The 163925-nt window shown below is 62.8% G+C and carries 153 protein-coding genes, 2 tRNA genes and 2 riboswitches (1 of these 157 cut by a window edge); of the genes, 80 read left to right on the top strand and 75 right to left on the bottom strand.

The features are described 5' to 3' along the window. The 6 genes from IB277_RS25800 to IB277_RS25825 all read left to right on the top strand — a co-directional run. On the top strand, positions 1-108 hold the end of the coding sequence (locus IB277_RS25800) for an ABC transporter ATP-binding protein (RefSeq protein WP_034803014.1). Its footprint begins 1008 nt before the window's first position; the window shows 108 of its 1116 coding nt (coding positions 1009-1116); the start codon falls outside the window, past its left edge; it ends in the stop codon at positions 106-108. Positions 109-114: 6 nt separating this feature from the next. Beyond that, complete coding sequence (locus tag IB277_RS25805) at positions 115-1614, top strand: FAD-dependent oxidoreductase (protein ID WP_090295204.1); 1500 nt, start codon at positions 115-117, stop codon at positions 1612-1614. After that, positions 1611-2390 carry a 3-ketoacyl-ACP reductase gene (locus tag IB277_RS25810; protein WP_034803008.1) on the top strand — a complete coding sequence of 260 codons (780 nt, stop codon included), beginning with the start codon at positions 1611-1613 and terminating at the stop codon, positions 2388-2390. Before IB277_RS25805 ends, IB277_RS25810 begins: the two co-directional genes overlap by 4 nt. A 104-nt stretch (positions 2391-2494) precedes the next feature. After that, positions 2495-4150 carry a GMC family oxidoreductase gene (locus tag IB277_RS25815; protein ID WP_034803005.1) on the top strand — a complete coding sequence of 552 codons (1656 nt, stop codon included), beginning with the start codon at positions 2495-2497 and terminating at the stop codon, positions 4148-4150. Between the two features lie 7 nt (positions 4151-4157). Beyond that, on the top strand, positions 4158-4475 hold the full coding sequence (locus IB277_RS25820) for a Dabb family protein (protein ID WP_090295206.1): 318 nt from the start codon (positions 4158-4160) through the stop codon (positions 4473-4475). A 9-nt stretch (positions 4476-4484) separates the two neighbouring features. Continuing rightward, positions 4485-5750 (top strand): glycerate kinase, encoded by a 1266-nt coding sequence (locus tag IB277_RS25825; protein WP_090295442.1) that lies wholly within the window; start codon positions 4485-4487, stop codon positions 5748-5750. 111 nt (positions 5751-5861) lie between these two features. Here the strand turns inward: IB277_RS25825 and IB277_RS25830 are convergent, their stop codons facing one another. Further along, a complete protein-coding gene (locus IB277_RS25830; protein ID WP_090295207.1) occupies positions 5862-7199 on the bottom strand; it encodes an aspartate aminotransferase family protein in 1338 nt (445 codons plus the stop codon). A 149-nt stretch (positions 7200-7348) separates the two neighbouring features. Here IB277_RS25830 and IB277_RS25835 point away from each other — a divergent pair, with 149 nt between their 5' ends. Then, positions 7349-7897, top strand: a complete 549-nt coding sequence (locus IB277_RS25835) for a cupin domain-containing protein (protein ID WP_034802993.1) — start codon at positions 7349-7351, stop codon at positions 7895-7897. Positions 7898-7931: 34 nt separating this feature from the next. Here the strand turns inward: IB277_RS25835 and IB277_RS25840 are convergent, their stop codons facing one another. The 4 genes from IB277_RS25840 to IB277_RS25855 form a co-directional block, all read right to left on the bottom strand. Beyond that, positions 7932-9164, bottom strand: a complete 1233-nt coding sequence (locus IB277_RS25840; protein ID WP_034802990.1) for a pyridoxal phosphate-dependent aminotransferase — start codon at positions 9162-9164, stop codon at positions 7932-7934. 26 nt (positions 9165-9190) lie between these two features. Then, the gene (locus tag IB277_RS25845; RefSeq protein WP_090295209.1) at positions 9191-10723 is read right to left on the bottom strand and encodes an aldehyde dehydrogenase family protein; all 1533 of its coding nucleotides are present in this window, start codon (positions 10721-10723) and stop codon (positions 9191-9193) included. 89 nt (positions 10724-10812) lie between these two features. After that, entirely contained in the window at positions 10813-12234 is a 1422-nt protein-coding gene (locus IB277_RS25850) for an FAD-binding oxidoreductase (protein ID WP_110818889.1), read from the bottom strand. Positions 12235-12244: 10 nt separating this feature from the next. Beyond that, positions 12245-13645, bottom strand: a complete 1401-nt coding sequence (locus IB277_RS25855; RefSeq protein ID WP_034802982.1) for a VOC family protein — start codon at positions 13643-13645, stop codon at positions 12245-12247. Positions 13646-13758: 113 nt separating this feature from the next. On the opposite strand from IB277_RS25855, the gene IB277_RS25860 reads away from it, so the two are divergent. The 3 genes from IB277_RS25860 to IB277_RS25870 all read left to right on the top strand — a co-directional run bounded on the left by IB277_RS25860 (position 13759) and on the right by IB277_RS25870 (position 25115). Then, a complete protein-coding gene (locus IB277_RS25860; protein ID WP_034802979.1) occupies positions 13759-14652 on the top strand; it encodes a LysR family transcriptional regulator in 894 nt (297 codons plus the stop codon). A 361-nt stretch (positions 14653-15013) separates the two neighbouring features. After that, on the top strand, positions 15014-23641 hold the full coding sequence (gene ndvB, locus IB277_RS25865; protein ID WP_110818890.1) for a cyclic beta-(1,2)-glucan synthase: 8628 nt from the start codon (positions 15014-15016) through the stop codon (positions 23639-23641). Positions 23642-23960: 319 nt separating this feature from the next. Then, positions 23961-25115 carry an OpgC family protein gene (locus IB277_RS25870; protein WP_060521488.1) on the top strand — a complete coding sequence of 385 codons (1155 nt, stop codon included), beginning with the start codon at positions 23961-23963 and terminating at the stop codon, positions 25113-25115. Between the two features lie 29 nt (positions 25116-25144). Here IB277_RS25870 and IB277_RS25875 read toward each other — a convergent pair whose 3' ends face one another. Next, entirely contained in the window at positions 25145-25777 is a 633-nt protein-coding gene (locus tag IB277_RS25875; protein WP_110818891.1) for a LysE family translocator, read from the bottom strand. 154 nt (positions 25778-25931) lie between these two features. After that, entirely contained in the window at positions 25932-27689 is a 1758-nt protein-coding gene (locus tag IB277_RS25880; protein WP_034802972.1) for a glucan ABC transporter ATP-binding protein/ permease, read from the bottom strand. A 388-nt stretch (positions 27690-28077) separates the two neighbouring features. On the opposite strand from IB277_RS25880, the gene IB277_RS25885 reads away from it, so the two are divergent. Together IB277_RS25885 and pyc are read left to right on the top strand one after the other, a co-directional pair. Continuing rightward, complete coding sequence (locus IB277_RS25885; protein WP_034802969.1) at positions 28078-28818, top strand: autoinducer binding domain-containing protein; 741 nt, start codon at positions 28078-28080, stop codon at positions 28816-28818. A gap of 119 nt (positions 28819-28937) precedes the next feature. Further along, positions 28938-32396, top strand: a complete 3459-nt coding sequence (pyc, locus tag IB277_RS25890) for a pyruvate carboxylase (protein WP_060586575.1) — start codon at positions 28938-28940, stop codon at positions 32394-32396. A 121-nt stretch (positions 32397-32517) separates the two neighbouring features. Here pyc and IB277_RS25895 read toward each other — a convergent pair whose 3' ends face one another. The 3 genes from IB277_RS25895 to IB277_RS25905 all read right to left on the bottom strand — a co-directional run bounded on the left by IB277_RS25895 (position 32518) and on the right by IB277_RS25905 (position 34836). Next, positions 32518-33279, bottom strand: a complete 762-nt coding sequence (locus IB277_RS25895) for an amino acid ABC transporter ATP-binding protein (RefSeq protein ID WP_060586573.1) — start codon at positions 33277-33279, stop codon at positions 32518-32520. Continuing rightward, the gene (locus IB277_RS25900) at positions 33276-33956 is read right to left on the bottom strand and encodes an amino acid ABC transporter permease (RefSeq protein ID WP_089044284.1); all 681 of its coding nucleotides are present in this window, start codon (positions 33954-33956) and stop codon (positions 33276-33278) included. The genes IB277_RS25895 and IB277_RS25900 overlap by 4 nt, the downstream gene beginning before the upstream one ends. 106 nt (positions 33957-34062) lie before the next feature. Further along, a complete protein-coding gene (locus IB277_RS25905) occupies positions 34063-34836 on the bottom strand; it encodes an amino acid ABC transporter substrate-binding protein (RefSeq protein WP_090295217.1) in 774 nt (257 codons plus the stop codon). Between the two features lie 273 nt (positions 34837-35109). Here IB277_RS25905 and IB277_RS25910 point away from each other — a divergent pair, with 273 nt between their 5' ends. The 4 genes from IB277_RS25910 (at position 35110) to ispG (ending at position 38906) form a co-directional block, all read left to right on the top strand. Beyond that, positions 35110-35892 (top strand): DeoR/GlpR family DNA-binding transcription regulator, encoded by a 783-nt coding sequence (locus IB277_RS25910; RefSeq protein ID WP_090295219.1) that lies wholly within the window; start codon positions 35110-35112, stop codon positions 35890-35892. Next, positions 35889-36275: a VOC family protein gene (locus tag IB277_RS25915; RefSeq protein ID WP_090295220.1), complete on the top strand. Its 387-nt coding sequence runs from the start codon at positions 35889-35891 to the stop codon at positions 36273-36275. Before IB277_RS25910 ends, IB277_RS25915 begins: the two co-directional genes overlap by 4 nt. A 29-nt stretch (positions 36276-36304) precedes the next feature. Continuing rightward, positions 36305-37489: an MFS transporter gene (locus IB277_RS25920; protein WP_034802948.1), complete on the top strand. Its 1185-nt coding sequence runs from the start codon at positions 36305-36307 to the stop codon at positions 37487-37489. 163 nt (positions 37490-37652) lie between these two features. Next, on the top strand, positions 37653-38906 hold the full coding sequence (gene ispG, locus IB277_RS25925) for a flavodoxin-dependent (E)-4-hydroxy-3-methylbut-2-enyl-diphosphate synthase (protein ID WP_034803175.1): 1254 nt from the start codon (positions 37653-37655) through the stop codon (positions 38904-38906). Between the two features lie 31 nt (positions 38907-38937). Here ispG and IB277_RS25930 read toward each other — a convergent pair whose 3' ends face one another. The 3 genes from IB277_RS25930 to IB277_RS25940 form a co-directional block, all read right to left on the bottom strand. Continuing rightward, a complete protein-coding gene (locus IB277_RS25930; protein WP_090295222.1) occupies positions 38938-39579 on the bottom strand; it encodes a LysE family translocator in 642 nt (213 codons plus the stop codon). 81 nt (positions 39580-39660) lie between these two features. Beyond that, entirely contained in the window at positions 39661-40716 is a 1056-nt protein-coding gene (hisC, locus tag IB277_RS25935) for a histidinol-phosphate transaminase (protein ID WP_090295223.1), read from the bottom strand. A gap of 4 nt (positions 40717-40720) precedes the next feature. Next, positions 40721-41635 (bottom strand): polyprenyl synthetase family protein, encoded by a 915-nt coding sequence (locus tag IB277_RS25940; protein WP_090295225.1) that lies wholly within the window; start codon positions 41633-41635, stop codon positions 40721-40723. A gap of 145 nt (positions 41636-41780) precedes the next feature. Between IB277_RS25940 and mtgA the strand changes: the two genes are divergently transcribed. The 5 genes from mtgA (at position 41781) to IB277_RS25965 (ending at position 44925) form a co-directional block, all read left to right on the top strand. Next, positions 41781-42554, top strand: coding sequence for a monofunctional biosynthetic peptidoglycan transglycosylase (gene mtgA / locus IB277_RS25945; RefSeq protein ID WP_060529995.1), 774 nt, complete (start codon positions 41781-41783; stop codon positions 42552-42554). Positions 42555-42656: 102 nt separating this feature from the next. Beyond that, positions 42657-43391 (top strand): DUF1868 domain-containing protein, encoded by a 735-nt coding sequence (locus IB277_RS25950; RefSeq protein ID WP_110818892.1) that lies wholly within the window; start codon positions 42657-42659, stop codon positions 43389-43391. Continuing rightward, positions 43388-44035 carry a glutathione S-transferase family protein gene (locus tag IB277_RS25955; protein ID WP_034802931.1) on the top strand — a complete coding sequence of 216 codons (648 nt, stop codon included), beginning with the start codon at positions 43388-43390 and terminating at the stop codon, positions 44033-44035. The genes IB277_RS25950 and IB277_RS25955 overlap by 4 nt, the downstream gene beginning before the upstream one ends. A gap of 145 nt (positions 44036-44180) precedes the next feature. Next, positions 44181-44366, top strand: a complete 186-nt coding sequence (gene rpmF, locus IB277_RS25960; protein WP_034802928.1) for a 50S ribosomal protein L32 — start codon at positions 44181-44183, stop codon at positions 44364-44366. 157 nt (positions 44367-44523) lie between these two features. Continuing rightward, positions 44524-44925 carry a membrane protein gene (locus IB277_RS25965; RefSeq protein WP_034802925.1) on the top strand — a complete coding sequence of 134 codons (402 nt, stop codon included), beginning with the start codon at positions 44524-44526 and terminating at the stop codon, positions 44923-44925. 94 nt (positions 44926-45019) lie between these two features. Here the strand turns inward: IB277_RS25965 and phaR are convergent, their stop codons facing one another. Continuing rightward, positions 45020-45598, bottom strand: coding sequence for a polyhydroxyalkanoate synthesis repressor PhaR (gene phaR, locus IB277_RS25970; protein ID WP_034802922.1), 579 nt, complete (start codon positions 45596-45598; stop codon positions 45020-45022). 223 nt (positions 45599-45821) lie between these two features. Between phaR and IB277_RS25975 the strand changes: the two genes are divergently transcribed. From IB277_RS25975 to IB277_RS26010, 8 genes are all read left to right on the top strand, one after another. Then, a complete protein-coding gene (locus tag IB277_RS25975) occupies positions 45822-47003 on the top strand; it encodes an acetyl-CoA C-acetyltransferase (protein ID WP_034802919.1) in 1182 nt (393 codons plus the stop codon). 13 nt (positions 47004-47016) lie between these two features. After that, on the top strand, positions 47017-47376 hold the full coding sequence (locus tag IB277_RS25980) for a hypothetical protein (RefSeq protein ID WP_090295227.1): 360 nt from the start codon (positions 47017-47019) through the stop codon (positions 47374-47376). 17 nt (positions 47377-47393) lie between these two features. After that, on the top strand, positions 47394-48119 hold the full coding sequence (locus IB277_RS25985) for a beta-ketoacyl-ACP reductase (protein WP_034802902.1): 726 nt from the start codon (positions 47394-47396) through the stop codon (positions 48117-48119). Between the two features lie 653 nt (positions 48120-48772). Then, complete coding sequence (locus IB277_RS25990; protein ID WP_034803172.1) at positions 48773-51838, top strand: helicase-related protein; 3066 nt, start codon at positions 48773-48775, stop codon at positions 51836-51838. Positions 51839-51846: 8 nt separating this feature from the next. After that, entirely contained in the window at positions 51847-52260 is a 414-nt protein-coding gene (locus IB277_RS25995; protein WP_060521474.1) for an RNA-binding S4 domain-containing protein, read from the top strand. Between the two features lie 270 nt (positions 52261-52530). Next, positions 52531-52869, top strand: coding sequence for a ferredoxin FdxA (gene fdxA / locus IB277_RS26000; RefSeq protein WP_060521473.1), 339 nt, complete (start codon positions 52531-52533; stop codon positions 52867-52869). 411 nt (positions 52870-53280) lie between these two features. Then, positions 53281-53850 (top strand): CarD family transcriptional regulator, encoded by a 570-nt coding sequence (locus IB277_RS26005; protein ID WP_034802893.1) that lies wholly within the window; start codon positions 53281-53283, stop codon positions 53848-53850. 310 nt (positions 53851-54160) lie between these two features. After that, positions 54161-55027, top strand: a complete 867-nt coding sequence (locus IB277_RS26010; protein ID WP_034802890.1) for an RNA polymerase factor sigma-32 — start codon at positions 54161-54163, stop codon at positions 55025-55027. A gap of 218 nt (positions 55028-55245) precedes the next feature. Here IB277_RS26010 and IB277_RS26015 read toward each other — a convergent pair whose 3' ends face one another. The 4 genes from IB277_RS26015 to thiB form a co-directional block, all read right to left on the bottom strand. Continuing rightward, positions 55246-56757, bottom strand: coding sequence for a M48 family metalloprotease (locus tag IB277_RS26015; protein ID WP_034802887.1), 1512 nt, complete (start codon positions 56755-56757; stop codon positions 55246-55248). Positions 56758-57058: 301 nt separating this feature from the next. Further along, on the bottom strand, positions 57059-57778 hold the full coding sequence (thiQ, locus tag IB277_RS26020; RefSeq protein ID WP_060586556.1) for a thiamine ABC transporter ATP-binding protein: 720 nt from the start codon (positions 57776-57778) through the stop codon (positions 57059-57061). Next, entirely contained in the window at positions 57775-59400 is a 1626-nt protein-coding gene (gene thiP / locus IB277_RS26025; RefSeq protein WP_255380607.1) for a thiamine/thiamine pyrophosphate ABC transporter permease ThiP, read from the bottom strand. The genes thiQ and thiP overlap by 4 nt, the downstream gene beginning before the upstream one ends. 7 nt (positions 59401-59407) lie before the next feature. Beyond that, a complete protein-coding gene (gene thiB, locus IB277_RS26030) occupies positions 59408-60436 on the bottom strand; it encodes a thiamine ABC transporter substrate binding subunit (RefSeq protein WP_090295233.1) in 1029 nt (342 codons plus the stop codon). A 51-nt stretch (positions 60437-60487) separates the two neighbouring features. After that, a riboswitch (TPP riboswitch) is annotated at positions 60488-60606 on the bottom strand. Between the two features lie 135 nt (positions 60607-60741). On the opposite strand from thiB, the gene IB277_RS26035 reads away from it, so the two are divergent. The 5 genes from IB277_RS26035 to IB277_RS26055 all read left to right on the top strand — a co-directional run bounded on the left by IB277_RS26035 (position 60742) and on the right by IB277_RS26055 (position 65684). Continuing rightward, positions 60742-61227, top strand: coding sequence for a GNAT family N-acetyltransferase (locus IB277_RS26035; protein WP_060586552.1), 486 nt, complete (start codon positions 60742-60744; stop codon positions 61225-61227). An 84-nt stretch (positions 61228-61311) separates the two neighbouring features. Then, complete coding sequence (locus IB277_RS26040; RefSeq protein WP_060586625.1) at positions 61312-61962, top strand: thiamine diphosphokinase; 651 nt, start codon at positions 61312-61314, stop codon at positions 61960-61962. A gap of 3 nt (positions 61963-61965) precedes the next feature. Beyond that, complete coding sequence (locus IB277_RS26045; protein WP_090295234.1) at positions 61966-63792, top strand: ABC-F family ATP-binding cassette domain-containing protein; 1827 nt, start codon at positions 61966-61968, stop codon at positions 63790-63792. Between the two features lie 159 nt (positions 63793-63951). After that, positions 63952-64455 (top strand): MarR family winged helix-turn-helix transcriptional regulator, encoded by a 504-nt coding sequence (locus tag IB277_RS26050; RefSeq protein WP_034803154.1) that lies wholly within the window; start codon positions 63952-63954, stop codon positions 64453-64455. Continuing rightward, positions 64452-65684 (top strand): multidrug effflux MFS transporter, encoded by a 1233-nt coding sequence (locus IB277_RS26055; RefSeq protein ID WP_060521468.1) that lies wholly within the window; start codon positions 64452-64454, stop codon positions 65682-65684. The genes IB277_RS26050 and IB277_RS26055 overlap by 4 nt, the downstream gene beginning before the upstream one ends. Before the next feature lie 99 nt (positions 65685-65783). On the opposite strand, the gene IB277_RS26060 is transcribed toward IB277_RS26055, so the two are convergent. After that, positions 65784-67001, bottom strand: a complete 1218-nt coding sequence (locus IB277_RS26060) for an argininosuccinate synthase (RefSeq protein WP_034802869.1) — start codon at positions 66999-67001, stop codon at positions 65784-65786. Positions 67002-67172: 171 nt separating this feature from the next. Here IB277_RS26060 and IB277_RS26065 point away from each other — a divergent pair, with 171 nt between their 5' ends. Next, on the top strand, positions 67173-67814 hold the full coding sequence (locus tag IB277_RS26065; RefSeq protein ID WP_090295236.1) for a LysE family translocator: 642 nt from the start codon (positions 67173-67175) through the stop codon (positions 67812-67814). Positions 67815-67877: 63 nt separating this feature from the next. Here the strand turns inward: IB277_RS26065 and IB277_RS26070 are convergent, their stop codons facing one another. The 7 genes from IB277_RS26070 to IB277_RS26100 form a co-directional block, all read right to left on the bottom strand. Further along, positions 67878-68672, bottom strand: a complete 795-nt coding sequence (locus IB277_RS26070) for an ABC transporter ATP-binding protein (RefSeq protein ID WP_034802864.1) — start codon at positions 68670-68672, stop codon at positions 67878-67880. Next, positions 68669-69547: an ABC transporter permease gene (locus IB277_RS26075; protein WP_090295237.1), complete on the bottom strand. Its 879-nt coding sequence runs from the start codon at positions 69545-69547 to the stop codon at positions 68669-68671. Before IB277_RS26075 ends, IB277_RS26070 begins: the two co-directional genes overlap by 4 nt. 209 nt (positions 69548-69756) lie before the next feature. Further along, entirely contained in the window at positions 69757-70710 is a 954-nt protein-coding gene (locus IB277_RS26080) for an ABC transporter substrate-binding protein (RefSeq protein WP_090295239.1), read from the bottom strand. 139 nt (positions 70711-70849) lie between these two features. Next, positions 70850-72085 (bottom strand): 23S rRNA (adenine(2503)-C(2))-methyltransferase RlmN, encoded by a 1236-nt coding sequence (gene rlmN, locus IB277_RS26085; protein ID WP_034803143.1) that lies wholly within the window; start codon positions 72083-72085, stop codon positions 70850-70852. A 232-nt stretch (positions 72086-72317) separates the two neighbouring features. Then, entirely contained in the window at positions 72318-72821 is a 504-nt protein-coding gene (locus IB277_RS26090) for an invasion associated locus B family protein (RefSeq protein ID WP_034803141.1), read from the bottom strand. A gap of 397 nt (positions 72822-73218) precedes the next feature. Further along, a complete protein-coding gene (locus tag IB277_RS26095; RefSeq protein WP_034802857.1) occupies positions 73219-73596 on the bottom strand; it encodes a YkvA family protein in 378 nt (125 codons plus the stop codon). Between the two features lie 86 nt (positions 73597-73682). Beyond that, positions 73683-74000, bottom strand: coding sequence for a 4a-hydroxytetrahydrobiopterin dehydratase (locus IB277_RS26100; protein WP_060611238.1), 318 nt, complete (start codon positions 73998-74000; stop codon positions 73683-73685). Between the two features lie 85 nt (positions 74001-74085). Here IB277_RS26100 and IB277_RS26105 point away from each other — a divergent pair, with 85 nt between their 5' ends. Continuing rightward, positions 74086-74562, top strand: coding sequence for a low molecular weight protein-tyrosine-phosphatase (locus tag IB277_RS26105; protein ID WP_090295240.1), 477 nt, complete (start codon positions 74086-74088; stop codon positions 74560-74562). Here IB277_RS26105 and thpR read toward each other — a convergent pair. Continuing rightward, the gene (gene thpR, locus IB277_RS26110) at positions 74499-75089 is read right to left on the bottom strand and encodes an RNA 2',3'-cyclic phosphodiesterase (RefSeq protein ID WP_090295243.1); all 591 of its coding nucleotides are present in this window, start codon (positions 75087-75089) and stop codon (positions 74499-74501) included. The two genes, IB277_RS26105 and thpR, sit on opposite strands and share 64 nt — an antisense overlap. 114 nt (positions 75090-75203) lie before the next feature. Continuing rightward, positions 75204-75845, bottom strand: a complete 642-nt coding sequence (locus IB277_RS26115; protein WP_090295245.1) for an arylesterase — start codon at positions 75843-75845, stop codon at positions 75204-75206. Between the two features lie 66 nt (positions 75846-75911). Between IB277_RS26115 and IB277_RS26120 the strand changes: the two genes are divergently transcribed. The 4 genes from IB277_RS26120 (at position 75912) to IB277_RS26135 (ending at position 80832) form a co-directional block, all read left to right on the top strand. Further along, the gene (locus IB277_RS26120) at positions 75912-76637 is read left to right on the top strand and encodes an ABC transporter ATP-binding protein (RefSeq protein WP_090295445.1); all 726 of its coding nucleotides are present in this window, start codon (positions 75912-75914) and stop codon (positions 76635-76637) included. Beyond that, entirely contained in the window at positions 76634-79186 is a 2553-nt protein-coding gene (locus IB277_RS26125) for an ABC transporter permease (protein ID WP_110818895.1), read from the top strand. The genes IB277_RS26120 and IB277_RS26125 overlap by 4 nt, the downstream gene beginning before the upstream one ends. A 221-nt stretch (positions 79187-79407) precedes the next feature. Next, complete coding sequence (locus tag IB277_RS26130; protein WP_090295248.1) at positions 79408-80154, top strand: Bax inhibitor-1/YccA family protein; 747 nt, start codon at positions 79408-79410, stop codon at positions 80152-80154. Positions 80155-80277: 123 nt separating this feature from the next. Continuing rightward, the gene (locus IB277_RS26135) at positions 80278-80832 is read left to right on the top strand and encodes a GNAT family N-acetyltransferase (RefSeq protein WP_034802847.1); all 555 of its coding nucleotides are present in this window, start codon (positions 80278-80280) and stop codon (positions 80830-80832) included. A gap of 118 nt (positions 80833-80950) precedes the next feature. Here IB277_RS26135 and IB277_RS26140 read toward each other — a convergent pair whose 3' ends face one another. The 3 genes from IB277_RS26140 to acnA form a co-directional block, all read right to left on the bottom strand. Beyond that, positions 80951-81355, bottom strand: a complete 405-nt coding sequence (locus tag IB277_RS26140; RefSeq protein WP_176960281.1) for a DUF2794 domain-containing protein — start codon at positions 81353-81355, stop codon at positions 80951-80953. 314 nt (positions 81356-81669) lie between these two features. Next, positions 81670-82443: a thioredoxin family protein gene (locus tag IB277_RS26145; protein WP_090295252.1), complete on the bottom strand. Its 774-nt coding sequence runs from the start codon at positions 82441-82443 to the stop codon at positions 81670-81672. 205 nt (positions 82444-82648) lie between these two features. Then, positions 82649-85339, bottom strand: a complete 2691-nt coding sequence (acnA, locus tag IB277_RS26150; RefSeq protein WP_034802837.1) for an aconitate hydratase AcnA — start codon at positions 85337-85339, stop codon at positions 82649-82651. Positions 85340-85610: 271 nt separating this feature from the next. On the opposite strand from acnA, the gene ccmA reads away from it, so the two are divergent. The 5 genes from ccmA to IB277_RS26175 all read left to right on the top strand — a co-directional run bounded on the left by ccmA (position 85611) and on the right by IB277_RS26175 (position 88697). Then, positions 85611-86261 (top strand): heme ABC exporter ATP-binding protein CcmA, encoded by a 651-nt coding sequence (ccmA, locus tag IB277_RS26155; RefSeq protein WP_090295254.1) that lies wholly within the window; start codon positions 85611-85613, stop codon positions 86259-86261. A 63-nt stretch (positions 86262-86324) separates the two neighbouring features. Continuing rightward, entirely contained in the window at positions 86325-86984 is a 660-nt protein-coding gene (ccmB, locus tag IB277_RS26160) for a heme exporter protein CcmB (protein WP_034802831.1), read from the top strand. A 164-nt stretch (positions 86985-87148) separates the two neighbouring features. After that, positions 87149-87919, top strand: a complete 771-nt coding sequence (locus IB277_RS26165) for a heme ABC transporter permease (protein ID WP_060611226.1) — start codon at positions 87149-87151, stop codon at positions 87917-87919. Then, on the top strand, positions 87916-88092 hold the full coding sequence (gene ccmD, locus IB277_RS26170; RefSeq protein WP_090295256.1) for a heme exporter protein CcmD: 177 nt from the start codon (positions 87916-87918) through the stop codon (positions 88090-88092). Before IB277_RS26165 ends, ccmD begins: the two co-directional genes overlap by 4 nt. Further along, positions 88089-88697, top strand: a complete 609-nt coding sequence (locus IB277_RS26175; protein WP_060521458.1) for a DsbE family thiol:disulfide interchange protein — start codon at positions 88089-88091, stop codon at positions 88695-88697. Before ccmD ends, IB277_RS26175 begins: the two co-directional genes overlap by 4 nt. A gap of 259 nt (positions 88698-88956) precedes the next feature. Here IB277_RS26175 and IB277_RS26180 read toward each other — a convergent pair whose 3' ends face one another. The 6 genes from IB277_RS26180 to IB277_RS26205 form a co-directional block, all read right to left on the bottom strand. Then, complete coding sequence (locus IB277_RS26180) at positions 88957-89541, bottom strand: DUF2585 domain-containing protein (protein WP_060611309.1); 585 nt, start codon at positions 89539-89541, stop codon at positions 88957-88959. Positions 89542-89546: 5 nt separating this feature from the next. Continuing rightward, entirely contained in the window at positions 89547-90179 is a 633-nt protein-coding gene (locus IB277_RS26185) for a septation protein A (RefSeq protein ID WP_090295448.1), read from the bottom strand. Positions 90180-90287: 108 nt separating this feature from the next. Then, a complete protein-coding gene (gene ftsY / locus IB277_RS26190) occupies positions 90288-92102 on the bottom strand; it encodes a signal recognition particle-docking protein FtsY (protein ID WP_090295258.1) in 1815 nt (604 codons plus the stop codon). An 18-nt stretch (positions 92103-92120) separates the two neighbouring features. Continuing rightward, positions 92121-93395 carry a tRNA (N(6)-L-threonylcarbamoyladenosine(37)-C(2))-methylthiotransferase MtaB gene (mtaB, locus tag IB277_RS26195; protein ID WP_090295259.1) on the bottom strand — a complete coding sequence of 425 codons (1275 nt, stop codon included), beginning with the start codon at positions 93393-93395 and terminating at the stop codon, positions 92121-92123. Then, entirely contained in the window at positions 93392-94303 is a 912-nt protein-coding gene (gene dapF, locus IB277_RS26200) for a diaminopimelate epimerase (protein WP_110818917.1), read from the bottom strand. The genes mtaB and dapF overlap by 4 nt, the downstream gene beginning before the upstream one ends. A 92-nt stretch (positions 94304-94395) precedes the next feature. Then, positions 94396-95409: an MBL fold metallo-hydrolase gene (locus tag IB277_RS26205; RefSeq protein ID WP_034802812.1), complete on the bottom strand. Its 1014-nt coding sequence runs from the start codon at positions 95407-95409 to the stop codon at positions 94396-94398. Positions 95410-95487: 78 nt separating this feature from the next. Here IB277_RS26205 and IB277_RS26210 point away from each other — a divergent pair, with 78 nt between their 5' ends. From IB277_RS26210 to trmD, 6 genes are all read left to right on the top strand, one after another. Continuing rightward, positions 95488-95970 carry a MarR family winged helix-turn-helix transcriptional regulator gene (locus IB277_RS26210; protein WP_090295261.1) on the top strand — a complete coding sequence of 161 codons (483 nt, stop codon included), beginning with the start codon at positions 95488-95490 and terminating at the stop codon, positions 95968-95970. Between the two features lie 255 nt (positions 95971-96225). After that, the gene (gene ffh, locus IB277_RS26215) at positions 96226-97791 is read left to right on the top strand and encodes a signal recognition particle protein (protein ID WP_090295262.1); all 1566 of its coding nucleotides are present in this window, start codon (positions 96226-96228) and stop codon (positions 97789-97791) included. 14 nt (positions 97792-97805) lie between these two features. Beyond that, a complete protein-coding gene (locus IB277_RS26220) occupies positions 97806-98141 on the top strand; it encodes a chorismate mutase (RefSeq protein ID WP_034802805.1) in 336 nt (111 codons plus the stop codon). 37 nt (positions 98142-98178) lie between these two features. Further along, on the top strand, positions 98179-98541 hold the full coding sequence (gene rpsP, locus IB277_RS26225; RefSeq protein WP_060521452.1) for a 30S ribosomal protein S16: 363 nt from the start codon (positions 98179-98181) through the stop codon (positions 98539-98541). Positions 98542-98686: 145 nt separating this feature from the next. Continuing rightward, a complete protein-coding gene (rimM, locus tag IB277_RS26230) occupies positions 98687-99250 on the top strand; it encodes a ribosome maturation factor RimM (protein WP_034803120.1) in 564 nt (187 codons plus the stop codon). An 11-nt stretch (positions 99251-99261) separates the two neighbouring features. Next, positions 99262-99954 carry a tRNA (guanosine(37)-N1)-methyltransferase TrmD gene (gene trmD / locus IB277_RS26235; protein WP_060521572.1) on the top strand — a complete coding sequence of 231 codons (693 nt, stop codon included), beginning with the start codon at positions 99262-99264 and terminating at the stop codon, positions 99952-99954. Here trmD and IB277_RS26240 read toward each other — a convergent pair. Beyond that, positions 99936-100682 carry a sulfite exporter TauE/SafE family protein gene (locus tag IB277_RS26240; RefSeq protein WP_060521571.1) on the bottom strand — a complete coding sequence of 249 codons (747 nt, stop codon included), beginning with the start codon at positions 100680-100682 and terminating at the stop codon, positions 99936-99938. The two genes, trmD and IB277_RS26240, sit on opposite strands and share 19 nt — an antisense overlap. 327 nt (positions 100683-101009) lie before the next feature. On the opposite strand from IB277_RS26240, the gene rplS reads away from it, so the two are divergent. The 5 genes from rplS to IB277_RS26265 all read left to right on the top strand — a co-directional run bounded on the left by rplS (position 101010) and on the right by IB277_RS26265 (position 105616). Further along, positions 101010-101528: a 50S ribosomal protein L19 gene (gene rplS, locus IB277_RS26245; RefSeq protein ID WP_043625625.1), complete on the top strand. Its 519-nt coding sequence runs from the start codon at positions 101010-101012 to the stop codon at positions 101526-101528. A 126-nt stretch (positions 101529-101654) separates the two neighbouring features. After that, positions 101655-102464 (top strand): transporter substrate-binding domain-containing protein, encoded by an 810-nt coding sequence (locus IB277_RS26250; RefSeq protein ID WP_034802798.1) that lies wholly within the window; start codon positions 101655-101657, stop codon positions 102462-102464. 9 nt (positions 102465-102473) lie between these two features. Further along, positions 102474-103295, top strand: a complete 822-nt coding sequence (locus tag IB277_RS26255; protein WP_060521450.1) for an amino acid ABC transporter permease — start codon at positions 102474-102476, stop codon at positions 103293-103295. Positions 103296-103538: 243 nt separating this feature from the next. After that, positions 103539-104948, top strand: a complete 1410-nt coding sequence (gene leuC, locus IB277_RS26260) for a 3-isopropylmalate dehydratase large subunit (protein ID WP_060521449.1) — start codon at positions 103539-103541, stop codon at positions 104946-104948. A 131-nt stretch (positions 104949-105079) separates the two neighbouring features. Then, positions 105080-105616 (top strand): histidine phosphatase family protein, encoded by a 537-nt coding sequence (locus tag IB277_RS26265; protein WP_034802788.1) that lies wholly within the window; start codon positions 105080-105082, stop codon positions 105614-105616. Between the two features lie 18 nt (positions 105617-105634). Here the strand turns inward: IB277_RS26265 and IB277_RS26270 are convergent, their stop codons facing one another. Beyond that, positions 105635-106183 (bottom strand): L,D-transpeptidase, encoded by a 549-nt coding sequence (locus IB277_RS26270; RefSeq protein ID WP_090295264.1) that lies wholly within the window; start codon positions 106181-106183, stop codon positions 105635-105637. A 143-nt stretch (positions 106184-106326) separates the two neighbouring features. Between IB277_RS26270 and IB277_RS26275 the strand changes: the two genes are divergently transcribed. Together IB277_RS26275 and IB277_RS26280 are read left to right on the top strand one after the other, a co-directional pair. Further along, the gene (locus IB277_RS26275) at positions 106327-107010 is read left to right on the top strand and encodes a response regulator transcription factor (RefSeq protein ID WP_034802783.1); all 684 of its coding nucleotides are present in this window, start codon (positions 106327-106329) and stop codon (positions 107008-107010) included. A 123-nt stretch (positions 107011-107133) separates the two neighbouring features. Further along, the gene (locus tag IB277_RS26280; RefSeq protein ID WP_034802780.1) at positions 107134-107589 is read left to right on the top strand and encodes a cyclic nucleotide-binding domain-containing protein; all 456 of its coding nucleotides are present in this window, start codon (positions 107134-107136) and stop codon (positions 107587-107589) included. A gap of 19 nt (positions 107590-107608) precedes the next feature. Here IB277_RS26280 and IB277_RS26285 read toward each other — a convergent pair whose 3' ends face one another. The 7 genes from IB277_RS26285 to tesB all read right to left on the bottom strand — a co-directional run bounded on the left by IB277_RS26285 (position 107609) and on the right by tesB (position 117624). Next, positions 107609-109792 carry a TonB-dependent siderophore receptor gene (locus IB277_RS26285; RefSeq protein ID WP_090295265.1) on the bottom strand — a complete coding sequence of 728 codons (2184 nt, stop codon included), beginning with the start codon at positions 109790-109792 and terminating at the stop codon, positions 107609-107611. Positions 109793-110026: 234 nt separating this feature from the next. Then, on the bottom strand, positions 110027-110833 hold the full coding sequence (locus tag IB277_RS26290; RefSeq protein WP_060611217.1) for an exodeoxyribonuclease III: 807 nt from the start codon (positions 110831-110833) through the stop codon (positions 110027-110029). A gap of 180 nt (positions 110834-111013) precedes the next feature. Next, positions 111014-111676 carry an outer membrane lipoprotein carrier protein LolA gene (locus tag IB277_RS26295; protein ID WP_034803111.1) on the bottom strand — a complete coding sequence of 221 codons (663 nt, stop codon included), beginning with the start codon at positions 111674-111676 and terminating at the stop codon, positions 111014-111016. Positions 111677-111882: 206 nt separating this feature from the next. Then, entirely contained in the window at positions 111883-114540 is a 2658-nt protein-coding gene (locus tag IB277_RS26300; RefSeq protein ID WP_110818896.1) for a DNA translocase FtsK, read from the bottom strand. Between the two features lie 236 nt (positions 114541-114776). Further along, positions 114777-116138: an ammonium transporter gene (locus tag IB277_RS26305; RefSeq protein ID WP_060611213.1), complete on the bottom strand. Its 1362-nt coding sequence runs from the start codon at positions 116136-116138 to the stop codon at positions 114777-114779. Positions 116139-116166: 28 nt separating this feature from the next. After that, positions 116167-116505: a P-II family nitrogen regulator gene (locus tag IB277_RS26310; RefSeq protein ID WP_034802765.1), complete on the bottom strand. Its 339-nt coding sequence runs from the start codon at positions 116503-116505 to the stop codon at positions 116167-116169. A gap of 234 nt (positions 116506-116739) precedes the next feature. Next, the gene (gene tesB, locus IB277_RS26315) at positions 116740-117624 is read right to left on the bottom strand and encodes an acyl-CoA thioesterase II (RefSeq protein ID WP_060521446.1); all 885 of its coding nucleotides are present in this window, start codon (positions 117622-117624) and stop codon (positions 116740-116742) included. Between the two features lie 84 nt (positions 117625-117708). Here tesB and IB277_RS26320 point away from each other — a divergent pair, with 84 nt between their 5' ends. Further along, entirely contained in the window at positions 117709-118923 is a 1215-nt protein-coding gene (locus tag IB277_RS26320) for a ubiquinone biosynthesis hydroxylase (RefSeq protein WP_034802758.1), read from the top strand. A gap of 166 nt (positions 118924-119089) precedes the next feature. On the opposite strand, the gene IB277_RS26325 is transcribed toward IB277_RS26320, so the two are convergent. The 4 genes from IB277_RS26325 to IB277_RS26340 form a co-directional block, all read right to left on the bottom strand. Further along, positions 119090-119278: a Trm112 family protein gene (locus IB277_RS26325; protein ID WP_034802755.1), complete on the bottom strand. Its 189-nt coding sequence runs from the start codon at positions 119276-119278 to the stop codon at positions 119090-119092. A gap of 11 nt (positions 119279-119289) precedes the next feature. Then, complete coding sequence (locus IB277_RS26330) at positions 119290-119970, bottom strand: LON peptidase substrate-binding domain-containing protein (RefSeq protein ID WP_034802753.1); 681 nt, start codon at positions 119968-119970, stop codon at positions 119290-119292. A gap of 192 nt (positions 119971-120162) precedes the next feature. Continuing rightward, the gene (gene trxA / locus IB277_RS26335) at positions 120163-121137 is read right to left on the bottom strand and encodes a thioredoxin (RefSeq protein ID WP_034802750.1); all 975 of its coding nucleotides are present in this window, start codon (positions 121135-121137) and stop codon (positions 120163-120165) included. 58 nt (positions 121138-121195) lie between these two features. Next, positions 121196-121705 carry a prolyl-tRNA synthetase associated domain-containing protein gene (locus IB277_RS26340; RefSeq protein ID WP_082572987.1) on the bottom strand — a complete coding sequence of 170 codons (510 nt, stop codon included), beginning with the start codon at positions 121703-121705 and terminating at the stop codon, positions 121196-121198. 251 nt (positions 121706-121956) lie between these two features. Here IB277_RS26340 and IB277_RS26345 point away from each other — a divergent pair. Further along, positions 121957-122031: transfer RNA gene (locus IB277_RS26345), tRNA-Gly, on the top strand. Between the two features lie 166 nt (positions 122032-122197). Here IB277_RS26345 and IB277_RS26350 read toward each other — a convergent pair. The 9 genes from IB277_RS26350 to IB277_RS26390 form a co-directional block, all read right to left on the bottom strand. After that, a complete protein-coding gene (locus IB277_RS26350; protein ID WP_034802744.1) occupies positions 122198-123214 on the bottom strand; it encodes an aldose epimerase family protein in 1017 nt (338 codons plus the stop codon). Between the two features lie 263 nt (positions 123215-123477). Continuing rightward, entirely contained in the window at positions 123478-124662 is a 1185-nt protein-coding gene (locus IB277_RS26355; RefSeq protein WP_090295270.1) for a VWA domain-containing protein, read from the bottom strand. Between the two features lie 6 nt (positions 124663-124668). Further along, positions 124669-125595 (bottom strand): homoserine O-succinyltransferase, encoded by a 927-nt coding sequence (metA, locus tag IB277_RS26360; RefSeq protein ID WP_034802737.1) that lies wholly within the window; start codon positions 125593-125595, stop codon positions 124669-124671. Between the two features lie 61 nt (positions 125596-125656). Next, a riboswitch (SAM riboswitch) is annotated at positions 125657-125734 on the bottom strand. A gap of 242 nt (positions 125735-125976) precedes the next feature. Next, positions 125977-126420, bottom strand: coding sequence for an NUDIX domain-containing protein (locus tag IB277_RS26365; protein WP_090295271.1), 444 nt, complete (start codon positions 126418-126420; stop codon positions 125977-125979). After that, positions 126417-127256 carry a MoxR family ATPase gene (locus IB277_RS26370; protein ID WP_034802731.1) on the bottom strand — a complete coding sequence of 280 codons (840 nt, stop codon included), beginning with the start codon at positions 127254-127256 and terminating at the stop codon, positions 126417-126419. The genes IB277_RS26365 and IB277_RS26370 overlap by 4 nt, the downstream gene beginning before the upstream one ends. 104 nt (positions 127257-127360) lie before the next feature. After that, positions 127361-127741, bottom strand: coding sequence for a RidA family protein (locus tag IB277_RS26375; protein WP_034802728.1), 381 nt, complete (start codon positions 127739-127741; stop codon positions 127361-127363). Between the two features lie 9 nt (positions 127742-127750). Then, positions 127751-128356: a 3-isopropylmalate dehydratase small subunit gene (gene leuD / locus IB277_RS26380; protein WP_034802725.1), complete on the bottom strand. Its 606-nt coding sequence runs from the start codon at positions 128354-128356 to the stop codon at positions 127751-127753. A gap of 155 nt (positions 128357-128511) precedes the next feature. Beyond that, on the bottom strand, positions 128512-128928 hold the full coding sequence (locus IB277_RS26385; protein ID WP_034802718.1) for a glyoxalase/bleomycin resistance/extradiol dioxygenase family protein: 417 nt from the start codon (positions 128926-128928) through the stop codon (positions 128512-128514). 217 nt (positions 128929-129145) lie between these two features. After that, positions 129146-129400 carry a hypothetical protein gene (locus IB277_RS26390; protein WP_060521435.1) on the bottom strand — a complete coding sequence of 85 codons (255 nt, stop codon included), beginning with the start codon at positions 129398-129400 and terminating at the stop codon, positions 129146-129148. A gap of 125 nt (positions 129401-129525) precedes the next feature. Here IB277_RS26390 and IB277_RS26395 point away from each other — a divergent pair, with 125 nt between their 5' ends. After that, complete coding sequence (locus IB277_RS26395) at positions 129526-130431, top strand: CoA ester lyase (RefSeq protein ID WP_090295273.1); 906 nt, start codon at positions 129526-129528, stop codon at positions 130429-130431. Then, positions 130428-130634 carry a DUF1737 domain-containing protein gene (locus IB277_RS26400; RefSeq protein ID WP_034802710.1) on the top strand — a complete coding sequence of 69 codons (207 nt, stop codon included), beginning with the start codon at positions 130428-130430 and terminating at the stop codon, positions 130632-130634. The genes IB277_RS26395 and IB277_RS26400 overlap by 4 nt, the downstream gene beginning before the upstream one ends. 275 nt (positions 130635-130909) lie before the next feature. Here IB277_RS26400 and IB277_RS26405 read toward each other — a convergent pair whose 3' ends face one another. Then, positions 130910-131344 carry a metallopeptidase family protein gene (locus tag IB277_RS26405; protein WP_034802708.1) on the bottom strand — a complete coding sequence of 145 codons (435 nt, stop codon included), beginning with the start codon at positions 131342-131344 and terminating at the stop codon, positions 130910-130912. 169 nt (positions 131345-131513) lie between these two features. Here IB277_RS26405 and IB277_RS26410 point away from each other — a divergent pair, with 169 nt between their 5' ends. The 5 genes from IB277_RS26410 to bfr all read left to right on the top strand — a co-directional run bounded on the left by IB277_RS26410 (position 131514) and on the right by bfr (position 138429). Continuing rightward, the gene (locus tag IB277_RS26410) at positions 131514-132467 is read left to right on the top strand and encodes an ImuA family protein (RefSeq protein ID WP_090295274.1); all 954 of its coding nucleotides are present in this window, start codon (positions 131514-131516) and stop codon (positions 132465-132467) included. Then, entirely contained in the window at positions 132382-133935 is a 1554-nt protein-coding gene (locus tag IB277_RS26415) for a DNA polymerase Y family protein (RefSeq protein ID WP_244546733.1), read from the top strand. The genes IB277_RS26410 and IB277_RS26415 overlap by 86 nt, the downstream gene beginning before the upstream one ends. Continuing rightward, on the top strand, positions 133932-137300 hold the full coding sequence (locus IB277_RS26420; RefSeq protein WP_192372018.1) for an error-prone DNA polymerase: 3369 nt from the start codon (positions 133932-133934) through the stop codon (positions 137298-137300). The genes IB277_RS26415 and IB277_RS26420 overlap by 4 nt, the downstream gene beginning before the upstream one ends. 360 nt (positions 137301-137660) lie before the next feature. Then, positions 137661-137972 (top strand): (2Fe-2S)-binding protein, encoded by a 312-nt coding sequence (locus tag IB277_RS26425; protein ID WP_034803108.1) that lies wholly within the window; start codon positions 137661-137663, stop codon positions 137970-137972. Next, the gene (gene bfr / locus IB277_RS26430) at positions 137938-138429 is read left to right on the top strand and encodes a bacterioferritin (protein WP_034802698.1); all 492 of its coding nucleotides are present in this window, start codon (positions 137938-137940) and stop codon (positions 138427-138429) included. Before IB277_RS26425 ends, bfr begins: the two co-directional genes overlap by 35 nt. A 76-nt stretch (positions 138430-138505) precedes the next feature. Here bfr and IB277_RS26435 read toward each other — a convergent pair whose 3' ends face one another. From IB277_RS26435 to obgE, 10 genes are all read right to left on the bottom strand, one after another. After that, positions 138506-139027: an RNA pyrophosphohydrolase gene (locus tag IB277_RS26435; RefSeq protein WP_090295277.1), complete on the bottom strand. Its 522-nt coding sequence runs from the start codon at positions 139025-139027 to the stop codon at positions 138506-138508. Positions 139028-139079: 52 nt separating this feature from the next. Beyond that, positions 139080-140294 (bottom strand): divergent polysaccharide deacetylase family protein, encoded by a 1215-nt coding sequence (locus tag IB277_RS26440; RefSeq protein WP_034802692.1) that lies wholly within the window; start codon positions 140292-140294, stop codon positions 139080-139082. Positions 140295-140538: 244 nt separating this feature from the next. After that, the gene (locus tag IB277_RS26445; RefSeq protein WP_034802677.1) at positions 140539-141861 is read right to left on the bottom strand and encodes a S41 family peptidase; all 1323 of its coding nucleotides are present in this window, start codon (positions 141859-141861) and stop codon (positions 140539-140541) included. Then, positions 141851-143245 (bottom strand): murein hydrolase activator EnvC, encoded by a 1395-nt coding sequence (locus IB277_RS26450; RefSeq protein WP_090295278.1) that lies wholly within the window; start codon positions 143243-143245, stop codon positions 141851-141853. The genes IB277_RS26445 and IB277_RS26450 overlap by 11 nt, the downstream gene beginning before the upstream one ends. Positions 143246-143404: 159 nt before the next feature. After that, positions 143405-143887, bottom strand: a complete 483-nt coding sequence (gene rlmH / locus IB277_RS26455) for a 23S rRNA (pseudouridine(1915)-N(3))-methyltransferase RlmH (RefSeq protein WP_060521428.1) — start codon at positions 143885-143887, stop codon at positions 143405-143407. A gap of 263 nt (positions 143888-144150) precedes the next feature. Continuing rightward, complete coding sequence (gene rsfS / locus IB277_RS26460; RefSeq protein ID WP_034802667.1) at positions 144151-144582, bottom strand: ribosome silencing factor; 432 nt, start codon at positions 144580-144582, stop codon at positions 144151-144153. 102 nt (positions 144583-144684) lie between these two features. Beyond that, on the bottom strand, positions 144685-145293 hold the full coding sequence (locus IB277_RS26465; RefSeq protein ID WP_089044395.1) for a nicotinate-nucleotide adenylyltransferase: 609 nt from the start codon (positions 145291-145293) through the stop codon (positions 144685-144687). A 16-nt stretch (positions 145294-145309) separates the two neighbouring features. Further along, a complete protein-coding gene (locus IB277_RS26470; RefSeq protein WP_090295457.1) occupies positions 145310-146593 on the bottom strand; it encodes a glutamate-5-semialdehyde dehydrogenase in 1284 nt (427 codons plus the stop codon). Next, positions 146586-147755, bottom strand: coding sequence for a glutamate 5-kinase (proB, locus tag IB277_RS26475; RefSeq protein ID WP_060521426.1), 1170 nt, complete (start codon positions 147753-147755; stop codon positions 146586-146588). Before proB ends, IB277_RS26470 begins: the two co-directional genes overlap by 8 nt. 1 nt (position 147756) lies before the next feature. After that, entirely contained in the window at positions 147757-148779 is a 1023-nt protein-coding gene (gene obgE, locus IB277_RS26480; RefSeq protein ID WP_090295280.1) for a GTPase ObgE, read from the bottom strand. Positions 148780-148914: 135 nt separating this feature from the next. Here obgE and IB277_RS26485 point away from each other — a divergent pair, with 135 nt between their 5' ends. After that, positions 148915-149775: an endonuclease/exonuclease/phosphatase family protein gene (locus tag IB277_RS26485; RefSeq protein WP_110818901.1), complete on the top strand. Its 861-nt coding sequence runs from the start codon at positions 148915-148917 to the stop codon at positions 149773-149775. 42 nt (positions 149776-149817) lie between these two features. On the opposite strand, the gene IB277_RS26490 is transcribed toward IB277_RS26485, so the two are convergent. From IB277_RS26490 to rplU, 4 genes are all read right to left on the bottom strand, one after another. Continuing rightward, positions 149818-150402, bottom strand: a complete 585-nt coding sequence (locus IB277_RS26490) for a GNAT family N-acetyltransferase (protein ID WP_060586506.1) — start codon at positions 150400-150402, stop codon at positions 149818-149820. Then, a complete protein-coding gene (locus IB277_RS26495) occupies positions 150399-151031 on the bottom strand; it encodes a GNAT family N-acetyltransferase (protein WP_034802649.1) in 633 nt (210 codons plus the stop codon). The genes IB277_RS26490 and IB277_RS26495 overlap by 4 nt, the downstream gene beginning before the upstream one ends. Positions 151032-151157: 126 nt before the next feature. Next, a complete protein-coding gene (gene rpmA, locus IB277_RS26500; RefSeq protein WP_034802646.1) occupies positions 151158-151427 on the bottom strand; it encodes a 50S ribosomal protein L27 in 270 nt (89 codons plus the stop codon). Positions 151428-151460: 33 nt separating this feature from the next. Continuing rightward, the gene (rplU, locus tag IB277_RS26505) at positions 151461-151835 is read right to left on the bottom strand and encodes a 50S ribosomal protein L21 (protein ID WP_034802644.1); all 375 of its coding nucleotides are present in this window, start codon (positions 151833-151835) and stop codon (positions 151461-151463) included. Positions 151836-152130: 295 nt separating this feature from the next. Here rplU and IB277_RS26510 point away from each other — a divergent pair. From IB277_RS26510 to IB277_RS26520, 3 genes are all read left to right on the top strand, one after another. Continuing rightward, positions 152131-152220, top strand: a tRNA-Ser gene (locus IB277_RS26510). An 86-nt stretch (positions 152221-152306) separates the two neighbouring features. Next, positions 152307-153887, top strand: a complete 1581-nt coding sequence (locus tag IB277_RS26515) for a DUF6538 domain-containing protein (RefSeq protein WP_192372019.1) — start codon at positions 152307-152309, stop codon at positions 153885-153887. A 526-nt stretch (positions 153888-154413) separates the two neighbouring features. Then, positions 154414-155922, top strand: a complete 1509-nt coding sequence (locus IB277_RS26520; protein ID WP_210339668.1) for a hypothetical protein — start codon at positions 154414-154416, stop codon at positions 155920-155922. 69 nt (positions 155923-155991) lie between these two features. Here the strand turns inward: IB277_RS26520 and IB277_RS26525 are convergent, their stop codons facing one another. Continuing rightward, complete coding sequence (locus tag IB277_RS26525; protein WP_192372021.1) at positions 155992-156303, bottom strand: hypothetical protein; 312 nt, start codon at positions 156301-156303, stop codon at positions 155992-155994. Positions 156304-156383: 80 nt separating this feature from the next. Here IB277_RS26525 and IB277_RS26530 point away from each other — a divergent pair, with 80 nt between their 5' ends. The 9 genes from IB277_RS26530 to IB277_RS26570 all read left to right on the top strand — a co-directional run bounded on the left by IB277_RS26530 (position 156384) and on the right by IB277_RS26570 (position 163879). Further along, on the top strand, positions 156384-157064 hold the full coding sequence (locus IB277_RS26530) for a hypothetical protein (protein ID WP_192372022.1): 681 nt from the start codon (positions 156384-156386) through the stop codon (positions 157062-157064). A gap of 109 nt (positions 157065-157173) precedes the next feature. Further along, a complete protein-coding gene (gene dcm, locus IB277_RS26535; protein ID WP_192372023.1) occupies positions 157174-158412 on the top strand; it encodes a DNA (cytosine-5-)-methyltransferase in 1239 nt (412 codons plus the stop codon). Further along, the gene (locus IB277_RS26540; protein ID WP_192372024.1) at positions 158412-158879 is read left to right on the top strand and encodes a very short patch repair endonuclease; all 468 of its coding nucleotides are present in this window, start codon (positions 158412-158414) and stop codon (positions 158877-158879) included. The genes dcm and IB277_RS26540 overlap by 1 nt, the downstream gene beginning before the upstream one ends. Next, positions 158866-160095: a type II restriction endonuclease gene (locus IB277_RS26545; RefSeq protein ID WP_192372025.1), complete on the top strand. Its 1230-nt coding sequence runs from the start codon at positions 158866-158868 to the stop codon at positions 160093-160095. Before IB277_RS26540 ends, IB277_RS26545 begins: the two co-directional genes overlap by 14 nt. A gap of 121 nt (positions 160096-160216) precedes the next feature. Further along, complete coding sequence (locus IB277_RS26550) at positions 160217-161425, top strand: GGDEF domain-containing protein (protein ID WP_192372026.1); 1209 nt, start codon at positions 160217-160219, stop codon at positions 161423-161425. A gap of 311 nt (positions 161426-161736) precedes the next feature. Next, positions 161737-161940, top strand: a complete 204-nt coding sequence (locus IB277_RS26555) for a hypothetical protein (protein WP_192372027.1) — start codon at positions 161737-161739, stop codon at positions 161938-161940. A 270-nt stretch (positions 161941-162210) separates the two neighbouring features. Continuing rightward, on the top strand, positions 162211-163122 hold the full coding sequence (locus tag IB277_RS37880; protein WP_210339669.1) for a hypothetical protein: 912 nt from the start codon (positions 162211-162213) through the stop codon (positions 163120-163122). A 104-nt stretch (positions 163123-163226) separates the two neighbouring features. Beyond that, positions 163227-163496, top strand: coding sequence for a hypothetical protein (locus tag IB277_RS26565; RefSeq protein WP_192372028.1), 270 nt, complete (start codon positions 163227-163229; stop codon positions 163494-163496). A 29-nt stretch (positions 163497-163525) separates the two neighbouring features. Further along, positions 163526-163879, top strand: coding sequence for a hypothetical protein (locus IB277_RS26570; RefSeq protein ID WP_210339670.1), 354 nt, complete (start codon positions 163526-163528; stop codon positions 163877-163879). Positions 163880-163925: the final 46 nt, after the last annotated feature.

Below are 163925 nucleotides of genomic sequence, written 5' to 3' on the forward strand. Positions count from 1 at the left end.
CGGCTGAGAGCCGATGCCCGCATCGCGCCCGGGCAGACCTCGCGCCTTGCCTTCAATCTCGACAAGGCGGTGTTCTTCGATCCGCAGAGCCAGCAGCGGATCGCGTAACCAACGATGCAGCAGCAGCCGGAGATCGTCATTATCGGGTCGGGGATCGGCGGCTCCACGCTTGCGGCGGGGCTTGCCGGCTCCGGCGCCCGCATCGCCATCCTCGAGCGTGGCGACCGCCTGCCCGATACGCCGGAGGCGCGCAGCTACAGCTCGATCTTCGTCAAGGGCCACTTCCGCCCGAGGGAGATGTGGCGCGAACCCGACGGCACCGAGTTCAACCCCGGAAACTTCTACTTCGTCGGCGGCAATTCCAAGCTCTTCGGTGCGGTGCTCCTGCGCTACCGGGCCGAAGATTTCACCGAGATGCAGCATCTCGGCGGCGTTTCGCCGGCGTGGCCTTTCCCTTACGAGGAGCTGGAGCCCTGGTACGGCAAGGCCGAGCAGCTGTTTGAGGTGCGCGGCGAATTGGGCGACGACCCGACGGAGCCGTTCCACAGCTCGCCTTACACTTTCGGCCCGGTGCCGGACGAGCCGGCGATTGCGCGGGCCCGTGCAGAGCTGAAGGCGCAGGGGCTCAATCCGGCAACGCTGCCGCTCGGCGTCGACATCGACGCCTGGCTTGCCGGCGGGCGCACGCCCTGGGACGGGTTTCCGAACACCGGCAACGGCAAGATGGACGCTGAAACCGCATCGCTCGCTTCCGCACTGAAGGATCCCAATATCGAGCTGATCACCTCGGCGCATGTCGACACGCTGGAGGCGGGACCCGGCGGCCGGATCGAGGCGATCCACTACACCCACAGGGGCGAGAAGAAGAAGCTGTCGCCGAAGCTGGTGATCCTGTCGGCGGGCGCGATCAATTCGGCCGCCATCCTCTTGCGCTCCGGCGACGGCAAGGGGCTCGCCAACGCCTCCGACCAGGTCGGCCGCAACTTCATGAACCACAATTGCAGCGCCATGCTGGCAATCAACCCGTTCAAGCGCAACGACAGCATCTACCAGAAGACGCTGATGCTGAACGACTATTACCTCACCGGCGGCAGGGATGGCCTGCCGCTCGGCAACGTCCAGCTGCTCGGCAAGATCAACGGCGACATCCTCAAGGCCAATGCGCCCCTCTGGGCACCGCGGTTTGCCTTCGATTTCATGGCCGGCCATGCGGTCGACTGGTACATGATGACGGAGGACCTGCCGAACCCGGAAAGCCGCATCATGGTCGACGGCAACGGCATCATCATGCAGTGGCGACGCTCGAACATGGAGGCGCTGTCCGGGCTCGAAGCGAAGATGCGCGCGCATTTCAAGGCAGCCGGTTATCCGATCGTGCTGTCCCAGGCTTTCGACAAACGCACGCCGTCACACCAGTGCGGCACGGTGCGGATGGGCAAAGACCCGAAGCATGCGCCGCTCGACACCTACTGTCGCGCCTACGACCACCCGAACCTCTTCGTCGTCGACGCGAGCTTCCTGCCGACATCGGCTGCCGTCAATCCGGCGCTGACCGTTGCCGCTCAGGCGCTCAGGGTCGCCGACCATATCGCCACTAGGGAGTTTCGATCATGACGTCATCGACGCGCCCCGTCGCCATCGTCACCGGCGGCCGCCGCGGCATCGGTCTCGGCGTCGCCCGTGCGCTCGCCCGCGAGGGCTTCGATATTGCGCTCACCGGCCTCGGTGCGGCGGACGCGACGACCGCCCAGACGCTGTCGGAACTTTCCGGCGACCACGGCCGGGCGATCTACATCGAAGCGAACCTTGCCGATATCAGCGGCCATGCGGCGACTGTCGAGCGTGTTCGCGCCGAGCTCGGTCCGATCCGCTGCCTCGTCAACAATGCCGGCATCGCCTCGGTGATGCGGGGTGATTTCCTCGATCTGCTGCCGGAAAATTTCGACACGATCGTCGCCACCAACCTGCGGGGAACGGTGTTCTTCACCCAGGCCGTGCTCGTCTCGATGCTGACGGATCCGGCTGATGTAGCACCGCGGTCGATCATCAACATCACCTCGGTTTCGGCAACGATGACGTCGCCCGAGCGGCTCGACTATTGCATGACCAAGGCCGGCCTTGCCGCCTTCAGCCAGGGGCTGGCGCTCAGGCTTGCCAATACCGGCATCTCGGTTTTCGAGATCCGGCCGGGTATCATCCGCTCCGACATGACCGCCGGCGTCTCGGCGAAATACGATGGCTTGATTGACGGCGGGTTGGTGCCGATGCGGCGCTGGGGCGAGCCCGATGACATCGGCAATATCGCGGCCGGGCTTGCCGGCGGCAAATTCGCCTTTGCCACCGGCTCGGTCATCCAGGCGGATGGCGGGCTTTCGATCGGCCGTCTCTAGGAAACGCGCAGGATTTTTGAGGCTCGCAAGCGGGCAGGGTTTGAATTGAACACGTCGAAAATTTGGAACGTTCCAAATTGGTGACGGCGGAGGGAAGACAGGGAATGAGCTACGACTACATCATCACCGGCGCCGGCCCGGCCGGCTGCGTACTCGCCAATCGCCTCTCCGAGGATCCATCGGTCCGTGTCCTTTTGCTGGAGGCCGGTGGCGGCGACTGGAATCCGCTGTTTCATATGCCGGCCGGTTTTGCCAAGATGACCAAGGGCGTTGCCAGCTGGGGCTGGGAGACCGTGCCGCAGAAGCACATGAAGGGCAGGGTGCTACGCTATACCCAGGCCAAGGTCATCGGTGGTGGCTCGTCGATCAATGCCCAGCTCTATACCCGCGGCAACGCCGCCGACTACGACCTCTGGGCGTCCGAAGACGGCTGCACCGGCTGGGACTATCGCAGCGTGCTTCCCTATTTCAAGCGCTCAGAAGACAACCAGCGCTTTGCCGACGACTATCACGCCTATGGCGGCCCGCTCGGTGTCTCGATGCCTACGGCGGCGCTGCCGATCTGCGACGCCTATATCCGCGCCGGTCAGGAGCTCGGCATTCCCTACAATCATGATTTCAACGGTCGCCAGCAGGCGGGCGTCGGCTTCTATCAACTCACCCAGCGCAATCGCCGCCGCTCGAGCGCATCGCTTGCCTATCTTTCGCCGATTAAGGATCGCCGCAATCTGACGGTTCGCACCGGCGCGCGCGTGGCGCGGATCGTGCTTGAGGGTACACGTGCCGTCGGCGTCGAAGTCGTCACCGGCAAGGGCAGCGAGATCATCCGGGCGGAGCGTGAGGTGCTGGTAACTTCCGGCGCCATCGGTTCGCCCAAGCTCTTGTTGCAGTCCGGCATTGGGCCTGCCGATCACCTGAAATCGGTGGGTGTCGCGGTAAAACATGACCTACCGGGTGTCGGCGGCAACCTGCAGGATCACCTCGATCTCTTTGTCATTTCCGAATGCACCGGCGACCACACCTATGACGGCGTCGCAAAACTCCATCGTACGCTATGGGCCGGCCTGCAATATGTACTCTTCCGCTCGGGCCCGGTGGCGTCGTCGCTGTTTGAGACCGGTGGCTTCTGGTATGCCGATCCGAACGCCCGCTCGCCCGATATCCAGTTCCATCTCGGTCTCGGCTCGGGCATCGAGGCGGGCGTCGAAAAGCTGAAGAATGCCGGCGTGACGCTGAACTCCGCCTATCTGCATCCGCGCTCGCGCGGAACGGTGCGGCTTTCCTCCTCCGATCCGGCGGCAGCGCCGCTGATCGATCCCAACTACTGGGAGGATCCGCATGATCGCAGGATGTCCATCGAAGGCCTGAAGATCGCCCGCGAGATCATGCAGCAGGCGGCGCTCAAGCCCTTCGTGCTGGCGGAGCGCCTGCCGGGCAATTCGGTCGTCAGCGATGAGCAGTTCTTCGACTACGGCTGCGCCAACGCCAAGACCGACCATCACCCCGTCGGCACCTGCAAGATGGGCACGGACGCGATGGCGGTGGTCGGGCTCGATCTCAAGGTGCGTGGCCTTGAAGGCCTGCGCGTCTGCGACAGCTCGGTGATGCCGCGCGTTCCCTCTTGCAACACCAACGGGCCGACGATCATGATGGGGGAGAAGGGCGCCGACATCATCCGCGAGCGCCAGCCCCTGCCGCCGGCGATCTTCGCCCACGAACGCAACGACAGCCGCCCGCGCGCCCGCGCCGATATCCGTTGAGGTCCCCATGATCCGCCATTGTGTCTTCATTCGCTTCCGCCCCGAAATCTCCAGCGAGGAGAAGGCGGTGATCTTCGGGGAGATTGCCGCGCTGAAGGCCCGGCTACAGGGATTCCTTGCCGCCCATATCGGCGCCAATGTCAGCCCGGAAGTGGGCATGGACAAGGGCTTTGCCGAAGGCTTCATCGTCGACTTCACTGACGCGGCGGCGCGCGATGCCTATCTGGAAGACGAGGAGCACCGCAAGACCGGCGCCAAGATCGTTGCTGCGGCCGAGGGCGGTATTGCTGGCATCCTCGTCTACGATCTCGAAATCGCCGGCTGAGTGGCAGCGATGATCGCAGCGCGCCCCTTCCTGACAGAGCTCTTCGAGGCGGCCGTTCGAGCCGCCGATCCCTATGAGGCGATCAAGGCGCATCTGCCCGCCCCGCCGAAAGGGCGGACGGTGGTCGTCGGCGCGGGAAAGGCGGCAAGCCAGATGGCCGCCGCCTTCGAGAAGCTCTGGAAGCATCCCTTCTCCGGAACGGTCGTCGCCCGTCATGGACCGATCGAACAGTGTGAGACGATCACTGTGCTGCAGTCGGCTCATCCGGTGCCGGATGAGGCGGGGCTTGCTGCCTCGGATGCCTTGCTGAAGGCCGTGGCCGGTTTGACGGCGGACGATCTGGTCATCGCGCTGATTTCCGGTGGCGGCTCGGCCCTGCTCCCGGCGCCGCCTGAGGGTTTGACGCTCGCCGACGAGATCGCCGTCAACAAGGCGCTGCTTGCCTCCGGCGCGCCGATCTCGGCTATGAACGTCGTTCGCAAGCACGTGTCGCGGATAAAGGGCGGGCGGCTCGCTGCAGCCGCCTTTCCGGCGCGTGTCGTTAGTCTGGTCGTTTCGGACGTACCCGGCGACAACCCGGCCTTCGTCGCTTCGGGGCCGACCGTTCCGGATCGCAGCATGGCGGCCGAGGCGCTGGAGATCGTTGCCCGCTATCGCATGGAACTTCCCGACCAAGTGGTGACGCATCTGCGCTCGGAGGCCGCTGCAGCGCCCGATCCGGACAATCCGCGGTTTGCCGCGCATGAGTGTCACGTCGTTGCTTCGGCAAGCGTTTCGCTCGAAGCGGCGGCGGCCAAGGCGCGCGAACTCGGCATCGAGGCGCATATACTCTCGGACGCGATCGAGGGTGAAGCGCGCGATATCGGTCGCATGCATGCAGCGCTTGCCCGCGAAGTGGCGCTGAGAGACCGGCCGTTCGGCAAGCCGGTCGTACTGCTTTCCGGTGGTGAGACGACGGTGACGATTTCGGGCAAGGACCACGGCAAGGGCGGGCGCAACAGCGAGTTCCTGTTGTCGCTGGCGCTCGATATCGACGGCGTGTCGGGGATCGATGCGCTTGCCGCCGATACGGACGGCATCGACGGCTCCGAAGACAATGCCGGTGCCTTTGCAAATGGGCAGAGCATTGCCCGCATGCGGGCGGCTGGCATCGATCCACGTCTACATCTTACCCGGCACGACGCCTGGTCGGCCTTTGACGTGAGCGGCGATCTCTTCGTGCCCGGACCGACCGGAACCAACGTCAACGATTTCCGGGCGCTGTTGATTCGTTAGGACGCGCCTCGCGCGTAGAGACGTTAGCCGGATTCAGGTGTGCAATCGAAATGCAGACGCCGCCGCCGAGATCTTCGGCGGCGGCGTTGCCTTGTCGTGCGTCGCTTGGGCTTACTTGGCGCGCTTCAGCGCATCGCCGAGGATCGAGACGATCTCGCCAAAATGTTTCTCTTCGGCGATCAGCGGCGGCGAGAAGGCTATGATGTCGCCGGTGACGCGGATCAGCAGGCCCTTCTCGAAGCAATCGACGAAGACGTCGTAGGCGCGGGCGCCGATTGCGCCGTCGCGCGACTGCAACTCGATGCCGGCGATCAGGCCGATCGTGCGGATGTCGATGACATAAGGCAGGCCCTTCAGCGAGTGCATGGCGTCGTGCCAGGCGTCCTGCAGCTCGACGGCGCGGGTCATGAGGCCCTCGTCGCGGTAGATGTCGAGCGTGGCGATACCGGCAGCGCAGGCGGCCGGATGGCCGGAATAGGTGTAGCCGTGGAAGAGCTCGATCGCGTTTTCGGGCCCATGCATCAGCGCGTCATGCACCTTGCGGCTGGCAAAGACCGCGCCCATCGGGATCGCACCGTTGGTGAGACCCTTGGCCGCCGTCACCATATCCGGGGTTACACCGAAGAAGTCGGTGGCAAAGGCGGCGCCGAGGCGGCCGAAGCCGGTGATGACTTCGTCGAAGATCAACAGGATGCCGTGCTTGTCGCAGATGGCGCGCAGACGCTCAAGATATCCCTTCGGCGGGATCAGCACGCCGGTTGAGCCGGCGACCGGCTCGACGATGCAGGCGGCGATGGTTTCGGCGCCATGCAGCGCCACCAGCCGCTCGAGATCGTCGGCAAGCTCGGCGCCGTGTTCCGGCTGGCCCTTGACGAAGGCGTTCTTCGCGGGGTCATGCGTGTGGCGCAGGTGGTCGGAGCCAGGAAGCTGCGGGAAGACGCGGCGGTTGTTGAGGATGCCACCGACCGAAATGCCGCCGAAGCCGACACCGTGATAGCCGCGTTCTCGGCCGATCAGGCGCGTGCGGGTGCCCTGGCCGATCGCGCGCTGATAGGCGATCGCCATCTTCAGGGCCGTGTCGACCGATTCAGAACCCGAACCGGTGAAGAAGACGCGGTCGAGCTTCTGGCCTTCCGGACCCGGCGCGATTTCGGCGAGGCGCTCGGCAAAATCGAAGGCAATCGGATGGCCCATCTGGAACGACGGGGCGAAATCCATGGTCGACAGCTGGCGCTCGACGGCCGAGGCGATCTGACGGCGGCCATGGCCGGCGTTCACACACCAGAGTCCGGCGGTACCGTCGAGGATCGTGCGGCCATCGGCGCTGGTGTAGTGCATCCCTTCGGCGGACGCGAGCAGGCGGGGAGCCTGCTTGAACTGCCGGTTGGCGGTAAACGGCATCCAATAGCTGTCGAGAACGGGGGCGTTGGGTTTGGTGTGCTGGTTCATGGCATCCTCCTGAGTTCGGCGATTGACGCCATGATTTGATTTGCCAAACAAGTCCTTTTCTGCTGTCAGTTAAGTCATTGAAATTTATTGTACCGTTGTAGTATGTTTGCGCTATTTCGAACAACCTGAACACCAAGGGCTCGGATCATATGACCGTCGATATCGGAAGCCGGCTTCGTCATCTCCGCCTGATGCATAATCTGTCGCAGCGCGAACTGGCCAAGCGCGCCGGCGTCACCAATTCGACGATCTCGCTGATCGAGTCGAACGCCTCCAATCCTTCCGTCGGTGCGCTGAAGCGTATTCTCGACGGCATTCCAATCGGGCTTGCGGAATTCTTCTCCTTCGAGCCGGAACGACCGCGCAAGGCGTTCTATGCGGCGGAGGAACTGGTCGAGATCGGCAAGGGGCCGATTTCCTATCGCCAGATCGGCGAAAACCTCTTCGGCCGCAGCCTGCAGATCCTGAAAGAGGTCTATCAGCCGGGCGCCGATACCGGGAAAGTGCCGCTGGTGCATGACGGCGAGGAAGGGGGCATCGTATTGTCGGGCCGCATCGAGGTCACCGTCGACGATGAGCGGCGGATCCTGGGACCGGGGGATGCCTATTATTTTGAAAGCCGGCGGCCGCATCGTTTCCGCTGCGTCGGGCCGGTGCCTTGCGAAGTGATCAGCGCCTGTACGCCGCCGACGTTCTAGGAGCGGACGGCGCCGAGGCGCCGTCCGGAGTTCGTCAAGAAAGCCGAGCGCAGGCGTCGGCGATGCGTTTGAGCGCTTCCTTCAGTTCCGCTTCCGAGGTCGCATAGGAAATGCGGAAGAACGGCGAGAGACCGAAGGCCGAGCCCGGAACAACGGCGACGTGGGCGTCGTCGAGGAGGTAGGCGCAGAAGTCCGTATCCGTTGCGATTGCCTTGCCCGAGGGCGTGACCTTGCCGAGCATGCCGGCGCAGCCGGAGAAGGTGTAGAAGGCACCTTCCGGGACGCGGCAATCGAGGCCGTCGATGGCATTGAGGCCGGTAACGACGAGATCGCGGCGGCGCTGGAAGCTGGCGGTCCGTTCCTTCAGGAACTCCTGCGGACCAGTCAGCGCGGCAACCGAAGCGGCCTGGCTGACGGAGGAGGGGCAGGAGGTCGCCTGGCTCTGGACAACAGCCATCGCCTTGATCAGGTCGCGCGGACCGCCGGCATAGCCGATGCGCCAGCCGGTCATGGCATAGGCCTTGGAAACGCCGTTGACCGTGAGCGTGCGGTCCTTGAGGCGGGGCTCGAGCTGGGCCGGGGTGACGAAGCGGAAGCCGTCATAGACGATGTGCTCGTACATGTCGTCGACCAGCAGCCACACATGCGGATGCTTGAGGAGCACGTCGAGCAGCGGCCGGTAGTCGCTCGCGCTGTAGGCGGCACCCGACGGGTTCGAAGGCGAGTTCAAAAGCACCCAGCGCGTCTTCGGCGTGATTGCGGCCTCGAGCTTGTCGGCGGTCAGCCGGAAGCCGGAGGAGGCGTCGCAGGGGATCAGAACCGGCTTGCCTTCGCAGATCTGGACGATATCCGAATAGGAGGTCCAGTAGGGCGTCGGGATGACAACCTCGTCGCCCGGATTGATCGACGCCATCATGGCGTTGAACAGGATCTGCTTGGCGCCGGTCGAAACCGTGATCTCGTCCTGCTCGTAGGCAAGGCCGTTTTCACGCTGGAACTTTTCGCGGATCGCCTTCTTCAGTTCCGGCGTGCCGTCGAGGGCGGTGTACTTGGTGTCTCCGCGCTTGATCGCCTCGCAGGCGGCGTCCTTGACGAAGTCGGGTGTGTCGAAATCCGGCTCGCCCGCACCGAGGATGATGACCGGCTTGCCTTCGCGCTTCATGGCCTGCGCGCGGGCGCCGATCTTGAGGATTTCGGACACTCCGATCGAGGAGATCCGCGAGGCGGGCTCAAAGCCCGCCTCCTTGACCGTTGCGTTGATGGTCATGGTCTCTACCTACCTGGGTGCGCCGATTATTCGATGTCGAACGACACGCCCTGCGCCAGCGGCAGAGCCTTCGAATAGTTCACCGTGTTCGTGGCGCGACGCATGTAGGCCTTCCACGAGTCCGAACCGGATTCGCGGCCGCCGCCGGTTTCCTTCTCACCGCCGAAGGCGCCACCGATTTCGGCGCCCGAGGTGCCGATGTTGACGTTGGCGATACCGCAATCCGAGCCATCGACGGCGAGGAAGCGCTCGGATTCCTGCATGTCGCGGGTGAAGATCGAGGACGACAGGCCGGCTGCGACTGCATTGTGATCGGCAACGACGGCGTCGAAGTCGCTGTACTTCATGACGTAGAGGATCGGCGCGAAGGTTTCTTCGAGAACCGGTCCGGCCTGCTTGGGCATTTCGACGAGAGCGGGCTTGGCGTAGTAGCCGTTGTCATAACCGAGCTCGACGCGCTCGCCGCCAGTGACGGTGCCGCCATGCGACTTGGCTTCGGCGATTGCCTTCTGCATGCCGTCGAAGGCAGCCTTGTCGACGAGCGGGCCGACGAGGGCGGTGGTTTCGAGCGGGTTACCGACAGAGACCGAACCGTAGGCCTTCTTCAGGCGCGGAACGAGCTGGTCGTAGACGCTTTCATGCACGAACAGGCGGCGCATGGTGGTGCAACGCTGGCCGGCGGTGCCCATGGCGCCGAAGGCGATGGCGCGCAGCGCCATGTCGAGATCGGCCGACGGGCAGACGATGCCGGCATTGTTGCCGCCGAGCTCGAGGATGGCGCGGGCGAAGCGCTTGGCGAGGCGCGGACCGACGTCGCGGCCCATGCGCGTCGAGCCGGTGGCCGATACGAGCGGAACCTTGGGGTTGTCGACGAGAACTTCACCGACGGTGCGGTCACCGATCAGGACCTGCGACAGGCCTGCCGGCGCATCGCCAAAGCGGGCGAGCGCGCGCTCGAAGATCGCCTGCGAGGCAAGCGCCGTGAGCGGGGTCTTTTCAGACGGCTTCCAGACGACGGAGTTGCCGCAGACGAGCGCCAGTGCGGTGTTCCACGACCAGACGGCGACCGGGAAGTTGAAGGCGGAAATGACGCCGACGACGCCGAGCGGGTGCCAGGTTTCCATCATGCGGTGGCCGGGACGCTCGGTGGCGATCGTCAGACCGTAGAGCTGGCGGGAAAGGCCGACTGCGAAATCGCAGATGTCGATCATTTCCTGGACTTCGCCGAGGCCTTCGGAGGTGATCTTGCCGGCTTCGATCGAAACCAGGCGGCCGAGGTCGGCCTTGAAGGCGCGCAGTTCTTCGCCGAGCAGGCGGATCAGTTCGCCGCGCTTCGGGGCGGGAACCAGGCGCCAGGCCTTGAAGGCTTCATGCGCCTGGTCGATCTTGGCGGCGGCTTCAGCGGCCGAAACCGTCTTGAGGGCCGCGATCTTCTCGCCGGTGACCGGGCTATAGGAAGGCATGTCGCCGCCGGTGTAGAGTTCCTTGGCGACGCCCATCTTTTCGAGAAGCGCGGCGGCTTCCTTGGTCACGTCGACTTTCTTGGTTGCGATGTTCATGGTCTGACTCCCGTTTTATTGGTTTAGATCATTCGTTGGAGCGAAATGTCGGCGGAAGACCGCACACACTTTCCTCATTCCGCTCTGGCCTATCCGAAACGCACACTGCCGAGCTTTCCTGGCGAGGTCAGCGTCTTCAGGCCCGCGGCCATGTCCTTGAGTTTGTCTGGTGTATAAAAGTCGTAATAGGCCTGATTGCGGCGGCCGATCGCATGTTCCGCGCTGAAGCTGCCGTGATATTCCTCGACGGCGACGGCGAAAACCCATTCGCGTAGCCGGGGTTCGAAAGTCTCGTCCTTGAGAAGGTCGCTGTTCTTCGGCACGACGAGGTTGAAGTGCACGCCACCGTCGCCGATATGGCCGAAATCGCAGACGGTCACGTCGGGGAATTTCGAGGGCATTTCGGCCTTCATATGGTCGCAGAAGGCCATGATGTCACCCCGGCGGAAGGAGACATCGAAGGCGATCAGCTTGCCCAGGTGCTTGACGCCCTCAGACAGCGCGTGGCGTAGGGCCCAGATTTCGTGCGGCGGACCGACGAAGGCGTCGGCGAGCGGTGCCTCGTCCATCTCCCAGATTTCGGCCAGCGCCGTTTCCAGCACGGCGTCGAGCGACTGTTCGCCTTCGCGCGGTGCCCAGGTGCGGCTGATCTCGGCGAGGATGACGTAGTCAGGGACTTGGCCAGCCTGGAACGGGTTTTTCAGCGACGGCACGTGGGCAAAGGCTGCCTTGACGGCATTGCTCGACATGCCCTCGAAGGCCGAAAGGTAGGCGCCGAGGCGTTCTTCCATGGCGCGCAGCAGCGGCATCACATGGGCGCCGCTCGCCGGAACCAGCAGTGCCGTTGCCGTCTGCTGCGGCAGGCGCTCGAGGTTGAGCACGCATTCGGTGACGATGCCGAAGGCGCCCGAGGTGCCGACGAAGATCTGCTTCCAGTCAACGCCGGTGTTGTTCTTGCGCAAGTCGCATTGCAGGTCGAGCACGGTGCCGTCCGCGTCGGCCAGCACCACCTTGAGGCCGAGCGTGTTTCGGCGCACGTCGCCGTATTTCAGGAAGCGTGAGCCGCCGGTATTGGTGGCGATCATGCCGCCGATGCGCGGGTCGGCGCCGAGATCGATCGGGAAGAACAGGCCGTGCTCTTCCAGCCGCCGGTTGAGATCGGACAGCCGGAAGCCGGCATCGAGCCGAACCGAGCGGTTGTCGAGGTCGAGTTCGAAGCGTTTTGCCAGCCGGTCGAGGCTGAGGATGGCTTCGTCGCCCGACTGATCCGGCGTCGAGCCGGAGACGAGGCCGGTGTTGCCGGACTGCGGGATCAGCGCGATGCCGTTGGTGACGCAATAGGCGACAGCGGCGGAAACCTCTTCGGTCGTCGCCGGCCGCAGCACGAGCGGCGTCCGGCCGCGATCATAGCGCGCGCCGGTCTCGTAGGCTTCCAGGTCTTCCGGACGCGTGACGACACCCTTGTCTCCAAGGATGTCGGTGAGCGCGTCGATGTGCAGTTGGTCGATCATCAGGGAAGCATCATTCCGCAGCGATGGCGCCGGTCAAGGCCTGAATGCAGCTTTCGATCGAAGCCTGCTCGATACCGGCATAGTGATCGAACTCGTTGAGCACGGTCGCACCGAGATCGGCCTCGAAGCGCTTCTGGTTCGGGCTGGCGACGAAATCCTGCTGCGCCCCGTCGCCGAGGTTCGACTGGAAGATGCCAGCGGCGCTGACCGGCAGGAAGTCTTCATAGACGATCGCGTCGAACTGGACGAGGCCAGCGGCGATCAACGCTTCGATGTCGTGCTTGCTGGAGACGCCGGCCTTGCGGCCTTTTTCCGTCAGCGAATAGCTGAAGTAGCCGAGCCCGGCTTCGCGGATGCCTGCCCAGGTGTCCGGGAAAGGCTCGAAAGCCCCGGCAAGTGCCGCTTCGTATTCGCGCGCGTTGGAACCGTCGGCCGCCGGGCGGACGATCTTGCGCGAGGCGTCGAGCAGTTCGTCGTAAAGCGCGCGGCCCTTGGGTGTCAGCGCGATGCCGCGCTGTTCGATCTCGCCGAAGCGGGCGGTGTGCGAGCCTTCCTTCCAGGTGCCGTCGGCATCCTTGAAGGAAACCGGCTCTTCGAGCGCCTTGAACGAGGTCTGGCGCAACAGGATCGGGCACTTGCGGGTCGGCGGGCCCTCGACGACGGCCTTCGGGGCAATCGCGTATTCCGGCATCAGCGCCTGCACCTTGTCGATGTCGAGCGTGCGCGGCGTCAGGTGGTTGATGTGGGGGCCCTTGAAGGAGACGACGTCGGCGATCAGGCGATGGGCGTCATGCAGGCGCTTGTACATGTCGGGGCTGACATTGGCCTTGTCGTGCCAACGAAATGTTTCGAGCACTTCCGAGACGAAGCGCTCTGCATCCACCTTGTCGAGACCGCCGTCGCGCTCGGCCTTTTCCGTGAGTTCGACGGCGCCGGCGGTGAAGATCTGGCGCGCGGCCAGAATAACTTCGGCTTCGGCACGCAGCGTTTCGTCGGCGATGAGGTCGAGACGGAGCAGCGAGGTGAAGACGCGGAACGGATTACGCTTCAACGCGGCGTCGCCGACCGGGCGGAAGGCGGTCGAATGCACGGGAACGCCAGCGGTCGAGAGATCGTAGTAGCCGACCGGGTACATGCCCATGACGGCGAAGACGCGGCGCATCATAGCGAGTTCGGCGGGGGTGCCGAGCCGAATCGCGCCGTGGCGCTCCTCGGAGATGCGGTCGAGCGAGTCCGTCGCGTCGAGGCGCTCCTTCAGCTTGGGGTCGGCGGCGAGCGTATCGTCGTTGACCTTGGCGACCAGCTCCATCAGCGTGCCGTAGGCCGGCACCTCTTCGCGGTACATGACCGACATGGCTGCGGAAAAGGCCGAGCGGATGTCGTCGGCGGATACGAAACTATTCTCTTTCACTGGGGCTCGCCTCGCGCTATGGGTGAAGGACAAGGTCATTCTCATTTCGGATCATATCCGATCGAACTGGCCATTGATCGCGTTGCTTCTGACTATGTTGATGCGAGGGCGGAATGAAGTTGAGCCGAAGACTGGTTCCCGACGTGACGACGCTGCAGGCGTTCGAATGCGCCGCGCGACACGGCAGCTTCACGCAGGCCGCAGCCGAACTGAACCTCACGCAGAGCGCCGTCAGTCGCCAGATTAAGGATCTCGAAAACCAGCTCGGGGTGCTCCTGTTCGAGCGTGTGCGCCAGCGTGTGATCCTGTCGGATGCCGGGCAGAAGTTTCTGCCGGAGGTGCGCCGCCTGCTCAACCAGACCGAGGAACTGATGGTGCGGGCGATGGCGTCTGCCCGGGCGGATTCAACGCTCTCGATCGCGTCATTGCCGACTTTCGGCAGCCGCTGGCTGGTGCCACGTCTCCCCGATTTCCTCAAGCGCCATCCGGACACGGTGATCAACATCGCCTCGCGCTCTGCGCCGTTCGATTTCGAGGAGCAGAATTTCGATCTGGCTATCCATTACGGGCAGCCGGTCTGGGCGCGCGCCACCTGCAGCTATCTCTGCAGTGAGATCATCGTGCCCGCCGCAAGTCCCGCCATGCTGGCAACCCATCCGGTTGCCTCCCCTGAAGATATCGTCACGGGGCCGATGCTCCATCTCGCCACAAGGCCAAAACTCTGGGCGCAATGGTTCGAGGCCAACGACATGGACGGGCGCGGCGCTTATCGCGGCAACCGTTTCGATCAGTTTTCCATGGTGATCGAGGCGGCGACCGCCGGGCTCGGCTTTGCTCTTTTGCCACGCTACCTGATCGAGCAGGAAATTGCCGCCGGCACGCTGCAGATCGTGCTCGACCGGCCGATGCAGACGGAAAACAGCTATTACCTCGCCGTGCCCGAGGGCAAGCTCGAAAACCCGATCAGCCTGGCGTTTCGCGAGTGGATCACCGAGCAGGTGGGCTGACCTGCGGTGCTTTTGTCGAAAATTCGTGGGAACCTTCCTCGCCCCATCACGTTTCGCCTCGTCTGCCACCCGCGATGAAGCTTGAAAGAGGGCATTTGAAAGAGTTGTATCGAAGTGTCACTGGGGGCGCGCACAGCGGCCGGTTCCGGCTTGATTCGGCTGTGCGCAAAACGTCCGATCTTGTATGAGCAATCCTTGCAAGCTGTTGGCACCACGGCTAAAAAATGCCATTTTCATGCATCACCGCGGCCTTGAAAACCAATGCGCCGCCGGCTTTGCGATCTCCGATGCCCAGTCGAGGGCGGTGCCTGTTACCGCCAGATCCCGGTTTCCCGGGAAATGACGGTGGATGGGAGGACACATGACCGTGTCTAGCAACGCGCCGGCTCAGCCTGATTTCTCAGGACCGCAGCCAACCCGGCACCCCGACGAGGGCCGGGCCGATCAACCCCGGTTGGATTCAGAACCCGTACCCATGCAGCTCCAAACTACGCCGCCCACCTCACCGCGCGAACCGGAAGCGAAGCAGATCGATTACAACGATTCGATCCGCTCCACCTTCTTTTCGATGGAGGACCTCCGGCAATGCGGCGAGGATCTCGCGGCAAAGGGTGTCTCCTCGCTGCCGGGCTTCTTCCCGTTCGAGTTCCGTCCGCGGCATCGCGAGAACGAGAACGAGATCCTGCGCGTCTACCGGGCGACGGCCGCGGACGTCGAGGCCGGGGCAACGATCACGCCGGCCGCCGAATGGCTGCTCGACAACCATCACGTCGTCGAAGAGGCGATCCAGGAAGTGCGGCGCGATTTCCCGCGCCGGTTCTATCGCCAGCTCCCGACGATTTCGGTTTCGGGCACGGTGATCCCGCGCACCATGGCGCTCGCCTGGCTCTACGCTGCCCACACCCACAGCACGGTGACGCGCGAAAGCATCACGGCGATGGTCGAGGGCTTCCAGAAGCACGAGACCTTCAAGATCGGCGAACTCTGGGCCTTGCCGTCGATCCTGCGCTTCGTGCTGATCGAAAATTTGCGGCGGATTGCCATCCGCGTCGAACGCTCGCGCGGCATGCGGCGCAAGGCAAACGACGTCGCCGACCAGATCATTCGCCTCAGCGATCCGGAAAAGTCGCGCACGCTGCTTGCGGAATCGGAAGCGCTGGCGGCCGACAACACCTTCGTCGCGCAGCTGCTCTACCGCATGCGTGACGGGTCGCAGACCTCAGGCGCCGTGATCGGCTGGATCGAGGATCAGCTCGAGAAGCGCGGCAGCGACGTCGAAAGCGCGCTGGTCGCCGAGCAGAACCGCCTGTCGTCCGGCAATGCGACGATGAGCAACATCATCCGCAGCCTGCGTGAGATCGACGACACCGACTGGGCCGTCTGGTTCGAAAGCGTCAGCAAGATCGATGCGGCGCTGCGTGAAGGCTCCGATTATGCGGCGCTCGATTTCGGGTCGCGCAACAAGTACCGCGACACGATCGAAAAGCTGGCGCGCCGTTCGGGGCACAGCGAATTCGAAGTGACGCAAATCGCCATCCAGATGGTGCGCGAGGCGGAAGTCGCGGCCGAGACGGAAGCGCCGCTGCAGCAGCCGAATGTCGGATCCTTCCTCGTCGGCAAGCAACGCAAGCTTCTGGAAAAGAAGATCAGCTACCGGCCGTCGGTGCTGCAGACCATCATTCGCCTCAGCCGCAGGCTCGATTGGTTTGCGATCGCCGGGCCGAACATCCTTCTGACCATCCTGGCGATGATCGCCGTCTACTCCTTCGTCAGCCCGATGGCGATCCCGAGTGGCGCGAAGCTGATCATGCTGCTGCTCTTCGCGCTGCCGGCCTCGGAAGGCGCGATGGGCCTGTTCAACACGCTGGTGACGCTGTTCGTCAAACCGTCGCGGCTGGTCGGCTACGAGTTCCTCGACGGGATCCCCGAGGACGCCCGCACGCTCGTTGCGGTGCCGTGCCTGATTTCCAAGCGCGATCACGTCGACGAACTGGTGCGCAATCTCGAGGTTCACTATCTCGCCAACCCGCGCGGTGAGATCTACTTTGCACTGGTCAGCGACTGGGCTGACAGCAAGGACGAGGAATCGAGCACCGACGCCGATGTGCTCGATTATGCCAAGCGCGAGATCGCTCAGCTCTCGGCGCGTTATGCCTATGACGGCAAGACCCGATTCTACCTGCTGCATCGCCGCCGCCTGTATAACGAGCAGGAAGGCGTGTGGATGGGCTGGGAGCGCAAGCGCGGCAAGCTGCACGAGCTGAACATGCTCTTGCGCGGTGACCGCGACACCTCGTTCCTGCAGGGCGCCAACACGGTGCCGGACAACGTTCAGTACGTGATGACGCTCGATTCCGACACGCGCCTGATGCGCGATGCGGTGACGAAGCTCGTCGGCAAGATGTACCATCCGATCAACCGTCCGGTTGTCGATCCGAAGACGCAGAACGTGATCGCCGGCTACAGCCTGCTGCAGCCGCGCGTCACGCCGTCGCTGACGACGGGCAGCGAAGCCTCCGCCTTCCAGCGCATCTTCTCCTCCAACCGCGGCATCGACCCTTACGTCTTCACCGTTTCGGACGTCTATCAGGACATTGCCGGCGAAGGCAGCTTCACCGGCAAGGGCCTCTATCATGTCGACGCCTTCGAGGCGGCGCTGAAGGGGCGCATCCAGGAAAACGCCGTTCTCAGCCACGACCTGCTCGAAGGCTCCTACGTGCGTTGCGCGCTGGTGACCGACGTCGAACTCGTCGAGGACTTCCCGACCCGCTACGAGGTGGAAATGTCGCGCCAGCATCGCTGGGCGCGCGGCGACTGGCAGCTGCTGCCCTATATCTTCAATCTGTCGAACGGGCTGTCGATGCTCGGACGCTGGAAGATGTACGACAACCTGCGCCGCTCGCTGATCCCGCTTGCCTGGCTCGTCGCCTCGGTCATGGGCTGGTACTACATGGAGCCGACCGAAGCGCTGATCTGGCAGATCGTGCTGATCTTCAGCCTGTTCGTGGCGCCGACGCTGTCGCTGATCAACGGCCTCCTGCCGCGCCGCAACGACATCGTTGCCCGAGCGCACCTGCATGCGGTCTTGAACGAAGTCCGTGCCGCCAACGCGCAGGTCGCGCTGCGCATCGTCTTCATCGCCCACAACGCGGCGATGATGGGCGACGCCATCGTGCGTTCGCTCTACCGCACGTTCGTCAGCGGCAAACTGATGCTGGAATGGCGCACGGCCGCGCAGGTGCAGAGCGCCGGCCACGGCACCATTGGCGACTATTACCGCGCCATGTGGGTTGCGCCGGCGCTGTCGGCGATCTCGCTGGCCCTTGCGGCGATTTCCGACACCGGCCTGCCCTTCATCGGCATTCCCTTTGCGCTGCTGTGGGCCCTGTCTCCAGCCGTTGCCTGGTTCGTCAGCCAGTCGGCCGAAACCGAAGACCAGCTTGTCGTTTCCGATGAGGCGATCGACGAGATGCGCCTGATCGCGCGCCGCACCTGGCGATACTTCGAGACCTTCGTCACCGCCGAGCAGCACTTCCTGCCGCCGGACAACTTCCAGGAAACGCCGCAGCCGGTTCTCGCCGAGCGGACGTCGCCGACGAATATCGGCGTCTATCTGCTCTCCGTCATGTCGGCGCGCGATTTCGGCTGGATCGGCTTCGAGGAGACGATCAACCGGCTGGAGCAGACGATCGCCACCATCGACCGGATGCCGAAATATCGCGGCCACCTGTTCAACTGGTACCGGACGAATACGCTCGAAACGATGGAGCCGCGCTACATTTCGTCGGTCGACAGCGGCAATCTGGCCGGTCATCTGATCGCCGTGTCGTCGATGTGTCGCGACTGGGCCGAAGCGCCGTCGGCGCATGTCCAGGGCAGTCTCACCGGTATCGGCGACGTCGCTGCGATCCTTCAGGAAGTGCTGCGCGACCTGCCCGACGACCGCAAGACGGTGCGTCCGTTGCGTCGCCTGATCGAAGAACGCATCGTCGGCTTTCAGAACGCGCTCGCCGCGATTATGCGCGAACACGAGTTCGCTTCGATCCGGGTGATCAACCTGGCCGTTCTGGCGCGCGACATGCACAAGCTCACCGTCAACCTCGACCATGAGGTGCGCACGCCGCAAAGCAGCGAAGTGACGAAGTGGGCCAACTCGCTCGTCACCACCTGCGAAGCCCATATCGCCGATGGCGTCTTCGATCTCGGCGCAATCGAATCGCTGCGCCAGCGCCTGCTGGTGATGAAGGACCGGGCACGCGACATCGCCTTCTCGATGGATTTCGGTTTCCTGTTCCGTCCGGAGCGGCGCCTGCTGTCGATCGGCTTCCGCGTCAACGCCAACGAGCTCGATGAGGCCTGCTACGACCTTCTTGCGTCGGAAGCCCGTCTCACCAGCCTGTTTGCCATCGCCAAGGGCGATCTTCCGACGGAGCACTGGTACAAGCTCGGCCGGCCGATCGTGCCGATCGGCGCACGCGGTGCGCTGATCTCCTGGTCCGGCTCGATGTTCGAATACCTGATGCCGCCGCTGGTCATGCAGGAGCGTCAGGGTGGTATCCTCAACCAGACCAACAATCTGGTCGTGAAGGAACAGATCAACCACGGCCGTCGCCTCGGCACGCCGTGGGGCATCTCGGAAGCCGCCTTCAACGCGCGTGACCACGAGCTCACCTACCAATACACCAACTTCGGTGTGCCGACGCTCGGTCTCAAGCGTGGTCTCGGCCAGAACGCGGTCATCGCGCCCTACGCCTCGATCCTCGCCTGCATGTACGATCCGAAGTCGGCGCTCGCCAACCTCGGGCGTCTCCGCGAGGTCGGCGCGCTCGGCGCATACGGCTACCACGACGCCGTCGACTTCACGCCGACGCGCGTGCCTGAGGGCCAGAAGTGCGCGGTGGTTCGCAACTACTATGCCCACCACCATGGCATGTCGATCGCGGCTGTCGCCAACGTCGTCTTCAACGGCCGCCTGCGCGAGTGGTTCCACGCCGATCCGGTGATCGAAGCCGCCGAACTGCTGTTGCAGGAAAAGGCGCCGCGCGACATTCCGATCATGAATGCCAAGCGCGAGCCGGAATCGGTCGGCAAGGGCCAGGACGATCTCCTGCGCCCTGAGGTCCGCATCATCGAGAACCCGCTTTCGCAGGACCGCGAGACCGTGTTCCTCTCCAACGGCCACTACTCGGTGATGCTGACGGCCAACGGCGCCGGTTACGCCCGCTGGAACGGCCAGTCGGTTACCCGCTGGAAGCCGGATCCGGTCGAGGACCGTACCGGAACCTTCATCTTCCTGCGTGATACGACGACCGGCGACTGGTGGTCGGCGACGTCGGAGCCGCGACGCGCGGCCGGTGAGAAGATGCTGACGCGCTTCGGCGACGACAAGGCGGAATTCGTCAAGACCGTCGGTGATCTCACCAGCGAGGTGGAATGCATCGTCGCCACCGAACACGACGCCGAAGGGCGCCGGGTCATGCTGCTCAACACCGGCACCCAGGACCGCTTCATCGAAGTGACCTCCTATGCCGAGCCTGTGCTTTCGACAGACGAGGCCGACAGCGCACACCCGGCGTTTTCGAAGATGTTCCTGCGCACGGAAATCAGCCGCCGCGGCGATGTCATCCGCGTCAGCCGCAACAAGCGCAGCTCCGGCGATCCGGACATGGAAGTGGCGCATCTCGTCACCGACAATGCCGGCAGCGACCGCCATACGGAAGCCGAGACCGACCGTCGCCGCTTCATCGGTCCGGGCCGCACGCTTGCCGAAGCCGCTGCCTTCGATACGGATGCGGTGCTTTCCGGCACGGACGGCTTCACGCTCGATCCGATCATGTCGCTGCGCCGGGTCGTGCGCGTCCCCGCCGGCAAGAAGGTCAGCGTCGTCTTCTGGACGATCGCCGCCCCGAGCCGCGAGGAGGTCGATCGCGCGATCGACCGCTACCGCCATCCGGAGACCTTCAACCAGGAGCTCATCCACGCCTGGACCCGCAGCCAGGTGCAGATGCGCCATGTCGGCGTGACCTCGCAGGAAGCGGCAAGCTTCCAGATGCTCGGCCGCTACCTCGTCTATCCGGACATGCATCTGCGCGCCGATTCGGCGACGGTTCAGGCCGGCCTGGATTCTCAGTCGAAGCTCTGGCCGCTGGCGATTTCGGGCGACTACCCGATCTTCTGCCTGCGCATCAATGACGACGGCGATCTCGGCATCGCCCGTGAGGCGCTGCGCGCCCAGGAATACCTGCGCGCCCGCGGCATCACCGCCGATCTCGTGATCATCAACGAGCGCGCCTCGTCCTATGCCCAGGACATGCAGCACGCGCTCGACTCCATGTGCGAGAACCTGAGGCTTCGCGGTCTCTCGGACGGTCCGCGCCAGCACATCTTCTCGGTGCGCCGCGACCTGATGGAGGCGGAGACGTGGTCGACCTTGCTGTCGGCCTCGCGCGCGGTCTTCCATGCCCGCAACGGCACGATCTCCGACCAGATCGCCCGCGCCAACTCGCTCTATTCGCCGGCACCGGTGAAAGGCTCCGAAAAGAGCGCCGAGTTCTCAGGCCCGCTGCTGGCAGCGCCGCAGGAGAACGGGGATGCCGCTCCGGCGGAAATCAAGGGCGATGGCCTTTCCTTCTGGAACGGCTTCGGCGGTTTCGCCGATGGCGGTCGCGAATACGTCGTGCGCCTGCGCGGCGGCGAAGCGACGCCGCAGCCGTGGATCAATGTCATCTCCAATGATGCTTTCGGCTTCCACATCTCGGCCGAGGGTGCGGCCTATTCCTGGAGCCGCAACTCGCGCGACTACCAGCTGACGCCCTGGACCAATGATACGGTCGTCAACCGGCCGGGCGAAGCCATCTTCATCCGCGACATGGCAAGCGGCACGGTCGCCACGCCCTATGCGGCGCTCTCGCGCCGCCGTTCCGTCGTCTTCGAGACGGCGCACGGGCTCGGCTATTCGATCTTCCGCAGCACCCAGGACGACCTTGAGATCCAGGTCGTCCAGACGGTACATCGCAGCCTGCCGGCCAAGCTCGTCCGCGTGTCTGTCCGCAACCGTGCGGCGTCGGCGCGGCAGTTGAGGCTCTACGGCTACAACGAGTGGGTGCTTGGCAACAACCGTGCCCGTTCGGCGCCCTTCGTCCTTTCGAAATGGGACGAGACGGCCGAGGCGCTGGTGGCGACCAACCCTTACAGCATCGATTTTGCCGGCCGATCCGCGTTCTTCGCCGTCGATGGCGGCGATGCGGCCGGCTACACTGCCAGCCGCCGGGAGTTCCTGGGCGCGATCGGCGGCATTCTGGCGCCGCAGGCGGTCACTTCGGGTGCCGATCTTTCGGGCTCCGTCGATGTCGACGGCGATCCTTGCGCCGTGGTCGCAACGGACATTTCCATCGAGCCCGGTGCCGAACGGCAGGTCACGTTCATCCTCGGCGATACCGATACGGACGATCAGGTTCGAGCCATCATCGGCGAACTGCGTGAGACCGCGTTCGACACGGTGCTTGAGGCGAACAAGACGTTCTGGCGCGAATTCACTGACATCGTGAAGGTGGAAACGCCGGATCCGGCCTTCAACGCCATGATCAACAACTGGCTGCCCTATCAGAGCCTCGGCTGCCGCATCATGGCGCGCTCGGCCTTCTATCAGGCAAGCGGTGCCTTCGGTTTCCGCGACCAGTTGCAGGATACGCTGGCGTTCCTGATCCATCGTCCGGAACTCGCCCGGGCACAGATCCTCAACGCTGCCTCCCGCCAGTTTACCGAAGGCGACGTGCAGCATTGGTGGCTGCCGGGAACCGGCGCCGGCGTGCGCACGATGATCTCCGACGACGTCGTCTGGCTCGCCCATGCCGTGACCCGCTATTGCACGGTGACCGGCACGTCCGATCTCCTTGCCGAGAAGCTTGCCTTCATCACTGGCCCGGCGCTCGAAGCGGGGCAGCACGACGCCTTCTACAAGCCGGAGATTTCCGAAGAGGTCGGCGACGTCTACGAGCATTGCGCCCGTGCACTCGATCTTGCGATCAAGCGGACCGGTGAGAACGGCCTGCCACTGTTCCTTGCCGGCGACTGGAACGATGGCATGAACCGGGTCGGCGAGAAGGGGCAAGGCACGAGCACCTGGCTCGGCTGGTTCCTCGCCGGCACGCTGCGTGGCTTCCTGCCCTTCGCGCGCGAGCGCAAGGACGAGGCGCGCATTACGCGCTGGGAGGCTCATCTCGAAGCGCTCAAGAAGGCGCTCGCGACCGCCGGCTGGGATGGCGACTACTACCGTCGCGGCTATTACGACGATGGCACGCCGCTTGGCACGAGTGAGGCTCTGGAGTGCCGGATCGATTCGATCGCTCAGTCCTGGAGCGTGCTTTCGGGCGAAGGCGACGAGCAACGTTCGCTGAAGGCGATGGACGCGGTCATGGCTGAACTGGTCGACCCCGACCAGCGCATCGTGCGGCTGTTCACACCGCCGCTCGAGCGGACGTCGCAGGATCCGGGCTACATCAAGGCCTATCCGCCCGGCGTGCGCGAGAATGGCGGGCAATATACTCACGCCGCCACCTGGGTAGCCTTGGCCTTTGCCGAACAGGGCAGGGCGGAAGAGGCCTGGCGGGTCTTCCAGATGCTGAATCCGATCTCGCATGCCGAAAACCGCGAAGCGGCGGAACACTATCGCGTCGAGCCCTATGTCGTTGCCGCCGATATCTACGGCGAAGGCGATCTGGCGGGCCGTGGCGGCTGGACCTGGTATACGGGATCTGCCGGCTGGCTCTACCGTGTCGGCGTCGAGGGCATCCTCGGTATTCGCCGGCAGGGCGACAGGCTGGTCATCCGCCCGGTGCTGCCGGCAGCCTGGAACGGCTACTCGGCCGAAGTGACGCTCAATGGCGCGCGGCACAAGATTTCGGTCGAACGCGACAAGAAAAGTGGCGAGCCGATCGTCAGCGTCAACAATAGTGTCACAAAAAACGCGCATGAAGGCATTTTGCTGTAACGGCCGGCATTGAAGACAGGATGAAACCGGCTTTGTTCCCGCAAGGGCAAGGCCGGTTTTTCTTTGCGGATTTGCCGGCGGCGCGACCTCGACGGCTGAGCGTCGCGCAGGAATTCAAAGTCCTGCAGCGACCTTTGCGCGTCTGATAAGACGCGCAAAGGTCGCTGCAGATTTCGTGAGCGGGGTGCCGGGCGGGAAACCGCCTGCAGATGGCCTCCCGCTCTCCTTCATGGTGCCGGGCATCGCGCGAAAGGCGGGACGTCGGTACCCGTTTCAACAGGGATGGGGCAGGGGCGCCAAATCCTGGAAAACGGACCGCATGCTGCAAAAGACTTTTCAGGGTGGCGTCGACCCGATGTCCGCCCGATTGGTTCCGAAGGAGCGTGACACACGCCTTGATGTGTTCAGGGCGCTGTGTCTCCTGACGATTTTCGTCAATCACGTTCCCGGGCAATATCTCGAATACCTGACCCACAAGAACTTCGGCTTTTCCGATTCCGCTGAAGCTTTCGTCCTAATCTCGGGCCTCTCGGTCGGGATCGCCTATGGCGGCAAGTTCGTCTCCGGCGGTCGGCTGGCCATGACGCTCAAAATCTGGCGCCGGGCCCTGGCGCTTTACGTCGCCCACATCATGACGAGCATCGTAACGCTGGCGATCTTTGCCGGCGGCGCGATCTACTTCGGAAGGCAGGACCTGATCGGCGAGATCAACATCCGCCCGATGGTGGAACAGACGGAGCAGGGCATCGTTGCCATGGTGCTCTTGGGACATCAGCTCGGCTACAACAACATCCTGTCGATGTATGCGGCGCTGTTCCTGCTGCTGCCGGGCATCCTCTGGCTGAACGGCGTCAGCAAGAAACTGCTGCTTCTGCTCTCGGCCGCGCTGTGGTTCGCCGCGGGCATCTTCAAGTTCGTGCCGTCGAACTTCCTCGACGAGGGCTACTGGTTTCTCAATCCCTGGTCCTGGCAGTTCCTGTTCGTCATCGGCGTGGTGATGATGACCTATGTGCGCAACGGCGGATCGCTGCCGCGCTGGCCCTGGCTGATCATGCTGTCCTGTGCCTATCTTGCCGTTTCCGCCGTCTGGGTCTTGTTCTCGTTCTGGAGCATCGACCTCTCCTTCGGTCTTCCGGCCGTTCTGACAGGCTTCGATAAGACCTTCCTGTCCACGCCGCGATTGCTGCATGTGCTGGCGCTCGGCTACGTCATCGCGGTGACGCCTCGGATCAGCAACCTCGCCAAACTTGACCGCGATCATCCGCTGGCGGTGGTCGGCCGTCATTCGCTACCGATCTTCATCTTCGGCACGATCCTGGCGATGTCCGGCCAGGTGCTGCTGTTCGTGACAGGGAAGAACCCGGTCTTCGGCAGCCTCTTCGTGCTCGCCGGCATCGGCCTGCACTTTGCCTATGCCTATTATCTCGAATGGCTGCGCGGCATCGCGTCTGCCAAACCGCTAAGGGCGGCGTAGCAAACGCCGCCCTTGACCGTGCGTCAGCGTCAGGTTCTTGAACCCAGTGCCAGGCGGCAGGCAAGCCCCGTGAACACGCCGGCGAGAAGGTACTGCGGCAGTTTCGGGAAACGCCGGAAGCCGGAAAGCCTTGCGCGCAGATGGCTGCCGACAAGGATGACAGTGCCGTTCACGAGCAAGCCGATCCCGTTCAGGATGGTCGCAAGCAGAAGCATCTGCAGGACCATCGACCCGCCATTCGGGTGCACGAACTGGGGAAACAGGGCCAGCACGAACAGCGCCATCTTCGGATTGAGCAGGTTCGTCATCAGTCCCTCGCCGAAGACCCGCCGGCGTGAGAGCCGCTTGAGCGTCGACGTCGGGGACGCGCCCGAGGGATGCGAACGTACCGTCTTCCAGGCGAGATAAAGCAGATAGGCGCAGCCCGCCCAGCGCACGATCTCATAGGCAACCGGTACGGTGAGGAAGAGCTGCGAGAGGCCGAGCGCTGCCGCGAGCGCATGGCAGTAGGTGCCAAGCGCGATGCCGGCATAGGTGAGAAACCCGACGGCACGGCCCTGGCTGAGGCTGCGAGACGCAATCAGCAGCATGTCAGCGCCGGGCGTTGCGGTCAGCACGAGGCTTGCGGCGGCAAACAGAGCGATGGTGGAGATATCCGGCATTGGTGATTCCCTTGGAATTGAAGCCGGAATTCCCGTCTACCAACAATTTGGCGAATGACAAGACTTCCCGATGCGGCGCTCGCCCAAAAAGAAAAGCCACCCGCGGCTGACCGCGGGTGGCTTGATGTACGATTTGCCTGACGTCGGGCGAGCGCTACGCTGCCGTGTGGCTCATGCGGACGTCGTCGTCCGTCAGGATGCCGCTGGCGCGGAGCAGGGCTGCAAAGCGGCCGTTGCTCTGGCTGAGCTCGTTGAAACCGCCCATCTCGACGATCCGGCCCTGGTCCATGAAGACCACCAGGTCGGCCTCGCGCACCGTCGACAGGCGGTGGGCGATGATGAAGGTCGTGCGGTTCTTGCGCAGCGCATCGATCGCATCCTTGACGCGGTTCTCGGTCTCGACGTCGAGCGCGCTGGTCGCCTCGTCGAGCACCAGGATCGGCGCGTTCTTGAGGATGGCGCGAGCGATGGCCACACGCTGGCGCTCGCCACCCGACAGACGGTTGCCGCGCTCGCCGACGACCGTATCGTAACCGGTCGTGCGGCCCTCGATGAAGTCGCAGGCAGCAGCCGCTTCGGCGGCAGCCATGACTTCCTCGATCGTCGCGTCGTCACGGCCAAGCCGGATGTTTTCCGAGATCGAGCGGTTCATCAGGCCCGCATCCTGGAAGACGGTGGCGATCGAACGGCGCAGCGACTTGCGCGTTACCTTCGAGATGTCGTTGCCGTCGATCAGGATCTGGCCGTCGCGCGGATCGTGGACGCGTTGCAAGAGGTTGACGAGCGTCGTCTTGCCGGCACCCGTCGGGCCGACGATGGCGATCGTCTGGCCGGCCTTGGCGGTGAACGAGACGTTGTGCACGCCCTGGTTCGTGTTGGCAAAGTCGAAGGAGACGTTGCGGAACTCGACCTCGCCGACAACCGGCGGCAGCTCGGTCGCACCGGCCGGCTCGTCGCGTTCGCGCACGGCGTCTTCGAGGGTGAAGAAGTCCTCGAGCTTGGCACGAGCTTCGAAGATCTGCGTGACGAAGGCTTTCATCTGGTCGAGGCGCCCGATCAGCAGGTTGGCAAAGCCGATGAAGGCGATGACTTCGCCGACGCCGAGTTCGCCGCGCTGCACCAGCACGGTACCGATCACGAGGATCGCCATCATAGAGATGGTCGAGGCGACGCGGTTCAGCCCGCTTGCGAGTGCCCACCAGTCGAGTACCGGGAACTGGGCCGAGATCAGCCGCTCGGTGAACTTCTTCAGCTCGCGGGTTTCAGCCTCGATGCGGTTGTAGCTGTGCACAACCGAAACGTTGCTGATCGCGTCGGAAACGTGGGAGAAAACCGTGTGGTAGTGGTTCTCGACCGAAGCCTGGCCTTCCTTGGTGCGGCTCATGACCACCTTGCTGATCACCACATAGAGCGCGCCGAGAACGACGAGCACGAGCGACAGGCGCACGTCCATGGCAAAGGCGGTCGGAACGAGCAGAACGAGGGCGACGGCGGTCGCCAGATGCTGGCGCATGAATTCGAGCCAGAGACCGAAGAGGGTTTCGCAGGCGCGAAGCAGCGTGTGCAAGGCGTTGGACGTGCCGCGCTGGCTATGCCAGGCAAGCGGCATGGAAACGATGCGGCCGAAGGCTTCCGTCAGGAGCGTGGCGCGGCGGCCATGGGCCAGCCGGTCGGCCTCGCGGGCGACGAGCACGAAGGCGACGGTGTTGAAGACGCCGAGGCCTGCCCACATGAGCAGCATCGGCGTGACTTCGCCCTTCGACGAGATGGCGTCGATGATACGACCGAACAGGATCGGTTCGGCAATTGTGATCGCTGCCAGAACGACGTTGGCAAGCACGATCGCTGAGACGCGAAACTTGTGAACCGCAAGATACTGGAGCGCTCTTGCATACACCTGGAACAATGACACTGTCTCACCCCTTCCGGGTACCGGATTTGACGCGCCGCAGACCTTCTGCGGCGGATGCACCCGCGTCCTCGAGGTTCCCCATGGCGAGCATTGAAGCCTCGCGCCGTTAGAGCACTCGGGGCCGCGCTGAGACGGTCTTTTGCGGCAATGGGAAGCCGTAGCCGGACGCAGGACAGCCACTCGTTTTCCCGTTTCGCTCGTCTGTGAGCTTGGCGAGAATATTCATAGTCTGCTATCTGTCGTGCCAACTCCGATTTCTTGCATATTTCGCATAAGACCGGGCGTGGTATGACGGATTATCGCGGGTGCAACATGAATGGTCGCTGAACGGTGCCTTTATGTCCGGATTCGGAAATGCGACCATATGCATCGACCTGGAAGGTGATCCATGAACATTACGCTGCTCGTACAGTTTCTCGCGCTTCTGGAGGAGATGAAGACACGCGAGGAAATCATCCCGGAATTCGAGCGCCTGCTCGATCGCTGCGGCTTCGACTTCTACGGCGTCGTGCGCCAGCCCAAGCCGCATGACAACCCGCTGAGGCTGCTGCTTGCCGGTCGCTGGCCCGAGGGCTGGCCGCAGATCTATATCCGCAAGAAGTTCGTGGTGATCGACCCGACCATCCGCTATCTCGGCCATGCCCAGCGTGGTTTCCGCTGGCGCGATACGCTGTTTGCTTTCCGCTCCGATCCGCATCGCAAGCGCATGGAAAGCATGATGATCGAGGCCCGCAACCACGGTCTCTACGACGGCTACATCTTCCCGGTGCACGGCCGGCGCGGTCTGCTCGGCAACCTGACGGTCGGCGGCCGCGTCGTCGACCTGAGCCCTGTCGAGATCAGCCTGTTCGACTCGATCGCCAAGCGGCTGTTCTGGAAGCTCTTGGACCTGACCGACCCCGAGGTTTCGGCCGAGCTCGGTTCGCGTGTCGAAGTGCAAATGACGCGGCGCGAAATGGAAGCCCTCAATTATCTCGCCGACGGACTGACCTCCAACGACATCGGCAAGGTGCTGGATATTTCGAGCCACACGGTCGATTGGTACATGAACGGAATCCAGGAAAAGCTGAAGGCCAAGAACCGCCACCACGTCGTGGCGATCGCCTTCCGTCTCGGCCTGATTTCCTAAAGTCGAAAGGCATTCGGTTTCCTGTCGCATCTGAAATTGCGCTCTGCCCGGTGACCCGCTAATACTTTATTTCGCGGGTGCAGCATTTCCCGCAATATCAAGTCATTGAGGAGACCGACTTGCCTATCTCGAAGATCCTTGTTGCCAACCGTTCTGAAATTGCCATCCGCGTTTTTCGCGCTGCAAACGAACTCGGTCTGAAAACGGTCGCGATATGGGCGGAAGAGGACAAACTCGCGCTGCACCGCTTTAAGGCGGATGAAAGCTACCAGATCGGCCGCGGCCCGCATCTTGCGCGCGACCTCGGCCCGATCGAAAGCTACCTGTCGATCGAGGAAGTGATCCGCGTCGCCAAACTCTCGGGTGCCGACGCCATTCATCCGGGCTACGGCCTGCTGTCGGAAAGCCCGGAATTCGTCGATGCCTGTGACGCCGCCGGCATCATTTTCATCGGTCCGCGCCCGGCGACGATGCGTCAGCTCGGCAATAAGGTCGCAGCCCGCAACCTCGCCATTTCTGTCGGCGTTCCGGTCGTGCCGGCCACCGATCCGCTGCCGGACGACGAAAAGGAAATCCATCGCCTCGCCGCCGAGATCGGCTACCCGGTCATGCTCAAGGCCTCCTGGGGCGGCGGCGGACGCGGCATGCGCGCCATTCGCGATCCGAAGGATCTGATCCGCGAGGTGACGGAAGCCAAGCGCGAGGCCAAGGCCGCCTTCGGCAAGGACGAGGTCTATCTCGAAAAGCTGGTCGAGCGCGCCCGCCACGTCGAAAGCCAGATCCTCGGCGACACCCACGGCAATGTCGTGCATCTGTTCGAGCGCGACTGCTCCATCCAGCGCCGTAACCAGAAGGTCGTCGAGCGCGCGCCGGCGCCCTACCTCTCCGATGCGCAGCGGCAGGAACTGGCCAACTACTCGCTGAAGATCGCCAAGGCGACCAACTACATCGGCGCCGGCACCGTCGAGTATCTGATGGATGTGAACACCGGCAAGTTCTACTTCATCGAAGTGAACCCGCGCATCCAGGTCGAGCACACCGTCACCGAAGTGGTGACCGGCATCGACATCGTCAAGGCGCAGATCCACATTCTCGACGGCGAGGCGATCGGCACGCCGCAATCGGGTGTGCCTGACCAGGCTGACATCCGCCTCAACGGCCACGCGCTGCAGTGCCGCATCACCACGGAAGATCCGGAGCAGAACTTCATTCCCGACTACGGCCGCATCACCGGCTATCGTTCGGCGGCCGGTTTCGGCATCCGTCTCGACGGCGGCACGGCCTATACCGGCGCCTACATCACCCGCTACTACGATCCGCTGCTGGTGAAGGTCACGGCCTCGGGCAGCACGCCTCAGGAAGCGATCAGCCGCATGGACCGGGCGCTGCGCGAATTCCGTATCCGCGGTGTGGCGACCAACCTCACCTTCCTCGAGGCGATCATCGGCCACGAGCAGTTCCGCAACAACACCTACACCACCCGCTTCATCGATACGACGCCGGAACTCTTCCAGCAGGTCCGGCGCCAGGACCGTGCGACGAAGCTCTTGACCTATCTCGCCGACGTCACCGTCAACGGTCATCCGGAGGCCAAGGGTCGTCCGAAGCCGCCGGCGGATGCGGCCAAGCCCGTCGTGCCGTTCATCCAGGGCGAAATCCCCGCCGGTACCAAGCAGAAGCTCGACGCGCTCGGCCCGAAGAAATTCGCCGAGTGGGTGCGCGGTGAAAAGCAGGTTTTCCTGACCGATACGACGATGCGCGACGGCCATCAGTCGCTGCTTGCGACCCGCATGCGTACGCATGACATCGCCCGCGTCGCCGGCACCTATGCTCGTGCGCTGCCGCAGTTGTTCTCGCTCGAATGCTGGGGTGGTGCGACCTTCGACGTTTCCATGCGCTTCCTCACCGAGGACCCGTGGGATCGTCTCGCCCGCATTCGCGAGGACGCGCCGAACCTGCTGCTGCAGATGCTTTTGCGCGGCGCCAACGGCGTCGGCTACAAGAACTACCCCGACAACGTCGTGAAGTACTTCGTCCGCCAGGCGGCGAAGGGCGGCATTGACGTCTTCCGCGTCTTCGACTGCCTCAACTGGGTCGACAACATGCGCGTGTCGATGGAGGCCGTTGCTGAAGAGAACCGCATCTGCGAGGCGGCAATCTGCTACACTGGCGACATCCTGAACTCGGCCCGCCCGAAGTACGATCTCAAGTACTACACGGCATTGGCGGCCGAGCTCGAAAAGGCCGGTGCGCACATGATCGCCGTCAAGGACATGGCGGGCCTGTTGAAGCCGGCCGCCGCGCGCGTGCTGTTCAAGGCGCTGCGCGAAGCGACGGATCTGCCGATCCATTTCCACACGCACGACACCTCGGGCATTGCGGCTGCAACCGTGCTTGCCGCGGTCGATAGCGGCGTCGATGTGGTCGATGCGGCGATGGATGCGCTTTCCGGCAACACCTCGCAGCCCTGCCTCGGCTCGATCGTCGAGGCGCTGCGCGGCTCGGAGCGTGATCCGGGCCTCGATCCCGAATGGATCCGCCGCATCTCCTTCTATTGGGAAGCAGTGCGTTACCAGTACGCCGCCTTCGAAAGCGACCTCAAGGGACCGGCGTCGGAAGTCTACTTGCACGAAATGCCGGGCGGTCAGTTCACCAACCTCAAGGAGCAGGCCCGTTCGCTCGGGCTGGAAACCAAGTGGCACCGCGTTGCCCAGGCCTATGCCGATGCCAACCAGATGTTCGGCGACATCGTCAAGGTGACGCCGTCCTCCAAGGTGGTCGGCGACATGGCACTGATGATGGTCTCGCAAGACCTGACGGTCGCCGACGTCGAGAACCCGGCCAAGGATATCGCCTTCCCGGATTCGGTCGTCTCGATGCTGAAGGGCGATCTCGGTCAGCCTCCGGGCGGCTGGCCGGAAGCGCTGCAGAAGAAGGCGCTGAAGGGCGAGAAGGCTTACACCGCCGTTCCCGGCTCGCTGCTGCCGCCGGCCGATCTCGACGCGGAGCGCAAGGCGATCGAGGACAAGCTCGAGCGCAAGGTCGACGACTTCGAGTTCGCCTCCTACCTGATGTACCCGAAGGTCTTCACCGATTACGCGGTCGCGGCCGACACCTATGGTCCGGTCAGCGTGCTGCCGACGCCGGCCTATTTCTATGGGCTTGGACCGGGCGAGGAGCTGCAGCCGGAGATCGAGCGCGGCAAGTCGCTGGTGATCCTGCACCAGGCCAAGAGCGAGCCGGACGAGAAGGGCATGGTCAAGGTGTTCTTCGAACTCAACGGCCAGCCGCGCCTGATCAAGGTACCGGACCGCAACCGCAGTGCGACGAGCGCCGTGCGCCGCAAGGCCGAAGGCGGCAATGCTGCCCAGCTCGGCGCTCCGATGCCGGGCGTCATCTCCACGGTCGCGGTTCATCCGGGCCAGGCGGTTAAGGCCGGTGACGTGCTGCTCTCGATCGAGGCGATGAAGATGGAAACGGCGCTGCATGCCGAGAAGGACGGCACGATCGCCGAAGTTCTGGTGCGCGCCGGCGACCAGATCGACGCCAAGGACCTGCTGATCGTCTTCGACGCGTAAGCGTTTGCCACACGGACAGACAAAAACGGCCGGATGCGAATCCGGCCGTTTTTGTTTTGCGATGGGTGAGACGACGGCTGCTTAGCGCCTAGGCCAATGGAACCGGTCCCAATGCTTCCCTTCAGATCTCGTAGTCGTGCGGAGCGCTGAGCGAGGCAATGAACTTCTTCGTTCGCTCGCGCTCGGGCGCCGAGAAGATCGTCTTTGGCGCGCCGCTTTCGACGATGAGGCCGCCGTCGAGGAAGATCACCTTGTCGGCAACGCGCGAGGCGAGCCGGAGGTCGTGGGTGGCCATGACCATGGTGGTGCCTTCGCGGGCAAGCCGGCTCAGGACTTCGACCACTTCTTCCGCCAGTTCAGGGTCGAGCGCCGAGGTCGGCTCGTCGCAGAGAAGCACGCGCGGCGAAGGGGCAAGGGCACGGGCGATCGCCACGCGCTGCTGCTGGCCGCCGGAAAGTGTTGCCGGCCAGGCGTCGGCCTTGTGCGCCATGCCGACCTTTTCGAGCAGTTCCATTGCCCGGGTCTTTGCCCTGTCCGCCGGCCATTTCAGCACGGTGACGAGGCCTTCCATGACATTGCCGAGTGCGGTCTGGTGCGGGAAGAGCTGGAAGTTCTGGAACACCATGCCGGTCTGCCGGCGCAGACGCTGGATCGCCGTCCAGCCGATCTTGCGGCCAGGGGCGAATTCAAGCTTCTCGTCGCCAAGCTTGATCGATCCGGAGGTCGGGATCTCCAGAAGGTTGATGCAGCGCAGCAGCGTGCTCTTGCCGCCGCCGGACGGGCCGACCAGCGCGGTCACAGTGCCCTCGGCGAGCGTCACGGAAATATCCTTCAGCACGAGATTGTCGCCGAAGCGCTTTTCGATGTGGGAGAGCTCGATCATGTGCGTGCCTCCAGGAAGCCGCCATAGCGGGCGAAGCGTCGCTCCAGCCTGACCTGCAGGGCGGAAAGAACGGAGCTCATGGCAAGATAGATCAGCGCCGCCTCGATGTAGAGGATCAGCGGCTCGTAGGTGGTGGCGACGATGCGCTGCGCTGTCTGGAACATCTCGGGCACAGTAATGGCGGCGGCAAGCGACGTATCCTTCACCAGCGAGATGAACGTGTTCGACAATGGCGGCACGGCGACGCGGGCTGCCTGCGGCAGGATCGTGCGGCGCATTGCCTGGCTCCAGCTCATGCCGATCGAATAGGCTGCCTCCCATTGTCCGCGCGGGACCGACGAAATCACCGCGCGAATGATCTCGGAGGTGTAGGCGCCGACATTCAGCGAGAAGCCGATGAGCGCTGCGGTGAAGGCGTCGAGCAGGATGCCGGCGCTCGGCAGGCCGTAAAAGATCACGAAGAGTTGGACCAGCAACGGCGTGCCGCGGATCACCCAGACGTAAAAGCGCGCGATCCAGGCGACCGGTGCCGGCCCGAAGAGCCGGGCGACGGCGGTGACGAGCCCCAGGATCAGGCCGAAGATGAAGGAAAGCAGCGTCAGGGGGATGGTAAAGGTCAGGCCGGCCCAGAGCAGGGACGGCAAGGATTCCAGCATCAGTGGGAGCCAGGTGGTCAAGGGCGAGCCTTTCAAAAAGCGCGATCCGCCCCGGGGTCCGGAACGGATCGCTTTTCATAGCCGAGAATGGCCGGCTGAGAAACCGGCCGAGGGCCCAGTGATCGGGTTACTTCGAGACGTCGGCGCCGAAGTACTTCTGCGAGATCTTGTCGTAGGTGCCGTCGGCCTTGATGTCGACGAGCGCCTTGTTGATCGCCTCGAGAAGCTCCGGCTCGCCCTTGCGGATGATGATGCCGGAGAAGTCGGCATCGGCCTGCTCAGCGGCGATCTTGACCGGGGCGTCGGGCTTCTTCTTCTTGAAGTCGAGGAAGGAGAGGCTGTCGTTGATCGTCGCGTCGGCACGGCCGGTCAAGACGAGCTGGATCGACTGGTCGAAGCCGTCGGTGCCGACGAGTTCGGCGCCGGACGCGGTTGCGAGCTTGCCGAAGTTGCTGGTCAGCGACTGGGCCGACTTCTTGCCCTTGAGATCGGCAAAGCCCTTGATCTCTTCGTTGTCCGACTTGACGATCAGCACAGCCTTGGAGGCGATATAGGGCTCGGAGAAGTCGTACTTCTTCTTGCGCTCCTCGGTGATGCCGACCTGGTTGATGACCGTGTCGTAGCGGTTGGCGTCGAGGCCGGCGATCAGGCCGTCCCACTTGCCTTCGAGGTATTCAGCCTTGACGCCGAGCTTCTCGGCGACGGCCTGGCCGATCTCCACGTCGAAGCCGACGAGCTTGCCGGAGGCGTCGTGATAGGTGAACGGGGCATAGGTGCCCTCGGTGCCGATCTTCAGGACACCGGCAGATTTGATCGCATCGAGATTCTCGCCGGCTTCAGCGGAGCCAAGTGCGGCAACCTGCATCAGAGCGGCGGCAAACAGCGTGGGGAGGAGTTTCATCGTGATTTTCCATCTTCTTTCTTGCCCGGCCCGTCGTCCGGATTGAGCGGACAATCGCATAAAAAATCGGCGATCTGAGCGTATAAAACACCAATTCCTGAGCGTTTTGATGAAGAATTTTCCTCGAATTGACCCCGATTGCGCGCAAAAGCCACGGTTTGTCGAAATTCGCGCGCCGCTCCGATTTGGGCGCTGTGCCGGCTTGAAAACGGTTTCAAAAATTGCTATGCGCATTTATGGCGATTCATGCACGTTTATGCACGGTTGGTGAAAATGTCAGGGGAACTCCTTCTTCGTGAGCGAAAGACGCTGATCCAGGAGCGGTTGAAGGCCAATGGCCGGGTGCTGGCTGCTGATCTTGCGGCTGAGCTTAGCGTTTCAGAAGACACGATCCGCCGCGATCTCCGGGAAATGGCCGCGGCAGGACTGTGCGAGCGCGTCTATGGTGGCGCACTTCCGGTCGCGCCGGCGGCCCACAGCACATTGCGAGAACGGGTGGCGATGGCGCCGGAACGCAAGGCGGCGCTGGCGCGCACGGCGGTCGGCCTGATCAAGCCTGATATGACCGTGTTCCTCGATGCCGGCTCGACCAATCTTGCGATCGCGCAACTGATCGAGCCGGAGCTGCCGGTCACCGTCGTCACCAACACACCGCTGATTGCCGTCGCGCTCATGGAGAAGCCGGGTGTCGATCTGATCCTGCTCGGTGGCCCGCTCAACCGTGCCGTCGGTGCGGCGATCAGCGCGCGGGCTCAGCGCGACGCGGAGCTGCTCCGGCCCGATCTCTGCTTTCTCGGCACGTGCGGCGCCGACGCCGTTGCGGGCCTGACGGCGATCTATTTCGAGGATGCGGAATTCAAGCGGCTCATTGCGTTGCGCAGCCGGCGCCTGGTTGTCGCCGTCACCAGCGACAAACTCGGTACGGCCGCCGCGCACGGGGTCGTCGATATCAATGACAAGGTGACGCTGCTGCTCGAGGCGGATGCGTCGGCCGAGCATCGGTCGGCCTTCGAGGCGACAAGGGCAGAGGTCCTGATGGCGGGAGAGACGGAATGACGACGATCACGCATGTGGCGCTCTGGACGCGGAACCTCGAGGCGATTGCCAGCTTCTGGTCGTCCTTCTTCGGCGCCGAAGTCGGCGAGATCTATGAAAGCCGACGGCGGCCGGGCTTTCGCTCGCGGTTCCTGACGCTTGGCGACGGCCCGGCATTCGAGATCATGGAGGGCCCCTGGGTTGGGCAGGCCGATCCGGCTGAAGAACGTACCGGCCTTGCCCATGTGGCGCTGTCGCTCGGCAGCGAGCAGGCGGTCGAGGCGATGGCCGCGCGCGCCGAGGCTAACGGCATTCTGGTCGCAAAACCGCGATGGACCGGCGATGGCTTCTATGAGGCTGTTGTTCGCGACCCCGATGGAAATCTGATCGAAATCACAATTTGAGCCGGGCGACCCGGCACAGAGGCAAGACCATGGACCAACGTTCTCCTTCCGCGACCGTCCGCCAGGGCTACATGACCCGCAACCGGCTGGCGGTTTCGCTGCTCTTCCTATTGAACGGCTTCGTCATCGGCAGTTGGGCGCCGAAGATCCCGGAATTCAAGGACCGGCTCGGCATCAGCGAAAGCGTGCTCGGCCTGTTGATCCTGATGTTCGGTATTGGCTCGCTGGTGCTCATGCCGATTGCCGGCGGCTACATCGCCCGTGTGGGGTCGCAGAAGGTGGTCAAGGTCACCGCCATCATACTGTCGCCGTTGCTTCTGCTTCTGACGCTTGTCCCCGATGTCTGGACGGCGGCTGTCGCCATGTTCCTGCTTGGCGGTTTTGCCGGCGCAATGGACGTCGCGATGAACGCCAATGCCGTCGAGGTCGAGAAATCCATGCGTCGGGCGATCATGTCGTCCTGCCATGCCTATTGGAGCCTCGGCGGCCTGATCGGTGCCGGTATCGGCGGCTTCCTCATGGCCCGCTTCGGTGTGCTGCCGCATGTCCTCGTCGTCACTGCGATCTGCCTGGTACTGATTGTCGCCGCTTGGCCGATGATCCTGGCTGACAAGCCGCATCCAGGCGCAGCCAAGGAAAAGCTGCGCCTGCCGATGACGCCGCTCCCCTGGCTGATCGGCATCATGGCGCTGTTCTCGATGGTGCCTGAGGGCACAGTGCTCGACTGGGGTGCGCTTTATCTGCGCAACGAGCTTGGCGCCTCCGTTGAGCTTTCCGGCTTCGGCTTTGCCGCCTTCTCCGCCACCATGGCGACCATGCGTTTTGCCGGCGATTTCGTGCGGGATCGCTTCGGCGCCAAACGGACGCTCCGCATCTGCACCGTCACGGCACTCGTCGGCATGATCGTCGCGGGCACGGCGCCCAATGCCTATATCGCCATCCTCGGTTTTGCGATCGCCGGCATCGGCATCTCCAACATGGTGCCGATCGCGTTCTCGGCCGCCGGCAACATGCCGGGCCTGCAGCCGGGCATCGGGCTCTCGGTCGCGACCTTCATGGGCTATTCCGGCATGCTGTTCGCACCGTCGCTGATCGGCTTCGTTGCCGAGCATACGGGCTTTGCCATCATCTTCGCCTCGGTGCCGCTGCTCTTCATCGTCGTGCTTCTCTTGTCGCACCATGCGATCCATGCGGATCACGCTAAGGGGCACTGAGACGGAACGGCGCCATCAAATCGCCGTCAGGGCATGATGTCGCCGTTGACAATCAGGCTTTCCTCATCCACCTGATGGGCAAATGGCCAGGGCGAGTTGAGGAAAGTCCATGCGGGTTCTGCCCGCATCCTCGCCCGGCTCAGTGACCCACGAAGAGGCCTTCATGTCTTCCGCCTTCGATTTCGATCCGCAGCCCCGCCGCGCCTCCGTCGCCGTCGATGTCGGCGGCGTCATCGTCGGGGGCGGCGCACCGGTCGTGGTCCAGTCGATGACCAACACCGATACGGCCGATATCGATGGGACCGTGGCCCAGGTGGCCGCGCTGCACAAGGCCGGTTCGGAACTGGTGCGCATCACCGTCGACCGCGACGAGAGTGCGGCGGCGGTGCCGAAGATCCGCGAGCGGCTCGAGCGCCTTGGTCTTGACGTGCCGCTCGTCGGCGACTTCCACTATATCGGCCACAAGCTGCTTGCCGATCATCCGGCCTGCGCCGAGGCGCTTGCGAAGTATCGCATCAATCCGGGCAATGTCGGGTTCAAGGACAAGAAGGACAAGCAGTTCGCCGAGATCGTCGAGATGGCGATCCGCTACGACAAGCCGGTGCGCATCGGTGTCAACTGGGGTTCGCTCGACCAGGAACTGCTGACGCGGCTGATGGACGAGAACAAGGCGAACGGTTTTCCGCTGACGGCGCAAGAGGTGACGCGCGAGACGATCGTGCAGTCGGCGCTGCTCTCGGCGGAACTCGCCGAAGAGATCGGTCTGCCGCGCAACCGCATCATCCTTTCGGCCAAGGTTTCCGGCGTTCAGGACCTGATCGCCGTCTATGCCATGTTGTCGGCCCGCTCGGACCACGCACTGCATCTCGGCCTCACCGAGGCCGGCATGGGCACGAAGGGCATCGTCGCCTCGTCCGCTTCGCTCGGCATCCTCATGCAGCAGGGCATCGGCGATACGATCCGCATTTCGCTGACGCCTGAGCCCGGCGGCGACCGCACCCGCGAGGTGCAGGTGGCGCAGGAATTGCTGCAGGTCATGGGTTTCCGTCAGTTCATCCCCGTTGTTGCCGCCTGTCCCGGCTGCGGACGCACCACATCCACGGTGTTCCAGGAACTCGCCCAGAAGATCCAGGACGACATCCGCCGCAACATGCCGGTCTGGCGCGAGAAGTATCCCGGCGTCGAGGGCCTGAAGGTCGCGGTCATGGGTTGCATCGTCAACGGCCCGGGCGAAAGCAAACATGCCGACATCGGCATCTCTTTGCCCGGCACCGGCGAAATGCCGGCCGCCCCCGTATTCATCGACGGCGAGAAGGCAATGACGCTGCGCGGCCCCAACATTGCCGGCGACTTCGAGACGCTGGTTTCCGACTATATCGAGAAGCGCTACGGCCGCGGCCAGGCGGCGGCCGAATAACGGACAGCCCGTCTACGGCAATTGTGGGCGATCAGAGCCGCGACGTCAGCAGCTTCAGCCCGGCAAAGGCAAAGAAACCGGCCATCAGGCTTTCGATCAGCCGCCTGGACTTCAGATAAGCGCGGTGTACCGGCGTGAGCGAGAAGACGATCGCAAAGCCGCAGAAGGTCATCAGACCCAAGACCATGCAGCCGCCGATAAAAGTGGCGGTAACGCCGACCGGCGCGCCCGCGGGCATGCCGAGTGACACCAGCATGATCCAGGAGAAGATCGCCTTGGGGTTCGTCAGGTGGATGCCGAGCCCCTTGAGATAGAGCCGCTTCAGCGAGGTCTGCACCTTTGCCGTCGGTACGATCGCGCTCTTGTCGCTGCGCATGGCGGCGCGCAGTGCGTTATAGGCGAGCCAGAAGAGATAGCAGGCGCCGGCGATCTTCAAGACGATGATCGCGTGGCCATAGGCGCGGATCAGCGCCGAGAGACCGGAGGCCGTCAGCATTGCCCAGGTGTAACTTCCCGTCAGAACGCCAAGGGCAAGCGCCAGGCCCGCCTTTCGTCCCTGGCTGACCGAGGTGGTGATGATCGCCAGGATCGCCGGCCCCGGCGATGCGGTCGCGATCAGATAGGCGGTCCAGGCAATGAGAAGCTGCGGCAGATAGGGCGTCAGGTCGAACATGCGAGAAAAGCTCCGGCTCGGTCGCCGGAGGCTAGATCAGTTCGTCGCCGGTTTGAAACAGCGAAATGTCACCGAGACAACTTAGAGGATCTCGTCTAGCGCCTCGATCAGGCGCGCGCATTCGGCATCGGTGCCGATGGTGATGCGCAGGAAATCGGAGATGCGCGGCTTGGCGAAATGGCGCACCAGCACGGCGCGCTCGCGGAGCGCCTTCACCAGCGTTTCTCCGCGATGGCCGGGATGCCGTGCGAAAACGAAGTTTGCCGACGAAGGCAGCACCTCGAAGCCGCGCGCTGTCAGTTCGGCCGTGAGCCGGTCGCGCGACGCGATGATCTTGGCGCGAGTCTCCTCGAACCAGGTTTCATCCTCGATCGCTGCGATGGAGCCGGCCTGGGCCGGGCGGCCGAGCGGATAGGAGTTGAAGCTGTCCTTCACCCGCTCCAGCGCCTCGATCAGCGGGCGCTGGCCAATGGCGAAGCCGACGCGCAAGCCCGCAAGTGCGCGCGACTTGGAGAAGGTCTGGACGACCAAGAGGTTCTCGTATTTCGAAACCAGTTCTGCGGCCGACTGGCCGCCGAAATCGACATAGGCCTCGTCGATGACGACGGGCTGGTCCGGATGGCTTGCGACCAGCCGCTCGATGTCGGCGAGCGGCAAAGCGATGCCGGTCGGGGCATTCGGGTTCGGCAGGATGATGGCGCCGCAGGGCCGGTCGTAGTCGGCGAGATCGATCTCGAAGCGATCGCTGAGCGGGATCTCGACCGTGTCGATCTCGAAGAGCCGCGCATAGGTCGAATAGAAGCTGTAGGAGATATCCGGATAGAGCAGCGGCGCGTCGTGCTTCAGCAAGCCGGCGAAGATGTGCGCCAGCACCTCGTCCGAGCCGTTGCCGACGAAGACTTCTTCGGCGGTCACGCCATAGCGTACGGCGATGGCCTGGCGCAGCTTCAGCGCCAGCGGGTCCGGATAAAGGCGAAGATCGCTGCTCGCTGCCGCGGCGATCGCGTCGAGCACCTTCTCAGACGGACCGTAGGGGCATTCGTTGGTGTTGAGCTTCACCAGGTTGGCGATGCGCGGCTGTTCGCCAGGCACGTAGGGCTTCAGCTTGGAGACGATCGGCGACCAGTATTTGCTCATGGATCTAGCTCCTGCGATTGGCGATGAAACGGGCGGCTTCGACGAGAATGGCCGAGCGCGCTCCATAGGGCGCAAGCAGCGCTTCGGCTTCGACGACCAGTTGCTCCAGCCGGTCTTCCGCCCAGGTCTGGCCGTTGAGCGCGACCAGCGTGCCCTTGCCACGGGCGGCGTCCTTGCCGGTTGCCTTGCCCATGGTCTCCGCATCCGCGGTAAGGTCGAGCAGGTCGTCGGCAAGCTGGAAGGCAAGGCCGATCTTTTCGCCGAAGGCGCGAAGCCGCGCGCGGTCCTCCTTCGAAGCGCCGGCGACGATGGCGCCAGCCTCGCAGGCAAAGCGGATCAGGGCACCTGTCTTCATCGCCTGCAGCGTGACGATCCCGGCCTCGTCCGGTGGCGACTTTTCCGCGGCCAGGTCGAGCGCCTGTCCGCCGGCCATGCCGCCGTGGCCGGCGGCGCGTCCGAGCGCCAGGATCAGTTCCACCTTCTGCGCATCCGAAAGCGCTGTCTCGGGTGCTGCGATGATATCGAAGGCGAAGGTCAGCAGGCTGTCGCCGGCAAGAATCGCCGTCGCCTCATCGAAGGCCCTGTGCACGGTCGGCTGGCCGCGGCGCATGTCGTCGTCGTCCATCGCCGGCAGGTCGTCATGGACCAGCGAATAGCAATGCACGCATTCGAGTGCCGCGCCGACGCGCAAGGCCGCATCGCGATTGCCGCCGAGCAGATCGGCGCATTCGATCACCAGGAAGGGGCGCAGACGCTTGCCGCCGTTCAGCACGCCGTGGCGCATGGCCGCGAGCAGGTTTGCCGGCCGGGCGATTTCGTCGGCTTCCGTCGTCTGGCCGAGCAGACGTTCCAGCAGACCCTCGACGGTGCGGGCATTGGTGGCGAGGCGACGGGTAAAAGGCGATGTGTCCTGGCTCATGCGCGCTCTTTGACATGGGCGAAGAGGGCTTTCAACGGGGATTCGTGTCGCAGCCGCGCGCTTTCCCTGGGACAGCCTTCTCCGCGCCTTGCCTTTTGCCAGAAAGCCCGTTCAACTCTGCCTGCGCATGCACTAAGAGAAGCGGATGGACAGCGAGGTGAACAGTCAGGCCGCGAACGTCGTTCCGGAAGCGCGCGAGGAGGGCGAATTGCCTTCCAGTCGCTGGTCTTCGCTTCGCCGGACGTTGCGCACGCGTCGCCGCCAGATCGTCCTGGCTGTTCTGGGCTTTCTCGTCCTTCCCTACGCGCTGATCGTTCTCTACCTGGTGGAGTTCATCCATCCCGTCTCGACGCTCATGCTGCGCGATCTCGTGCTGCTGCGCGGCTACGATCGGCAATGGGTCGAGTTCGATGATATCGCCCCGGTTCTAGTGCAGTCGGTGATGATGTCGGAGGACGGGCAGTTTTGCGCCCATGACGGCGTCGACTGGGGCCAGATGCGGGGCGTGGTCGAGGATGCGCTCGAAGGGGAATCCACCCGCGGCGCGAGCACCATTCCGATGCAGACGGTCAAGAACCTCTATCTCTGGAACGGTCGCTCCTTCCTGCGCAAGGGCATGGAACTGCCGCTGGCGGTCGCCGCCGACTTCGTGTGGAGCAAGCGGCGGATGATGGAGATCTATCTGAACATCGCCGAATGGGGCGACGGGATCTATGGTATCGAGGCGGCCGCCCGCCATCATTTCGGGGTTTCGGCGTCGAAGCTCTCGCGCCGGCAGGCGGCGCTGCTTGCGGTCTCGCTGCCCAATCCGAAGGAGCGCAACGCCGGAAAACCCGGCCGCGGGCTCAAGCGCCTGGCGAACCTGATCGAGCGCCGCGCCAGCCGCTCCGGCGGTTACATCACCTGCCTTTATAACTAGGATCAGACCTTTTCATTGGATGCGCTCGCTGGGCGATGTCATGCTCGCGTAGTAGAGTTCTGCCATCTGGGCCTCTCTCCCTTCGAAAGGCCCGATTGCTCCATGACCTTGATTTCCCCCTCGCTTTTCGCCCTTGGCCGTAGCGCCAACGATGCCCCGCCGAGACATCTCGGAACGCGCTACAACACCGAAGGCCAGTTCCTTTCGGAACCGGGCAACACGGTTGTGTCTCACGTTGCCGCCGGATCGCCGTCCGAGGCCGCCGTGCTTGCGGTGCGCGACCGGGTGATGGCGATGCCCGAGGCGGGGCAGTTCGCCTTTACCCACCCGTCCAGCCTGCACATGACGATCTTCCAGGGCATCATCGAACACCGCCGGAAGCTCCCTTACTGGCCGGCCGACATGCCGCTCGATACGCCGATCGAGGTGATGACGGCGCACTACCGCGAACGGCTTGCGCATTTTGCGCCGCTGGAGCAGTTCCGCGCCCGCGTGACCGAGATCACGCCGACGGGCCTTGCGCTCGAAGGCGACGGTGCCGCCGACCGCGCCTGTCTCAAGGCCTGGCGCGACGCTTTCGCGGAAGCCTTCGGCTATCGCCATCCGGATCATGACGACTACCAATTCCACATCACCTATGCTTACCCCGTCGACTGGCTCGACGATGCGGCGCTGCCGCGCTGGCAGGCGATGCTGGACGAGCAGCTCGCTTTTCTGCGCGAGCAGGCGCCGGTGATCGCGCTCGATCCGCCGGCCTTCTGCTCGTTCGAGGACATGAACCATTTCGAGGAACTGATCGTTTTCTCGGAGAGACCAGCAATCAAGGAACAGAAATGACCGGACTTACACTCTATGTCGGCAACAAGAACTATTCGTCCTGGTCGATGCGGCCATGGATCGCGATGACGGCAGTCGGCATCGATTTCTCGGACGTGGTCATTCCGTTCGATTTCGCCGCCGGCAATCCGGAGATCCGGGCGATCTCGCCGACCGGAAAGGTGCCGCTGCTGCGCCACGGGGACCTGCTTATCTGGGAATCGCTGGCGATCATCGAATATGTCGCCGAACTCTTTCCCGACGCCGGGCTGTGGCCGGCCGACCCTCAGGCGCGCGCCCGGGCGCGCAGCTATTCGATGGAGATGCTGTCCGGTTTTCGCGCTCTGCGTGGTGCCTGCCCGATGAACATCCGTCGGCCAAAGCAGGCGCTGGACGTTGGCGCGGACGTCCGCGCGGACGTGGCACGTATCGAGCAGATCTGGACGGAGGCGCTTGCGCGTTCCGGTGGCCCGTTCCTCTTCGGGTCCTTCAGCGCGGCCGATGCGATGTACGCGCCTGTGGTTAACCGCTTCGACGTCTACGATCTCGTTGCGGATCGAGAAACGCTCGGCTACATGAACCGCGTGAAGGCACATCCGGCGTTCCTGAAATGGGAGGAGGCCGCCCGCGCAGAGCCGTGGGTCGTCGCCGAAGACGAGGTCTGAAAAGGTCGAGTCGAAAAATTGCCCGTGGGGACTGGTCAAACGGCAGTTGTCCATGTATAAGCGCGCCAAATTTCCGTGATTAACATCTGTTTTACACGGCCATTTCGGCTGCTGAACAGTGTTTGCCCGATAAGTGGAGAATGAAATGGCTGTACCTAAAAGAAAAACGAGCCCGTCCAAGCGTGGCATGCGCCGTTCGGCTGACGCTCTGAAGACCCCGACCTACGTCGAAGACAAGAACTCCGGCGAACTGCGTCGCCCGCACCACATCGACCTGAAGACCGGCATGTACCGTGGCCGTCAGGTTCTGACCCCGAAGGAAAGCGCATAAGCGTTTCCGTTCGCGGATTAGGTTCAAAGGGCTGGCTCTGCCGGCCCTTTTGTTTTGCATCTGACATGATCTTGCTTGGACGCCGTGGTATCGCTGGCGCCTTGCGTGACGACGCCGCATATACATGGTCCACCATAAACGCGGTCAAGGAGTTCTGATGCTTGCTGCCATACCGCTGCTGATCCTACCTTTTGCAATCTACAATCTCGCGATGATCGGAATGTTCGGCGGCCTCGCCGGCCTGAACGCCGACATGGTGTCGCTCTCCATGCTATCAGGCGCGACCTGGACGATGCGCTTCGGCGACCTTCTGATCGTCGGCGCCCTGCTGCTGCTCTTCGTCGAATTGCTGAAAGCGACGCGCACGAGCAGCCGCGCACTGATGGATCATCTGCTCTCGATGATCCTGTTCATCGTCTTTTTGATCGAATTTCTGCTGCTCGCACCGGCGGCAACGCAGCTCTTCTTCATCCTGATGACCATCAGCTTCATCGATGTTATCGCCGGCTTTGCCGTATCGATGCGCTCGGCCGGCCGGGACGTGTCGATCGGCCTCTAGGTCCAGACGGTTCGGGGCGACGCCGCCCCGATTTCCGCGATCTCTGTTCAGGTGAGGTGAAGGCAGGAACCGCATTCCTGCCTGGTGGTCCTGCTTAGCCGAGATTGTCGAGCTTGGTCTGGAGCGCGCGAAGCTGCTCCTTCAGCTCGTCGATATCCTTGGCTTCGGCCTTCTTTGTTTCCTTCACGGGCGGCGCGGTGATGAAGGGCGAAAACATCTGCATGGCCTGATGGAACATCTCGGTGTTGCGACGCACCTGCTCTTCGACAAGTTGCAGCGGAACCTGCAGGTTTTTGCCGAGCGGCGTGTCGCCGAAGGCCTTGTTGATCTGCTCGCGCATCTGCGACTGCTGCTCGGTGAAAGCCTGCATCGAGTGTTCGAGATAGCTCGGCACCACCATCTGCATCTGGTCGCCGTAGAACGAGATCAGCTGGCGCAGGAAGGAGATCGGCAGCAGCGTGTTGCCGGTCTTGGACTCCTGCTCGAAGATGATCTGCGTCAGCACGGAATGGGTGATGTCCTCGCCGGATTTTGCATCCTGAACGATGAAGTCCTCACCCTTCTTCACCATCACAGCCAGGTCGTCGAGCGTGACATAGGTGCTGGTCCCGGTGTTGTAGAGCCGCCGGTTCGCATATTTTTTGATAACGATCTGGCCTTCGTGCTTCGCCATCAGGGTCTCCTCTCCCCCATCATCCCGTCTTTATTGCGTTTTTCAGAGTATCCGCAAAAGCGCGCCGCTGACAATGTCTTTGTGCGTTGCGGCGACGCAAGTGCAAAATCTTGCGGTTGCGTTTTAGGTGACGCTTTTGTGGCACTGCATCAAGGCGTTTGACTTGCGTCGCGCGCTTTGCCAGTCTGCCTGCATTAGGCAAGAAGATCTGAGGAAACGTCCCATGAGCAATCCCTCCATCGTGATCGCCAGCGCCGGCCGCACCGCGGTCGGTTCCTTCAACGGTGCCTTTGGCAATACGCCGGCGCACGAACTTGGCGCTGCCGTCATCAAGGGCGTGCTCGAGCGCGCAGGCGTCGAGGCTGCCGAGGTCGACGAGGTGATCCTCGGCCAGGTGCTGCAGGCAGGCGAAGGCCAGAACCCGGCGCGCCAGGCGGCGATGAAGGCGGGCGTTCCTCAGGAAAAGACCGCCTGGGGCATGAACCAGCTCTGCGGCTCGGGCCTGCGCGCCGTCGCGCTCGGCATGCAGCAGATTGCAACCGGTGATGCTGAGATCATCGTCGCCGGCGGCATGGAGTCCATGTCGATGGCGCCGCATTGCTCGCATCTTCGCGGCGGCGTGAAGATGGGCGACTTCAAGATGATCGACACGATGATCAAGGACGGCCTGACCGACGCCTTCTACGGTTATCACATGGGCATCACCGCCGAGAACGTCGCTCGCCAGTGGCAGCTCAGCCGCGAGGAGCAGGATGCGTTCGCGCTCGCCTCGCAGAACAAGGCCGAAGCCGCCCAGAAGGCCGGGCGCTTTGCCGACGAGATCATTCCCTTCATCGTCAAGGGTCGCAAGGGCGACGTCACCGTCGACCAGGACGAATATATCCGCCACGGCGCAACGCTCGATCAGATGACGAAGCTGCGCCCCGCCTTCGACAAGGAAGGCACGGTCACCGCCGGCAACGCTTCCGGCCTCAATGACGGCGCCGCAGCCACCCTGCTGATGACCGAGGCGCAGGCCTCCAAGCGCGGCATCCAGCCGCTCGCCCGTATCGTTTCCTGGGCAACCGCCGGCGTCGATCCGCAGGTCATGGGCACCGGCCCGATCCCGGCGTCGCGCAAGGCGTTGGCAAGGGCCGGCTGGGCGATCGGCGATGTCGAACTGGTGGAAGCCAACGAAGCCTTTGCTGCCCAGGCCTGCGCGGTCAACAAAGACCTCGGCTGGGATCCGTCGATCGTCAACGTCAATGGCGGCGCGATCGCCATCGGTCACCCGATCGGCGCGTCGGGCGCCCGCGTGCTCAACACGCTGCTGTTCGAAATGAAGCGCCGCGGCGTTTCCAAGGGGCTTGCAACCCTCTGCATCGGCGGCGGCATGGGCGTCGCCATGTGCGTCGAGCGGTTCTGATCGGTCTGGCGGCATGAACAGCGCCAGGTGGGTTCCATTTTCCCTGCTTCTGGCCGGTTCGCCGATCGTTTCTGCACATGCCAATCCCGCGCCTCTTAACGAGGCGCGGCTGGTAGAATGCATGCTGGAACATACGACTTCCGACGAGGAGAGCGTTTTCAAGGACGTGATGGTCGCGGCCTTGAACGATGACAGCGGCGCATTGAAGGTGTCGCTGGAGCAGCTCTCCGCGGTGATGATGGGTCTCGCGCTGGAGAAGTGCGAGGTGGCTCTGTCCGCGCTGGCTACGCCGCAGTTTCAAGCGGCCGCCGGGCTCTACGGGCAACAGGTCGGCGAAAAGCTGATGCAGAAGGCATTCGAAAAACTGAACTGATCAAGTGGGAGGCGCATATGAGCAGGGTAGCATTGGTCACGGGTGGGTCGCGCGGCATTGGTGCGGCAATTTCCATCGCACTCAAGAATGCCGGCTACAAGGTGGCTGCCAACTATGCCGGCAATGACGAGAAGGCTCAGGCCTTCAAGCAGGAAACCGGCATCCCGGTCTACAAATGGGACGTTTCCAACTATCAGGCCTGTGCCGAGGGCATCGCCAAGGTCGAGGCCGATCTCGGTCCGGTCGATGTGCTCGTCAACAATGCCGGCATCACCCGAGATGCCATGTTTCACAAGATGACGCCGGAGCAATGGGGTGAGGTGATCGGCACCAACCTCACCGGTCTCTTCAACATGACGCATCCGCTCTGGTCGGCCATGCGTGACCGTGGCTTCGGTCGCGTCATCAACATCTCGTCGATCAACGGCCAGAAGGGCCAGATGGGTCAGGCCAACTATTCGGCGGCCAAGGCCGGCGATCTCGGCTTCACCAAGGCGCTCGCCCAGGAAGGGGCTGCCAAGGGCATTACCGTGAACGCGATCTGCCCCGGCTATATCGGCACGGAGATGGTGCGGGCGGTGCCGGAGAAGGTGCTCAACGAGCGCATCATCCCGCAGATCCCGGTTGGCCGCCTCGGCGAACCGGAAGAAATCGCCCGCTGCGTGGTGTTCCTCGCCTCCGACGATGCCGGCTTCATCACCGGCTCGACGATTTCGGCGAACGGCGGACAGTTTTTCGTCTGAGCATCAGACAAGCCGAACATTACCGGACGGCGCCTTTCGAGGCGCCGTTTCCATGCGGCGGCAGCGCTAAGAATCCCGCTCGAAATCCTGAAGTTGCGCTGGCAGTTCCGTTGCCGGAGGGGGGCGTAGACACTATATCTTGTGGAGAACAAAGGTGGAATGACGCGCGGTCTGCGAGTCGCTGCCGACTGTTCCCGCACTGGTCGCGACTCTAAACTGCGATTCTCATTCTCTCACTTGGGTGAATCCCTGACGAATTTCGTGAAAAATTTTCCAGGCTTTCCAGAGTCTTGGATTCGGAATCCTTGGACCTGTCAGGCAATGGCAGAGCCGGGATTGTTGCGCGCCAAAGGGCCTGATGCGCGGAATCAGCTCCAGATTCAGCATGTGGTGCAACGTTCGGCGTTGAAATCTATATGTAGTCGTGAACATACAGTGAATCACAATGAGTCGTCGATTCGTCGCCGATTCGTTCCACGGCTGTTCCAATTGTCGATTGCGCCGACCACAACAGGTGGTGCAATGGGCTAAGAGATGCCAAGCGATGGTTTTAGTTGTCGGCGCCCCTTGCGTTTGGCTCGGTGCGTGGGCATGTGTTTGCCGCCAGCGTGAAAAGACGCTGCCGTAATTTCTGAATGCCCGGGATCGATGACGTGTCCGTTCACCCCATGATCCTGAGCGGCCGCGGTGTCACCGCGGTGCTCGGGCCTACCAATACCGGCAAGACGCACTACGCGATCGAGCGCATGATTGCGCACGACAGCGGCGTCATCGGCCTGCCGCTGCGGCTTCTCGCGCGCGAGGTTTATACGCGCCTGGTCGAAAGGGTCGGCCACCACAATGTCGCGCTGATCACCGGCGAGGAAAAGATCACCCCGCATCGCGCGCGCTATTCGGTCTGCACCGTCGAGGCCATGCCGCGCGAGACGACGGCGTCCTTCGTCGCGATCGATGAAGTGCAGCTTGCCGGAGATCTCGAGCGCGGCCATATCTTTACCGACCGGATCCTGCACCTGCGCGGTCGCGGCGAGACGCTGCTGCTTGGTGCCGGAACGATGCGGCCGATCCTCGAGCAGTTGCTGCCCGGCATCACCGTCGTCGAGCGACCGCGCATGTCGCAACTGCTCTATGCCGGTTCGAAGAAGATAACCCGTCTGCCGCACCGCACGGCGATCGTCGCCTTCTCTGCCGACGAGGTCTATGCGATCGCCGAGCTGATCCGCCGCCAGCGTGGCGGTGCCGCCGTCGTGCTCGGCGCGCTGTCGCCGCGCACGCGCAATGCGCAGGTGGCGCTCTACCAGGAAGGTGACGTCGAATACCTGGTCGCGACCGACGCGATCGGCATGGGCCTCAATCTCGACGTCGACCATGTCGCCTTCGCGCAGGACCGCAAGTTCGACGGCTATCAGTTCCGCAATCTCAACCCGGCCGAACTCGCGCAGATCGCCGGCCGCGCCGGCCGGCACTTGCGTGACGGTACGTTCGGTGTGACCGGCCGCGTCGATCCCTTCGACAACGAGCTGGTCCACCGTATCGAGGCGCATGAGTTCGATCCGGTGAAGGTACTACAGTGGCGCTCGAAGGCGTTCGACTACGCTTCGATTGCCGCTCTGAAGAAGAGTCTTGAGGCCGCGCCGACGGTTCCCGGCCTTGCCCGGGCGCTACCTGCGGTAGACCAGCAGGCGTTCGAGCATTTGGCCCGCTACCCTGAGGTCGTCGACATCACGACCAATGCCGAGCGGGTGGAAAAACTGTGGGAAGCCTGCGCGCTGCCGGACTATCGGCGCATTACACCGGCTCAACATGCCGACTTGATCTCGACGATCTACGCGGATCTTGTCCGCCGCGGTACCGTAAACGAAGATTTCATGGCCGAGCAGGTCAGGCGGGCCGATCATACGGACGGTGAGATCGACACACTTTCGGCGCGAATCGCGCAGATCAGGACATGGACTTATGTGTCGAACCGGCCAGGATGGCTGGCCGATCCGACACACTGGCAAGAAAAGACGCGGGAAATTGAAGATCGATTATCCGACGCACTACATGAACGGTTGACGAAACGCTTTGTTGATCGCAGGACATCTGTGCTCATGAAGCGCCTGAGAGAGAATGCTATGCTGGAAGCTGAAATCAGTGTGAATGGTGATGTCTTCGTTGAAGGTCATCACGTAGGACAACTAACCGGTTTCCGGTTTACGCTGGCGACCGGCGGCGATGGCCCGGATGCCAAGGCTGTGCAGGGTGCTGCCCAGAAGGCGCTGGCGCTCGAGTTTGAGGCACGCGCCGCGCGGCTGCATGCTTCCGGCAACAACGACCTGGCGCTTTCGTCGGATGGTCTTGTGCGCTGGCTCGGCGATCCCGTCGCCCGTCTGACGGCAAGCGACCACGTCATGCGCCCGCGCGTCATCCTGCTGGCCGACGATCAGCTGCAGGCGAACGCCCGCGAGCACGTTCTGGCGCGCATCGAGCGTTTCGTGAACCATCACATCGGAACGGTCTTGAAGCCGCTCGACGATATTTCGCGCGCTGAAGATCTCGAAGGTCTCGCCAAGGGCCTCGCCTTCCAGCTCGTCGAAAACCTCGGCGTACTGTTCCGCCGCGATGTCGCAGACGACGTCAAGTCGCTCGACCAGGACGGTCGCGCTTCGATCCGCAAGTACGGCGTTCGCTTCGGCGCCTACCACATCTTCCTGCCGGCGCTCCTGAAGCCGGCGCCGGCCGAACTTATCACGCTCCTCTGGGCGTTGAAGAACGACGGCCTCGACAAGCCCGGCTATGGCGACCTCATCCCGATGCTCGCCGCCGGCCGTACGTCTGTCGTTACCGATCCGTCTTTCGAGCGGACCTTCTACAAGCTCGCCGGTTTCCGCTTCCTCGGAAAGCGCGCGGTGCGCATCGATATCCTCGAGCGCCTCGCTGACCTTATTCGACCGCTCCTTCAGTGGAAGCCGGGTACGCAGCCGCGTCCGGAAGGCGCCTATGACGGTCGCCGCTTTACAGCGACCACCTCCATGCTCTCGATCCTCGGTGCAACGCCCGACGACATGGAAGAGATCCTGAAGGGCCTCGGCTACCGCGCAGACAGCGTCAAGGCCGAGGAGGCCCAGGCCTTCCTCATGGGTCAGGATGGTGGTGCTGCGGCTGCTGCCGCCGCTTCCGAACCGGTCGCTGCGGTTGATGACGCCGATGCCGGCGACAGTGCGGCAGAAGCCGAGACTGCAGTCGTCGAGGCACCTGCTGCCGAGGCCGAAAAGGCCGAAGCTGACGTTGCCGTCGCTGCCGACGGGGCCCAGCCTGCTGAGGCTCAGGTGACCGAGACCCAAGTGACGGAGACCGGCGAGCCGGTCGAAGCCAAGCCCGTTCTGCTCTGGCGTCCTGGCACCCGTCAGGACAACCAGCGCCAGGGCGGTGGCCGCCACGAGGGCGACCAGCGTCGCGGCGGTCAGCGCCACGGGCGTGGCCAGGGCCAGGGCCAGGGCGAAGGACGTGAAGGCGGGCGCAAGGGTGGTCAGCAGGCGCGTGGCAAGCGCCATGACGGTGGCAAGCCGGAAGGCGGCCCGCGTCAGGATCGCGGCGAGCGTCATGATCGTCACGACCGCGGCGGCAAGCCGGGTCAGGGCAAATTCGAGGCGCGTCCGCCGCGTCGCGAAAAGCCGGTGGATCCGGATTCGCCCTTCGCCAAGCTTGCTGCTCTCAAGGAGCAGATGAAGAAGTAAGGTAGACCATGGAAAAACAGCCTGCGTCCAACCCGGCATCGCGCCAGCGTCTCGACAAGTGGCTGTTTTTCACGCGGCTGATCAAATCCCGATCGCTTGCGCAAAAGGCGATCGAGGATGGCCGTGTCGCCGTCAACGACGAGCGCGTGACGCAGTCGTCGTTTCAATTGAAGACGGGCGATATGCTCGAACTTGCGCTCGACCGGCGCAGTCTGATCGTCCGGGTCCTGGGCCCGGGTGAGCGGCGCGGTCCCTATGAGGAAGCGCGTCTGCTTTACGACGATCTGACGCCAGAGCAGCCGAAGGAGAAGTTGTCGGCCTACGAGCTTGCCACGCGCGAGCGCGGAGCGGGCCGGCCGACGAAGAAGGAGCGGCGGGAAACCGATCGGCTAAAGCCCGATTTCGATCCGCGCGAGGACTGATGGGCGCCGCCAACCCTGCCCGCCGCTGGCTGTAAAACACGACGCGCTTTTGCGCGACAGCCTTTAGAAAACTCTGCCTTTGCCGTGGCGTTTCGCGCATTGAATATTCTTGCAAAGGGTCCATAAAGCCTTTACCTGACAGACCCACGTTGGGTGCATCGGGTTTGCTTCGGCAGCTATGCGCGCCGGACATTCCTAGCATGCGCGGACGACGAGCATCACCATTGATTGCCGTCTGCCATCAAACGTGAGCATTGGCTGGAGTACCTCATGACGTATGTCGTGACCGACAATTGCATTCGCTGCAAGTATACGGACTGTGTCGAAGTCTGCCCCGTGGACTGCTTCTACGAGGGTGAGAATTTCCTCGTCATTCATCCCGACGAGTGCATCGATTGTGGCGTTTGCGAGCCGGAATGTCCTGCCGAGGCGATCAAGCCGGATACCGAGCCGGGTCTTGATATGTGGCTGAAACTGAACGCGGATTTCGCTTCGAAGTGGCCGAACATCACCGTCAAGCGCGATCCGATGCCGGAAGCGAAGGAGATGGACGGCGTCGAAGCCAAGTACGAGAAGTTCTTCTCGACCGAGCCGGGCCAGGGCGACTGAGACGAAGCGGTCGCCGCCGTTCGTCGAGGCTGACGAAGCAAAGCTGCCCCCGGGGCGCAAAGCTGGGGAAAACACGAGCCGCGCTCGCAGTTGCGAGAATGGTGGCTTGATGGCTGCCATGCAGCAAATTATTGATTTCGGCACTTTTTTGTGATAGGTTCCTTCTACTGATCCACAGAGGGTGTTTTTGCGCGCCCGAAAACCATCACGAAAGCAAACGATCTCCAAAACGCGGTTTCTCCCTAGTACGCAACATGGCGTTGCTCTGTTGTGACCGCATTTTATGAGGCTGTTTGCATTCCTTGGACGGACCAGGATGTACCCACCCGGCGGTATCCCCGTCTATCCCGGGCCTCACTGACCCGGCCCCGGCCAGAATGGCCGGCGCGAAACAGGGAGTTTTTGAAACGAATGACGACCCAGCAGAAAAAATCTTCGACACGCCAGGGCTTCAAGACCGGTGAATCGATCGTCTATCCGGCCCACGGCGTTGGCCAGATCGTGGCGATCGAAGAGCAGGAAGTCGCCGGCATGAAGCTTGAGCTTTTTGTCATCGATTTCGAGAAGGACAAGATGCGCCTGAAAGTGCCAGTGGCCAAGGCCGTCAGCATCGGCATGCGCAAGCTCTCCGAAACCGATTTCGTCGACCGCGCGTTGAAGGTTGTGCAGGGCAAGGCTCGCGTGAAGCGCACCATGTGGTCGCGCCGCGCCCAGGAATACGATGCCAAGATCAATTCCGGCGACCTGATTTCCATCGCGGAAGTCGTGCGCGATCTCTACCGCGCCGAAAACCAGCCGGAACAGTCCTATTCCGAACGCCAGCTCTACGAAGCTGCCCTCGACCGCATGGCGCGCGAAATCGCTGCCGTCAACAAGATGTCGGAAACCGAAGCTGTTCGCCTCGTCGAGGCCAACCTCAGCAAGGGTCCGAAGCGCGGCAAGGCGATCGACGAAGACGACGCTCAGGACGAAGCTGCATAAGCTGTCCGACTGCACTGAGACTACCAAAAAGCCCGGCCATCGCGCCGGGCTTTTTCTTTGATCGCATGGAACTTTTGCCGTCCGGGCGCATTTATAAAGGCCGGCAGAAGCGCGCCGCTTTCGCGCCGGGCGATCTTGCTTCTGTGATCCCGTCACCGTTCAGGTTCGTGACTTCGAAGTTAGGGCGCCGCGTCGTTTCTTCAAGTTTCGACATCGCGGCGCGAGACGCCCCCTGCTGCCGGACACTGCATCCGTCCGGCCTTTTGGACTTCACACGCAATGGCGCCCGGCGCCAGTCACGGAGTGATCGATGAAGACTCTCACTGCAGACCGGCGGATGATCAAGATCGCAATGGAGGCGCCCTATCTCGAGCGCGACGAGGAGCACAAGCTGGCGCAAGCCTGGCGAAACGACAACGATCAGGAAGCCCGCAACAAGATCGCCATGTCGCATATGCGTCTGGTAATCTCGATGGCCGCGAAGTTTCGCAATTTCGGGCTGCCGATGGGCGATCTCGTCCAGGAGGGCCATATCGGTCTCCTGGAGGCGGCGGCCCGTTTCGAGCCGAGCCGCGAGGTCCGCTTCTCCACCTATGCCACCTGGTGGATCCGAGCGTCGATGCAGGACTATGTCCTGCGCAACTGGTCGATCGTCCGCGGTGGCACCAGTTCGGCGCAGAAGGCCCTGTTCTTCAACCTTCGGCGTCTTCGCGCCCGGCTTGCCCAGGGCGACAGGCAGCTTACATCGCAGGCTATGCATGAGGAGATTGCGGCTGCCCTCGGCGTCAGTATCGCCGACGTGCAGACGATGGATGCACGTCTCTCCGGCAGCGACACCTCGCTGCAGGCGCCGGTCGGCGGCAGTGATTCCGATGGCGGTGAACGGCTGGATTTCCTCGCCAGCGACGCGCCGCTGCCGGACGAGCAGGTGAGCGAGATGATCGACGGCGAACGGGCACGTGTGTGGCTGCGCGACGCGCTGTGCGCGCTGACGGAGCGCGAAATGCGCATCATCCGCGCCCGGCGGCTGACGGAAGAAGGAGCGACGCTCGAAGAGCTCGGCATCGATCTCGGCATATCCAAGGAACGTGTGCGCCAGATCGAAACTCGGGCGCTGGAGAAGCTCCGGGCGGCCTTGGCGACGCGAGCGCCGGCGCTGACCGCAGGCATTCATTGACCGCCTGACGCCGACCGTCTGCCGCCATGCCCGTACTATTCGCCGGAACCCCGCATTGCGCCGGGAAGCGGCACTGTCCGCTGTCAATTTGGCGATGACGATTGGCGCAGCGTGCTTTCGTTCGTGACCGTTCAGGCGCCTCGCGACGTGCTTGCCTAGCAGATGGCAGGCAATTCACGCCCGCAACCGAACGCGCTTCAGCTGCGCCTGTCTCAATCCTATTCGGAAACGATCTTCACCCTGTCGCCCGGCTTCACCGTCGAGCTGACCTGCATCGCATTGATCACCCGGAAGAGGTCGAGCTTACGATCGGTTCCCATCATGCGGGCCGACAACGTGGTGATCGTGTCGCCGGGCCGGACCGTCACCACCCGGATCCGCAGCGGCTTCAGCGACTGCGTCTCAGCGGCCGTCATGCGGCGGAACGTGCTGCGCAACTGGTTTGCGGTCGGCTCGAGTGCGCTCGACCCCTTGGGCACGGCGGTCAGGAAGCGGTAGATCCGCGTGTCGATGCGGATGACCGTCACGTCGAAATCCCAGCGGTCGGCGGAGGCGCGCGCGGTTGCGGCTTCCAGGCCGTTGACGCTGATCTGCCGGATCGTGTCGGGCTTCAGGCCGGTGACCCAGCCGCTGGCGATATAGTCCGTCAGGCTTCGGCCGCCCGTGTCGGCGACGCCATCGAAGCGCACGGCGATGTCGCCGGCGCCGGTCGCCAGAACCGCTTCGGCCTTGTTGTCGATCTGGAACCCGGCGGGCACGTCGAAGCGGATGCCGAGCTGGCCGTGCAGGAAGGTCTGGCCGCGCACGTAGCCCTCCTGCGGGCTGTCGCCATAGAGCAGGCCGTCGATGCCGGCGAGATAATAGTCGCGACCGCGGTCGCCGCTGGTGCCTTCCGGACCGAAGGCGCGGGCGTGCCGACGCGCGAGATCGACACGCTGCGGCGCGTTCGGGTGGCTTGACAGGAAGTCGAGGCTCTGGTCGGATTCCGGATCGACCGCCGTGAAGCGGCTATAGGCGGCCATCGAATCGAGGAAGCGCGCCGCTGCATAGGGGTCGTAGCCGGCTTCGCCGAGCATGCGCACGCCGATCACGTCGGCCTGAAGTTCCTGGTTGCGCGAGAAGGCCGCGAGCCGGAGCTTGCCGCGCGCGAGCGCCTGCTTGCCGGCGATATCGGAGGAGAGGACTTCGGAGACCACGCGGCTGGCGATCACTTCGGCTTCCTCGCGCTGCTGACGCTCGATGCCGTGGTTGGCGGTGACGTGCGCCATCTCGTGCGACAGCACGGCTGCGACCTCGGAGGCATCGTTGGCAAGCGCCAGCAGGCCGCGGGTGACATAGAGATAACCACCGGGCAGCGCGAAGGCGTTGATCGCCGGCGAGTTCAGGATGGTGATGCGATAGGACTGCTGCGGATTCTCGGAGACCGCCGTCAGCGCGCCGGTGATGCGCGCGACCAGGCGCTCGGTCTTGGCGTCCTTGTACTCGCCGCCGTAGCTTGCGACGATGCGCGGATGTTCGCGCGCGCCCAGCTGCGCCCGCGGATCGTTCTTCTGGACTTCCTCGACGATCTGCGGATTGGAGGAGGGCGAAACGGTCGGCTGGTAGGTCTGCTCGATCACGGATTGGCATGCGGAAAGGAGCGTGGTCGCAAGCAATGCAACCACGGCGCGTCCACGCAGCCGTCCGCCCTTCGGCGGGAACCGGTCGTGTGTGACTGTATGCCTCTCCATGCCTCAGCCCGTTCCCATCCATCGCTCCGCCCGCATCCTGCGGACAAGTGGTACGACAGCGTTGAAAGTCCTACTTTTTCAGCCCGGCAGCGTTGCTCTGCCGCGACCTCTCAGTCCTGGTCTTGCTGTATCTGATTTCAGCGCCACCTGCCTAGTTTGTCTCGGTAGAAATAGTTGCCCCGTGGTATCACGGCAACGGATGCGGGAATATTCGCGCCCTTGCCGGATATTTCGCGCGTCGCATGGCGCCGCGGTCAAATTGTGGCAATCGGCCAAGGGCGTGGAGAATCCGATCCGTCCTTCAAGTATTGCCGAGAAAGCGGTCGATCGCCGCATTGTCCCGCCGCGCCAGGAAGCGGTCGAGGGTGTCGTTTGCGATGATACGCCCCTGGTCGAGAAAAAGCACGCCGTCGGCCAGGGCCTTCACGTCTTCGGGATGGTGTGTGATCACCAGGATCGTGTTGCCTTCCTCCTCGTGCAGTTCCCGCAGGAGCGTGCGCATGCCGGCGCGCATGCCGGGATCAAGCGCTGCGAAGGGCTCGTCGAGCAGCAGCAGGGGGCGCTTTCGCACAAGCGCGCGGGCGAGGGCGACGCGCTGGCGCTCGCCGCCTGAAAGCGTCGGCGGCAGCCTTTTCCCGAAGCCTTCGAGCCCGACGCGGCGGAGCGCGTCTTCAATCTTCTCGCGGTCGGTTGCGCTCAGCCGAAGCGCCGGGTCGATGCCGAGTCCGATGTTGGTCGCGACGTCGAGATGGGCGAAGAGGTTGTTGTCCTGGAAGATCATCGAGACCGGCCGTTCCGACGGCGCCCGATCGGCAACGTTCTCGCCGAGAATGCGCACCTCGCCGCGATCGGGATCCTCGAACCCGGCAATGAGGTGGAGCAGCGTCGATTTGCCGGAGCCCGAGGCACCGGCGACAGCGACGATGCCCCCCTTGGCGATGGTGCAATCGAAGGTGAGCTTGGCCGTTTCGAAACGGACCTCGACATCGCGCAACTCTATCGCGGGAACGGGATCGATCATGCTTTGCGTCCTTCCGGCCGGCTGTCATTGGCCGTGCCGAGGATGGTGAATATCAGGCAGAGAAGCCCGAGGAAAAGGGCGAGACCGGCGGCGTCGGCGGTGCGGTAGCTGCCCATACGGCTATAGAGCAGCCACGGCAGCGTCACCATGTCTTGGCTGCCGAAGAGAGCGACGGCGCCGAGGTCGCCGAGCGACAGCGCCATGGCGAAGGAAAGGGCCATCAATAGCGGCTTGCGCAGCGCCGGAAAGTCGATCCATCGCAGACGATCAAAACCACGAATGCCAAGGCTTGCCGTCAGCCGTTCGGACCGTGCCGCATGGGTCGCCATTGCCGGCGCGAGGATGCGGTGGACGAAGGGCAGCGCCATCAGCGCGTTGATCGCAACGACGATGGCAGGTGCAAAGCGCGCGACGTCACCGAAGGGACGCAAAAGCAGAAACCATCCGGCGCCGAGCACCACCGGCGGCACCAAGAGGATCAGCGAGGTGCTGGCACCGATGGCACCGGCAAAGCCGCGGGAGAGCGACGTCGCGTGACGCGGCGCGGTGGCGGTTGCCGCCGCCCGGATCATCACGGCTGCCATGGTGACGGAGGCGAGTGCCGAGGCGAGCGCGATTGCCGCACTCGTCCGCAGCGCCCGGTGCACCGCCGGATCGCGGGCGAGCTTCAGCAGATCGGCTTCGAGTCCGGAGATGAGAACCGCGACCAGCGGCGCGCCGAGAAACAGAAAGGCAAGCGTGATCCAGGTGCCATCACTCAGGCGCGCGATCCTTGACGCGCCATCGAAACGGCGCACAGTGCGGCCACCGGTCATGCCCTCTTCCGGCTCGGTCGCCAGATGACGAAGCAGGAGCAGCAGCAGGCCGGTCATGGCGATCTGCAGGGCTGACAGCGCGATCGCGCGCGGCGGATCGAAATCGAAACGCAGCGCCTGGTAGATCGCCACTTCGATTGTGCTGGCCGCAGGCCCGCCGCCGAGCGTCAGCACGAGGGTGAAGCTGGTGGCGCAGAGCATGAAGACGAGGCCGGCGGCACCCGGCAGGAGGCCGCGCAGCACGGGCCATTCGATGAAGCGAAAGAGTGCGCGTGACGGCATGCCGAGATTGGCGGCGCTGCGCCAGTATTCGGCGGGGATGCGCTCGAGCCCGGCCAGGAACAGGCGCGCTGCAAGCGGCATGTTGAAGAAGACGTGGGCAAGCAGGATGCCGAACAGGCCGTAAATGCTGACGGGCTGCGCGAGGCCGAGCCAGCGTAGGCCGGAATTGAGGAAACCCTGCCGCCCCCAGATCTCGATCAGCCCGAGTGCGCCAACCAGAACCGGCAGTCCGAGTGGCAGCGCCATCAAGCGCAGCAGCCAGATGCGGCCGGGGAACTGCGGTCGTCGCGCTAGCGCCCGGGCGACGGGGATGGCAAAGAGCACGGACAGCAACGTCGAGAGGGTCGCCTGCAGCAGCGTGAAGCGGGTGACGCGCCAGATGTAGGCGTCGAACAGCGCATCGTCGCTCGCGCCGCCCGTCTGGCTCAGCAAGGCGACGATCGCAAGACCGACGAAAAGGACGAAGACGCCGAGGCAGGCTGCCCCGGCGACCACTGTCATACGATTTTCGCGCAGTGCGAACAATCCGGCCTCAGTTCTTGCTCATGGCGGCAAGCCATTCGTCGATCCAGGCCTTGCGGTTCTTGGCGACGTCCTCCGAGGGCAGGAGGAAGGTGTTTTCCGGCTTGACCAGCTTATTGAAGGCGTCCGGCAGCGGCTCCTTGGTCGCTGCGACCGGCATCATCCAGTTCGTCGTCGGGATGATCGACTGGAAGTCCGGACCGGTCATGAAGGCGAGGAACTGCTTTGCCAGTTCCGGCTCCTTGGCGTTCTTGGTCATGCCGGCGACTTCGATCTGGATGTAGTGCCCTTCGGAGAAGGCAGCGGCCTGATAGCGCTCGGTGTTTTCCGCGACCATGTGGTAGGCCGGCGACGTGGTGTAGGACAGCACCATCGGCGCCTCGCCCTTGGTGAAGAGGCCATAGGCTTCCGACCAGCCGGGGGTGACGGTCAGAACGCGGTCCTTCAGCTTCGTCCAGGCGGCACCCGCCTCATCGCCATAGACGGCCTTGACCCAGAGCAGGAGGCCGAGGCCCGGCGTCGACGTACGCGGATCCTCGATGACGATCTTCTGCGACGGGTCGCCTTCTACCAGCTCCTTCAGGCTCTTCGGCGGCGTCTTCAGCGTCTCGGTGTCGTAGACGACGGCGAAGTGGCCGTAGTCATAGGGCAGGAACGTGTCGTCGGAGAAGTTGCCGGGAACGGTGACGCCGGTTGCCTCGACGCCGTGCGGCGCGAAGAAGCCCGTTGCCTTGGCTTCCGCAACGAGGTTGGTGTCGAGGCCAAGCACGATGTCGGCCTTGGAAGCCTCGCCTTCGAGCTTCAGGCGGGTGAGCAGCTCGACGCCGTCGGCCACGCCGACATAGTTGACCTTGCATTCGCAGGTCTTCTCGAAGGCTTCTGCGACCTTGGCGCCCGGGCCCCATTCGGTGATAAAGCTCTCATAGGTGTACACCGTCAGCGTCTTGTCGGCGGCGGTCGCGGCGCCGGAGAAAACAAGGCTCGCGGCCGTCGCAAGGGCTAGCCGGCTAAAGAATTTAAGTTGCGATGAATTGGACATGGCGAGGACCTCTCTCCCAAAGTTCGTTGTTGCATGGGAAAAGGGCGTATCGATCCGATCGCGTCTAATCCCTCCGCCGGTATGAGCCGGATCAGGTTCCGCGGGTTGGCGTTTTGACGCCTCTCAGCCTCCGGCCGCAATGCGGTCGGGAGGCACCCCGTTAGAGCGGCAAGAGATTTACCGCTGCCTCGGTCCCATGGCAAGCGATGTTTACGGCGAAGCAAGGGGACGCCTGGCCAGCACAATGGCTCGTGTTTGCGTATGCCGCCAACTGCGCTACACAACGGCAGCGAGGAGGAAATGTCATGCCCGATATGCTTGTTCGACTTTATGCCCTGCCGGCTGAACCTCAGTCGAAGCTTGGCCTTGGCATCAGCATTCGCCGCGCCATGGCGCCGGAGCGCCGCCTGGTCGTTTCCTGGATTGAAAAGACTTTCGGTGCCGGATGGGCGGGCGAGGCGGAAGCCGCCTTTTCCTCCACCCCGACGCGCATGCACGTCGCTGTCCATGACGAAAAGATCGTCGGCTTTTCCTGCCACGACGTAACGGCACTCGGCTTCTTCGGTCCGACCGGCGTCGACGAAAGCATGCGCGGGCAGGGGATCGGTGAGGCACTGTTGCTTGCAAGCCTCACGGCCATGCGCGAGGCCGGCTATGGCTACGCGATTATCGGCGGCGTCGGGCCGGCGAAGTTCTACGAGCGGGTGGCCGGCGCCGTCGAAATTCCGGATTCGACCCCCGGCATTTATGCCGGCATGCTTTTTCCCGATCCGGTGCCCGAGGGGCATTGATGGTCTGACCAAAATATCGAGAACCGCTCGTTCGACGGTTTTCTTCGTTTTCCTTCGGCGGTCCTTTGCGCTATGGGCTTTGCCATGGCTCGATCGACCTTCACCATTCTGCTTGGCGGCGCCCTTTCGCTGACCGACCGGCTGGCTCACCAGCTGGCCGCAAGTCGCTTCATTGCGGCTGACGGCGGCATGCGCCATGCCCGATTGCTCGGCATCGTGCCGGATGTCTGGGTCGGTGATTTCGACTCGACCGAGGAAGCCCTTCTTGCGGACTACGCCTCCGTCCCGCGCGAGCCCTATCCGGCGGCGAAGGCCGCGACGGACGGGGAGATCGCGGTCGAGGCGGCGCTGTCGCGTGGAGCCGATCGCCTGATTTTCGCCGGCGCCCTCGGCGGTACCCGCAGCGATCACGCCTTCATGCACCTGCTGCATGCCGTCGCCCTTGCCGAGCGTGGCCTTTCCGTGTTGATGACCTCGGGCGAGGAAGAGGCCTATCCGCTGCTGGCCGGCTCGCTCGACCTCGACCTACCCAAGGGCTGCCTCTTCTCGGTGCTCGGGTTGACCGAGCTTACCGGTCTTTCGATCGTCAATGCGCGCTATCCGCTCGACGATTTCACCTTGCCGTTCGGCTCGTCCCGAACCGTTTCCAACGTTGCGGAGGGTCCCCTTCGCTTCACTCTCCAGAGCGGTCGCGCCATTGTGCTCGCCCGCCCCTATGATCTTTCCGGAGCCTGAGCCTTGGCGCCTCCCATTCTGAAACTCGACGACATCTTCCTCACCTTCGGCGGCGCGCCGCTGCTAGCCGGCGCCAATTTTCAAGTCGAACCGGGCGACCGCATCTGTCTGGTCGGCCGCAACGGCTCGGGCAAGTCGACGCTGATGAAGATTGCCGCGGGCCTGGCCGAGGCGCAGTCGGGCGAAATCTTCCGCCATCCCTCCGCGACCATCCGCTATCTGCACCAGGCGCCGGATTTCGACGGCTACGACACGGTGCAGACCTATGCCGAGGCAGGACTCGGCCCGAGTGACGATCCCTATCGCGTCGCCTATCTGCTGCAGCACCTGGGGTTGACCGGCGAGGAAGACCCGAAGCGCCTTTCGGGCGGTGAGGCGCGTCGCGCGGCGCTTGCCCGTGTCATGGCGCCGGAGCCGGATATCCTGCTGCTCGACGAGCCGACCAACCATCTCGATCTGCCGACGATCGAATGGCTGGAAGACGAACTGATCCGCAGCCGTTCGGCGCTCGTTCTGATCTCGCACGACCGGCGCTTCCTGGAGAAGGTCTCGACCGCGACCGTCTGGCTCGACCGTGGCCAGTCGCGGCGGCTCGACCGCGGCTTTGCCCATTTCGAGGCTTGGCGTGACGAGGTGCTGGAGGCCGAGGAGCTGGAACAGCACAAGCTCGGCAAGGCGATCGAGCGCGAGGAACATTGGCTGCGCTACGGCGTGACCGCTCGACGCAAGCGCAACATGCGCCGCCTCGGTGAGCTGCAGACCATGCGGGCGACCTATCGCGGCCACAAGGGGCCGCAGGGAACGGTACAGGCGACGGCCGCCGACGCCAAGGAATCGGGCAAGCTGGTGATCGAGGCGGAGAAGGTCACCAAGGCCTATGGCGAGCGCACCATCGTCGCGCCGTTCTCGATCCGCGTGCACCGCGGCGACCGCATCGGTCTGGTCGGCCCGAACGGCGCCGGCAAGACGACGCTCCTGAAGATCCTGACCGGACAGATCGAGCCGGATACGGGCACGGTCAAGCTCGGCACCAATCTCGAAATCGCGACGCTTGACCAGAAGCGCGAAGACCTCAATCTCGACGACACGCTGGCGCACTACCTGACGGACGGGCGCGGCGACAACCTGCTGGTCAATGGCGAGCAGCGCCACGTCACCGGCTACATGAAGGACTTCCTGTTCCAGCCAGAGCAGGCGCGCACCCCGATCCGCGAGCTTTCGGGCGGCGAGCGCGCAAGGCTGATGCTGGCGCGCATCCTCGCGCGAGCAACCAACCTTCTGATCCTCGACGAGCCGACCAACGATCTCGACATCGAGACGCTCGACCTTTTGCAGGAGATCGTCGCCGGTTTTGCCGGAACTGTCATCCTCGTCAGCCACGACCGCGACTTCCTCGACCGCACCGTCACCTCGACGATTGCGCCGGCCAATCCGGAGGCGCCGGATGGACGCTGGATCGAGTATGCCGGCGGCTATTCCGACATGATGGCGCAGCGCAAGGGCGCGATCGAGGAGAAGCGCAAGGCCGAGAAGGCGGAAAAGGCCAAGGCCGATGCAGCCGCACCGGCCGCCGAAGCGCCGAAGGCTGCCAAGGGTAAGCTTTCCTACAAGCAGAAATTCGCGCTCGAAAACCTGCCGAAAGAGATTGCCAAGGCGGAAGCCGAGGCTGCCAAGCGCGAAGAAAAGATGGCGGACCCCAATCTTTTCACAAAAGATCCAAATGCTTTTGCGAAGCTGGCGCAGGAGCTGGAAAAGCTGCGTGCCGACCTCGCTCGCATGGAAGAGGAATGGCTGGAACTCGAAATGCTGCGCGAGGAGCTTGAGGGCTGAGACACAACAAAGACGGTCCCGCGCGGGATTGCGAAGGTAATACGTTGAATCCTTGCGAGTTTTACCGTTAAACTGGCAAGGGAAAGATGGCCTTCCGCGTTGAACGTTTTCACAGGGTATGATAAGTAAAACTTATTATATCACCTGTGAACGATCATGATGCCCTTCAAGCTAGAATCCGAAACCATTGGAATGCTTCTGACCGATGTCTCGCGCCTCTTGCGCGGGGCCTTCGACCGCAAGGTCAATGCCATGGATCTGGGCATCACGCCTGGCGAGGCGCGCACGCTGATCCAGGTGGCGCTCACCGAGGGCATCAAACAGGCCGAAATCGCCACACGCATGGGCATTGAGCCTATGACGCTGTCGGCCTATCTCGACAGGCTGGAGGCGAACGGGCTCGTCGCCCGCGTTCCCGATCCGGCGGATCGCCGCGCCAAGAATGTCGTCATCACCGAAAAGGCCGGTCCGTTGTTCAACGAGCTGATGACCGGTCTTCGCGAAATGATGGATGCCTATACGGAAGGGCTGGACTCGGAAGCGCGCGCGCTTCTCTGTTCCAACCTGCGCATCCTGCGTGACAATTTGCGTCAGCTCGATCCGTGCCTTGCCGGTAAGGAGACAGCGGAGAAGGCCGAAGTCCGGGTCGGAGCCGCGCAATGACGCGTCGCATGAGCGAGCGGCGCACAAGCATCATCGGTGCCTTCCTGGTGGCGCTCGGCCCCGTTTCCATGGCGCTGTATACGCCGGCGATGCCTGAACTGGTGCGCGCCTTCTCCTCCAGCGAAGCGGCGATCAAGATGACGCTGTCGCTCTATTTCGCCGGCTTCGCCTTTGCCCAGTTGGTGTCTGGCACGCTCTCCGATGTCATCGGTCGCCGCCGCGCGACGCTGATCTTCATGGCGATCTACCTCGTCGGTAGCCTGATGGCGGCCTTTGCGCCTTCCGTCGCGGTGCTTTTGGCCGGCCGCCTGGTGCAGGGCATCGGCGCCTCCGTCGGGATGACCGTGGCGCGGGCGATCGTGCGCGACCAGTTCACCGGGACTGAGGCCGCACGCATCATGAACATGATCGGCATGATGCTGGCCCTCGGACCCGCCGTGTCCCCGACGCTTGGCGGCCTGGCGCTCGGTCTCTTCGGGTGGCAGTCGATCTTCTTCCTGATGGTCGGCTTTGCCGCCATGGCCTGTCTCACCGTGCAGTTTTTCATGGCCGAGACCGCGACCCCGGATCCGGCCAAGGGCCACTTGAAGCCCATCCTTGCGGCCTATCGGCGGTTGGTGAGCGACAGCCGCTTCGTTTCCTCGACACTTGTGATCGGCGGAGCGGTCGGCGCACTTTATGCCTGGGCGACCATGCTGCCCTTCGTACTGATCAATGCGGTGGGGCTGACACCGACCGAGTTCGGCGTCGGCATGCTGATGCAGTCGGGCCTTTTCTTTTCGGGAACCGTGGTGGTGCGGCTGCTGATGCGGCGTTTCACGCCGCAGGCGCTGGTGCCGGCCGGCCTCGTCTTCATCGGTGCGGCCAGCCTCGCGCTTGCCTACACCATGCACATTCTGCAGCCGAGCTTCCTCTCGGTCATGCTGCCGATCGGGATTTATGCCTTCGGCATCGCCTTCGTCATGCCCTATATGATGACGGCGGCGATGGCGCCGTTTCCGGACATCGCTGGCACGGCGTCGGCAGTGATGGGTTTCGTACAGATGGGCTCGGGGCTGCTTGGTGGCGCGATCGCCGCTGCGGTCGGCGCTCCGGTGCTGGCGCTCGGCACGATCATTCCATGCTTCGGCCTCGTCTGCATCCTGAGCTATGTCTGGTATAGCCGCAATGTTCGCTCGCAGCCGCTCGCCGTGCCGGTCAAGGATCCGCTTTCGGAAGCGGCGGAGTAGAAATCTGGTGCGGCATCGGCATCGATACCGCTTCGGCCTGCATATGAAAAAGCCTCCGCGAACGGGTCGCGGAGGCTTCTTTTTTCAGAACGCGTCGTCTTAGCGGTTGCGCGCGGCCAGCGTGCGCAGGCGCAGCGCGTTGAGCTTGATGAAGCCGGCGGCATCCTTCTGGTCGTAGGCGCCCTGGTCGTCCTCGAAGGTGACGAGCTTGTCGGAGTAGAGCGACTTGTCGCTCTCACGGCCGATGACCATGACGTTGCCCTTGTAGAGCTTCAACGTCACTTCGCCTTCGACATGCTCCTGGCTCTTGTCGATTGCGGCCTGCAGCATCTCGCGCTCCGGTGAGAACCAGAAGCCGTAATAGATCAGCTCGGCGTAGCGCGGCATCAGCTCGTCCTTGAGGTGGGCGGCGCCGCGGTCGAGCGTGATGCTCTCGATTGCGCGGTGCGCGGAGAGCAGGATGGTGCCGCCGGGGGTCTCGTAGACGCCGCGCGACTTCATGCCGACGAAGCGGTTCTCGACGAGGTCGAGACGGCCGATGCCGTTGTCGCGGCCGTACTCGTTGAGCTTGGCAAGCAGGGTTGCCGGCGACAGGCGTACGCCGTTGATCGAGACGGCGTCACCGCGCTCGAAGCCGATCTTGATGACGGTGGCCTGGTCGGGAGCGGCTTCCGGCGAGATCGTGCGCATGTGCACGTACTCAGGGGCTTCCAGTGCCGGGTCTTCGAGAACCTTGCCCTCGGAGGAGGAGTGCAGCAGGTTGGCGTCGACGGAGAACGGCGCTTCGCCCTTCTTGTCCTTGGCAACCGGGATCTGATGCTTCTCGGCGAATTCGAGCAGGTCGGTGCGGCTCTTGAACGACCAGTCGCGCCACGGCGCGATGATCTTGATGTCCGGGTTCAGCGCATAGGCCGAAAGCTCGAAGCGAACCTGGTCGTTGCCCTTGCCGGTCGCGCCATGGGCGATCGCGTCGGCGCCGGTCTTCTTGGCGATATCGATCAGGTGCTTGGAGATCAGCGGGCGGGCGATCGAGGTGCCGAGCAGGTAAACGCCTTCATAGACGGCGTTGGCGCGGAACATCGGGAAGACGAAATCCTTGACGAATTCCTCGCGGACGTCCTCGATGTAGATCTCCTTGATGCCGAGCATTTCGGCCTTCTTGCGGGCCGGCTCGAGCTCTTCGCCCTGGCCGAGGTCGGCGGTGAAGGTGACGACTTCCGCGCCGAGTTCGGTCTGCAGCCACTTCAGGATGATCGAGGTGTCGAGACCGCCCGAATAGGCGAGAACGACCTTTTTCACGTCTTTATGCGATGCCATGGTTTCCGTCCGTCTGGTCTTGGGGAGGGCGGCGATGCCGCGTGCAAATCTGCGGCACTTTAGCCAGAACCTGCGGCGATACAAGCGCTAGAACGCTTGACGATGCGAATCCGCTGGCAAAAGCGCAGGCGCAGGATTACTGGAGGCGACCCCCGTGCCGAGGAAACGACGATGGACTTCATTCCCAGCCTGCCGGCCCTCCTGACCTTTGCCGCTGCGACGCTGCTTCTGGCGGCCACACCCGGTCCGGACATGACGCTTTCGATCAGCCGGGCGCTCGCCCAGGGCAAGAAGGCCGCGCTCTTCGTCGTGCTCGGCACCAGCTTCGGCATCGTCGTGCATACGCTGCTCGTCGCGTTCGGCATCTCGGCGCTGATCACCGCCTCGCCAACCGCATTCACCATCCTCAAGACCGGCGGTGCCGCCTACCTGCTCTGGCTTGCGGTGCAGGCGATGCGCTTCGGCTCCAGCATTTCGGTGCAGAAGGTCGAGCCGACGGAAGGCAAGGCGCTTGCCAACATCTCGGCCGGCTTCTGGGTGAACCTGTTGAACCCCAAGGTCATCATCTTCTTCATGACCTTCCTGCCGCAGTTCGTCAGCGCCGATGATCCCTCGGTCACCGGCAAGCTTCTGTTCCTCGGCCTGTTCTTCATCGCCATCGGCATGCCGGTGAACATGCTGGTCGTCTTCACCGCCGACTGGCTTGCCTCCTGGCTGCAGCGCAATAAGGGCGTGATGCGGGCACTTAATTTCAGCTTCGCCGGCGTCTTCTCGGTGTTTGCGGTGAAGATTTTCATGACGACGGCTCGGTAAACAAAAACAAAAAGCCCGGACATCTTGGATGCCCGGGCCTTGTTATGAATTAGTCTTCTGTACTCAGCCGATCAGCAGCGCATCGTCGTCGAGCGTCTGGCCGCGGATGCGGCGGAACATGGCGATCAGGTCCTCGACCTGCAGTTCCTTGCGGCTGTCGCCGGCGACGTCGAGCACGATCTCGCCGCCGTGGAGCATGATGGTGCGGTGGCCGTAGTCGAGTGCCTGGCGCATCGAATGGGTGACCATCATCGTCGTCAGCTTTCGCTCCGAGACGATCTTCTGCGTCAGGTTCATCACGAACTCGGCCATGCCAGGGTCGAGGGCTGCCGTATGCTCGTCGAGCAGCAGCACTTCGGAGCCTGCGAGCGTCGCCATGACCAGCGAGACCGCCTGGCGCTGGCCGCCGGACAGAAGGTCCATGCGGTCGCCCATGCGGTTTTCAAGGCCGAGGTTGAGCTCGGCGATACGCTCGCGGAAATGTTCGCGGCGCTTCGGGCCGAGCGCGGCTGTGAGGCCGCGAGCCTCGCCACGTTTGGCAGCAAGCGCCAGGTTTTCCTCGATCGAGAGCGCGCCGCAGCTGCCGGTCAGCGGATCCTGGAAGACGCGAGCGACGAGGCCCGCGCGCGCAGCGGTACCCTTGCGGCTGACGTCTGTCTTGCCGATCGTCACCTGGCCGGCACTCGGCAGCACGTCGCCGGCGAGCACGCCGAGCAACGTCGACTTGCCGGCGCCGTTGGAGCCAATGACGGTGACGAAGGAGCCCTGCTCGATCGTCAGGCTGACGCCGTTCAGCGCCTGCTTCTGCAGCGGCGTGCCCTTGCCGAAGATGACCTCGATGTTGTTGACGCTGATCATGCCGCACCTCCACGACGCAGACGGGGAAGGACGAGGGCGAAGGTGACGAGTGCCGCGGTCACGAAGTTGAGGTCGGAGGCCTGCAGGCCGAGCATGTCGGTCGACAGCGCCAGCTGGATCGATATGCGGTAGAGGATCGAGCCGAGCACGCAGCCGATCAGCGCAATCAGGATGCCGCGGGCACCGAGCAGCGTCTCGCCGATGATGACCGCCGCAAGCCCGACGACGATGGTGCCGACACCCGAGGTGACGTCGGCAAAGCCGTTGGTCTGGGCGAACAAAGCGCCACCGAAGGCGACGAGCGCGTTGGAGATTGCCATGCCGAGATAGATCTGGCGGTTGGTGTCGACGCCCTGTGCGCGGGCCATGCGGGCATTGGCGCCAGTGGCGCGCATCGCAAGGCCGGCATCGCTCTCAAGGAAGCGCCAGACGATGATGACGGCGACGACCACGAGCACGCCGATAAACAGCGGCCGGACGTAGAAATCGCGCAAGCCGAGGCCGTAGAAGGGTGACAGCATCGTGTCGGCGTTGATCAGCGCGACGTTCGGCTTGCCCATGACGCGCAGGTTGACCGAGAACAGCGCGATCATCGTCAGGATCGAGGCGAGCAGGTTGAGGATCTTGAAGCGCACGTTGAGCATCGCCGTGACGATGCCGGCTGCGGCACCCGCGACCATCGCCACGCAGGCGGCAAGCCACGGATTGACGCCGGCGATGATCAGCACCGCGGTGACGGCGGCGCCCAGCGGAAACGATCCGTCGACCGTGAGGTCGGGAAAATCGAGAACCCGGAATGCGAGAAAGACGCCGAGGGCAACGAAGGCATAGACCAGCCCCAGCTCCACGGCTCCCCAGAAAGCAATTAGACTCAACCCCAGACCCTCTTTTCTACCTGTCGCGCCTGATTGTGCTTATGAGCGCGACGCTCCCGCTTGGCACATGGGGCGCACGGCCGGGCGCATGTGCGGCTTAGAAACTTGGAGCGGCCTCCGGTGTTCCGGGCCCCTCATAGCGAACCGCCCCCGTATGGAACGGAGGCGGGCAAAACGCAACAAACTTGAACCTGAAAAGGCCGAAAGCCTTATTCAACGACGCGGGTTGCGCGCTTTACGACACTTTCCGGAAGGGTGACGCCCATTTTCTCGGCGGCCTTCTTGTTGATCACCAGGTCGGAACCGGCAGCAACCTTGACGCCGATATCGCCCGGGTTTTCGCCCTTGAGGATGCGAACGACGATTTCGCCAGTCTGCTTGCCGACGTCGTAGTAGTTGAAGCCGAGGGCTGCGAGCGAGCCGCGGGCAACCGAGTCCGTGTCGGCGGTGAAGAGCGGCAGCTTGGCTTCTTCGGCGACGGCGACGGCACCTTCAAGTGCGGAGATGATCGTGTTGTCGGTGGGCACGTAAATCGCATCGGCGCGGCCGACGAGGGCACGGGCAGCACCCTGGACTTCAGCCGACTTGGTCGCGGCGGACTCGACGACGGTCAGGCCGGCCTTTTCGGCCTCGGTCTTCAGCACCGCGAGCAGCGAAACGGAGTTGGCTTCGCCGGAATTGTAGAGGTAGCCGATCGACTTGGCGTTCGGCAGGATTTCCTTGATCAGGGCAACGTGTTCGGCAACCGGCGACATGTCGGAGAGGCCAGTGACGTTACCGCCGGGCTTGTCCATGTCCTTGACCAGTTGGGCGCCGACCGGGTCGGAAACGGCGGTGAAGACGACCGGGATATCGCGGGTCGAGGAGACGACCGCTTGGGCCGACGGCGTCGAGATCGGAACGATCACGTTCGGCGCTTCGCCTGCGAACTGGCGGGCGATCTGCGCGGCGGTCGCCGGGTTGCCCTGGGCCGACTCGTAGATGAATTTGAGGTTCTCGCCTTCCTTGTAGCCGGCGGCGGTCAGCGCGTCCTTCACGCCGTCGCGTGCCGCGTCGAGTGCCGGATGCTCGACGATCGCGGTTACGGCGACGGTCACCTCATCGGCACGGGCGGGCAGGGTGAATGCCACCGTGGCGGCAAGGGCGATGAGAAGTGAGCGCATGGGTTGTCCTCCAATTGATGTCCCGCTTTCTTAGGAAACCGATGACATGAAATCAATCGATAGGAACTGCATCACCCATCAAAGTTCTTCATCGATGGGTGATGGGCGAGGAACGAAGGACCCGAGGAGGCGCTTCGTCTCAATCTTCGCCGTGATTGGCGATCATCATCGCTTCGAAGGCGAGGCGGTCGACCTTGCGCATGCGTTCGGATTCCGACTTCAGCTGGCCGCAGGCGGCAAGGATGTCGCGGCCGCGTGGTGTGCGGATCGGCGAGGCGTAGCCGGCCTGGTTGATGAAGTCGGCAAACTTCTCGATGTGCTCCCAGTCGGAACACTGGTAGTTGGTGCCCGGCCAGGGGTTGAAGGGGATGAGGTTGATCTTTGCGGGCACACCCTTCAGGAGCTTCACCAACTGCTTGGCGTCTTCGAGGCTGTCGTTGACGTCCTTCAGCATCACGTATTCGAAGGTGATGCGGCGGGCGTTGGAAAGGCCGGGATAGGCGCGGCAGGCGTCCATCAGTTCCTTCAGCGGGTACTTCTTGTTGATCGGCACCAGCATGTCGCGCAGGTCGTCGCGCACGGCATGCAGCGAGATCGCCAGCATGACGCCGATCTCTTCGCCGGTGCGATAGATTTCCGGCACGATGCCTGAGGTCGACAGCGTGATGCGGCGCTTGGACAGCGACAGGCCTTCGCCGTCAGAGGCGATCAGAAGGGCGGTCTTGACCTGCTCGAAATTATAGAGCGGCTCGCCCATGCCCATCATCACGATGTTGGTGATCTTGCGGCCTTCAGCCGGCACGATCGCGCCCTGCGGGGTGTCGCGCTCCGGGAAGTCGCCGAGCCGGTCGCGGGCAAGCAGCAGCTGCGCGAGGATTTCCTCGGCCGTCAGGTTGCGCACCAGCTTCTGGGTGCCGGTGTGACAGAAGGAGCAGGTGAGCGTGCAGCCGACCTGGCTCGAAATGCAGAGCGTGCCGCGGCCTTCCTCGGGAATGTAGACGGTCTCGATCTCGACCGGTCGTCCGGCCCCGCGCGCCGGGAAGCGCAACAGCCACTTGCGGGTGCCGTCGCCGGAAATCTGTTCCTCGACGATCTCCGGGCGCGCGATGGTGAAATGCTGCTTCAGCATCTCGCGCATGTCCTTGGACACGTTCGTCATGTGATCGAAGTCGGAGACGCCACGCACGTAGAGCCAGTGCCAGAGCTGGCTGACGCGCATCTTGACCTGGCGTTCCGGCACGCCCTTTTCGACCAGTGCCTTGGCCATGTCCTCGCGCAGAAGTCCGATCAGCGACGGCTTTTCCGCCTCTACGGCTGCGCGCACCTGCGGCGCCTTGGCGATTTCCACCCGGTTCAGAATTTCAGTGGCTGCCATGCTCATGATGTCCTGTCATACGGCGAGAGGCCGTCCGGAGAGCGGGTCCGGAAATCGTCCTGATGCGCGAATTGAAATCGGTCGAGCCATCGAAAGCGGCCTATCGGGGCGCGGAGGCTCTCAAGTTGGCCGCCCTTTAGCATTGTTTTGGCCGGGAGTCACGAGGCAGGCCCCTTGAACGCAAAAGGCCGGCTTTGCAGCCGGCCCCTACGCGTGACTTTCGGTCTCGCGATTACTTGCAGGCTTCGATCTGCTTCAGCGCAGCGGAGATGCCCGAGAGCGAGTAGGAGTAGGAGGTCGCGGTACCCTTGCGCGACTTGGCGTTGACCGACATGGCCTTGCCGTTCTTCATGGCGGCAACCAGTGCCGGCTCTTCGGCAGCATTTTCGACCCAGGCCGAATTGCCCTTGGTGAACATCACGAAGGTGCGGCCGTCGATGACGACGTTGACCTTGGAGTTCTCCTGCAGCGCATAGCCCATCATTGCCTGAGGCTCGTAGCTGATGTTCTGGCCGGGGCGCTGGGAAACGAGGAAGAAGATGTCGCCATGGTCGACGCCGGCCGGGCTCTTTTCCTTCGGAACCGAAAGGACGTAGCAGACCTTGCCGCCGCCGGCATTGTAGGAATAGGCGCCCCAGGCGTTGAACTGCTGGATGCGCGTCGGAGACTGGGCGGCAGCCATGCTGGCGGTGGCCAGAACGAGTGCGATTGCGGTTGCGATCTTTCTTACAAACATGAGGTCCTGCCGCTTTTCTTGCTTTTCGATCACCCGAAACAGGTCAGACGGGCGACGCGTAGTCATGATTTGATTTGTTTTGACTTAATTCAGGTTACCAAACCGTCAACGGTGGCCGAAAACCGCGGCTTTAGCCCCGAAATGGAGCGGTTTGCCCCATCGCACAGTGCCTTTCGACCGCCGATTCGCGCCTTCGCCGAACCGGGCTCGATCGAGGATGCGCGTTACCTCGGAATGCCCGTTCCAGAAGGTTTCCTGCCCCAAGCCATTGCATGGCGTCAGCCGCACCAAAGCGCGCGACCAGCGTCACTTGCAGATCTATGCCACAAAGAATTAGGCAAGAGTTTGACTTTCGGGCGGGAATGCGGCGCCACAACCGGACAGGCGGCGTCCGACGTCAGCTCTCCGGCGTATCGGCCAGCGTCTCATCGGCCTTGGTATAGTGCGTTTCCTTGATCTGCCCGCTGATGGCAGCAAAGGCCGCGGTCAAGACGGCAACGTCATCGGAGAAGCCGACGACGGCCAGCACGTCGGGGATGATATCGATCGGCAGCACGAAATAGGCGAGGGCTGCAAGCAGGATGCCGCGGGTGCGTGTCGGGGTCTTCGGATCGATGGCGCAGTAATAGGCGGCAACCAGGTCGCGGCTGAATGGGATCTGGCGGGCAGCTCGGCGAAAGGTCGGCCAGAAGCGGCGCTTCACGCGCTTTTCCCGCCGCTCCTGCTCGGATTCTTCGCCAGGCAAGAGAATTTCACCAATCTTGATGTCGTCCATCGTCCCGCTTCCGCTATATTCTCGGCCGCCAGGCGTTCTCGTGAACGCGCGGCGCTCCGGCGCTTTCAATATGGGAATTCCGCGTCCTATTTCAAATGATCGGGCATGCGGCCTGACGCTGCCTTGTCCATGCGCGCCGCCAGCTTGAAGTCGAGTTCGCTCAATCCGCCGGCGTCATGGGTCGTCAGCGTCACGTCGACGCGATTGTAGACGTTGAACCATTCCGGGTGATGGTTGAGCTTCTCGGCGACGATCGCGCATTCGGTCATGAAGCCGAAGGCCTCGACGAAGTTCTTGAAGCGGAACGCCTTCCAGATCGAGTTGCCGTCTTCGGCCCGCACCCACCCTTCCATCTTGTGAAGGTTGTCGGCAATCGTCGCCTCGTCCAGTCTCTCCGCTGCCATCGCTTGTCTCCTCCCATGCGCCTGTTCGAAGCCCGAGCTGTCGCGTATAAGCGTCAACTGTCTCCAGCCTTCGAATCTGAATAGCATGAAACCGGTCAGAGTTCTTTTCGTTTGTCTCGGCAACATCTGCCGGTCGCCGCTTGCCGAGGGCGTGTTGCGCGCATTGGCGAAGCAAGAGGGATTGGCTGTAGCGCTGGAGATCGATTCGGCCGGAACCGGCGCCTGGCATATCGGCGATCCGCCGGACCGGCGATCGATAGAGACGGCGCGGCGGCACGGCATCGATATTTCTACACTGCGCGGACGCCAGGTGGCGGCGGCAGATTTCAGTGATTTCGACCTCATCCTCGGCATGGACGAGAACAATGTCCGCACGCTGAAAAGGCTCGCGCCGGATGGCACGGCGCAGAAGGTGCATCTCTTTCTCGATTATGCGTCAGGCGACCTGCGGGACGTGCCGGATCCCTATTACGAAGGGCGGGAAGCCTTCGAGGCGCTTTACCAGATGCTGGAGGCCGGATGTTCGTCGTTGCTCGAAAGGCTCGGCGAACGCACCTCGTGAAGCGGGAAAAGCTCTTCCGTCAGGTACGGTCCGCCGCCGACTGAATCGCGCGACGAGAGCAGCACGAAGCGGGAGACCGTGAAGAGCGAGGTCATGAAGTTGCCGCGCCCCGAGAGGTACTCGACCACGTCTTCGACACGGCTGGAGCGCAGCCGCGCCAGCGTCACGTGCGGGGTGAACTTGCGCGGGTCCGGCCCCAGTCCGAGCCTTTGGCAGATGCGCTCGATTTCGGCCTGCAGCGCATACATTTCCGGATGGTTGGTAACGCCGGCCCAGACCGAGTGCGGCTTCTTCGAGCCGAATGCGCCGGTGCCGTTCAGTTGCAGTTGGAATTCAGGACGTTCGATGCGATCGAGCTTGTCGATGATCTCGTCGGCGGTGCGCCAGTCGACGTCACCGATGAAGCGCAGGGTGATGTGGTAGTTCTCCACATCGATCCAGCGAGCTCCGGGAAGACCTCCGCGCAGCAATGAAAGACTCATTGCAGCATTGCGCGGAATTTCGAGGGCGGTGAATAGTCTCGGCATGGCGAGCTCCCCGAATCTCTTGCAGATGTCTTAGCGAATCACGCATCGCATCTGCACGCAACTGGTATTTGACGCTTCAGAATATTAACGTTGCCTTAACTGTGGACGATGTCATCACTCCGTCTTGTTCAGCGTTGCCAGAAACCGCTCGACGACGGGCAGGGCCTTCTCGACCATGACGCCGACGCCGTCGCCATTGGGATGCATGCCGTCTTCGAGCTTGAGCTTGGCCTCCGTCACCACGCCGTCGAGAAAGAACGGATAGAGTTCCAGCCCATATTTTTTGGCGAGTTCCGGATAGATCGGGTTGAAGCGGGCGGCGTAGTCGCCGCCCATGTTCGGCGGCGCCATCATGCCGGCGAGCAGCACGGCGATGCCGCGGTCCTTCAGCCGGGTGATCATCGCCTCGATGTTCTTGCGGGTCTCTTCAGGCGCGATGCCGCGCAGCGCGTCGTTGGCGCCAAGCTCGAGGATCACGCCATTGGTACCATCCGGCACCGACCAGTCGATGCGGGCAAGACCGCCGGAACTCGTGTCGCCGGAAACGCCGGCGTTCGCGATCGTCACGTCGAAGCCCTTTTCCTTCAGCGCCTTTTCGAGCCGAGCCGGGAAGGCGTCCTCCGGCGGGAGCTGATAACCCGCCATCAGGCTGTCGCCGAACCCGATCAGGCTGATCGTCTCGGCGCGTGCGGTGCATGATAACGCAAATGTCATCATCAGTGCCAAGAAAACCCGTTGAAATCCTTTTAATGCCATGGGCCTGTTCCTAAATCCCGAATGCCGTTTCTGTTCCCCACTTCGTTTCATATAGGGTTGTTTCGCTTGGCCAGCACCATCATCGAACTTAAAAACGCGGATCTGACGCTGGGCGAGGCGGCCGCCTCGGTGCATGTGCTGAAAGGCATGAGCCTGACGATCAATGCCGGAGAATCGGTCGGCATCGTCGGCCCGTCCGGTTCAGGCAAGTCGACTTTGCTAATGGTGCTTGCCGGGCTCGAGCGGCTGGATCGCGGCGAGATCGTCATCGACGGCACGCCGCTGCACCGGCTCGACGAGGACCGGGTGGCGGACTTTCGCGGGCGCAACATCGGCATCGTCTTCCAGTCCTTCCACCTCATTCCCAACATGACGGCACTCGAAAACGTCGCCGTGCCGCTCGAACTGGCCAATGTGTCGGGCGCCTTCGAGATCGCGCGCAAGGAGCTTGTCGCCGTCGGCCTCGGCGAGCGGCTCAGCCATTATCCCGGCCAGCTCTCGGGCGGCGAGCAGCAGCGCGTTGCGATCGCCCGGGCGCTTGCGCCCTCGCCGAAGCTTCTGATCGCCGACGAACCAACCGGCAACCTCGACGCTGAAACCGGACGGCAGATCGCCGATCTGCTTTTCGCCGAACAGCGTGACCGCGGCATGACACTCGTGCTCGTGACCCATGACGCCGCCCTTGCCGACCGCTGCGCGCGGCAGGTGCGGGTGCGCTCGGGCGAGATCGTTGCCGGCGGCGCCGCGGACCCCGTGGCCGTGGCGCCGGTCCAGCAGGCGGCCTCGGCATGATCGGCGCGCCTTCGGTACGGCTGCGGCCGCTGCTTGCCCTGCGGCTGGCGCTGCGTGAAATGCGCGGCGGGCTCAAGGGCTTCTACATCTTCCTCGCCTGCATTGCGCTGGGTACGGCGGCGATTGCCGGCGTCAATTCGCTGTCGCAATCGATCACAGCGACGATCGCATCGCAGGGTCAGGAACTGCTCGCCGGCGATATTCGCTTCGAGCTTAACAATCGTGTCGCAACGACCGAAGAGCGCGCCTATCTCGATGGTCTTGGAACCGTTGCGGTTTCCGCTGGCCTGAGATCTATGGCGCGGCTGCCCGACGGTTCCAATCAAGCCCTGGTGGAACTGAAGGCCGTCGAAGCGGCCTATCCGCTCTATGGCACGCTGGAGAGCGAACCCGACAGGCCGCTGCACGACCTCATCGCACGCGACGGCGACGTCTTCGGTGCGGTCGTGGCGCCTCTGCTGCTCGACCGCCTGGACGTTAAGGTCGGAGACGAAATCCTTCTCGGCAACGCCCGTGTCCGGATCGCCGGCACGATCACGCGCGAGCCGGATGCGCTTTCCGACGGCTTCGGCTTCGCGCCCCGCCTGATGGTCTCGGACGAAGCCCTGGCGGCGACGGGACTGGTGCAGACCGGAAGCCTCGTCGAGCACACATACAAGGTGAAGCTCGCCGATCCGGCAGGGGTTGCGGCCGTTCGCACCGAGGCGGAGAAAAGCCAGCCGGCAGCCGGCTGGTCGATCCGCACCAGCGGCAACGCAGCACCGGCGCTGACGGCCAACATCACGCGTTTCTCGCAGTTCCTGACGCTTGTCGGCCTGACGGCGCTCATCGTCGGCGGCGTCGGCGTCGCCAATGCGGTGCGCGCCTATCTCGATGCCAAGCGCAGCGTGATCGCGACCTTCAAATGCCTGGGCGCGCCCGCTGCGTTGGTGGCGATGATCTATCTCGCACAGATCCTGATGATCGCCTTGATCGGCATCGTTATCGGGCTCGCGCTCGGAGCTCTGATCCCCTTTGTCGCGGCGCAGTTTTTGGCCGACCTGTTGCCGATTTCGACCGCCTTCCATCTCTATCCGGGCGCGCTCGGGCTTGCCGCCCTGTTCGGCGTGCTGACGGCGCTGACCTTCGCCATCCTGCCGCTCGGACGGGCGCGCGCCATTCCTGCGACCGCACTCTTCCGCCAGCAGGGTTTCGATCCCTCGGGTTTTCCGGCCTGGCCCTATCTGCTCGGCGCCGTCGCGTGTCTTGCCGCGCTCGCCGGCCTGGCGATCTTTACGGCTTACGACCGCTATATTTCGCTCGTCTTCCTCGGCGCGATTGCCTTCGCCTTCATCGTGCTCAGGGCCGTTGCGCTCGCGATCGCCTGGCTCGCGCGCCGCAGCCCGCGGGTCAATTCGCCGGCTCTCAGACTGGCGATCGGCAACATTCACCGTCCGGGTGCGCTGACCTCCTCGGTGGTGCTGTCGCTTGGGCTCGGTCTGGCGCTTCTGGTGACGCTGGCGCTGATCGACGGCAATCTGCGCCGCGAACTCACCGGAAGCATGGCGGAGCGAGCGCCGAATTTCTTCTTCGTCGATATCCAGGGCAGCGAGATTGAAGGTTTCCGCTCGGTGCTGAACCAGGCGATCCCGAAGGGCAAGGTCATCGAGGTGCCGATGCTGCGCGGCCGCATCACCGCCTTCAACGGTGAGGACGTGAACAGCCGCAACGTGCCGCCTGCAGGCCAATGGGTGCTGCGCGGCGACCGCGGTATCACCTACGCCAAGAACAAGCCGGAGAATTCGACGCTGTCCGAAGGTGCCTGGTGGCCGGCCGACTACAGCGGCGAACCCCTGGTTTCCTTCTCGTCCGAGGAGGCCGGCGAACTCGGCCTGAAGATCGGCGATACGGTCACCGTCAATGTGCTCGGCCGCAACATCACCGCCAAGATTGCCAACTTCCGCAATGTCGAGTGGGAATCGCTGTCGATCAACTTCGTCATGGTGTTCTCGCCGAACACCTTTGCCGGCGCGCCGCATGCCTGGCTGGCGACTGTGATCGATCCGTCGGCGACGCCGGAAGAGGAGGCGGCGGTCCTGAAGGCCGTCACCAATGCCTATCCGACGATCACCAGCGTACGGGTGAAGGACGCTCTCGACATTGTGAATGGGCTGCTCGGTCAGCTGGCAACGGCGATCCGGGCGGCCGCGGCCGTGGCGCTCGTCGCCTCCGTGCTGGTGCTGGCCGGCGCGCTTGCGGCCGGCAACCGGGCGCGCGTCCATGATGCGGTGGTCCTGAAGACGCTGGGGGCAACGCGGGTGACGCTGATCAAGGCGTTCAGCTACGAATACGCGATCCTCGGTCTTGCAACCGCAGTTTTTGCGCTGTTTGCCGGCGGTATCGCCGCCTGGTTCGTCGTCAACCGCATCATGACGCTGCCGTCGAGCTTCCTGCCCGACGTGGCGATCGTGACGGTTGTGGCAGCGCTGGTGATGACGGTCGGCATCGGACTTGCCGGTACATGGCGCATTCTCGGGCAGAAGGCGGCGCCGGTCCTGCGCGAACTTTGACCGGGCCGAGTTAACCGTAAATCCCTATTGCGCCGGTCTGAATCGGTCCAGTGCAACGGAATCCGGGAGTGCCGGGTCTTGTGTGCAGCGGGTTTCGGCATCATATTTGTCCACAGGCATGCTGGAGCTCCGCAGCGGCGCCTGGGCGTGGAAGCTCATCTTCCAGGGCGATATTCGCCGCCCGACACCGTAACTTCCACCGGAGCTTGAATGAGGAAACAATGGCTGATCTGAGAAATTACCAAACCCGAATGTCGCCCGCCGGCGCTCAGGCGGGTGCCGTGATTGACGAAGGCCTTCGCGCATACATGCTGAAGGTCTACAACCTGATGGCGCTTGGTCTGGCGATCACTGGCGTCGCGGCCTACCTGGCCTTCCAAATGGCGTTTTCGGATGGCCAGCTGACTGCCTTCGGTGCTGCGATCTATACGAGCCCGCTGAAGTGGGTGGTGATGCTGGCGCCGCTGGCGCTCGTGTTCTTCATGAGCTTCCGCATCAATAGCATGAGCGTTTCTGCCGCGCAGACGACGTTCTGGATCTATGCGGCCCTGATGGGCCTGTCGCTGTCGTCGATCTTCCTGATCTACACCGGCCAGAGCATCGTTCAGACGTTCTTCGTGACGGCCGCCTCGTTCGGCGCCCTGTCGCTTTACGGCTACACCACGAAGAAGGACCTGTCCGGCATGGGCTCGTTCCTGATCATGGGTCTGTTCGGCGTCATCATCGCGTCGATCGTCAACATCTTCCTCGCCTCTTCGGCGCTCGCCTTCGCGATCAGCGTGATCGGCGTGCTGATCTTCGCTGGCCTCACCGCCTACGACACGCAGAAGATCAAGGAAATGTACTACGAAGCCGATGACAGCGCCGTTGCCGGCCGCAAGGCGATCATGGGCGCGCTGACGCTCTACCTCGACTTCATCAACCTGTTCATGTTCCTGCTCCAGTTCATGGGCAACCGGAACAACTAAGTCTGAACAGCACACGGAAAAGGCGGCTTCGGCCGCCTTTTTTGTTTGCTGAAGCAGCTTGAAAGCGTCCGGACTCCGTGGGAGTGAAAGGACGACGAAACCTTGGGATCAAAGTCTTTAGCCATGTCCCTGACCCTGCGCGACGCCACCCTGGCCGATCTTCCCGTCATCACCGAGATCTATCGCGAATCCGTGTTGCACGGGGTTGCGACCTACGAGATCAACCCGCCATCCGAAAAGGAGATGCGGGCGCGGTTCGAAACGATCATCGGCAGCGGCTACCCGTACATGGTTGCGGTAGACGCGGGCGGGACGATCATCGGCTATGCCTACGCATCCGGCTTCCGCACGCGCACGGCCTATCGCTTCCTGGTCGAGGATTCCATCTACCTGGCGCCGGAAGCGCGCGGCAAGGGTGCCGGCAAGGCGCTGCTGGTCGAACTCGTCCGGCGTTGCACGGAACTCGGCTTCCGCCAGATGGTCGCGGTGATCGGCGGTGCCCATCCGGCCTCGATCGCCGTGCACCGGTCGCTCGGCTTCGAACTCCAGGGCACGATGAAAGCGACCGGCTTCAAGCATGGCCGCTGGCTCGACACGACGATCATGCAGCTCGCGCTCGGCGAGGGCCAGGCGACCGACCCGCCGGAAGACGTCTATCCGGACACCCTCTACCAGTGACCATCGCTTGCTGAAGAATGTCAGTCGGCGAAGCGCCTCGCAGCGCGCCGTAGGCAGGTCGTGCCGTTGCTGCCCGTGACGTCGGCGTGCGTCTCCTGATGGCACCCTTTCCCGCTGGTCAGGTTTCCACCAGCCTCAGCACCTTGTCGAATACCTTGAGCACCTGGGCGAGCTCGTGACCGCGCTTCAGGATCGTGCCGTGAATGTTCAGCACGCTATAGGCGCCCTGTTTCGCGGCCAGTTTCGGGTTCTTCTCGATCCGGTAGAGCGGCATTTCGCCCGAACGCTTGAACACTGAGAAGACCGCGCGGTCCCTCAGGTGGTCGATCGCGTAGTCCCGCCACTCGCCTTCGCCGACCATACGGCCGTAGACCCACAGGATCTGATCCAATTCGCGACGATGGAAAGTGATGGGGGGAGCGTTCTTGGCGTTCTTGTATTCGTGTAGATCGATGACCACTTCGGAAGTGGTCTCGCGCTGATGGCGCGCCTCGCCTTGCGGCAAATCCGGCTCATCGGTCATCGGCAATCCGGCCTTCTGTTGTGACAGAACGATTACAGTGTGCCTGACACGAGCCGAAAAGCAAGCTGGAAGCCATGGGACGATGAGGTCATTTCTTGCCTCTGCCCCATTTCAGTCAAACCGGCGCCCCAATTCATCGCAAAACTCGCGGGCGCTGACGGACAGAGTCGTTGCCACCGTATGTCCGGTCAGATCGTCATGCTGCGGGAGTTCACCGAACGCAGTTATGGCCGGTTCGGTCCGGTAACTTCGAACCCTCAGCCCCAGCCCCTCGATGCTGCCGGGCCGAACCAACCCCTTGCGCTTCGCCGTCCCTACAATTTGCCCTGAGGGCCGGCGAGCACGGCCGCAGCGCCGATGATGGCACCCGGCGTTTCCTTGTCCTTCATCGATTGCAGCAGGATCGCGCAGCCGCTGTTTCCCGGGCGCTCGGTCAGCACCGTCGCCGGCAGCGTGAAGGACGCGGGCTGGCCGTCCCACATGCCGATCGTCTGTATGTCACGCACCGCATGCCAATAGGGGACTTCCTTGCCGCGGTTCTCCCCCTTCTCCATCTTCACGATCTTGGCGCGGTCGAAATAGACGACGACGACGTTGGCCTTGCCGATGCCGCTACCGATGGTGATCTGGATTTCTTCGCCGAGGATCTTGGCGCCGACGGGAACGGCAAGCCCTTTGCCTTCCGCCTTCATCGTTTCCAGCCGCGTCTTGATTGCCTGCAGATTGCCGCCGTTCAAGTGGTCGCGGCCATTCAGGATCGCCTGGGGCGTGTAGACGCCGTTGCGCCCGAGCATGCGCGCATAGGCATATTGCCGCTCGGTGTTTTCCTTCGATGCCAGCGTGTCGGCCCAGCCGAGATAGTTCCAGTAGTCGACGTGATAGGCGAGCGCCACCACATCGCCCTCGTCGACCAGCGACTTCAGCGCCGCATCCGCCGGCGGACAGGACGAACAGCCCTGGCTGGTGAACAGTTCGACAACGCCCTTGACCGCCTGTTTCTCCTGCGCCCCGGCAGGGGCACCGGCGGCTGCGAGCAGCCCGAAAGCCAGTGCAACAGGGCGAATGAAAGAACGGTCTGCGGATGTCATGGCGTCACTTCGTTACCGGCCGTCGGCCTACTCCTTGTGGGGGAGTTCACTACATACGACGCCCCTGCATCAACGGGAAGTCACGTTGGAGTGAGGTGGCAAGTGAGCGCGACCCGGCACCGGATCGTCGGCAGGTGCACCTCAAAGAAAGAGCCGGGGCGCCTTTCGGCGTCCCGGCTCCGGAGCCTCGTATGCGCTCGCGCGATTAGGCGGCGAGGTCGCGCAGAACCGTCTGCAGGATGCCACCGTTGTTGACGTAGGTCACTTCATCCAGCGTATCGATACGGCAGACGAGCGGCACATCTTTCACGCTGCCGTCGCCGTAGGTTACCTTGGCAACGCGCTTTTCGCGCGGCTGGACATTGGCGAGGTTTTCGATCGTGACGATCTCATCGCCCTTGAGGCCAAGCGATTCCCAGGTCGTGCCTTCCTCGAAGACGAAGGGAATGACACCCATGCCGACGAGGTTCGAGCGGTGGATACGCTCGAAGGACTGCGCGATGACGGCCTTGACGCCGAGCAGGTTGGTGCCCTTGGCAGCCCAGTCGCGCGACGAACCGTTGCCGTATTCGACGCCGGCGAAGATGACGAGCGGAACGCCCTCTTCCTTGTACTGCATGGCGGCGTCGTAAATCGACATCTCTTCCTTGGACGGATAGTGGATGGTGTAGCCACCTTCCTTGCCGTTCGGGCCGAGCATGTGGTTGCGGATGCGGATGTTGGCAAACGTGCCGCGCATCATCACCTCATGGTTGCCACGACGCGTGCCGTACTGGTTGAAGTCGGCAACGCCGACGCCGTGACCGATGAGGTAGGCACCGGCCGGCGAGGCCGCCTTGATCGAACCGGCCGGCGAGATGTGGTCGGTGGTGATCTTGTCGCCGAAGAGACCAAGCACGCGGGCGCCCTTGATGTCGGAGATGCCCGAACCGGACTTGCCCATGCCGACGAAGTAGGGCGGGTTCTGCACGTAGGTCGAACCGTCGTCCCAGGCATAGGTCTGGCCCGGAGGAACCTGAACGGCCTGCCAGTTTTCGTCGCCCTTGAACACGTCGGCGTACTTGGTCGCGTAAAGTTCGCGGGTGACGTACTTGAAGATGAACTCCTGGATTTCCTTGGAGGTCGGCCAGATGTCCTTGAGGAAGACCGGCTTGCCGTCCTGGTCTTCGCCGAGCGGCTCGTTGGTCAGGTCCTTCTGGACGGAACCTGCAAGCGCGTAGGCGACGACGAGCGGCGGCGAAGCGAGGTAGTTCGCCTGGACGTCCGGCGAGATGCGGCCTTCGAAGTTACGGTTGCCCGAAAGAACGCCGGCGGCGATCAGGCCCTTGTCGTTGATCGTCTTCGAGATCGGGGCCGGCAGCGGGCCGGAGTTGCCGATGCAGGTCGTGCAGCCGAAGCCGACGAGGTTGAAGCCGAGCGCGTCGAGGTCCTTCTGCAGGCCGGACTTGGCGAGGTATTCGCCGACGACCTGCGATCCCGGTGCGAGCGAGGTCTTGACCCACGGCTTGGACTTCAGGCCCTTGGCGACCGCGTTGCGGGCGAGCAGGCCGGCAGCGATCAGGACCGACGGGTTGGAGGTGTTGGTGCAGGACGTGATCGCAGCGATGGCAACGTCGCCATGGCCGAGATCGAAATCGGTACCTTCGACGGCATAGCGGTTCGAAAGCTGGCCCGGCTTCTTGTAGTCGCCTTCAAGCGAGGTTGCGAAGCCCGATGCGATGCTTTCGAGCGGGATGCGGCCTTCCGGACGCTTCGGGCCAGCCATGGCCGGAACGACGTCGCCGAGGTCGAGTTCGAGCGTGTCGGTGAAGACGAGCTCGGAACCGTCACCGTCACGCCACATGCCCTGAGCCTTGGAATAGGCTTCGACGAGAGCGATGCGCTGCTCTTCACGGCCGGACATGGTGAGGTAGTTGATGGTTTCGCTGTCGACCGGGAAGAAGCCGCAGGTGGCACCGTATTCCGGACCCATGTTGCCGATGGTGGCGCGGTCGGCGAGCGTCATGTTGTCGAGGCCCGGGCCGAAGAATTCGACGAACTTCGAGACAACGCCCTTCTTGCGCAGCATCTGCACGACCATAAGCACGAGGTCGGTCGCGGTGACGCCTTCCTTGAGCTTGCCGGTGAGCTTGAAGCCGATGACCTCAGGCAGGAGCATGGAGACCGGCTGGCCGAGCATGGCAGCTTCCGCTTCGATGCCGCCCACGCCCCAGCCGAGAACGCCGAGACCGTTGATCATGGTGGTGTGGCTGTCGGTGCCGACGCAGGTGTCCGGGTAGGCGGTGACGACGCCATCTTCTTCACGGGTCCAGACGGTCTGGCCCAGATACTCCAGATTGACCTGGTGACAGATGCCGGTGCCGGGCGGAACGACGCGGAAGTTCTTGAACGCCTGCTGGCCCCACTTCAGGAAGCGGTAGCGCTCGCCGTTGCGCTCGTACTCGAGCTCGACGTTGCGGGCAAAGGCGTTCGGGGTGCCGAATTCGTCGACGATGACGGAGTGGTCGATGACGAGGTCGACGGGGACGAGCGGGTTGATCTTTTCCGGGTCGCCACCGAGCGAGACCATGGCGTCGCGCATCGCCGCGAGGTCGACGACAGCAGGCACGCCGGTGAAGTCCTGCATCAGAACGCGGGCCGGGCGGTAGGCGATTTCGTTTTCAGCCGTGCCCTTGTCGTTGAGCCAGGCGGCAACGTTCTCGATGTCCTTCTTGGTGACGGAGCGGCCATCTTCGTTGCGCAGCAGGTTCTCGAGCAGAACCTTCATCGAATAGGGCAGCTTGGAAACGCCGGCGAGACCGTTCGCCTCAGCCTTGGGCAGGCTGTAATAGACGTAGTCGACACCGTTGACGGTGAGCGTGGAGCGACAATTGAAGCTGTCTAGGGATTTGGACACTGGATAATACCCCGTTCCGTCTGATCGCCAAAAACTGACGTACGAACGCCCGAGCGCCTGTGAAGCGCGAATTGGGATGCGGGTGCGGCCATTTCCGCTGTCCGTACGTGGAAATTCATTCCATGTTCGGCGCTAGGATGAAATTCACGCCGACCGCTGGCGTGTTGGCCGCCTTATAGATAATTTCTCCAAAACGTGCCAGAGCAACGAAGGTCGAAACGGGACTTTTTTTTGCCCTGCGGCAAAGAGAGTGAAGGGAAGCTGAAAATTCATGCGCCTCATGGCTGAAGGGTTGAGCGCGAAGCGCGGTGAGGACCTGATTTTTAACGATATTTCCTTTATTCTCGACGCCTCGGAAGCCCTTGTCGTGACGGGTCCGAACGGCTCCGGCAAGTCCACTTTGCTGCGGGTTCTTGCGGGGTTGTTGAGGCCCGAAAGCGGGCACCTGAAACTTGAGAATGGCCCCCCGGAAATCGCCCATCCATCCGAGCTCAGCCACTATCTCGGACACCGCAACGCGATGAAGCGTGAACTGACCGTCGCGGAAAATCTTTCCTTCTGGCGAGACTTCATGGGTGATTCGCCCGGGGCGCGCGGCGCCACGCTCACCGAGGCGGTCGAAGCGGTTGGCCTGCCGGATATCGCCCATCTGCCCTTCGGTTATCTCTCGGCCGGCCAGCAGCGGCGCATGGCGATGGCCAAGCTGGTCATTGCCTATCGCCCGATCTGGATCCTCGACGAGCCGACCGCAGCGCTTGACGCCGGCGCCGACCGGCTGTTTGCCGATCTGGTGAAGGCGCATCTTGGCAAAGGCGGCATCGTCATTGCGGCGACCCACCAGCCACTCGGGCTCGACCGCACGAAGGAGCTGCACATGACGGGGTTCGAGCATCTGGCAGGAGATCGCTGGCATGATGCATAGGGTCGCAATGCCTGGAAGCCCATTGCCGGAAAACGCGCGCGTGCCGATCCGGAGGTTGCCGCTATGATCGCGCTCTTTTTCCGCGATCTCAAACTGTCGATCCGCGCCGGCGGCGGGGCGATGATCGGCGTGCTCTTCTTCATGACTGTGGTGGCAGTCATTCCCTTCGGTGTCGGTCCCGACCTGAACCTGCTTTCGCGCATCGGACCGGCGATCCTGTGGATCGGCGCGCTGCTCGCCTCGCTGCTCGGCCTCGACCGGCTGTTCCAGGCGGAGCGCGACGACGGCTCGCTCGACCTGATGCTGATGCAGGAAACGCCGCTGCTTTTCACCGTCTTCGTCAAATGTGCGGCGCATTGGGCGGCGACCGGCCTGCCGCTGGTGATTGCCTCGCCCTTGCTCGGCCTCTTCATGAACATGAGCGAGATCGCCATCGGCGCCACCATGCTGACGCTTCTGATCGGCACGCCGGCGATCACCTTCATCGGTGCAGTGGGGGCGGCCGTTGCCGTGTCGCTGCCGCGTGGCGGGCTGCTGGTTTCGATCCTTGTTCTGCCGTTGGCGATCCCGGTGCTGATCTTCGGTGTCAGCGCTGTCTATGCGGCGATCGAGGATCCGGCGCCGTTCCTGCCACCTTTGATGATCCTTGCGGCAATCACCCTGTTCTTCGCCGTCATCGGCCCGGTTGCCGCCGCCGCAGCACTTCGGCACGCGTCCGATTGACGCAATCGGGCCAGAACGGGCGAAAGTGTTTGCGGCATTCCCATGGATTTGTCGCTAAGCCGTTCAGATCGATAACATTTATGATCCGCGTTCCAACTCGATCGTGATCGGGCGATTGACGCGGATCAATTGCAGGCGGGCGCCTTAAGCGTTAAAGAGCCAACATGAGCGAAAACAGCCTGGCCATCCGCAAATTCAGCGATCTCGCCAACCCGACGCGGTTCCTGGCGTTGGCTGACCGTCTGTTGCCCTGGCTTTCCGGGCTGACGGCGCTGTTCTTCGTTGCCGGCGTCTGGCTTTCCTTCACGACGGAAGGTGATTACCAGCAGGGCGAAACGGTGCGCATCATGTATGTGCACGTGCCCGCGGCCTGGCTGTCGATGATGTGCTATTCGGTGATGGCCTTGGCAGCTCTCGGTACGCTCGTCTGGCGCCATCCGCTTGCCGACGTCTCCTCGCGCGCGGCAGCTCCGATCGGCGCCTGTTTCACCTTCCTGGCGCTCGTCACCGGCTCGCTCTGGGGCAAGCCGATGTGGGGCACCTGGTGGGTCTGGGACGCGCGGCTGACCTCGGTCTTCGTGCTGTTCCTGATGTATCTCGGACTGATGGCGCTCAACCGCGCGATCGACGATCCGGCGCGGTCCTCCAAGGTTTCGGCCATTCTGGTTCTCGTCGGCTTCGTCAACATCCCGATCATCAAGTTCTCGGTCGAGTGGTGGAACACGCTGCATCAGCCGGCGAGCGTCATGCGGCTCGACGGACCGACGATCGATCCGGAGTTCCTGTGGCCGCTGATCGTGATGGCGGTCGCGTTTACACTGCTGTTTTTCACGCTGCACATCGCCGCCATGCGCAACGAAATCCTGCGCCGGCGCGTCACGGCGCTCAGGCGCCTTGCGGCCCGTGCTGCCGGACGGGGAGCCCGCGCACAATGATGAGCCACGCCGCCTACGTTTTCACGAGCTATGGAATAGCCACGCTGACGGTCCTAGGTCTGATTGCCTGGGTCGTGCTCGACGGTCGTGCCCGCCGGCGTGAACTCACCGAACTCGAAGCCGCAGGCATCCGCCGGCGCTCGGCCGAACCGGCTACCGGAGAAACACGATGAGCAACGCACCCGCTCCGGGTAACGAGGAGCGCAAACCCGGCCCCATGCGTTTCGTGCTGGCGGCGCTGCCGCTCGTCATATTCGCCGGGCTTGCGGCGATCTTCTGGAGCCAGCTCAATTCCGGCAAGGACGTGAGCGAAATCCCCTCCGCGCTGATCGGCACCAAGGCGCCGAAACTCGACATGCCGGCGCTCGAAGGTGCGACGCGCGATGGCCAGCCGATGCCGGCTTTGACCGATGCGGCGATCAAGGGCAAGCTGACGCTCGTCAACGTCTGGGCCTCCTGGTGCGTGCCTTGCCGGCAGGAGCATCCCTTCATCCTCGAACTGTCGAAGGATCCGCGGCTGACCGTCGTCGGTATCAACTACAAGGACCAGAACGAAAACGCGCTCAGGTTCCTCGGCGAACTCGGTAATCCCTTCTCCGCCATCGGCGTCGACCCGCGCGGCAAGGCGGCGATTGACTGGGGCGTCTACGGTATTCCGGAATCCTATCTCGTCGGCGCTGACGGCACGATCCTCTACAAGCGCGTCGGCCCGTTCGACGAAAACAGCGTGAAGACGGGTCTGCTGCCGGCGATCGAAAAGGCGACTGCGGGTTCGTAACCGCTCCCGGCATTAGCTCTCATTCGGATGGGAGGGATTTGCTCCTCATCCGCCTGCCGGCGTTCTGCCCGCAAGCGGGGCGAAGAAGACACTTAGCGCTCGGTTGCCCTAAACTCTCGCATCGCATCGACGGCATAAAACCGTGCTTTCCCTGCCGGGCAGTCGTGGAATGAAAGTGAGTGCCTCAGTCCCTTCGCCCCATCTGCCGGAGAAGGTCGCGGATGCGGGATGAGGGGCTGCGACGGCGACCGAAGCCCGCTTAAATCCCCGCCTGCCAGTCCCGGACCGCATCAAGCGGCCAGACGAGCATCAGCACGTTGAGTGTGAGATTGTCGCGGATCAGCCAGCCGGTGAAGAGTTCGAAGACGATGGCGACCGTTACGGTCAGCCAGACGGGCATGCGGGCGGCAAACAGGAAGCCGGCGGCCATGGCCAGTGTATCCATCGTCGAATTCAGGATGCTGTCGCCGAAATAGTCGAGCGAAATCGTTGCGGAGCGGTAGCGGTTGATCACCATCGGCGTGTTTTCGGCGATCTCCCAGGCCGATTCGATCACGGTCCCAAGGAAGAGCTTTGCCGTCAGCGGCTTGCCGCGCAGGAGCAGATGGCCGAGGCCGTAGAACAGGAAGCCGTGGATGATGTGCGACGGCGTGTACCAGTCGGCGATATGCTGCGAGTTGCCGCTGGATTTGACCACGGGCTCGAACAGTTTGACGTAGCCGCATTCGCAGATCCAGAGGCGACCCATCAGATGCTGGGTGACGATCTGGATGATGAGAACAGCAAAACAGGCGGCGAGCCAGAGGAGTGCGTGCCGGTTGCGGCTGTCATTCTCCTCGAGCATCGTGCTCACTCGGCGTTCTCCTGGTCAAGCGAGTGCTTCATGATCAGCGGCATCTGGGCGAGCGTAAAGAGAATGGTGATCGGCATCGTGCCCCAGACCTTGAAGGCGACCCAAAAATCGGTCGTGAACGAGCGCCAGACCACTTCGTTGAGCACGGCGAGAACCAGGAAGAACAGGCCCCAGCGCAGCGTCAGCTTGCGCCAGCCGGCCTCATCCAGCTTGAAGGCGGAGTGGAAGACGTAGCCGAGCAGCGACTTGCCGAACAGCAGGCCGCCGAGCAGGATCGTGCCGAACAGCGTGTTGACGATCGTCGGCTTCATCTTGATGAAGGTGTCGTTCTGCAGCCAGAGCGTCAGCGCGCCGAAGACGAAGACGACGATGCCCGAAATCAGCGGCATCATCGGCAGGGTGCGGGTCAGCAGCCAGGAGACGGCAAGCGCGATTGCGGTCGCGGCCATAAACAGGCCGGTGGCGATGAAGATCGGACCGCCGAGTTCGGCGAGCGCCGGAAAATGCCCGGCCAACCATTCGCCACGCGAATTGGTAAAGAAGAAGACCATCAGCGGCCCAAGCTCCAGCACCAACTTGAGCAAGGGGCTGACTTCCTTCTGCGGCTTGGCAGCCTCGATCGACGACATCTGGGGGTCCTGTTTCTGCATGTACCTGCTGCTCATAACACCAGCTTTGCGGCAAAACCATATCAAGGCAACGGGCCGGCGTAACTACGCGCAGGCCCGATCGCCCCGTCAGGCGGCAACGCCGGCGATCGCCTCGGCAAAATCCTTGGCTTCGAACGGCTCGAGATCGTCGATCCCTTCGCCGACGCCGATGAAATAGACCGGCAACTTGTGCTTGGCGGAGATGGCGACGAGGATGCCGCCGCGCGCTGTGCCGTCGAGCTTGGTCATGATCAACCCGCTGACGCCGGCGACGTTGCGGAAGATCTCGACCTGCTGCAGCGCGTTCTGGCCGGTGGTGGCGTCGAGCGTCTGCAGCACGGTGTGCGGCGCATCCGGATCGAGCTTGCCGAGCACGCGCACGATCTTTTCGAGTTCGGCCATCAGTTCCGCCTTGTTCTGCAGGCGGCCGGCGGTGTCGATGATCAGGACGTCGGACTTCTTCTCGCGCGCCTGCTGGAAAGCCTCGTAGGCAAGGCCAGCGGCATCGGCGCCGAGTTTGGACGAGACGATTTCTGAGTTGGTGCGCTCGGCCCAGATCTTCAGCTGCTCGATCGCTGCGGCCCGGAAGGTGTCACCGGCGGCGAGCATGACTTTCAGGCCCGCGCCGGAAAGCTTGGCGGCGAGCTTGCCGATCGTCGTGGTCTTGCCGGTGCCGTTGACGCCGACCACCAGGATCACGTGCGGCTTGTGGCTGAGATCGAGTTCCAGCGGCTTGGCGACGGGCGAAAGCACCTTGGTGATCTCGCCGGCCATAATGCGCGACACGTCCTCGCCCGAGACATCCTTGCCGTAGCGTTCCGAGGCGAGCGTGTCGGTGATGCGCATCGCCGTTTCGACGCCGAGGTCGGCCTGGATCAACAGGTCTTCGAGATCCTGCAGCGTCGCTTCGTCGAGCTTGCGCTTGGTAAACAGGCTGGCGATCTGGCCGGTCAGTTGCGACGAGGTGCGCGCGAGGCCGCGGCGCAGGCGCTGGTACCAGCTGAGCTTTTCCTTCGGCGCGGCGACGGGTTCTTCCTTGGGCTTGCGCTCTGTGGCGGAGAAGCCCTTGGGCAAAGCGGGCGTAGCAGTGGGCTCGGCCTCGGCTGTCTCGGTCGGCGCGACGTCGGTGGCGGCATCTGCTGCGTTGGCTTCTGCGGTCTCGATGCTTTCGCGGAGGGCTGCGGCTTCACCCCCGTCTGCCCTGCCGGGCATCTCCCCCACAGGGGCGGAGATCACGCTGGGCTCGCTCTCGAGTTCGGAAGCAAGCGTTTCGGTTGGCGTGACCTCGTCTGCTTCGGCAGTCGTGACGTCGCTTGCCGTGGGTTCGGCATCGTCAGCAGCTTCCTCGATTCTCTCGACGATTTCGGCCTCGCGGGAGGCTACGATGATCTCATCGGAGGGAGCAGGCGCCTTGTGCGCAACAGGCGCCGCAGTCTCGGTGGCAGCTGTTGCTTCCTCAGCTGTGGCCTCGGTCTCCGTCTGCTCTCTCCCCTTGAGGGGGAGATGTCCCGAAGGGACAGAGGGGGGTATCGCGGCTTCAGTCTCGGCCGGCGTTACCACAGCTTCGACCGGGGCGGCTTCGTCACGCGCCAGCTCTTCGGCGTCGTCGGAGGCCGGGCCACCGGCCGTCTCGATCTCGGCCTCAAGCACCGGATCGTCGTCGGACAACGGCAGGGTCTCGATGTCGACAGGTGGTTCGAAGGCGGTTTCCGGGCTCTCTTCGACGATCTCTGCCTCGGCAACGGCGGCAGGCGGTTCGACCGCCTCGGCGCTCGGCTCCGGTTGCGCCTCGACTTCGGGCGCAGAGACGATCGTCTCCTCCGGTACACCTTCCGGCGGCTTCGTTTCCTCCACCGCGCCCTTGCCGAAGGTGAAGATCCTCTTGATGAAACCCATTGCCATTCAGGAATTCCGCATAAATCAGGCCGCAGCCATCTGTTTTACCTGCATCGTCAGATGCTTGCCATTGTGGCCGGTGATTGAGACCGGGACAAGCGCACGGGGCGTCAGGTCAGCCGCGTCGACGAGCGTGAAGTTTTGTGTGTGGGCAAGCCCGTTGTTCTCGACCAGGATCGTCTGCTCGCTGCCGACCATACCTTCGAGGTGGCGGGCGTAGAGCGTCGCGCCGACGGCGCGAAGCCGCGCAGCGCGATCCTTGACGAGCGCCCGGTCGAGCTGCGGCATGCGTGCCGCCGGCGTGCCGGGACGCGGGCTGTAGGGAAAGACGTGCAGATGCGCGATGCCGCAGTCCTCGGCGAGGCTCGCGGCATTTTCGAACATCTCTTCGGTCTCGGTCGGAAAGCCGGCGATCATATCGGCACCGAGGCTGATATCGGGGCGCAAGCGCCGGACCTGATCGGCAAAGGCGCGGGCGTCGGCGCTCGAATGACGGCGCTTCATGCGCTTCAGGATCAGGTCGTCGCCATGCTGCAGCGACAGGTGCAGGTGCGGCATGAAGCGCGCCTCGTCGGCGATCAGGTCGAAGAGGTGTTTGTCGGCCTCGATGCCGTCGATCGAGGAAAGCCGCAGGCGGCGGATTTCCGGAACCTGTTTCAGAAGCGTCTTCGCCAGCAGCCCGAGGGTCGGCGTGCCCGGCAGGTCGGCGCCGTAGCTGGTGGCGTCGACGCCGGTCAAGACGATCTCGCAATAGCCACTCTCAACCAGCCTGCGTGCCTGGTCGACGACGGCGCCCATCGGCACGGAGCGGGAATTGCCGCGGCCATAGGGGATGATGCAGAAGGTGCAGCGGTGGTCGCAGCCGTTCTGCACCTGGATGAAGGCGCGCACGTGGCCATCGATGTGCTTGACCATCTGCGGTGCGGTGGCGCGCACGCTCATGATGTCGTTGACCCGCAGCTTTTCTTCAGCCGAGACGCCGAAATCCGGCAGTGAACGATAGGAGGCGCTCTTCAGCTTCTCCTCGTTGCCGAGCACGGCGTCGACCTCGACCATTTCGGCGAAGGTCTCTTTTTCGGTCTGGGCGGCGCAGCCGGTGACGATGATGCGGGCATGCGGATTGTCGCGCCGGGCACGGCGGATCGCCTGGCGCGCCTGGCGCACGGCCTCGCCGGTGACGGCGCAGGTGTTGACGAGGATGGCGTTGTTCAGCCCCGCCTTTTCGGCTTCCGCCCGCATCACTTCGGATTCGTAGGTATTGAGACGGCAGCCGAAGGTTATGACCTCGACGCCGCTCAACGCGCCCGGGCTCCGCCCGCTTCGGCCTCGTCGCGCTGCCAGGTTCCGGTCGTCGGGTTCAGCGTGCCGGACCATTCCCATTCGGCAGGTCCCGTCATGACGACATGATCGTCGTGCTCACGCCATTCGATCGTGAGCTTTGCCGGGGCAGGGGCTGATGCGACGTCGATCACCACCTTGCGGCCGGTGCGGCCGGTGCGCGCGGCGCTGACCGCAGCCGCGCAAGCCGCCGAGCCGCAGGCAAGCGTCAACCCGGCGCCGCGTTCCCAGGTGCGGGTGCGCAGCGACGAGGGCGAAAGCACCTGCGCCAGCGTGATGTTGGCGCGCTCGGGAAACATCGGATGGTTTTCGAGCAGCGGGCCGAAACGATCGAGATCGAAGGACATCGGGTCCTTGTCGACCCAGAAGACGGCGTGCGGATTGCCCATCGACATGGCCGAGGGCGAGTGCAGGACGGGATTGTCGATCGGTCCGATCTGCAGTTCGATGCGGCTCGTATCGGCAAATTCCTCGGCAAGCGGGATCTTGTCCCAGGCAAAGACCGGCTTGCCCATGTCGACCGAGATCGTGCCGTCCTCATGCTCGATGGCGTTGAGGATGCCTGCAATGGTCTGGAAGGTGAAGGCCTTCTTGCCGGTTTCGGCGGCCAGTGCCTGGACGACGCAGCGCGTGCCGTTGCCGCAGGCCTGGGCCATGGAGCCGTCGCAATTGACGATATCGATCCAGGCGTCGGTGCCCTGAGCCTTGGGGTCGTGGATCGCCATGATCTGGTCGAAGGCGGTTGCCGGATCGGCATTGAGCGCGATCGCAGCGGCCGGCGTCACCCGATCCTTCCGACCGCGCATGTCAACGACGAGGATCTTGTTTCCAAGCCCGTTCATCCTGGCAAATTGCACGTTGTCGGTCATGTCGCGATTGTCCAAACGGGCCCGCTCCGGGCGGGCCATCCTTCATTCGGGCTGTATATGGCGGAAAAGCCCGGAAAATACCAGTGCCGCCTTTATTCGGCTCCCTCGCCGCCGGTCGGTACATCGAAGATTTCGCCGGGGCGAAGCGGCCGGAAGCGGCTGCGGGCGATGCCCGCCGCATCGAGCGCCCGTTCCAGCGCCTGTCGCGGCTCTTCGACGCCTTCGTCGGTCAGGCGAAACGTACCCCAATGGTGGCCGGCGACATGGGCGGCGGCGCAATCGACCATGCCGCGCACGGCTTCCTCCGGGTTCTGGTGCTGGTCCTGCATGAACCAGCGCGGCTCGTAGGCCCCGAAGGGCAGGTTGGCGAGGCGGAAGGCGCCGTGTTTTTCGCGGGCGGCGCGATAGTTGATGCCGTCGTGAAAGCCGGTATCGCCGACGTGGTAGATCTTGCCGGCCGGCGTCTCCACGACGAAGGCGGCCCAGAGCGCCATGCGCCGGTCGCGCGAGCCGCGCGCCGACCAGTGGTGGCAGGGCTCGGCGTGAAGAATGACGTCATCGCCGCAATCGAGCTGGTCGCCCCAGTCGACCACGTCGATCTCGACGTCGGGAACGGCGCGGCGGATGATCGTGTCGTTGCCGAGCGGCGTGACGATGCGGGGAGCATGTTCCTCGTGAAGGGCTGCCAGCGTCTCGACATCGAGGTGGTCGTAGTGATTGTGGGTGACGAGCACGATGTCGATCGGCGGCAGGTCGTCGAGTTCGATGCCGGGCGCGTTGCGGCGCTGCGGGCCGGCAAAGGCAAACGGGCTGGCGCGATGCGACCAGACGGGGTCGGTGAGAATGTTGAGCCCATGCACCTGGATGAGCAGCGTCGCGTGTCCGACCATCGTCACGCGCAGGCGATCGCCTTCGACGCTGAGTTCAGGCTTCACCGGCGCGAACGGGCTTGGATTGTGCGCGGGCCAGCGCACCTTACCGCTGCCGAACTGCCAGCGCAGGAGATCTGCCGCGCCCTTGGGCGGTTTGCCGTCGGGATTGAAGAACCTGGTGCCGTCGAAATGATCGGTGACGGGACCTTGGTAATAGGGATTGCGTGTCTTCATCCGGGCGGTTCGCCTTGGTTGAAAGGTCAAGGTTTAATAAATTCTTGAAGACAGCAACTGGATTGCTATCGTGGTTCCATGCTCGTTCGATTCGACCCGCAAGAACGTCTCTACAAGACCCTGAAGCTGGTCCGCTCCATCCATCTCAATATGCAGCGCTCGGCAGAACATATGCTCGATGGTGCCGGCATATCAGTGGCGGAGCGGGCGGTTCTCGAACTTTTTTGCGAAACGCCGCTGACGGTGCCGGAAGCCGGACGGCGCCTGTCGATGAAACGGCAGTTCGTGCTCAGGGTCGTCAACGGGCTGATGGACAAGACGTTGCTGGAAAGACGGCCGAACCCGGAACACCGCAGCGCCTATCTTTGCGCGCCGACGGCGGCCGGGCGTGATCTGTTCGCGGAAATCCATCGCCGCGAGGTGGAGTTGCTGCATGCCCTGCTCGGCGATATCAACCAGACCGAAGTGGTGGCCGCACTTCGGGTGATGACGCGGGTGTCGACCGCCTTCGAGCAGCTGGCCGGCGAACTCGACGACGCCGGCAAGGACGGGGCGCTCTGAGCCGAAAGCGCCTCATTTGCCTGCCGTCCTTGACTTTTGCCGCGCTTTCCTGTTTATCCGCGCCAATTCCTTCGCAAGCTCAAGTCTTCGAAGCCACCGACCGGGTCCCGTAGAGGTATAAAGAGAACCCGGAGGTCAACACCCGACAGCGCGTGGCGCCCTCGGGTGGTTTTTGGCTTTGCGCCTTGTTTTCTGCGCGAAGGAACCCACGTTTCCGGCGAGTTGATCGCCACCGGAAACCAGAAGGAAGTGAGAATGTTCGAGAGCCTCCAGGACCGCCTTGGTTCCATATTGAATGGACTGACCGGCCGCGGCGCATTGTCGGAAGCCGATGTTTCCGCTGCGCTCCGCGAGGTTCGCCGTGCGCTGCTCGAAGCCGACGTCGCGCTCGACGTCGTGCGCTCCTTCACCGAAAAGGTTCGTGAAAAGGCCGTCGGCGCCGAGATCCTGAAGTCGATCAAGCCCGGCCAGATGGTCGTCAAGATCGTCCATGATCAGCTCGTCGAGATGCTCGGCTCCGAGGGCGTCACGATCGACCTCAATGCGCCGGCGCCGGTCGTCATCATGATGGTCGGTCTGCAGGGCTCCGGTAAGACGACGACCACCGGCAAGATCGCCAGCCGGATGAAGGCCAGGGACAAGAAGAAGGTCCTGATGGCATCGCTCGACACGCGTCGTCCGGCAGCCCAGGAGCAGCTTCGCCAGCTCGGCGTGCAGACCGGCGTCGACACGTTGCCTGTTATTGCCGGCCAGTCGCCGACCGATATCGCTGCGCGCGCCGTTCAGGCTGCCAAGCTCGGCGGCCACGACGTCGTCATTCTCGACACGGCGGGCCGTACCCATATCGACGAGCCGCTGATGATCGAGATGGCGGAGATCAAGCGGAAGTCCAATCCGCATGAAATCCTGCTCGTGGCAGATGCGCTGACCGGTCAGGACGCCGTCAACCTCGCCCGCAACTTCGACGAACGCGTCGGCATCACCGGCCTGGTGCTCACCCGTATGGACGGCGACGGCCGTGGCGGTGCAGCGCTGTCGATGCGTGCGGTCACCGGCAAGCCGATCAAGCTCATCGGCGTCGGCGAAAAGATGGGCGAACTCGAAGAGTTCCACCCCCGCCGCGTCGCCGACCGTATCCTCGGCATGGGCGACATCGTCTCGCTCGTCGAGAAGGCTGCCGAGAACATCGACGCCGAGAAGGCGGCTGCCATGGCCGCCAAGATGGCCAAGGGCAAGTTCGACCTGAACGACCTCGCAGACCAGCTCGGCCAGATGCAGAAGATGGGCGGCATGGGCGGCATCATGGGCCTGATGCCCGGCATGGCCGGCATGAAGGACAAGATGGCCGCGGCCGGCCTCGACGACAGCCTGTTCAAGCGCCAGCTCGCCATCATTTCGTCGATGACCAAGGCCGAGCGCGCCAACCCGGATCTGCTCAAGCACTCGCGCAAGAAGCGCATCGCCGCCGGTTCCGGCACCGATGCCGCCGACATCAACAAGCTTCTGAAGATGCACCGCCAGATGGCGGACATGATGAAGATGATGGGCGGTAAGGGCAAAGGCGGCATGATGAAGCAGATGATGGGCGGCCTTGCCAACAAGATGGGCCTTGGCGGCCTCGGTGGCGGCGGCATGCCTGATCTCTCGAAGCTCGACCCGAAGCAGCTCGAAGCCCTGCAGAAGCAGGCGGAAGCCGCCGGTCTGAAGCCGGGCGGTATGCCGGGCCTTGGCGGCGGTGGCCTGCCAGGTCTGGGCGGCGCCAAGCTTCCGGGTCTTGGTGGCGGCTTCCCCGGCCTTCCCGGCCTGCCGAAGAAGAAGTGAGGATCGCTTAAAAGATGATTGATCCCGAAATCAAAAAGGAATTGGCGGGCTACCGGCAGTCGATCGACAATATCGATGCCGCGCTCGTCCACATGCTGGCTGAACGCTTCCGCTGCACCCAGGCAGTCGGCGTTCTGAAAGCCAAGCACGAACTGCCGCCGGCCGACCCGGCGCGCGAAGAATACCAGATCGAACGCCTGCGCCGCCTGGCCAAGGATGCCAATCTGGATCCGGATTTCGCCGAGAAGTTCCTGAACTTCATCATCAAGGAAGTCATCCGGCATCATGAAGCCATCGCCGCCGATCGCTCGCATTCCGCGGGCAACGCCGGCACAAACCATTCCGCTTGAACCAAGCGGTCAAGAAAGCCTGCAAGGAGTTACTCAAATGGCACTGAAAATTCGTCTCGCCCGTGGCGGTTCCAAGAAGCGTCCTTACTACCAGATCGTCGTTGCCGACGCCCGCAGCCCGCGTGACGGCCGCTTCCTCGAGAAGATCGGCTCGTGGAACCCGATGCTCGGCAAGGACGACGAAAAGCGCGTCGAGCTCGACGCCGAGCGCGTCAACCACTGGATCGCCCAGGGCGCCCAGCCGACCGACCGCGTTCTGCGCTTCCTCGACCAGGCCGGTCTCGCAAAGCGCCCGGCTCGCAACAACCCGACCAAGGGTGCCCCGGGCAAGAAGGCTCAGGAGCGCGCTGCTGAAGCCAAGCAGAAGGCTGAAGACGCCGCTGCTGCTGCTGCTGAATAACAGCCGGCGAACGGTCCGGAGAGTGATCGGCGGTCATCTGCCGACGCAGCTCTCCGGCTGGCCGTGACTTAAGGAAACGGGTGGCATTTCCATGCCGCCCGTTTTCCGTTATTTGCACCGAGATATACCGAAACGGACGCGGACGATGAGCAAACTCGAAAACCCGGTTCTGATGGCGACGATTGGCGCGGCGCAGGGCCTGCGCGGCGAGGTCAGGGTCAAGTCCTTTACCGATGATCCGACGGCGCTCGGCGAGTATGGCAATCTGCACAGCGCAGACGGCCGTGTGTTCGAGGTGCTGGAGATTCGCGAGGCGAAAAACGTGGTCATCGTTCGCTTTCGCGGCGTCAATGACCGCAATGCCGCCGAGGCGCTCAACGGTCTCGACCTGTTCATCGAGCGCGACAACCTGCCCGACGACGATCTCGACGAGGACGAGTTCTTCTATGCCGATCTCGAGGGCCTGGAAGCGATCGACGGCAATGGCACGAGCTACGGCAAGGTCAGCGGTGTCTTCGATTTCGGCGCCGGCGATCTCCTTGAGCTGAAGGGGCCAGGCCGACGTCCGGTGCTGATCCCGTTTACCGAATGGTCGGTGCTGGAGATCGATCTGGAAGCGGGGCGGCTGCTGGTCGATCCGGTTGCGGCCGGCCTGACCGACGACAAGGACCAGGATCCGGGTAGTCCGTTTTCCGCGAAGCGCAAGTGAGCATTGCGGCCATGACGTTTCGCGCGACCATCCTGACGCTCTATCCCGAAATGTTTCCGGGCCATCTCGGCGCCTCGCTTTCCGGCAAGGCGCTCGAGCGTGGCCAGTGGTCGATCGAGCCGGTGCAGATCCGTGATTTCGCCGAGGACAAGCATCGCACTGTCGACGACACGCCGGCTGGCGGCGGCGCCGGCATGGTGCTTAAGCCGGATGTGCTCGCGCGCGCGATCGATCGTGTCTCGGAGAACGACGATCGGCCGCGATTGCTGATGAGCCCGCGTGGCCGACCGCTGACACAGGAGCGGGTGCGTGAACTCGCCGCCGGCCCCGGCGTCGTCATCGTTTGCGGACGCTTCGAAGGTGTCGATCAGCGGGTGATCGACGCCCGCGGCCTCGAAGAGGTTTCGATCGGCGACTATATTCTTTCGGGCGGCGAGCCGGCGGCCCTCACGCTGCTCGATGCCGTGGTGCGCATTCTGCCGGGTGTCATGGGCAACGAGCTTTCGGGTGTGCATGAGAGCTTCGAAGGCGGGCTGCTCGAGCATCCGCACTACACCCGCCCACAGGTCTTCGAAGGCCGCGAAATCCCGGCAGTGCTGACCTCGGGCAATCACGGCGCCATTGCCAAATGGCGCGAGGCGGAGGCGCGGCGGCTGACCGCCGAGCGCCGGCCCGATCTTCTTAATCAGCCCGTGAAGAAGTAATAGGCGGCAAGCAGCAGGCCGACGGCGACGACCAGCGCGCGGATGACCGCCTGCGGCACGCGTCTTGCTGCCCAGACGCCGCTGTAGCCGCCAAGGGCGGCCCCTGGCACCATGATTGCCGCGTGCAGCCAGGACACGACCCCGCCGGCGGCAAAGACGACGATGGCGATCGCGGCAATAACGATCGAGATGAAGTTCTTGAGCGCGTTCAGCCGGTGATAGCCGCCGCCGGTCGCAAGCCCCAGCACTGCCAGCATCATGATGCCCATGCCGGCGCCGAAGAAGCCGCCGTAAATGGAGGTGACGAACTGGGCGCCGATGCCGACCGGATTGATCGCATGCTCGTCGACGCGGGCCTTAGGCTTCAGGAGCGGCCCGGCAGCGAAGATCGCCGTTGCCGCCAGCAGCAGCCAGGGCACAAGCGCGCGGAAGGAGGCATTGGAGAGCGAGATGAGCAGCAGCGCGCCGGCCAGACCGCCAAGTGCGGAGATGACGCCGAGCAGGATCGCATAGCGCTTGTCGGCGCGGATCTCCTTGGCATAGGCGAGCGCCGAGGTGATGTAGCCTGGAAACTGGATGATCGACGAGGTCGCGTTGGCGACGATTGGCGAGAGACCGCCAAGCGTCATCGCCCCGAAGGTCAGGAACGTTCCGCCGCCGGCAATGGCATTGACGACGCCGGACAGGAAGCCGGCCGCAAACAGCATGAGTATTTCGAAGATGTTCATGGTCTCCCCCGACCCCTCATGCTCGGGATAGCCGGTGGTTGTGCCGGCCGCAAGTCCGTTGCATCGGACAATCATCACGCGCGTGTTTGCGTATTTTCTGATAAATTCGGCTTTCCTGGCGCGGATGCCTTAGAAATTATGGCCTTCGGGGATGACAAGGCAGTGCGATTGGTGTAAGTGCCGCCCCGGTTCGGGTTCCATGCCCGTCGACCAAAACAAAGAATGGCGAATCCGCTCCTGCCGGTATCCGGCAAGACCTGAAGGCTGGCCCGACAGGTTCATCGAGAGCGCTCTGGCTGTTTCAGAAGAACTTGAAAGGTTAGACCGATGAACATCATCCAGCAGCTGGAAGCCGAACAGGCCGCCAAGATCGCCGCCAAGCGCACGCTCCCGGAATTCTCCGCAGGCGACACGCTCCGCGTCAACGTCCGCGTTGTCGAAGGCAACCGTACCCGCGTCCAGGCCTATGAAGGCGTTTGCATCGCTCGTTCGGGCGGCGGCATCAACGAAAGCTTCACCGTTCGCAAGATCTCCTACGGCGAAGGCGTCGAGCGCGTATTCCCGGTTTACTCTCCGCTCGTCGAGAGCGTCGAAGTGGTTCGCCGCGGTAAGGTCCGTCGCGCCAAGCTCTACTACCTGCGCGACCGTCGCGGTAAGTCGGCTCGTATCGTAGAGAACACCGGCACGCGCGCCCGCAAGCTGAACGAAGCCGAGCGTCAGGCGATTGCCGAGGAAAAGGCACGCATCGAGGCTGAAAAGGTTGCAGCAGCTCAGGCGCTCGCCGCCGAGAAGGCAGCAGCCGAAGCCGCCGAAGCAAAGGCAGCAGCGGAAGCCGCAGCAGAATAACATTTCAATCCCTAGGGATTGTTGGAAAGGCGGCCTCGGCCGCCTTTCTTTTTTGGTACTATCCGCTTGTCTTTTCGACGGAATTTGTGACATTTTCCGCTGCCACACTTTTCGGGAGCTCCTCCAATGACAATCCGTCGCCACGTGCTTGCGGGCATCGCAGCCGCACTTGCAGCACCTTTTGCGTTTTCTGCACCGGCGCTGGCCGCCGACCTGCCTGACCTCGGCGGCAAGACGGTCGTCGTCGTCACGGAGAACGCCTACCCGCCGCTGCAGTTTGTCGATCCGAAGTCCGGCGAAGCCAAGGGCTGGGAGTACGACGCGATGAACGAGATCGCCAAGCGGTTGAATTTCAAGGTCGAATACCAGAACACCAGTTGGGACGCGATGATCCAGGCGGTGCATGACGGTCAGTACCAGATCGGCATGACGGGCATCACCATCAAGGACGACCGCAAGGAAAAGGTCGATTTCTCGGACCCCTACATGCGCTCGCAGCAGTTCATGCTGGTGCGCAGCGACGAGGCCCGCTTCAACGATGGCAAGAGCTTCGGCGCCTTTGCCGACGGTCTCGTCGGCGCACAGCCGGGTACCTCGCCGTTCTACACCGCCGTCTACGAAATGCTCGACGGCAACGAGCAGAACCCGCGCATCAAGCTGTTTGAGACCTTCGGCGCGACCGTTCAGGCGCTGAAGGCCGGCGACGTCGATGTGGTCCTGACCGATAGCGTCGCCGCCAAGGGCTATGTCGATTCCTCCGAAGGCAAGCTCAAGGTCGTCGGTGGGCCGCTCGGCACCGAGGATTTCGGCTTCATCTTCCCGAAGGGCTCGGATCTCGTGGCTCCGGTCAACGCCGCGATCAAGGCGCTGAAGGAAGACGGTACCTTCGACGCCCTCGATAAGAAGTGGTTCCTCGAATACAAGATGGGCGGCTGATAGCAGGCTATGGCCGCTCCACAATCTTCAGACATGTCCGGCAAGGGCGACTATCCCTGGTGGTTGGTCGCCCTTGTTGTGATCGCTGTGGCGCTCGCCGCCGTGATCATCAGCAATGACATCTTCTCGGAAGTCTTCACCGTCGTCTTCAAGGGCCTTGGCGTCACCGTCTTCGTGACCCTCATGGGCTTCGTGCTGGCGACGACGCTCGGCCTCGGCATCGCGCTGATGGCGCTCTCCGAGCACTCGTCCCTTCGGCAGATCGCCCGCTTCTATACGGAAGTCATCCGCGGCGTGCCGATCCTGGTGCTTCTGTTCTACATTGCCTTCGTCGGCGCGCCGGGGCTCGTCGTCGCGGCCAATTTCATCTCAGCACCGCTGATCAGCGCCGGCTGGATGGAGCCGGTTGTCGTGCGCGACATCTCATTGATGTGGCGGGCGATCCTAGCGCTGATGATCGGCTATTCTGCGTTCATCGCCGAAGTGTTCCGGGCGGGTATCCTCTCGGTAGACAAGGGGCAGGTCGAAGCCGCCAAGGCGCTCGGGCTTTCACGCTACCAGCGCTTTCGTCTCGTCATCTTTCCGCAGGCGATCCGCGTGATCCTGCCGCCGCTTGGCAACGACTTTATCGCCATGGTCAAGGACAGTTCGCTCGTCTCGGTGCTCGGCGTCGCCGACATCACGCAGATGGGCAAGGTCTATGCCTCCGGCTCCTTTCGCTTCTTCGAGACCTATTCGATCGTTGCCTATGTCTATCTCGTGCTGACCATCGGTCTGTCGCTGGGATTGCGGGGGCTGGAGCGGCGGCTCAGGCGCGCGGAGCAGCGCTGAGTCCGTTTCCAGCAATTGCCGACCTGTCAGAAAATTGATATGAACACGGCCATGGAATCCAAATTCGGATGTAGCGAGCAGAAAATCGTCGTGCTGCAGGACCACAAGCGCCTGCCGGCACGCTTCTTTGCGCGCGTCCACGGGGCGCTTACAAGCCGCCTATCCTGATCTCCTGATCAGTGCTTCCGGCCGCCTTGCCGCCGGCTTTCCTACTTTTTTTGAAAACTCGATGGATATACCGCCATGAGCGCACCGCGTACCCTCTATGACAAGATCTGGGATGATCACCTGGTCAACGCACAGGACGACGGCACCTGTCTTCTCTACATCGACCGTCACCTCGTTCACGAAGTGACGAGTCCGCAGGCCTTCGAAGGTCTGCGCATGGCCGGCCGCAAGGTCCGTGCGCCTGAAAAGACGCTCGCTGTCGTCGACCACAATGTTCCGACTTCGGCCGACCGTCACCTCGGCATCAAGAACGAGGAAAGCCGCATCCAGGTCGAGGCGCTCGCCAAGAACGCCGCCGACTTCGGCGTCGAATACTACTCGGAAAACGACAAGCGCCAGGGCATCGTGCACATCGTCGGCCCCGAGCAGGGCTTCACCCTGCCGGGCATGACCATCGTGTGCGGTGACAGCCACACCTCGACGCATGGCGCCTTCGGTTCGCTGGCCCACGGCATCGGCACGTCGGAAGTCGAGCACGTGCTCGCGACCCAGACGCTGATCCAGAAGAAGGCGAAGAACATGCTGGTGCGCGTCGACGGCCAGCTGCCGCCGGGCGTCACCGCCAAGGACATCATCCTCGCCATCATCGGCGAGATCGGCACTGCCGGCGGCACCGGCCACGTCATCGAGTTTGCCGGCGAAGCGATCCGCTCGCTGTCGATGGAAGGCCGCATGACCATCTGCAACATGACGATCGAAGGCGGCGCCCGCGCCGGCCTGATCGCGCCTGACGAAACGACGTTCGCCTATATCAAGGACAAGCCGCGCGCACCGAAGGGCAAGGCCTGGGACATGGCGCTCGACTACTGGAAGACGCTGCACACGGACGAGGGTGCGCATTACGATCGCGTCGTCGTGCTCGACGCTGCCAACCTGCCGCCGATCGTCTCCTGGGGCTCGTCGCCGGAAGATGTCATCTCGGTTCAGGGCATCGTTCCCAATCCGGATGAGATCCAGGAAGAGAACAAGCGGGCCTCCAAGTGGCGCGCGCTCGACTATATGGGCCTGAAGCCGGGCACGAAGATCACCGACATCGCCGTTGACCGCGTCTTCATCGGGTCGTGCACCAACGGCCGCATCGAGGACCTCCGGGCCGTGGCCGAGGTGGTCGAAGGCCGCAAGGTCGCCTCGACCGTTTCGGCGATGATCGTTCCGGGATCCGGCCTCGTGAAGGAACAGGCCGAGGCCGAAGGCCTCGACAAGATCTTCCGCGAAGCGGGCTTCGACTGGCGCGAGCCGGGCTGCTCCATGTGCCTGGCGATGAACGACGACCGGCTGAAGCCCGGCGAGCGTTGCGCCTCCACATCGAACCGCAACTTCGAGGGCCGTCAGGGCTTCAAGGGCCGCACGCATCTGGTCTCGCCGGCGATGGCGGCAGCCGCTGCGGTCGCGGGTCATTTCGTCGATATCCGCGAATGGAAATAGGCCGGGTCTGAGCTTTTCCGGCGTCAATGGCCGCCCTTCGGGGCGGCCTTTTTTATTTGGCGCTCTCCCCGCCCGCGCGCCTGAAATGGGTTAAGCTGTGCGGGCCGAGGCACCTTGGGGAGAATGATGGGATGAGCGACGATCTGCCTGTGCAACGCTACCGTCTGCTGCTGTTGCGCCATGCCAAGTCCGCCTGGCCGGACGGCGTTGCCGACATCAACCGACCGCTCGGCGAGCGAGGCCGCAAGGCGGCGCCACTGATGGGGGGCTATATGGCTCGGCATGCGCTCGTGCCGGATCTCGCCCTCGTCTCGACCGCGAAACGGGCGCAGGAGACCTGGACACTGGTAGCCGCTGCCTTGCCGCCCGGCATCACGGTCGAAAACACCCGGGCGATCTATGAGGTGGAGGCCGCCCAGATCCTCAGCGTGCTTCGTGCAACCGACCCGGCTATCAGGACGCTGCTGATCGTCGGCCACAATCCCGGCATGGAGGACCTGGCGCATGAACTCGTCGGCTCTGGCGATGCGGATCTGCGTATGCGCATGGCGGACAAGTTTCCGACGGCGGCGCTTGCCGTCCTTGAATTCGAAGCGACTGGCTGGCGTGAGCTTCTGTCCGGCGGGGCCAGGCTCGCGCGCTTCGTGACGCCGCGTTCGCTCGATTGAGCCGATCGGACGTCGAGGTCAGATTACCTTCACGACGGTGCCGCGGCGCATATGCGGGATCAGCCGACGCATCGCCGGCAGGCTGACGGCGACGCAGCCCTGCGTCGGCTCGTAGCCCGGCCGGATCAGGTGAAAGAAGATCGCCGAACCGGCATTTCGCCGGCGCGCGAGCAGGTTCCAGTCCATCACCAGGCAGATGTCGTAGAGCCCGTCGTCACGCATTAATTCCTCATGGCTCGGCTGGAAGGGTGCCTTGACCGGACGATTGTAGAGCGCGTGGCGCGTCGCGTCGCACCACAGCATGCCCGTGCGCGTCGTCCGGGTCGGCAGCGGCGTCGGCGGCAGGAGGAGGCGGTCGCGCCTGACATAGCCGCCGATCAGCTTCATCGCGGCGCGTGGCGTGGCGCCATCGCCCTCGCGCTTCAGGCTGGTAATGCCACTTCGCCCGATGGCGGCGTGCTCGACGCGGCCGTCGAACGAGACAAGTGCTCGCTTGCGATCGCGCGGTGCGGCGCGCACGGTGATGACAGATTTGGCTGGTCTTCTTCCCGACGTTTTCTTGAGCATCATTCTCACGGATTTTTGCTTTGCCCGTGATTTGGGGGGCACCATAAGCACGGTTACGGATATAAAGAGGTAGCAACGCTGGTTCGCTTGCCAACACAGGCATTTGAGCTAGTTTGAAAACGGAAGCAAACAGGAATTGTCCCATGGCGACCCGTACCATTCTTCTTGTCGATGACGACAATGACCTGCGCGAGACCCTGGTCGAGCAGCTCTCGCTCTACGAGGAATTCGACCTCATCCAGGAAGCGACTGCCGGCAAGGGCATCCAGACGGCGCGTGCCCAGCAGGTGGACCTGTTGATCATGGATGTCGGCCTGCCGGACATGGACGGTCGCGAAGCGGTGAAGCTGCTGCGCAAGGGCGGCTTCAAGGCGCCGATCATCATGCTGACCGGCCACGACACCGATTCCGATACGATTCTCGGCCTTGAGGCCGGCGCCAACGACTATGTGACGAAGCCGTTCCGTTTCGCCGTACTGCTCGCCCGCATCCGCGCGCAGCTGCGCCAGCACGAGCAGAGCGAGGACGCAACCTTCAGCGTCGGGCCCTACACGTTCAAGCCGAGCCAGAAGCTGCTGACGCTCGAAAACGGCCAGAAGATCCGGCTTACCGAAAAGGAAGCGGCGATCATCCGCTATCTCTACCGCGCCGACCAGAAGGTGGTGACGCGCGACGTGCTCTTGGAAGAAGTCTGGGGCTACAATTCCGGCGTGACCACCCACACGCTCGAAACCCACGTCTATCGTCTGCGCCAGAAAATCGAGCGGGACCCTTCCAATGCCGAGATTTTGGTGACAGAGAACGGCGGCTACAAGATCGTTCCGTAGCCGGGGTGCGCAGGGTGGCAAACCACTTCTCGCGCGTTCTCCGTAGACTGTTGTTTGCATCGGTCGCGTGCGCGATCCGGTCCATCGGGACCGGCACTGGCGTGACCGTGGGAGGTTAGCCGCTTGGCGCTCAACGACGATATCGTGCTTCTGTCCAACGTGCCGCTGTTTGCCGATATCAGCGAGGACAAGCTGAGGCTGATCGCCTTCGGCGCGGAGCGGCGCCGCATCTTCAAGGGACAGGAGCTGTTTCGCGAGGGGGCGCCGGCCGATTGCGCCTATGCGATCGCCAGCGGCAGCTTGTCCCTGTCGAAGGCCGGTTTCGACGGTTCTGAGACGACGGTCTCGACCGTCAGTCGCGGAGCGCTTCTGTCGGAACTGGCGCTGATCTCGATGGTCGAGCGTAAGTTCACGGCAACGGCCGAGGAAGACAGCGAAGTCATTCGCATCAATCGGCCGCTCTTCCGCCGCATGCTGGAGGAATATCCTGAAGTGGCCGAGCTCGTCGAAGCGCGCATCCGCGAAAACCTGCAGGCGATGATCCGCCGGGCCGGCGCGCTCGCCGGCCGTTTTGCTTGAACCGCGCTACGGTTTCCCGCTACCACCGATACTTCAGCGAACCGAGCACGGTGCGGCCCTGGCCGAAATAGCAGTAGCCATCGGTGCAGACCTCTTCGCGGCGATCGCCGAGATTGGTAGCGCTGACGGCGAGCGACAGTCCGTCGAGTTCGGGATTCTTGACGCCGAAGTCGTAGGCGATCGAGGCGTCGAAATAGACGGCGCCGCCGTTCTTGGCGGTGTTGGCATCGGACGTGTAGGAGCTTGACGCCAGCCGTACGCCGCCGCCGAGGCTGAGGCCCGCAAGCTGCGTGTCTTCGGGCAAAAGATAGTTCACCCACAGCGATGCGACATGGCGCGGCTTCGTCGACGGCACGTTGCCGATCAGCGACGGATCGACGTTTCCGGTGATTTCAGCGTCGTTGTAGTTGTAGGCGGCGATGAAGCTCAGGCCGTTGTCGAACTCCCGGCGTCCTTCCACCTCGAAACCATTGGTCGTCACCTCGCCGGCCGACTTGTAGTAGTAGCCGACGGGAAGGGACGGGTCGGACACGTATTGCGGCGCGCCGCTTTCGACGATCCGGTAATAGGCCGCGCTCAGTGAATAGGCTTCGCCTTCCGGATGGTACTTCACGCCCAGTTCGACCTGCTCGCCGGTCGTCGGATCGAGCACGCGGCCATCGGCCGAAAGCTCTGTGCGCGGCACGAAGGAGGTGCTGTAGCTGGCATAGGGCGCGATGCCGTTGTCGAAGAGGTAGAGCAGGCCGGCCTGTCCGGTGAGCTCGCCATCGTCCTTGCGATCGACGACGCCGGTGTTCTTGTTGGTGCTGGTCTGGTCGACCCAGTCGTAGCGAAGGCCACCAATGGCGCGCCAGTTGCCTACCTCCAGCTGATCCTGGACATAGATGCCCGTCTGCCGCAGGTCCCGCCCGCTGAAGCTGGTAAGTGCTGGCGTCGGACCGCCGACGCCGAAGGTCGGGTTGTTGAGATCGAAGCGATAGGCCGGATCGACGGCGCCGAAGCCGAGGCCGAAGTCCGAGGTGATCCAGGTGTAATCGAGGCCGGTCAGCAGTGTGTGCGAGGCCGCACCGGTGTCGAAGTTGGCTTCGAGCTGGTTGTCGATCTGGTAGGCGCGCTGGTCGTCCTTGATGGCGACGGGCGAGCGGTCAAAGACGCCGGGCGCGACCTCCGTCCCGAACTGCAGGTAACGGGCCTTGAGGTCCAGATCGCTGACGCGGCCGTGCTGGCGAAAGGTCAGGCCGTTGTCGAACTCGTGCTCGAACTTGTAACCGGCCTGGACCTGCCCGACCTTCTGGTAGTCATAGTCCGGGTCGCTGTAGCGCAGCAGCCGGCCCTCATGCTCGAGCACCCGCGGGCTGGCGTCGCTTTCGCCCTTCTGCCCCAGGCCGTAGACCGTCAACGACGTGCCTTCGTCCGGCTTCCAGGTGAAGGAGGGCTGCAGCAGGTAACGATCGTCGGCAACGTCGTAGTTGGTCTCGCCGTTTCGCAGAAGCCCGACGATGCGATAGAGGACGTCGCCGTCAGCCGTTACCGGTCCGCCGACATCGAAGGCGGCCTGGGCGCGACCGATCGTGCCATATTGCAGCTCGACCTCGCGGTGGGGCTCCTCCTCCGGCATCTTCGAGATGCGGTTGACGATGCCGCCGGCGCCGGCAGCACCGTACATGACCGAGACCGGACCTTTCAGGATCTCGATCCGCTCGAGGCCGTAGACCTCCGTCGGGAAGGTGCCGTAGTTCATGTAGGGCTGGCGCAGGCCGTCACGGAAATCGCCGGTCGTCGTCGTCTCGAAGCCGCGGATATAGATCTGGTCGAAACGCGGATCGAAGCCGAAGGCGCCGGTCGTGACGCCGGCGGCATAACGCGTTGCCTGGATCATGTCCTGCACGCCGCGTTCTTCGAGCTCCTTGCGCGTGACCACCGAGACCGAGCGGGGCGTTTCGATCAGCGGGGTGTCGGTCTTCAGCGCCGAGACGTTGCGTGTCGGCACGATCGTGTCGTTATCCTCGGCGATCGTCGCAGCTGCCTTGCCGGCCGTCGCTTCTATCTTTTCCAGACGGGTGGTCTTCTGGCTTTCGGCCGATTGCGCATGGGTCGCTGTCGGCGAAAGGATCACGGCGACAGCGCTTGCGGCGAGCACGGTGGTCGCGGACAGCGCGCGGCGCGAGGCGCGCAGGAAGGTGGTCGGCAAGGTCTTTGGCATCTCTGGCCCTCTTGCGGGCGCACGAAAACCCTCCGGCCAAAGCCAGAGCAAAGCACCCGAATATCAGTGAAAACGACGGCTGAGCGGCCATCGGAGGCGGTGTCCCCGCCGCCCGACAAGAGGGATAGTCCGTTTGGAAATGCGCATCAAGAAAAATATGATTCTTTTAGTCATGTTTTTCTTGATGGAACGGCGGGCGCCGAAGGCGCGTGCCGCCGCCCAGAAAATGACGTCCTAGATGTCGAAGTGCGCGATGACGGGCACGTGGTCTGAGGGGCGCTCCCAGCCGCGCGCTTCCCGCAGGATATCGACGTTTTTGAGCGCCGGCGCGAGGTCGGCGGACGACCAGATATGGTCGAGCCGGCGGCCACGGTCGGCAGCTTCCCAGTCCTTCGCCCGGTAGCTCCACCAGGTGTAAAGCTTGGTCGGGGATGGCGTGTGCTGGCGCATCAGGTCGACCCAGCCGCCGCCGTTCATGACCGTGGTCAGCCCCTCGGTTTCGACCGGCGTATGGCTGACGATCTTCAGGAGCTGCTTGTGCGACCAGACGTCGTCTTCCAGCGGCGCGATATTGAGGTCGCCGACGAGGATCGAGGAAATGCCGGCTTCGGCTTCGGCGTGCAGCAGCTTCATCTCCTCGACGAAATCGAGCTTGTGGCCGAATTTCGGATTGATGGTGCGGTCCGGCTCGTCGCCGCCGGCAGGCACGTAGAAATTATGCAGCCGGATCTTCTTGCCGCCGGCTTCGAAAACGACCGAGAGATGGCGGGCGTCGCCGATGCCGCAATAGTCGCGGCGATCGCTAAGCTCATGCAGCGGCAGGCGCGAGATCGTCGCCACGCCGTGATAGCCCTTCTGGCCGTGCATCTCGATATGATTGTAGCCGAGCGCCTTCAGGGGCTTGGAGGGAAACTGGTCGTTCGGGCACTTGGTTTCCTGCAGGCAGAGGATGTCAGGCTGCCAAGTCTGCAGCAGATGCTCGACCAGCGGCATGCGCAGGCGAACGGAGTTGATGTTCCAAGTGGCGACGGAAAGGGCCATGCGTCATTCCCTGATCGGCTGGGGCCGGACGCTCGCGAAGGGAAGGCCGGCTCGGGATGGATGTTTGACCCGAGCTTTAAGCAGGTCCGGCGCGCCGGGACAAGGAATGCCTGAACGAGGCCGCACTAAAAACCGCGCGTCCTATGGACGCGCGAAGGTCGGCTTGGCGCATGATGTCGCTCAGCCGCCGCGCTTGTTGCGGACCTCGTCATAGGGGATCTGGAAGACCTTGTCGTCCAGCGCCATACCGGTCTTGACATTGAAGATCATGACCGAGGTGTCCTTCTTCTGCGCGTCGGTGATGGTCCACTGGCGCAGATCGTAGGTCTTCGGGTCGAACATCATGGTGATGGTCGAATCGCCGAAGATCGAACGGTCGCCAAGCACGATGGTGATGAGGTCGGACTCTTCCTTGACGTCGCGCACCATCTTGCCGGTCAGGTCGATCCTCTCGCTGAGCAGCAGGTTGAGCGGAGTCTTCGACAGCGGATAGATGTCCCAGGTCTTGAGCTTCATGTTGCCGATGACGACGGACTTGCCGTCGGCGATGACGCGCATCGGCGAGGGGGCCTCGTAGTTGAAGCGGATGCGGCCGGGGCGGCGGATATAGAATTTGCCGCCGGTCTGCTCGCCGCGCGGGCCGAACTGGACGAATTCGCCGGCCATGGTCTTCACCGAGGAGAAATGGTCGGCGATCTTCTGGGCAGCGCTCGGGGCCTGGGCAAAGGCCTGGCCGAGGTCGAGACCGGTGCCGCCGATGCCGCCAAGTGCCGCAAGCCCGCACACGAAGAGGCGGCGCGACATCACCGGGTGGTTGCGCTCGCCAGTCTTAGTCTCTGTCATCTCGGTCTCCTTCATTTACGAATCATCTGGAGCGCAAGTGCGGCGCCTTCAAGGCGCCATTTTCGAGCTTTTTCGCTCGCGCTCTCACATGACTGTTACCGGTTTGACCCTTTATGCAGGGCCTCTGCCCGCATCCGCCGGGCGTCTTTTCTATCAATGCATTCGCCTCACGCGAATCTGCGGGAATTGCCCTGTCGTCCGGTGACTTACTCTTCGGTCGGAACGAGGATCTCGCGTTTGCCGGCGTGGTTCGCCGGGCCGATGATGCCTTCCTGCTCCATGCGCTCGATCAGCGATGCGGCACGATTGTAACCGATCCCGAGGCGACGCTGCACGTAGGAAGTCGAGGCCTTGCCGTCGCGCAGGACGACCGCAACCGCCTGGTCGTAAGGATCGTCGGAATCGGCGAGATTGGAGGTGCCGGCCGGGCCGCCGCCCTCGCCATCCTCGTCGTCATCCTCGGTGATGGCATCGAGATATTGCGGTACGCCTTGCGTCTTCAGGTAGGCGACGACTTCTTCGACCTCGGTGTCGGAGACGAAGGGGCCGTGGACGCGCTGGATGCGGCCGCCGCCGGCCATGTAGAGCATGTCGCCCATGCCGAGCAGCTGTTCGGCGCCCTGTTCGCCAAGGATGGTGCGGCTGTCGATCTTCGAGGTCACCTGGAACGAGATGCGGGTCGGGAAGTTGGCCTTGATCGTGCCGGTGATGACGTCGACCGAGGGGCGCTGCGTCGCCATGATGACATGGATGCCGGCGGCGCGGGCCATCTGGGCGAGCCGCTGCACTGCGCCCTCGATGTCCTTGCCGGCGACCATCATCAGGTCGGCCATTTCGTCGATGATGACGACGATGTAGGGCATTGGCGCCAGATCGAATTCTTCCGTCTCGTACATGGCTTCGCCGGTCTGGCGGTCGAAGCCGGTCTGCACCGTGCGGGTGATCTGTTCGCCCTTGGCAAGCGCCTGCTCGACGCGGCTGTTGAAGCCGTCGATGTTGCGCACGCCGATCTTCGACATCTTCTTGTAGCGCTCTTCCATCTCGCGCACCGTCCACTTCAGTGCGACGACCGCCTTCTTGGGGTCGGTCACAACCGGCGAAAGCAGGTGCGGGATGCCGTCATAGACGGAAAGTTCGAGCATCTTCGGGTCGATCATGATGAGGCGGCACTGATCGGGGCTCAGCCGATAGAGCAGCGACAGGATCATGGTATTGATCGCGACCGATTTGCCCGAACCGGTGGTGCCGGCGACGAGCAGATGCGGCATCTTGGCGAGATCGGCGACGACGGGCTCGCCGCCGATCGTCTTGCCGAGCGCCATGGCAAGGCGGGCCTTGGAGGTCTCGAAATCGCGCGAGCCGATGAGTTCGCGCAGATAGACGGTTTCGCGCCGCTGGTTCGGCAGTTCGATGCCGATGGCGTTGCGGCCGGGAACGACGGCGACGCGCGCGGCGATCGCGCTCATCGAGCGGGCGATGTCGTCGGCAAGGCCGATGACGCGGGAGGACTTGATGCCCGGCGCCGGTTCCAGTTCGTAGAGGGTAACGACCGGGCCAGGGCGAACGTGGATGATCTCGCCCTTGACACCGAAATCTTCAAGCACGCCTTCGAGCATGCGGGCGTTCTGCTCCAGCGCATCGGGCGAGAGCGAGGCGTCGCGACCGACGTTTTTCGGCTCGGCAAGGAAATGCATCGGCGGCAGCGTGAAGTCGCCATCGTTGTCGTCGACGAAGGAGCGCTGGGCTTCGCGCTCGACGCGCTGGCCCGTCTTCGGGCGAGGAGCAGGCGTCGAAACGCGCGAGCCGCCCTTGGGCAGGCCCTGCTTCGGCGGTGCCGCCTTCGGCGCCCAGTCGGCGGCTGCATCGTAGTCTTCGTCGTCAGGCAGAATGCCGGCGGGGCGGCGCTCGTCAATGTCGAAGGGCAGGTCGTCATCCTCGTCGTCGGCCATGATCGGCGGCGGGGTGAGGATGCGGCGCTCGGAGCGGTCGAGCGAGGGCTCGATGCGGTCGCCGGCGGCCAGCGGCTTCGGCCGGGCGGGTTCGTTCAGCGTGCCGAACTCGTCGTTGTTGAAATCATAGGGTTCGTCGTACTGGCGCTTGGGCGTGGCGCGGGTGCCGCTCATGCCGAAAATGCGGCGCATGCGCGCGTGCATGGTGTAGCGCATATGGGCAAAAGAGCCCATCAGCAGGGTGAAGGGACCTTCGCTGTCGTCCTCGTCCAGTTCGTCGCGCACGGTGCGCGCCTTGCTCGGCGTCGGCTCGGCAATTTCCTCTTCCTCCTCCTCGTCGCTGACGCCGATCAGGCCGGCGCTATAGACCAGGCACCAGGCGGCGGGGACGGCGAAGATGCAGGCAAGAATGGTCGCAAGCGTGCCGGTCGGGAAGGCGCCGGTAAAGAGCGCGGGGAAGCGCAGGATCATGTCGCCGAAGACGCCTCCAAGGCCGTTGGGCAGCGGCCAGGTGATGGGGGCGGGAACACAGCTGAGTGCTGCGCCGGCAAGCACCGAGCCGACGAACCAGAGACCGAGGCGCTTGAAGACCTTGTCGAAACGTTTGCCGCCGATCAGCACCAGGGCCCAGGCGACGGCCGGCAGGAGGGCGACGACGCTGGCCAGCCCGAAGAACTGCATGAAGATGTCGGCAAAGGCAGCACCCGTGTAACCGAGCACGTTGGTCGGCGCTTGTGACGTGGCGTAGGAGAAGCTGGGATCGGCGACGTTCCATGTCGAGAGCGCTGCGACGGCCAGCGCCAATGCGCCGAACAGCGCAAAGCCCGCCAGCGACGCGATCTGTCGCCAAACGAAGGTGGTTAGCACGAACCGGTTGGAACGGCTGTCAAGCGCTGCCGGATTGCTTCTGCTCATGTTGCCTGCTGCCCGTCTCGATCTTCACGGCGCATTGCGCGCCATGGAATCAACCTAAGCGGTGTACGGTTAATGCGACATTAACCATGCGTAGTTGGCGCTAAAATAGCAGTCGCAGCCGGACCGATCGGCACGAAAAAAGGCCCGGAGCTTCCGATCCGGGCCAAGGGCGATCCGCGTGGGGCGGATCGCGACGGGACTGTAGGCGGCGCCGAATTGCCGGCGCCGCGATCCGCTTAGCTGTGGTAGGCGGCTTCACCGTGCGACGAGAGGTCGAGGCCCTCGCGTTCGGCTTCGACGGAGACGCGCAGGCCGACGATCGAGTCCACCAGCTTGTAGAGGATGACGGAGACGACGCCGCACCAGACGATGGTGATGGCAACCGCGGTCAGCTGGGTCATGAACTGGCCGCCCATGGTGACGCCGTCGGCATAACCGATGCCGCCGAGCGACGAGGAGGCGAAGATGCCGGTGGCAAGCGCACCGAAGAAGCCGCCGACGCCGTGGACGCCGAAGACGTCTGCCGTGTCGTCATAGTGGAACTTGTTCTTCACGACAGAGACGAAGAAGTAGCAGAGCGGCGAGACGAGCACGCCCATGACGATCGCGCCCATCGGGCCGGCAATGCCGGCGGCGGGCGTGATGGCGACGAGACCGGCGATCATGCCCGAGGCGGCGCCCAGCATCGAGGCCTTGCCGCGGGTGAAGGTTTCGACGGCCGACCAGGAGAGAATGGCGGCTGCGGTTGCAAGGAAGGTGTTGACGGTCGCGAGCATGGCGCCGCCCGAGGCTTCGAGGTTTGAGCCGGCGTTGAAGCCGAACCAGCCGAACCAGAGCATGGCAGCACCAACCAGCGTCAGCGTCATCGAGTGCGGTGCCATCATGTCGCGGCCGTAGCCGGTGCGCTTGCCGACCATGATCGCGCCGATCAGGCCAGCAACGCCGGCATTGATGTGAACGACGGTGCCGCCGGCGAAGTCAAGCGCGCCCATGCCGAAGAGCAGGCCGTTGCCGTCCCAGACCATGTGGGCGATCGGGAAGTAGACGAAGGTCGCCCAGAGCACCGAGAAGAGCACGGCTGCGGAGAACTTGATGCGCTCGGCAAAGGCGCCGACGATCAGCGCCGGGGTCAGTGCCGCGAAGGTCATCTGGAACAGCATGAAGATGTATTCCGGAATGACGACGCCTTCCGAGAAGGTGGCCGACGTGCTCTCAGTGGTGACGCCGGCGAGGAACATCTTGGCGAAGCCGCCGAAATAAGGGCTGGTCGAGCCGCCGAAGGCGAAGGAGTATCCGTAGACGACCCAGACGATCATCATCGTCGCGCCGATCACGGTGCACTGCATCAGCACCGAGAGCATGTTCTTGGCGCGCACCAGGCCGCCGTAGAACAGCGCGAGGCCCGGGATCAGCATGAAGAAGACGAGAAGCGTCGAGATGAACATGAAGGCGGTATCGGCCTTGTCCGGCACCGGTACGGCTGCGGCTGCGGCCGCCGCCGGTGCCGCTTCCTGCGCGAAGGCCACGGCCGGCGCAAGCAGGGCGGCGGTCATTGCGCCCAGGCGTCCAAGAGAGGTGGAAAGCTTAAGTGATGACATCGAGGTAGTGCTCCCTGAACGGCGTGGTTTACAACGCTTCTGAATCGGTTTCGCCGGTGCGGATGCGCACCGCATGGTCAATGGCGTAGACGAAGATCTTTCCGTCGCCGATCTGGCCGGTCTTGGCGGCTGCGGCGATCGCTTCAACGGCCTTGTCGACGAGTTCTGAAGGAACGGCGATCTCGACCTTCAGTTTCGGCAGGAAGCTCACGGCATATTCGGTACCGCGGTAGATTTCGGTATGTCCCTTCTGGCGGCCGTAGCCTTTGACTTCGGTCACGGTCAGGCCCTGGATGCCGACAGCAGTGAGGGCTTCGCGAACCTCATCGAGCTTGAACGGCTTGATAATGGCCATCACAATTTTCATCTGGTTTCATCCTTGTTCGCCTCCGGCGGAGGCCGTCTCTCCTTGCTGCGGAGCGCCAGAGCGCCGTGCAACCGAACCATGACATTCAAGGGGCGTGCCAGATTCTGACGCTCGACTTAAGGTAATGAAAACAAATAGAAAAAAAGAAAGCCGCAGCACGATTGCTGCGGCGCATCAAAAAATCGTCACTTTATAAGATTAAAAAATAGGCAGAGCGAAGATTCTGCTTATTTCCTATTCAGATGCCTTTTTCCGGATCAACCCTTCCTGGGCGACAGAGGCGATCAGCACACCGGAACGCGTAAAAAGGCTGCCTCTGGTCATCCCGCGGGCACCATGTGCACTCGGACTGTCCTGGGTATAGAGCAGCCAGTCGTCCATCTTGCAGGGGCGGTGGAACCACATGGCGTGATCCAGGCTCGCCACCTGCAGGTTCCGGTCAAAGACCGAAGTGCCGTGCGCATAGAGCGAGGTGTCGAGCAGGGTCATGTCGGAGAGATAGGCAAGGATCGCTGCCTGGATATGGCGCTCGTCGGGAACGGTGCCGACCGCCTTGACCCAGACGTCCTGGATCGGCTTGCCGTCGTTGCGGGTAAAATAGTGCTGCAGCGACGCCGGCCGGATCTCGATCGGCCGCGGCCTTTCCCAATAGCGCCGGATTGCTTCGGGCGCGTGGACGAGAAACTTCTCTTTGAGTTCCTGTTCGCCCGGAAGCGTCTCGGGCATGGCGAGATCAGGCATGTCGATCTGGTGGTCGAAACCATCTTCGTCATACTGGAAAGAGGCGGACATGGAGAAGATCGCCTTGCCATGCTGGATGGCGACCACCCGCCTGGTGGCGAAGCTCGAACCGTCGCGGATGCGGTCGACTTCATAGATGATAGGTACGGAAGGATCGCCCGGCCGCATGAAATAGGCGTGCAGCGAATGCACGTAACGCCCCTCATCAACGGTTCGCTGCGCTGCCACCAGCGCTTGGCCGATCACCTGGCCGCCGAAGACGCGCTGCCAGCCGACCTGCGGGCTACGGCCGCGGAACAGGTTTTCCTCGAGCTTTTCGAGATCGAGAATGGCCAGCAGCGCATCCATGGGGGTGGAGGTCTCGGTGGGGCGCGACATTTCGGCTTTCTCCGATGGTAGGAACGTCGATGGCATTGATCTATATAGACATAAAACGATGCTCAAGTGCGACGGAGAAAGCCGATGCTCGATGTCTTGATTGCCGGTGGCGGCTATGTCGGCCTTTCGCTCGCGGTTTCGCTGAAGAAGGCGGCGCCTCATCTCGACGTGATGGTGATCGACGGCGCGCCGGAAGGCGCCTGGAAGAAGGACCAGCGCGCTTCCGCCGTTGCGTCCGCGGCCGAGCGCATGCTCGACGTGCTTGGCGTCTGGGATGAGATCGCGCCGGAGGCCGAGCCGATCCGCCGCATGGTGATTACCGATTCGAAGGCGGCCGATCCGGTGCGGCCTGTGTTCCTGACCTTCGACGGTGACGGCGGCGAGGGTCGTCCGTTTGCCCATATGGTGCCTAATACGGCGATGGTCGGCGCACTGCGCGGTGCCTGCTCGGCGCTCGGCGTGGTCAATCGCCAGTCGACCATGGTCGAGAGCTTCAAGAGCGGCGACCACGCAGTTGCCGTTACGCTTGCCGGCGGCGAAGAACTGGAGGCCCGTCTTTTGGTTGCCTGTGACGGCGTGCGCTCCAAGCTGCGCGATGCCGCCGGCATCAAGACCGTCGAATTCGACTATGGCCAGTCCGGCATCGTCACCACCGTCGAGCATGAGCGGCCGCACGAGGGCACGGCGGAGGAGCATTTCCTGCCGGCCGGGCCTTTCGCCACCCTGCCGCTCAAGAACAATCGCTCGTCACTGGTCTGGACCGAGCGCACCGAGGACGCCGAACGCCTGGTCAAGGGCGACGATTTCCTGTTCGAGGAAGAACTGGAGCGCCGCTTCGGCCACAAGCTTGGTCACCTGAAGGTGGTCGGCGGACGGCGGGCCTTTCCGCTCGGCCTGACGCTTGCCCGCGATTTCGTGAAACCACGCTTCGCGCTTGCCGGTGACGCCGCCCATGGCATTCACCCGATCTCGGGGCAAGGGCTCAATCTCGGCTTCAAGGATGTGGCAGCACTTGCCGAAACCATCGTCGAGGCGGATCGTCTCGGGCTCGACATCGGTTCGCTCGCGGTGCTTGAGCGCTACCAGAGCTGGCGGCGTTTCGACACGTTCCGCATGGGTGTTACGACCGACGTGCTCAACCGGCTGTTTTCCAACGACATCACCCCGGTCCGGATCGCCAGGGATTTCGGCCTGGGCCTCGTCGACCGGCTGCCATCTCTCAAGAGCTTCTTTATCCGCCAGGCGGCCGGTATTGCCGGGGAGACCGATCCGCGGTTGTTGTCGGGTCAGCCGATCTGAGGCTTTACGGCTGGGGTTGCCCCTCTCCTCGGGTTAAACCCGAGGACTAGCCCTCTCCTCGCAGGATGGGAGAGGGGACGCCTCGCTGCGTTTGCGGGGAGAAGGTGGCCGGCAGGCCGGATGAGGGGCAGTCGAGAACTCTACGGGTAACGGGCCGACGCGGCCCTCAATCCTCGATCTTGCGTGCTTCCGAGATCAGCATGATCGGTACGCCGTCGCGGATGGGATAGGCGAGGCGCGCCTTTTCCGAGATCAGTTCATTGGCTTCGGCGTGATAGCTGAGGCGTCCCTTGGTCAGCGGGCAGACGAGCAGTTCGAGCAGTTTCGGATCGACCTTGCTGGCGTTGATATCCATCTATCCGTTGCTCACTGCAAAATGCTGTCCATATCGCCGAAGTCGCGCGCAAGCACGATTTCGGTGATGGCGATCAGGGTTTCGGCGCGGGTCTTGAGATCGGGAGCCTCGAGCAGCGCCTGTTTCTCCGCCGGGCCATAGGGCGACATCATCGCCATGGAGTTCACGAGCGTGCGGTTGCTCGCCCGCTCGACGCTTTCCCAGTCGGCTTTCAGCTTGTTGGCTTCGAGATAGGCCTTGAAGGCGGCCAGAAGCGCTGCCCGGTCGACGAGGGTCTCGTCGTCGCGGTTTTCGAGATCTGCCGCAAAGGGGCCGATACGGAAGCGACGGTAGCCGCGGGTGCCCCCGACTTCCGAAAACAGCCGGTAGCGGCAGACGCCTGTGAGCGAGGTGATGTAGCGGCCGTCGCCGGTCTCGGCAAAGGAGGTGATGCGGCCGATGCAGCCGACCTCGCAGAGCGCCTGCATCGGTCCGGTGGCGGTGTCGTTGCGGCCCTCGCAGAAGGACGGCTGTACGATGCCGATCAGGCGGTTGCCGGAAAGGGCGTCATCGAGCATGGCGAGGTAGCGCGGCTCGAAGATGTTGAGGGGAAGCTGGGCGCCGGGAAGCAGCAATGCACCGGTCAGCGGAAACACCGGAATGATCTCCGGCAAGTCCTTCGGACCGAGATAGCGTGCATTTCCGACGTGCATTTCCGATAGACCCTGCCGGTATTCGCTTTGCCCCGCCAAGGAAGCGTGGTCAACCAGATCAAAAGATGGTGCGCTGCTTGAAAATCTCAAGGGACGAGCCCGTCGATCTTCACAGGTGAAGATGGATCGTGATCGGATCCGCTTACGAAAAGGGGCGCAGATAGCGCCCCTTTCAAAAACATGTCTGACGGCTCAGGAGAACAGGATCGACGAGAGCTTGCGTCGCGCGGCGATGGTTGCCGGATCCTTCGGGCCCCAAACCTCGAAGAACGAAAGCAGCTCGCGCCGCGCGCCGTCGTCGTCGTAAGCCCGGTCGCGCTTCATGATCGTGAGCAGATGGTCGGCCGCAGCCATCCGGTCGCCCTCGACGTTGCGGATTTTGGCGAGCAGCACGCGCGCCTCGTGATCATCGGGGTTTGCGGCGAGGCGCCGTTCGAACTCGTTGGGATCGCCGAGCTTGCGGGCTTCCTCGATCTGGTCGAGCTTTTTGCCGATGGCGGCAATGCCGGCATCCTTGGCAAGATCTTCCGGTAGGCTGGACAGCGCCTCGCGGGCCTCGGCAAGCTGGCCGAGCGCGATCATGCAATCGACCATGCCGGCGATCGCCAAGACATTTTCCGGGTCGGCCTGCAGCACGGCGCCATAGAGGCCGGCGGCGTTCTCGGCATCGCCGGCATCGATGAGCGCCTTGGCGTCGGCGAGAACCGCCTCGATCTCGGCCTTGCTGTCGTCAACGGCGGGACCGGCGATCTTTTCGATGAACTGCTTGATCTGGCTTTCCGGAACTGCGCCCATGAAGCCGTCGACCGGGCGTCCGCCGACGAAGGCGATGACGGCCGGGATCGACTGGATGCCGAGCTGGCCGGCGATCGAGGGATGATCGTCGATGTTCATCTTGACGAGCTTGACGCGGCCTGCGGCTTCCGTGACCACCTTTTCGATGACAGGGGTCAGCTGCTTGCAGGGACCGCACCAGGGCGCCCAGAAATCGACGAGAACGGGCTGCTGCCTGGAGGCTTCGAGCACGTCCTTGGTGAAGTTGGCAGTGGTGGTTTCCTTGATCAGGTCACCGCCCGACGCGGCCGCCGGCGCCGGCTGGCCGAAGGAGGCCGAAGCCGTCATCTGAGTGCCGAAAGACCCTGCATAGGGATTGTCGCTGCCCGTCATTCTTCTCTCCTCGCCGGCTCGTCCGCCAGCTTACTGCATTCGCGCCAAAGATCGTATGTCAGGCCGTGACTTTCAAGACAAGCGGTTCGTGTCCGGTCGCTTCCATGAAGCGCAACAGATCCTTCGAAGCGATCGAGGTCGTTGCGTCGTTGGAAAGCGGGTGGCAGTTGACGATATCGAACGTCATCAGCGCCTCGTCGAGGATGACCTTGACGTTGCCCCCGGTGTCGTTGATCGCGCCGAAGGCGGTTACGGCCCCCGGAATGACGCCGAGATACTCCATCAGCTTCTCCGGCTTGCCGAAGGATACCTTGCTTGCCGCGCCGATCACCTGGTGCACGGTCTTCAGGTCCACCGTCGCGTGCTCCTCGACGGTGAGCAGGAAATAGTTGTCCTTCTTGTCCTTCACGAAGAGGTTTTTCGTGTGGCCACCGGGCATCTCGTCACGAAGCGCCACCGATTCGGCCACGGTGAAAACCGGAGCGTGGTTCTTCGTCTTATACTCGATTCCAAGTCCATCGAGAAAATTGAAGAGGTCTTCGGCGGTTTTCGGCTGTGATTCACGCATGATTCTCATCCCCACGGCGTTCGTTTCGTCTCTGCTTTAGGGGAGAAGGCCGTCAGGACGCAATCTCACAGGCGGCGAGGCCGGCCGAAAACGCGGCATTTCCGGGCTTTGCGAAGGGTGTCCAAAAAAATATTCGATTTCTCGTCATTTCCCTGTTGCATTCCAAAATCGCTTAGGCCATATACCGCCCGTCGCCGCAAGACAGCGCCGACGCCACGGTCCACCGACTACCCCCGGACCTTGGATGATGAGCGGGTGTAGCTCAGGGGTAGAGCACAACCTTGCCAAGGTTGGGGTCGGGCGTTCGAATCGCCTCACCCGCTCCAATTTCTCCCAACCACTTCATTTCACAGTCATTTCTGGAATGAAACGGCATTTGCCGTCAGGCATTCCATGCGCCGATAGTGCCGTCCGCACCATGTGGTTCGGACCGCCGAGACGGCTCCTTTTGCATTTTGCCTTTGTTGGTAAAGCCGGTCGCCGTTTCCGCGCTCAGCTCTTCATGAACACGTAGTCCGTCTCCTGCCGGCGGATCTCGCCGGGGCGAAGTACCGCGTTCGGGAAGCCGGCGTGGTTGGCCGCATCCGGCCAGATCTGGGTTTCGAGACAGAAGCCGGCAAAGGCGCCGTAACGGCGGCCCTCGAGGCCGGGGACGGGAATGTTCAGCTTTGCGCCGGTATAGAGTTGCACGCCGGGCTCGGTCGTCAGCACTTCCATCGTGACACCCGAATCGATGCTGCGAGCAAGCGCCACCGAATGTTTCGCCATGCGTTCGTTCGAAAGGCAGAAATTATGGTCGTAGGCGATACGCTCGCCTTCGGTCTGGCGGCTGAGCCGCGTCATTTCCCGCAGATCGAAGGCAGTGCCCTCGACCGGGCGGATCTCGCCCGTCGGCACCTGGCGTTCGCTGGTGGGCAGATAATGGTCGGCAGCGATCATGATGTCGTGGCCGAGGGCGTCGGCGCTGCCGTCGAGATTGAAATAGCTGTGCTGGCAGACATTGGCGAGCGTCGCTTGGTCGGTTTCGCTCTCGTAGACGACGCTCAAGACGCCGCCGGGCTTCAGCTGGTAGGTGCAGGTGACCTTGCAGTTGCCGGGATAACCGGCGCGGCCATCCGGGTCGGTAATGGCGAGCGTGATGCTGTCGGGCGTCTGCTTTAGGATCGTCCAGTTGCGCTTGCCGATATTGTCGCTGCCGCCGTGCAGATGCGTGACGCCCTTCTCGTTCAGTTCGAGCTGGTAGGCCTCGCCATCGAGCGTGAAGCGGCCGTTGCCGATGCGATTGGCGCAGCGTCCAGGCGTGGCGCCGAGATAGGGCGAATGGGCGAGATAGCTTTCGAGATCGGTGAAACCGAGCACCAGCGGCGGCTCATGGCCTTCCAGGCGCAGGTCCTGGATCACCGAGCCCCAGGTCAAGACATGGGCGGTGAGGCCGCCACCGGAGAGCACCACACGATGGACCGGCTCGCCGGATGGCAGGTGGCCGAAGATTTCCGTGTTCTGATGCATATTCACCGCTGGCTCCCACTACAGCGCTGCGCGTCTCCCCAGACGCACAAAGGTCGCCGTACACTTTTGAATTGCTGCATGTTTTGTCCTTGGCTCGGTTAGGATCCAAGGAAACATGCAACGGTGCGATCGCAGCAACCTGCGTCATTTCCAAAGGCACGGCAACCGGAAAATCATACTAAATGCGGCCTGGCGCCGTCTCCGGCCTGAGAGCAAAAACATCCAGCTATTCAAGGTGCTATAGCGACCTCTCGGCAGACATGTCAGCGCGACAGCTGCTTGGTCGCCTCCTGCAGGCCGGCGAGCGTCAAGGGGAACATTCGTCCCTCGAACAGGCCCTTCACCATCGTGATCGACTGGGTATAGCCCCAGTGCTGTTCGGGCACGGGATTGAGCCAGATGGAGCGCGGAAAATGTGCCGTCAGACGAGAGAGCCAGAGGGCGCCCGCCTCGTCGTTCCAGTGCTCCACCGAGCCGCCGGGGTGGCTGATTTCATAGGGGCTCATCGAAGCGTCGCCGACGAAGATGGCGCGATAGTCGCCGCCGTAGGTGCGCAGCACTTCCGTCGTACGGGTAATGTCGACACGGCGGCGGCGATTGTCCTTCCACAGGCCCTCGTAGACGCAATTGTGGAAGTAGAAATGCTCCATATGGCGGAACTCGCTGCGAGCCGCTGAAAACAACTCCTCGACGATGCGGATATGATCGTCCATCGATCCGCCGATATCGAAGAACATCAGAAGCTTCACCGCATTGCGGCGCTCCGGCCGCGTCACCACGTCGAGATAGCCGTGTTCGGCGGTGGCGCGGATCGTGCCGGAGAGGTCGAGTTCGTCGGCGGCACCCTGGCGCACCCAGCGCCGGAGCCGCTTCAGGGCCACTTTGATGTTGCGCGTGCCGAGCTCGATCGTGTCGTCATAATCCTTGAACTCGCGCCGGTCCCAAACCTTGACGGCGCGGCGGTGGCGCGACTGGTCCTGGCCGATCCGCACACCCTCGGGATTGTAGCCATAGGCGCCGAAAGGCGAGGTGCCGGCGGTACCGATCCATTTCGAGCCGCCCTGATGGCGGCCCTTTTGCTCCTGCAGCCGCTGGCGCAAGGTCTCCATCAGCTTGTCGAAGCCGCCGAGTGCCTCGATCAGGCGTTTTTCTTCCTCGCTCAGATGCTTCTCTGCGAGCTTGCGCAGCCAATCCTCGGGGATGGTGGCCTCTTCGCTCGCTTCCATCGGGTTGACTGCTTCGAGACCCGAAAAGCAGTGCTGGAACACCCGGTCGAAGCGGTCGATATGGCGTTCGTCCTTCACCAGTGCCGTGCGCGCAAGATAGTAGAAGGCTTCGACGTCGAAGGTGGCGATGCCCGCCTCCATCCCCTCGATCAAGGACAGGAATTCCCGGAGCGTGACCGGGACCTTCGCTGCCTTGAGTTCGAGGAAGAAGGGAATGAACATCTGACCTCAGCTTTTCCCGGTGCCGATCTCCGCGAGATCGTAGGGCGTCGTCTGGTACATCTCGTTGATCCAGTTACCGAAGAAGAGATGTGCATGGCTGCGCCAGCGGTTCTGCGGCGGCAGGGTCGAATCGTTGTGCGGGAAGTAGTCGTGCGGCATCTTGATCGGCACGCCCGCATCCACGTCGCGGAAGTATTCGTCCGACAGCGAGGTCGAATCATACTCCACGTGGTTGAACATGTAGAGCCGGTTGCCCTTTTTCTCGTGCACGAGGCAGACGCCCATCTCCTTCGATTCCATCAGGATTTCGAGGCTCGGCACCTTGTCGATGTCGGCGCGGCGCACTTCGGTCCAGCGCGAAACGGGGACGGCGAAATCGTCGGAGAAGCCGTTGAGATAGACGGAGGAGCGGTTGAGGTTCTGGTGACGATAGACGCCGAAGGCTTTTTCCTTCAGCGGATACTTCGGCACGTCGTGGAAGTGATAGATTGCCGCCATCGCGCCCCAGCAGACGTTGAGCGTCGAATGCACGTTGGTCTCGGTCCAGTCGAGGATGCGCTTCAGCTCGTCCCAATAGGTGACGTCTTCGTATTCGAGCGTCTCGACCGGGGCGCCGGTGATGATGAAACCGTCGAACTTGCGGCCCTGCACTTCTTCCCAGGTCTCGTAGAAGGAGAGCAGGTGATCTTCCGAGGTGTTCTTGGCGCGGTGAGCGCCGATGCGCACCAGCGACAGTTCCACCTGCAGCGGCGAAGCGCCGATCAGGCGCGCCATCTGGATCTCTGTCTTGATCTTGTTCGGCATGAGGTTCAGGAGCCCGATCTGGAGCGGGCGGATATCCTGACGGATCGCCACGGTCTCGGTCATCACCCGCACGCCCTCATGCGCGAGGGTTTCGAAGGCGGGCAGCGTATCGGGAATCTTGATGGGCATGGGCTTCCACTCGATCAATACAAAAAAACCGGCGGCGATTGATCGCGACCGGTCCTCGGAAATCCAACTTTCCTCGGCCCTTTAGCGACTTGTTTAACGTGGCTGCAAGCCGGCCGGCCAAATCACCACGGAGAATTTGATAGCGCGAGTGGGCCGCGGGGGTCAAGAAAAACGATTCGCGTAGGGGGCGGCTGCCCCTCATCCCGCTGCCGCGACCTTCTCCCCGCTGGCGGGGAGAAGCGGCCTTGCCGCACCCGATCGTTCCACGAGCTAAGCTCAGCGACCGTTCGGCCCATCTTGGCAGCCGGGTTCGCTGTCGGCACGTCTCGGCTTGGGGGCAGCCGTCGTCCTCGTCCCCTCTCCCCGCCCGCGGGGAGAGGGTCAGGGAGAGGGGCTGGTCTGCAGCAGGCTTAGAGCATCCCGCATGCCATAACCCAGCCGGCGGTCAGCCTGATCGATACCGAGCCAAAAGAAACGAAAGCGAATCGGGTCACCGCCGCCAAAGGGCGTCATTTCCTGATGTATCCAGGTCTGCCGTTGCTCGCCGGCAAGGGCGATGTGGAAGTAGTGCCGCCGATGACAGATCGTCCTGCCGTCCTTCGGGTAGTGGTAGTCCTGCGTGACGAGATGGGTGAGTGCTTCCGGCGGCGTCAGCCCGGTTTCCTCGATGAATTCCCGCTGAGCCGATGTCTCCGGGCTTTCGCCTGGTTCCATCGTACCGCCGGGCACCTGCAGCTCGATCTCTGGGAAATCCGGCTCGTCGAAGACCAGCAGGCGGTCCTGCCAGGTGGCGTAGATCAGGACCTTGTGCGCGTCCGGCCTCATCCGTCGCGGCGGGCCATGAAGGCGAGGCGCTCGAAGAGGTGCACGTCTTGTTCGTTCTTCAGGAGCGCACCGTGCAGCTTCGGCAACATGGTCTTGGCATCGGCCCTGAGGTCGGCCGGATCGACCTCGTCGGCGACGAGCAGGCGGATCCAGTCGAGCGCCTCTGACGTGGAGGGCTTCTTCTTCAGCCCCGGCACCTGGCGGATGTCGTAGAAGGCGGCGAGCGCCGCCGAAAGCAGCGTCTTGCGGATGCCGGGATAATGCACCTCGACGATGCGGGCGAGCGTGTCTGCATCGGGGAAGCGGATATAGTGGAAGAAGCAGCGGCGCAGAAACGCGTCCGGCAGCTCCTTCTCGTTGTTGGAGGTGATGATGACGATCGGCCGGTGACGCGCGCCGATCATCTCGCCGGTCTCGTAGACATGGAATTCCATGCGGTCGAGCTCCTGCAACAGGTCGTTCGGAAACTCGATGTCGGCCTTGTCTATCTCGTCGATCAGAAGCACCACGCGGCGATCGGCCTCGAAGGCCTGCCAGAGCTTGCCCTTGCGGATATAGTTCCGGACCTCGTTGACACGCTCGTCGCCGAGCTGGCTGTCGCGCAGCCGCGACACGGCGTCATATTCATAGAGGCCTTGCTGTGCCTTGGTCGTCGACTTGACGCTCCATTCGATGAGTTCGAGGCCAAGGGCGGCGGCGATCTGGCGGGCAAGCTCGGTCTTGCCGGTGCCGGGCTCGCCCTTGACCAGCAGCGGCCGCTCCAGCCGGATCGCGGCGTTGACGGCGATCATCAGGTCCTTGTCGGCGATATAGTCGGCGGTGCCTTGAAATTGCATGGGCGTCTTCCGGTTCAGCGTAAGTCAGGCGAAGTCATGCCCTATGGACTATCGCATAATGGCTTAAATCGGAATCGTTTTGAGGGTGGGCGCGATCAGGGGGGTCAGCCGCGAAGCGCGGTGACCTCGATCTCGATCAGCATTTCCGGGCGGATCAGGTCGCAGACGATCATCGTTGCGGCCGGGCGGATCTCGCCGAAGACTTCGCCGAAGATCGGGAACACCCGGTCGGCGAAGCTGGCATCGGTGACGTAATAGTGGTTGCGCACCACGTCCTTCATCGAGAAGCCCGCTTCCTTCAGCGCGCCCTCGATCGTCTTCAGGCAATTGCGCGCCTGCTCTTCCACCGTCTCGGGCATGGTCATGGTGGCGTAGTCATAGCCGGTCGTTCCGGAGACGAAGCACCAGTCACCCATCGCGACGGCACGCGAATAGCCTGCCGTCTTTTCGAAGGGCGAGCCCGAGGAGATGAGCTTGCGCGCCATATCTTCGTTTTATGCCCAGGGGCGCGCGGCGCCGACCGTCTTTTCGAAGCTGTCGATGGCGGTTGCCTTTTCCAGCGTCAGGCCGATGTCGTCGAGGCCGTTCAAGAGGCAGTGACGCTTGAAGGCGTCGACCTCGAACTTGACCGAACCGCCGTCCGGACCGGTGATTTCCTGGGATTCCAGGTCGACCGAGAGGATGGCGTTGGAGCCGCGCGAGGCGTCGTCCATCAGCTTGTCGAGGTCAGCCTGGCTGACGACGATCGGCAGGATGCCGTTCTTGAAACAGTTGTTGTAGAAGATGTCGGCAAAGGACGTGGAGATCACGCAGCGGATGCCGAAGTCGAGCAGCGCCCACGGAGCATGCTCGCGCGAGGAGCCGCAGCCGAAGTTATCGCCGGCAACGAGAATGCTGGCGTTCTGGTAGGCCGGCTTGTTGAGCACGAAGTCCGGGTTGACCGAGCCGTCTTCATTGTAGCGGGCTTCGGCGAAGAGGCCCTTGCCAAGGCCGGTGCGCTTGATCGTCTTCAGGTAGTCCTTCGGAATGATCATGTCCGTGTCGATGTTGACGACGGGGAGGGGGGCGGCGACACCGGTGAGCTTGACGAATTTTTCCATAACTTCAGGCCTTCGATTTCAGAAGAATGTTGCGCTAGCGTTTAGATGAGTTTTGCGCCGAAATGAAGGAAAATCTGTTCAAATGCGCTTCGCCGGGCGGGTGAAAATGCCCGCCCGGCGAGAGCTTCGTCCGGATCTCGATTGTCTGCAGGGACTTAGCTTGCCTTCACCGGGCTGTTCATGGCCCAGAGAACGCCGAAGGGATCGCGGAGCTGGCCGTAGCGGTCGCCCCAGAACATCACCTCGATCGGCATGACCACCTCGGTGCCGGCGGCAACCGCACGGTCCCACCAGGCATCGATGTCGTCGACGGTGAGCGTCAGGGTGAAGGCCTGCGGCTTTTCCAGCGGATGACCGTATTCCGGATAGGCATCGGCGAGCATCAGCGAGCTGCCGTTGACATAGAGGTGGATGTGCATCGTGCGGCCCTGCTCGTCGAGCGGGTGCCGGCCCACTTCCTTGGCCCCGAAGGCGCGCTGGTAGAATTCGGACGCCTTGGCGGCGCCATCGACCTGAAGATAGGGCAGAAGGCCGTTGAGGACCGGTGCCGGCTGCTGCGTCTGGGTATCCATATCGTTCTCCATCCTGTTCGAAGAGCCAGGACCGTGCTGGCCTGCCTCAAGGACGGACATGGAATCTCCGATCCGACATGGGGTCGAAAAAAAATCGCAGCCATGACGTTTTTCAAGGCCGCCAACAGGGTTCGAGCCGATCACGGATCGGCCCGATTGCAATGATCGCCGGGGATCGATTCCGACGCCCAGGGATCGATTTCGACACCCAGGGGGATCAGAGGTCGATGATCGTGCCGCGGCCGTCGTTCCAGATGCGCATCTCGCGCTGGCCCTGGGCCGCACCTGCGGCAGCCGGGCGCGCGGTGGCGCGGGCAGGCCTGAAATTCAGCCGGGTGGCAATGGCGCTGCCGACCACGACGACGGCGGCGATGCCGGCCAGTGCCAGCGCCAGCGAGGCGGTAAGCACAAAGGCCGCGAACGTGATGGTCAGGGCTGCGGCCGTAAAGAGAACAGAGCGAATGCTTTGCATAATCGTCACCTTTCTGATGGCGATGTGGGGGCGCGCCTTCGGACTTGCAAGAGGCGGGCTTTCGAAAGGGGTGCGGCGGTTCGCCTCGTCTTGCGGAACGCGGCAAAGGCGGGCACAACTGAAGCATGAACAAATCGAGCGAACATCACCCTGTACGCCTGCGCCGCTCGGTGCTTTGCGTGCCGGCCGACAATGCCCGCGCGCTTGCCAAGGTCGCGGAACTCGCGACGGATGTCGCGATCTTCGATCTCGAGGATGCGGTAGCGCCCGAGCGCAAGGTGGAAGCGCGTGCGGCGCTGGTGCAGTATCTGACGGCGAGCCGGCCGGATTGCGAGATTGTCATTCGCATCAATGCGATCGGCTCCGACTATGGTCAGGGCGATCTTGCTGCGGCGCTTGCGGCCAATCCCGACGCCATCCTGTTGCCGAAGGTCGAAAGCCCGGCGGATATCCAGGCGGCGGCCGACTGGCTCGACGAGAACGATGCGCCGGAGACGCTGCGCCTCTGGGCAATGATCGAGACGCCACGCGGGGTGATCAACGCGCCGGCAATCGCCGAGGCCGGCCGTACCTTCAGTGGCAGGCTCGATTGTTTCGTCGTCGGCCTCAACGACCTGCGCAAGGAGACCGGCGTTCCGGATCGTCCGGGCCGGCCCTATCTCATCCCCTGGCTGATGCAGATCCTGCTTGCCGCGCGCGGCGGCGGGCTCGATGTCATCGACGCCGTGTTCAACGATTTCCGCGATGGTGCCGGTTTCGACGAGGAATGCCGGCAGGGCCGCGACATGGGTTATGACGGCAAAATGCTGATCCATCCAGCGCAGATCGGCCCGGCGAACGAGCGCTTCGGCGTCGATCAGATCGCCGTCGACGAGGCGCGCGCGATCATCGCCGCCTTCGCGCTGCCCGAAAACGCCGGCAAGGGCGTCATCAACCTCAGCGGGCGGATGGTCGAGCGGCTGCACCTCGACCAGGCCGTCACGCTTGCCGCCAAGGCGGACCTCATCGAAAAACGAAAGACAAGATCTTGAAACTCTTCCGCTTCCTGACCGGCCCTGACGACGCTTCCTTCTGCCACAAGGTGACGGCGGCGCTAAACCAGGGCTGGAGCCTGCATGGCTCGCCCACCTATGCTTTCAATGCCGACACGCAGCACATGCAGTGCGGCCAGGCGGTGGTGAAGGAGGTCGAAGGCAAGGAATACACCCCGGATATCAAGCTGTCGGAGCAGTAGTCGAGGCTGTTTGCCGTCGCGCAGGTTTGCCCCTCTCCTCGGGTTTAGCCCGAGGACTAACCTCTCCCTGCAGGCGGGGCGAGGGGACGCGGTTGATGCTCACAATCGGCGTGTGAGGCCTGCTTTCTGGAATCGGTCGTGCTCCGATTGGGATGCGTATCGCGAGTTTCCTTCGCCCCGCCTGCGGGGAGAAGGTGCCGGCAGGCGGATGAGAGGCTTCCTCATCGTGCGGATGAGGGGCGGCCCTCACCGCGCGATGATAGGCAAATGAAGTGTCAGCCGCCGACGTGCTCGACGCTGGCCTCGATCCGTTCCATGTCGTCGTCGGAGAGGCCGAAATGGTGGCCGATCTCGTGGATCAGCACGTGGGTGATGATGTCACCCAGCGTCTCCTCGTTCTCCGCCCAATAGTCGATGATTGGGCGGCGGTAGAGGGTGATGCGGTTCGGAAACTGGCCGGTTTCCATGGTGAAGCGTTCGCTGATGCCGCGGCCTTCGAAGAGGCCGAGCAGGTCGAAAGGCGTTTCCAGCGCCATGTCCTCGAAAACGTCGTCGCTCGGGAAGTCGGCAACTTCGATGATAAGGTCGGTCGTCAGCTGGCGGAATTCCTGCGGCAGGTGGCCATAGGCCTCCAGCGCAAGCTGCTCGAAAGTGGTAAGCGTCGGTGCGTGGCGTTCCCGCCAATCATCGGTCTGGTCAATGCGGGCCATAGGCACTCCTTGTTGCCCTCCATATAGCGATTTTGCCTTTGTTTTTCGAGTGTTGAATTCCTTGACCACAGAGACAGGAATAAATTCTTAGAATTGGCTGTTGACTCATTTAGGAAGCTCTGGAATCTAATAGAACATAACATGAACATTCTGATGGGAGTTGACCGTCATGGCCGACACAGCCGTGCAGCGGGAGACGGTACTTTCGCTCCGAGAAACCATAGCCAGGATCGAAAACCGTCGGCTTCCGGGCGTCGTGCGCGCCGCCAAGGCGGCCGATCCCGGCGGCTTCCGTCAACGGGAAGAAGACGAGCCTGGCCGCAAGGCGCTGGCGCTCGGCGTTCCCGATCTGGACGACCTTCTCGAAGGCGGCCTGCCGCTCGAAGGCATGACGGAAATCCGCAATGCCGAGACGCGCGATGCCGGTGCAGCCGCCGGTTTTGCCGCAGCACTCAGCGTGCTCTGTCAACGGGCGCGGCTTGAAAAGGGCGAGCCGGCCGCCCCCGTTCTCTGGATCAGCCAGTCGATGGCTTCCACCGAGGCGGGCATGCCCTATGGGTTGGGTCTGAAGGCCTTTGGTCTCGATGTCCGCGGCCTCGTCTTCAGCCTGCCACGCACGATAAAGGATGCGCTCTGGATCGCCGAGGCCGCGCTTTCCGTGCCGAGCTTCTGTGCCGTCATCCTTGAAATTCGCGGCAACCCGGCCGCCCTGGCACTCAGCGAGAGCCGACGCCTGCATGTGCGCTCGCGCGCTGGCCACGTCCCCCTTCTGCTTCTGCGCCAATCCGGACACGAGGAGGCGAGCAGCGCCTTCTTCCGCTTCCTCGTCGAGCCGGCGCCGGCGCGCGAGCGACCGCTACCGGATGGATCGATGCTTCGCGGCAGCATCGGCCATCCCGTCTTTCACGTCATTGCCGAGAAGAGCAGGGCTCCTGCGCCGCTCGGCTTCTTCCTGGAGTGGAACCCCCATGACCGCCGCCTTTACCCCGTCGAGCCCCTACCAGCCGCTGCTGCGGCAGATCCAGAACCAGCGCATTCTGTCGCTCACCTTTCCGCATCTTCCGGCCGATCGGGTCGCGCGCAAGCGCTGGGGGAACTCGTGGCTTTCCCGCGGGCGTCCTGAGCATCCGCCCGTCGTCTTCGCCGACAAGGTGAAGAGCGCAATGCGTCTCGTTGCGCTCGATGGTTTCGCTGAAAGGCGTGGGTTTCATATCGGCCAGGGTGTCGCCGAAGCGCGGGCCATGTGTCCCGAGATCGACGTGCTGCCGGCCGATCCCGCCGCCGACCGGGCGCTGCTTGCAGGGCTGGCGGACTGGTGTTGCCGCTACACGCCGCTCGTCGCGCTCGACGGCGACAGCGGCCTCTTTCTCGACATCACCGGCTGCGCCCATCTTCTCGGCGGGGAAAAAGCGCTGCTCGACGATCTGCTCGCTCGCCTCTTTCATCTGGGGGTCGAGGCCCGGGCGGCGATCTCTTCGTCCGCCGGGCTCTCCTGGGCGGTGGCGCGTTTCGGCTCCGACGCTATCCTTGCCGAGGACGAGGCGGCGCGAGCGCTGGCACCCTTGCCGATGGCGGCGCTGCGGCTGCCGCAGGAAACGATCGAAACACTCGGCCGGGTCGGGCTCAAGCAGATCGGCGACCTGATCGAGGCGCCGCGCGCACCGCTCGCCCGCCGGTTCGGCGCAACCCTGCTTCTGCGTCTCGACCAGGCGCTCGGGCGCGAGGACGAGCCGCTGTCGCCACGGTTGCCCGTCGCTGCCCTTTCGGCAGAGCGGCGGCTCGGCGAGCCGGTCCAGGGTGAAGACGATATTTTGGGCCTGACGGAAGAACTGGCGTTGCGGCTGAAACCGGAACTGGAGAAGCGCGGCGAGGGCGGGCGCCTGTTCGAACTGCTGCTTTTCCGCGTCGACGGTGCGGTCTTTCGCATCGCCGCCGGCACGTCCTCGCCGCTCAACGAGCCGCGTCGCGTCGCGGGTCTCTTCCGCGAACGCCTGCAGGCGGTGCACGAAGATCTCGATGCCGGCTTCGGCTTCGAAATCCTCAGGCTTTCGGTGCCGAAGAGCGAAAAATACGAGGTGATGCAGGAGGATTTCTCTGGCACGCCGGATCGCGAGCGTCCGCTTGCCGCCTTCGCCGACCGGGTCATGGCGCGCTTCGGCGCAGAAAGCCTCATGGTGCCGGCGCTCTCGGAAAGCCATGTGCCGGAGCGGGCGGCAAGCTTCCGGCCGCTCACGGACCTGGCGCTGATCGGCAAGGCTGAGGAACCGGGTAACAACATCCCGGCGCCCCTGCTTGCTGCCGCCGCCCGGCCGCAGCGGCTCTTTCCAAGTCCCGAGCCGGTGGAGGCGGTGGCCGAAGTGCCGGAGGGGCCGCCGAGAAGCTTTCGCTGGCGGCGCACATTGCACCGTATCGCGCGCGCTGAGGGGCCGGAGCGGATCGCCGGCGAATGGTGGCTTGATGGCGAGCCGGCGCTGGAGCGTGATTATTTCCGGGTGGAGGACGATAGCGGCCGGCGGTTCTGGCTGTTTCGCGAGGGTCATTATGGCGCGAGCGCCCCGCCGCGCTGGTTCATGCATGGAGTCTTCGCATGAGCGACGCTACCCCCTATTTCGAGATCGGTGCCTGGTCGAATTTCTCCTTCCTCGAAGGCGCTTCCCATCCGGGTGAGATGGTCGTTGCGGCGAGCCGCCTCGGTATTGGCGGCCTCGGCATTGCCGATCGCAACACGGTCGCCGGCGTGGTGCGCGCCCATGCGCAGGCCAAGGTGGAGAAGTCGGCTTTCCAGCCCGGTGCGCGGCTCACCTTTGCCGAAGACCTGCCCGACGTGCTCGCCTATCCCTTGAACCGCCGCGGCTGGGGCAATCTCTGCCGAATGCTGAGCGCCGGAAACCTGCGCGCCAAGAAGGGCACCTGCACGCTCTACGAGACCGATCTGATCGAATGGGGCGAGGATTTGCTTCTTGCGGTTCTACCGGACCCGGTTATCGGCGCACCGGAGGCAACCCTGCTTGCCGATTTTCTCAAGCGACTGAAACCGCATTTCGCCGACCGGCTCTATCTGGCGCTGGTGCCGCGTTATGATGGCTTCGATCAGTTCGCCTTTGCCGGGCTTGCAACCATTGCCCGCCATGCGTCGGTCAGGCTCGTCGCCACCAACAGTCCGCTGTTTCATGCCGCCGGCCGCCGGCCGCTTGCCGATGTCGTCACCGCCATCCGCGAGCATGTGACGATCGCGACCGCAGGCTATCGGCTCCATGCCAATGCCGAGCGGCATCTGAAGACGCCCGCCGAAATGATCCGCATCTTCCGCGACTATCCGGAAGCGATCGCCAATACCGGGCATTTCTTCGAGAGGCTGAAGTTCTCGCTGTCGGATCTCGAATATCAATATCCGGATGAGAGCATTCCGGGCGAGACGCCGACGCAGACGCTGCGGCGGCTGACGATGGAGGGCGCGCGCGAGCGTTATCCCGAAGGAATTTCCGAACAGGTTTCCAGGCAGATCGAATACGAACTCGGCCTGATCGCAGAGAAACGCTACGAGCCCTACTTCCTGACAGTGCGCAACATCATGCAGTTCGCGCGCGGCGCCGACATCCTGTGCCAGGGCCGCGGGTCGGCGGCGAATTCCACCGTCTGCTATTGCCTTGGCATCACCGAGGTAAATCCACTTAAGACCACCCTGCTCTTCGACCGCTTCCTTTCGACCGAACGGGACGAGCCGCCGGATATCGACGTCGATTTCGAGCATGAGAAGCGGGAAGAGGTGATCCAGCATATCTACCGCACCTACGGCAAGGAGCATGCGGGACTGACGGCGGCTGTCATCAGCTACCGGGCGCGCTCGGCCGGCCGAGAGACCGCCAAGGCCTTCGGGTTCTCAGAAGACGTGCAATCGGCGCTTGCCGGTTCCGTCTGGGGCTGGTCGGTCGCCGATCTCTCGGAGCGCGAGGCGCAGGCGGCCGGGCTCGATACGAAGGATCCGACGACGGTGAAGGTGCTCGATTACGCCACCGAGCTGATGAGTTTCCCGCGCCATCTTTCCCAGCATGTCGGCGGCTTCGTGATGACCCGCGACCGGCTCGACGAGGTGGTGCCGATCATGAATACGGCGATGCCCGACCGCTACATGATCGAGTGGGACAAGGACGACCTCGACACGCTGAAGATCCTGAAGATCGATGTACTGGCGCTCGGCATGCTGACCTGCATCGCCCGTGCCTTCAAGCTTCTCGACCGGCATTACAACGAGCAGAAAACGCTGCATCAGCTCTTCAAGGATGACCAGAAGGACGTCTACGACATGATCTGTCGCGCCGATACGATCGGCGTCTTCCAGATCGAGAGCCGGGCGCAGATGAGCATGCTGCCAAGGCTGAAGCCGCGCATCTTCTACGATCTCGTCATCGAGGTGGCGATCGTCCGGCCCGGGCCGATCCAGGGCAACATGGTGCATCCCTATCTGAAGCGGCGGGAGCAGCGGGATAAAAAAATTCCCATCGAATATCCAAGTCCTGAACTGGAGGCCGTGCTGAAGCGAACGCTGGGCGTGCCGTTGTTCCAGGAGCAGGCGATGCAGATCGCGATTACTGCCGCAGGCTTCTCGCCCGGCGAGGCTGACCAGTTGCGCCGGGCCATGGCGACCTTCAAGCGCACCGGCACGATCCATACCTTCCACGAGAAGATGATCGAGGGCATGGTCAGGAACGGCTATGAACGGGACTTTGCCGAGCGCTGCTTCAAGCAGATCGAAGGCTTCGGCGAGTATGGCTTTCCCGAGAGCCATGCCGCGTCCTTCGCGCTGCTCGTCTATGTCTCCTCCTGGCTCAAGACCTATTATCCGGATGTCTTCTGCGCGGCGCTCCTGAATTCGCAGCCGATGGGCTTTTATGCGCCCGGGCAACTGGTGCGCGATGCGCGCGAGCATGGGGTCCGGGTGCTGCCTGTCGATATCAACCACTCGGTCTGGGATGCCGATCTCGAAGAAGGGGGGCTGGATCGCAACGCCATCGAGCCGCGCCACCGCGAGATGGAGGACGTCATCAGGACGACGAAGGCGATGCGCCTCGGCTTCAATTCGATCAAGGGGCTGAACCAAAGGGAACTCGAAGATAAACTCGTCGCCAACCGGGGCGCCGGTTACGGGTCGGTTCGTGATCTCTGGCTGCGCTCCGGCCTCTCCCGTTCCGCGCTCGAAAGGCTTGCGGATGCGGATGCCTTCCGCTCGATCGGGTTCGATCGGCGCAAGGCGCTCTGGGCGGTGAAGGCGCTCGATGAAAAAAGTGCGGCCGAGCGGCTGCCGCTTTTCGAGGGGGCTGCGAGAGAGGAGTTGCGGCCGGAGCCCGCGATGATCCTGCCGGAGATGCTGGCAGGCGAGCAGGTGATCAACGACTATCGTTATCTCTCCTTCTCGCTGAAGGCGCATCCGGTCTCCTTCCTCCGAGACACGCTTGCCGCGCAAGGGATCGTCCAGAGCCGCATGCTTGCGACCGCTCCGGTCGGGCGGCGGGTGAGCGTTGCCGGGCTGGTGCTCGTCCGCCAGCGTCCGGGTTCGGCCAAGGGCGTCATCTTCATGACGATCGAGGACGAGACCGGTGTTGCCAATGCGATCGTGTGGCCGAAGGTGTTTGCGACCTATCGGCCGGTGGTCATGGGTGCGCGTCTCGTGAAGATCCGCGGCCGGCTGCAGCGCGAAAGCAGCGTCATCCTTGTGGTCGCCGAGCACATCGAGGATATCACGCCGATGCTCGGGTTGTTGCGCAAGGAAGCGCGGCGGTTCGGCGCAAGCGAGCGTGCCGATGAGGCACTGAGACCGACCGGCGACGCGCGCATGAAGCGGGCGCAAGGCGACCAGCGCCTACCGATCCCCCGCCATTCCGGCAGCAGTTCCAGCAACCCGGATCGAGCGACAGCCGAGGTGGCCGACGTGATGCCGAAGGGGCGCAATTTCCATTGAAAGCCCGACCCGGCTTTGCTGTCTCCCGATTGTGTGGGGCGGTTTGGCGAAGGGACGGCCAGATACGTCGGAGGGATTCCATGGAATGCTTCCGGCGCGGGGTCATGGGCAGGGTTTCCCGCCGTCGCGACCGGAGGTGTGTAAAAATGTCGCAGGCTGTGCGCCTCATGACCCATTCAGGGTTTGCAGGCGCAGTCGCTCAGGAATCTCTAAAATTCTGAAAAGGCGAAGTTTTCTGTCAAGTTTAGAGTCGTTCTAATCCACCCGCAACTTCCGCTCGCGGAGTTTTTAGTTGACACTAAATGTCCTGTTTTGCTTTATGCGCTGATACAGGGCGTTGCGTACGACAGGCGAGACGACATGCTGGTTTGCAGCTGCAATTTCATCACGGAAAAAGAGATCGAGGACACGATCATTGGTCTCCTCGATGAGGACTGTTGGCAGCTGATCGTGCCGGCGAAAGTCTACCACGCGATGGAAAAACGCGGCCGTTGCTGCGGCTGTTTCCCCAATGTCGTCGACATCATCATCCGCACCACCGAGCAATATCACGCGCACCGCGACTCGACGGACGCAGAGATATTTGATTTCATGACCCGCCTCAGACAATTCCACGACGACAACCGGAGGGCGGATCTTGAAAGGCGACAAAAAAGTCATCGAGCAGCTTAACGAAGCGCTCTATCTCGAACTCGGTGCCGTCAACCAGTATTGGCTGCACTACCGCCTCCTCGAAGACTGGGGCTATACGCTTCTCGCCAAGAAGGAGCGGGCCGAATCCATCGAGGAGATGCAACATGCCGACAAGCTCGTCGCGCGCATCATCTTCCTTGAAGGCCATCCCAACCTGCAGACGGTCGCGCCGCTGCGCATCGGCCAGAACGTAAAGGAAGTGCTGAAGGCAGATCTCGCCGGCGAATACGACGCCCGCACCGCCTACAAGAAATCCCGCGACATCTGTCATGCCGCCGGAGACTACGTCTCCATGAAGCTCTTCGAAGAGCTGCTTGCCGACGAGGAAGGCCATATCGACTTCCTCGAAACCCAGCTCGAGCTGCTCGACAAGATCGGCGAAGAGAAATACGGCCAGCTCAATGCCGCTCCGGCCAACGAGGCCGAAGCCGACTGAGCCTGGTAAAAGCTTGCAAACATAAAGGCCGGCGATATCGCCGGCCTTTGTCGTTTCAGGAACGGGCAGGTCCGGTTCACGGCGCCAGATGCGTGAAAGCCGCAACCACTTCCTCGTAGACCTTGCGCTTGAACGGCACGATCAGCTCCGGCAGGTCGCGCATCGGCTTCCATTCCCAGGCGTCGAACTCCGGCTCGTGTCCGCCCGGCGGCGGGTTGATGGCGATCTCGTTTTCCTCGCCTTCAAAGCGGAAGGCATACCAGCGCTGCGTCTGGCCGCGATACTTGCCCTTGAGGCCGATACCGATCAGATGTTCAGGCAGGTCGTAGTTGATCCAGCCGGGCGCTTCGGCCAGCAGCGAGACGGTGCTCATGCCGGTCTCTTCGTAAAGCTCGCGATAGGCGGCCTTCAGCGGATCCTCTCCCTTGTCAATGCCGCCCTGCGGCATCTGCCATTGCTGTGGCGAGCCGTCATATTCGGAATTGCCGACGGCGATACGATGACCGGCCCAGACGAGGCCCGCCCGGTTCAGCACCATCACCCCGACACAGGGGCGATAGGGAAGGTCATCCGCCTTCAGTTTCTTGTCCTTGCTCATCGGCTGCCTCTTCTGTGCAAACGTTCATTGGTCCCGTGGGGACGGCTTTAAGCTAGTTCTGTTGCGGATCCTTGACGAGCGCGGAAACGCCGACGATCTCGATGCCGCGCCCCTGCGCTTCACCGATCCAGGAGGCAATCGCGCCGACGCTCTCGTCGAAGGCAGAAGCGACGCCAATGGCGGTACCGTTGCGGCGCGCGATGCGTTCGAGCTCATCAAGCTTCTTCAGGATCGCGTTGCGGCTGAGTTCGCTGTCGAGCGTCAGGTCGGCAAAGCCGTGCGGCACGTCGAAGGCGCCGGCAAGCTTGCCGGACAGCGACTGCGCCGAGGTGCCATCGTCGAGGAACAGGAGGCCGCGCTTGCCGAGATCGCGCATGACCGGCTCCAGCGCATCGGCATCGGACAGGAAGCGGCCGCCAAGATAATTCATGACGCCGGTATAATTGGTGATCTCGGCGAGGTTGCGGTGCAGTTCCGCGAGGTTCTTCTTTTCGCCGAGGCCGACGCGCAGCGCATTGGGGCCCGGATCGTTGGCCGGATAGTCGAACGGCTCCATCGGAAGCTGCAACAGGATCTCGTGGCCGCTGCGGCGCGCTTCCTGCATCCAGCGCTGCAGGCTGTTTCCAGCCGTGGCAAAGCCGAGCGTCACCTCGCCCGGCAGGTCGCGGATCGCCTTCTGGGTTCCCGTCTGGCTGAGGCCGAGCCCGCCGACGACAAGTGCGATGCGTGTGCCGCGCGCGCCCGACCAGGGGCGCGCATATTGATCGAGCGGACGCAGCCCGTCGGGGCCGATGATCGGCAGGCGTCCGGCGGGGCTTTCTTCCAGCAGGTCGTCATTGGGCATCGCCGCCATGCGCGGATCCTGGCCGCGGATCGGACCGACATTGATGAGGGCCGGTCCCTTGCCGTCGCGGCTGCGCGGCGAGAACGTCGTGACGGTGGAGCCGTCGTCGGTAAGCGTGCGCTCGACATCGGCGCCGGAATAGGCCGTTCCCGGTGCCATCGTTCCGGAGCCGACGCCCGTCTGGCCGCTGGCCGGGTTGGATGCCTTGTCGCCTGGGCTCTTCGCTTTCTCGGCCGTTACGACCGGCGATGCGGAATCACGCCGCAAACCGTCTGGCGAAAGCGTGTTCCAGGCGGAAATGCCAATCACCGCGGCGATGCAAAGGCCGGCAAGAGAAAACCCGAGCGTTCGCTGGGGATTGCGCTTCGACACTGGCTTGGCCCGCCGGTTCTGGCCGAGCGGAGCATTGAGATCAGTTCCCAAACGGAGCCTCGGTCGAGCTGGGGATGTTGCCGCTAGAGTGAGGCCGGCGCCAGGACGCGTGCCGATCCTCTCCCGTCGCACGCCGTATGCCTTAGAAGAATCAGTGGCCGCGGCAGCGCTTGCTAACCCTATAATTTAGTGGCGAAGGCTTGACCAGTGCATCGGCCGGCCCAGTCATGGGGCCAAATGCGAAGCGCCGCATGTTCGGGTGAACATGCGGCGCTTCGTTTCGTGTCTGTGAGGCTTATTTCTTCAACTGTGCCTGCTCGGGGCTCGCCGGGAAGGACGGGTCCGTCTTCTTGCCGCGCAGAAGGTCGAGCGCATAGTTGAGCTGCAGGTCGTCCTTGGCTTCCGGCGGCACATAGGCGACCGAGCCGGAGCCTTCGTCGGTCTCGCTCTGGCCCTGGATGTGGCCGCGCAGATCGGACTCGCCCTGAGCCTCGACCTTGCCGAGCAGTTCCGGCGGCAGAGGCTGTTCGACCTTGATGTCAGGCGTGATGCCCGTGCCCTGGATCGATTTGCCCGACGGCGTGTAGTAGAGCGCGGTCGTCAGACGCAGCGCACCGGCTTCGCCGAGCGGGATGATCGTCTGGACCGAACCCTTGCCGAAGGAGCGCGTGCCGAGCACGGTCGCGCGCTTCAGGTCCTGCAGGGCGCCGGCGACGATTTCCGAAGCGGAGGCCGAGCCGCCGTTGACCAGCACGACTACCGGCTTGCCATCGGTCAGATCGCCCGGCGTGGCGTTGAAGCGACGGGTCTCGTCCGGGTTGCGGCCGCGGGTCGAAACGACTTCGCCACGTTCCAGGAAGGCGTCGGAGACGTTGATCGCCTGGTCGAGCAGACCGCCCGGGTTGAGGCGCAGGTCGAGCACGTAGCCCTTCAGCTTGTCGGCCGGCACTTCCGCCTTGATCTTCTCGATGCCCTTCTTCAGGTCGTCATAGGTCTTTTCAGTGAAGGATATGACGCGCAGGTAGCCGACGTCGCCTTCGGTGCGGAACTTGACCGCACGAACGGCGATGACGTCGCGGACGATCGTCAGTTCGATCGGCTTGTCCGCGCCCTTGCGCAGGATCGTCAGCTTGATCGGGGTGCCGATGGCGCCGCGCATCTTTTCGACGGCGTCTTCGAGCTTCAGTCCGCGAACATCCGCACCGTCGATCTTGGAAATGAAGTCGCCGGCAAGCACGCCGGCGCGGGCCGCAGGTGTGTCGTCGATCGGGCTCGTGACCTTGACGAGGTCGTCTTCCATCGTCACTTCGATGCCGAGGCCGCCGAATTCACCGCGCGTCTGGGTGCGCATGTCCTCGGCATCGGTCGAGTTCATGTAGCTCGAATGCGGGTCGAGCGAGGAAAGCATGCCGTTGATCGCGTTCTCGATCAGCTTGTCGTCCTGCGGCGGCGTCACGTATTGCGCCCGCACGCGTTCGAACACGTCGCCGAAGATTGCCAGTTCGCGATAGGTCGAGGTGTTGGCAGCGACGGCCGGAACGACAGCCGAATAAACCACGCCCATCGCGGTCGCGCCCATCAGCGCCCCGACCAGAACAAGTGAAGCCCTACGTATCATTTCGCGCCTTTCCAACCTCTGCTGCGGTCCACCATGGTCGGGAATCAACCGGTTTTCCGTCTTTTCGGAATTCAATGTAAAGCGTCGGCCGGTCCGTTTCCAGCGCCAAGGCCGCAGCGCTCGCCACTCTTTTTGCGCCCATCGTCGCCAGCGGTTCTCCGGCGACGACGAACTGCCCAGTCTGAACGCTCACCTTCTCCATCCCCGAAAGCACGACGTGGTAGCCGTCGCCCGGGTTGAGAATGATCATCTGCCCATAACTGCGGAAATTGCCTGCATAGACGATCCAGCCATCTGACGGCGCAGTCACCAGCGCGCCGGGATTGGTTTCCAACATGATCCCTTGCAGGGAATGCCCCGTGCCGTCTGCATCGCCGAATTTGCGCAACAGCGATCCCGCGGCCGGATAGGCAAGCTTGTTCCTCAGCTCCGAAAACACATATGCGGGCGCAATGCGGTTTTTGTCAGGCACCGCATTGCGGGCGAGTTCCCGCGCCGCCTCGCGCTCTGCCTCGCTCATACGACGGCGTTCTTCCTCCTGCGCGCGCGCCGCTTCGGCAGCCTCGCGAACGGAGGAGATCTGGTCCTCGAGTGAGCCGATCAGGCCCTGGAGATTGGTCGCCTGCGAGGCCAGTTCCTGCGCCTTGCGCTGCTCGGCCGCAAGTTCGCTGGCGCTCGTCTGGCGCAGCTTTTCCTTTTCGGCAACCAGCATCGACATGCGGCGCTCTTCCTCGACATTGGCGGTCATTGCCGCAGTCAGGTCCTCGCGCTGCCGGTCGATGCCGATGCGGATGTCGGCGAGCGCCTTGAGGTCGGCCACGAGGTTTTCGGTTTCCTTGCGCAGGCCGGGCACGACGGCGCCAAGCAGAATGGCGCTGCGCACGGAGCCGAGCGCATCCTCAGGCGTCACCAGGATCGCCGGCGGCGGGTTGCGCCCCATCCGCTGCAGGGCGGCGAGCACCTCGGCAAGCACGCCCCGGCGTGAGCGCAGCGAGCGACGGACCGTGTCTTCCTTGCTTCTAAGGTCGCTCAGCTTCTTCTCGCCATCGACGATCTGCTGTTCGAGATCCTGGCGTTTCTTTGCGGACTCGACGATTGCGGCGCGCAGCGTCTCGTTGGTCTTGTCGATTTCGGCAATGGTTTCCGTCAGCGCATTGGCGCGCTCCTGGGAAAGCGTGATCGTCTTGGAGAGCGCATCCAGTTCGCTGCGCGTACTGTTGCGGCGAAGCGTGAGGTCGGCGGCGGGGTCGGGCGGGCCCTGCTCCTGACCGGTCGCGGCGGCGGGCGGCGTGGCCTCCTGGGCGCTCGCCGGCAGGCCGATCGCAAGCGCAAGCGCAAAGGCCGCCGCAGTACGGGCAAGCCGTCCTGTGCCGTCTCTTCCCATGCCGAAAACGCTGGTCCTGCCTCGGGGCGTCATCCGTTGCGTGCGTCCATCCGAAAATATGAGGAAAAAACCTAATCTGATTTGGCGCGCACGACCAAGCATATTCTCGTTATCGCCGCGTGTACCGGGAGAGGTTGCCCGAAAAGCAGCCCCGCCGCTTCAGACCCGATGATAGGGGTGGCCGGAGAGAATGGTGACGGCCCGGTAGAGCTGTTCGGCGATCAGGATGCGCACGAGCTGGTGCGGCCAGGTCATCTTTCCAAGGTTCAGCACCGCATCGGCGCGGGCATGAAGGCTCGGATCGAGACCATCGGCGCCACCGATCGCGATCATCAGGTCACGCTTGCCGCTGTCGCGGAACGTGCCGAGAAGCGATGAGAAGCCTTCCGAATCCAGCGCCTTGCCGCGTTCGTCCAAGAGCACGAGCAGACTGCCTTCGGCCAGTGCCTTTTCGAGCTGTGCGGCTTCCTCGCGCTTGCGCGTCTCGGCGTTCGAAGCACGGCTTTCGTTGACTTCGACGACGCGGGAAAGCTCAAGCCCGATCGCCGGACCGGCCTTGGAGAAGCGATCGAGATAACGGGCCGCAAGATCCTTTTCCGGCCCCGCCTTGAGGCGGCCGACTGCGAAAAGTCCGATACGCATGACCTTGTCCGTCCTCGCTTGCGCTGCAACGCGCACTGCATAGTTCCTGAAATCGGGTCGATTCAAGGAGAATCTTATACCGCGTTCCTGGAGCCTTGCAGCGTCGTTGCGCGCCTTGTCCGGTTGACGGGCCTGCAGGTTACGATCAGTCGCAACAAATATCCGGCTGACAACGCCGCCCAAGGCGGCGCCAGCCCTTCACATTCATGCATGACCGCAACTCGGCTCGTCCGGCATTCAGCTGCGCGGCGACCCGGTCGGTCTCAATGCAAGGTACCGTCCTCGATCTCGGGAGCCGCCCACATCTTCTCGATGTTGTAGAACTCCCGGATTTCCGGCCGGAAGATGTGAACGATCACATCACCGGTGTCGATCAGCACCCAGTCACCGCCTTCCAGACCTTCGACACGGGCATTGCCAAAGCCCCCGTCTTTCAGGTCGGTCGTCAGGTGATCTGCAATGGCCATCACATGCCTGTTCGATCGCCCGGAGACAACGACCATGAAGTCTCCCAGCGCCGACTTTCCGGCAATGTTGATGCTGACGATGTCTTCTGCCTTCGAGTCCTCTAGGCTCTCGAGGACCAGTTGAAGCGCACGGACAGCGGCTTCGTCGCTAGATCCCGTGCTGCGCGGGAATGCGGTAACCGCATATCCCTTGGCGTGTGCTGTTGTCAGGGTCTTTCCTTTCCACATGAACAGAACAGGCACTTCCGATTCGAACAAAGATCGAACCGTCCATGAATGTAGGCATCAAACCGTAGCTGTTTCAAGACAGCAGAACTGAATCCCTGGAAATCATACTCCACCGGCGGCGCGAAGCGCCGTCGAACTCATCGATGAGCGAGGTCCATGGATGAAGGTCCAGGCTGGCGCGCGGTGGAAGGGGAGGCGCCGCGCGTCGTCCTCGTCGATGCGAGCATAGTCGAAGGTTTTCGCCATGCGTGAGGAGAGATAGGCGAGCGTCGAGCCCGGCCGATCGATGACGGCGATCGGGAAAGTGCGGGCGATCTTCTGCCAGTTCTGCCAGCGATGAAAGCTCTTCAGGTTGTCGGCGCCCATGATCCAGACGAAGCGAATGTCGCGGTTTCGCGCCTGCACGATTTCGAGCGTGCGGGCGGTATAGCTCTGCCCCAACGCCTTTTCGAAGGCCGTCACCTTGATGCGTGGGTTGTGCGCGATCGCTTCGCTCATGGCGATGCGGTCGGCAAGCGGCGCCAGATTGTTGTGGTCCTTCAGCGGATTGCCGGGGGTCACCATCCACCAGAGCTGGTCGAGCCCGAGCCGTTGGATCGCCGTGTCGGCAACGAGCACATGGCCCTCATGCGGCGGGTTGAAGGATCCGCCGAAGAGGCCCACCACCATGCCGGCTTCGACATGGGGCATGCGCAGGTAGCGGGCGTTCACCCTGCCTGCCGTCACCTCAGGGCCTGACCTGTCCAGCACCACGCACCCGATACTTGAAAGAGGTCAGCTGTTCGACGCCGACCGGTCCGCGCGCATGCATCTTGCCCGTGGCGATGCCGATTTCACCGCCCATGCCGAATTCGCCGCCATCGGCAAACTGGGTCGAGGCGTTATGCAGCAAGATCGCGGAATCGATCTCCGAGAAGAAACGCTCGACGACCTCGGGATCCTCAGCGATGACGGCCTCCGTGTGGGCCGACGACCAGGTGCCGATGTGCTCGATCGCACCGGAGATCCCGTCGACCAGCTTCACCGAGATGATGGCGTCGAGATATTCCGTTGCCCAATCCTCGTCGGTCGCTTCCTTCAGGCCGTCGACCGCGCCTGAGAGCTCGTCGGAGACGCGTACTTCGCAGCCCGCTGACAGCAGGGCGTTCAGCAGCGGCTTGACCAGTCGGTCGGCGTCGTTGCGGTCGATCAGCAGTGTTTCGGCAGCACCGCAGATGCCGGTGCGGCGCATCTTGGCGTTGACGACGATCTTTTCCGCCATGGCTAGATCGGCAGAGGCATCGACATAGATGTGGCAGAGGCCTTCGAGATGGGCAAAGACCGGCACGCGCGCTTCGTTCTGCACCCGGGCAACGAGGCTCTTGCCACCGCGCGGTACAATCACATCAATCGTGCCGCCAAGACCCGAGAGCATGGCGCCGACGGCCGCGCGGTCAGAGACCGGCACCATCTGGATCGCATGTTCCGGCAGGCCGGCGGCCTTCAGCCCTTCGACGAGGCAGGCATGGATCGCGCCGGAGGAATGGAAGCTGTCGGAGCCGCCGCGCAGGATCACGGCGTTGCCGGCCTTGAGGCACAGCGCGCCGGCATCAGCCGTCACGTTCGGCCGGCTTTCATAGATGACGCCAATGACGCCGAGCGGCGTACGCACGCGCTCGATGTGCAGGCCGTTCGGCCGGTCCCATTCGGCAATGATGTCACCGACCGGATCCTTGAACTCGGCAATCGCGCGAATGCCGTTTGCCATGTCGCGGATGCGGCCTTCGCTCAGCGTCAGGCGGTCGATGAAAGAGGCGGCGACGCCGCTTTCGCGGGCGTTTTCAAGGTCGATCGCATTGGCCGAGAGGATCTCGTCCGTGCGGGCGACGATCGCATCGGCCATGGCGATCAGGGCGGCGTGCTTGCGTTCGGCGCTGGCGATGGCAAGCGGTCGGCTGGCGGCCTTGGCGTTGCGGCCGATCTCCAGCATGACGGTCTCGACGTCGCCCTTGTTTTTCACCTCGTCAAGCATGGACTTCATCCTTCCGGCTGCCCTCGGCCTCAGCGCGTTTTCCGGTCATCACCATATCGTCGCGGTGCACCATGGCGGCGCGGCCGGCATAGCCGAGGATCGCGGCGATCTCGGCCGATTTCTTGCCGGCGATCTGGCGGGCTTCGTCGGCATCGTAGCCGGCAAGACCACGGGCGATCTCCCGGCCGGAGGTGCCGAGAATGGCGATGGTGTCACCGCGGCTGAAGCTGCCCGTCACGTCACGGACGCCGGCCGGCAGCAGGCTCTTGCCCGAGCGCAGCGCCTCTTCGGCACCGGCATCGACGGCAAGCGTTCCGGCCGGTAGCAATTGCCCGGCAATCCAGGTCTTGCGCGCGGTCACCGGCGAGCCTGATGGTGCGAACCAGGACGAACGGGCGCCGTCCTCGATCGCCGCCAGCGGATGGTTCGGCTTGCCTGAGGCGATGATCATGGCGCAGCCGGCGGTCGTGGCGATCTTGCCGGCATCGATCTTGGTGCGCATGCCACCGCGCGAAAGCTCGGATGCCGCACCCCCGGCCATGGCCTCGATCTCAGGGGTGATCTCGGCGATCGTTTCGAGGAAGCGGGCGTTCGGGTCGAGATGCGGCGGGGCCGTGTAGAGCCCATCGATATCGGAGAGCAGCACCAGCAAATCGGCGCCGACCATAGTGGCGACACGGGCGGCGAGGCGATCGTTGTCGCCATAGCGGATTTCTGTGGTCGCGACCGTATCATTCTCGTTGATGATCGGCACGGCGCCGAGTTTCAGCAGCTGGTTGATGGTGGCGCGGGCGTTGAGGTAGCGGCGGCGCTCTTCCGTGTCGCCGAGTGTCAGCAGCACCTGTCCGGCGACGATGGCATCGGTCGAAAGGCTCTCCGACCAGGCGCGCGCGAGCGCAATCTGGCCGACGGCGGCGGCCGCCTGGCTCTCTTCGAGCTTCAGGGCACCTGCCGGCAGGTTGAGCACGGTACGGCCGAGCGCGATCGCGCCCGAGGAGACGACCAGCACTTCGACGCCCTTGGCCTTCAGGCCGGCGATGTCGGCGCACATGGCGTCAAGCCAGGCCTTCTTCAGCCCGGTGGCGCGGTCGACCAGCAATGCCGACCCGATCTTGATGACGACCCGGCGATACTTCAAAAGCGGCTTGCGGGTCTTGGTCATCTCAGAGGTTCTCCTCGCCATAGCCTTCACCGGCCTTGGCGGCGACGATGACGCTGCGCAACGCTCGCAGCGCTTCGGTCATGCCCTTGCCGACGGCGGCAGAGAGCAGCAGGGGCTGCTCGCCGCAGGCCTTGGCCAGCGCCTTGGCTTTTATCTTCAGCTCGTCCTCGTCGAGCACGTCGATCTGCGACAGCGCGACGATCTGCGGCTTGTCTTCCAGCCCGCCGCCATAGGCTTCGAGCTCGTGCCTGACCGTCTTATAGGCCTTGGCGACATCTTCCTCCTGGGCGGAGACGAGGTGCAGCAGCACGCGCGTGCGCTCGACATGGCCGAGGAAGCGGTCGCCGATGCCCACACCTTCATGCGCACCTTCGATCAGGCCGGGAATGTCGGCGATAATGAACTCGTTGCCGTCGATGGTGGCGACGCCGAGATTGGGATGCAGCGTCGTGAACGGATAGTTGGCGATCTTCGGGCGAGCGCGCGTGCAGGCGGCAAGGAAGGTCGACTTGCCGGCGTTCGGCAGACCGACGAGACCGGCATCGGCGATCAGCTTCAGCCGCAGCCAGAGCGTCTTCTCGTCGCCCTCGAGACCGGGGTTGGCCCAGTTCGGCGCCTGGTTGGTCGCGGACTTGAAGCGGGCGTTGCCGAAGCCGCCATTGCCGCCGGCGGCCAGCCGATAGCGCTGGCCCTCGGCGACCATGTCGACGATCAGCGTCTCGTTGTCTTCCTCGAAGATCTGGGTGCCGACCGGGACCTTCAGCGTCACGTCGTCGCCGCCGGCGCCGGTGCGGTTGCGGCCCATGCCGTGCTGGCCGGTCTTGGCCTTGAAGTGCTGTTGGTAACGGAAGTCGATGAGCGTGTTCAGGCCGTTGACGGCCTCCACCCAGACGTCTCCGCCGCGGCCGCCGTCGCCGCCGTCCGGTCCGCCGAACTCGATGAACTTCTCGCGCCGGAACGAGACGGCGCCTGCGCCACCGTCGCCGGAGCGGATATAGACTTTCGTTTCGTCGAGAAATTTCATTGGGCTGCCATCTGTTCGGTGTAAGTGCGCGGTCTTAGAAAGTGTTACAGCGACCTTTGCAGGTCCTAAAGGATGCGCGGCGCTGTAATTTGCCGCCATCGATATAGGCGGTTTATTCGGAGGTCAAAGAATATCGTGCGGTTCGTTAGCTACAACATCCAATACGGCATCGGCCTCGACGGCCGCTTCGATCCCGAGCGTATCGCCGCCTCGATCGGGGACGCCGACATCATCGCGCTTCAGGAAGTGACGCGCGGCTTCCACCGCAACGGCCATGTCGATCTCGTCACCCGCTTCGAGAAGCTGTTTCCTGGCCATTTCGCGGCCTTCCACGCGCCTTGCGACATCGACATCGGTTCGGCGATCGAGGATGGACGCGCCGTCAGCCGGCGCTTCCAGTTCGGCAACATGATCCTGTCGCGCTGGCCGATCCTTGCAACCCGGCTCATCCCCTTGCCGCGCACCCGCACGATCAGCCCGATGAACCTGCAGCGCGGGGCGACGGAAGCGCTGATCGCAACGCCCGCCGGTCCGCTCCGGGTCTATTCCGTGCATCTCGATCATGTGCTGCCGGCCGAGCGTATTGCCCAGATCCGTTATCTCAAGGACCGGCTGCTCGGTTATCCGCTCGAAGGCGGCGCGATCACCGGGGCGGCCGATTTCGGCATGGCCGAGCCGCCGCATCCGGAGGACTTCATCGTCATGGGCGATTTCAACATGGAGCCGGAGACGCCGGAATACTGCGCGATGACGGGCTCGCGCGACGCCTTCTACGGCCGTTCGCTGCGGCTTGAGAATCCGGTCGATGCGCTTGCCCATCTCGGCCGCCTGACGCCTGAAAGCTATAGCTGGATCCATCCCGAAAACCCCGAAAAACGCATGCATCTCGACTATTGTTTCTTGAGCGCCGGCCTTGCGTCTCGTCTCATCGATGCCTGGACCGACTATGAGGCCAAGGGTTCCGACCACCTGCCTGTCGGTTTCACGCTCGCATGACAAAAAAGTCCCCGCGAAGCCCGAGCTTCGCGGGGATGTTCTCTAGTGCGGTCGGCGCAGATCGGCGGCGGTCAGCCGCGTCTCGATATGGGCGACCATGGCGTTGCGCGCGAGCGCATAGACCTGGGCGCAGCCGGTGATCTGGAAGCCGATCTTCTCCTGCACCTTCAGCGATCCCGGATTGTCGGCAAAGACGCCGGAATGCAGGGTCGTTTCGGGCATGCGGCGGAAGAAGCGCTCGACCGCCGCATAGGCAGCCTCCGAGGCAAAGCCCTTGCCCCAGTAGAAGCGGTTCAGCCAGTAGCCGACATGCCATTGGCCGTGGCGGAGCTCGATGCCGACGCAGCCGATGTGCACGTCGTCACCGGTGGTGACGGCGAAGGTCCAGTCTGGCGTCAAACCTGAAGTCTGCGCCGTCAGCCAGTCGAGCGCGTCCTGCTGATCGTAGGGCGCGGGAACGCGCGCCAGCATGCGCGCCACCTGGAAATCGCCGAGCGACTGGGCGATCGCCTCGGCGTCGTTTCGCCGATGCGGGCGCAGGACCAGGCGCTTGGTCTCGATGACCGGGCAGGGGCCGGGACCGGGGCGGGCAACGATCCGCTGGCGTTCGGAAGCGAGCGCGTTCATCGCATGCCTCCCCAGCTTCTCAAGGAGACCCAGGTCTTGCGGTCGAGTCGGTACCATTCGACGGCGATCGAGCCGCCGAGCGCCAGGCTGCCGACCATGCCGCTGCCCTGGAACTGGAAACCGCACTTCTGGATGACCCGGCGCGATGCCAAGTTCATGACCCGGCAGCGCGCATCGATCTGGTCGATGTCGCGGGTGCGGAAGGCCATGTCGGTCAGGACCTGGGCGGCCTCGGTGGCATAGCCCTGGTTCCAATAGGGCTCGCCCAGCCAATAGCCGAGCTCCGCCGTCTTGCCATCGGGATGCGGCTCGATACCGCAACAACCGAGAAATGCGCCATTGTCCGCTTTGGTAATCGCGTAGACGCACTTGCCAATCGTGCCGGCTTTCGCGCGTCGCACGAAGTCGGCGGCATCGGCCGTCGTATACGGGTGCGGCATGCGCGAAACCATGGTCGCGACATTGGCATTGTTGGCAAGATGGGCAAGGGCGTCGATATCGTCTTCATGGGGCGCGCGCAGAACGAGCCGGGGTGACAACAATATCGGGCAATCGGTCCTTGACCGTTGGGGCCTCAGCCTCTGCTCGGGAGACCGGGATTGGTCTTCCCTCAACAACTCGGTTTGCATGGTTTCCTCCAGAAACGAAAAAGGGGAGTTGGGTATTGCCCCATCTCCCCTTTGAAGTCTGGCTTGGAACCATCAGGTGCGTCAGCCGGGTCGATGAGACGCCGGCTGTTTTAGAGCGCTACCGGCTTATTCCGCTGCTTCGGCTTTCGGCATTACAGACACGTACACGCGGCCATTGGCCTTCGTACGGAAGTCCACGTTGCCGGCCGTAAGTGCAAAAATCGTGTGGTCCTTACCGAGGCCGACATTGGCGCCCGGATGCCACTTCGTACCGCGCTGGCGCACGATAATGTTGCCTGCAATGACGTTCTCGCCGCCGAACTTCTTCACGCCAAGGCGCTTGGACTCAGAATCGCGACCGTTACGCGACGAACCGCCAGCTTTTTTGTGTGCCATTGGTGTTCTCCTTTAAACCTTAGATCCCTGAACTCAGTTTGCAGCGGCTTCAGCGGCAGCTTCAGACTTCTTCGAAGCCTTCTTTGCTTTGCCACCGGCAGCAGCGATGTCCAGGATGCGGACGGTCGTCTGGTGCTGGCGGTGACCGCGCGAGCGCTTGGAGTTCTGGCGGCGACGCTTCTTGAAGGCGATGACCTTCTTGGCGCGACCCTGCTCAACAACTTCAGCGCTGACAACGGCGCCTTCGACAAACGGAGCACCGATGGTTGCATCGGCGCCAACGCCGACCATCAGGATCTCGGTGAATTCGATCTTGTCGCCTGCAACGCCTTCCAGCTTTTCGATGGTGAGGACGTCGTTGGCGGCCACGCGGTACTGCTTACCGCCGGTCTTGATGACTGCGAACATTTTTTATCCTTTCATGTTCGATCCGGCTCTCTGCACGAAGACAAGGCCGTCTTTTTCTCAGTCGACAGTTGAGTGGATCTCCTTTTCGGATATCCACCGGTGAATGGGCGCAAATCGCACCCGCTGCGGTGAAGCTAGGCCACACCACTTCATTGCGCGGATTACAAGGATTTGCACAGGCGTGTCAAGGCGAAAGCAACGAGGCCGTTACATATTCTTCAAACAAGGCCCTTGCCAGCACCCGAATCTGCCGCTATGAACCCGACCGCGCCGAACAAGCGCCGACCAGCAAAGCGGAGAGGTGGCTGAGTGGTCGAAAGCACCGCACTCGAAATGCGGCGTACGGGCAACCGTACCGTGGGTTCGAATCCCACCCTCTCCGCCATAAATCGCAAAAGTCGTTGAAAACGCTCAAGACCTTGAGTTTTAAGGGATTTGTAACCGCCGCTTTGGTACACAAAGGCGGTCCACATGGTCCTGAAAATGTCTCGTCCAATAAAGCACCCAACGACTGGCATCTATCAATTTCGAAAACGCGTGCCCGAACATCTGATTCCCTTAATCGGAAAGAAAGAGGAGAAGGTCAGTCTCGGCACACGTGATCCCCAAGAAGCCAAGATCGCGCATGCCCGGATACTGGCGGACACCGAAGCCCGATGGCGGCAGCTATCTGCCGGCGTGATTTCCCTTTCGCAAAAGCAGGCTGTTGCCATGTCCGGGGAAATCTATCGTGCGATGATCGCCGAAAACGAGGACGATCCAGGATCGCCTCGTATTCGGAAAGCATCCCTGATCGCTGATCATCTGCATCTTCGTCCGGAGAAAGTGCAAGTCGTCCAGTTGACTAAGAACGACGCTCTTTTCGACCGTGTCATGGAAACATACAAGGTTCGCCGTAATGACCGGGCGATCAATGACTATCTTAATCGCCACGGTTATCGTGTCGATGACCTGAGCATGACACTCCTCCGCAACGCCGTCGCCTATGCGGTGATGCAGGCAAAAGAACATCTGCTGAAGCTCTCGACCGGAGATTATCGTCCCGATCCTGATGCGGATCGATTTCCCCAACTTGAACTCGCGCCGAAGAAAGTTCCGACGGAAAACAATCATGAGGATTCCGGAAAATACGGCCTGCTCCAGGTTTTCGAGGATTTCTTCTCCGAGAAGCAACAGGCCGCGTCAACTTATAAGAAGTGGAAGGGGATAATTGCAAAGGTAGCGGCCGAAGTGCCAGATATCCGCGATTTGACGGGTGACTGGGTGGTCGACTGGAAAGATCGTCTTCTGAAACGGGGCTTGAGCGCTGTCTACGTCAGAGACGGCCACCTTGCATGCCTCAGAGCAACATGCACTTGGGCGAAAGGAAACAGGCGGATTCAGGTAAATCCCCTAGATGGAATTACTGTCGCGGCTCCACACAAGACGACGACCCGTCAGAAGTGGTTTACAATCGATGAAGCAACGACGATCTTGAAAGGCGCGCTTGCTATGCCGCCCGCAAGATGTTCATCCGAGATGAAGGCAGCATATCGTTGGGTTCCTTGGTTATGTGCTTACACAGGAGCCAGAGTGGGCGAAATCGCGCAGCTACGCAAAGAAGATATTCAAGTGCATGATGGGCACTCGCTAATCTGGATCACGCCAGAGGCTGGAGCGACAAAGAACCGAAATCCACGCTTTGTCGCCATCCATTCACACCTCATAGAACAGGGATTCTTGGCCTTTGTTCAGGCAAGGCGGAAAGGCCCCTTGTTCTATGACCCATCTCGACATCGTGGCGGCACCAAAGGTAATCCGCAATACAACAAGGTCGGTGAGCGACTGGCGGATTGGGTCAGGAAACTCGGTGTGGATGACGACAGGATAAGGCCAAACCACGCTTGGCGTCATTTTTTCAAGACTGAGGCTCGTGGCGTTTATATGGATGTTGGCGCGCGTGACTACATGCAAGGCCATACTCCAGCGACCGAAGGGGAAGCGTATGGCGGCTTTAAGCCTAGCGTTTTGGCGCATGAAATAGCGAAGTTTCCAAGCTTTGAAATTGAATAACCGACATCGTCCGAGCGCTTGCGCGCCGGCGATGAAACCCGCGATGCCCCTGCGAGGGCGGTGGGGAATCGTGGAGAGCGTCATGTGCCTGCACATGACGCCAATCAATTCGTTTCGTATGCGGAACGTATTTTCGGCGCTTGACCCGGACTCTGCCTCGCATGACCATAAAAAAACACCACGTCGCAGGGCGGGAACCCTCAGTGGTGTTTTTTCGGAGTTGCCATATGATCATCGCTGTTGGCGAAATTGCTGTAAAGACCCCCCACCTTAATCGGTGAGCCCGAGGTCGGGACATATCCCGACCCGCTCGACACTACCGCCTGACCCTACAATCAAAAATGTTGACAAATCCGACGAGCACGTAAGCTCCGGAGATCAGTGTGAGGTCGTCGCAGGGGCCTACGTCCTACCCGAACTCTCCCTTGACGGCGAATGGCGCAAGGAACTGACGAGGCACCGTCCCGTCGGCATGTCCTGGCGTATGCCCTCCGAGGAACTCAAGAAGGTCCTCGATGTCCCAGTGATGAAGACCGTCTCCGAGCAGGAAGTAGTGGACGCTCTGACGGCCGACGCCATCATTTCGGCCCATCTCTATCCCGGCCGCCGCATCTCCTATTCGAGGCGCGAAGCCTACTGGCAGAACCGCGCTCGGTATACCGGTCCAGCGTTCCGACGCAGCACTATCATCAAGGCGGTGGACGCTCTGGTCGCCAAGGGCATCCTGATCGAACACGACAGGCGGCCGGCGGGCAAGCGAGGCATCCAGTCCTCCTATCTGCCGAACCCGATGCTCGTCACCTTCGAGATGCCGAAGCTGAACCGCAAGCGCGGGGAGACAATCATCCTGCGCGACAAGAACGGCGACATGCTGGCTTACAAGGACACGCCTCAGACACGGGACAGCCGATACGTTCTCGAGAAGGTCAACGACGTCCTCAAGAAGACCCGCTTCACCGTCGAGGGCGAAGGCGTGGTCACCGACGGACAGTGGACCCGTATCGAGGACCGCGTGTTCTCGACCTCGGCGACCGCCATGCACCGCGTCTTCAACCAAGGTGTCTGGACATCGGGCGGACGTTTCTATGCCGGGTTCTGGCAAACCATGCGCGGCCGCCACAGGCATACCATCCTGATTGACGGCGAGCGTACCGAGGAAGTTGACTACGACTACCTGCACGCCAGGATCATCTATGCCTGGGCGAAGAAGAAACTCGTCGGCGATCCCTATATTATCGAAGGCTTTCCGAGGAACGTGGCGAAGCGGGCGTTCTTCATCATCGTTAACGCCGAGGGCTATTTGGCCGCTAAGGGAGCCGTTGCGAACTACCTCGAAAAGAAGGGACTGGATAGGAAACTCGCCGCCAAGCTGATCGCCGTGATGAAGGCCCGTCATGCTCTGGTCGAGAAGTACTTTCATTCGGGCATCGGACTGGAGTTGCAGAACCTCGACGCGAAGATGGCAGAGTACGTTCTCCGTGAGATGACGGTCCGCAGGGGGGTCCCGTGCCTCCCGATTCACGACAGTTTTATCGTTCCCGCTGGACAGGTGAAGAACCTCGTCAGGACGATGAAGGCTGCGTACGAGAAGTTCGTCGGACGGTCGAACTCGGGTGTCTGCTCCGTGAAGTCCGTTGCGACTTCTGATTCAACAAAATCAGAGACTTGGCTTCTGGATTCACCACACCTTCACAACCCGCCCTCCACCACACCCACCGAGGTCAAATATAGGACTTCGGTACCGGGCGATTCCGTACTGCAGAACCAAGAACCACACACTTCGAAGTCCGTGTCTTCCCTGTCCTTCGAAACGGAGTCTTCATTAGTGGTAGAACGTAAGGAAGTATCGAAGGCGGAAGAGCTAGGTGTCAAACGTCGTCCCATGCCGGAGTTCATGAGAAAGGCAATGGAAGATCGACAGAAGGCATGGAAGCAAGATGAAGCACGAAAGCAGATCACACGCGAAATCCGCCAACGTGGAAGCCAGCTGATGCATGGTGAAAAAGATGGATCAGCAGTCGTCCAAACGGTTTGACTGCATCTGGAGGGGCTAGTGGGAAAAATCTTACACTTGGTATCGGCGTCGCAGGTCCGTTCTAGGCCGTCAGAAGTCGATCATGGTCGTATCCTTGACCAGCGGCATCGTCTTGTCCGGGCGGGCGTATATGTCGCCCTTGCCTTCCTTAGGATGCCAGTTGTACTTCGCCAACTCACGATCCCCCCGGTTGTAGAAGTAGCCGTAAGTTTCAATCTTCGCATTCTCGGGGTTGATGCCGAGATGGTCGATCAGGAACTTGATCCGCCGATAGATGCGCCATTTCTCCTGCTTTACTTGCGGCAGGGCGTTGAACGCCCAACAGCGTTCGCTGGCGGTGGGTAGAGATCGTAGATGATCGAGTTCCTCATCGGCAATCATGTCTGTGGTGTCCTTCCTCGAATCACGTCTTGCAACGGGTACTAAGCGTCAGATTTTCACCACTAGGAAGCCCAGCACGGATGCAAACGGAATATCTCGTCGGGGGTGGTCGGTCCCGGGCAACTGCGATTGTCCATCTTTGCGAGGTAACTCTGGGGCAGAAAATCGATTGCACCAACGTGCACGAAGCTTATTTGGTCCAGCACCCGAGTGCTGGACCAATGTTCGCCTTCCCGCCGGTTCAGAAATACGCGGGCGTCGGGGGTACCGTCATGGAGCACTTCTGCAGTGAAGTCCTATCCAACGAAGGCATCGAGGAGATGTCTTTGGGTGCCGACGGATGGCCAATATGGCAGATGCCCGGACATGTTCATCTCAATCGGGGCAAGCTTCAGGAACTGAAGGCCCTGGGGGACATTTTGATCCCTTGCGCACCCACAAACATAATCATCTCGGTGAAAACCGAAGCCGCTAAGGAGCGGCTGCTCTACTCCGCCAATTCCATCGAAGGTATCGGCTTCGGGTTCTTCCGAAACTTCCGTGAATTTCATACAACGAGCAGGATGGCACTTTTCAAGCGAATGAGTTTCTCCGCAATCTATATGCCATTGTCGACCTACAATGACCTGATTGCACATCTCGCTTCGGAAGGAACGACGCAGTTCAACGTGAACATCAACGGGAAAGCTCTGTGCCGACCGTTTACCTCATTCGGCGAAGACCTGCGTCGGATAGTAGGAAAATCCAGCATCGCGCTTTGAAAAGGCACGCGGGATAAAAACAGTTGACATCTTTTTGTTCTTGTTATGTTCTATGGATAACTTCCTGCCCTAATGTCAGAAAGTCTCCCAGAGAACGTCGAGGTGATTCATGAGTGATTTTTCCGCCCTCCGTCAGAAGACTGGGCTGGGTATCCCCGAAACGGCCGAACGATTGGGCTATACCGAACGTCAGGTCTACCGCTGGGAGTCGGGGAAGAACGTTCCCCGTAAGGTTGTTATGGACTCCCTAGAGACTGTTCGAAACGAGCGGTGCGCCGAGTCGGCCTCCGAACATTCCTTTACTTTCATCGATCTGTTCGCTGGGATTGGAGGGCTTCGTCGCGGTTTCGATGCGATCGGCGGAAAGTGCGTTTTCACGTGTGAGCGTGACAAGCATTCGCAGGAGACGTATCGGGCAAATTACCCGGAGGATAACCACGACATCTATCCGGACATTACGAAACTGTGCGAGGAGGACATCCCGCCTCACGACGTCCTGTTGGCCGGTTTCCCGTGCCAGCCGTTCTCGATAGCGGGCGTCTCCAAGAAGAACGCCTTAAACCGACCCCATGGCTTCGCCTGCGAGACGCAGGGAACGCTGTTCTTCGATATCAAACGCATCCTTGCCTTTCATCGTCCAAAGGCGTTCCTGCTCGAAAACGTAAAGAACCTAGTCAACCACGATAAGGGGCAGACCTTCAAGGTCATCCGGAACGTGCTGGAAAACGAGCTTGGCTATACGATCCAGTGCAGGATACTGGATGCCAAGTCCTGGTTGCCGCAGCACCGCGAACGCATTTTCATTGTCGGCTTCAGGGACGAATGCGGTTTCGATTTCGAGGACCTTGTTGTACCCGACGTTATGAAGGGACCGACCCTCAAGACGATCCTGCACCCGGAAAATGGCGAGGAAGCCCCCGAGAAGCCGTTCACGGATGGCAATATCGGCCGGGTGTCTGACAAGTACACATTGAGCGACAAGCTCTGGGCCTACCTTCAGGCCTATGCCGACAAGCATAAAGCAAAAGGCAACGGCTTCGGATTCGGCCTGTTCGGCGCGGAAGGGGTCGCCCGCACGCTCTCGGCTCGTTACCACAAGGACGGATCGGAAATCCTCATCTCCAGAGGTGACGGACGGAACCCGCGCCGGCTGACGCCGCGGGAGTGCGCACGGCTTATGGGCTTTGACCTTCCAGGACAAAGCGACTTCATAATCCCCGTATCGGATACGCAGGCCTACCGCCAGTTCGGGAATTCCGTCGCGGTTCCTGCTGTCGAGGCGGTTGCGCAGCTCATGAAGCCCTACATTCTCGACGCCCGCAAAGAGGTCGTCAGAAAGCGGGCCTGATGATCGACATAGTCACCCCGGAGAAACGCAGCCTGATGATGTCAGGAATTCGGGGGAAGGACACCAAACCGGAGACACTGATCCGGAAGGCGCTGTTTGCCCTCGGCTGGCGTTATCGTCTGCACGACAAGCGTCTCCCGGGGAAACCGGACCTCGTGTTCCCGCGCCTCCGGGCGGTCATTTTTGTGGACGGCTGCTACTGGCACGGCCACGACTGCCACCTCTTCAGGATGCCCTCGTCACGCGTCCATTTCTGGGCCGAGAAGATCGGACGTAATCGGCAGCGTGACATCGACGTTAGAAGGAAACTCGACGAACTCGGGTGGCGGCACCTGACCGTGTGGGAATGTGCGCTAAAAGGGAAAACACGGTTGCCGATAACTGATGTTATCGGTCAGGTTGTGGTATGGCTCGAATCGGGCAAAGGTGCCGCCGAGATCGAGGGGGAAAGAGATGGCAATAGGTGACTTGACGGACTGGATGGACGACTTCGGTCGCCCGGGCTTTATCTGGTACGCCAAGCGCCTGGCCGGGAACGACACCCTCGCCAACGGCTCGCATCAGGCTGGTCCGTACATCCCAAAGGAATTCCTCTTCGAGGTCATCCCAAGCATCAATCGTCGAGACCTTGAAAACCCTGACATCTATTTCGAGCTTTATCTCGACTCGCATCCTGATGTCCGAACAATCCGGGCTGTTTGGTATAACAAGAAGTTTCATGGTGGTACCCGTAACGAAACCCGTCTTACAGGATTCGGGGGCAGTCAGTCTGCATTGCTCGATGCCGACAGCACGGGAGCGCTGGCAGTTTTCGCATTCCGACCAGAGACCGAAAATGAACCGCCCGAATGCCATGTGTGGGTTTGTGGTGGAGAAGGAACCGAAGCCGATTTGGTCGAGGAGCGGCTGGGGCCCGTCGAACCCAAAATACCTGTCATCTGGCGACCTGGCGTAACCGAGCCCCAAGCGGACCTGTTCGCGCAATTGCCCGCAGCGCGCAAGTCATGCTGGCTTGCTCCAGCCGAAATGCCGCCCGACTGGCTCATCACCTTCCCGACGGGACGCCAGATCATCGAGAAGACAATTTCGCTCAGGGCGGCAACGGGGACAAATGCCGATGTTCGTCTGATGCGACGTCGGGCCTGCGAGTTCGAGATTTTCAAGAGTGTCGAGCAAGCAACCTGGATGCCGACAATCAGCGAGGGGTTCCATTCCATCGACGGGTTCCTTGGCCTCGCTAACACAATCCTGCAGAGCCGCAAGTCACGGGCGGGCAAGAGCCTCGAGTATCATGCGGGCGCGATCTTCGAGGAGGAGGGTCTGTTGTCCGGCACGAACTTCGCACACAACCCGGTCATTGAAGGTAACAAGCGCCCGGATTTCCTCTTTCCAAATGTCCAGGCCTACGAAGACCATGCCTTTCCAGCGAGCCGGCTGCGCATGCTCGCGGCCAAGACTACGTGCAAGGATCGCTGGCGTCAGGTCATCAACGAAGCCGACCGTATTCAGACCAAGCACCTTTTGACCCTTCAGGAAGGTGTATCTCAGAGCCAGTTCACCGAGATGACCGAGGCAGGGGTGCGGCTCGTTGTGCCGGCCGGCCTACACGACTCGTATCCGGAAACCGTTCGTCCGCATCTGATGACTCTGGAAGAATTCATCGGTGATGTCCGGGTAGCCTAAGCATCTCGATGCATTTCTCTCTCCACGACGATATCTCGCGCCAATGAATTCAAGAAAACCTTAAACCCTTGCAACTAAAAGAAGACCCGCGACAAACGATAATCTGGGACGTTCGCGCGTTATGGGGATCAGCGATATCATTTTCTTTTTGCCTCCCGCCCTCCTCGGGGTGGTCGCAATCGCTTTCCTCCTCCTCTGGCGTCTTGGCATCGTAAGCACGTGGCATTGGAGTGCTGCGTTTGCGCAGGCGGGTTTGGGCTTCGTAATCTCCACGTTCCCGATCGCGCCGAAATTCGATGCCTTCGTGTCGGGCATGATCTTTGTCGGCGCGGCCTGCTGCTACAGCATTGCCATAAGGCTGCATTTTTGCGTCCCCATCCCGAAAATTGGACATCGCCTGTTCGTTGCCGGATACACCGTACTCCTTTGCTACTTCGTTTTCGGGCTGGAAAGCCTGAAGCACCAGCTATTCCTCACCGATTTCGCGTTCGCCTGCGTGTTTGGCGTTGCTGTCTTCTCCGTCGCCTCGAAAGCCCGCCGCGCTGCTGATATTGCCTTAGTTGTCACGGCCGCTCTCATCGTTGTGGATACGCTGGCGCGGACGTTTTTTTTCACCTTCTTCACTGAATCCAGCGATCAACTGGCCGATTTCGCGGATTCCACGTACAATCTGGCCGTCCACCTCACGACAATCACCATCGGCTTGGCGTTTCCGTTCGCGGCCTTGGGGGCCATGGCATCCAAGGCGATTGATCGCCACCGGGATGCGTCGGAACGAGACCCGCTGACGGGCCTATTGAACCGTCGCGGCTTCGAGCACGTTGCCCAGCGGAAGTTCCGGGCCGATCGTGAAGGTGCGATCGTGATTTGTGACATAGATCACTTCAAGAAAATCAATGACGACTTCGGGCACGCTGCGGGCGATGGGGTACTTATCGAGTTCGCGGCTGAGATCGGGCGTGTCATAGGCACCGATGGAAGCGCGGCGCGTTTCGGCGGTGAGGAATTCATCGCCTTCCTGCCCGACACACCAATTTTGGAAGCCGCTGCGCTTGGTGAATTGCTCAGAATTCGCCTCGCGAGGACGGACTGGCAATCAAAAGGTATTGGTCGCCGGATTACGGCCAGCTTCGGCATCGCAGCTATCAACGGGATAGACAAGCCAATGAGAACTGCTATCGACCGCGCGGACAGAGCCCTTTATTCCGCCAAAGACCTGGGCCGCAACCAGGTCGTGATCGAAGGTGCGCATCGCCCGTCCGCTCGGGATGATTTCGAGACCTCTGGCCTCACAACCGCGCCCCCATGTGCGCTGCGCTCAATCGCGTAGAATCAAGGAAAGCGGAATGCCGCTCCGGGGGCAGTCGGTCCCGGTGTTCCCGCCGAGTTGGAAGCGCAATTGGCGTATCGAAGTCTGGCGCTTTTAGCGCTTTTCCCGAGACGGGACGAGATGACATAGTCGTCCGCAGTCGGCCCAAAGCAGCCGTCCGGAAACACTCGTTCTGCCAGAGAGTCGCGGTGATGCCGGGTCCAACGTGTTGAAGCCGGAGTTTGGCGAGGTATTTGCCCAAGCGGTGACATCGGCAAGCTTTGGGCCGGCGCATCCGATTCGGTGTGCAACTCCCACCAAAAAGGGACCATATGGACAAGGTGATCGAAGCCAAGCTGGCGATGCTGAAGGCGTACGAAACGGTCCTGAGCAAAGGCAAATGGGTTACTTGGCCGGACAACAATCAGTATCTGGTCATCACGCCTCTTGATTTTGACCTGCTCAAGAAGCCTCATGGGGATTTGCTCGACGCTGAGGACGAGGCTGAGCGCGCCGCTGCAGAAAAGCGCGCATAATGTGCGGCGCTATTACTCTCCTCATAGCCTGCGCCGCTACATTCCACACCTCGATGAACTGGCATGGGTCCGCGTCTGGCCTTCTGTGACATGGCCGGCATCGGCCGCAAACCGAACGTCGATCCGGTTTGAGCAACACCACCATCTCTATGTGTAACTCAAACGAGCACAGGCAGGTGAATAAGTGATTCACGCTTTCACTTTTTCGGTTGACATTCCGGGCCGGTGAACTAGTTTGTCATTCAATCACTGGGTCGAGAGGACAAGCGCATGCTTCGAATGCATTCACTGAATTCAAACGCGACGTTCGACGAAAGAGCCGAGGCATTCGGTGCCTGGTTTGATGCGGATGTTGATGCAGCGATCTCGTTAGTTCCGCTCGTGGACCGGCTTGGGGCCAATCTCGAGCGGATCGTGGGAAAGGAACAGGCGTCCAAGGCGTTCGCACAGCTACATAACTGCGACGAAAATTGGCGTGAAGCAGTCGAACAAACAGAGTTCTATCTGGAAACGGAGCTTGGGGCGGACCTGACGGGGCTGTCTGCTTATGCGATGTTCGGTCTGACAGGCCAGGGCTACCTTGAGGAAGCCAAGGTGCAGGCCATCCTGCGGACACTCGAAGCGCTTCTTCTTGACTGCCCGCCTGCGCAGTGGCTTCCGGATGTCGATGCCGAACCGATCCTGCCGACCCTTACCATGGCACGGGCTCGATGGAACCTTGATCACGGAGTGGGGATCGAGGCGGAAGGATTGGCGTTGCTCGGCGGAGTGAAGCTCAGCCGAATCCGAAACATGATGTCGGGGAGCACACCCGAATTGCCGAAAGACGTTGCGGGGATGCTCTCCAATGAGGCCGCACGAGCCTGGCTCGAAAGGCGTGATTGCTTTTTGCCGACGATTGCACGCGACAGCGCCGCTATGGATGAAGATGCGCACGAACCGATCGTTCCCGTCTTTGTGCCGGTGGCTAGAGACGGGTCAATGTTTTTGCCGAATTCAGATCGGAATGGCCTCTATCGTATCGGCGAAAAAGGCTCGGAAGAAAGCTTCAACGATTACGAGAAGGCTCTGGCCAAGCTGCAGTCCATGCCCGTCGCCAAATGGAGACGCGCGAACGATCAAGGGAACTGGGGCATCGTCAGCGCCATCGACTGGCGTCGAATGGACCTCAAAACGCTCTGATCGACACGGACCCTGAGGTTCGATCCTTCGACAGCCTCCTGGAACCTATGCCGCCCGCAGCCTTGCGGGGGAACGGTTCACTATTCCCGCAAGCGAGGACGCCAATGCAATTGACGGATCATGCCCGCCGGCGCAGCTCTCAACGCAATATCCCGACAAACATCATCGCGACGATATGCGCGTACGGAGCCGAGCTGAAGGCCCCAGGCGGCGCAAGGAAGGTTCTGCTCGATCGCGGTTCGATCGAGCTGGCCGCTGACGGAAATGCCCGAAAACGCTCTGAACTGGAGCGATATCTTCAAGCCTATCTCGTCATTGGTGACGATGGGCGAGTCATTACAGTAGCGCGCCAGCGCCGCCGCTTTTTCAAGTGATTTTTCAACACGGTGAAGGTGAGGAAAAAATGGACCATTCGGCAAAGAGCATTCTGGACGAGCTTCTGGATGCAGAACCCCGCCCAACCGCCGAAGCTCCGCGGGATTTGCGCGGCCTCTACGGTCTGATCGACCACCGCGGTCTCCTCCGCTATATCGGATCGACGAGCTCCGCCAACGAGACCTTTTACAAGCGCATACACCAGCGTCACCGGACAGGCTCGGAGAGCACCAGCCATTACTTCTCCCGGATGTACAACACGGGTCGCATGTGGCGAGACCGCGATGACAAGCTGACAGCCTGCGCGGCGGCAATCAAGGTGAGATTCAGCGTCAATCAGGATGAGACTCGGCGGCGGGGGTGTGACGAAGGGAGGGCGTAGCCCGACCGGAGTTACACTCCCGCCGCGGCGCAATTTTTAGGCGTCT

It is taken from the genome of Ensifer sp. ENS07, from assembly GCF_014852185.1.
GTDB classification, from domain to species: domain Bacteria; phylum Pseudomonadota; class Alphaproteobacteria; order Rhizobiales; family Rhizobiaceae; genus Ensifer; species Ensifer adhaerens.

Coding starts and splice junctions, on each gene's coding strand:
- IB277_RS26040 (WP_060586625.1), top strand. CDS start 61,312: ATGGCTCGATCGACCTTCACCATTCTGCTTGGCGGCGCCCTTTCGCTG.
- IB277_RS26240 (WP_060521571.1), bottom strand. CDS start 100,682: ATGAACATCTTCGAAATACTCATGCTGTTTGCGGCCGGCTTCCTGTCC.
- rplS (WP_043625625.1), top strand. CDS start 101,010: ATGAACATCATCCAGCAGCTGGAAGCCGAACAGGCCGCCAAGATCGCC.
- IB277_RS26365 (WP_090295271.1), bottom strand. CDS start 126,420: ATGAGGCCGGACGCGCACAAGGTCCTGATCTACGCCACCTGGCAGGAC.
- IB277_RS25950 (WP_110818892.1), top strand. CDS start 42,657: ATGACCTTGATTTCCCCCTCGCTTTTCGCCCTTGGCCGTAGCGCCAAC.
- IB277_RS26095 (WP_034802857.1), bottom strand. CDS start 73,596: ATGGACGACATCAAGATTGGTGAAATTCTCTTGCCTGGCGAAGAATCC.
- IB277_RS25830 (WP_090295207.1), bottom strand. CDS start 7,199: ATGAACCAGCACACCAAACCCAACGCCCCCGTTCTCGACAGCTATTGG.
- IB277_RS26130 (WP_090295248.1), top strand. CDS start 79,408: ATGGCTGATCTGAGAAATTACCAAACCCGAATGTCGCCCGCCGGCGCT.
- IB277_RS26420 (WP_192372018.1), top strand. CDS start 133,932: ATGAGCGACGCTACCCCCTATTTCGAGATCGGTGCCTGGTCGAATTTC.
- IB277_RS25825 (WP_090295442.1), top strand. CDS start 4,485: ATGATCGCAGCGCGCCCCTTCCTGACAGAGCTCTTCGAGGCGGCCGTT.
- fdxA (WP_060521473.1), top strand. CDS start 52,531: ATGACGTATGTCGTGACCGACAATTGCATTCGCTGCAAGTATACGGAC.
- IB277_RS26570 (WP_210339670.1), top strand. CDS start 163,526: ATGGACCATTCGGCAAAGAGCATTCTGGACGAGCTTCTGGATGCAGAA.
- hisC (WP_090295223.1), bottom strand. CDS start 40,716: ATGAGCAAATACTGGTCGCCGATCGTCTCCAAGCTGAAGCCCTACGTG.
- IB277_RS26010 (WP_034802890.1), top strand. CDS start 54,161: ATGAAGACTCTCACTGCAGACCGGCGGATGATCAAGATCGCAATGGAG.
- IB277_RS26410 (WP_090295274.1), top strand. CDS start 131,514: ATGGCCGACACAGCCGTGCAGCGGGAGACGGTACTTTCGCTCCGAGAA.
- IB277_RS26550 (WP_192372026.1), top strand. CDS start 160,217: ATGGGGATCAGCGATATCATTTTCTTTTTGCCTCCCGCCCTCCTCGGG.
- IB277_RS25930 (WP_090295222.1), bottom strand. CDS start 39,579: ATGTTCGACCTGACGCCCTATCTGCCGCAGCTTCTCATTGCCTGGACC.
- trmD (WP_060521572.1), top strand. CDS start 99,262: ATGACGTTTCGCGCGACCATCCTGACGCTCTATCCCGAAATGTTTCCG.
- IB277_RS25850 (WP_110818889.1), bottom strand. CDS start 12,234: ATGATCGACCAACTGCACATCGACGCGCTCACCGACATCCTTGGAGAC.
- IB277_RS26355 (WP_090295270.1), bottom strand. CDS start 124,662: ATGTTCATTCCCTTCTTCCTCGAACTCAAGGCAGCGAAGGTCCCGGTC.
- phaR (WP_034802922.1), bottom strand. CDS start 45,598: ATGGCGAAGCACGAAGGCCAGATCGTTATCAAAAAATATGCGAACCGG.
- IB277_RS26565 (WP_192372028.1), top strand. CDS start 163,227: ATGCAATTGACGGATCATGCCCGCCGGCGCAGCTCTCAACGCAATATC.
- IB277_RS26385 (WP_034802718.1), bottom strand. CDS start 128,928: ATGGATACCCAGACGCAGCAGCCGGCACCGGTCCTCAACGGCCTTCTG.
- IB277_RS26425 (WP_034803108.1), top strand. CDS start 137,661: ATGCTGGTTTGCAGCTGCAATTTCATCACGGAAAAAGAGATCGAGGAC.
- ftsY (WP_090295258.1), bottom strand. CDS start 92,102: ATGGCAATGGGTTTCATCAAGAGGATCTTCACCTTCGGCAAGGGCGCG.
- thiB (WP_090295233.1), bottom strand. CDS start 60,436: ATGTCCAATTCATCGCAACTTAAATTCTTTAGCCGGCTAGCCCTTGCG.
- trxA (WP_034802750.1), bottom strand. CDS start 121,137: ATGACGGGCAGCGACAATCCCTATGCAGGGTCTTTCGGCACTCAGATG.
- IB277_RS26450 (WP_090295278.1), bottom strand. CDS start 143,245: ATGGGAAGAGACGGCACAGGACGGCTTGCCCGTACTGCGGCGGCCTTT.
- IB277_RS26310 (WP_034802765.1), bottom strand. CDS start 116,505: ATGAAAATTGTGATGGCCATTATCAAGCCGTTCAAGCTCGATGAGGTT.
- IB277_RS25870 (WP_060521488.1), top strand. CDS start 23,961: ATGCTGCAAAAGACTTTTCAGGGTGGCGTCGACCCGATGTCCGCCCGA.
- IB277_RS26520 (WP_210339668.1), top strand. CDS start 154,414: ATGAAGACCGTCTCCGAGCAGGAAGTAGTGGACGCTCTGACGGCCGAC.
- IB277_RS26330 (WP_034802753.1), bottom strand. CDS start 119,970: ATGCACGTCGGAAATGCACGCTATCTCGGTCCGAAGGACTTGCCGGAG.
- ccmA (WP_090295254.1), top strand. CDS start 85,611: ATGCGCCTCATGGCTGAAGGGTTGAGCGCGAAGCGCGGTGAGGACCTG.
- IB277_RS26015 (WP_034802887.1), bottom strand. CDS start 56,757: ATGGAGAGGCATACAGTCACACACGACCGGTTCCCGCCGAAGGGCGGA.
- IB277_RS26005 (WP_034802893.1), top strand. CDS start 53,281: ATGACGACCCAGCAGAAAAAATCTTCGACACGCCAGGGCTTCAAGACC.
- IB277_RS26250 (WP_034802798.1), top strand. CDS start 101,655: ATGACAATCCGTCGCCACGTGCTTGCGGGCATCGCAGCCGCACTTGCA.
- IB277_RS25845 (WP_090295209.1), bottom strand. CDS start 10,723: ATGAACATCGCAACCAAGAAAGTCGACGTGACCAAGGAAGCCGCCGCG.
- IB277_RS26390 (WP_060521435.1), bottom strand. CDS start 129,400: ATGCAAAGCATTCGCTCTGTTCTCTTTACGGCCGCAGCCCTGACCATC.
- IB277_RS26185 (WP_090295448.1), bottom strand. CDS start 90,179: ATGTCGTCGATCGAGGCTGCCAAGCCGCAGAAGGAAGTCAGCCCCTTG.
- IB277_RS26325 (WP_034802755.1), bottom strand. CDS start 119,278: ATGGATATCAACGCCAGCAAGGTCGATCCGAAACTGCTCGAACTGCTC.
- IB277_RS26060 (WP_034802869.1), bottom strand. CDS start 67,001: ATGGCATCGCATAAAGACGTGAAAAAGGTCGTTCTCGCCTATTCGGGC.
- IB277_RS26470 (WP_090295457.1), bottom strand. CDS start 146,593: ATGCTTGACGAGGTGAAAAACAAGGGCGACGTCGAGACCGTCATGCTG.
- IB277_RS26290 (WP_060611217.1), bottom strand. CDS start 110,833: ATGGCCCTTTCCGTCGCCACTTGGAACATCAACTCCGTTCGCCTGCGC.
- IB277_RS26370 (WP_034802731.1), bottom strand. CDS start 127,256: ATGCAATTTCAAGGCACCGCCGACTATATCGCCGACAAGGACCTGATG.
- IB277_RS25910 (WP_090295219.1), top strand. CDS start 35,110: ATGTCAGGGGAACTCCTTCTTCGTGAGCGAAAGACGCTGATCCAGGAG.
- IB277_RS26270 (WP_090295264.1), bottom strand. CDS start 106,183: ATGCTCAAGAAAACGTCGGGAAGAAGACCAGCCAAATCTGTCATCACC.
- IB277_RS26105 (WP_090295240.1), top strand. CDS start 74,086: ATGAAACCGGTCAGAGTTCTTTTCGTTTGTCTCGGCAACATCTGCCGG.
- IB277_RS26285 (WP_090295265.1), bottom strand. CDS start 109,792: ATGCCAAAGACCTTGCCGACCACCTTCCTGCGCGCCTCGCGCCGCGCG.
- IB277_RS26435 (WP_090295277.1), bottom strand. CDS start 139,027: ATGAGCAAGGACAAGAAACTGAAGGCGGATGACCTTCCCTATCGCCCC.
- IB277_RS26180 (WP_060611309.1), bottom strand. CDS start 89,541: ATGCTCGAGGAGAATGACAGCCGCAACCGGCACGCACTCCTCTGGCTC.
- IB277_RS25980 (WP_090295227.1), top strand. CDS start 47,017: ATGAACAGCGCCAGGTGGGTTCCATTTTCCCTGCTTCTGGCCGGTTCG.
- IB277_RS26080 (WP_090295239.1), bottom strand. CDS start 70,710: ATGCGCTCACTTCTCATCGCCCTTGCCGCCACGGTGGCATTCACCCTG.
- IB277_RS26405 (WP_034802708.1), bottom strand. CDS start 131,344: ATGGCCCGCATTGACCAGACCGATGATTGGCGGGAACGCCACGCACCG.
- ispG (WP_034803175.1), top strand. CDS start 37,653: ATGTCTTCCGCCTTCGATTTCGATCCGCAGCCCCGCCGCGCCTCCGTC.
- IB277_RS26165 (WP_060611226.1), top strand. CDS start 87,149: ATGAGCGAAAACAGCCTGGCCATCCGCAAATTCAGCGATCTCGCCAAC.
- IB277_RS26090 (WP_034803141.1), bottom strand. CDS start 72,821: ATGTTTGTAAGAAAGATCGCAACCGCAATCGCACTCGTTCTGGCCACC.
- dapF (WP_110818917.1), bottom strand. CDS start 94,303: ATGACCGACAACGTGCAATTTGCCAGGATGAACGGGCTTGGAAACAAG.
- IB277_RS26375 (WP_034802728.1), bottom strand. CDS start 127,741: ATGGCGCGCAAGCTCATCTCCTCGGGCTCGCCCTTCGAAAAGACGGCA.
- IB277_RS26205 (WP_034802812.1), bottom strand. CDS start 95,409: ATGAAGACACGCAATCCCTATTACCAAGGTCCCGTCACCGATCATTTC.
- IB277_RS25840 (WP_034802990.1), bottom strand. CDS start 9,164: ATGACCATCAACGCAACGGTCAAGGAGGCGGGCTTTGAGCCCGCCTCG.
- IB277_RS26445 (WP_034802677.1), bottom strand. CDS start 141,861: ATGATACGTAGGGCTTCACTTGTTCTGGTCGGGGCGCTGATGGGCGCG.
- IB277_RS26340 (WP_082572987.1), bottom strand. CDS start 121,705: ATGCGTGAATCACAGCCGAAAACCGCCGAAGACCTCTTCAATTTTCTC.
- IB277_RS26320 (WP_034802758.1), top strand. CDS start 117,709: ATGCTCGATGTCTTGATTGCCGGTGGCGGCTATGTCGGCCTTTCGCTC.
- rimM (WP_034803120.1), top strand. CDS start 98,687: ATGAGCAAACTCGAAAACCCGGTTCTGATGGCGACGATTGGCGCGGCG.
- leuC (WP_060521449.1), top strand. CDS start 103,539: ATGAGCGCACCGCGTACCCTCTATGACAAGATCTGGGATGATCACCTG.
- IB277_RS26300 (WP_110818896.1), bottom strand. CDS start 114,540: ATGAGCAGAAGCAATCCGGCAGCGCTTGACAGCCGTTCCAACCGGTTC.
- IB277_RS25885 (WP_034802969.1), top strand. CDS start 28,078: ATGAACATTACGCTGCTCGTACAGTTTCTCGCGCTTCTGGAGGAGATG.
- IB277_RS26525 (WP_192372021.1), bottom strand. CDS start 156,303: ATGATTGCCGATGAGGAACTCGATCATCTACGATCTCTACCCACCGCC.
- dcm (WP_192372023.1), top strand. CDS start 157,174: ATGAGTGATTTTTCCGCCCTCCGTCAGAAGACTGGGCTGGGTATCCCC.
- metA (WP_034802737.1), bottom strand. CDS start 125,595: ATGCCCATCAAGATTCCCGATACGCTGCCCGCCTTCGAAACCCTCGCG.
- rpmF (WP_034802928.1), top strand. CDS start 44,181: ATGGCTGTACCTAAAAGAAAAACGAGCCCGTCCAAGCGTGGCATGCGC.
- IB277_RS26555 (WP_192372027.1), top strand. CDS start 161,737: ATGGACAAGGTGATCGAAGCCAAGCTGGCGATGCTGAAGGCGTACGAA.
- IB277_RS25860 (WP_034802979.1), top strand. CDS start 13,759: ATGAAGTTGAGCCGAAGACTGGTTCCCGACGTGACGACGCTGCAGGCG.
- rsfS (WP_034802667.1), bottom strand. CDS start 144,582: ATGTGGAAAGGAAAGACCCTGACAACAGCACACGCCAAGGGATATGCG.
- IB277_RS26515 (WP_192372019.1), top strand. CDS start 152,307: ATGGTCCTGAAAATGTCTCGTCCAATAAAGCACCCAACGACTGGCATC.
- IB277_RS26350 (WP_034802744.1), bottom strand. CDS start 123,214: ATGCATCAGAACACGGAAATCTTCGGCCACCTGCCATCCGGCGAGCCG.
- IB277_RS25895 (WP_060586573.1), bottom strand. CDS start 33,279: ATGATCGAGCTCTCCCACATCGAAAAGCGCTTCGGCGACAATCTCGTG.
- IB277_RS26395 (WP_090295273.1), top strand. CDS start 129,526: ATGAACAAATCGAGCGAACATCACCCTGTACGCCTGCGCCGCTCGGTG.
- IB277_RS25905 (WP_090295217.1), bottom strand. CDS start 34,836: ATGAAACTCCTCCCCACGCTGTTTGCCGCCGCTCTGATGCAGGTTGCC.
- IB277_RS26265 (WP_034802788.1), top strand. CDS start 105,080: ATGAGCGACGATCTGCCTGTGCAACGCTACCGTCTGCTGCTGTTGCGC.
- IB277_RS26050 (WP_034803154.1), top strand. CDS start 63,952: ATGCCCTTCAAGCTAGAATCCGAAACCATTGGAATGCTTCTGACCGAT.
- IB277_RS25975 (WP_034802919.1), top strand. CDS start 45,822: ATGAGCAATCCCTCCATCGTGATCGCCAGCGCCGGCCGCACCGCGGTC.
- IB277_RS26135 (WP_034802847.1), top strand. CDS start 80,278: ATGTCCCTGACCCTGCGCGACGCCACCCTGGCCGATCTTCCCGTCATC.
- IB277_RS26305 (WP_060611213.1), bottom strand. CDS start 116,138: ATGTCATCACTTAAGCTTTCCACCTCTCTTGGACGCCTGGGCGCAATG.
- IB277_RS25995 (WP_060521474.1), top strand. CDS start 51,847: ATGGAAAAACAGCCTGCGTCCAACCCGGCATCGCGCCAGCGTCTCGAC.
- IB277_RS26255 (WP_060521450.1), top strand. CDS start 102,474: ATGGCCGCTCCACAATCTTCAGACATGTCCGGCAAGGGCGACTATCCC.
- IB277_RS25810 (WP_034803008.1), top strand. CDS start 1,611: ATGACGTCATCGACGCGCCCCGTCGCCATCGTCACCGGCGGCCGCCGC.
- IB277_RS26035 (WP_060586552.1), top strand. CDS start 60,742: ATGCCCGATATGCTTGTTCGACTTTATGCCCTGCCGGCTGAACCTCAG.
- IB277_RS26295 (WP_034803111.1), bottom strand. CDS start 111,676: ATGACAGAGACTAAGACTGGCGAGCGCAACCACCCGGTGATGTCGCGC.
- IB277_RS26175 (WP_060521458.1), top strand. CDS start 88,089: ATGAGCAACGCACCCGCTCCGGGTAACGAGGAGCGCAAACCCGGCCCC.
- IB277_RS26275 (WP_034802783.1), top strand. CDS start 106,327: ATGGCGACCCGTACCATTCTTCTTGTCGATGACGACAATGACCTGCGC.
- IB277_RS26115 (WP_090295245.1), bottom strand. CDS start 75,845: ATGGCATTAAAAGGATTTCAACGGGTTTTCTTGGCACTGATGATGACA.
- IB277_RS26145 (WP_090295252.1), bottom strand. CDS start 82,443: ATGACATCCGCAGACCGTTCTTTCATTCGCCCTGTTGCACTGGCTTTC.
- proB (WP_060521426.1), bottom strand. CDS start 147,755: ATGACCAAGACCCGCAAGCCGCTTTTGAAGTATCGCCGGGTCGTCATC.
- IB277_RS25805 (WP_090295204.1), top strand. CDS start 115: ATGCAGCAGCAGCCGGAGATCGTCATTATCGGGTCGGGGATCGGCGGC.
- IB277_RS25875 (WP_110818891.1), bottom strand. CDS start 25,777: ATGCCGGATATCTCCACCATCGCTCTGTTTGCCGCCGCAAGCCTCGTG.
- IB277_RS25955 (WP_034802931.1), top strand. CDS start 43,388: ATGACCGGACTTACACTCTATGTCGGCAACAAGAACTATTCGTCCTGG.
- IB277_RS26540 (WP_192372024.1), top strand. CDS start 158,412: ATGATCGACATAGTCACCCCGGAGAAACGCAGCCTGATGATGTCAGGA.
- IB277_RS26545 (WP_192372025.1), top strand. CDS start 158,866: ATGGCAATAGGTGACTTGACGGACTGGATGGACGACTTCGGTCGCCCG.
- IB277_RS26495 (WP_034802649.1), bottom strand. CDS start 151,031: ATGCAAACCGAGTTGTTGAGGGAAGACCAATCCCGGTCTCCCGAGCAG.
- IB277_RS25815 (WP_034803005.1), top strand. CDS start 2,495: ATGAGCTACGACTACATCATCACCGGCGCCGGCCCGGCCGGCTGCGTA.
- IB277_RS26210 (WP_090295261.1), top strand. CDS start 95,488: ATGCTCGTTCGATTCGACCCGCAAGAACGTCTCTACAAGACCCTGAAG.
- IB277_RS26125 (WP_110818895.1), top strand. CDS start 76,634: ATGATCGGCGCGCCTTCGGTACGGCTGCGGCCGCTGCTTGCCCTGCGG.
- rplU (WP_034802644.1), bottom strand. CDS start 151,835: ATGTTCGCAGTCATCAAGACCGGCGGTAAGCAGTACCGCGTGGCCGCC.
- thiQ (WP_060586556.1), bottom strand. CDS start 57,778: ATGATCGATCCCGTTCCCGCGATAGAGTTGCGCGATGTCGAGGTCCGT.
- IB277_RS37880 (WP_210339669.1), top strand. CDS start 162,211: ATGCTTCGAATGCATTCACTGAATTCAAACGCGACGTTCGACGAAAGA.
- IB277_RS26530 (WP_192372022.1), top strand. CDS start 156,384: ATGCAAACGGAATATCTCGTCGGGGGTGGTCGGTCCCGGGCAACTGCG.
- IB277_RS25940 (WP_090295225.1), bottom strand. CDS start 41,635: ATGAGCCAGGACACATCGCCTTTTACCCGTCGCCTCGCCACCAATGCC.
- thpR (WP_090295243.1), bottom strand. CDS start 75,089: ATGCCGAGACTATTCACCGCCCTCGAAATTCCGCGCAATGCTGCAATG.
- rlmH (WP_060521428.1), bottom strand. CDS start 143,887: ATGCGTATCGGACTTTTCGCAGTCGGCCGCCTCAAGGCGGGGCCGGAA.
- IB277_RS26065 (WP_090295236.1), top strand. CDS start 67,173: ATGGACTTCATTCCCAGCCTGCCGGCCCTCCTGACCTTTGCCGCTGCG.
- IB277_RS25965 (WP_034802925.1), top strand. CDS start 44,524: ATGCTTGCTGCCATACCGCTGCTGATCCTACCTTTTGCAATCTACAAT.
- rlmN (WP_034803143.1), bottom strand. CDS start 72,085: ATGGCAGCCACTGAAATTCTGAACCGGGTGGAAATCGCCAAGGCGCCG.
- IB277_RS26100 (WP_060611238.1), bottom strand. CDS start 74,000: ATGGCAGCGGAGAGACTGGACGAGGCGACGATTGCCGACAACCTTCAC.
- rpsP (WP_060521452.1), top strand. CDS start 98,179: ATGGCACTGAAAATTCGTCTCGCCCGTGGCGGTTCCAAGAAGCGTCCT.
- IB277_RS25835 (WP_034802993.1), top strand. CDS start 7,349: ATGACCGTCGATATCGGAAGCCGGCTTCGTCATCTCCGCCTGATGCAT.
- IB277_RS26055 (WP_060521468.1), top strand. CDS start 64,452: ATGACGCGTCGCATGAGCGAGCGGCGCACAAGCATCATCGGTGCCTTC.
- IB277_RS25920 (WP_034802948.1), top strand. CDS start 36,305: ATGGACCAACGTTCTCCTTCCGCGACCGTCCGCCAGGGCTACATGACC.
- ffh (WP_090295262.1), top strand. CDS start 96,226: ATGTTCGAGAGCCTCCAGGACCGCCTTGGTTCCATATTGAATGGACTG.
- IB277_RS26070 (WP_034802864.1), bottom strand. CDS start 68,672: ATGATCAGCGTCAACAACATCGAGGTCATCTTCGGCAAGGGCACGCCG.
- ccmD (WP_090295256.1), top strand. CDS start 87,916: ATGATGAGCCACGCCGCCTACGTTTTCACGAGCTATGGAATAGCCACG.
- obgE (WP_090295280.1), bottom strand. CDS start 148,779: ATGAAATTTCTCGACGAAACGAAAGTCTATATCCGCTCCGGCGACGGT.
- rpmA (WP_034802646.1), bottom strand. CDS start 151,427: ATGGCACACAAAAAAGCTGGCGGTTCGTCGCGTAACGGTCGCGATTCT.
- IB277_RS26220 (WP_034802805.1), top strand. CDS start 97,806: ATGATTGATCCCGAAATCAAAAAGGAATTGGCGGGCTACCGGCAGTCG.
- ndvB (WP_110818890.1), top strand. CDS start 15,014: ATGACCGTGTCTAGCAACGCGCCGGCTCAGCCTGATTTCTCAGGACCG.
- IB277_RS25820 (WP_090295206.1), top strand. CDS start 4,158: ATGATCCGCCATTGTGTCTTCATTCGCTTCCGCCCCGAAATCTCCAGC.
- IB277_RS25985 (WP_034802902.1), top strand. CDS start 47,394: ATGAGCAGGGTAGCATTGGTCACGGGTGGGTCGCGCGGCATTGGTGCG.
- tesB (WP_060521446.1), bottom strand. CDS start 117,624: ATGTCGCGCCCCACCGAGACCTCCACCCCCATGGATGCGCTGCTGGCC.
- mtgA (WP_060529995.1), top strand. CDS start 41,781: ATGGACAGCGAGGTGAACAGTCAGGCCGCGAACGTCGTTCCGGAAGCG.
- IB277_RS26490 (WP_060586506.1), bottom strand. CDS start 150,402: ATGAACGCGCTCGCTTCCGAACGCCAGCGGATCGTTGCCCGCCCCGGT.
- ccmB (WP_034802831.1), top strand. CDS start 86,325: ATGATCGCGCTCTTTTTCCGCGATCTCAAACTGTCGATCCGCGCCGGC.
- IB277_RS25915 (WP_090295220.1), top strand. CDS start 35,889: ATGACGACGATCACGCATGTGGCGCTCTGGACGCGGAACCTCGAGGCG.
- leuD (WP_034802725.1), bottom strand. CDS start 128,356: ATGGAAAAATTCGTCAAGCTCACCGGTGTCGCCGCCCCCCTCCCCGTC.
- IB277_RS26140 (WP_176960281.1), bottom strand. CDS start 81,355: ATGACCGATGAGCCGGATTTGCCGCAAGGCGAGGCGCGCCATCAGCGC.